Origin of the sequence: Chelatococcus sp. CO-6, from assembly GCF_001271345.1 — a bacterium.
GTDB classification, from domain to species: Bacteria; Pseudomonadota; Alphaproteobacteria; order Rhizobiales; family Beijerinckiaceae; genus Chelatococcus_A; species Chelatococcus_A caeni.
In genome coordinates this window covers 333,673-562,024 of sequence record NZ_CP012399.1, presented here as the reverse complement: position 1 = coordinate 562,024, position 228,352 = coordinate 333,673, and the positions used below count along the sequence as shown (strand labels likewise).

General features: G+C 68.9%; 204 protein-coding genes and 4 pseudogenes (1 of these 208 cut by a window edge). 110 read left to right on the top strand and 98 right to left on the bottom strand.

The genetic code is table 11. From position 1 onward, the window contains the following. The 3 genes in view from nagA to AL346_RS23120 are tightly spaced (at most 28 nt apart) and all read right to left on the bottom strand, a layout consistent with a single transcriptional unit that may run on beyond the window. A protein-coding gene (gene nagA, locus AL346_RS23130) for an N-acetylglucosamine-6-phosphate deacetylase (RefSeq protein WP_019402325.1) crosses the window boundary here: on the bottom strand, window positions 1-504 show its 5' end (the start). 627 nt of this gene lie to the left of the window's left edge; 504 of the gene's 1,131 nt are visible here — the first part of the coding sequence; it begins with the start codon at window positions 502-504; its stop codon lies beyond the left edge, outside the window. After that, entirely contained in the window at window positions 504-1,523 is a 1,020-nt protein-coding gene (locus AL346_RS23125) for an SIS domain-containing protein (protein ID WP_019402326.1), read from the bottom strand. Before AL346_RS23125 ends, nagA begins: the two co-directional genes overlap by 1 nt. A 28-nt stretch (window positions 1,524-1,551) precedes the next feature. After that, window positions 1,552-2,499, bottom strand: a complete 948-nt coding sequence (locus AL346_RS23120; protein WP_019402327.1) for an N-acetylmuramic acid 6-phosphate etherase — start codon at window positions 2,497-2,499, stop codon at window positions 1,552-1,554. Between the two features lie 249 nt (window positions 2,500-2,748). On the opposite strand from AL346_RS23120, the pseudogene murA reads away from it, so the two are divergent. The 3 genes and pseudogenes from murA (at window position 2,749) to AL346_RS23105 (ending at window position 5,784) form a co-directional block, all read left to right on the top strand. Then, window positions 2,749-4,010: pseudogene (gene murA, locus AL346_RS23115) on the top strand (UDP-N-acetylglucosamine 1-carboxyvinyltransferase). Then, on the top strand, window positions 4,007-4,912 hold the full coding sequence (locus AL346_RS23110; protein ID WP_019402329.1) for a BadF/BadG/BcrA/BcrD ATPase family protein: 906 nt from the start codon (window positions 4,007-4,009) through the stop codon (window positions 4,910-4,912). Before murA ends, AL346_RS23110 begins: the two are co-directional and overlap by 4 nt. Window positions 4,913-4,986: 74 nt before the next feature. Next, entirely contained in the window at window positions 4,987-5,784 is a 798-nt protein-coding gene (locus AL346_RS23105; protein WP_019402330.1) for a GntR family transcriptional regulator, read from the top strand. Here the strand turns inward: AL346_RS23105 and AL346_RS23100 are convergent. Then, window positions 5,744-6,766, bottom strand: a complete 1,023-nt coding sequence (locus AL346_RS23100) for an ABC transporter ATP-binding protein (protein WP_019402331.1) — start codon at window positions 6,764-6,766, stop codon at window positions 5,744-5,746. The two genes, AL346_RS23105 and AL346_RS23100, sit on opposite strands and share 41 nt — an antisense overlap. Then, window positions 6,763-7,725: an ABC transporter ATP-binding protein gene (locus AL346_RS23095; protein ID WP_019402332.1), complete on the bottom strand. Its 963-nt coding sequence runs from the start codon at window positions 7,723-7,725 to the stop codon at window positions 6,763-6,765. The genes AL346_RS23100 and AL346_RS23095 overlap by 4 nt, the downstream gene beginning before the upstream one ends. A gap of 202 nt (window positions 7,726-7,927) precedes the next feature. Here AL346_RS23095 and AL346_RS23090 point away from each other — a divergent pair, with 202 nt between their 5' ends. The 3 genes from AL346_RS23090 to AL346_RS23080 all read left to right on the top strand — a co-directional run bounded on the left by AL346_RS23090 (window position 7,928) and on the right by AL346_RS23080 (window position 11,336). Then, the gene (locus AL346_RS23090; RefSeq protein WP_019402333.1) at window positions 7,928-9,439 is read left to right on the top strand and encodes an ABC transporter substrate-binding protein; all 1,512 of its coding nucleotides are present in this window, start codon (window positions 7,928-7,930) and stop codon (window positions 9,437-9,439) included. Window positions 9,440-9,502: 63 nt separating this feature from the next. After that, window positions 9,503-10,450: an ABC transporter permease gene (locus AL346_RS23085; protein ID WP_019402334.1), complete on the top strand. Its 948-nt coding sequence runs from the start codon at window positions 9,503-9,505 to the stop codon at window positions 10,448-10,450. Window position 10,451: 1 nt separating this feature from the next. Then, window positions 10,452-11,336, top strand: coding sequence for an ABC transporter permease (locus AL346_RS23080; protein ID WP_019402335.1), 885 nt, complete (start codon window positions 10,452-10,454; stop codon window positions 11,334-11,336). Between the two features lie 65 nt (window positions 11,337-11,401). Here AL346_RS23080 and AL346_RS23075 read toward each other — a convergent pair whose 3' ends face one another. Continuing rightward, window positions 11,402-12,289, bottom strand: a complete 888-nt coding sequence (locus AL346_RS23075) for a GNAT family N-acetyltransferase (protein WP_019402336.1) — start codon at window positions 12,287-12,289, stop codon at window positions 11,402-11,404. A gap of 216 nt (window positions 12,290-12,505) precedes the next feature. Between AL346_RS23075 and AL346_RS23070 the strand changes: the two genes are divergently transcribed. The 5 genes from AL346_RS23070 (at window position 12,506) to AL346_RS23050 (ending at window position 17,938) form a co-directional block, all read left to right on the top strand. Further along, window positions 12,506-13,429: a glyoxylate/hydroxypyruvate reductase A gene (locus AL346_RS23070; protein WP_019402337.1), complete on the top strand. Its 924-nt coding sequence runs from the start codon at window positions 12,506-12,508 to the stop codon at window positions 13,427-13,429. A gap of 28 nt (window positions 13,430-13,457) precedes the next feature. Beyond that, complete coding sequence (locus AL346_RS23065) at window positions 13,458-13,811, top strand: cupin domain-containing protein (protein ID WP_019402338.1); 354 nt, start codon at window positions 13,458-13,460, stop codon at window positions 13,809-13,811. Between the two features lie 128 nt (window positions 13,812-13,939). After that, a complete protein-coding gene (locus AL346_RS23060) occupies window positions 13,940-15,403 on the top strand; it encodes an aldehyde dehydrogenase (RefSeq protein ID WP_026015161.1) in 1,464 nt (487 codons plus the stop codon). A gap of 12 nt (window positions 15,404-15,415) precedes the next feature. Further along, a complete protein-coding gene (locus AL346_RS23055) occupies window positions 15,416-16,459 on the top strand; it encodes a tartrate dehydrogenase (protein ID WP_019402340.1) in 1,044 nt (347 codons plus the stop codon). A gap of 15 nt (window positions 16,460-16,474) precedes the next feature. Beyond that, window positions 16,475-17,938, top strand: coding sequence for an NAD-dependent succinate-semialdehyde dehydrogenase (locus tag AL346_RS23050; RefSeq protein ID WP_019402341.1), 1,464 nt, complete (start codon window positions 16,475-16,477; stop codon window positions 17,936-17,938). A 54-nt stretch (window positions 17,939-17,992) separates the two neighbouring features. On the opposite strand, the gene AL346_RS23045 is transcribed toward AL346_RS23050, so the two are convergent. Together AL346_RS23045 and AL346_RS23040 are read right to left on the bottom strand one after the other, a co-directional pair. Further along, window positions 17,993-19,270 (bottom strand): FAD-binding oxidoreductase, encoded by a 1,278-nt coding sequence (locus tag AL346_RS23045; RefSeq protein ID WP_019402342.1) that lies wholly within the window; start codon window positions 19,268-19,270, stop codon window positions 17,993-17,995. Between the two features lie 8 nt (window positions 19,271-19,278). Beyond that, window positions 19,279-19,947, bottom strand: coding sequence for a haloacid dehalogenase type II (locus tag AL346_RS23040; protein ID WP_053194178.1), 669 nt, complete (start codon window positions 19,945-19,947; stop codon window positions 19,279-19,281). 320 nt (window positions 19,948-20,267) lie between these two features. On the opposite strand from AL346_RS23040, the gene AL346_RS23035 reads away from it, so the two are divergent. The 7 genes from AL346_RS23035 to AL346_RS23005 all read left to right on the top strand — a co-directional run bounded on the left by AL346_RS23035 (window position 20,268) and on the right by AL346_RS23005 (window position 28,799). Continuing rightward, on the top strand, window positions 20,268-21,122 hold the full coding sequence (locus AL346_RS23035; protein ID WP_019402344.1) for a GNAT family N-acetyltransferase: 855 nt from the start codon (window positions 20,268-20,270) through the stop codon (window positions 21,120-21,122). Window positions 21,123-21,135: 13 nt separating this feature from the next. Further along, a complete protein-coding gene (locus AL346_RS23030; protein ID WP_019402345.1) occupies window positions 21,136-22,512 on the top strand; it encodes an aspartate aminotransferase family protein in 1,377 nt (458 codons plus the stop codon). Between the two features lie 268 nt (window positions 22,513-22,780). Further along, a complete protein-coding gene (locus tag AL346_RS23025) occupies window positions 22,781-23,497 on the top strand; it encodes an HAD-IA family hydrolase (RefSeq protein ID WP_019402346.1) in 717 nt (238 codons plus the stop codon). A 64-nt stretch (window positions 23,498-23,561) separates the two neighbouring features. Continuing rightward, a complete protein-coding gene (locus tag AL346_RS23020) occupies window positions 23,562-25,175 on the top strand; it encodes an ABC transporter substrate-binding protein (RefSeq protein ID WP_019402347.1) in 1,614 nt (537 codons plus the stop codon). A 154-nt stretch (window positions 25,176-25,329) separates the two neighbouring features. Continuing rightward, a complete protein-coding gene (locus AL346_RS23015) occupies window positions 25,330-26,280 on the top strand; it encodes an ABC transporter permease (RefSeq protein WP_026015163.1) in 951 nt (316 codons plus the stop codon). Window positions 26,281-26,283: 3 nt separating this feature from the next. Continuing rightward, window positions 26,284-27,135: an ABC transporter permease gene (locus AL346_RS23010; protein ID WP_019402349.1), complete on the top strand. Its 852-nt coding sequence runs from the start codon at window positions 26,284-26,286 to the stop codon at window positions 27,133-27,135. Further along, entirely contained in the window at window positions 27,135-28,799 is a 1,665-nt protein-coding gene (locus AL346_RS23005; protein ID WP_053194176.1) for an ABC transporter ATP-binding protein, read from the top strand. Before AL346_RS23010 ends, AL346_RS23005 begins: the two co-directional genes overlap by 1 nt. A gap of 6 nt (window positions 28,800-28,805) precedes the next feature. On the opposite strand, the gene AL346_RS23000 is transcribed toward AL346_RS23005, so the two are convergent. Then, a complete protein-coding gene (locus AL346_RS23000; protein ID WP_019402962.1) occupies window positions 28,806-29,288 on the bottom strand; it encodes an Lrp/AsnC family transcriptional regulator in 483 nt (160 codons plus the stop codon). A 251-nt stretch (window positions 29,289-29,539) separates the two neighbouring features. Between AL346_RS23000 and AL346_RS22995 the strand changes: the two genes are divergently transcribed. After that, the gene (locus AL346_RS22995; protein WP_019402961.1) at window positions 29,540-30,865 is read left to right on the top strand and encodes an FAD-binding oxidoreductase; all 1,326 of its coding nucleotides are present in this window, start codon (window positions 29,540-29,542) and stop codon (window positions 30,863-30,865) included. Between the two features lie 9 nt (window positions 30,866-30,874). On the opposite strand, the gene AL346_RS22990 is transcribed toward AL346_RS22995, so the two are convergent. From AL346_RS22990 to AL346_RS22980, 3 genes are read right to left on the bottom strand one after another with little or no spacing between them, the layout of a single operon-like run. Next, window positions 30,875-31,657, bottom strand: a complete 783-nt coding sequence (locus AL346_RS22990) for an ABC transporter ATP-binding protein (RefSeq protein WP_019402960.1) — start codon at window positions 31,655-31,657, stop codon at window positions 30,875-30,877. Beyond that, entirely contained in the window at window positions 31,651-32,727 is a 1,077-nt protein-coding gene (locus tag AL346_RS22985) for an iron ABC transporter permease (RefSeq protein ID WP_019402959.1), read from the bottom strand. Before AL346_RS22985 ends, AL346_RS22990 begins: the two co-directional genes overlap by 7 nt. Further along, on the bottom strand, window positions 32,724-33,860 hold the full coding sequence (locus AL346_RS22980; RefSeq protein WP_019402958.1) for an ABC transporter substrate-binding protein: 1,137 nt from the start codon (window positions 33,858-33,860) through the stop codon (window positions 32,724-32,726). Before AL346_RS22980 ends, AL346_RS22985 begins: the two co-directional genes overlap by 4 nt. A 245-nt stretch (window positions 33,861-34,105) precedes the next feature. On the opposite strand from AL346_RS22980, the gene AL346_RS22975 reads away from it, so the two are divergent. After that, window positions 34,106-34,891, top strand: coding sequence for a class I SAM-dependent methyltransferase (locus AL346_RS22975; RefSeq protein ID WP_040404814.1), 786 nt, complete (start codon window positions 34,106-34,108; stop codon window positions 34,889-34,891). Between the two features lie 2 nt (window positions 34,892-34,893). Here the strand turns inward: AL346_RS22975 and AL346_RS22970 are convergent, their stop codons facing one another. Continuing rightward, window positions 34,894-35,247, bottom strand: coding sequence for a MerR family transcriptional regulator (locus tag AL346_RS22970; RefSeq protein WP_026015270.1), 354 nt, complete (start codon window positions 35,245-35,247; stop codon window positions 34,894-34,896). A gap of 79 nt (window positions 35,248-35,326) precedes the next feature. Here AL346_RS22970 and AL346_RS22965 point away from each other — a divergent pair, with 79 nt between their 5' ends. After that, window positions 35,327-36,145, top strand: coding sequence for an aminotransferase class IV family protein (locus AL346_RS22965; RefSeq protein WP_019402955.1), 819 nt, complete (start codon window positions 35,327-35,329; stop codon window positions 36,143-36,145). Here AL346_RS22965 and eutC read toward each other — a convergent pair. The 3 genes from eutC to AL346_RS22950 all read right to left on the bottom strand — a co-directional run bounded on the left by eutC (window position 36,112) and on the right by AL346_RS22950 (window position 39,151). After that, window positions 36,112-36,888: an ethanolamine ammonia-lyase subunit EutC gene (gene eutC / locus AL346_RS22960; protein WP_040404817.1), complete on the bottom strand. Its 777-nt coding sequence runs from the start codon at window positions 36,886-36,888 to the stop codon at window positions 36,112-36,114. The genes AL346_RS22965 and eutC overlap by 34 nt on opposite strands. Beyond that, a complete protein-coding gene (locus AL346_RS22955; RefSeq protein WP_053194173.1) occupies window positions 36,881-38,284 on the bottom strand; it encodes an ethanolamine ammonia-lyase subunit EutB in 1,404 nt (467 codons plus the stop codon). Before AL346_RS22955 ends, eutC begins: the two co-directional genes overlap by 8 nt. An 87-nt stretch (window positions 38,285-38,371) precedes the next feature. Beyond that, window positions 38,372-39,151 (bottom strand): DeoR/GlpR family DNA-binding transcription regulator, encoded by a 780-nt coding sequence (locus AL346_RS22950; RefSeq protein ID WP_026015269.1) that lies wholly within the window; start codon window positions 39,149-39,151, stop codon window positions 38,372-38,374. Between the two features lie 525 nt (window positions 39,152-39,676). Here AL346_RS22950 and AL346_RS22945 point away from each other — a divergent pair. The 19 genes from AL346_RS22945 to AL346_RS22855 all read left to right on the top strand — a co-directional run bounded on the left by AL346_RS22945 (window position 39,677) and on the right by AL346_RS22855 (window position 58,899). Continuing rightward, window positions 39,677-40,189, top strand: coding sequence for a TRAP transporter small permease subunit (locus AL346_RS22945; protein WP_019402951.1), 513 nt, complete (start codon window positions 39,677-39,679; stop codon window positions 40,187-40,189). Continuing rightward, the gene (locus AL346_RS22940) at window positions 40,186-41,523 is read left to right on the top strand and encodes a TRAP transporter large permease subunit (RefSeq protein ID WP_019402950.1); all 1,338 of its coding nucleotides are present in this window, start codon (window positions 40,186-40,188) and stop codon (window positions 41,521-41,523) included. Before AL346_RS22945 ends, AL346_RS22940 begins: the two co-directional genes overlap by 4 nt. Before the next feature lie 47 nt (window positions 41,524-41,570). Beyond that, window positions 41,571-42,662: a TRAP transporter substrate-binding protein DctP gene (dctP, locus tag AL346_RS22935; protein WP_019402949.1), complete on the top strand. Its 1,092-nt coding sequence runs from the start codon at window positions 41,571-41,573 to the stop codon at window positions 42,660-42,662. A gap of 123 nt (window positions 42,663-42,785) precedes the next feature. Further along, window positions 42,786-44,198 carry an NAD(P)/FAD-dependent oxidoreductase gene (locus AL346_RS22930; protein ID WP_019402948.1) on the top strand — a complete coding sequence of 471 codons (1,413 nt, stop codon included), beginning with the start codon at window positions 42,786-42,788 and terminating at the stop codon, window positions 44,196-44,198. Beyond that, window positions 44,195-45,421 (top strand): NAD(P)/FAD-dependent oxidoreductase, encoded by a 1,227-nt coding sequence (locus AL346_RS22925; protein WP_019402947.1) that lies wholly within the window; start codon window positions 44,195-44,197, stop codon window positions 45,419-45,421. Before AL346_RS22930 ends, AL346_RS22925 begins: the two co-directional genes overlap by 4 nt. Beyond that, window positions 45,422-46,816, top strand: a complete 1,395-nt coding sequence (locus tag AL346_RS22920) for an FGGY family carbohydrate kinase (protein ID WP_019402946.1) — start codon at window positions 45,422-45,424, stop codon at window positions 46,814-46,816. It begins immediately after the preceding gene. Between the two features lie 99 nt (window positions 46,817-46,915). Further along, window positions 46,916-47,224 (top strand): hypothetical protein, encoded by a 309-nt coding sequence (locus tag AL346_RS22915; RefSeq protein ID WP_053194171.1) that lies wholly within the window; start codon window positions 46,916-46,918, stop codon window positions 47,222-47,224. A 10-nt stretch (window positions 47,225-47,234) separates the two neighbouring features. Next, window positions 47,235-47,558, top strand: a complete 324-nt coding sequence (locus AL346_RS22910; RefSeq protein ID WP_019402179.1) for a hypothetical protein — start codon at window positions 47,235-47,237, stop codon at window positions 47,556-47,558. Then, the gene (locus tag AL346_RS22905) at window positions 47,555-47,755 is read left to right on the top strand and encodes a hypothetical protein (RefSeq protein WP_019402178.1); all 201 of its coding nucleotides are present in this window, start codon (window positions 47,555-47,557) and stop codon (window positions 47,753-47,755) included. The genes AL346_RS22910 and AL346_RS22905 overlap by 4 nt, the downstream gene beginning before the upstream one ends. 165 nt (window positions 47,756-47,920) lie before the next feature. Further along, window positions 47,921-48,847, top strand: coding sequence for a GGDEF domain-containing protein (locus tag AL346_RS22900; RefSeq protein ID WP_019402177.1), 927 nt, complete (start codon window positions 47,921-47,923; stop codon window positions 48,845-48,847). A gap of 123 nt (window positions 48,848-48,970) precedes the next feature. Beyond that, on the top strand, window positions 48,971-49,909 hold the full coding sequence (locus tag AL346_RS22895) for a sugar-binding transcriptional regulator (RefSeq protein ID WP_019402176.1): 939 nt from the start codon (window positions 48,971-48,973) through the stop codon (window positions 49,907-49,909). 238 nt (window positions 49,910-50,147) lie between these two features. After that, window positions 50,148-51,458, top strand: a complete 1,311-nt coding sequence (locus tag AL346_RS22890) for a sugar ABC transporter substrate-binding protein (protein ID WP_019402175.1) — start codon at window positions 50,148-50,150, stop codon at window positions 51,456-51,458. A 186-nt stretch (window positions 51,459-51,644) separates the two neighbouring features. Next, window positions 51,645-52,517: a carbohydrate ABC transporter permease gene (locus tag AL346_RS22885; protein ID WP_019400841.1), complete on the top strand. Its 873-nt coding sequence runs from the start codon at window positions 51,645-51,647 to the stop codon at window positions 52,515-52,517. Between the two features lie 4 nt (window positions 52,518-52,521). Then, window positions 52,522-53,352 carry a carbohydrate ABC transporter permease gene (locus AL346_RS22880; RefSeq protein WP_019400840.1) on the top strand — a complete coding sequence of 277 codons (831 nt, stop codon included), beginning with the start codon at window positions 52,522-52,524 and terminating at the stop codon, window positions 53,350-53,352. An 11-nt stretch (window positions 53,353-53,363) separates the two neighbouring features. Continuing rightward, on the top strand, window positions 53,364-54,365 hold the full coding sequence (locus AL346_RS22875) for an ABC transporter ATP-binding protein (RefSeq protein WP_019400839.1): 1,002 nt from the start codon (window positions 53,364-53,366) through the stop codon (window positions 54,363-54,365). Next, entirely contained in the window at window positions 54,362-55,135 is a 774-nt protein-coding gene (locus AL346_RS22870; RefSeq protein ID WP_019400838.1) for an L-iditol 2-dehydrogenase, read from the top strand. Before AL346_RS22875 ends, AL346_RS22870 begins: the two co-directional genes overlap by 4 nt. 4 nt (window positions 55,136-55,139) lie before the next feature. After that, window positions 55,140-56,621: a mannitol dehydrogenase family protein gene (locus AL346_RS22865; RefSeq protein WP_019400837.1), complete on the top strand. Its 1,482-nt coding sequence runs from the start codon at window positions 55,140-55,142 to the stop codon at window positions 56,619-56,621. Beyond that, a complete protein-coding gene (locus tag AL346_RS22860; protein WP_026014891.1) occupies window positions 56,618-57,307 on the top strand; it encodes an HAD family phosphatase in 690 nt (229 codons plus the stop codon). Before AL346_RS22865 ends, AL346_RS22860 begins: the two co-directional genes overlap by 4 nt. Beyond that, window positions 57,307-58,899 carry an FGGY-family carbohydrate kinase gene (locus tag AL346_RS22855; protein ID WP_019400835.1) on the top strand — a complete coding sequence of 531 codons (1,593 nt, stop codon included), beginning with the start codon at window positions 57,307-57,309 and terminating at the stop codon, window positions 58,897-58,899. The genes AL346_RS22860 and AL346_RS22855 overlap by 1 nt, the downstream gene beginning before the upstream one ends. Window positions 58,900-58,929: 30 nt before the next feature. On the opposite strand, the gene AL346_RS22850 is transcribed toward AL346_RS22855, so the two are convergent. Further along, complete coding sequence (locus AL346_RS22850; protein ID WP_019400834.1) at window positions 58,930-59,481, bottom strand: flavin reductase family protein; 552 nt, start codon at window positions 59,479-59,481, stop codon at window positions 58,930-58,932. 152 nt (window positions 59,482-59,633) lie between these two features. On the opposite strand from AL346_RS22850, the gene AL346_RS22845 reads away from it, so the two are divergent. The 5 genes from AL346_RS22845 to AL346_RS22825 are packed head-to-tail and all read left to right on the top strand — an operon-like array spanning window position 59,634 to window position 65,326. Further along, on the top strand, window positions 59,634-59,867 hold the full coding sequence (locus AL346_RS22845; RefSeq protein ID WP_019400833.1) for a hypothetical protein: 234 nt from the start codon (window positions 59,634-59,636) through the stop codon (window positions 59,865-59,867). After that, on the top strand, window positions 59,864-63,094 hold the full coding sequence (gene fdh / locus AL346_RS22840) for a formate dehydrogenase (protein WP_019400832.1): 3,231 nt from the start codon (window positions 59,864-59,866) through the stop codon (window positions 63,092-63,094). The genes AL346_RS22845 and fdh overlap by 4 nt, the downstream gene beginning before the upstream one ends. After that, window positions 63,079-63,954, top strand: coding sequence for a 4Fe-4S dicluster domain-containing protein (locus AL346_RS22835; RefSeq protein WP_019400831.1), 876 nt, complete (start codon window positions 63,079-63,081; stop codon window positions 63,952-63,954). Before fdh ends, AL346_RS22835 begins: the two co-directional genes overlap by 16 nt. After that, complete coding sequence (nrfD, locus tag AL346_RS22830) at window positions 63,951-64,994, top strand: NrfD/PsrC family molybdoenzyme membrane anchor subunit (RefSeq protein ID WP_082312694.1); 1,044 nt, start codon at window positions 63,951-63,953, stop codon at window positions 64,992-64,994. Before AL346_RS22835 ends, nrfD begins: the two co-directional genes overlap by 4 nt. Window positions 64,995-64,999: 5 nt before the next feature. After that, window positions 65,000-65,326, top strand: coding sequence for a hypothetical protein (locus AL346_RS22825; RefSeq protein WP_019400829.1), 327 nt, complete (start codon window positions 65,000-65,002; stop codon window positions 65,324-65,326). Here the strand turns inward: AL346_RS22825 and AL346_RS22820 are convergent. Further along, window positions 65,299-65,901 (bottom strand): exopolysaccharide biosynthesis protein, encoded by a 603-nt coding sequence (locus tag AL346_RS22820; protein WP_019400828.1) that lies wholly within the window; start codon window positions 65,899-65,901, stop codon window positions 65,299-65,301. The two genes, AL346_RS22825 and AL346_RS22820, sit on opposite strands and share 28 nt — an antisense overlap. A 121-nt stretch (window positions 65,902-66,022) precedes the next feature. On the opposite strand from AL346_RS22820, the gene AL346_RS22815 reads away from it, so the two are divergent. Next, window positions 66,023-67,876, top strand: a complete 1,854-nt coding sequence (locus AL346_RS22815) for an ABC transporter ATP-binding protein (RefSeq protein ID WP_019400827.1) — start codon at window positions 66,023-66,025, stop codon at window positions 67,874-67,876. A gap of 19 nt (window positions 67,877-67,895) precedes the next feature. Here the strand turns inward: AL346_RS22815 and AL346_RS22810 are convergent, their stop codons facing one another. Beyond that, complete coding sequence (locus AL346_RS22810; protein ID WP_026014889.1) at window positions 67,896-69,197, bottom strand: ABC transporter substrate-binding protein; 1,302 nt, start codon at window positions 69,195-69,197, stop codon at window positions 67,896-67,898. Window positions 69,198-69,340: 143 nt separating this feature from the next. Here AL346_RS22810 and AL346_RS22805 point away from each other — a divergent pair, with 143 nt between their 5' ends. From AL346_RS22805 to AL346_RS22790, 4 genes are all read left to right on the top strand, one after another. Further along, window positions 69,341-70,378, top strand: a complete 1,038-nt coding sequence (locus AL346_RS22805; protein WP_019400825.1) for a LacI family DNA-binding transcriptional regulator — start codon at window positions 69,341-69,343, stop codon at window positions 70,376-70,378. Window positions 70,379-70,464: 86 nt separating this feature from the next. After that, window positions 70,465-72,330 (top strand): DUF2264 domain-containing protein, encoded by a 1,866-nt coding sequence (locus AL346_RS22800; RefSeq protein WP_053194170.1) that lies wholly within the window; start codon window positions 70,465-70,467, stop codon window positions 72,328-72,330. After that, the gene (locus AL346_RS22795) at window positions 72,327-73,334 is read left to right on the top strand and encodes a hydroxyacid dehydrogenase (RefSeq protein WP_019404738.1); all 1,008 of its coding nucleotides are present in this window, start codon (window positions 72,327-72,329) and stop codon (window positions 73,332-73,334) included. The genes AL346_RS22800 and AL346_RS22795 overlap by 4 nt, the downstream gene beginning before the upstream one ends. Beyond that, window positions 73,331-74,128 (top strand): sugar phosphate isomerase/epimerase, encoded by a 798-nt coding sequence (locus AL346_RS22790; RefSeq protein ID WP_019404737.1) that lies wholly within the window; start codon window positions 73,331-73,333, stop codon window positions 74,126-74,128. The genes AL346_RS22795 and AL346_RS22790 overlap by 4 nt, the downstream gene beginning before the upstream one ends. Before the next feature lie 13 nt (window positions 74,129-74,141). Here AL346_RS22790 and AL346_RS22785 read toward each other — a convergent pair whose 3' ends face one another. Then, window positions 74,142-75,161 carry a serine hydrolase gene (locus tag AL346_RS22785; RefSeq protein WP_019404736.1) on the bottom strand — a complete coding sequence of 340 codons (1,020 nt, stop codon included), beginning with the start codon at window positions 75,159-75,161 and terminating at the stop codon, window positions 74,142-74,144. A 399-nt stretch (window positions 75,162-75,560) separates the two neighbouring features. Between AL346_RS22785 and AL346_RS22780 the strand changes: the two genes are divergently transcribed. Both AL346_RS22780 and AL346_RS22775 read left to right on the top strand, forming a co-directional pair. Then, on the top strand, window positions 75,561-76,388 hold the full coding sequence (locus tag AL346_RS22780) for a methyltransferase domain-containing protein (protein WP_019404735.1): 828 nt from the start codon (window positions 75,561-75,563) through the stop codon (window positions 76,386-76,388). Window positions 76,389-76,535: 147 nt separating this feature from the next. Next, complete coding sequence (locus AL346_RS22775; RefSeq protein ID WP_156332926.1) at window positions 76,536-77,957, top strand: amino acid permease; 1,422 nt, start codon at window positions 76,536-76,538, stop codon at window positions 77,955-77,957. Window positions 77,958-77,975: 18 nt separating this feature from the next. Here AL346_RS22775 and AL346_RS22770 read toward each other — a convergent pair whose 3' ends face one another. Continuing rightward, window positions 77,976-78,728 (bottom strand): SDR family NAD(P)-dependent oxidoreductase, encoded by a 753-nt coding sequence (locus AL346_RS22770; protein ID WP_019404733.1) that lies wholly within the window; start codon window positions 78,726-78,728, stop codon window positions 77,976-77,978. 144 nt (window positions 78,729-78,872) lie between these two features. Here AL346_RS22770 and AL346_RS22765 point away from each other — a divergent pair, with 144 nt between their 5' ends. From AL346_RS22765 to AL346_RS22755, 3 genes are all read left to right on the top strand, one after another. Then, a complete protein-coding gene (locus tag AL346_RS22765; RefSeq protein WP_019404732.1) occupies window positions 78,873-79,802 on the top strand; it encodes an AraC family transcriptional regulator in 930 nt (309 codons plus the stop codon). Window positions 79,803-79,878: 76 nt separating this feature from the next. After that, window positions 79,879-81,024, top strand: coding sequence for an alpha-hydroxy acid oxidase (locus AL346_RS22760; protein WP_019404731.1), 1,146 nt, complete (start codon window positions 79,879-79,881; stop codon window positions 81,022-81,024). A 275-nt stretch (window positions 81,025-81,299) separates the two neighbouring features. Further along, window positions 81,300-82,682, top strand: a complete 1,383-nt coding sequence (locus tag AL346_RS22755) for an FAD-containing oxidoreductase (protein WP_019404730.1) — start codon at window positions 81,300-81,302, stop codon at window positions 82,680-82,682. Window positions 82,683-82,693: 11 nt separating this feature from the next. Here AL346_RS22755 and AL346_RS22750 read toward each other — a convergent pair whose 3' ends face one another. From AL346_RS22750 to AL346_RS22710, 8 genes are all read right to left on the bottom strand, one after another. Next, a complete protein-coding gene (locus tag AL346_RS22750) occupies window positions 82,694-83,650 on the bottom strand; it encodes a transporter substrate-binding domain-containing protein (RefSeq protein WP_019404729.1) in 957 nt (318 codons plus the stop codon). A 508-nt stretch (window positions 83,651-84,158) separates the two neighbouring features. Beyond that, complete coding sequence (locus AL346_RS22740) at window positions 84,159-85,646, bottom strand: NAD-dependent succinate-semialdehyde dehydrogenase (RefSeq protein ID WP_019404727.1); 1,488 nt, start codon at window positions 85,644-85,646, stop codon at window positions 84,159-84,161. Beyond that, entirely contained in the window at window positions 85,646-86,413 is a 768-nt protein-coding gene (locus AL346_RS22735) for a sulfite exporter TauE/SafE family protein (protein ID WP_019404726.1), read from the bottom strand. Before AL346_RS22735 ends, AL346_RS22740 begins: the two co-directional genes overlap by 1 nt. 3 nt (window positions 86,414-86,416) lie before the next feature. Then, window positions 86,417-86,602, bottom strand: coding sequence for a hypothetical protein (locus AL346_RS25760; RefSeq protein WP_371179669.1), 186 nt, complete (start codon window positions 86,600-86,602; stop codon window positions 86,417-86,419). A 173-nt stretch (window positions 86,603-86,775) separates the two neighbouring features. Then, a complete protein-coding gene (arsB, locus tag AL346_RS22725) occupies window positions 86,776-87,825 on the bottom strand; it encodes an ACR3 family arsenite efflux transporter (RefSeq protein ID WP_019404724.1) in 1,050 nt (349 codons plus the stop codon). 9 nt (window positions 87,826-87,834) lie between these two features. Next, window positions 87,835-88,260: an arsenate reductase (glutaredoxin) gene (gene arsC, locus AL346_RS22720; RefSeq protein ID WP_019404723.1), complete on the bottom strand. Its 426-nt coding sequence runs from the start codon at window positions 88,258-88,260 to the stop codon at window positions 87,835-87,837. A gap of 8 nt (window positions 88,261-88,268) precedes the next feature. Continuing rightward, window positions 88,269-88,796, bottom strand: a complete 528-nt coding sequence (locus tag AL346_RS22715) for an arsenate reductase ArsC (protein ID WP_019404722.1) — start codon at window positions 88,794-88,796, stop codon at window positions 88,269-88,271. Window positions 88,797-88,798: 2 nt separating this feature from the next. After that, window positions 88,799-89,170 carry a helix-turn-helix transcriptional regulator gene (locus AL346_RS22710; protein WP_019404721.1) on the bottom strand — a complete coding sequence of 124 codons (372 nt, stop codon included), beginning with the start codon at window positions 89,168-89,170 and terminating at the stop codon, window positions 88,799-88,801. Window positions 89,171-89,476: 306 nt separating this feature from the next. Here AL346_RS22710 and AL346_RS22705 point away from each other — a divergent pair, with 306 nt between their 5' ends. The 4 genes from AL346_RS22705 to AL346_RS22690 are packed head-to-tail and all read left to right on the top strand — an operon-like array spanning window position 89,477 to window position 93,579. Then, complete coding sequence (locus AL346_RS22705) at window positions 89,477-90,544, top strand: ABC transporter ATP-binding protein (RefSeq protein ID WP_019404720.1); 1,068 nt, start codon at window positions 89,477-89,479, stop codon at window positions 90,542-90,544. Then, window positions 90,541-91,830, top strand: a complete 1,290-nt coding sequence (locus tag AL346_RS22700; RefSeq protein ID WP_019404719.1) for an ABC transporter substrate-binding protein — start codon at window positions 90,541-90,543, stop codon at window positions 91,828-91,830. Before AL346_RS22705 ends, AL346_RS22700 begins: the two co-directional genes overlap by 4 nt. 58 nt (window positions 91,831-91,888) lie before the next feature. Next, window positions 91,889-92,764 (top strand): carbohydrate ABC transporter permease, encoded by an 876-nt coding sequence (locus tag AL346_RS22695; RefSeq protein ID WP_053194165.1) that lies wholly within the window; start codon window positions 91,889-91,891, stop codon window positions 92,762-92,764. Continuing rightward, window positions 92,761-93,579, top strand: a complete 819-nt coding sequence (locus tag AL346_RS22690) for a carbohydrate ABC transporter permease (RefSeq protein WP_019404717.1) — start codon at window positions 92,761-92,763, stop codon at window positions 93,577-93,579. Before AL346_RS22695 ends, AL346_RS22690 begins: the two co-directional genes overlap by 4 nt. 4 nt (window positions 93,580-93,583) lie before the next feature. Here the strand turns inward: AL346_RS22690 and AL346_RS22685 are convergent, their stop codons facing one another. The 5 genes from AL346_RS22685 to AL346_RS22665 all read right to left on the bottom strand — a co-directional run bounded on the left by AL346_RS22685 (window position 93,584) and on the right by AL346_RS22665 (window position 98,676). After that, window positions 93,584-94,495 (bottom strand): amidohydrolase, encoded by a 912-nt coding sequence (locus AL346_RS22685; RefSeq protein ID WP_019404716.1) that lies wholly within the window; start codon window positions 94,493-94,495, stop codon window positions 93,584-93,586. A gap of 5 nt (window positions 94,496-94,500) precedes the next feature. Continuing rightward, a complete protein-coding gene (locus AL346_RS22680; protein ID WP_019404715.1) occupies window positions 94,501-96,012 on the bottom strand; it encodes a tripartite tricarboxylate transporter permease in 1,512 nt (503 codons plus the stop codon). 12 nt (window positions 96,013-96,024) lie between these two features. Then, window positions 96,025-96,501: a tripartite tricarboxylate transporter TctB family protein gene (locus tag AL346_RS22675; RefSeq protein WP_019404714.1), complete on the bottom strand. Its 477-nt coding sequence runs from the start codon at window positions 96,499-96,501 to the stop codon at window positions 96,025-96,027. A 126-nt stretch (window positions 96,502-96,627) separates the two neighbouring features. Continuing rightward, a complete protein-coding gene (locus AL346_RS22670; RefSeq protein ID WP_019404713.1) occupies window positions 96,628-97,632 on the bottom strand; it encodes a tripartite tricarboxylate transporter substrate binding protein in 1,005 nt (334 codons plus the stop codon). A gap of 42 nt (window positions 97,633-97,674) precedes the next feature. Beyond that, window positions 97,675-98,676 (bottom strand): 4-hydroxythreonine-4-phosphate dehydrogenase PdxA, encoded by a 1,002-nt coding sequence (locus AL346_RS22665; RefSeq protein ID WP_053194163.1) that lies wholly within the window; start codon window positions 98,674-98,676, stop codon window positions 97,675-97,677. A gap of 476 nt (window positions 98,677-99,152) precedes the next feature. On the opposite strand from AL346_RS22665, the gene AL346_RS22660 reads away from it, so the two are divergent. The 5 genes from AL346_RS22660 to AL346_RS22640 all read left to right on the top strand — a co-directional run bounded on the left by AL346_RS22660 (window position 99,153) and on the right by AL346_RS22640 (window position 104,037). Next, window positions 99,153-99,857 (top strand): GntR family transcriptional regulator, encoded by a 705-nt coding sequence (locus AL346_RS22660; protein WP_053194162.1) that lies wholly within the window; start codon window positions 99,153-99,155, stop codon window positions 99,855-99,857. Window positions 99,858-100,494: 637 nt separating this feature from the next. Continuing rightward, entirely contained in the window at window positions 100,495-101,487 is a 993-nt protein-coding gene (locus AL346_RS22655; RefSeq protein WP_026015011.1) for a TRAP transporter substrate-binding protein, read from the top strand. 73 nt (window positions 101,488-101,560) lie between these two features. After that, a complete protein-coding gene (locus AL346_RS22650; RefSeq protein WP_019401492.1) occupies window positions 101,561-102,232 on the top strand; it encodes a cyclase family protein in 672 nt (223 codons plus the stop codon). A gap of 30 nt (window positions 102,233-102,262) precedes the next feature. Beyond that, the gene (locus AL346_RS22645; protein ID WP_019401491.1) at window positions 102,263-102,763 is read left to right on the top strand and encodes a TRAP transporter small permease; all 501 of its coding nucleotides are present in this window, start codon (window positions 102,263-102,265) and stop codon (window positions 102,761-102,763) included. Further along, a complete protein-coding gene (locus AL346_RS22640; protein ID WP_019401490.1) occupies window positions 102,760-104,037 on the top strand; it encodes a TRAP transporter large permease in 1,278 nt (425 codons plus the stop codon). The genes AL346_RS22645 and AL346_RS22640 overlap by 4 nt, the downstream gene beginning before the upstream one ends. A 15-nt stretch (window positions 104,038-104,052) precedes the next feature. On the opposite strand, the gene AL346_RS22635 is transcribed toward AL346_RS22640, so the two are convergent. The 8 genes and pseudogenes from AL346_RS22635 to AL346_RS22600 all read right to left on the bottom strand — a co-directional run bounded on the left by AL346_RS22635 (window position 104,053) and on the right by AL346_RS22600 (window position 113,728). Then, window positions 104,053-104,682: a trimeric intracellular cation channel family protein gene (locus tag AL346_RS22635; protein WP_019401489.1), complete on the bottom strand. Its 630-nt coding sequence runs from the start codon at window positions 104,680-104,682 to the stop codon at window positions 104,053-104,055. A 165-nt stretch (window positions 104,683-104,847) separates the two neighbouring features. Continuing rightward, window positions 104,848-106,143: a saccharopine dehydrogenase family protein gene (locus tag AL346_RS22630; RefSeq protein WP_019401488.1), complete on the bottom strand. Its 1,296-nt coding sequence runs from the start codon at window positions 106,141-106,143 to the stop codon at window positions 104,848-104,850. A gap of 34 nt (window positions 106,144-106,177) precedes the next feature. Next, window positions 106,178-107,278 (bottom strand): carboxynorspermidine decarboxylase, encoded by a 1,101-nt coding sequence (nspC, locus tag AL346_RS22625; protein WP_019401487.1) that lies wholly within the window; start codon window positions 107,276-107,278, stop codon window positions 106,178-106,180. A 525-nt stretch (window positions 107,279-107,803) separates the two neighbouring features. Further along, a pseudogene (locus AL346_RS25865) lies at window positions 107,804-109,503 on the bottom strand (ABC transporter ATP-binding protein). Between the two features lies 1 nt (window position 109,504). Further along, the gene (locus tag AL346_RS22615; protein ID WP_053194160.1) at window positions 109,505-110,320 is read right to left on the bottom strand and encodes an ABC transporter permease; all 816 of its coding nucleotides are present in this window, start codon (window positions 110,318-110,320) and stop codon (window positions 109,505-109,507) included. Continuing rightward, window positions 110,317-111,261, bottom strand: a complete 945-nt coding sequence (locus AL346_RS22610; protein WP_019400182.1) for an ABC transporter permease — start codon at window positions 111,259-111,261, stop codon at window positions 110,317-110,319. Before AL346_RS22610 ends, AL346_RS22615 begins: the two co-directional genes overlap by 4 nt. A gap of 26 nt (window positions 111,262-111,287) precedes the next feature. After that, window positions 111,288-112,835, bottom strand: a complete 1,548-nt coding sequence (locus tag AL346_RS22605) for an ABC transporter substrate-binding protein (RefSeq protein WP_019400181.1) — start codon at window positions 112,833-112,835, stop codon at window positions 111,288-111,290. Window positions 112,836-112,837: 2 nt separating this feature from the next. Beyond that, window positions 112,838-113,728 carry a hypothetical protein gene (locus AL346_RS22600; protein WP_019400180.1) on the bottom strand — a complete coding sequence of 297 codons (891 nt, stop codon included), beginning with the start codon at window positions 113,726-113,728 and terminating at the stop codon, window positions 112,838-112,840. 198 nt (window positions 113,729-113,926) lie between these two features. Between AL346_RS22600 and AL346_RS22595 the strand changes: the two genes are divergently transcribed. Continuing rightward, a complete protein-coding gene (locus AL346_RS22595; protein ID WP_026014771.1) occupies window positions 113,927-114,562 on the top strand; it encodes a GntR family transcriptional regulator in 636 nt (211 codons plus the stop codon). Window positions 114,563-114,570: 8 nt separating this feature from the next. Here AL346_RS22595 and AL346_RS22590 read toward each other — a convergent pair whose 3' ends face one another. Beyond that, window positions 114,571-116,145: an ABC transporter substrate-binding protein gene (locus tag AL346_RS22590; RefSeq protein WP_019400178.1), complete on the bottom strand. Its 1,575-nt coding sequence runs from the start codon at window positions 116,143-116,145 to the stop codon at window positions 114,571-114,573. 61 nt (window positions 116,146-116,206) lie between these two features. After that, entirely contained in the window at window positions 116,207-117,373 is a 1,167-nt protein-coding gene (locus AL346_RS22585) for a C45 family peptidase (protein WP_019400177.1), read from the bottom strand. 86 nt (window positions 117,374-117,459) lie between these two features. Between AL346_RS22585 and AL346_RS22580 the strand changes: the two genes are divergently transcribed. Together AL346_RS22580 and AL346_RS22575 are read left to right on the top strand one after the other, a co-directional pair. Further along, on the top strand, window positions 117,460-118,341 hold the full coding sequence (locus AL346_RS22580) for a GntR family transcriptional regulator (RefSeq protein ID WP_019400176.1): 882 nt from the start codon (window positions 117,460-117,462) through the stop codon (window positions 118,339-118,341). 46 nt (window positions 118,342-118,387) lie between these two features. Next, window positions 118,388-119,725, top strand: a complete 1,338-nt coding sequence (locus AL346_RS22575) for an aminotransferase class III-fold pyridoxal phosphate-dependent enzyme (protein WP_019400175.1) — start codon at window positions 118,388-118,390, stop codon at window positions 119,723-119,725. A 14-nt stretch (window positions 119,726-119,739) separates the two neighbouring features. Here the strand turns inward: AL346_RS22575 and AL346_RS22570 are convergent, their stop codons facing one another. Then, entirely contained in the window at window positions 119,740-120,702 is a 963-nt protein-coding gene (locus tag AL346_RS22570; RefSeq protein ID WP_019400174.1) for an MBL fold metallo-hydrolase, read from the bottom strand. Between the two features lie 97 nt (window positions 120,703-120,799). Here AL346_RS22570 and AL346_RS22565 point away from each other — a divergent pair, with 97 nt between their 5' ends. Then, window positions 120,800-121,771, top strand: a complete 972-nt coding sequence (locus tag AL346_RS22565; RefSeq protein WP_053194157.1) for a LysR family transcriptional regulator — start codon at window positions 120,800-120,802, stop codon at window positions 121,769-121,771. 1 nt (window position 121,772) lies between these two features. Here the strand turns inward: AL346_RS22565 and AL346_RS22560 are convergent, their stop codons facing one another. The 9 genes from AL346_RS22560 to AL346_RS22520 all read right to left on the bottom strand — a co-directional run bounded on the left by AL346_RS22560 (window position 121,773) and on the right by AL346_RS22520 (window position 132,206). Continuing rightward, window positions 121,773-122,144: a DUF779 domain-containing protein gene (locus AL346_RS22560; RefSeq protein ID WP_019400172.1), complete on the bottom strand. Its 372-nt coding sequence runs from the start codon at window positions 122,142-122,144 to the stop codon at window positions 121,773-121,775. A 58-nt stretch (window positions 122,145-122,202) separates the two neighbouring features. Beyond that, window positions 122,203-123,720 carry an aldehyde dehydrogenase gene (gene adh, locus AL346_RS22555; RefSeq protein WP_019400171.1) on the bottom strand — a complete coding sequence of 506 codons (1,518 nt, stop codon included), beginning with the start codon at window positions 123,718-123,720 and terminating at the stop codon, window positions 122,203-122,205. A gap of 153 nt (window positions 123,721-123,873) precedes the next feature. Then, a complete protein-coding gene (locus AL346_RS22550) occupies window positions 123,874-124,842 on the bottom strand; it encodes a helix-turn-helix domain-containing protein (RefSeq protein WP_019400170.1) in 969 nt (322 codons plus the stop codon). A 130-nt stretch (window positions 124,843-124,972) separates the two neighbouring features. Beyond that, entirely contained in the window at window positions 124,973-125,761 is a 789-nt protein-coding gene (locus AL346_RS22545; protein ID WP_019400169.1) for an SDR family NAD(P)-dependent oxidoreductase, read from the bottom strand. Between the two features lie 68 nt (window positions 125,762-125,829). Beyond that, on the bottom strand, window positions 125,830-126,948 hold the full coding sequence (locus AL346_RS22540; RefSeq protein WP_019400168.1) for an acetoin dehydrogenase dihydrolipoyllysine-residue acetyltransferase subunit: 1,119 nt from the start codon (window positions 126,946-126,948) through the stop codon (window positions 125,830-125,832). 10 nt (window positions 126,949-126,958) lie between these two features. Continuing rightward, complete coding sequence (locus AL346_RS22535) at window positions 126,959-127,978, bottom strand: alpha-ketoacid dehydrogenase subunit beta (protein WP_053194155.1); 1,020 nt, start codon at window positions 127,976-127,978, stop codon at window positions 126,959-126,961. A gap of 35 nt (window positions 127,979-128,013) precedes the next feature. Further along, a complete protein-coding gene (locus tag AL346_RS22530) occupies window positions 128,014-128,997 on the bottom strand; it encodes a thiamine pyrophosphate-dependent dehydrogenase E1 component subunit alpha (RefSeq protein WP_019400166.1) in 984 nt (327 codons plus the stop codon). 42 nt (window positions 128,998-129,039) lie between these two features. Next, on the bottom strand, window positions 129,040-130,086 hold the full coding sequence (locus tag AL346_RS22525) for an ATP-NAD kinase family protein (protein WP_019400165.1): 1,047 nt from the start codon (window positions 130,084-130,086) through the stop codon (window positions 129,040-129,042). 173 nt (window positions 130,087-130,259) lie between these two features. Further along, window positions 130,260-132,206 (bottom strand): sigma-54-dependent Fis family transcriptional regulator, encoded by a 1,947-nt coding sequence (locus AL346_RS22520; RefSeq protein WP_019400164.1) that lies wholly within the window; start codon window positions 132,204-132,206, stop codon window positions 130,260-130,262. Between the two features lie 501 nt (window positions 132,207-132,707). Here AL346_RS22520 and AL346_RS22515 point away from each other — a divergent pair. The 5 genes from AL346_RS22515 to AL346_RS22495 all read left to right on the top strand — a co-directional run bounded on the left by AL346_RS22515 (window position 132,708) and on the right by AL346_RS22495 (window position 138,092). Further along, entirely contained in the window at window positions 132,708-133,859 is a 1,152-nt protein-coding gene (locus AL346_RS22515; RefSeq protein WP_019400163.1) for an ABC transporter ATP-binding protein, read from the top strand. A gap of 39 nt (window positions 133,860-133,898) precedes the next feature. Beyond that, window positions 133,899-135,035 (top strand): extracellular solute-binding protein, encoded by a 1,137-nt coding sequence (locus tag AL346_RS22510; protein ID WP_026014770.1) that lies wholly within the window; start codon window positions 133,899-133,901, stop codon window positions 135,033-135,035. Between the two features lie 331 nt (window positions 135,036-135,366). Next, a complete protein-coding gene (locus AL346_RS22505) occupies window positions 135,367-136,188 on the top strand; it encodes an ABC transporter permease (RefSeq protein WP_019403327.1) in 822 nt (273 codons plus the stop codon). Continuing rightward, window positions 136,185-137,036: an ABC transporter permease gene (locus AL346_RS22500; protein ID WP_019403328.1), complete on the top strand. Its 852-nt coding sequence runs from the start codon at window positions 136,185-136,187 to the stop codon at window positions 137,034-137,036. The genes AL346_RS22505 and AL346_RS22500 overlap by 4 nt, the downstream gene beginning before the upstream one ends. Before the next feature lie 18 nt (window positions 137,037-137,054). After that, entirely contained in the window at window positions 137,055-138,092 is a 1,038-nt protein-coding gene (locus AL346_RS22495) for a LacI family DNA-binding transcriptional regulator (protein ID WP_019403329.1), read from the top strand. Window positions 138,093-138,097: 5 nt separating this feature from the next. Here the strand turns inward: AL346_RS22495 and AL346_RS22490 are convergent, their stop codons facing one another. The 9 genes from AL346_RS22490 to AL346_RS22450 all read right to left on the bottom strand — a co-directional run bounded on the left by AL346_RS22490 (window position 138,098) and on the right by AL346_RS22450 (window position 146,978). Next, window positions 138,098-138,907: an aldolase/citrate lyase family protein gene (locus AL346_RS22490; RefSeq protein WP_019403330.1), complete on the bottom strand. Its 810-nt coding sequence runs from the start codon at window positions 138,905-138,907 to the stop codon at window positions 138,098-138,100. A 47-nt stretch (window positions 138,908-138,954) separates the two neighbouring features. Then, window positions 138,955-139,938 (bottom strand): MBL fold metallo-hydrolase, encoded by a 984-nt coding sequence (locus AL346_RS22485; protein ID WP_019403331.1) that lies wholly within the window; start codon window positions 139,936-139,938, stop codon window positions 138,955-138,957. An 89-nt stretch (window positions 139,939-140,027) separates the two neighbouring features. Further along, window positions 140,028-140,780, bottom strand: coding sequence for a glucose 1-dehydrogenase (locus AL346_RS22480; protein WP_019403332.1), 753 nt, complete (start codon window positions 140,778-140,780; stop codon window positions 140,028-140,030). A 22-nt stretch (window positions 140,781-140,802) separates the two neighbouring features. Beyond that, entirely contained in the window at window positions 140,803-142,290 is a 1,488-nt protein-coding gene (locus AL346_RS22475) for an aldehyde dehydrogenase family protein (protein WP_019403333.1), read from the bottom strand. Window positions 142,291-142,301: 11 nt separating this feature from the next. Then, entirely contained in the window at window positions 142,302-142,964 is a 663-nt protein-coding gene (locus AL346_RS22470; protein ID WP_019403334.1) for an ABC transporter ATP-binding protein, read from the bottom strand. A 4-nt stretch (window positions 142,965-142,968) separates the two neighbouring features. Further along, window positions 142,969-143,709, bottom strand: a complete 741-nt coding sequence (locus AL346_RS22465) for an ABC transporter ATP-binding protein (RefSeq protein ID WP_019403335.1) — start codon at window positions 143,707-143,709, stop codon at window positions 142,969-142,971. Beyond that, the gene (locus AL346_RS22460; RefSeq protein ID WP_019403336.1) at window positions 143,706-144,752 is read right to left on the bottom strand and encodes a branched-chain amino acid ABC transporter permease; all 1,047 of its coding nucleotides are present in this window, start codon (window positions 144,750-144,752) and stop codon (window positions 143,706-143,708) included. The genes AL346_RS22465 and AL346_RS22460 overlap by 4 nt, the downstream gene beginning before the upstream one ends. Window positions 144,753-144,755: 3 nt before the next feature. Further along, window positions 144,756-145,658: a branched-chain amino acid ABC transporter permease gene (locus tag AL346_RS22455; RefSeq protein ID WP_019403337.1), complete on the bottom strand. Its 903-nt coding sequence runs from the start codon at window positions 145,656-145,658 to the stop codon at window positions 144,756-144,758. Window positions 145,659-145,739: 81 nt separating this feature from the next. Further along, complete coding sequence (locus AL346_RS22450; protein ID WP_156332951.1) at window positions 145,740-146,978, bottom strand: ABC transporter substrate-binding protein; 1,239 nt, start codon at window positions 146,976-146,978, stop codon at window positions 145,740-145,742. Window positions 146,979-147,293: 315 nt separating this feature from the next. On the opposite strand from AL346_RS22450, the gene AL346_RS22445 reads away from it, so the two are divergent. Beyond that, on the top strand, window positions 147,294-148,430 hold the full coding sequence (locus AL346_RS22445) for a CaiB/BaiF CoA-transferase family protein (RefSeq protein WP_019403339.1): 1,137 nt from the start codon (window positions 147,294-147,296) through the stop codon (window positions 148,428-148,430). Here AL346_RS22445 and AL346_RS22440 read toward each other — a convergent pair whose 3' ends face one another. Then, window positions 148,431-149,399 (bottom strand): LysR family transcriptional regulator, encoded by a 969-nt coding sequence (locus AL346_RS22440; protein WP_019403340.1) that lies wholly within the window; start codon window positions 149,397-149,399, stop codon window positions 148,431-148,433. A gap of 109 nt (window positions 149,400-149,508) precedes the next feature. On the opposite strand from AL346_RS22440, the gene AL346_RS22435 reads away from it, so the two are divergent. Continuing rightward, window positions 149,509-150,666 (top strand): acyl-CoA dehydrogenase family protein, encoded by a 1,158-nt coding sequence (locus AL346_RS22435; protein WP_019403341.1) that lies wholly within the window; start codon window positions 149,509-149,511, stop codon window positions 150,664-150,666. A gap of 7 nt (window positions 150,667-150,673) precedes the next feature. Beyond that, a complete protein-coding gene (locus tag AL346_RS22430) occupies window positions 150,674-151,516 on the top strand; it encodes a MaoC family dehydratase N-terminal domain-containing protein (protein WP_019403342.1) in 843 nt (280 codons plus the stop codon). Between the two features lie 12 nt (window positions 151,517-151,528). Here AL346_RS22430 and AL346_RS22425 read toward each other — a convergent pair whose 3' ends face one another. The 6 genes from AL346_RS22425 to AL346_RS22400 all read right to left on the bottom strand — a co-directional run bounded on the left by AL346_RS22425 (window position 151,529) and on the right by AL346_RS22400 (window position 157,720). Then, entirely contained in the window at window positions 151,529-152,857 is a 1,329-nt protein-coding gene (locus tag AL346_RS22425) for an MmgE/PrpD family protein (RefSeq protein ID WP_019403343.1), read from the bottom strand. 127 nt (window positions 152,858-152,984) lie between these two features. Then, the gene (locus AL346_RS22420) at window positions 152,985-153,980 is read right to left on the bottom strand and encodes a LysR family transcriptional regulator (protein WP_019402766.1); all 996 of its coding nucleotides are present in this window, start codon (window positions 153,978-153,980) and stop codon (window positions 152,985-152,987) included. After that, entirely contained in the window at window positions 153,967-155,505 is a 1,539-nt protein-coding gene (locus AL346_RS22415) for an aldehyde dehydrogenase family protein (RefSeq protein WP_026015234.1), read from the bottom strand. Before AL346_RS22415 ends, AL346_RS22420 begins: the two co-directional genes overlap by 14 nt. Further along, window positions 155,502-156,395, bottom strand: a complete 894-nt coding sequence (locus tag AL346_RS22410; RefSeq protein ID WP_371259742.1) for an NAD(P)-dependent oxidoreductase — start codon at window positions 156,393-156,395, stop codon at window positions 155,502-155,504. The genes AL346_RS22415 and AL346_RS22410 overlap by 4 nt, the downstream gene beginning before the upstream one ends. Next, window positions 156,392-156,883: a hypothetical protein gene (locus AL346_RS22405; protein WP_019402769.1), complete on the bottom strand. Its 492-nt coding sequence runs from the start codon at window positions 156,881-156,883 to the stop codon at window positions 156,392-156,394. Before AL346_RS22405 ends, AL346_RS22410 begins: the two co-directional genes overlap by 4 nt. Window positions 156,884-156,895: 12 nt before the next feature. After that, entirely contained in the window at window positions 156,896-157,720 is an 825-nt protein-coding gene (locus AL346_RS22400; RefSeq protein WP_019402770.1) for a DUF3100 domain-containing protein, read from the bottom strand. 257 nt (window positions 157,721-157,977) lie between these two features. Between AL346_RS22400 and AL346_RS22395 the strand changes: the two genes are divergently transcribed. Then, the gene (locus AL346_RS22395; RefSeq protein WP_026015236.1) at window positions 157,978-158,463 is read left to right on the top strand and encodes an antitoxin Xre/MbcA/ParS toxin-binding domain-containing protein; all 486 of its coding nucleotides are present in this window, start codon (window positions 157,978-157,980) and stop codon (window positions 158,461-158,463) included. Then, a complete protein-coding gene (locus tag AL346_RS22390; protein ID WP_019402772.1) occupies window positions 158,460-158,969 on the top strand; it encodes an RES family NAD+ phosphorylase in 510 nt (169 codons plus the stop codon). The genes AL346_RS22395 and AL346_RS22390 overlap by 4 nt, the downstream gene beginning before the upstream one ends. Before the next feature lie 77 nt (window positions 158,970-159,046). Here the strand turns inward: AL346_RS22390 and AL346_RS22385 are convergent, their stop codons facing one another. The 3 genes from AL346_RS22385 to AL346_RS22375 all read right to left on the bottom strand — a co-directional run bounded on the left by AL346_RS22385 (window position 159,047) and on the right by AL346_RS22375 (window position 161,733). Beyond that, entirely contained in the window at window positions 159,047-159,808 is a 762-nt protein-coding gene (locus tag AL346_RS22385; protein WP_019402773.1) for an ABC transporter permease, read from the bottom strand. Next, window positions 159,805-160,731, bottom strand: coding sequence for an ABC transporter ATP-binding protein (locus AL346_RS22380; protein ID WP_026015237.1), 927 nt, complete (start codon window positions 160,729-160,731; stop codon window positions 159,805-159,807). The genes AL346_RS22385 and AL346_RS22380 overlap by 4 nt, the downstream gene beginning before the upstream one ends. Window positions 160,732-160,884: 153 nt before the next feature. Continuing rightward, complete coding sequence (locus AL346_RS22375; RefSeq protein ID WP_019402775.1) at window positions 160,885-161,733, bottom strand: helix-turn-helix domain-containing protein; 849 nt, start codon at window positions 161,731-161,733, stop codon at window positions 160,885-160,887. 119 nt (window positions 161,734-161,852) lie between these two features. Here AL346_RS22375 and AL346_RS22370 point away from each other — a divergent pair, with 119 nt between their 5' ends. The 9 genes and pseudogenes from AL346_RS22370 to AL346_RS22330 all read left to right on the top strand — a co-directional run bounded on the left by AL346_RS22370 (window position 161,853) and on the right by AL346_RS22330 (window position 172,905). Next, window positions 161,853-163,061 carry an MFS transporter gene (locus AL346_RS22370; RefSeq protein ID WP_040404722.1) on the top strand — a complete coding sequence of 403 codons (1,209 nt, stop codon included), beginning with the start codon at window positions 161,853-161,855 and terminating at the stop codon, window positions 163,059-163,061. A 147-nt stretch (window positions 163,062-163,208) separates the two neighbouring features. Then, window positions 163,209-165,499 (top strand): annotated as a pseudogene (locus tag AL346_RS22365) (4Fe-4S binding protein). 17 nt (window positions 165,500-165,516) lie between these two features. Then, the gene (gene nosZ / locus AL346_RS22360) at window positions 165,517-167,478 is read left to right on the top strand and encodes a TAT-dependent nitrous-oxide reductase (protein ID WP_019402778.1); all 1,962 of its coding nucleotides are present in this window, start codon (window positions 165,517-165,519) and stop codon (window positions 167,476-167,478) included. 154 nt (window positions 167,479-167,632) lie between these two features. Further along, on the top strand, window positions 167,633-169,030 hold the full coding sequence (locus AL346_RS22355) for a nitrous oxide reductase family maturation protein NosD (RefSeq protein WP_019402779.1): 1,398 nt from the start codon (window positions 167,633-167,635) through the stop codon (window positions 169,028-169,030). Next, complete coding sequence (locus AL346_RS22350) at window positions 169,027-169,944, top strand: ABC transporter ATP-binding protein (RefSeq protein ID WP_019402780.1); 918 nt, start codon at window positions 169,027-169,029, stop codon at window positions 169,942-169,944. Before AL346_RS22355 ends, AL346_RS22350 begins: the two co-directional genes overlap by 4 nt. After that, window positions 169,941-170,771 (top strand): ABC transporter permease subunit, encoded by an 831-nt coding sequence (locus tag AL346_RS22345; protein WP_019402781.1) that lies wholly within the window; start codon window positions 169,941-169,943, stop codon window positions 170,769-170,771. The genes AL346_RS22350 and AL346_RS22345 overlap by 4 nt, the downstream gene beginning before the upstream one ends. Further along, window positions 170,768-171,310: a nitrous oxide reductase accessory protein NosL gene (locus AL346_RS22340; RefSeq protein ID WP_019402782.1), complete on the top strand. Its 543-nt coding sequence runs from the start codon at window positions 170,768-170,770 to the stop codon at window positions 171,308-171,310. Before AL346_RS22345 ends, AL346_RS22340 begins: the two co-directional genes overlap by 4 nt. A 7-nt stretch (window positions 171,311-171,317) precedes the next feature. After that, window positions 171,318-172,313, top strand: a complete 996-nt coding sequence (locus tag AL346_RS22335; RefSeq protein WP_019402783.1) for an FAD:protein FMN transferase — start codon at window positions 171,318-171,320, stop codon at window positions 172,311-172,313. A 163-nt stretch (window positions 172,314-172,476) separates the two neighbouring features. Continuing rightward, entirely contained in the window at window positions 172,477-172,905 is a 429-nt protein-coding gene (locus AL346_RS22330) for an organic hydroperoxide resistance protein (RefSeq protein WP_019402784.1), read from the top strand. Between the two features lie 45 nt (window positions 172,906-172,950). On the opposite strand, the gene AL346_RS22325 is transcribed toward AL346_RS22330, so the two are convergent. Then, window positions 172,951-173,859: a response regulator transcription factor gene (locus AL346_RS22325; protein ID WP_019402785.1), complete on the bottom strand. Its 909-nt coding sequence runs from the start codon at window positions 173,857-173,859 to the stop codon at window positions 172,951-172,953. Beyond that, window positions 173,856-177,254 (bottom strand): ATP-binding protein, encoded by a 3,399-nt coding sequence (locus tag AL346_RS22320; protein ID WP_050996653.1) that lies wholly within the window; start codon window positions 177,252-177,254, stop codon window positions 173,856-173,858. Before AL346_RS22320 ends, AL346_RS22325 begins: the two co-directional genes overlap by 4 nt. A 412-nt stretch (window positions 177,255-177,666) precedes the next feature. Between AL346_RS22320 and urtA the strand changes: the two genes are divergently transcribed. The 7 genes from urtA to AL346_RS22285 all read left to right on the top strand — a co-directional run bounded on the left by urtA (window position 177,667) and on the right by AL346_RS22285 (window position 184,273). Continuing rightward, window positions 177,667-178,866, top strand: a complete 1,200-nt coding sequence (gene urtA, locus AL346_RS22315) for an urea ABC transporter substrate-binding protein (RefSeq protein WP_183317789.1) — start codon at window positions 177,667-177,669, stop codon at window positions 178,864-178,866. 258 nt (window positions 178,867-179,124) lie between these two features. Further along, the gene (urtB, locus tag AL346_RS22310; protein WP_019402788.1) at window positions 179,125-180,051 is read left to right on the top strand and encodes an urea ABC transporter permease subunit UrtB; all 927 of its coding nucleotides are present in this window, start codon (window positions 179,125-179,127) and stop codon (window positions 180,049-180,051) included. A 9-nt stretch (window positions 180,052-180,060) separates the two neighbouring features. Then, window positions 180,061-181,191 (top strand): urea ABC transporter permease subunit UrtC, encoded by a 1,131-nt coding sequence (gene urtC / locus AL346_RS22305; protein ID WP_019402789.1) that lies wholly within the window; start codon window positions 180,061-180,063, stop codon window positions 181,189-181,191. A 14-nt stretch (window positions 181,192-181,205) separates the two neighbouring features. Beyond that, window positions 181,206-181,970 carry an urea ABC transporter ATP-binding protein UrtD gene (gene urtD, locus AL346_RS22300; RefSeq protein WP_019402790.1) on the top strand — a complete coding sequence of 255 codons (765 nt, stop codon included), beginning with the start codon at window positions 181,206-181,208 and terminating at the stop codon, window positions 181,968-181,970. Window positions 181,971-181,980: 10 nt separating this feature from the next. Then, window positions 181,981-182,670, top strand: a complete 690-nt coding sequence (gene urtE / locus AL346_RS22295) for an urea ABC transporter ATP-binding subunit UrtE (protein ID WP_019402791.1) — start codon at window positions 181,981-181,983, stop codon at window positions 182,668-182,670. A 36-nt stretch (window positions 182,671-182,706) separates the two neighbouring features. Then, complete coding sequence (gene fmdA, locus AL346_RS22290) at window positions 182,707-183,936, top strand: formamidase (protein WP_019402792.1); 1,230 nt, start codon at window positions 182,707-182,709, stop codon at window positions 183,934-183,936. Between the two features lie 7 nt (window positions 183,937-183,943). Next, complete coding sequence (locus AL346_RS22285) at window positions 183,944-184,273, top strand: zinc ribbon domain-containing protein (protein WP_019402793.1); 330 nt, start codon at window positions 183,944-183,946, stop codon at window positions 184,271-184,273. Window positions 184,274-184,285: 12 nt separating this feature from the next. On the opposite strand, the gene AL346_RS22280 is transcribed toward AL346_RS22285, so the two are convergent. Continuing rightward, window positions 184,286-184,612: a hypothetical protein gene (locus AL346_RS22280; protein ID WP_019402794.1), complete on the bottom strand. Its 327-nt coding sequence runs from the start codon at window positions 184,610-184,612 to the stop codon at window positions 184,286-184,288. A gap of 418 nt (window positions 184,613-185,030) precedes the next feature. Here AL346_RS22280 and AL346_RS22275 point away from each other — a divergent pair, with 418 nt between their 5' ends. The 5 genes from AL346_RS22275 (at window position 185,031) to AL346_RS22255 (ending at window position 192,790) form a co-directional block, all read left to right on the top strand. Continuing rightward, on the top strand, window positions 185,031-186,311 hold the full coding sequence (locus tag AL346_RS22275) for a hybrid sensor histidine kinase/response regulator (RefSeq protein WP_198301034.1): 1,281 nt from the start codon (window positions 185,031-185,033) through the stop codon (window positions 186,309-186,311). After that, the gene (locus AL346_RS22270; protein WP_019402796.1) at window positions 186,308-187,021 is read left to right on the top strand and encodes a response regulator; all 714 of its coding nucleotides are present in this window, start codon (window positions 186,308-186,310) and stop codon (window positions 187,019-187,021) included. The genes AL346_RS22275 and AL346_RS22270 overlap by 4 nt, the downstream gene beginning before the upstream one ends. Window positions 187,022-187,156: 135 nt before the next feature. Beyond that, a complete protein-coding gene (locus AL346_RS22265) occupies window positions 187,157-189,433 on the top strand; it encodes a sensor histidine kinase (protein WP_019402174.1) in 2,277 nt (758 codons plus the stop codon). Between the two features lie 13 nt (window positions 189,434-189,446). Next, window positions 189,447-191,048: an ABC transporter substrate-binding protein gene (locus AL346_RS22260; RefSeq protein ID WP_053194151.1), complete on the top strand. Its 1,602-nt coding sequence runs from the start codon at window positions 189,447-189,449 to the stop codon at window positions 191,046-191,048. Between the two features lie 185 nt (window positions 191,049-191,233). Next, window positions 191,234-192,790 carry an adenylate/guanylate cyclase domain-containing protein gene (locus AL346_RS22255; protein WP_019402575.1) on the top strand — a complete coding sequence of 519 codons (1,557 nt, stop codon included), beginning with the start codon at window positions 191,234-191,236 and terminating at the stop codon, window positions 192,788-192,790. A 13-nt stretch (window positions 192,791-192,803) separates the two neighbouring features. Here the strand turns inward: AL346_RS22255 and AL346_RS22250 are convergent, their stop codons facing one another. From AL346_RS22250 to AL346_RS22190, 14 genes are all read right to left on the bottom strand, one after another. Next, a complete protein-coding gene (locus AL346_RS22250; protein ID WP_019402576.1) occupies window positions 192,804-193,877 on the bottom strand; it encodes a LacI family DNA-binding transcriptional regulator in 1,074 nt (357 codons plus the stop codon). A gap of 4 nt (window positions 193,878-193,881) precedes the next feature. Further along, entirely contained in the window at window positions 193,882-194,928 is a 1,047-nt protein-coding gene (locus AL346_RS22245; RefSeq protein ID WP_026015208.1) for a succinylglutamate desuccinylase/aspartoacylase family protein, read from the bottom strand. A gap of 72 nt (window positions 194,929-195,000) precedes the next feature. After that, window positions 195,001-195,345 carry a RidA family protein gene (locus tag AL346_RS22240; RefSeq protein ID WP_019402578.1) on the bottom strand — a complete coding sequence of 115 codons (345 nt, stop codon included), beginning with the start codon at window positions 195,343-195,345 and terminating at the stop codon, window positions 195,001-195,003. Between the two features lie 62 nt (window positions 195,346-195,407). After that, window positions 195,408-196,196 (bottom strand): transporter substrate-binding domain-containing protein, encoded by a 789-nt coding sequence (locus AL346_RS22235; RefSeq protein WP_019402579.1) that lies wholly within the window; start codon window positions 196,194-196,196, stop codon window positions 195,408-195,410. 43 nt (window positions 196,197-196,239) lie between these two features. Further along, complete coding sequence (locus tag AL346_RS22230) at window positions 196,240-196,968, bottom strand: amino acid ABC transporter ATP-binding protein (RefSeq protein ID WP_019402580.1); 729 nt, start codon at window positions 196,966-196,968, stop codon at window positions 196,240-196,242. Beyond that, on the bottom strand, window positions 196,955-197,605 hold the full coding sequence (locus AL346_RS22225) for an amino acid ABC transporter permease (protein ID WP_019402581.1): 651 nt from the start codon (window positions 197,603-197,605) through the stop codon (window positions 196,955-196,957). Before AL346_RS22225 ends, AL346_RS22230 begins: the two co-directional genes overlap by 14 nt. A gap of 8 nt (window positions 197,606-197,613) precedes the next feature. After that, window positions 197,614-198,279: an amino acid ABC transporter permease gene (locus tag AL346_RS22220; protein WP_019402582.1), complete on the bottom strand. Its 666-nt coding sequence runs from the start codon at window positions 198,277-198,279 to the stop codon at window positions 197,614-197,616. Window positions 198,280-198,287: 8 nt separating this feature from the next. After that, window positions 198,288-199,580 (bottom strand): alanine racemase, encoded by a 1,293-nt coding sequence (locus tag AL346_RS22215; protein ID WP_019402583.1) that lies wholly within the window; start codon window positions 199,578-199,580, stop codon window positions 198,288-198,290. A 413-nt stretch (window positions 199,581-199,993) separates the two neighbouring features. Continuing rightward, window positions 199,994-200,725, bottom strand: a complete 732-nt coding sequence (locus AL346_RS22210; protein WP_053194149.1) for a carbohydrate ABC transporter permease — start codon at window positions 200,723-200,725, stop codon at window positions 199,994-199,996. Next, window positions 200,704-200,877 (bottom strand): hypothetical protein, encoded by a 174-nt coding sequence (locus tag AL346_RS25240; protein WP_156332924.1) that lies wholly within the window; start codon window positions 200,875-200,877, stop codon window positions 200,704-200,706. The genes AL346_RS22210 and AL346_RS25240 overlap by 22 nt, the downstream gene beginning before the upstream one ends. A gap of 1 nt (window position 200,878) precedes the next feature. Then, complete coding sequence (locus AL346_RS22205) at window positions 200,879-201,769, bottom strand: carbohydrate ABC transporter permease (RefSeq protein WP_019402585.1); 891 nt, start codon at window positions 201,767-201,769, stop codon at window positions 200,879-200,881. Between the two features lie 111 nt (window positions 201,770-201,880). Further along, entirely contained in the window at window positions 201,881-203,161 is a 1,281-nt protein-coding gene (locus AL346_RS22200) for an ABC transporter substrate-binding protein (protein ID WP_019402586.1), read from the bottom strand. 92 nt (window positions 203,162-203,253) lie between these two features. Beyond that, entirely contained in the window at window positions 203,254-204,654 is a 1,401-nt protein-coding gene (locus AL346_RS22195; protein WP_019402587.1) for a class II fructose-bisphosphate aldolase, read from the bottom strand. A 231-nt stretch (window positions 204,655-204,885) separates the two neighbouring features. Beyond that, complete coding sequence (locus AL346_RS22190; RefSeq protein WP_019402588.1) at window positions 204,886-205,818, bottom strand: PfkB family carbohydrate kinase; 933 nt, start codon at window positions 205,816-205,818, stop codon at window positions 204,886-204,888. A 217-nt stretch (window positions 205,819-206,035) separates the two neighbouring features. On the opposite strand from AL346_RS22190, the gene AL346_RS22185 reads away from it, so the two are divergent. Continuing rightward, entirely contained in the window at window positions 206,036-206,836 is an 801-nt protein-coding gene (locus AL346_RS22185; protein WP_019402589.1) for a DeoR/GlpR family DNA-binding transcription regulator, read from the top strand. Window positions 206,837-206,848: 12 nt separating this feature from the next. On the opposite strand, the gene AL346_RS22180 is transcribed toward AL346_RS22185, so the two are convergent. Beyond that, complete coding sequence (locus AL346_RS22180; protein WP_026015212.1) at window positions 206,849-207,514, bottom strand: aspartate/glutamate racemase family protein; 666 nt, start codon at window positions 207,512-207,514, stop codon at window positions 206,849-206,851. A gap of 186 nt (window positions 207,515-207,700) precedes the next feature. Here AL346_RS22180 and AL346_RS22175 point away from each other — a divergent pair, with 186 nt between their 5' ends. After that, the gene (locus AL346_RS22175; RefSeq protein WP_019402591.1) at window positions 207,701-208,213 is read left to right on the top strand and encodes a GNAT family N-acetyltransferase; all 513 of its coding nucleotides are present in this window, start codon (window positions 207,701-207,703) and stop codon (window positions 208,211-208,213) included. A 91-nt stretch (window positions 208,214-208,304) separates the two neighbouring features. Next, window positions 208,305-209,174 carry a polysaccharide deacetylase gene (locus tag AL346_RS22170; protein WP_053194148.1) on the top strand — a complete coding sequence of 290 codons (870 nt, stop codon included), beginning with the start codon at window positions 208,305-208,307 and terminating at the stop codon, window positions 209,172-209,174. Here AL346_RS22170 and AL346_RS22165 read toward each other — a convergent pair. Beyond that, window positions 209,141-210,079: a LysR substrate-binding domain-containing protein gene (locus AL346_RS22165; RefSeq protein ID WP_019402593.1), complete on the bottom strand. Its 939-nt coding sequence runs from the start codon at window positions 210,077-210,079 to the stop codon at window positions 209,141-209,143. The genes AL346_RS22170 and AL346_RS22165 overlap by 34 nt on opposite strands. Before the next feature lie 101 nt (window positions 210,080-210,180). Between AL346_RS22165 and argH the strand changes: the two genes are divergently transcribed. From argH to AL346_RS22140, 5 genes are all read left to right on the top strand, one after another. Next, on the top strand, window positions 210,181-211,590 hold the full coding sequence (gene argH, locus AL346_RS22160) for an argininosuccinate lyase (protein ID WP_019402594.1): 1,410 nt from the start codon (window positions 210,181-210,183) through the stop codon (window positions 211,588-211,590). Between the two features lie 122 nt (window positions 211,591-211,712). Next, entirely contained in the window at window positions 211,713-212,558 is an 846-nt protein-coding gene (locus AL346_RS22155) for an amino acid ABC transporter permease (RefSeq protein ID WP_019402595.1), read from the top strand. Between the two features lie 14 nt (window positions 212,559-212,572). Beyond that, a complete protein-coding gene (locus AL346_RS22150; RefSeq protein ID WP_019402596.1) occupies window positions 212,573-213,385 on the top strand; it encodes an amino acid ABC transporter ATP-binding protein in 813 nt (270 codons plus the stop codon). Window positions 213,386-213,419: 34 nt separating this feature from the next. Next, entirely contained in the window at window positions 213,420-214,253 is an 834-nt protein-coding gene (locus AL346_RS22145; RefSeq protein ID WP_019402597.1) for an ABC transporter substrate-binding protein, read from the top strand. Between the two features lie 77 nt (window positions 214,254-214,330). Beyond that, entirely contained in the window at window positions 214,331-215,728 is a 1,398-nt protein-coding gene (locus AL346_RS22140; RefSeq protein ID WP_019402598.1) for an MmgE/PrpD family protein, read from the top strand. A 197-nt stretch (window positions 215,729-215,925) separates the two neighbouring features. Here AL346_RS22140 and AL346_RS22135 read toward each other — a convergent pair whose 3' ends face one another. From AL346_RS22135 to AL346_RS22120, 4 genes and pseudogenes are all read right to left on the bottom strand, one after another. Further along, the gene (locus AL346_RS22135) at window positions 215,926-217,176 is read right to left on the bottom strand and encodes a family 16 glycosylhydrolase (RefSeq protein WP_019402599.1); all 1,251 of its coding nucleotides are present in this window, start codon (window positions 217,174-217,176) and stop codon (window positions 215,926-215,928) included. Window positions 217,177-217,608: 432 nt separating this feature from the next. Continuing rightward, entirely contained in the window at window positions 217,609-218,172 is a 564-nt protein-coding gene (locus AL346_RS22130) for a polysaccharide biosynthesis C-terminal domain-containing protein (protein ID WP_197286644.1), read from the bottom strand. Between the two features lie 15 nt (window positions 218,173-218,187). Then, a pseudogene (locus tag AL346_RS22125) lies at window positions 218,188-219,149 on the bottom strand (oligosaccharide flippase family protein); the annotation flags it as partial. 160 nt (window positions 219,150-219,309) lie between these two features. Next, entirely contained in the window at window positions 219,310-220,086 is a 777-nt protein-coding gene (locus AL346_RS22120) for a hypothetical protein (protein WP_156332922.1), read from the bottom strand. A 520-nt stretch (window positions 220,087-220,606) separates the two neighbouring features. On the opposite strand from AL346_RS22120, the gene AL346_RS22115 reads away from it, so the two are divergent. The 3 genes from AL346_RS22115 to AL346_RS22105 are packed head-to-tail and all read left to right on the top strand — an operon-like array spanning window position 220,607 to window position 225,267. Beyond that, on the top strand, window positions 220,607-221,914 hold the full coding sequence (locus AL346_RS22115; protein ID WP_019402602.1) for a polysaccharide biosynthesis/export family protein: 1,308 nt from the start codon (window positions 220,607-220,609) through the stop codon (window positions 221,912-221,914). Continuing rightward, window positions 221,895-223,724: a Wzz/FepE/Etk N-terminal domain-containing protein gene (locus tag AL346_RS22110; protein ID WP_082312685.1), complete on the top strand. Its 1,830-nt coding sequence runs from the start codon at window positions 221,895-221,897 to the stop codon at window positions 223,722-223,724. Before AL346_RS22115 ends, AL346_RS22110 begins: the two co-directional genes overlap by 20 nt. Next, window positions 223,696-225,267: a hypothetical protein gene (locus tag AL346_RS22105; RefSeq protein ID WP_019402604.1), complete on the top strand. Its 1,572-nt coding sequence runs from the start codon at window positions 223,696-223,698 to the stop codon at window positions 225,265-225,267. Before AL346_RS22110 ends, AL346_RS22105 begins: the two co-directional genes overlap by 29 nt. On the opposite strand, the gene AL346_RS22100 is transcribed toward AL346_RS22105, so the two are convergent. Together AL346_RS22100 and AL346_RS22095 are read right to left on the bottom strand one after the other, a co-directional pair. Next, on the bottom strand, window positions 225,268-226,770 hold the full coding sequence (locus AL346_RS22100) for a hypothetical protein (protein ID WP_019402605.1): 1,503 nt from the start codon (window positions 226,768-226,770) through the stop codon (window positions 225,268-225,270). Then, a complete protein-coding gene (locus AL346_RS22095; protein WP_019402606.1) occupies window positions 226,767-227,882 on the bottom strand; it encodes a glycosyltransferase family 4 protein in 1,116 nt (371 codons plus the stop codon). Before AL346_RS22095 ends, AL346_RS22100 begins: the two co-directional genes overlap by 4 nt. Window positions 227,883-228,352 lie beyond the last annotated feature (470 nt).

Here is a 228,352-nt window from a genome sequence, read left to right as displayed (position 1 = left end):
CATGAGCACCCCGACGCGCTCCCTTGCCTCGATCAGGCGGGCAACGTCAGCCTCCGCCAACGGGCGCATCAGCTCGGCAAGATGCGCCCCCTTGCGGGCGGGCGCCAGATGCGGCCCTTCGAGATGAAGGCCGAGAACGCCGGGGATCCGCCCTGCCGCCTCCGCCGCCGCGGCGATGGCCGCCGCCGTCACGGCGGGCGTGTCCGTGATCAGCGTCGGCAGCAGCCCCGTCGTGCCGAAGGGCCGGTGCGCAGCCGCGATCTGCTCGATCGCCTGCCCGCTCGGCCCGTCGTTGAGCATGACGCCGCCGCCGCCGTTGACCTGAAGGTCGACGAAACCCGGCGCCAGCAGCCCGCCGTCGAGCACGCGGCGCTCGGCATGCGCGGGCACGTCTTGCGCCCGCACCACGTCGAGGACGGTGCCGCCGGAGACGAGGACCGCCGCCTCCTCCCGGATCCGATCCCCGTCGAAGACGCGGGCGCCGACCATGGCGGTGAGAGACATCAGACGGTTTCCGTAACCTTGAGGAGATGGGGCGGGCGATCGGGATCGAAGCCGCGCAGACGGCTGACCTTCTCCATCAGTCCATAGAAGGACACCGCCATCGACAGAGGATCGAGATGGGCGTGACCGGTCGCGGCCACCGGCAGCCGCTTGCCGGGCGCATCGGCTGTCGCCGCCGGAAAGACGTGGCCGCCGGCCGCCTGCAGGCGCTGCAAGGCGGCGCGCCCGGCCGCGGCCGCCCTGTCTTCCGGCAGGAAGGCGAGGATCGGGAAATCCGCGCGCACGAGGCGCAAGGGGCCGTGCATGATCTCGGCGGTCGAGAAGGCCTCGGCATGAATGGCAGCGGTTTCCTTGCTCTTCAGCGCCGCCTCCTGCGCGATGGCCAGGGCTGGCCCGCGGCCGACCATGTAGCATGAAGAGGCCGTCGACAATGGCTCCTCGAGCGCGGACCAGTCGGCCGCCAGCGCCTCGGCAAGGCTCTGGGGCAGACCCCGGATCGCTGCGAGCAGGCGCTCGTCGCCGGCCCAGGCCGCGACGATGGTGGCAGCCGCGGCGGCGGCGGAGATGAAGGATTTCGTCGCCGCCACGCTGCGCTCGACGCCGGCCTGGAGCGGGATGACGACATCGGCCGCCTGCGCCACCGGGCTGTCGTCGACATTGACGAGGGCGACCGTCAGCGCCCGGGCCGCCCGGGCGGCGGCCTGCAGCGCAACGATGTCCGGGCTCCGACCCGATTGCGAGATGGTGAACAGCACGGCGCCGCGCAGGCGCAAGGGTGCGTCGTAGACCGAGGCCAGCGAAGGCCCGAGCGAGGCGACAGGCGTGCCGGTCGCAATCTCGAGGAGGTACTTCAGATAGCCTGCCGCATGGTCCGACGTGCCGCGCGCGCAGGTGGCGACGACCGGCGGCGCCATGCCGGACAGGCGGCGCCCCAGCGCCGCCAGGTCGTCGAGGCTGGCGTCGAGAAGCCGGGCGACGGCCTGCGGCGCCTCCCGCGTCTCCCGCTCCATCTCGGTCATGGGATTCAAGACATCCTCCGGATCGCCGTCAGCTCTCGTCCTTCGGGGTATCGGCGGGCTGCCGCGACCTTCCCTCGAAGGCCGCCATCGCCGCATGCAGGTCGTCGCCGGATGCGCGCAAGGCCTCCTCGGCCTCGGCCGGCGACAGGCCCTGCACCACGAGGATGGCGAGCTTGACCTGGAATTTCGTCTTTTCGAGAGCCGCCCGGGCCTCGGCGGGACTGCAGCCGGTGACATTCGTCACGATGGTCACGGCGCGGCGATGGAGCTTGGCGTTGGTCGCCTTCATGTCGACCATCTGGCCCTGGTAGACCTTACCGAGCCGGATCATCAGCGCGGTCGATAGGACGTTGAGGGCGATCTTCTGGCTCGTGCCCGCCGCAAGGCGCGTCGAGCCGGCGAGAACCTCGGTGCCGGTATCGAGCAGCACGCCGTAATCGGCGGCGGCCAGCAGCGGGCTGCCCGGGTTGTTGGCAAAGCCGATCGTGAGTGCGCCGCAGTCACGCGCAGCGTCGACCGCGGCGAGGGTGAAGGGCGTCGTGCCGCTCGCGGCCAAAGCCAGCACGACGTCGCGCGGCCCGCACGCGGCCTCGGCGATCGCTACGCGCGCCGCCGCCTCGTCGTCCTCGGCTCCCTCGGTCGCTTCCGAAAGGCTGATCGCGCCGCCCGCCAGCAGGAATACCGCGCGCTCCCTCGGCCACCCGAATGTCGGGTGCAGCTCGACGCCGTCGAGCATCGCGACACGGCCCGAGGTTCCGGCCCCGACATAGATCAACCGGCCGAGCGGATCGCGCAGGCGCGGCAGTGCCAGCGCAATGACCTGCTGGAGCGCCGGCATCGCGGCCGACACGGCGCCGATCGCCCTCTCCTGCCCCTCGACCAACGCGCGCAGCATCTCTTCGTCCGGAAGCTTCTCGAGGTTCCGATACTTGGGGCTCCGGTGCTCGGTATGGCCGATCAGGTCCGCCTTCGTCATGCCTCCGCTCCATGAACCAATATAATACCAAAATAGGCTACGACCAAGACCGGTGCAATGGCATTTCCCAGAGACGCCGCCGAATGCCGGGGGATTGCGCCAAAAGAACCCTACGCCCATGCCACCCTCCCCGCAAAGGCTTGCCCGCGCGGCAAGGCGCTTGAACGGGGGCGGCAATTGGTTGATAACTGGCACTCTCCGGCCCGCTGGCTGGCTCACCCGGGCTGCCCCCTTGGGAAGGGATGCGTCTTGGACCGACTCGAGATCATCGGTGACGTGCGCTTGGAGGGTACCGTCCAGGTCGCCGGTGCGAAGAATGCCGCCCTCCCGCTGCTCGCGGCCGGCCTCCTCAGTGGCCAATCGCTCACCTTGAGCAATGTTCCGGACGTTGCCGACGTCCATACGATGGCGGCCCTGCTGCGCGGGCTCGGCGCCGAGGTCCGCGAGGGCCCGCCCGGGGTGCTTGCGATCTCCTCCGGCTCGCTGACCAACACCGAGGCAACCTACGATATCGTCCGCAAGATGCGGGCGTCCTTCCTCGTGCTCGGGCCGCTCGTGGCCCGGCTCGGCGAAGCCCATATCTCCCTGCCCGGCGGCTGCGCCATCGGCACCCGCCCCGTCGATTTCCACCTCGCCGCCATCGAACGGCTGGGCGCCAGGGTGGACATCTCCGGCGGCGTCATCCACGTCGACGCGAGCCGCGGCCTCACCGGCACGCGCGTCGTGCTGCCGCTGCCGTCCGTCGGCGCCACCCATACCGCCATGATGGCGGCGACGGGCGCCGCCGGCGAGACCCAGATCGTCAATTGCGCCCGCGATCCCGAGGTGGTCGATCTCGCCCACTGCCTCAATGCGATGGGGGCAAAGATCGAGGGAGCCGGCACGCACAGCATCCTCGTCCAGGGCGGCAACAGCTGGCGTGACGCGCGCCACGAGATCATCCCGGACCGGATCGAGGCCGGCACCTATCTGATGGCCGCCGCCATCACCGGGGGCGCATCGAGGTGACGGGCGGACGCCTCGAGCATCTGGCCGCCGTGTGCCAGGTGCTCGACGAAGTGGGCGTGACCATCTTTCCGAGCGACCGCGGCCTCGTCGCCTCGCGCGACGGCCCCCTGCGCAGCGTCGACCTCGCGACCGAGGCCTTCCCCGGCTTTCCGACCGATCTCCAGGCGCAGTACATGGCGCTGATGTGCGTCGCGGACGGCACCGCCATCATCCGCGAGGGCATCTTCGAGAACCGCTTCATGCACGTGCCGGAACTGCTACGCTTCGGCGCCGATATCCGGCACCGGGGCGCCACCGCCATCGTGCGCGGCGTGAAGCGGCTCGAGGGGGCGAGGGTGATGGCCACCGACCTGCGCGCCTCGGCCTGCCTCGTCCTCGCCGGGCTCGCCGCGAAGGGACGCACCACCATCAGCCGGGTCTACCACCTCGACCGCGGCTATGAGGACATGGAGCGCAAGCTCAAGCGCTGCGGCGCCCAGATCGAGCGTGTGTCGGAGCCATGAGCGCGCCTGCGCAGGAGCCGGACGGGCGCACGCTCTATCTCGGCGTGGACGGCGGCGGCACGGGCTGCCGCGCCCGCATCGAGACGGCGGACGGCCGGGTGCTCGGCCGTGGCGTGGCAGGTCCCGCAGCCACCCGCTTCGGGATCGACAAATGCTGGCAGGCGATCGAGACCGCCTGGCGCGGCGCCATGGCCGAGGCCGGGCTGTCGGAGGCGGATCTCGGCCGTGTCCGTGCCGGCATCGGCGTCGCCGGCATTGCCCGCGAGGGCGCACGGGCGGCGCTCGAGGCCATCCCCCATCCCTTCGCCTCGATCAGCTTCGCCAGTGACGCGATCATCGCCTGCCTCGGGGCGCATAATGGCGCGGACGGCGGCATCGTGATCGTCGGCACCGGCAGTTGCGGCATCGCGCGCATCGCCGGCACCGATATCAAGGTCGGCGGCTACGGCTTTCCCATCTCCGACGAGGGCAGCGGCGCCTATCTCGGGCTGCGGGCGGTCCGCATGGCGATGCTCGCCTATGACGGGCGCCTCGATGCGACGGCGCTGCTCGAGGAGGTGCTGAAGCGCTTCGATCACCAGCCGCAGAACGCGGTGGCCTGGATGGACCGGGCCACGGCTACGGATTATGCGACCTTCGCGCCGATGGTGGTCCGCCACGCCGATCAGGGCGATCCGGCCGCGCGGCGGCTGATGCAGGAAGCCGCAGGCAAGATCGAGGGGATCTGCCGTGCACTGCTCGACAAGGGGGCGCCCCGGCTCGCCCTCGTCGGCGGCCTCGGCAGCGTGATGGAAGGCTGGCTGCCGCCCGACCTGCGGCGGCGGCTCGGCGCCCAGGCCGGCGATGCCATGGACGGCGCGGTGATCCTCGCCGGCCGCGCGCCGGTGGACAGGCCCGCCTGACGGCGCAGGCGGAGCGCCGCCTCTCGGAACGCGGGGCTTCGACGGGCCACCGGCACAAAGCGAACAGGGCAGTCATGAAGCAGAACGTCAACGCCGGTGTCCTCTACTTCCGCGACTGGCTGAGGCAGCACGAGGACGACCCGACGCCCCTCTACATCCAGCTGGCGAACGGACTGCGCAGCCTCATCCAGGACGGCAAGCTGAAGGTCGGAGAGGCCCTGCCCTCCGAGCGCTCGATCGCGGAGATGACGTCGCTGTCGCGCGTGACCATACGCAAGGCCATCGAGCTCCTCGTGCTCGAGGGGCTGCTCAGGCAGCGGCGCGGCTCGGGCACCTATGTCACGGGCGCCGTCGAGCGCATCGAGCAGCCGCTGGCGCGCCTGACGAGCTTCAGCGAGGACATGATCTCCTACGGGCGCAGGCCGTCGGTGCGCTGGATCGCCAGAGAATATGCCAGGCCCTCGGCGCGTGAGGCGATGGCGCTCGGGCTGTCCCCGGGCGAGGACGTGGTGCGCCTGCACCGCATACGGCTCGCCGACGATCTGCCGCTGGCGGTCGAGCTCGCCGTGGTGCCGGCCAAATACATCCCCTCGCTCGACCAGCTCGGCGATTCCCTCTACGAGGCGCTCGCACGGGCGAACGCCCACCCCGACAAGGCGCTGCAGCGCATGCACGCCTGCGCGCTGCCGCCCTTCGAGGCGCAGCTGCTGGAGGCGGATGCCGGCGAGCCCGCCCTGCATATCGAGCGCATCTCGCGCACGAAGGCCGGGACGGCCGTGGAGTTCACCCGGTCCTACTACAAGGGGGACCGCTTCGACTTCGTCGTCGAGCTCACCTTACCGCGGCAAGAGGCGCCGCCGGAGAAGACGTGAGCCTTCCCCCCTCCCCTTCCATGGCGAAGTGGCAGGCCGCCAGGCGCGCAACGGCGCCGCTCTGACCGACCTGCGACAGCGGCGGCGAGCTCGCGCGGCAGATGTCGGCCGCGGCGAAGCAGCGGGGATGGAACCGGCAGCCGGACGGGGGCCGGGACGGATCGGGCACCTCCCCCGGCAGGACCCTGCGCGCGCGCTTTGCGATGCCGCGACCGGCCGCCGCCGGCGGCGCCGGAATAGCCGATATCAGCGCCTGCGTATAGGGATGCCGCGGGTCGGCGAAGAGCGTGGCGGCGGGCGCGACCTCGACGAAACGGCCGAGATACATCACCGCGACGCGGTCGCTCAGGTGCCGGACCACGGACAGGTCGTGGCTGATGAAGATCATCGACAGCCCGAAGGCGGCGCGCAGCTCGGACAGGAGGTTGATGATCTGGGACTGGATCGACACGTCGAGGGCCGAGACCGCCTCGTCGGCGACGATGATGCGGGGCGACAGGGCCAGCGCCCGGGCAATGGCGATGCGCTGACGCTGGCCGCCCGAGAACTGATGCGGCAGCCGCTCGGCCGCGCTCTGCGGCAGCCCGACAAGGTCGAGCAGCTCCTTGACGCGCGCGCGGGCATTCGGCCGGCCGTGGACGATGAGCGGCTCGGCGATGATCGTGCCCACCGTATGGCGCGGGTTGAGCGAGCCGAAGGGATCCTGGAACACCATCTGCAGGTCGGCCCGAGCCCGCTTCAGCCCGGCGCGGCTGCATTGCGCGAGGTCCAGGTCGCCGAGGCGGATCTCGCCGGAATCCGGCGGGTTGAGATAGAGGAGCGCCCGGGCGAGCGTGCTCTTGCCGCAGCCGGATTCGCCGACGATGCCTAGGATCTCGCCGGCGCCGAGATCGAAGCTGACATCGTCCACGGCCCGTACCGTCCGCCCGTCGGCCGTGGCGAAATGCTTGACCAGGTGTCTGACGCTCAGGACAGCGTTCATGACGCCGGATTCCAGCAAGAGGCGACATGGTCGCCGCGCCGCACGAGCGGCGGCGCCTCGTCGCGGCAGCGCGCGGTCACGGCGCTGCACCGGTCGAAGAAGCTGCAGCCGCGCGCCCGCGCGCCCGGTGGCGGGACCATGCCGGGGATCGCCGGCAGCGTCCGGCCCGGCTCGTTCGAGGCGGGGATCGTGTCGATCAAGGCCCGCGTATAGCGGTGCATCGGCGCGCCGAAGAGGGCCTCGGCCGGGCCGGTCTCGACGATGCGGCCGGCATACATCACCGCGATGCGGCCGCACATCTCCGCCACCACGCCGAGGTCGTGCGTCACCAGGATGCAGCCCATGCCCAGCTCCGCCTGCATGCGCGCGATGAGCTCGAGGATCTGGGCCTGCACCGTCACATCGAGCGCCGTCGTCGGCTCGTCGGCGATGAGGAGATCGGGGCCGCAGGCGAGCGCCATGGCGATCATGACCCGCTGGCGCTGGCCGCCGGACAGCTGGAAGGGATAGCGGTGCATCTGCGCGCCGGCGGACAGGCCAACCATGGCGAGCAGCTCCGCCACGCGCGCCTCGGCGGCGCGGCCCCGCTGTCCCCTGTGGATCGCCAGCACCTCGGCGATCTGGCTGCCGACGGTCATGACCGGGTTGAGCGAGGTCATCGGCTCCTGGAAAATCATCGCGATCCGGCTGCCGCGCAGGGCCGTCATCCGCCGCTCGTCCCAGCCGGCGAGATCGTCGCCCTTGAACAGGATGCGCCCGCCCCCGATGCGCACGGACTGTTCCGGCAGCAGGCCGAGGATGGACAGCGCCGTCAGGGTCTTGCCGCAGCCCGATTCCCCGACGAGGCCGACCATCTCGCCGCGCGATACGGTGAGGCACACGTCCTCGACGATCGGCCCGACCGCCGTTTCGATGCGCAGATGCTGAATGTCGAGCAGCGGAGCCTCACCTGCCGTCATCCGCCCAACAGCCTCTCCACCAGCGGGCTGCGGCCGGCAGCCGCCACCCCTTGCCAGCCGCCGGCACCTGCGCAGACCACGCCTGAACCGCACTTGAAATTGGTATTCATGTGGACTACGGTACCGCCTTGGAGGAACATGGGCAAGGCAAAAACAATGCACTCCAGGTCCCGGTCTCCTCCCGCTTCCGAGGAGGAGTAGCATGAACCGGTCTTGCATCGCCACGCTGTGCCTCGCCCTCACGGGGCCCGTGCTCTTCGGCCTCCCCCAGGCTGCGTCCGCCGCCCCGATCGCCGTGGCCGTCGATTCCTCCCCGTCGGGCCTCGACCCGCACATCGTGACGGCCTTCTCCTCCTTCCAGATCATCGAGGGGACGATCTACGAGGGCCTGACCGCGCTCGACAAATCCCTGTCGATCGTCCCCGGGCTGGCCGAATCCTGGACGATCTCCGAAGACGGCAAGACCTATGCCTTCAAGCTCCGCTCGGGCGTCAAGTTCCACAGCGGCGCGGCGATGACCTCGGCCGACGTCGCGGCCAGCCTGCAGCGGGTCATGAAGAAGGAGACGGGCTCGCCGCTCGCGAGCCGGCTGGCGACGGTGGAAGGCATCGACACGCCGGACGCTGAGACCGTCGTGATCCGGCTGTCGGCGCCGACCGCCCCCCTGCTCTCCTCCCTGTCGAGCATCGCCATCGTCCCGGCCAAATACCTCGACGACGTCGACACCCTGCAGCGCAAGCCGGACGGCACGGGCGCCTTCAAGTTCGCCGAGTGGCAACCGAACGTCGCCATCCGCCTCGTCGCCAATCCGGACTATTGGCAGGCGGGCCTGCCCAAGCTCGAGGGTGTCAATTTCGACATCGTGCCCGAGGCGGCGACCCGCCAGGTCGGCCTTGCGAGCAACCAGTACCAGATGCTGCCTAATATCAACGCCGTGACGGCCCTGCAGCTCAAGGGCCAGCCGGGGGTCGAGCTCGTCGACACGCTGGAGCTCTCCTATACGCTCGTCGGCATGAACGTCACCCATCCCCTGCTCGGCAATGCGAAGGTGCGCGAGGCCATCAATTACGCCATCAACCGCGACGATATCGTCAACGGAGCCCTGCTCGGCGCGGGCGTGCCCGGCGGCCCGCTGTCGCCGGCGCTCAAGCAATGGGCGGCGTCGGTCGACCGCTTCGCCTGCTTCAAGCACGATCCCGCCAAGGCCAAGGCCCTGCTGCAGGAGGCAGGCGTCGCCGGGCCGGTGTCGCTCAAGCTGCTCGTGCTCCCGCGCGACGACACGCGCGCCATGGCGCAGATCATCCAGCAGCAGCTCGCCGCCGTCGGCATCGACGTGACGCTCACCATCCCCGAGATCGGCCAGTTCGTGCAGGACTGGCGCAACTCGAACTTCGATCTCTTCATTTCCGCCAATGCCGGAACGATCGAGCCTGACGATTACTTCTACCGGTCGTTCCGCACCGGCGGCTCGACCAACGTCTTCAAGTACAGCAACCCGGAGCTCGACGCGCAACTCGACCGCGGCCGCGCCGAAGTCGCGCCAGCCGCACGGCAGGCGATCTACAACGAGGTCCAGTCCGTTCTCGCCTGCTCCGGCCCGGCGGCCTTCCTCACCTATGCGCAGCTCTACACGGGTATGCGCTCGAGCGTCGAGGGCTTCGACATCCTGCCGAACCGCTCGCTGGGCTCCCTGAAGAACGTCACCTTGAAGTAAGGCCGCGCGCCGCCGTTCGTCCGGGGGGCCGACGGCGGCGTGGGAGCATCGCGGAAGCGTTCCATGATCAAGATGTTGCGCAGGCGTCTGGTCGATCTCGCCGTCGTGCTGTTCGGCGTCTCGATCCTCACCTTCGCCTTCATACGCCTCATCCCGGGCGATGCCGTCGCCATCATGCTCGGCGCCAATGCCGAGGTGACGCCGGAGCGGATCGAGGCCGTCCGCGAGCGCCTCGGTCTGCATCTGCCGTTCTACCAGCAATATTTCGTGTGGCTGCGGGACGTCTTCACGGGTGATTTCGGCGTCTCGATCTGGACCGGCCGGCCGGTCATCGAGGAAATCGCCGGCCATGTCTGGCCGACCCTGCAGCTGACGGTGCTCGCCCTCGCGCTGGCGGTCGTGCTCGCCATCCCGCTCGGCATCCTGATGGCGCAGTTGCGCGGCCGCCGCGCCGAGGCGTTCGTCCAGGCCGCGTCCGTGATCGGGCTGACCGTGCCGCCGTTCTGGCTCGGCATCCTGATGATCCTCACCCTGTCCATGGTGGCGCCGCACCTTCAGCTGCTCGGCTACGTGCCGTTCAGCAAGGATCCGCTCGGCAACATCGCCCGGCTCCTCCTGCCGGCGATCGCGGTCAGCCTGCCGATCCTCGCCAATCTTGCCCGCCTCCTGCGCTCGACGCTGCTCGAGGCGATGCAGCAGGATTATATCCGCACGGCGCGAGCCAAGGGCGTCTCGCGACGCGGCCTGCTCTATCGCCATGCCCTGCGCAATGCGCTGATCCCCTTCGTCACCAGCGTCGGCATCATGGCCGGCTACCTCCTCGGCGGCGCCATCGTCATCGAGCAGGTCTTCGCCATTCCCGGCCTCGGCCGGCTCATCCTCGGCGCCATCGCCGAGCGCAACTATCCGCTGCTGCAGGCGACCATCCTCCTGGTCACGCTGAGCTTTGTCCTCGTCAACCTCATCGTCGACCTGCTCTATGCGGTGATCGACCCGCGGGCGGCGAGGTAGCATGGCAGAGCACACCGACAACAGCCCGCTTCCGGCGACCGGCCCCGGCGCCCTGATGCGCTATTTCCTCGGCAAGTCCGCCCTCTTCAACGTCGCCGCCGCGCTCATCGCGCTGCAGGCTGTCGTCGCCCTCTGCGCGCCGCTGCTGGCGCCCTACGATCCGCTGTACCAGGACATCCTGCAGCGCATGAAGGGCCCGAGCGCGGCCCATTGGCTGGGCACGGACCAGTTCGGGCGCGACGTCCTTGCGCGCATCATCTACGGCCTGCGCGCCTCGCTCGGCATTTCCGCCTCCGCGGTCGTCCTCGCGCTGCTCGTCGGCGGCACGCTCGGCCTCGCGGCGGCCTATTACCGCGGCCTCGCCGACCGCATCATCATGCGCGTCATGGACGTCTTCTTCGCCTTCCCGGTCATGCTGCTCGCCATCGGCGTGATCGCGACGCTCGGCCCGGGCGCTCTCTCGACCGCCATCGCCATCGCCATCGTCTATTCGCCGATCTTCGCGCGGCTGCTGCGCGGGCCGGCGCTGGTCATCGTCGAAAGCGACTATGTGACGGCCGCGCGCTCGATCGGCGCCTCCGATGCGCGCATCATCTTCCTCCACATGCTGCCCAACCTCGCCAGCGTCGTCGTGGTGCAGTTCAGCCTGCTGCTGTCCTCGGCCATTCTCGTCGAGGCCTCGCTGTCGTTCCTTGGCCTCGGCACGCAGCCGCCCGTGCCCTCGCTCGGCATGATGCTGTCCGAGGGCCGCGCCTTCCTCTTCCTGTCGCCCTGGGCGGCGGTATTCTCCGGCCTTGCGATCCTCATCGTGGCCTTCGGGCTGAACCTCTTCGGCGACGCGCTGCGTGACGACCTCGATCCGCGCCTGCGCCAGGCCCCGTCCTGACCTCGGAGAGATAGGCGACGCAGCCCTGCCTCACGTCCTGGAGGCCGGTCGCGGCGATCGGCGCCTCAGCCGAGCGTATGGCTCGCGAGCGCCATGCGGCGCGGGCCGTCGGCGCTCGCCGGCCTGAAGGGCGCGCGGCCAAGCCCCATCGACGTCACCGTGTCATAGACCTGCATGCCGGCGGCGGCGAGAAAGCCGGTAAAGGCCGCGTTGGCGGCCGGCGTGTCGGCGCGCAGGAAATTTCCGGCATGGGCCTCGACATGCGGCATCGCAACGGCGATCGCGTCCTCTTCTGAGGCAGCGATCACCGGACCGATGACATGGCCGCGCCCGAACTGGCGGCAGAGCGCGAAGGCGACCACCTCGCCGTTGCGGACGAGCACATGGCCCTTCGATAGCGGCAGCAGCCGGCGGAACATGGCGGACCGGTCACAACCTACCGCCGCCCGGTCGAGGTCGAGCAGGGCATCGTGATCCTCCGGGCGGACGGGCCTGAGGCTGCCCGCGACGACGGGCCGCACATTCGCGGGCACGACGGCCCGGCCCTGGCACTGCAGGACCTTCTGCTCATGGCCATAACCCAGCGAGCGATAGAGCCGCCTCGCCGCACGCGTCGCCGTGAGGCCGAACACCGACCCCTTGTTCAGATCGTGCACGCGCTGCATCAGCCAGCGTCCGGCACCCTGCTCCTGCAGGCGCGGCGAGGTGATCAGCATGCCGACCTTGACGAAGTCCGGCGCATAGCGAAACCACATGACAGAGCCGACCACGCGGCCGATCTCGTCGACGGCCGCGATGCCCCGTCCCAGGTCGAGCAGCATGCGCCAGTCGCTCTCACGATGGGGCCAGCCGACGGCAACGGACAGGGCGTGCAGCTGGTCGATGCCCACCACCGCGATGTCGCGCAGGGTGATCTCGAAGGCATCCAGCTGCAGTTGAACGTCCGTCTCCAAAACCGAAAGCTCCGGCGAGTCACCACCTCGCGGGCGGCACGATCGGGCCACCAGCCCAGAGCTGTTTCTAAACCATTCCGTCGACAGGAAGCACTGTTCTTCCGCGGCATTTCGGCAGGTTCGACCGTCGGCGCGCGCACAAACGAAGGGACGGCCGCTGCGCCCGGCCTATCTTGTTCGCGACCCCGATAGCCCGATGTTGCCGGAGAACGCCTCTTGACCTTCCTCTTCAACTCCACCGAGGAGCGCGCCAGGGTGTTCGCGGCGCGTTTTGCTGAGGAGCTCCCCGACATCCGCTTCGTGCAGAGCGGCGACGCCTTCGATCCCGCCGACGTGCGCTACCTGATCACCTGGACGGCGCCGGACGATCTCGGCCGCTTCTCCAGCCTCGAGATCCTGTTCTCGATCGGCGCCGGCATCGACCAGATGAACACGGATGCCCTGCCCCCGCACGTCCTCGTGGTGCGCATGGTCGAGGAGGGCATCACGCGCATGATGCAGGAATATGTCACGCTCGGCGTGCTCGCCCTGCATCGGCAGTTGCCGCTCTATATCGCCCAGCAGAAGGAGGCGCGCTGGCAGGCGCACGACCTCCTCCCGGCAACGCAACGACGCGTCGGCGTGCTCGGCCTCGGCATGATGGGCTCGGCCGTCATCGAACGACTGAAGCCCTTCGGCTTCCCGATCGCGGGCTGGAGCCGCTCGCCGCGGTCGCTCGACGGCATCCGCTCGTTCCACGGCAGGGAGGGCCTGGCCGCCCTCCTCGCCGAAACCGACATCCTGATCTGCCTGCTGCCCCTCACCCCGGAAACCGTCGGCATCCTCGATGCTGATCTCTTTTCGCGGCTCCCCGCCGGTGCCGGGCTCGTCCATGTCGGGCGCGGCCAGCATCTCGAACAGGCGGCCCTCATCGAGGCGCTCGACAGCGGCCACCTGTCGGGCGCCGTCCTCGACGTCACCGACCCGGAGCCGCTGCCGGCGGACCACCGGCTCTGGAACCACCCCGGGGTGATCCTGACGCCGCACATCGCGAGCAAGGTCGAGGCCGGGCCGGCGGCGAAGGCCGTCATCGACAACATCCGCCGCCACCGGGCCGGCCTGCCACCGATCGGCCTCGTCGACCGGGGCCGCGGCTACTGACTGCCCCCTCCAAAGGAAAGAAAGACCCATGTCCCTTCTCGTTCAGCTCGATCTTGCCCCGACGGGCGAGCCCAGGCACGGCAGGCCGGCGCCCGACCGGCTCGTCGCCGGCGATCCCGCCTTCAAGACCTGGGCACAGGACGCCTCCCGCGACGACACCGTCAGGACCGGCATCTGGGAGGCGACGCCCGGCGAGACCCGCTCCACCAAGGGCGAGACCTTCGAGTTCTGCTACATCCTGTCGGGCGTCGTCGAGCTCACGGAAGAGGGCAAGGCACCGCGCATCTTCCGTGCCGGCGACAGCTTCGTCATGAAGCCCGGCTATGTCGGCGTGTGGAAGACCATCGAGACCGTGCGCAAGATCTACGTCGTCGTCGGCTGAACGCGTGGCGGCAGGTTTCTCCGTCACGGGCGCGGCGGACGGAATGTCCCGTCGGGCCGGTCGGCCCTTCCGATCGCACCTGCGGACCGCGGCATGCGAGGCTCGCGCCCGCATCCGGAGATGAGCCCTTGTCGTTGAGTTTCGATCCTGCCTCGGTCGTCATGCCGCAGGCCCATTTCATCGGCGGCGAGCGCGTGGCCGCGGCCGATGGCATCTCGCTCCATCGCCCCTCAGACGGCGTGGCCTTCGCCAGTTGCCCGGTCGCCGATGCCGATGTCGTCGATCGCGCCGTCGGCACCGCCAAAAGAGCTCTCGAGACCAGCGGCTGGAGCCGGGCACGGCCGCGCGAGCGCGTCGATGCCCTCCACCGCTGGGCCGATCTCATCGCGGCCGAGGCGGTGACGCTGGCGCGGCTGGAGGCGGTGGCGTCGACCCGGCCGGTCGCGGAGCTGATCAGGTTCGACATTCCGATTACGGTCGAGCAGATCCGCTTCTTCGCGGAATTCGCCGACAAGGAAGGGGGCGACCTCGCCCCCACCGCCGCCGACAGCGTCGGCATGATCGCGACGGAGCCCTATGGCGTCATCGGCGCCATCACGCCGTGGAACTTTCCGATCTCCATGGCCGCCTGGAAGCTCGGCCCGGCTCTCGCCGCCGGCAATGCCGTGGTGCTCAAGCCGTCGGAGATGACGCCCTTCGCCACGCTTTTCATGGCGGAGCTGTCTGTGCGGGCGGGATTGCCGGCGGGGCTGATCAACGTCGTGCTCGGCGACGGGCGCACCACCGGCGCGGCGATCACCGGCCATCCCGACATCGCCAAGGTCAGCTTCACCGGCTCGACGGGCGCCGGGGCGGCGATCATGGAGAACGTCGCGCGTACCGGCATCAAGCCGATGACGCTGGAGCTCGGCGGCAAGAGCCCGCAGCTCGTCTTCGCCGACGCGGACCTCGCGCTCGCCGCCGGCGCCATCGCCCGCAGCATCCTCGCCAATGCCGGCCAGGCCTGCGTCGCCGGCTCCCGGCTCGTCGTCGAGGCCAGCGTGACGGACGAGCTCATCGGGCTGATCGCGACGCACATGGCCGCGATCCGGCCGGGCCCGACCTGGGACGAGGCCACCGGCTATGCGCCGATCATCTCCGCGCGCCAGCTCGGCCGCATTAAGAGCATCGTCGAGGCCACGCTCGCACAGGGCGCGCAGTGCCGCCTCGGCGGGAAGCGGCTCGACCGGCCGGGCTATTTCTACGCCCCGACCCTCATCGACGGCGTCGACGCCACCTCCCCCGCCGTCGCGGAGGAAATCTTCGGGCCGGTGCTCACCGTCCAGACCTTCCGCGAGGAAGAGGAGGCGCTCGCGCTCGCCGACCATCCAACTTACGGTCTCTGCGCCGGCCTCTACACGCGGGACCTGTCGCGGGCGCTGCGCCTGAGCGGCCGGCTCCAGGCCGGCACGGTCTGGGTCAACCGCTATGGCCGCTCGCGCGACCACATCCTGCCGACCGGCGGCTACAAGCAATCGGGGCTCGGCAAGGACCTCGGTCGGGAGGCCTATCTCGCGAACCGCAGGTCGAAGAGCGTCCTGATCGCCATCTGAGGAGGAAGACCGGTGAAATCCTACAAGATCGCCCTCATTCCGGGTGACGGCATCGGCGGCCCCGTCACCGAGGCCGCCTGGGAGGTGCTCGGCAAGGCGGCGCGCGGCGCCGGCTTTTCCCTCGAAGGCACAACCTTTCCCTGGTCCTGCGACTTCTACGAGCGGACGGGCACGATGATGCCGGTGGACGGCATCGAGACTCTGCGCGGCTTCGACGCCATCCTGCTCGGCGCGGTCGGCTGGCCGGCGCGCGTACCCGACGCGGTCTCGCTGCACGGGCTGCTGCTGCCGATCCGCAAGGCCTTTGTGCAATATGCCAATATCCGGCCGCACCGCCTGCTGCCGGGCGTCGAGGGGCCGCTACGCGCAGGCGCCTTCGACATCCTCTGCATCCGCGAGAATACCGAGGGCGAGTATTCCGGCGCCGGCGGCCGCGTCCATAACGGCACGGACGACGAGGTCGCGGTGGAGACGTCGATCTTCACGCGCAAGGGGGTGGAGCGCATCCTGCGCTTCGGCTTCGAAGAGGCGCGCCGGCGGCGCGGCAGGCTCGCCTCGGTGACCAAATCGAATGCCCAGAAACATTCCATGGTGTTCTGGGATGAGGTCACGGCGCGGCTCGCAGCCGACTATCCGGACGTCACGGTCACGAACTACCACATCGACGCGATGGCGGCGCGGATGGTGATGGCGCCGGAGAGCCTCGACGTCGTCGTGGCCTCCAACCTGTTCGGCGACATCCTGACCGATCTCGGTGCCGCCATCCAGGGCGGGCTCGGCTTCGCCGCCTCCGCCAACATCAATCCGGACCGCACCGCCCCGTCGATGTTCGAGCCGGTGCACGGCTCGGCGCCGGATATCGCTCACCTCGGCATCGCCAACCCGATCGCGGCGATCTGGTCCGGGGCGATGATGCTGGAGCATCTCGGCGAGCCGGCCGCAGCGGCAGCCGTCATGGCCGCCATCGAGGCCGCGACCGCACGCGGCATCGGCACAGAGCCCGGCAAGCACCGCACCACCGAGATCACCGCCGCCGTGCTCGCGGCACTCGCCTGACAGGAGACGAACGACATGACCATCGAAGGCCTTCGCGATCCCGGCCTCGTCCGGGAGGCCTGCCTTGTCGGCGGCCGCTGGAGCGGAGCCGCCTCCGGCCGGACGCTCGACGTGATCGACCCGGCCACGCAATCGGTGCTCGGCACGGTGCCCGATGCCGGCGCCGAGGAGACCCGCGCCGCGATCGAGGCGGCGGCCGCCGCCTTCGAGGCCTGGCGCGCCAGGACGCCCGCCGAGCGCGCGGCCCTGCTGGAAGCCTGGCACGCGCTGATGCTGGAGCATCTGGAGGACCTCGCGCTGATCCTGACGCGCGAGCAGGGCAAACCTCTCGCCGAGGCGCGCGGCGAGATCCGCTACGGCGCCTCCTTCGTCAAGTGGTTCGCCGAGGAGGCGCGCCGCATCTACGGCACGACGATCCCCGCCCCGACGGCGGACCGGCGCATCCTGGTGCTCAAGCAGCCGGTGGGCGTCTGCGGCATCGTCACACCCTGGAACTTCCCCAATGCGATGATCACCCGCAAGGTCGCCCCGGCGCTCGCCGCCGGCTGCACGGTGGTCATCAAGCCCTCGGAGCTGACCCCCTTCTCGGCGCTGGCGCTCGGGGTGCTCGCCGAGCGCGCGGGCATTCCGGCCGGCGTGATCAACATCGTCACCGGCATGCCGACGCCGATCGGGGCGGAGCTGACCGGCAACACCGCAGTGCGCAAGCTCTCCTTCACCGGCTCGACGCGCGTGGGCGCCCTGCTCATGCGCCAGGCGGCCGACAGCATCAAGCGGCTCAGCCTCGAGCTCGGCGGCAATGCGCCCTTCATCGTCTTCGACGACGCCGACCTCGACCTCGCCATCGAGGGCGTCCTCGCCTCGAAGTTCCGCAACGGCGGCCAGACCTGCGTCTGCGCCAACCGCATCCTCGTGCAGGACGGCATCTACGACCGCTTCGCCGAGAAGCTGTCCGCCAAGGTCGCGGCGATGAAGGTCGGCCCCGGCACGCAGGAGGGCGTCGCCATCGGCCCGATGATCAATGCCGCCGCGCTCGAGAAGATCGAGCGCCACGTCGCGGACGCGCTCTCCAAGGGCGCCCGGCGGCTCGCGAGCGCCGCCGAGGTGCCGGACGGGCCGCAATACGCGACGCCGACCGTGCTCGGCGGGGCCAGCACCGAGATGCTGCTCGCGAGCGAGGAGACCTTCGGGCCGGTGGCGCCGCTGTTCCGCTTCCGCCACGAGGAGGAGGCGATCGGGATCGCCAACGGCACGCCCTTCGGGCTCGCGGCCTATTTCTTCACGCAGGACCTGCGGCGCTCCTGGCGCGTCGGCGAGGCGCTCGAATTCGGCATGGTGGGGCTCAACACCGGCGCCATCTCGATGGAGGTCGCGCCGTTCGGCGGCGTCAAGCAGTCCGGCCTCGGCCGCGAGGGCTCGCAGCTCGGCATCGAGGAATATCTGGAGGTCAAGGCCTTCCACATGGGCGGCCTTGCCTGAGCGCATGGAAAAGGCGCCGGGAGGATCCTCCCGGCGCCTGCAGCGTCATGTGGCCTACTGGATGCGGTCGAGCATCTTGTAATAGAGCCCGACCAGCGGCAGGAACCAGGGCTTGCCGAAATGGCCGGGCACCGCCGGCCAGGCGAGGTCTTTCAGGGGATTGCGGTCGGACCGGCCGAGGATCGCATCGGCCATGATCATGCCCAGATGCGTCGACAGCTGCGCGCCGTGGCCGGAATAGCCCATGGCGTACCAGACGCCGTCGGTACGGCCGGCGCGGGGATAGCGGTCCTTGGTCATGTCGACGAGGCCGCCCCAGCAATAGTCGATCTCGACATCGGCCAGCTGGGGGAAGATGCGCGCAAGGCCCGCCCGCAGGATGGCGCCGCTCTTCGCATCGGACGCCTCATCGGAGGTGGCCGAGAAACGCGCGCGCCCGCCGAAGATCAGCCGGTTGTCGGGCGCGAGGCGGAAGTAGTTGCCGATGTTGAGCGAGGTCACCGCCGTGCGGTTGCCCGGCATGGTCGCCGCGATCTCGGCCTCGCTCAACGGCCGCGTCGCGATGATGAAGCTGCCCACCGCGATGATGCGCCGCCGGAACCAGGCGAAGGGCCCGCTGGTATAGGCCCCCGTCGCCAGCAGCACCTCCCGGGCCGAGACGCTGCCGCGCGGCGTGTCGAGGAGATGCCGGCCACCCTCTTCCCGCCGCGCGGTCACGGGTGCATGTTCGTGGATGACCGCGCCATGCCGCACGGCCGCATCGGCCATGCCGGTGACGAAGCGACCCATGTGCATCATGGCGCTCTTCTTCGAAAGCATGGCGCCGTGGAAGCTGTCGGAGCCGATCTCGCCGGCAAGATCCGCCCGGCCGAGGAGGGCCGTGTCGGGATCGACCTCGCGATGCACCGCCTCGAAGTTGCGTGCAATCGCGTCAAGATGCCCGGGCTTGGAGGCGAGCTTCAGCTTGCCGGCGCGGCGGAAGGCGCAATCGATGCCCTCCTCGGCGACGAGGCGCTCGATCGTGTCGACCGCATCGTCGAAGGCTTTGTAGAGCGCGATCGCCCGCTCGGTCCCCAGCGCCGCCTTGGCGGCGATGAAGCTGTGCGCGAGGCCGTTGTTGAGATGGCCGCCGTTGCGGCCGGAGGCGCCGCAGCCGACGGTGCCGGCCTCCAGCACCACGACTTTTGCACCCGCCATCGCGAGCGCACGCGCGGCGGCGAGCCCCGTGAAGCCGCCGCCGACGACGGCGACGTCATAGGCGCCCTCGACCGGGCCGGAGGCTGCGCCCGCGAAGGGCGGCGCCGTGTCGTGCCAGTAGGACCGGAACTGCATGGGCTGCCTCACAGGCCGAAGACGCCGGGAAGTCCCGAGATGTCCTTGATCTCGACATAGCCGTAGTAGGGGTTCGCCGGCTCGTGGCCACGGTTCACCCAGACCTTGTGCCTGATGCCGAGATCGTGTGCCGACATGAGGTCATAGCGGAACGAGGACGAGCAGTGCACGATGTCCTCCGGTCCGCAGCCCAGCATGTCGAACATGTATTCGAAGGCCTTGAAGCGCGGCTTGTAGGCGCCGGCCTGCTCGGCCGTGTAGACGGCATGGAACGGCGCGCCGAGCCTCGCGACATTGGAGGGGATCTGCGCATCCATCGCGTTCGAGAGGATGACGAGCGGGATCTCCTTGGCCACCTTCGCGAGGCCGGCCGGCACATCCGGATGCGGCCCCCAGGTCGGGACCTGCTCGTAGACCCAGCGCGCATCCTCCGGGCGGAAGGCGACATCGTTCCTGCGGCAGGTCCGCGCGAGCGCGTTGTAGACCACCTCCTCATACGGCTTCCAGTCGCCGAGCACCTCGTCGAGCCGATAGGCGGCGAAATCGGCGATGAACTGCTGCATGCGCGGCTCGTTAAGCCTCTCGCCGTACAGCGTGCGCGCGGCATCGGCCATGGCGAAATAGATCAGCGTGCCGTGGCAGTCGAAGGTGACGTATTTGGGCTTGAAGGCGCTCATGGGTTCATTCCCTGCTGGCGAAGTTTCGGTTCGCTCCCGCACCGATCATAGTCCGGGCCGATCCGGCCCCGGGCACCGCATTGCCGCCGCAGGGAAGCACAAAGTGCCGTCAGCCTTGCGGCCTTTGGCAGAGAGTTGCGCCTGTCACCGCCGCCGGCCTGCCGGAGGGACCCTTCGCCCACCCATTGCATGGGGGCTTTGGCATTCCATGCGGTCCCCGCCCACTCCTTCGGTCGAAGATGTCGCTCGGCGCCGATCCACAAGAGCAACTGCGCCGGCACCTGTCTTATTCATGGAGCAAGGGAAACGGACCGAGGCACATGAATCAGGACACCATCGACCTCGCGACTTTCGACGAAAGCCACCTCGACGGCGCCCACGTCCTGTCGCGGGAGGCGAACTGGCCGCATCGGCGCGAGGACTGGGCCATGGTCCTGTCGCTCAGCCGCGGCTTCGTCGCCTTGGAGGACGGCGCCGTCGTCGGCACGGCGATGATGACGCCCTTCGGCGACACCGCCGCGACCATCAACATGGTCATCGTTGCCGCCGAGATGCGCGGCCGCGGCCTCGGCCGCCGGCTGATGGACAGGGCCCTCGCCGCCGCCGGCCCGCTGGAATGCCGCCTTGTCGCGACCGCGGAGGGCCTGCCGCTCTATGAAAAGCTCGGCTTCCGCGCGACGCACGAGATCCGCCAGCATCAGGGCGTGCCCGACGGGATCGCAGCGGTTGCGGTGCCGCACGAGGGCCGGGTCGACTGGGCCGGCGCCGGGGACCTGGCGGCGATCGCCGCGCTCGACCGCCTCGCCCTCGGCATGGACCGGGGTTCTCTGCTGCGCCTGCTGGCCGAAGCGGGGCGCATGGCCGTCCTGCGCGCTGCCGACGGGCAGATCGCGGGCTACGGCGTGCTGCGTCCCTTCGGGCGCGGCGAGGTGATCGGGCCGGTGATCGCCGGCAGCGAAGAGGAGGCGCAGGCCCTGATCGCCTTTCTGATGGCGGCCCGCCCGGGCGCCTTCCTGCGCGTCGACACGCCCGCGCTCACGCACCTTTCGCCCTGGCTCGCCGCCTGCGGCCTCGAGGAGGTGGGCGGCGGCATCGCCATGCGCACCGGACCCGCGCGGCCCGAGGCGTCCGCCCCTTGCAAGCCCTTCGCCCTCGCCAGCCAGGCGCTCGGATAACCGGAGAACCGCCATGTTGAGCAATTCGCTGATCGAGCTCGATCGCGCCCACTGGGTCCACCCGGTCGCCTCCTATCGCGGCCACGAGAAGGCCGGCGTCCGCGTGCTGCGCTCCGCCAAGGGCGCGACCGTCACCGACGCGACCGGCCGCCAGCTCATCGACGGCTTCGCCGGGCTGTGGTGCGTCAATGCCGGCTACGGCCACGATAGCATCGTCGAGGCCGCCGCCAACCAGATGCGGGAACTGCCCTACGCGACGGGCTATTTCGGCCTCGGGTCCGAACCGGCCATCCGGCTCGCAGCCGCGCTCGCCGAGCGGGCCCCCGGCGACCTCGACCATGTCTATTTCACGCTGGGCGGCTCCGACGCCATCGACAGCACGGTGCGCTTCATCCGCTATTACCAGCAGGCGCGCGGCAAGCCGCAGAAGGACCAGTTCATCTCCATCGAGCAGGGCTATCACGGCTCGTCCACCGTCGGCGCCGGGCTGACGGCGCTGCCCGTCTTCCATGCTGGCTTCGGCGTGCCCTACGACTGGCAGCACAAGATTCCGTCGCACTACACCTACCGCAACCCGGCAGGCTCCGAGCCGGCGGCCGTCATCGCCGCGTCGCTCGCGGCGCTCAGGGCGAAGGTCGACGCCCTCGGCGGCCCCGAGCGCGTCGCCGCCTTCTATTGCGAGCCGATCCAGGGGTCGGGCGGCGTCCTGGTGCCGCCCCCCGGCTGGGTCAAGGCGATGCGCGATCTGTGCCGCGAGCTCGATATCCTCTTCGTCGCCGACGAGGTGATCACCGGCTTCGGGCGCACCGGGCCGCTCTTCGCCTGCGAGGACGAGGGCATCGTTCCCGACCTGATGACGACAGCCAAGGGCCTGACCTCCGGCTACGTGCCCATGGGCGCGGTGCTGATGTCGGACCACGTCTACAACGTCATCGCCGACGGGGCGGGCGCGGCGGCGATCGGCCATGGCTATACCTATTCCGCCCATCCGGTCAGCGCCGCGGTGGGGCTCGAGGTGCTGCGCCTCTATGAAGCGGAGCTGCTCGACAACGGCCGCAGGGCCGGCAGGCGGCTGATGCAAGGGCTGCGCAGCCTCGCCGACCACCCGCTCGTCGGCGAGGTGCGCGGCCGCGGCATGCTGGCCGCCGTCGAGCTCGTGACCGACAAGGCGCGGAAGACCCCCCTGCCGGCGGCCTCTCTGCCGGCGCAGCGCATCTTCGACCGGGCCTGGGACAACGGCCTCATCATTCGTGCCTTCGGCAACGGCGTGCTCGGCTATGCGCCGCCCCTGTGCTGCACCGAGGCCGAGATCGACGCCATCGTCGAGCGCACGCGCGCGACGCTCGACGAGACGCTCGCCGACCCGGACGTGCGGGCCGCGATGGCATGAGGCAGGGGCTGCGGCCCGGCCGGCGCCGCAGCCGATATTCCGCCAGGCCGGCGAATTCGGAATTTTGTGCCGCTCTGTTTTCGACATTCGGCGAATCCGGCGATCCGGGCGTGAGACAGTAGAGTTCAGAGCCGACGCAGACGCGGCAGGGGAACAGAGCGTAAGCATCGCAACAGGCGCCCGAGCGGCGCGGCGATGACGTGACTGTGCATTGCAGGTGATCACGGGATGTCCCGCCGGCGACAGGCGGGACGGACGCGGAGGGACCATGGCCAAGAGTTTCGGCGATTTCCGCTACATGACCTTCGACGTCGTGGGCACGCTCATCGATTTCGAAGGCGGCCTTGTCGGCTGCCTTGAGGAGATCGCCCGAGAGGCCGGCGTCTCCTTCGACGGCGAGGGGGCCCTCGCGCTCTATCGCGCCGCCCGCTACATGCCGGATGTCGGGCATTTCCCCGACGATCTCGCCCGGGTCTACGGCGTGATCGCGCCGCAGCTGGGCCTGCCCTCGGGCGCCGCCCATGGCCAGCGCCTGCGGGACAGCGTGAAGGACTGGCGGCCCTTCCCCGACAGCGCCGACGCGCTCGCACGGCTGGCGCGGCGCTACAAGCTCATCGCCATGACCAATGCCCAGCGCTGGGCCTTCGCGCACTTCTCCCGCGCCCTCGGCGATCCGTTCTACGCCGGCTTCACGGTCGACGACACCGGGACGGAAAAGCCCGATCCCGCCTTCTTCGAGCATGTCTTCGCCTTCGTCGGGAAGGACGGCGGTTCGCGCGACGAGATCCTGCACGTGGCGCAGAGCCAGTACCACGACATCGGCATCTCGCGCCGGCTCGGCCTCACCAATTGCTGGATCCAGCGGCGCCATGCCCAGCCCGGCTACGGCGGCACGATCGAGCCGGAGCGCTTCACCGAGCCCGACTTCCATTTCATCTCGATGGCCGGCCTCGCCGATGCCGCCGGGACCAAACCGGCCGCCTGAAAGGCGGAACCGGACAAAAAGCCGGCGGCAAACGCCGGCGACAAAACCAGAGAAGGGAAAGACCGTGAGCGAGAAGATCACCTCCAGCTGGACGGGCGCTGACGACGCCCTTGTCGAACATGCCATCCGCCGTGGCGCCAGCCGCCGCGACCTCCTGCAGATGCTGATGGCCGGCGGCCTCGCCGCCTCGGCCGGCAGCCTCGTGCTCGCCCGCGCCAGCTCGGCGCTGGCCGATACCCCGGTCAAGGGCGGAAGCCTGAAGGCGGCCGGCTGGTCGTCCTCCACCGCCGACACGCTCGACCCCGCCAAGGCCTCGCTGTCGACGGACTATGTCCGCTGCTGCGCCTTCTACAACAGGCTCACCTTCCTCAACCAGGGCGGCGTCCTGCAGATGGAACTCGCCGAGGCGATCGGCACGGAGGATGCCAAGGTCTGGACGATCAGGCTGAAGAAGGACGTGACCTTCCACGACGGCCGGCCGCTCACCTCCGCCGACGTCATCTATTCGCTGAAGCGCCATCTCGACCCGGCCACCGGCTCGAAGGTGAACGCCATCGCCAAGCAGATGGTGGACTTCAAGGCCGTCGACCCGCTGACGGTCCAGATCACGCTGGCGGCCCCGAACGGCGACCTGCCGACCATCCTGGCGATGCACCATTTCATGATCGTCGCCGACGGCACCACGGATTTCTCGAAGGCGAACGGCACCGGCGCCTTCGTCTGCGAAAACTTCGAGCCCGGCGTGCGCTCGATCGGCGTGAAGAACAAGAACTACTTCAAGCCCGGCGGGGCGAACCTCGATTCCTTCGAATTCTTCGCCATCTCGGAGGACACGGCCCGCGTCAATGCGCTCCTGTCCGGCGACATCCAGCTCGCGGCCTCGATCAGCCCGCGCTCGATGCGCCTCGTCGAGAGCCAGCCGGGCGTCGCCCTGTCGAAGACGACCTCCGGCAACTACACGAACCTCAACATGCGCCTCGACATGGCTCCCGGCGACAAGATGGATTTCGTGACGGGCATGAAATACCTGCTCAACCGGGAGCAGATCCAGAAATCGGCGCTGCGCGGGCTTGCGGAGATCGCCAACGACCAGCCGGTCTCGCCCGCCAATGTCTATCACAACAAGGAATTGAAGCCGAAGGCGTTCGATCCCGAGAAGGCGAAGTTCCACTTCGAGAAGGCGGGTCTCCTCGGCCAGTCGATCCCGATCGTCACCTCCGAGGCGCCCAATGCGGCCATCGACATGGCGGTGCTCATCCAGCAGGCCGGCAACGCCGTCGGCATGAAGTTCGACATCCAGCGCGTGCCGTCCGACGGCTATTGGTCGAACTACTGGCTGAAGGCGCCCGTCCATTTCGGCAACATCAACCCGCGGCCGACCCCGGACATCCTGTTCTCGCTGCTCTACGCCTCCACCGCGCCGTGGAACGAGAGCCAGTACAAGTCCGAGAAGTTCGACCGGATGCTCCTCGAGGCACGCGGCTCGCTCGACGAGGCCAAGCGCAAGGAGATCTACGGCGAGATGCAGGTGATGGTCGCCGATGAGGCGGGCACCGCGATCCCCGTCTACATTTCGAACGTCGACGCGATCTCCAGCAAGCTCAAGGGCCTCCAGCCCAACCCGCTCGGCGGCATGATGGGCTATGCCTTCGCCGAGTACGTGTGGCTCGAGGCCTGAATCTTGCTTGCCTTGTAGCGCGTTGAGAGCAGGGCATTTCGCCGCCGGACGGGATCCGGCCGGCAGAAGGTGCTCGCGGGCCGGGTCCCATGTGGCCCGGTCCCCCTTCCTCGTGTCACACTCCGCCTGGAGGTGCCAGCTGCAGGAGCGCCCGATGAACACTCACCTGTTGTCCCTGCTGGGCGGCCGCCTCCTCGTCGCGTTGTTCACCCTCTTCGTGGTGTCCTTCGTCGTGTTCGGCGCGACGCAGATCCTGCCCGGCGACGTGGCCGAGGTTCTCCTCGGCCAGGCCGCGACGCCCGAGGCGGTGGCTGGCCTGCGCTCGGCCATGCATCTCGACGATCCGGCGATCCTGCGCTTCTTCTATTGGCTCGGCGGCCTCGCGACGGGCGACCTCGGCACGTCCTACGCCAACAACATGCCGATCGCGCAGCTGATCGGCGGGCGCCTCAAGAGCTCGCTGCAGCTCGCGGCCGCAACGGCGCTGTTCTCGGTCCCGATCGCGCTCGCCCTGGGCATCACCTCGGCCATGCTGCGCGGCACGCTCTACGACCGCGCCGTCACCACGGCGACGATCACGGTGATATCGGTCCCCGAGTTCATGGTCGCGACCGCGGGCGTCCTCATTTTCGCCGTCTGGCTGAAATGGCTGCCCTCGCTCTCGATCGCGCGCAACGTCGATTCCTTCGGCGAGCTCATCCGCATCTACGCCATGCCGGTCTTCACCCTGAGCTTCGTCATCTCCGCGCAGATGATCCGCATGACGCGCGCGGCCGTCGTCGAGGCGCTCAACGCCCCTTACGTCGAGATGGCGCGGCTCAAGGGCGCGTCCCGCACGCGCATCGTGCTGCGCCATGCGCTGCCCAACGCGCTCGGGCCGATCGTCAACGCCGTGGCCCTGTCGCTCTCCTACCTGCTCGGCGGGGTCATCATCGTCGAGACGATCTTCAACTATCCCGGCATCGCCAAGCTGATGGTCGATGCCGTGTCGACACGCGACCTGCCGCTCATCCAGAGCTGCGCGATGATCTTCTGCTTCGTCTACCTGCTGCTGATCACGACGGCGGACATCATCGCCATCCTGTCGAACCCGAAGCTGCGCTGAGCCATGGCCATCGACGTCTCCCCCACCTTCAAGCCGCGCCTTCCGGGCTACCGGTTCAACCTGACCGGCTGGGCGAGCCTCGCCGTCGTCGTCGCCTGGGCGGCGGTCGCGATCCTGGCGCCCTACCTGACGCCGCACGGCGTCGGCGACATCGTCGACCTCGACTATTTCGGCCCGATGAGCGCCGAGTTCCCGCTCGGGACCGACTATCTCGGCCGCGACATGCTCTCGCGCATCCTGTTCGGGGCGCGCTACACGGTCGGCATCTCGCTCGCCGCGACGCTCATCGCCTGCACCACCGGGGTGACGCTCGGCATGGCCGCTGCCGTCAGCGGCGGGTGGTTCGATGCGGCCCTCAGCCGCTTCCTCGACGCCTTGAACTCCATCCCGAGCAAGCTCTTCGGCCTCGTCGTCGTGGCCGGCGTCGGCTCCTCGATCCCCGTGCTCATCCTCACCCTCGCCATCATCTACACGCCTGGCTCCTACCGCTTCGCACGGGCGCTCGCCGTCAACGTCAACACGATGGACTTCGTGACCGTGGCCCGCATCCGCGGCGAGAGGCTGGGCTATCTGATCGGCTCGGAGATCCTGCCGAACATCATCGGCCCGGTCTTCGCCGATGTCGGCATCCGCTTCGTCTTCATCGTGCTGCTGCTCTCGGGCCTGTCCTTCCTCGGGCTCGGCGTGCAGCCGCCCGAGGCCGACTGGGGGGCGCTGGTGCGCGAGAACATCGGGGGCCTGCCCTTCGGCGCCCCGGCGGTGATGGCGCCCTCCTTCGCCATCGCCAGCCTGACGATCGCGGTGAACCTGCTGATCGACAACCTGCCGCAGAAGATCCGGGATCGGAGCGCCTGATGAGCCACCTCGTCGAAATCCGGAACCTCAAGGTGGAGGCGACGACCGATGCCGGCCGGCGCGTCGACATCATCAAGGGCGTCGACTTCGACATCGCCGAAGGCGAGATCGTCGCGCTCATCGGCGAGAGCGGGTCGGGCAAGACCACGATCGCGCTGACCCTGCTCGGCTATACGCGGACAGGCTGCCGCATCGCCGGCGGCAGCATCCGCGTCGCAGGACGTGACATGGCACGGCTGACCGAGAAGGAGCGGACCAGGGTCCGCGGCAGCGAAGTCGCCTATGTGCCGCAGAGCGCCGCCGCGGCCTTCAACCCCGCGCAGCGGATCATGGATCAGGTCATCGAGATCACCCGCATCCACGACCTGATGCCGCGCGCCGCGGCCGAGGCCAAGGCGGTGGAGCTGTTCCGCGCCCTTTCCCTGCCCTCGCCCGAGACGATCGGCACGCGCTATCCGCACCAGGTCTCCGGCGGCCAGTTGCAGCGCCTGTCGGCGGCCATGGCGCTGATCGGCGACCCGAAGCTCGTGATCTTCGACGAGCCGACCACGGCGCTCGACGTCACCACGCAGATCGAGGTGCTGCGCGCCTTCAAGTCCGTCATGCGGCAGAGCCGGATGGCCGGGGTCTACGTCTCGCACGACCTTGCCGTCGTCGCCCAGATCGCCGACCGCATCGTCGTGCTGAAGGGCGGCGAGGTGCAGGAGATCGGCACGACGAGCGAGATCCTGTCCGCACCGAAGCACCCCTATACGCGCGAGCTGCTCGCCGCCTTCTCCCCGCCCGGCCGGGTCGCGGCGCAGGCGGCGGCGGAGAGCGACGCCGCCCGGCCGGTTCTGGAGCTCGAGGCCGTGAGCGCCGGCTATGGCAAGCCCGGCGCCGACGGGACGCCGCTGATCCTCGCCGTCGACAAGGTCAGCTTCAGGCTCGAGCGCGGCCGCAACCTCGGCATCATCGGCGAATCCGGCTGCGGCAAGTCCACGCTCGCCCGCACCATCGCCGGCATCATCCCGCCCGCCTCGGGCCAGATCTACTTCGACGGCAAGCCCGTTGCCCCTCATGCACGCGACCGCAGCCCGGACGAGTTGCGCAGGCTGCAGATCGTCTTCCAGTCGGCGGACACCGCGCTCAACCCGGCGAAGTCGATCGAGGACATCCTCGGCCGGCCGCTCGCCTTCTACCACGGCCTGCGCGGCGCGGCGCGCGACGCCCGCATCGACCGGCTGCTCGACCTGGTGCATCTGCCGCGCGCCCTGAAGCACCGGCTTCCGGCGGAGCTGTCGGGCGGCCAGAAGCAGCGCGTCAACCTGGCGCGCGCCCTCGCCGCCGATCCCGACCTCATCCTGTGCGACGAGATCACCTCGGCGCTCGACACGGTGGTCGCCGCCGCCATCATCGAACTGCTGAAGGACCTCCAGCGCGAGCTCGGCCTGTCCTATGTCTTCATCAGCCACGACCTCCACACCGTGCAGGCGATCTGCGACGAGGTCGCGGTCATGTATCGCGGCGAGAAGGTGGAGCAGCTGCCGGCCGGCGATGTGGGCAGCGCCGCCGGGCACCCCTACTCCCGCCTGCTGATGTCGTCGGTGCCGAAGCTCGACCCGACATGGCTCGACCGGCTGGAGCGCGACCCCGAGCTCGTGGCCGCCTTCGCGAAGCGCTGAAAGCCGTCACGCGCTGACGGGAAAGAGGCTCGTCAGCGGCAGGTGCGGCTTCACGATCGGCGACTTCAGCACGACGAAGCTGAAATACTTGTCGATGCCGATGTCGAGGTCGATCAGCCGCTCCATGAGCGTCTGGTACTCGATGATGCCGCTGGTGACGAACTTGACGAGATAATCGTAGCCGCCGGAGACGAGATGGCACTCGACCACCTGGTCGAGCTTGTCGACGGCCGCGAGAAAGCGGGCGAAATCGATCTGGCGGTGGTTCTTCAGCGTCACTTCGGTGAAGACCGTCAGCGTCTGGCCGAGCTTGCCGATGTTGATGAGGGCCGAATAGCCGAGGATATAGCCTTCCTGCTGCAGCTTCTTGACCCGCGTCAGGCAGGGGCTCGGCGAAAGGTGCACGAGATCGGCCAGCTCGACATTGGTGATCCGGCCGTTCTTCTGCAGCTCGCAGAGGATTTTGACGTCGATCTGGTCGAGCTTCATCGGAACCTCGTGGGGCTGGGCGCTTCGCCTTCGAGGCGCCGTCTTGCTCTCGCGAGCTGGCCGTGGGCGACAGCCTGCACCAACCATACAGCAGATACTGCCGTAGAAAAATCAAGAAATCCGCAGGCGTTACCGGAATAATATCGCGGATAGCCAGGGTGGCCGCGAAAGGAAATGCCGCGCCGGCTCGATCTGCGGTGCCCGCGCCCTCTGCGCGCGCGCTAGGGTCGTTGCATCCAGGGAGACCCAAGATGCCGGCGCCGCTTTTCGATATCGAGACCAGCCCGACCCTGCCCGAGCGGGCCGATGTCGTCGTGATCGGCGGCGGCATCGTGGGCGTCTCAACCGGTTATTATCTCGCGCGCCGCGGCCTCAAGGTCGCCCTGCTGGAAAAGGGCAGGATCGGCGCCGAGCAGTCGAGCCGCAACTGGGGCTGGTGCCGCCAGCAGAACCGCGACGCCCGCGAGTTGCCGATGGCGACGCAGAGCCTCGCGCTCTGGGACCGCCTCGCCGCGGAGATCGGCGAGGACCTCGGCTTCCGCCGCTGCGGCCTGCTCTATCTCAGCGACGACGAGGCCCAGCTCGCCATCTGGGCCAAGTGGCGCGATTTCGCCGCGGGCGCAGGTGTCGTCACGCACATGCTCTCGGCCGAGGAGGCCTCCGCCCGCGGCAGCGCGACCGGCCGGCGCTGGAAGGGCGGCGTCTTTTCCCCGAGCGACGGCACGGCCGACCCCGCCCGGGCCGCTCCGGTGATCGCCCGCGGCATCATGGCCGCCGGCGGCACGGTGCATCAGTTCTGCGCGGCGCGCGGCATCGAGACGGCCGGCGGGCGCGTCGCTGCCGTCGTGACGGAGAAGGGCACGATCCGCACTGCGACCGTCGTCCATGCGGGCGGGGCCTGGGCCTCCTCCTTCCTCAACCAGCGCGGCATCCGCTTTCCCCAATCCTCCGTGCGCGCGTCGATCCTCTCCATCGCCCCCGGCGCCGCCGGCCTGCCCGATGCGCTCCATACGACCGAGGTCTCCGTCACCCGCCGCGCCGACGGGGGCCATACGCTGGCGATCAGCGGCGGCGCCCGCGTCGATCCGACCCCGCAGCAGCTGCGTTTCGCCCGCCAGTTCGTGCCCATGTTCCTCCGGCGCTGGCGCAGCCTCGCTCCCGGCGGACTCGAGGGCTGGCGGGCCGGGCACGAGACGCTCGCGCGCTGGCGGCTCGACGCTCCGACGCCGATGGAGGCGACGCGGATCCTTGATCCCACCCCCGATCCGCGCCAGATCGCCGAGACGCACGCCCGGGCCCGGCGCCTGCTGCCGGCCCTCGACGCCGTCCCCGTCGCGGCGCGCTGGGCGGGCTATATCGACAGCACGCCGGACGGCGTGCCGGCCATCGGCGAGCTCGCGGCCCTGCCTGGCTTCATCCTCGCGGCCGGCTTCAGCGGCCATGGCTTCGGGATCGGCCCCGGCGCCGGCCACATGATCACAGACCTCATCACCGGCGCGAAACCCATCGTCGACCCGGCGCCCTACCGGCCGGAACGGCTCGAAGGCTCCGCCTTCGGCAAGGTCGCGGAGTTCTAGGGGCCGTCCTCAGGCGGCGCGGCTCTGACGGGGGGCGGCGGCGTCCTTCAGCGAGCCCTCGACGACCACATAGGGCGCGCCGGATGCGGTGCGCTCCATTCGCGCGGCGATGCCGTAGACCTCGGCAAGCAGCGCCGGGGTGATGACTTCGGCCACCGGGCCGAGCGCGACGAGGCGGCCGCCGGCGAGCACCATGACACGGTCGGCCACCTGCAGCGCCTGGTTGAGATCGTGCAGGGAGATGAGCACGCACAAGCCCCGCTCGCTGGCGAGGCGGCGCACGAGGGAGAGCACCTCGAACTGGCGGTGGAGGTCGAGCGCGCTCGTCGGCTCGTCGAGCAGCACGATCTCCGGCTCGCGCGCCAGCGTCTGGGCGATGGAGACGAGCTGGCGCTGGCCGCCGCTCAGTTCGCCGAGGGAACGGAAGGCGAGATCCTCGATGGCGAGCGCCCGCAGCACGGCGTCGATGGCGGCGAGCTCGTCGTCGCTGACGCGCCAGGAGCCGCCCTGCTTCTTGGCGAGGAGGACGGATTCATGGACGGTGAGCACCGCGTTCACGGCCGTGTCCTGCGGCAGGTAGCACGGGGCCCGGCCGGTGGGGCTCCCGACGCGGACCTCGCCCGGGCCGCGCGTCAGGCCGGCGATGCGGCGGAAGAGGCTCGACTTGCCGGCGGCGTTGGGGCCGATCACCGCCACCACCTCCCCGCCCCGCAGCGGAGGCGTGGTGATGCCGGAGAGGATCTCCCGCCGGCCGTAGCGGACGCCGACGCCGACGAACTCGAGACTCACCATGACCGCCTCCGCGTCGAGAGGATGAGGCTGAAGAAGAAGGGCACGCCGATCAGCGCCGTGACGATGCTGATGGGGAAGACGAGGCCCGGGATGAGCGACTTGCTCACCACGGAGGCGGCGGAGAGGATGGCCGCCCCGGCGAGCGCCGAGGCCGGCAGGAAAAAGCGCTGGTCCTCGCCGATGATCATGCGGGCGATGTGCGGCCCGACGAGGCCGATGAAGCCGATGGTGCCGACGAAGGCGACGGGGACGGCCGCGAGCAGGCTGACGAGCAGCATGGTCTCGAGCCTGAGCCGGCGCACGTCGATGCCGAAGCTCGCCGCCTTGTCGTCCCCGAGCCGGAGCGTCGTCAGCGCCCAGGCGCGGCGGACGAAGACCGGCAGGCACAGCGCCAGCACGGCCGTGGTGATGGCGAGCTTGTGCCAGGTGGCCTTGGTCAGGCTGCCCATCGTCCAGAACACGACGGCGCCGAGCGCCTGTTCCGAGGCGAAGAACTCGAGCAGCGCCAGGAGGGCGTTGAAGGTGAAGACGAGCGCGATGCCGAGGAGGACGATGGTCTCGGTGGTCACGCCGCGCCGCTGGCTGAGCACGTGGATGATGAGCGCCGCGGCCATGGCGGCGAGAAAGGCGTTCACCGCCACCACATAATTGATGGCGAAAGGCACGATGGCGATGCCGAAGACGAGGGCGAGCGCGGCGCCGAAGCTCGCCGCCGCCGAGATGCCGAGCGTGAAGGGGCTCGCCAGCGGGTTGTTGAGGATGGTCTGCATCTGCGCTCCGGCGATCGCGAGCGCTGCACCGACGACGACGGCCATGAGCGCGACCGGCAGGCGGATGTCCCAGATGACGACGCGTACCGCCACGGGCGCCGCATCCGGCGTGAACAGCGCCGCGAGCACCTCCCCGGCGCCGTAGCGCGCCGGGCCCAGCATCATGTCGGCGACGAGGCTCGTGAGCAGCAGGACCGCCAGCGCGAGCAGGATGAGCTGCTTGCGGAGGGTGCGAGCGCGGTAGGCGAACCGCGCTCCCTCCGGCTGCTCGGCGGCGATCGTGTCGCCGGTCACGGTCACTGCGCCTTCTCCAGCGAGACCCAGTAGCCGGCCTTGTACGGCAGGGGCAGGAAGCGCTCGTGCAGCGTCTTCAGGGTCCCGTCGGCGTCGACGTCCTTGAACAGCTCCGGATGCAGCCACCTGGCGATCGCCTGGATGGCCACGAACTGGTACGGGCTGTTGTAGAACTGGTGCCAGATGGCGTGGACGCGGCCGTTGCCGACGGCGGCGGTGTGGGCGAAGGCCGGGCGCTGGGTGAGGTTCACGAGCTTGCGGCGCGCCTCGGCGAGATCCGTGCCCGGCCCGAGGCCCACCCAGGCGCCGCCTGGCACATAGGCATCCCAGTTGCCGCCGGTGACGATGACCACGTCCGGATTGGCGGCGACGATCTGCTCGGGATTGACGACGCCGAAGGTTCCCGGGATCAGGTCGGCGGCGAGGTTGCGGCCGCCGGCGATCTCCACCATCTTGCCGAAGTTCTCGCGGCCGAAGGACATGCAGCAGTCGTCGGAATAGCCGCCCGCGCGCTCGACCATGACGAGCGGCTGGTCGACCTTCGCGCCCTTCAGCCGATCGGTGATACGAGCGATCTCGGCGGCGCGGAAGGCGATGAACTCCTCCGCCTTCTCCTCCTCGCCGAAGAGCTTGCCGATGAGGCGCATGGATGGCTCGGTGTTCTCGAAGGGCCGCTCGCGGAAGTCGACATAGACGACCGGGATGCCGACGGCGGCGAGCTTCTCGACCAGCTTCGCCTCGTCGCTCGCGACCTTCGATTCGATGTTCATGAAGAGCACGTCGGGCTTCAGCGCGATCGCCTGCTCGACGTCGAACGAGCCCTCCTTCATGCCGCCGAAGGTCGGCAGCTTCGCGATGTCCGGATAACGCGCGAGATAGGCCTTGTAGTTGTCCGGGTCGGCCTTCGGCAGATCGTCGCGCCAGCCGACGATGCGCTTGAAGGGATCGTCCTTGTCGAGCGTGGCGACGAAATAGATCTGGCGCCCCTCGCCCAGGATGATGCGCTCGACCGGCGCCTTGACTTCGACCTCACGACCGAGCACATCCGTCACCTTGACGGTCTCGGCCCGCGCCGCCAGGGGAGCCGCGAGAGACACCGCCATCGCGACCGCCACCGTCACCTTGCGAAGAAACTGCATTGTCGCCTTCCACCACACCGGGCAAGTTGCGGCAGGCAGTAGAGAATGTATTCGAACGGGTCAATCGCTATCTTTTTTAACTGATACAATGTGCATTACATGAATTAGAATAATTTAAAAGAAGTTCCGGGAAGAATTGTCGCAGCAATCCCTCGCGAAAGCGCTTGTTCGCGCTTCCATGCCGGCCTAATACTGCGCGCCCGCACACGACCCGCAAGGACCGGGCGTGAGGACAGGAAGGCGCCATGACCCAATCCGCTCCCTTGTCGAACTTCTCGCTCAAGGAGGAGATCCGCTCCTACTGGTCGGACCGGGCGCCGACGTTCGATCGCGACGTGCAGCATCGCATCGCCGCCGGCCCGCAGTTCGACGCCTGGGCGCGGGAGATCCGTGAGCGGCTCGGCGCGGCGCCCCTGCGCGTGCTCGAGCTCGCCAGCGGCACGGGGGAGGTGACGCGCGTCCTGACCGGGCTCGGCCACGAGGTGACGGGGCTCGATTTCTCGCCCGCCATGCTGGAGCTCGCGCGGGCCAAGCACCGCGACAATCCGCGGGCACGCTTCGTCCTCGCCGATGCCGAGAACACGATGGAGCCGGACGGATTTTATGACGCCGTGGTGTGCCGCCATCTCGTGTGGACGCTGACGGACCCCCACGCCGCCCTTGCCGACTGGCACCGCGTCCTCAAGCCGGGCGGCCATCTCCTCATCTTCGATGGCGACTGGGTGCGGCAGGGCCTCGTCGGGCGGCTGGCGGCGTGGCTCATCGCCCGGCTGCAGCAGGCTCCGGCCGTGCCGGGCGGACGGGACGCGACGAGCCGCGCCCGGCACGCGGCGATCATGCAGCAGCTGCCTTTCAGCGACGGCCTGACCTTTGAAGCCCTCGCCGGGCTCGTCTCGGGCGCCGGCTTCACGGACATCCGCCATGGCAGCCACGCGCGCATCGGCGCGGCGCAGCGCCAGGGCGCGACCTTCGCCGATAAGCTGCGCACCCTCACCTACAGGCGTTTCATCCTCCACGCGCGCCGTGGCTGACGCTAGCGCTCCCCGATCTCGAGCAGGAAGCTCTCGAGAACCTTCTGGCTCTGGGCCAGCTTCTCCGTCTTCAGGTCGGCGAGGCGGATCTGTTCCTTGAGAACGTCGCGCAATTCATCGCAGGGCTCGAAGACCGGGCCCTCTCCACGCACACACGGCAGAAACTGCTGGATGGTCGCCAGCGTCATCCCCGCCGAGCCGAGCAGCCTGATCCGCTCCACGGTGCGCACCTCGGCCGGGTCGTAATCCCGATAGCCGGTCGTGGTGCGCTGCGGCTTCAACAGCCCCTCGGCCTCGTAATAGCGCAGCATGCGGATGCTCACGCCCGTGCGCCTGGACAACTCGCCGATCCTCATGTCACGCCCTTGACTCTGACAGCACTGTCAGACCCTAAGCCCCTTGCTCATCGATGTGAACACAACGAGGAGCAAGACCATGTCTTCTGACGCCAGCCTTCATGGGGCCTGGATCGACGGGCGCCCGGCCACCCCTGCCGAGCTGATACCCCTGGCCTTCGCCGGGTTCGCCCATTTCACGGCGATGCAGGTGCGCGCCCGCGGGGTCAAGGGACTGGATCTGCATCTGACGCGCCTGCGCGCGGCATCCATCGCGCTTTTCGGAACGGCGCTGCCCGACGAGCAAGTCGCGTCCCGGATCGCGGCGGCAATCGCGGCGGGCCCCGAAGACCTGTCCCTGACGGCCACGGTCTTTTCGCGCAAGGGCGAGTTCACGGCGGACAGCATGGATGTCGAGCCGGCGGTTCTCGTGCGGACGGCGGCACCATCCAGCGGCCCAAAGGGGCCGCTCCGGTTGGCTGCGGTCGACTACGAGCGGCCGCTCGCCGCCATCAAGCATGTCGGCGAGGTGGGCAAGACCCACTACTTGCACCAGGCCATACGCCAGGGGTTCGACGACGCCGCCTTCCTCGACCGGCAGGGGCGCTTGAGCGAGGCCACCATCTGGAACCTCGCCTTCTGGGATGGCGACGCCGTCATCTGGCCGAAGGCCGCGATGTTGACCGGCACGACGATGGGCATCGTGCAGCGGCAGCTCGAGCGCCTGGGGATCCCCCAGCGCCGGGAGGAGATCACCCTGGAGAAGCTCCAATCCCTGTCGGGCGCGGCCGTGATGAACTCGTGGACGCCGGGCATCGCAGTGACCGCGATCGGTTCAAACGTCCTGCCGGAGGCAAAGCCGTTCATCGCCCTGCTGCATGATGCCTACGAAGCCGAGCCGGCCAGGGAAATGAGCTGATCGTCCTTGAGGGCGACGCCGCTGAGGCGCCGGCGCAGCATCTCGCCGGCGAGCCAGACGATCTTGTCGGCCGCCGCGGCATAGGACAGCCCGCCGTTGCGGTGGATGTTGGAGATGCAGTTGCGCTCGGCGTCGCGCGTGCCGCGTTTCGGCGCATAGGTGAGATAGGCGCCGACGCTGTCCGGCACCGTCAGGCCGGGTCGCTCGCCGATGATCACGACGACCGCCCGGGCGCCAAGCGCCTCGGCGATCTCGTCGCCGAGGGCGACGCGGCCCTCTTCGGCGACGACGAGCGGGGCGAGCCCGAGGTCCCGCGGCAGGCGCGCCTTGATGGCGGCGACGAGCGCCGGCGCATGGGCGGCGATGCCCGTGGCGGAGAGGCCGTCCACCACGATGAGGGCAAGGTCGTGGTCGCCCTTCGGCAGCGACGGCAGGCAGGCGGGATCGAGCCGGCGGCCGAGGTCGGGGCGCCTCAAATACGTCGGCCGGTCCGGCGCGAGGCTGCGCACGCGGATGGCCGGCGGATCGGCCAGCGCCGCCGCGAGCGCGGCAGCGTCGAGCCGGGCGTGGACGGCGTCGCGCGCCAGGGCATGGGCGGCCTGGAAGGCGAGCACCGCGCGCGTCGGCTGGGCATCGCCCACCTGGCCGAGGCCGATGCGGGCCGGGGTCGCGGCCCTCAGCCGCGCCCATGGATCGGGCTGCTGCGGATCGGGCTCGTGCCGGACGGGAGGCCGCTCAGCCATCGGTGCCACTCGCAAGGGCGAGGAAGCGCTGCGCCGGCAAGGCATCCTGATCGAGCGCGCGCAGGCGCCCGTCGGGGCGGGCAAGGCCCGTCCCCGCGAGCCATGCCTCGAATTCCGGCGCCGGGCGCAGGCCGAGGGTCGAGCGCAGGTAGAGGACGTCGTGGAAGGAGAGCGACTGGTAGTTGAGCATCACGTCATCGGCCCCCGGCACGGCGATGAGGAAGTTGACCCCGGCGACGGCGAGCAGCGTCGCCAGCGTGTCCATGTCGTCCTGGTCGGCCTCGGCGTGGTTGGTGTAGCAGACGTCGACGCCCATCGGCAGGCCGAGCAGCTTGCCACAGAAGTGGTCCTCGAGCCCGGCGCGGATGATCTGCTTGCCGTCGTAGAGATATTCCGGCCCGATGAAGCCGACGACGGTGTTGACGAGCAGCGGCCGGAAGGCGCGGGCGACGGCATAGGCGCGCGCCTCCAGCGTCTGCTGGTCGACGCCGTGGTGGGCATCGGCGGACAGCGCCGAGCCCTGCCCCGTCTCGAAATACATGACATTGTCGCCGAGCGTGCCGCGCTTCAGCGACAGCGCGGCCTCGTGCGCCTCGCGCAGGATGGAGAGATCGACGCCGAAGCCGCGGTTGGCCGCCTCGGTGCCGGCGACCGACTGGAAGACGAGGTCGACCGGCCCGCCCCGCGCCATGATCTCGATGGTGTTCGTGACATGGGTGAGCACGCAGCTCTGGGTGGGGATGGCATGGCGCTGGCGCAACTCGTCCAGCACCTTGAGCAGGGTGATGGCATTGCCGACGCTGTCGGTGACCGGATTGACGCCGATGACGGCATCGCCGCTGCCGAGGAGAAGCCCGTCAAGCGTGGCAGCGACGATGCCGGCAGGATCATCGCTCGGGTGGTTGGGCTGCAGGCGGCTGGCGAGCCGCCCCGGCAGGCCGAGCGTCGTGCGGAAGGCGACCTCGACGCGGCACTTGCGGGCAACGGCGATCAGGTCCTGGTTGCGCATCAGCTTCGACACCGCCGCCACCATCTCCGGCGTCAGGCCGGACGCCAGCGCCGTCAAGACCGGCGTCGTCGCCGCATCGGACAGGAGCCAGTCGCGAAAGTCCCCGACCGTCATGTGGGCCACGGGCGCGAAGGCCGCGGCGTCGTGGCCGTCGATGATGAGGCGCGTGACCTCGTCCGTCTCGTAAGGCACCACGACCTCGTCGAGGAAACGGGCGAGCGGCACCTCCGCCAGCGCCTGCTGCGCGGCGGCGCGATGCGCGGCATTCACCGCCGCGATGCCGGCCAGTTCGTCGCCGGAGCGCGGCGGAGAGGCGGCGGCGAGCAGCTCGGCAAGCCCGGCGAAGACGTAGCGGGTGCCGCCGAGATCGGCGGTGAACTCAGCCATGCGATCCACCCCCCTCCTGCCAGGATCTCCGTACCCACTTAACGAGGCAATGCTAGCACGGTCCCGCTCCTGCGCGAGGCCGCTGCGTCAGCCATTCTCCTCGGCGACGATGAGGTTGACGCCCGCCTCTGCGAGCGCTCCCGTCATGAGGGCCGACGGCCTCGCATCGGTGATGAGCGTGTCGATGGCGGTGAGCGGAGCCACCTCGAAGACGGCGCGCCGCTCGAATTTGTCGTGGTCCGCGAGCACGATCGTCCGCTCCGCGCGTTCGATCATCGCCTTGGCGACCTCGGCCTCCTGAAGATCGTAGTCCATGATGCAGGACGCATCGATGGCGCCGATGGTGAGCATGACGCACCGGGCGCGGAACTTGACGATCTGCTCGAGCGCCAGCGGCCCCAGCGTCTCGCCCGCATCGGCGCCATAGGCGCCGCCGATCAGGAAGATCTTGTGCGTGCCGTTGCTCGCCACAGTCGAGGCGATCTTCGGCGAGTTGGTGATGATGACGAGAGAGCGCAGCTCGGCCAGAACCTCCGCCAGGAAGACCGTGGTGCTGCCGGTATCGATGAAGACGGCATCGTCCGGCGCCAGGAGACGGCCGGCAGCGCGGGCGATCCGACGCTTCGCCTCGACGTTCTGGGCCATGCGCTGGGCGAACGGTCCTTCCTTCTCCGAGGCGCCCGCCACCGGAACGGCCCGTGCGCCGCCATGGAACTTGCGGACCCTGCCGGCCTCGTCGAGCCGGGCGAGGTCGCGCCTGATCGTCTCCCGCGACACCTTGAGCTGCTCGGCCAGCGCCTCGACGCTCATTTCGCCTGCGCGCTGCAAGACCGAGACGATCTCTTCATGGCGTCGGGAGGGTTGCACGGTCGGGGCCTCTTGCTGGGATGGAGCCGTCAGCGCTGCGGGAAGCGCACCGGAGCGACGGGACCTGCCGGCCATCCCGATTCCACATCCGGCTCGCGCGGCAGCCTGCGCCATTCCTAGGGCGCCATCATCAAACGGTCAACCGATCAGGCCGTTCGGTCGACGAGGGATGACCGTTCGGCCGGTGTTTTGACGCTTTTTTCGCCCCGACAGGCAAAAATTCGGCAGGCTCATGCTCGAAACTCGGTCACAAACCGGGCGGCTACCGGCTTGCATCCCGGTGCGGCGGCCGATAGGCTCGCCAAAACAAGGAATGGACCGGCACGGGGAGAATGCCCGAACGGGCATCTTCCAGGGGAACAGGTGTTGCATCATCAAGCGTCAGGAAGCCGGCACGCGGCGGCCGCGAGAAGCCGGCGAGTGGCACGGTATTCCTGCAGCAAGGGCCGCTGACCGGGCGCCCGGTTCGCCATGAGAGCGGGGCCGGCGCGGCAGGGCATGGTGAAGGCAGTCGGGAGGCGGCGTATGCCTGGCATTGTCGTGAGATACGTCCGTCTTATCGACCGCATTTCCGACTATGTCGGCTATCTGGCGGCCTCGCTGATCTTCCTGATGGGCGGGACGCTGATGTTCGACGCCTTCACGCGGAACTTCATCAGGATGCCCGTGCACTGGGCGATCGAGCTCACGCAATTCACCCTTGCGGCCTATTACTTCATGGGCGGGGCGTTCACGCTCAAGAACGACAGCCATGTGCGCATGGACCTGTGGTACTCGACCCTGACGGAGCGCGGCCGGGCAAGGCTCGATCTCCTGACCTCCGTCTGCCTGATCTTCTATCTCGCCGTCCTTCTCCTCGGTGCGATCTCCAGCCTGCAATATGCGATCGCCACCGACGAACGGCGCTTCTCGATCTGGAATCCGTCGGTCATCCCCATCAAGTCGCTGATGGTGGCCTGCCTCATCCTGATGCTCATGCAGGGGCTCGCGCTCGTCCTCAAGCATCTCGCCGTCCTGCGCGGGGAGAAGCTGCAGTGAGCTACGAGACGATCGCGCTTCTCATGTTCGCGTCCATGGTCGTCCTGCTGACGACCGGACAGCGCGTCTTCGCCGCCATCGGCTTCGTCGCGTCCGGCGCCGCGCTGCTGCTCTATGGCAACGGCGCCATCGAGCTGCCGTTCAACCAGGTGTTCAAGCTCTTCAACTGGTACCCGATGCTGACTTTGCCCATGTTCATCTACATGGGCTACATCCTGGCGGAATCGGGAATAGCCGAAGATCTCTACAAGATGCTGCATGTCTGGTGCGGGCGCATCCGCGGCGGGCTTGCCGTCGGCACCATCTTCCTGATGGTCATCATCTCGGCGATGAACGGGCTCTCCGTCGCGGGCATCGCCATCGGCGCGACCATCGCCCTGCCCGAGATGCTGCGGCGCGGCTACGACAAGGTCCTGATCACCGGCGTCGTCCAGGGCGGCTCGTCGCTCGGCATCCTGATCCCGCCGTCGGTCGTGCTCGTGCTCTACGGCATGATCGCGCGCCAGCCGGTCTCGAAGCTGTGGTTCGCCGGCCTCGTGCCCGGCCTCATCATGGCGGCCATGTTCGTGGCCTATATCCTGCTGCGCGCCCGCCGCAATCCGGCGCTGACCCCCATCGTCCCGGCGGAAGAGCTGAACATGCCGCTGCGCGAGAAGCTGGCGCTCGCCCGGGCCGGGATCATTCCCTTCGCCATCTTCTTCTTCATGACCGGCCTGTTCGTCTTCGGCTACACCAGCCTCGTCGAGAGCTCCGCCGTGGGCGCGACGGCGGCGACGCTCGCCGCCATCGTCAAGCGCCGCTTCACGTGGAAGCTGATCCGCGACACGTCGCTCAAGACGCTCGCCGTGTCGTGCATGTTCCTGTGGCTGATCCTGGCCGCCCTCGCCTTTGGCGCCGTGTTCGACGGGCTCGGCGCCGTCAGGGCCATCGAGAACCTGTTCATCCGGCAGTGGGACCTCTCGCCCTGGACCATCATCGTGATGATGATGATCAGCTTCATCGTCATGGGGATCTTTCTCGACGACACGGCGATGCTGGTGATCGTGGCGCCGCTCTACGTGCCGCTGGTCAAGACTCTCGACCTCGGCTTCAGCAACCAGCTCATCTGGTTCGGCGTGCTCTACACCATCACCTGCCAGATCGCGTACATCACGCCGCCGTTCGGCTACAACCTGTTCCTCATGCGCTCGCTCGCGCCGCGCGAGATCACGCTGATCGACATCTACCGCTCGATCTGGCCGTTCGTGGTCATGATGGCCATCACCATCGCGCTGATCATGCTCTTCCCGCAACTCGCCCTGTGGCTCCCGGAGCACATGAACGTCCGAGGCTGAAGCACGACGCACACACCGATCCCACAGCAACCAGAGAGGAGCGTTCGATGACCGAGGAAACCAAACAAAGTCCATCCGAGCGAATTCTGGCCACCCGCCGCAATTTCCTGCGCAAGGCGGGACTTGGCGCAGGTGCCGCCGTTGCGGGATCGACGCTCGCCGCTCCCTACATCAATGCGCAGACGGGCCCCATCCGGTGGCGTCTCCAGACCTATTCGGGCGCGCCGCTCGGAGCCCATGTGATCCAGCCGCAGATCGAGGCCTTCAATGCGGCCGCCAACGGCGAAATGGTGATCGAGCTCTTCTTCGCCGACCAGCTCGTCCCGACCGCCGACCTGTTCCGCGCCCTGCAGGCCGGCACCCTCGACGCCGTGCAGTCGGACGAGGCGACCATGGCCTCGCCGGTCGATATCGCCGTGTTCGGCGGCTATTTCCCCTTCGCCACGCGCTACAGCCTCGATGTGGCGGCGCTCTTCCAGTACTACGGGCTGAAGGAGATCTGGGAGGAGGCCTATGCCGGCGTCGACAACGTCACCTGGCTGTCGACCGGCGCCTGGGACCCCCTCCACATCTTCACGGTGAACAAGCCGATCCGCAGCCTCGCCGACCTCAAGGGGCTGCGAGTGTTCGGCGTGCCGACCGCCGGCCGGTTCCTCTCCCGCTACGGCCTCGTCCCGGTGACGATCCCCTGGGACAATGTCGAGGTCGCGATGCAGACGGGCGAGCTCGACGGCGTCGCCTGGTGCGGCTTCACGGAAGCCTACGAGGTCGGCTGGGCCGACGTGTGCAAATACGCCCTGACGAATTCCGTGACGGGCGCCTGGTTCGGCAGCTATTTCGCCAATACGCCAAGCTGGCAGAAGGTGCCGCCGCATCTGCAGCAGCTCTTCCGCAGCACTATCGATCAGTCGCACTACTACCGCAACGTCTGGTACTGGGGCGGCGAGGCCAAGCTGCGCGTCGAGGGCGAGAAGATGGAGCTCACCGCCCTCCCCGAGGAAGAATGGGCGCAGGTGGTCAAGGACGCCGAAGGCTTCTGGAACGAGGTCGCCGCCTCCAGCCCGCGCGCGGGCAAGGTCGTCGAGGCCTTCAAGAAATACGCCGCCACCATGGACAAGGCGGGCTATCCGTACCGCTGACGACCGGCCTGAAGCTCGTGACGTGCGGAATACCCGGATCAAGGTGCCGTCCGGGTATTCCCTCGCCAAGAGGCATGAGCGCCGATGCCAGGCGGCCCGGACATACCCTCGCAGGACCCGACCATGAGCCTCACGCCCGTGTCCCCGCGCGAAGACCTGTTCGACGTCGCCGTGATCGGGGCCGGGGTCGTGGGCTGCGCCGTCGTGCGGCGCTTCGCACTCGCGGGGGCAAAGGCCATCCTGATCGAGAAGGGCGCCGATATTCTCTGCGGCGCCTCCAAGGCCAACAGCGCCATTCTCCACACCGGCTTCGATGCGCCGCCATCGAGCCTGGAGCTGGCGCTCATTCGCGCCGGCCGGCAGGAATATCTGGAGATCCACGAGAGCCGCAACCTGCCGCTGGTGCGCACCGGCGCGCTCGTCTGTGCCTGGAACGACGACGAAGCGGAGAGGCTCGAGAGCATCGCCGAGACCGGCCGCGCGAACGGCATCGACGGCCTGACGCTGCTGAGCGGCGCCGAGGCACGCCGCACCATGCCGGCGCTGTCGGACCGCCTCGCCGCGGCGCTCGAGGTGCGGGACGAGCACGTGATCGACCCCTGGTCGGCGCCGCTCGCCTATCTGAGCGAGGCCGTGGCTCTCGGGGCGCGCTTTCTGCGCCAGGCCGAACTGCTCGCGGGCCGCTTCGACGACATCTGGCACCTTGAGACCTCCGCCGGCCCCGTCCGGGCCCGCGCCGTCGTCAACGCGGCCGGCCTTCATGGCGATACGGTCGACGAGCGTCTCGGCTTCGCGCCCGAATTCCGCATCAAGCCCCGCAAGGGGCAGTTCGTGGTCCTCGACAAGGCGGCCGCCCGCCATGTGCCGCGCATCGTCCTGCCGGTCCCGACGGAGATCACCAAGGGCATCGTCGTCTGCCCGACGGCCTTCGGCAACGTCCTCATCGGCCCCACGGCCGAGGAGCAGGAGGACCGCAACCGAGCCGCCGTCGATGCGAGGACCTTGCAGGCCCTGCTCGCGCGCGGCAGCGAGATCGTTCCGGCGCTCGCGGGAATGCCCGTGACGGCCGTCTATGCCGGGCTGCGGCCGGCGACGGAAAGCAAGGCCTACCGCGTCTTCGTGCGGCGGGAGAAGCGCGCGATCACCCTCGGCGGCATCCGCTCGACGGGCCTCAGCTCGGCGCTCGGGCTCGCCCGGCACGCCCTCGAGCTCCATGCGGCGTTCGCAGCGCCGCTCGCCCCGCCGCAAACGGCCCCTCCGGTTCCCGTTCCCAACCTCGCCGAGACCCGTGAGAGGGACTGGCAGCGGCCGGACCACGGCGAGATCGTCTGCCACTGCGAGCTCGTGACCAGGCGGGAGATCGAAGCGGCCCTGGAGAGCCCCGTCCCGCCGGGCGATTTCGGCGGCCTGCGGCGCCGCACGCGCGCCGGGATGGGGCGCTGCCAGGGCTTCTACTGCCATGCGCGCCTGGCCGAGATGACGAAAGGCAGGCTTGCCACGCCGCTCGCCGTCGACGCGGAGGACCGTAACCGATGAGCGGGACGGATGCCGACGTCATCATCATCGGCGGTGGGCCTTCCGGGGTTGCCGCCGGCCTGGAGCTGCGCCGCCGGGGCGTCGAGAAGATCGTGCTTCTCGAGCGCGAGGCGCAGCTCGGCGGGGCGACCCGCCATTGCAGCCACTCCCCCTTCGGCATGCGGGAGTTCGGACGCGTGTATTTCGGCGCTTCCTACGGCCGGCGGCTGGAGGAGGAGGCGCAAAAGCACGGCGTCGATGTCCGCACCGGGCACAGCGTCGTCGGGCTCGGGATGGACGGCAGCGTCGAGGTGGCGACCCACCGCGGCGTCGAAGCGATGACCGCCCGGCGCATCATGGTGACGACGGGCGCCCGGGAGCAGCCGCGCGCGGCACGGCTCCTTCCCGGCGACCGGCCGATCGGCATCCTGACGACGGGCACGCTGCAGGCCTATGTGGCCTTTCACGGCCTCATGCCGTTTCGTCGGCCGCTGATCGTCGGGTCCGAGCTGGTATCGCTGTCGGCCGTGCTGACCTGCCTCACCCATGGCGCACGGCCCGTCGCCGTCGTCGAAACACGGCCGCATGCGCTGGCGAGAGCCCCCCTGTCCTGGTTCCCGGGCCTTGTCGGCATCCCCTTCCGCAAGGGCGTCGAGATTCTCGACATCGTCGGGTCGTCACGCGTCGAGGCCGTGACGCTGCGCTGCGACGGCCGGACCGAGACGCTCGCCTGCGACGGCGTGCTGCTGACGGGCGTGTTCACGCCGGAATCGGCGCTTTTCCTGCAATCGCCGCTCGGCGTCGATGCCGGGAGCGCCGGCCCGGTGGTGGACCAGGACGGACGCCTCGCCAATCCGCTCTACTTTGCCGGCGGAAACGTGCTGCGCGCGGTCGAGACCGGCGGCTGGGCCTTCCGGGAGGGCCGCGCCGTCGGAGCGGCCATCGCGCAGGACCTCGAAAGCGGAAGCCCCGCGGCGGACCACGTGTCCGTGTCCTACGAGGACCCCGTCAAGCTCGTTGTCCCCGCCCTCGTGCGGCGGCGCGACATCCGTTCGGCGGCCTTGCGCCAGTTTCAGCTGCGCTTCCTCCGCAAGGCGCGGGGCACGCTCTCCCTCACCATCGACGGCCGGACGGTCTGGCACGGGCGGGGGCGCTGGCTGCCCGAGCGGCGCATCCTCGTCCCGATCCCGGATTCGGCGCAGGATGCACGGCACATCGGCTTCCGCTTCGCCGAGGAGCCCTGAATGCGCGTTGCCGCCCTCGATCAGGGAACCACATCGACCCGCTGCCTCGTCATCGAGGACGGCGGGACATGGCGCCTCGCCGGCAGCCGCCGGCATCACCAGTCGCATCCCGCCCCCGGCCGGGTCGAGCACGACCCGGAAGAGCTTCTGCACAATATCGAAGCCGTGCTGGAGGCGGCCGGTCCGGTCGATGCGATCGGCCTCGCCAACCAGGGCGAGAGCTGCCTTGCCTGGGATGGAGCGACCGGCAAGCCGCTCTCCCCGGTGATCGTGTGGCAGGACGCACGCACGGCCGGTGCGCTCGCGGCGCTCGGCCCCGCGGCCGAGCAGCGCTCCAGGCAGATCTGCGGGCTGCCGCTCGACCCCTATTTCTCCGCCGGCAAGCTCGCCTGGCTGGTCGACAATGTGCCCGAGGTCGCATCCGCACGCGCGGCGGGGCGGCTTCGTCTCGGGACGACCGACGCCTTCTTTCTCGACAGGCTTTGCGGTTCCTTCCTCACGGACGCCGCCACCGCATCGCGCACGGGCCTCCTCGACCTTCAGACGGGAGCCTGGAGCGCCGAACTGTGCGACATGCACGGCGTGCCGCTGGACTGCCTGCCCGAGATCAGGGCCGTCGACAGCGGCTTCGGCCGGATCGCCAGCACGCCGGTCAAGGTCTCCATCGTCGACCAGCAGGCGGCGCTTTACGGCCACGATTGCCGCGCGCCGGGAGACTGCAAGATCACCTTCGGCACCGGCGCCTTCCTGCTCGCCGTTTCGGGCGAGCAGCCACCGCCGGCATCCAGCCTGCTGCCGACGGTCGCCTGGCAACGCCAGGGGCAGGGCCGGATCTTTGCCGTCGAAGGCGGCGTCTATGATGCAGGTGCCGCGCTCGAATGGGCGCGCGGTATCGGTCTCTTCTCGACGGTGGAGGAGCTCGGCGCCTTCGAGGGGCCCTCGGCGCTCAGCCGCGGCCTTGTCTTCGTGCCCGCCCTGTCCGGACTGGCCGCGCCCTATTGGGACAGACGGGCTGCGCCCCTGTTCATCGGCATGGACCATGCCACCGACCGGCGCGACATGGCGCGCGCGGTGATGGAAGGCATCGCCATGCTCACCACGGACCTCGTCGAAGCGACGTCTCGGGTCGTGCAACTCGGCTCCGGCATCTCGATCGACGGTGGGCTCTCCCGCAGCGCCTATTTTGCCCGGTTCCTGGCCTCGGCCTGCAACCGAACGATAACGGTGCCCGCGATGCACGAATTGACCGCGCTGGGCCTCGCCGAACTATGCGGCGTCGATGTCGGAGCGGCCCGGGCGCCGGCCGCCACCTTCATCCCCGACGGTTCGGTCACCGCCGATGACCGCTGGCGTTTCGCCGAGGCGGTCGAACGCGCGCGGGGCTGGAAAGGCTGAGCGCGCGGGACGTCGTGCCGCGACAGGGAAATCCCCGCCACTCACCCCGGAACAATCCCGGCTCTCGATCGCTTGGGGCGAAACGAGGGAGTGCATGCCATGGGCGACGACAGTGTCAGCACCATCCGGGGGACCTTCGCCACACGGGAGGCCGCCGAGCGCGCGATCGAGCATCTCGTGCAGGAGCACGGCATCGATCGCTCCGATGTCTTCGTGGCGGCGGCCGACGCCGCCAACACCGCCGGTGCCGCCGCATCGGAGCGTGAGACCGCCCAGGCGGAAAACTCCGGCCTCGACGCCGCACTGCGCGGCAGGATCGCGGTATCGGCCAACGTCAGCCGCAGCCAGATCGCACGGGCCGAGCAGGCCTTTCGCGAGGCCGGCGCGGCCGATGTCGAGACAGGTTGAGGGCCGCCCCATGTCCGAGCTCAGTCCCTTCGAACTCGAAGGCCGCATCAACGGCCTGAAGGAAGTCCTGGCCATCGTCGTCGGGCATCTCGTCAGGAACGGCGCGGACGATCTGAAGGCCGCGCTCGAGGACCGCCTGACGGTCGCGGACCAGCAGGAGGATCCCGGCGCCGTCATGCAGTCGAGCTTCGCCGCCGAGGCCGCCGCTGCCCGGGAGATCCAGTCGCTCGTCGAGCACGCCCTGGGCCGCGCGCAGCAGCCGGCCGGCACAGGGCAGCGAGCCGATGCCGGACCGGGGCAGGAGGCCCATCGCGCAAGGGATGATCCGGAATGAAGACCGACCATACGAACCACGAGCCGCTCGAAACGAAGGCGATCACCGCCGTTGTCGAGGAACTCGAGCGGCAGGCTGCCGAGAACCCATCCAGGCTGCGGGTGCGCCGGGCCGGCGAGCGGGTCGCCGTCGAAGGCGAGATCGACGTCGACGCGCTCGTCATGGTCGTGGTGGGATCGATGGCCGGCGGACCGTAAGGCAGACGCGGGCCCATGCCTCTCGGTCGCGCCGCGATGTGCGGCGGCTGGCGCCCCTTGCCGGCGCTCACGAGCCCTCCTGAAAATCAGCGCAAGCCGGGCTTCCGGGCAGGGTCCCTCAAAGTTTAGTTTTCTCAGGGGCGCCGATCGGTAGGATGCATCGGCATGGACGAGGTCTTCAAAGAGCTGTTCGGGCTGTACGAAGAGACGCCGGTCCTGATCGCCGCCTATGACGGTTTCGATCGTCTGCGCTATGCCAACAAGGCCTTTCGCGCTGCCTATTTCATCGCGCCAGACGAGACGCCGCTGTGGGCGGACCTGATGCGGCGCAACCATCAGGCCGGCCGGGGCACGGTCATTCATGCCGCCGATTTCGAGGAATGGCTGCGCTCCACGCAGTCGCGCCGCGGCAAGATCGGCTTCCGCGCCTTCGAGACCAACCTCCTCGACGGCCGCTGGCTGTGGATGACGGAGACGATGCAGGCCAACGGCTGGATGCTGTGCATCGCCAGCGACATCACCGGCCTGCGGGCCAGGAGCCGCGCGGTCCGCCAGGACCGGGACCTCGCCATCAAGGCCTCCTACACCGATGAGCTGACCGGCGTCGCCAATCGTCGCTTCGTCATGGCGCGGATCGAGGACATGCTGCAGCGCGCCGACGCCGGGCGCGGCTGCCTCGCCGTCCTCGACATCGACGGCTTCAAGGCCATCAACGACCGGTTCGGCCATCAGGTGGGCGACCAGATCCTGTGCGACTTCACCGTCAAGGTCCACGGCCTCGTGCAGCGCACCCACTGCTTCGGCCGGGTCGGCGGCGAGGAGTTCGTCCTCGTCATGCCGGGCACCTCCATCGCGGAGGCGGCCCTGATCGTGGAAAGAATGCTCGTCGTCGTGCGCCAGTCGCGGCCGCTCGTCGAGCGGCCGGACTTCGGCTACACGTTCTCGGCCGGCATAGCCGCCTGCCAGGACGGGGACATCGCCCTCAGCCTCTATTCGCGCGCCGACAACGCGCTCTATTGCGCCAAGATGGCCGGCCGCAACTGCATCCAGCTCGACGGCTCCGACTCCGACCAGTCGGCCGCCAGCGGATAGAAAGCGCCTCCATCGCCCTCCTCCCGCTCCGGCAGCCGCGTGACCCTTGCGCCGGCGAAAGGGCATTGGACTGCGTGGCGGAGTGTCATAGCTTGCGCCGCGCGGGCAGCGAAGGGAGCGGACATGGCGAGCGGCAGCCGGTTGGACGAGGCGGCGCGGGCGGGGTGGCTCTACTACGTCGCCGGCAACACGCAGGACCAGATCGCCGCCAAGCTCGGCGTCTCGCGCCAGTCGGCGCAGCGCCTCGTGTCCCTCGCCATGGCCGAGGGGCTCGTCAAGGTGCGCATCGACCACCCCATCGCCCGCTGCATGGACCTGGCGCGGCGCCTCACGGACCATTTCGGCCTGAAATATTGCGAGGTGGTGCCGACCGACCCTGCATCGGACTCAACGACGCTCGGCGTCGCCGAGGCGGCGGCCGCCGAGATCGAGAAGTGGCTGCGCCGGGAGGAGCCCGTCGTCATGGCGATGGGCACGGGGCGGACGCTGAAGGCGGCCATCGAGGCACTGCCGCGGCTCGAATGCCCGCAGCACAAGGTGGTCTCGCTCACCGGCAACATCGCCCCGGACGGCTCGGCCGCCTATTACAACGTCGTCTTCACGATGGCCGACAAGATCAAGTCGCGCTCCTTTCCCATGCCTCTGCCGGTGATCGCTTCTTCCCGCGCCGAGCGCGACACGTTGCACCAGCAGCCGATGATCCGCTCCACGCTGGCGCTGGCGGCCGAGGCCGACATCACCTTCGTCGGCGTCGGCGACTTCGGCGACGAGGCGCCGCTCTACGTCGACGGCTTCATCACCCGCGCGGAGCTCACGGCCCTGCAGAAGGCCGGCGCCATCGGCGAGATCGTCGGCTGGTCCTTCGACGCCGAGGGGCGCCTCGTCGCGGGCATCACCAACGAGCGGGTGACGAGCGCCGCCATCCCCGACCGCGCCCGCTCGCTCGTCATCGCCACGGCCAAGGGCACCCGCAAGCTGCCCGGCATCGCCGCCGCCATCCGCGGCGGGCTCGTCAACGGCCTCATCACCGACGAGGCAACGGCCGAGGCGCTGCTGGACTAGCCAGGCTTCGACCCTCCCGGTCCCGCCGGTCCCGGCGCACAACGTAGACATGGTCTCCCGACGGTCTCCGCCGTCATGCCCGCGACGGGCGCGGGCATGACGGGAAGGCGATTCCGGCCGCGACCGCCGCCACCGCCGCAGCGCGGCGACGATTTCGTATTGACTCCCGACTCGCTTGAGCAAATATTTGCTCATCAATGTGGCAAATGCTCAACGAGATCGCATTGGGAGGAACATCATGAAGCTCAAGACATGGCTCCTCGGGGCCGCGTGTCTGTTTGCGACGACCGGCCTCGTCGCCGCCGAGACGCTCACCATCGCCACGGTGAACAACGGCGACATGATCCGCATGCAGGCGCTGTCCGGCGAGTTCACCAAGGCCAATCCGGACATCCAGCTCGAGTGGGTGATCCTCGAGGAAAACGTGCTGCGCCAGCGCGTGACCACCGACATCGCCACCAAGGGCGGGCAGTACGACGTCATGACCATCGGCACCTACGAAGTGCCGATCTGGAGCAAGCAGAACTGGCTCCTGCCGCTCGACGACCTCGGCGCGGACTATGCCGCCGACGACCTGCTGCCGGCCATCCGCAACGGCCTCACCGTCGACGGCAAGCTCTATGCCGCCCCGTTCTACGGCGAGAGCTCGATGACCATGTACCGCAAGGACCTCTTCGAGGCCGCCGGGCTGACGATGCCGGAGGCGCCGACGTGGGACTTCGTCGCCGAGGCGGCCCGCAAGATCACCGACAAGAACAAGGAGATCTACGGCATCTGCCTGCGCGGCAAGGCCGGCTGGGGCGAGAACATGGCCTTCCTCACGGCCATGGCCAATTCCTTCGGCGCGCGCTGGTTCGACGAGAGCTGGAAGCCGCAGTTCGACACGCCCCAGTGGAAAGAGGCCCTGACGTTCTACCTCGACCTCATGCGCGACGCCGGCCCGCCCGGCGCCTCGTCCAACGGCTTCAACGAGAACCTCGCCCTCTTCCAGAGCGGCAAGTGCGCCATGTGGATCGACGCCACGGTCGCCGCCTCCTTCGTCACCAATCCCAAGGAGAGCCAGGTGGCCGACAAGGTCGGCTTCGCGCTCGCGCCCGACAAGGGGCTCGGCAAGCGCGGCAACTGGCTGTGGGCATGGTCGCTCGCCGTCCCGGCCGGCACCAAGAAGGAAGAGGCCGCGAAGAAGTTCATCGCCTGGGCCACGGGCAAGGACTATCTCGCCCTCGTCGCCGAGAAGGAAGGCTGGGCCAACGTGCCCCCGGGCACGCGCAAGTCGCTCTACGACAACCCGCAGTACCAGCAGGCGGCGCCCTTCGCCGCGATGACGCTCGCCTCCATCGAGGCGGCCGATCCGACGAAGCCGACGGTCGATCCGGTGCCTTACGTCGGCGTGCAGTTCGTCGCGATCCCGGAGTTCCAGGGCATCGGCACGGCCGTCGGCCAGCAGTTCTCGGCCGCCCTCGCGGGCCAGGCGAGCGCGGACCAGGCGCTGACCAATGCGCAGCAGCTGACGACGCGCGAGATGACCCGGGCCGGATACATCAAGTAGGCCCGGCTCCCCCCTCCCCCCTTGCGGGGAGGGGTTGGGGTGGGGGTCGCTCATGCAAGAGCGCCGCCGCTGTCCTGGCGGTACCGCCCCCTCCCTAGCCCTCCCCCCAAGGGGGAGGGAACGAAGGGCGATGCCCCGGATGAATGGGCACCCGGACCACCGCATCCCGCAGCGAACGGACGAGCCATGGCGACCCTGCACACACGCGCGAGCGCACGGCTGATGATGGCGCCGGCGGTCATCCTGCTGCTGGCATGGATGATCGTGCCGCTCGGCATGACGCTCTACTTCTCGCTGCTGCGCTACAACCTGCTGATGCCGGGCATGGAGAGCTTCACCGGCCTCGGCAACTACGTCTATTTCCTCACCGATCCGGCCTTCGGCACGGCGCTCGCCAACACGCTCCTCCTCGTCGGCGGCGTGCTGGCGATCACGGTGATCGGCGGCACGGGGCTCGCCCTCCTGCTCGACCAGCCCTTCTTCGGCCGCGGCATCGTGCGGCTGCTCGTCATCGCGCCGTTCTTCGTCATGCCCACCGTCTCGGCGCTGGTGTGGAAGAACATGCTGATGCACCCGGTGAACGGGCTCTTCGCCTGGATCGCGCGCTCACTCGGCTTCGCGCCGGTCGACTGGTTCGCCGACCTGCCGCTTTTCTCCATCGTCCTCATCGTCGCCTGGCAGTGGCTGCCCTTCGCCACCCTCATCCTGCTCACCGCCCTGCAGTCGCTCGACGAGGAGCAGAAGGAGGCGGCGGAGATGGACGGGGCCGGCGCCGTCTCGCGCTTCGTCTATATCGTGCTGCCGCATCTGGCGCGGGCGATGACGGTGGTCGTCCTCATCGAGACGATCTTCCTCCTCTCCGTCTTCGCCGAGATCCTCGTCACCACCAACGGCGGGCCCGGCGTGCAGACGACGACGATCACCTATCTCGTCTACATGCAGGCGCTCCTGCAGTTCGACGTGGGCGGCGCCTCCGCCGGCGGCATCGTCGCCGTCGTGCTCGCCAACATCGTCGCCATCTTCCTCATCCGCCTCATCGGCAAGAACCTCGACAGGTGACAGGATGGCGCGCGCCGCTTCCGCCAGACGCCGGATCGCCTTCACCATCATCGGATGGGCCGTCGGCTTCCTCGTCTTCTTCCCCATCCTCTGGACGGTGCTGACCTCCTTCAAGAGCGAGGGCACAGCCATCGCCATCCCGCCGCAATTCCTCTTCTTCGACTGGACGGCGGAGAACTACGCCACCGTGCAGAGCCGCTCCAACTACCTGCGGCACATGACGAACTCGATCGTCATCTCGCTCGGCTCGACGCTCCTCGGGCTCCTCATCGCCATCCCCGCGGCCTGGGCGATGGCCTTCTCGCCGACGCGGCGCACCAAGGACATCCTGATGTGGATGCTCTCGACCAAGATGCTGCCGGCGGTCGGGGTGCTGGTGCCGATCTATCTCCTCTTCCGCGACTTCGGCCTGCTCGACAGCCGCGCCGGCCTCACAGCCGTCCTCACCATGATCAACCTGCCGATCATCGTGTGGATGCTCTACACCTACTTCCGCGAGATCCCGGCCGACATCCTCGAGGCGGCGCGCATGGACGGCGCCTCCCTCGGCAAGGAGATCGTCTACGTGCTCGCGCCCATGGCGGTGCCGGGCATCGCCTCGACGCTGCTGCTCAACGTCATCCTCGCCTGGAACGAGGCCTTCTGGACGCTCAATCTCTCCACCTCGCAGGCAGCGCCGCTCACCGCCTTCATCGCCGCCTATTCGAGCCCTGAGGGGCTGTTCTGGGCCAAGCTCTCCGCCGCCTCGACCCTCGCCATCGCCCCCATCCTCGTCCTCGGCTGGTTCGCCCAGCGCCAACTCGTGCGCGGGCTCACCTTCGGCGCCGTCAAATAGGAAGACCCGCCATGGGCAGCATCGTTCTCGACAACGTCTCCAAGACCTTCGGCGACGCCGTCGTCATCCCCGCGATCGACCTCGACATCGCCGACGGCGAGTTCGTCGTCTTCGTCGGCCCCTCCGGCTGCGGCAAATCCACCTTGCTCCGGCTCATCGCCGGGCTCGAGGACGTGTCCGGCGGGCGCATCCTCATCGACGGCGAGGACATGACCGAGACGCCGCCGGCGCGGCGACGCCTCGCCATGGTGTTCCAGTCCTATGCGCTCTATCCGCACATGAGCGTGCGCGGCAACATCGCCTTCCCGCTCAAGATGGCGGGCCTCGCCTCGGACGTGGTCGAGCGCAAGGTCGCGGACGCGGCGCGCATCCTTAACCTCACCGACTATCTCGAGCGCAAGCCGCGCCAGCTCTCCGGCGGCCAGCGTCAGCGCGTCGCCATCGGCCGCGCCATCGTGCGCGATCCGGTCGCCTTCCTCTTCGACGAGCCCCTGTCGAACCTTGATGCGGCGCTGCGCGTCGCCATGCGGCTCGAGATCAGCGAGCTGCACCAGCAGCTGAAGCGCACCATGATCTACGTCACCCACGACCAGGTCGAGGCCATGACCATGGCCGACAAGATCGTGGTGCTGAACGCCGGCCGCGTCGAGCAGGTCGGCTCGCCGCTCGAGCTCTACCGCAACCCGAAGAACCTCTTCGTCGCCGGCTTCATCGGCTCGCCGCGCATGAATTTCCTCTCCGGCGAGGCGGCCCGCAAGCTCGGCGCCGCCACCATCGGCATCCGGCCGGAGCACCTTGCCCTCTCCACCAGCGACGGCCTGTGGGAAGGCAAGGTCGGCGTCGCCGAGCACCTCGGCTCCGACACCTATCTCCACCTCACCATCGACGGCGTCGGGCCGCTCACCGCCCGCATGAGCGGCGAGTTCGCCGCCCGGCCGGGCGAGACGCTGCGCATCGCGCCCGAGGTCGGCAAGATCCACCGCTTCGACGACAAGGGGATGGCCCTCTCATGAGACGCCTCGACGGAAAGTCCGCCCTCATCACCGGCGCCGCGCGCGGCATCGGCCGCGCCTTCGCGGAGGCTTACGTGCGCGAGGGCGCCCGCGTCGCCATCGCCGACATCGACCTCGCGCGGGCACGGCAGGCCGCGGATGCGATCGGCCCGGCGGCGATAGCCGTCGAACTCGACGTCACGCGGCAGGATTCCATCGACGCGGCGATCGCGGCGGTCGAAGAGGCCTTCGGCGGCATCGACATCCTCGTCAACAACGCGGCGCTCTTCGACCTCGCGCCCATCGTCGACATCACGCGCGAGAGCTATGAGCGGCTCTTCTCCGTCAACGTGGCGGGCACGCTCTTCGTCATGCAGACCGTGGCGAAGGGCATGATCGCGCGCGGCAAGGGCGGCAAGATCATCAACATGGCGAGCCAGGCCGGCCGGCGCGGCGAGCCGCTGGTCGCCGTCTATTGCGCCACCAAGGCCGCCGTCATCAGCCTCACCCAGTCGGCCGGGCTCAACCTCATCGCGCACGGCATCAACGTCAACGCCATCGCCCCCGGCGTGGTCGAGGGCGAGCACTGGGACCATGTCGATGCGCTCTTCGCCCGCTACGAGAACCTGCCCCCTGGCGAGAAGAAGCGGCAGGTCGGCGCCGCCGTACCCTTCGGGCGCATGGGCCGGGCGGAGGATCTGACAGGCATGGCGATCTTCCTCGCTTCGCCAGAGTCCGACTACGTCGTCGCGCAGACCTACAATGTCGACGGCGGCAACTGGATGAGTTGAGGCCATGGACACTCCCCTCCCCCTCTGCGCCGCCAACCTGCCCGCCATCGCCGGACAGGCGCGCGTGCCAGCCTATGACCGCGGCGGACTTTCGGCCGGCATCCTCCACTTCGGCATCGGCAACTTCCACCGGGCCCACCAGGCGCTCTACCTCGACGATCTGTTCAATGCAGGGCTCGACCACGACTGGGCCATTCTCGGCGCCGGCGTCCGCCCCGCCGATGCCGAGATGCGGCGGCTGCTCGCCGCGCAGGACTACCTGACGACCGTGGTCGAGCAGGAGGCCTCCGCCAGCACCGCCCGCATCACCGGCCCCATGGTCGGCTTTCTCGAGCCGGGCGACACCGCCGCCATCCTCACGGCCCTCGCCGATCCCGCCATCCGCATCGTCTCGCTGACGATCACCGAAGGCGGCTATTTCATCGACCCGGCCTCCGGCACCTTCGACCCGGACCACCCGGAGATCCGGGCGGACGCAGCAGCCCCGGACGATCCGAAGACCGTCTTCGGCCTCATTCTCGCCGGGCTGAAGCGCCGCCGCGCCGCGGGCACCGTGCCCTTCACGGTCATGTCCTGCGACAACCTCCCGCACAACGGCACGGTAACGCGCGATGCCGTCACCGGCCTTGCCCGCCTCCTCGATGCGGATCTCGCCGCCTGGATCGCCGACAACGTCGCCTTCCCCAACGGCATGGTCGACCGCATCACGCCGGCGACGGGCGAGCGCGAGCGGCAGCTTCTGGCCGGCGACTACGGCATCGCCGACGGCTGGCCGGTCTTCTGCGAGGGCTTTCGCCAGTGGGTGCTGGAGGACCGCTTCCCGGCCGGGCGGCCGGCGCTGGAGCGGGTCGGGGTGGAATTCGTGCCGGACGTCTCGCCCTACGAGACGATGAAGATCCGCATCCTCAACGGCGGCCATGCGGTCATCGCCTATCCGTCCGCCCTCATGGACATCCATTTCGTGCACGAGGCGATGGAGAACCCACTGATCCGCGCCTTTCTCGACAAGATCGAGCACGAGGAGATCATCCCGGTCGTACCGCCCGTGCCGAACACGGACCTCGCCGCCTATTTCCGTCTCATCGAGGAGCGCTTCGCCAATCCGAAGATCGGCGACACCATCCGCCGCCTCGCCCTCGACGGCTCCAACCGGCAGCCGAAGTTCATCCTGCCGACGGTGGCCGACCGGCTGCGCCAGGGCCTGCCGGTCGCGGGCCTCGCCCTCGAGGTGGCGCTGTGGTGCCGCTACTGCTTCGGCACAACGGAGAGCGGCGCAACGACCGCGCCCAACGACCCGAACTGGGACCGGCTGACGGCCGCGGCCGCCGCCGCGCGCAACGATCCCCTAGCCTGGCTTGCCATGGAGGACATTTTCGGCGATGTCGGGCGCTCCGATGCGTTCCGCTCCGCCTTCGCCGCGGCGCTGACGGCGCTCTGGCGCGACGGCACCGGAGAGGTGCTGCGGCGCTTTGTCGAGGGAGGATGAGACGGCCGGTGCTGCCTGAACTCGTGATCTTCGACTGCGACGGGGTGCTCGTCGACAGCGAGCCCATCTCCATCGCCGTCCTGCGCGAGGTCGTCGCCGGCTCGGGCGTCCTCCTCGAGGAGGAGATCGCCTACCGCCGCTTCCTCGGCCGCTCCATCACGTCGGTTGCAGCGACGATGGAGGAGGAATTCGGCCTCGCCATCACCGACGGCCACCTCGCCGACATGCGCACGCTGCTCTACGAGCGCTTCCGCAGCGAGCTGAGGCCCATCCCCGGCGTCGCCGAGGCCATCGACGCGCTCACGATGCCCCGCTGCGTCGCCTCCTCCAGCCAGCCCGAGCGCATCCGCCTGTCGCTCGCCGTCACGGGGCTGCTGGAAAGGCTGGAGCCGCACATATACAGTGCGAGCATGGTCAAGAACGGCAAGCCGGCACCCGACCTCTTCCTGCATGCGGCGAGCGCCATGGGCGCATCGCCGGCCGCCTGCGTGGTCGTCGAGGACAGCACGGCGGGCATCGAGGCCGCCAGGCGCGCGGGCATGCGGGTCCTCGCCTTCACCGGCGGCTCCCATGCCTCCCGCTGCGGGTTGCGCGAGGCGGCGGCGGCCCTTCGCCCCGATGCGATCTTCGACGACATGCGGCAGCTGCCGGCGCTGATCGGCGCGCTCGAGCGAACGGGGCCTTGATGCGCGACCTCGTCTGCGCCGTCGATGTGGGAACGGGCAGCGCCCGCGCCGGCATCTTCGACCGGACGGGCAGGCTTCTCGGACGCGGCGAGCACCCCATCGCCATGAACCGCCCGCGGGCGGACCATGCCGAGCACGATTCCGAGGACATCTGGCGCGCCGTCTGCACCGCCGTGCGGACGGCACGCGCCGTTGCCGCCGCGCCGGCCGAGGCGATCGCCGGCATCGGCTTCGATGCGACCTGCTCGCTCGTCGTGCGCGACACGGACGGCCGGCCGCTGGGCGTCTCGACCGACGGCGAGGCGCGCTGGGACACCATCGTCTGGCTCGACCACCGGGCGCTCGCCGAGGCTGACGAATGCACGGCGACCGGCCACCGGGTGCTCGACCACATCGGCGGCGTGATGTCGCCGGAGATGCAGGTGCCGAAGCTGATGTGGCTGAAGCGCAACCTGCCCCGGGCCTGGGCCGCGGCCGGGCATTTCTTCGACCTTGCCGATTTCCTCACCTGGCGCGCCTCGGGCTCCACTGCCCGCTCGCAATGCACGCTGACGGCGAAATGGACCTACCTGCCCCATGCCGGCGGCTGGGCGCGCGACTTTCTCGCTGCGGTCGGCCTCGCCGATCTCACGGCACGCGGTAACCTCCCCGAGGCGGCGAGCCCGGTCGGCGCCCGGCTCGGCACCCTCACGCGGGAGGCCGCCGACGACCTCGGCCTCGACACCGGCTGCGCGGTGGGCGCCGGCCTCATCGATGCCTTCGCCGGGGCGCTCGGCGTCATCGGCGGCGAGGACGACGTCGGGCGGCGGCTGGCGCTCATCGCCGGCACGTCGAGCTGCCTCATGGGGTTTTCCCGCGAGCCGGTCTATGTGAGCGGCGTGTGGGGACCGTATCTCGGTGCCGCCCTGCCCGGCCATTGGGTCTACGAGGGCGGCCAGTCCGCGACGGGGGCGCTGCTCGACCATGTCGTGCGCGTCCACGCCGCCGGCGGCACGCCCGATGCGCGGCTGCACGCGCGGATCGTCGAGCGCATCGCCGTGCTGCGTGCCGAGGAAGGCTCCCGCTTCGCCGCAGGCCTCAACGTCCTGCCCGACTTCCACGGCAACCGCTCGCCGCTTGCCGATCCGCACGCCCGCGGCGTGATCAGCGGGCTCACGCTCGATGCCTCCTTCGACGGGCTCTGCCGGCTCTATTTCCGCACGGCCGTGGCGATCGCGCTCGGCGTGCGCCACATCCTCGACCACCTGAAGGCGAGCGGCGTGCCGGCCGAGGCGCTGCACGTCACCGGCGGCCACCTGCGCAATCCGCTGCTCATGGAGCTCTATGCCGATGCCGCAGGCTGCGCCGTCCATGAAACCGGCGCGGACGACGCCATGCTGCTCGGCACCGCCATGGCCGCCGCCGCGGCTGCGGGATTGTATCCCTCGCTTGCCGGTGCCTGCCGCGCCATGCGCCCGGCCCTGCGCCACCGTGCGCCCGACCCGGCGCGCCGGGCCGGCTACGAACGGGACTACCGCATCTTCCTCGCCATGCACGAGCAGCGCCGCGCGCTCGCGGGGCTGGCGGAAGGTCTCTGGTCGACCGACGGATAGACGGGGCGCCCTAAACGGGGCGGCCTCCGCTCAATCCTGCAGGTATTTCCACTTCACCATCCGCTCCCGGAGGTCGATCATGCGGCCGTCGACGGTGAAGGTGCCGTCGCCCCGGTGGTGGAGCGTCCGCCTTTCCCTGCGGTCGGCGTCGATCCAGATGCGGACCGCCTCCAGGATGAAAAAATTGTAGCGGTCCACCAGGCTCGCGTCCGCCACCCGGCATTCGATATTGGCGAGGCAGTCGGCGATGAGCGGCACGGCGACATCGCGCGCGGGGGCGGAGGCGAGGCCGAAGGTCTCGAACTTGTCGGTGTTCTCGCCGGAGCAGTTGCCTATGTCGACGACCTTCGCCGCAAGATCGACCGTCGGGATGGCGATGACGCATTCGCCGCTGTCGCGCAAAGCGCGGAAGCTGTAGTCCCACGGGCCGATGATGCAGCCGATCAGCGGCGGCGTGTGCTGCATCACCATGTGGAAGCCCATCGTCATCACGTTCGGCTTTCCGTCGCGGACGGTCGCGACGAGGACGATCGGGCCGGCCTCGAGCAGACGGTAGGCCTTGGAGGCGGGCATCTCCTGCATGGTCTCGTCTCCTCGGCAGGACGAAGGGCAATCCTACTCCGCCGCTCGCGCGGTGTCATCGAACCGTGCATCGCCGGCGACAGGCGGCCGGACCGCTGGAACCATTCCGCCATCCTCGCTGTTCGCCGGGTTCCCCCGAAAGGAGATGAGCGATGGCGGCGATGACGGGAGTGATCAGGGTCTGCCAGGAAGGCCGCTTCAGGCTCTACATGGCCGACGGCCGCTCCGAACTCTTCATCCTGTCGCGGCGCGCACCGCTCGAGCCGCAGGATCTCGAGGAGCTGGCACGGCGAAAGGCGTCCGTGACCGTCCGCTGCGAGGACGCACCGGGCCGGGCCGCACGGCTCGCCGAGGATGTCACGGCGGCCGGGACGGCCCGGCGATGACGGCGAACCGGCAGACACTCGGGCGCCGCGCCGCCTCCTTCCTGCGCGACTGGTCGCTGCCGCGGCAGCTCAGGGGCGAGGACCACAGGTCGGACGCCGCGCGCAGCACCCTGTCGGAGCGCCTGCGGCCGCGGCTGGAGCACGCCGATCATGTCGGCGTCAGCGTCTGTCCCTATTGCGCCGTCGGCTGCTCGGTCCTCGTCTATGCCGAGGACGGGCGCATCACCCATGTCGAGGGCAACCCCGAGAGCCCGATCAACGCCGGCACGCTCTGCCCGAAGGGCGCGACGCTGTTCAGCCTGATGAGCAACCCCGACCGCCTGACGAAGGTGAAATACCGGGCGCCCCACTCCGATCGCTGGGAGGAGCGGCCGCTCGACTGGGCGATGGAGCGCATCGCGCAGCTCGTCAAGCGCACGCGCGACGAGACCTTCGTCGAGGCCCTGCCGGACGGCACGAAGGTCAATCACACCCTCGGCATCGCCTCGCTCGGCGGGGCGACGCTCGACAACGAGGAGAACTACCTCATCAAGAAGCTGTTCGGCGGCGGCCTCGGCATGGTCTTCATCGAGAACCAGGCGCGCGTCTGCCACGCCAATTCGGTACCGAGCCTCGCCGCCTCCTTCGGGCGCGGCGCCGCGACCATGCCCCAGTGGGACCTCGCCAATTCCGACTGCATCCTCATCATGGGCTCGAACATGGCGGAAGCGCACCCGATCGCCTTCCGCTTCGTCATGGAGGCCAAGCGCAAGGGCGCGACGGTGATGCACGTCGACCCGCGCTTCACCCGCACCTCCGCCCTCGCCGACATCCACGCGCCGATCCGCGCCGGCACGGACATCGCCTTCCTCGGCGGCATCATCCGCTACATCCTCGAGCACGACCTGATGTTCCGGGACTACGTGCTGCCCTACACGAACATCGCCACGATCATCGAGGGCGACTTCAAGGACGCCGCGGCCCTCGACGGGCTGTTTTCCGGCTGGAACCCGGACAAGAACTCCTACGACTTCGACAGCTGGCAGTACGAGGGCGTCGTCGTCCCCTCCGCGCTGGCCGAGCACTATCTCGACACGGCCGAATCCTTCTCGGAGCTGACCGGCCGGCTGCACGAGCGACCGCCGCCGCAGGACCCGACGCTCGAACATCCGAACTGCGTCTACCAGATCCTGAAGCGCCATTACGCCCCCTACACGCCCGAGATGGTGGAGCGGGTGACCGGCTGCCCGCAGGAGACCTTCCTCAAGGTGGCCGAGGCCCTGACACGCAATTGCGGCCGCGAGCGGACGGGGGCGATCTGCTATGCGGTGGGCTGGAACCATCACAGCATCGGCGTGCAGATGATCCGCGCCGCGGCCATCGTGCAGGCGCTTCTCGGCAACATCGGCCGGCCCGGCGGCGGCATCCTGGCGCTGCGCGGCCATTGCAGCATTCAGGGCTCGACGGACATCCCGACGCTCTACAACATGCTGCCGAGCTACCTGCCGCAGCCCAACGCCTTCAAGCCGCAGGCCCGCGACTTCGACAGCTTCCTCGACGACGAGACCATCCCGACCGGCTGGTGGTACAACTTCCCCAAATACATGACGAGCCTGCTGCGCGCCTGGTACGGCGAGGCCGCGGGCCCGCACAACGGCTGGGGCTATCACTGGCTGCCGAAGATCGTCGGCGACCATTCGCAGCTCGCGCTGACGCTGGCCATGGACGATCGCATGATCCGCGGCCTCTTCCTGCTCGGCCAGAACGTCGTCATGGGCGGCAGCAACTCGAAGCTTATCCAGCGCGGGCTCGGCAAGCTCGACTGGCTCGTCGTGCGCGACACCGACATGGTGGAATCCGCCACCTTCTGGCAGAACGGCCATGCGGTGCGCGACGGCGAGATCCGTCCGGAGGAGATCGGCACCGAGATCTTCGTGATGCCGGCGGAGCTCGCCGGCGAGAAGGAAGGCAGCTTCACCAACACCCACCGCCTGGTGCAGTGGCACGACAAGGTGGTGGACGGGCCGGGCGACAGCCGCTCCGAGCTCTGGTTCCTCTATCATCTCGGCCGCCGGCTGAAGGCGCTCTATGCCGACAGCACGGCCGAGCGGGACGCGCCGATCCGCAACCTGACCTTCGACTACCGCACAAAGGGGCCGCGCGACGATGTCGAGGCCGAGGACGTCCTGCGCGAGATCAACGGCTACACGTTTCCCGACAGGCGCCAGTTGAAGAACCTCGGCGAGATCGCGGCCGATGGCTCCACCGCCTGCGGCAGCTGGCTCTATTGCGGCTGCTTTCCCGAAGAGAGCCACAACCAGACGCGCATGCGCGAGGCCGACGGCCCGGACGGGCCGGGCACCCATCGCGGCTGGGCCTTCTCCTGGCCGGACAACCGCCGCGTGCTCTACAACCGCGCCTCCGCCGATCCCGAGGGCCGTCCCTGGTCGGAGCGCAAGCGCCTCGTCTGGTGGGACGAGGCGAAGGGCGCCTGGCAGAGCCACGACGGCATCGACTTCGAGCCCGACAAGCGGCCGGACTACCGGCCGGACTGGTCGAAGAAGCCCGAGGGCATGGACGCGCTGCGCGGGGACGAACCCTTCATCATGATGCCGGACGGCCGCGGCGCCCTGTTCACCGCGTCCGGGCTGAAGGACGGGCCGCTGCCGGCCCACTACGAGCCCGTCGAGAGCCCGGTTCACAACCCGATGTACCGCCAGCAGGCGAGCCCGGTGGCGAAGCGCTGGCGCCGGCCGGGCAATCCGCTCCACCCGGTCGCCGACCCGCGCCACCCGCACGTCCTCACCACCTACCGGCTCACCGAGCACCATTGCGGCGGCACCCCGACGCGCGGCGTGCCGCACACGGCGGAGCTGCAGCCCGAAGGCTTCGCCGAGATCCCGCCCGAGCTCGCCGAGGAACTGGGCATCCGCCAGCTCGACTGGATCGTGCTGGCGACGGCACGCGGCGAGATCGAGACGCGCGCCATGATCACGCGCCGGCTGCGTCCGTTCCGCATCGACGGGCATACCGTCCACCAGATCGGCCTGCCGTGGCACTTCGGCTGGGAGGGCTATGCCACCGGCGACATCGCCAATGTGCTGACGGCCGTGGTCGGCGACGGCAACACCAGCATGCACGAGAACAAGGCGCTGACCTGTGCGCTGCGCAAGGGGCGGCTCACGCGAAGCCTGGCGCGGCGCCCTGAACGGAACGGCCGGAGAGGGGAGCCATGGACCAGCAGCTGACGCCCTATACGACCGAGGCCGAGCGCACCGCCGGCGTCCGCATCGAGCCGGGCAAGCGCTACGGCTTCTTCACGGACACCACCGTGTGCATCGGCTGCAAGGCCTGCGAGGTCGCCTGCAAGGAGTGGAACCAGCTGCCGGCGGAGGACATGTCGCTCACCGGCATGAGCTACGACAATACCGGCGCGCTCTCCGCCACCACCTGGCGTCACGTCGCCTTCATCGAGCAGGTCCGGCCGGCGCAGGACCACGAGCGGGATGCCGACGTGCCCAGCCGATGGCTGATGATGAGCGACGTCTGCAAGCACTGCGCCAACGCCCCCTGCCTCGACGCCTGCCCGACGGGGGCCATCTTCCGCACCGAGTTCGACACCGTCGTGGTTCAGCAGGACATCTGCAACGGCTGCGGCTATTGCGTGCCCGCCTGCCCCTTCGGCGTCGTCGCCATCGACGACTGCGACGGCAAGGCCCACAAGTGCACGCTCTGCTACGACCGGCTCAAGGGCGGCCTCGAGCCCGCCTGCGCCAAGGTGTGCCCCACGGATTCCATCCGCTTCGGCGAATTGTCCGAGCTCGACGCCGCCGCCCGCGACCGGGTGGAGGAACTCAAGGCGCAAGGCGTCGAGGAAGCCTATCTCTACGGCACGCCCGACGCGCCGGGCGCGACCGGCGGCCTCGGCCGGCTCAACGCCTTCTTCCTCCTCGTCGACCGCCCGGAGGTCTACAACCTGCCGTCCGCCCCGACCCGCCCGTCCCAGCGCATCGGGGCCGCGCTCGGGGCCGGCCTCGTCGCCTTCGCCGGGCTCGCCGCCGCCGCCGTGACGCTGCTCGCCGGCACGCGCAACGGAGGCGGACGATGAAGGCGGTTACGATGCGCCCTCGCCAGGCGGCCGTCGGGCAGCCGTCGCTTCCCGCCCGGCACGGCCGCTACCGCGGCGAGACCTATTACGACCGGCCGGCGCTGAAGGCGGCGCATTGGGACTGGACGGTCAGCAGCTACATCTTCCTCACCGGCCTTGCCGGCGCCGCCCAGGCCATCGCCGCCATCGGCCAGGCGCTGGACAGGCAGCGCTATCACGGCGTCCTGCGCAACGCGCGCTTCCTGTCGAGCATCGGGTCCGCCGTCGGGGCGGGGCTCCTCATCGCGGACCTCAAGACGCCGAAGCGCTTCTACAACATGCTGCGCATCCTGCGCCCCACCTCGCCCATGTCCTTCGGCAGCTACATCTTCGGTGCCTTCGGCGGCCTGAGCTGGCTGTCCGCCCTAGGCGAGCTGCGGTCCGGCCGGGGACGCCTCGCGCGTCTGGTGCGCCGCTCCGCCGATGTCGCTCAAGTCGGGGCCGGCCTCACCGGCGCCGGCGCCAGCACCTATACCGCCGCGCTGATGGCCTCGACGAGCACGCCCTTCTGGGCCGCGGCACCGCGCTGGCTGGGGCTGCAGTTCGCGACCTCCGCCGTCGCCTCGGCCGCCGCGACCCTCTCGCTGGCCGAGCGCTGGGGCGGGCGGACCGACAACAGCCGGCGGCTCGACCGGCTCGCGGCGCTCGCCACGGCGGCCCACCTCGTCGCCAGCCTCGGCGCCCGGCGTCAGCGGCACGACAAGGGGCTCGACGAGGTCAGCGAGAGCCCGCAGGGACGCCGGCTCGAACTGGGCGATCTCGTCATCGGCGGGGCCGTACCGCTCGCCGCCTATGCGCTGCACCGGCTGACGCGCGAAAGAGCCCCCGCCCTGTCGGTGGTCGGCTCGCTCGCCGTCATCGCCGGCGGCTTCCTGCTCAGGCACGGCACCATGAATGCCGGCCACGCGAGCGCGCGCAAGCCGCGGGCCTATTTCCGCTTCGCGCAACCGGAGAACCTGCCGCGCGACCGTTCCGTCATTCGCCTGGGGCCGCCGCGATGAGGATCATGGACGACGAGGCGCTGAACGAGGCGCAGGAGACGCTGGCGGCGCTCGATGCGCTGGTGACCGGCGGCCCGGAGACGCCGCACGAGGAGATTGCCGAGGCCATGCGCCGTCTCGCCGGCCTGCGCAACCGCATCATCGAGAAGGCGCGCGAGGGCAAGGCGACACCGGACTGTCGCGACAGGGCCAATGCCCTGATGAGCCTCGCCTATGGCGCGGAATTCCCGCTGATCGGCTTTCACCACCATCGCATCGTGCAGACGCGCGATGGCCTGCGGGCCCTCGTCGCCGAATGCGACGCTCAGGTGATGAAGGCGAAGCCGACGTAGATCGCACCAGCCATGAACAGCGTGGCGAGGATCGCGAGAAGGCCGTCGCGCGCCACGAGCGCCAGCCCGAACAGGGCAATCGCCGTCGCGGTCAGCGAATTGCTCAAGGGCACGATCTCGAGCGGCGGCATGAGGAGCGCGAGCAACAGGCACAGCAGCCCGATGAGATAGGCGAAGGGGCCTTCCGTCAGGAAGCTGAGACGGGGCCCCACCAGGCGGTCGATCATCCGGGCCGGGCGCGCCAGCCAGGTCGCGGCCTTGTCGAGCCGCTCGCGCGGCACCGAGCGGCAGCGCAGGAAGCGCGGCAGCCAGAAGTGCTTGCGGCCGAGCAGCATCTGGGCGGCGATCAGCGCGATGATGGCGGCGCCGATGGTCGGCAGCCCCGGAATGCCGCTGAGCGGCGTGATGATGATGATGGCCGGCGCCAGCAGCAGCGCCCCGAACGACCGCGGCCCGATCGACTGCAGAACGTCGTCGACGGAAACGGTCTCCTCTTCCCCCGCGTTGCGGATGCGGTCGAGAACCTGCTGCAGGTTCTGCACCGCCGGCGGCCCCGCGACCTGCTGGCTCGTCATCCTCGCTCCTCGCTATTGCGTCCTGGAGGAACGCCCGGCCCGGCGAAACGATCCATGCCGCATGCCGGACGCCATCCGCCGCGACCTCGACCGGCGGGCGCGAAAGAGGTAGAGACGCAGCATGGCCACCGTCCTGCGCACGCCCCAGTCCTTCCGCGAACGCGTCGGTGCCCTGCGCCACCTGCCGGCCTTCATCCGCCTCGTCTGGGCCGCGAGCCCGGCGCTGACCTCGGCGAGCATCGCCCTGCGCCTCGCGCGCGCCGTCGTGCCGGTGCTGATGCTCTATATCGGCAAGCTCATCATCGATGCCGTCGTCGCCGAGGCGCGCGTACCCCATCCCGACTGGTCGCTCGGCGACTGGATCGGGAGCGGCCGGCTCGCGTATGTCGGCACGCTCGTGGCGCTGGAGCTTTGCCTCGCGATCGTGGCGGATGTCTCCGGCCGCCTCAGCTCGCTCGTCGACAGCCTCCTCGCCGAGACCTACAGCAACTTCGCCAGCATCCGCCTGATGGAGAAGGCGGCCTCGCTCGACCTCGAGCAGTTCGAGAGCAGCGAGCAGCAGGACCGGCTCGACCGCGCCCGACGCCAGGTCACGGGTCGCACCAGCCTGCTCGGCCTCGTCTTCGGCCAGATTCAGGACATCCTCGGCGCCGTCACGCTGATGATCGCGCTCGCCGCCTACTGGCCCTCGCTGATCCTGCTGATGCTCGTCGCGCTGCTGCCGTCGCTGCTCGGCGAATTGAAGTTCAACGCGCTCGGCTACCGCCTCGACTATTTCCGCACGCCCGAGCGGCGGCAGCTCGACTACGTGCGCTATCTCGGCTCCAGCATCGAGACCGCCAAGGAGGTCAAGCTCTTCGGCCTCCAGCGCTTCCTCATCGAGCGTTTCCGCCGCTTCGCCGAGACCATGTACCGCGACAACCGGCGCCTCGCCACCCGCCGGGCCTTCTGGGGCGGTCTGTTCGCCGCCTTCGGCACCCTCGCCTATTACGTCGCCTATGCCGCCGTCATCTGGCGCACCATGGCGGGCGACTTCAGCGTCGGCGACATGACGTTCCTCGTCGGCTCCTTCCTGCGGCTCAAGGGCCTGCTCGACGGGCTGCTGCTCGGCTTCTCGCAGGTGGCGGGCCAGGCGCTCTATCTCGAGGACCTGTTCTCCTTCTTCGAGATCGCACCGCGCGTCGTCTCGCCGCCCGATCCGGTGCCCGTCCGGCAGCCGATCCGCTCCGGCTTCGTCTTCGAGGACGTCGGCTTCCGCTACGAGGGCGCGCAGCAATGGGCCATCCGGCATCTCGACCTCGAGATTCCGGCCGGGGAAGTGCTGGCCCTCGTCGGCGCCAACGGCGCGGGCAAGACGACGCTCGTCAAGCTCCTCGCGCGGCTCTACGATCCGACGGAGGGCCGCATCCTGCTCGACGGCCGTGACCTGCGCGACTACGACCTCGACATGCTGCGCAGCCGCGTCGGCGTCGTCTTCCAGGATTTCGTGCGCTTCCACTTCACGGCGTCAGAGAACATCGCCATCGGCGACATCGGCGCGGCGGGCGACCACGAGCGGATCGCCGAGGCGGCGGACCGCAGCCTCGCCGGCGCGATCATCGCCCGGCTGCCGCTCGGCTTCGAGCAGCCGCTCGGCCGGCGTTTCGGCGGCGGCGTCGACCTCTCGGGCGGGGAATGGCAGAAGATCGCCATCGCGCGCGCCTATATGCGCGACGCCGAGGTGCTCATCCTCGACGAGCCGACCTCGGCGCTCGACGCCCATGCCGAATACGAGGTGTTCCAGCGCTTCCGTGACCTGAGCGCGGGCAAGACGACGCTGCTCATCTCTCACCGCTTCTCCACCGTGCGCATGGCCGACCGCATCATCGTGCTCGAAGGCGGCCGCATCCTGGAGGCCGGCACGCATCAGGCGCTCGTCGCCCGCGGCGGCCGCTATGCGCAGATGTTCGAGCTGCAGGCCGCCGGCTACCGCTGACGGCCGCCGCCTTGCGGACTCAGCGCTTGCGCAGCACCGCCTTCGCGTCCTCCACCAGCTTCTCGGCCGCCTCGGCGACGGTCAGCTTGCCGTAGGCGAGCTGGTCCGCAACCGGGCGGAAGACGTTGCGGTCGTATTCGTTGGCGCCGATCGGCGCGGGCGGCGGATAGTCCATCACCCGGTCCTCGAGCATGTTGACATAGGCGACCGTCGCCTGCTCGGTCGGGTTGAGATTGGGCAGGATCGCCTCGCGCACCTTCGGCGACATGGGCACGCCACGCTCGACGCCGAGGATCTTGCCCGCCTCGATGTCGTTGACGAAGAAGCTGATGAACTCGGCCGCCGCCTCCGGGTTCTTGCAGCTCGCGCCGATGCTCCAGATGAGCGCCGGGCGATAGAAGTGGCCGGACGGAGCCCCCTTGCCCGCCTGCGGCACCATGGCGATGCCGAGCTTGTTCTTGATCAGCAGCTGATAGCCGACGAGCTGGTTGGAATAGGTGAAGCCGATGGCCGACTTGCCGAGCGCGAGGCAGTTGTTCTGGATGGAATTGTCGTCGACGGAGGCGACGTCGGCCGGCACGATGACCTTCTTCTCGCGCAGGCCCTGCCAGTAGGTATAGAACTCCTTGATGTCGTCGACGGTGAAGCCGATGCCGCCATCCTCCGAGAAGGTCGTCTTGCCACGCTGGCCGAGCCATACCTGGAAGACGTAGTGATAGCGGCTGCCGTCCGGCGAGGCCCAGTATTCGCCCGGGCGGCCGACGGCCTTGTTCAGCTCCGTCACGAGCCGGGCATAGTCATCCCAGGTCGTGTCCGGCGTCGGCGCCGGCAGGCCGGCCTTCTCGAACATTGCCGTATCGTAGAACATCGAGAAGGAATTGAGGCCGAGCGCGACGCCGTAGAGATTGTCGTAGACGCGCCCGAGATCGACCATGCGCTGGCCGAAGCCCTCGATGTCGAGGGGCTTGGGCAGGAATTTCGTGAGGTCGAGGCAGGCGCCGCGCCCCGAATAGTCCGGCAGCGTGTTGGGCTCGAGCTGGAATACATCCGGAATGTTGCGGCCGGCCATCTGGGTGGCGAGCTTCGGCCAGTAGGCGTCGCCGCCGACGGGCTCGCCGATGACCGAGATGCCCGGATGGGTCTTCGAGAAGAGCTCGGCCACGGCGAGCGTGCGCTGGGCCCGGTCCTGCGAGCCCCACCACGTCGCGCGCAGCCGGACCGTCTGCTGCGCCTGCGCGGGGCCGCCGGCGAGCGCCGGCAGCGCGGTCGCGGCACCCGCGGCGAGGGACGATTTCAGAAAGCTCCGCCGATCCAAGCGCATCATTTCCTCCTCCGGGTTATGACGGCCGACGCCGGACAATGCTCGCCGGTCCGCAATTTTGCAGAAGGATATGCAAACAGGAAAATGAGCGCAAATGTTTTCTTGTATTGCAAATTTGCATTAACTCACGCAAACATGAGCCCATGACCGACGCCGCATCCATATCAGCAAGACGCCCCCGCCAGGCGGACATCGCCGACCGGGCGGGCGTTTCCATCAGCACGGTCTCGCGCGTGCTGGCCAACGAGCCGGGCATCAGCGACAGCGTGCGTCGCCACGTGCTCGAGGTGGCGGAAGAGATCGGCTATCTCGCGCGCCGGCAGGCCTCCGGCCCCGGTCATCAGCTCGTCGCCCTGGTCCATGCCGTGCAGGCGACGGCCGACCTCAGCTCCTTCTACGACGGCGTGCTCAGGGGGCTCCGTGAAGCCGCCGAGGACGCCGGCATGCCGCTCGCGGTGCGCCTCACCTATGCCGACGCCATCACGCGGGAGGAGCTCGAACGCCACCTCGCCGAGGAGGGGGCGGGCGGGCTCTTTCTCGTGGGTGTCGACGCGCCGGAGGCGACCGGCCGCTGGCTGCGCGAAGCGGGGATCCCCGTCGTCCTCGTCAATGGCGCCGATCCGGGCCTCCAGTTCGATTGCGTCTCTCCGTCGAACTTCTACGGGGCGCGGCAGGCGACCGAGATCCTGCTCGCGGCCGGCCACCGGCGCCTCGCCTATCTGACGCGCAGCGTCCGGCCGACCCTGCGCGAGCGCATCCGCGGCTTCGAGGCGGCCATCGCGGCGACGCCCGGCGCGCGCGGCACGGTCGTGGAGCTGAAGCAGGGCGAGACCGGGCTGCAGGAGGGCATCAACACGATGAAGGCCCTCATCGCGGAGGGGACGGACGTCACGGCCGTGCTGTGCCTCAACGACCTCATCGCCGTCGGAGCCATGGAGGCGGCCCAGCGCGCCGGCCGCCGGGTGCCCGACGACATCTCCTTCATGGGCTTCGACGGCCTGCCCTGCGCGGCCATGGCGAGCCCGCGGCTCGCCACCATGGACGTGCCGCGCGAAAAGCTCGGCCGCGAGGCCCTGGCGCTGATGCAGGCGCGCCTCGCCTCCCCGCACGAGCCGGCGCGGCAGGTGCTGCTCGCGGTCCGGCCGCAGGCCGGCGGCAGCGTCGCCCCGCCGGGATCGTAAGGAAGCGGCGGCCCGGCCGGGCCGCGTCAGAGCCCATGAGATCAGCGTCCACCACCAGCGATCCGCCCAGACAAGGCGAGCCCCCGATGCCCATCGATCCCTCGCGCAGCAACCCCTTCGCCGGCAACCCGCTGCGGACCCGCGCCGATGTCGTCAAGGCGCTCGACGACAGCTTCGCGCCGCTGTTGCCCTATTTCGACCCGGGCGGCGGCGCGCGCGTACGCCTCGACGCCGCGGCGGCGCATTTCGACCGTGCCGCGGCCGATTTCGAGGGCTTCGCCCGGCCGCTCTGGGGGCTCCTGCCGCTCGCGAAAGGCGGCGAGCCCTTCGCCTATTGGGCCATGTACCGCGACGGCCTCGCGAACGGGCTCGACCCGGAGCATCCCGGCTTCATCGGCCAGGCCGGCCCGCGCGACCAGCGGCTCGTCGAGCTCGCGGTGATCGGGCTGGCGCTGCGCCTCTGCCCCGACATCTTCTGGGAGCCGCTCGACGCCCGCGCGCGCAAAAATGTCGCGAACTATCTCCTCGAGGCCCGCCGCCACGACTATGCCGACAACAACTGGCGCTTCTTCCGCGTCCTCGTCGACATGGGGCTGAAGCACGTCGGCGTCGCCTTCGACGAGAGCCTGACGGAGGCCTATCTCGACGAGATCGACGGCTGGTATCTCGGCGACGGCTGGTATCGCGACGGCAATGTGCGCCGTATCGACCACTACATCCCCTTCGCCATGCATTTCTACGGCCTCATCTATGCGGCGCTCGCCGCGCCGGGCGATCCGCGCGCCGCGCGTTTCCGCGAGCGGGCGCGGCTGTTCGCGCAGGACATCCGCCACTGGTTCGATGATGCGGGCGGCGCCCTCGCCTTCGGCCGCAGCCTCACCTATCGCTACGCCATGGCCGGCTTCTGGGGGGCGCTCGCCTTCGCCGACGAGGAGGCGCTGCCCTGGGGCGTGGTGAAGGGCCATTACCTCAGGCACCTGCGCTGGTGGGCAGACAAGCCCATCGCGCATCGCGACGGCGTGCTCTCCGTCGGCTACGGCTATCCCAATCTCCTCATGTCGGAAAACTACAATTCCGCCGGCTCGCCCTATTGGGCCTTCAAGGCCTTCCTGCCGCTGGCGCTGCCCGAGAGCCACCCTTTCTGGCAGGCCCGGGAAGAGCCGGCCGAGCCGGCGTCGGAGCCGGTCCCCCTCCGGCATCCGGGCATGGTGATGACGCAGAGCCCCGGCAACCTGGTGGCGCTCTCCTGCGGGCAGGAGAACCTCGCCATGCGCTTCGGCTCCGAGAAATACGCCAAGTTCGTCTATTCGAGCCGCTACGGCTTCAGTGTCGAAAGCGACGAGCGCAACTTCGGCCTCGCCGCGCTCGACGGCATGCTCGCCTTCAGCGACGACGGCCTGCACTTCCGCGTGCGCGAGGGCAACGAGGAGGCGCAAATCGCCGGGGACAGCCTCTTCGCGCGCTGGCGGCCCTTTCCCGACGTCCTGGTCGACACCTGGCTGGTACCGGCTGGCCTGTGGCACATACGCCTCCACCGGATCGTGACGCCGCGGCCGCTCCTGACCGCCGAAGGCGGCTTTGCCATCGCCCGGGCCGACGGCGCCGCGGACAGGATCGAGGAGGCGGACGGCCGAGCCTGCGTCACGAGCGCCACGGACTTCAGCGGCATCGCCGACCTCGGCTCCACGGTGACGCGGCGCGGCATCGCCAGCAAGGTCGCGCCGAACACCAACCTCATCGTCGCCAAGACCACGGTGCCGCAGCTGCGGGCCACTGTTCCCGCGGGCGAGAGCCTTCTCGTCACGGCGGCGCTCGCGAGCCCGGACCGCGCGACGGCCCGGGCGGCGTGGGCGAGCCCGCCGCCGGCGCCGGAGCTGCCGACCCTGGAGCGATTGTTCGCCACCAGGGGCGAGCGTGTCAGCGCCATCATGATCAAGGAGGCGCCACGATGAAGCCCGGCATCGCCTTCGCCATGGATCCGGCCCGCACCGGCCATGTGCTGCCGCCGGATCTCCTGGCACGCCTTGCAACGCTCGGGCACATCGTCGATCCCGTGCCGCTGGAGCGCTTCGACGACGCGCGCGCCCGTTCCGTCCTAGCCGCCACCGAGATCCTCGTGACGGGCTGGGGCTGCCCGACCATCGACGCGGCGGTGCTCGGCCTCGCTCCGCACCTTCGGCTGGTCGCCCATGCGGCGGGGACGGTGAAGCATTTCATCGGCGAGGAGGTCTATGCCGCCGGCATCCGCGTCACCCACGCGGCGGAGGCCAATGCGGTGCCGGTGGCCGAGTTCACGCTGGCGGCCATCCTCTTCGCGGCCAAGCAGGTCTTCCGCTTCCACCGGCTCTACCGCGAGGATCGCCACCGCGGGCGCATCGACGCGCTCAAGGGCGAGCCGATCGGCAATTACCGCAAGACGGTCGGCATCGTCGGCGCCTCGCGCATCGGCCGGCGGGTCGTCGCCCTGCTGCAGCCCTTCGGCTTCACCGTGCTGCTCTACGACCCGCATGTCGATGCGGCGGAAGCCGCGCTTCTCGGCGTCGAAGCCGTGCCCCTCGGGCAACTGATGGCGCGTTCCGACGTCGTCTCGCTGCACGCGCCGGCCCTGCCCGCGACGCGGCACATGATCTCGGGGCCGATGCTGGCACGCCTGAGCGACGGCGCGACCCTCATCAACACGGCGCGCGGCATCATCGTCGACGAGGAGGCGCTGATCGCCGAGCTGCGCACCGGCCGCATCAGCGCCATCATCGACGTGACGGAGCCGGAGGTGCCGCCGCCCACGTCGCCGCTCTACGACCTGCCGAACGTGTTCCTGACGCCGCATATCGCCGGCGCCGTCGGCACCGAGCGCACCCGGCTCGGCGAGATGGCGGTGGACGAGATCGCCCGTTTCCGCGCCGGCGAGCCGCTGCTCTACGAGGTCCATCCGGCCCTGCTCGAGCGGCTCGCATGATCCCGCTCGCGCCGGCCCTCTGCTCCGTCACCTTCCGGCAGCTGCCACCGGAGGAGATCGTGGCGCTCGCCCGGCAGGCGGGGCTCGCCGCCATCGAATGGGGCGGCGACGTGCACGTGCCCGCCGGCGATGTCGCCATGGCGCGGCACGTGCGCCGCATCACCGAGGAAGCGGGCCTCTTGCCCGCCTCCTACGGCTCCTATCTCTACCCGCCGGACCACGGCCTCGAAGACTTCCGCCGCGTCCTCGACACATGTCACGCACTGGGCTCGAGCAACGTGCGGATCTGGCCGGGCCGGCGCAACCGTCCCTCGGCAACCTACGACGCCGCGGAGCGCGGCGAGGCGGCCGGCCTCATCCGCGCCATGGGTGAGCTGGCGGGCGGGGCCGGCATCTCCGTCTCGCTCGAGTACCACCCGAATTCGCTCACCGACGAGACGGGCTCCGCCGCAAATCTGATGGACGCGATCGCCCACGCCAATGTCCATCTCTACTGGCAGCCGCGCCCGGGCCTGCCGCTCGACGAAGCCTGCGAGGAGATCGCCCGCATCGGTACGCGTGTCTCCCATGTCCATGTCTTCGCATGGGACGGCGCGCGCCGGCGCTATGCGCTCGCCGACCACGCGAAGTGGTGGTCGGCCGTCTTCGCGGCGCTGCCGGAAAGCCGCTTCGAGGGGGTGCGCTACGCCATGCTGGAATTCGTGCGGGACGATGCGCCGGAGGCATTCCTTGCCGATGCCGCGACTCTTCGCCACCTCCTCGACCGCGACGGGCGGGCGCCGGCGAACGCCTGACCCATCGCCCGCATCAGCGCACCGCCGCGACGATCCGCGCGAACAGATTGTGCAGGTTGTCCCGGTCGGCGATCGTCGTGGGACGCGGACTGTCGTCCGAGGTCACGGCGACGGTGAGATCGAGCCCCGGCACGATGTAGAGCATCTGCCCGCCGTAGCCCCAGGCATAGCGTATCTCCAGGCCGTCGATGTCCCTGAGGAACCAGCCGTAGCCATAGCCGTCGCCGGTGTAGCGGGAGTTGGTCCGCGCCGTCCACGACCGGTCGATCCATGCGCGCGACATGATCCGCGTACCGTCCGCGGCGAGCCCGCCGGTGCGGTAGACCTCGCCGAAGGCCAGCAGCGACCGCGGGCTCATCGCCATCTCGTTGCCGCCGAGATAGATGCCCTGCGGATCGCGCTGCCAGCCGCCGATGGCGAAATCCGCGACGGGCGCGAACCAGTCGCGCGCGAGGGCCAGCGTCGAGCGGCCGGAGACCTTCGTCAGGATGGCCGAGAGCAGGTGCGTCGAGCCGGTCGAATAGAGCATGCGCCCGCCCGGATCGTCCTCGAAGGGCTGCTCCAGCACGGCACGCACCCAGTTGCGGCTGGCGATCCAGCGGCCGTAATTGGGCCCGGACGTCGGCCTCAGCCCCGCCTGCATCGAGAGCAGGTGGCCGATCGTGATCTTCTCGATGCGCGGATCGGCACCGCCGGGAACGTCGCTTCGAAGGATCGGGGCCACGCGCTGGTCGACGCCCTGAAGCAGGCCGCGGTCGACCGCGATGCCGACGAGCGCGGAGACCACCGCCTTCGAGGCCGACTTGATGTTGGTCGTCGCGGTCAGCGAATGCCCGTCATAGGCCCGTTCCGCGACGACCTCGCCTTTCCGCGCCACGATGACCGTCTCGAGCGGTGCAAGCTGGGCCGCCTCCGCCAGGATTTCCGGAAGAGCGCCCTCGCCGGCGGGCACGGGTCGGGCCTCAGCCGGGCCGATCGCGGCAAGACCGGTGGCAACGGCCGCGCTGCCGCACAGGAAGCCGCGGCGGGACATCGGTCCGGGTTGATCTGACATTGTCGCTTCCTGGCCTTTCGTCGGCAGCCGTGCGCGTCCGATGGAGCCAGCATCGGCCCATCGGCGCAAGCTCCTTCCGTCGCGGAGCACTATGGAATCCAAAGCGCAGCAAAGCCTTACTACAACTATAAATGCCGGCCAATCAACGTAATGTGATGAACTAACCTACTGCTTTCATATTACCGTTCTGTCTAGCGCGGATTCGATACCACGCTCAGACACGGGAGAAGTGCGTTGTCAGCCGAATTCAACCAAAATTTGTCGCAGCGATACATTTTGTTACATTCTCCCAGCGACATTCAGCATGAGCAGCAACAAACGATTACGCCAACCAGCAGTCTGCGGATAAGCCTTGCCCGCGCGGCCGCGGCGGCATTTATGGCGGCAGGTCTCGTCTTGGCGCCGGTCGCCCTGCGGGCCGAAACGGGGACGGCGGCACCGGCCGGGACATCCGCCGCCCCTGCCGCATCGCCCGAGGCGAAGGGCGAGACCTACGTGCCCGAATCCGGCCAGCCGGGGAAGGATGTCGTGTGGGTGCCGACGCCACAGGCGCTCGTCGACCGCATGCTGGACATGGCGAAGGTCACGCCGGACGACTACCTGGTCGATCTCGGCTCGGGCGACGGCCGCACCGTCATCACCGCCGCCAAGCGCGGGCTCCGGGCGCACGGCATCGAATACAACCCCGACCTCGTCGCCCTCTCGCAGCGCAATGCCGCCGAGGCGGGCGTCGCCGAGCGTGCGACCTTCGAGCAGGCAGACCTGTTCGAGAGCGACTTCTCCTCGGCGCAGGTGGTCACCCTCTTCCTGCTGCCGTCGCTCAACGAAAGGCTTCGTCCCATCCTCCTCGACATGGCGCCCGGCACGCGCGTCGTCTCCAATTCCTTCGACATGGGCGACTGGCCGCCGGACGAGACCGCACAGGTGGCAGGCTGCGAGCAATGGTGCCGCGCGCTGATGTGGATCGTCCCGGCCAAGGTCGAGGGCAGCTGGAAGATCGGCGATCAGGATCTCGCCCTCACGCAGCAATACCAGAGGATCAGCGGCACCCTCGGCGGCACGCCCATCGCGGACGGGCGCCTGAACGGCCGCGAGATCACCTTCACCGCCAACGGCGTGACCTATACCGGCACCGTCGACGGCGACAGCATGTCGGGCACCACCGCCGGCGGCCAGACGTCCGACTGGACCGCAACCAGGAGCTAGGACGACCGCCCCATTCCCATCCGCTGCGGGCGGCCGGCGCCGGCCGCCCGAGACGCTTCGCCATGCCCGAGCCCGGCGCCCCTCGCCGGAGCAAGCCGTCAGATCACTGCCCGACAGCACCCTCGCCGCTGTCCGCGCCGTGGCGCCATGGAGGAAAACTTGCAACGCACAGCCACCCCCCAAGCGTCGGTGAAGACGGCCGCGCGAGCCGCCGGAAGCGGCGCCGCCGCGCCGCACGCGAGCCTGAGCGTCCTCGACGGCGTCGCCATCCTCATCGGCATCGTCGTCGGCATCGGCATCTTCCGCACGCCACAGATCGTCGCCGCCAATGTCGGCAGCGAATTCGCCTTCATCGCGGTCTGGATCGCCGGTGGCCTCGTGACGCTCGTCGGCGCCTTCCTCTATGCCGAGCTCGGCTCCGCCCATCCGCACACCGGGGGTGAGTATCATTACCTCGACCGCGCCATCGGACGGCCGCTCGCGCTGCTCTTCGCCTGGGCGCGGCTCACCGTCATCCAGACCGGAGCCATCGCGGCGGTCGCCTTCGTTTTCGGTGACTATGCCCAGGAGATCGTGCCGCTCGGCCCCGCGGGCCCGGCGATCTACGCTGCCGCGGCGATCCTCGTCTTCACCGGCGTCAATCTCGTCGGCTCGCGCCAGAGCCGCAGCCTGCAGATCTTCTTCAGCCTCCTCACCATCGGCTGCGTGGTGATGATCGCGGTCCTCGGCCTCGCCCTCGGCGGCGGCACCGCCGAGCCGGCGCCGGCAACCGGCGCGAGCTCCGCAGGCGCCGTCGGGCTCGCCATGGTGCTGATCCTCCTCACCTATGGCGGCTGGAACGAGGCGGCCTATCTCTCCGCCGAGATGAAGGACGTGCGCCGCAACATGCCGCGCGTGCTGGCGCTGAGCGTCTTCGCGATCATGGCGCTCTATCTCCTCGCCAACCTCGCCTTCCTGCACGTCCTCGGCCTCGAGGGCCTGCGCGGGAGCGACGTCGTCGCCGCCGAGACGCTGCGCCAGCTCTTCGGGCCGGGCGCCTCGCTCACCGTCGCCTTCATCGTCTGCCTCGCCGCGCTGAGCACGCTCAACGCCACCATCTTCATCGGCGCGCGGCTCTATTATTCCATCGGCCGCGACCTGCCCCTGCTCGGGCGCATCGGCACCTGGGAGGAGCGCTCCGACATGCCGAGCAACGCCATCCTCGCCCAGAGCGCCATCGCCCTCCTCCTCGTCGGCCTCGGGGCGGGCACCCGTGTCGGCTTCCAGGCCATCGTGGAATATACGGCGCCTGTGTTCTGGTTCTTCCTGCTGATGGTCGGCATTTCCTTCTTCGTGCTGCGCGAGCGCGAGGGCGGGCACCGGAATGCCTTCCGCGCCCCGCTCTACCCGCTGACGCCCGCCATCTTCTGCCTGACCTGCGCCTATCTGCTCTATTCGAGCCTCGTCTATACCGGCCTCGGCGCGCTGGTCGGCGTGGGCGTGCTGCTCGCCGGCCTGCCCTTCGTGCTGCTCGGCCGCCGTAGCGCACCGGCCAAAGTAACGGCCAAGCTCGCCACCCGCGAGGGGTGACGCGCCCGGCCCGTCGGGTCAGAGGTTCTGGCCGCCCGAGACCTCGATGCGCTGGGCGGTCATCCAGCCCGTGCCCGGCGCAAGCAGGGCCGCGACAGCGGCGCCGATGTCATCCGGCCGGCCCGCGCGGCCCATGGCGGTCGTCTCCGCGACCATGCGGTTGACGTCCGGCACGTCGCGTACGGCGCCGCCGCCGAAATCGGTCTCCGTCGCGCCCGGCGCGATGGTGTTGACGGCGATCCGGCGCGGACCGAGCTCTTTGGCGAGGTAGCGCGTCAGGACCTCGACCCCGCCCTTCATGGTGGCATAGGCCGCATAGCCCGGCAGGCTGAAGCGCGCGAGGCCGGTGGAGACGTTGAGGATGCGCCCGCCGTCGGCGATCATCGGCAGGAGCGTCTGGGTCAGGAAGAACACGCCCTTGAGGTGCACCGCCATGAGGCCGTCGAACTCCTCCTCGCTCGTCTCGGCGAAGCTCCTGTGCACGCCATGGCCGGCGTTGTTCATGAGGATGTCGAAGGTCGCGCTGCCCCAGTGCTGCCGCAGCGCGCCGGCCAGGGTCTCTGCGAAGGCGCGAAAGGTGCCCACGCGGCCGGTGTCGAGCGGCAGGGCGACGGCCTTGCCGCCCTCCGCCCGGATCGCCGCGACGACCTCCTCGGCCGCCGCCGCGTTGCTCTGGTAGGTCAGCACGATGCCGACCCCGTTCCTAGCAAGGTGAAGGGCCGCGCTGCGGCCGAGGCCACGGCTGCCGCCGGTGATGAGTGCGATCGTCATGTCGTCATCCCTTCCTGTCGGATGAGCTCCATATGACGCGCCGCGCCTCCCGGTGCCTGCCACATCCTCCGCGATACCTGCCCGATCCTCCGAATGGGCGGAAAAAGCGCATGTCCCGCGACGCAGGTGGTGTAGAAAGTTGGAATGACCCAGACCGCTCCAGCCTTGATCACGCGCTGCATCGCCCTTGCCGACGAACGCAAGGCCGGTAGCGCCCCCGTGCCGGCCGGCCTCGACGGCGTCAGCGTGGTGCGCGCCCATGCACCGGCAGAGATCGAGCCCAGGCTCTACCATCCCATGGTCTGCCTTGTCCTCCAGGGCGCCAAGGAAATCGTGCATCGCGATCATGCCGTCCGCTTTGCCGCGGGCGAGACGGCCATCGTCTCGCACGACCTCGTCACGCGGGCGCGGATCGTGTCGGCCACGGCGGCCGCGCCCTATGTCGCCCTCGCCTCAGAGATCGACCTCGACCTCCTGCGCGCGCTCCATGCGGAGATCGAGCCCGCCGCCATCGAGGACGCGCGCGCCGCCGCCGTCGCCGCTGGCACGGCGGACCGGACGGTCGTCGACGTGATGGCGCGGCTCCTCGATCTCGCCGACAAGCCGCTCGAGCAGCGGGTGCTGCTGCCGCTCGTCCGGCGCGAGCTGCATTTCCGCGTGCTCTTGTCCCGCCACGGGGGAATGCTGCGCCAGCTCGCCCGCGCGGACAGCCGTGCCAGCCGCATCGCCAGGGCCATCGCCCATATCCGGCGGCACTGGTCGAGCCCGATCCGCACCCAGGAGCTGGCCGCCATCGCCGGCATGAGCCCGTCGAGCTTCCACGAGCACTTCAAGGCGGTGACGGCGACCTCGCCCGTCCAGTACCAGAAGTCCCTGCGTCTGATCGAGGCGCGCCGCCGGCTCGTCGAGACCGGCGAGCCCGTCTCGGCCGTCGCCTTCGCCGTCGGCTATGAAAGCCCCACCCAGTTCAGCCGCGACTACCGCCGCGCCTACGGAACGGCGCCGCGCGCCGAGCGCGGCCCGCGGACGCACCGCAGCGGCCCCGCCATCGCTTCGCCAGCGCCTCGTTTCTGAAGCGATGGTTGCGGCGGCGCATGGACTTGCGCCACCGATGTGCTACTGCGGCTGCCGTCGAGCGACAGGGGCACGCATGCGTCTCAGGGACTGCCACAACTTCCACGACTTCCGCCGCATGGCGCGGCAACGCCTGCCGGGGCCGATCTTCAACTACATCGACGGCGCGGCCGACGACGAAGTCACCTATCGCCGCAATACGGAGGCCTTCGACCGCTGCGACCTCGTGCCCAATGTGCTGCGCGGCGTCGGTGACGTCGACATGTCGGTGAGCGTCATGGGGCAGAGGCTCGCGCTGCCGGTCTATTGCTCGCCGACGGCGCTGCAGCGCCTCTTCCACCATCAGGGCGAGCGCGCGGTGGCGGCGGCCGCCGCGCGGTTCGGCACGATGTTTGGCGTCTCCTCGCTCGGCACCGTCAGCCTGGAGGAGGCGCGCCGCATCAGCAGCGGCCCGCAGGTCTACCAGTTCTACTTCCACAAGGACCGCGGCCTGAACCGCGAGATGACGGCCCGCGCCAAGGAGGCGGGCGTCGAGGTGATGATGCTGACCGTGGACAGCATCACCGGCGGCAACCGCGAGCGCGACAAGCGCACGGGCTTCTCCATCCCCTTCCGGCTCAATCTCGCCGGCATCACCCAGTTCGCCGTCAAGCCCTCCTGGGCCCTCAACCATTTCCTCCACGAGCCCTTCCGGCTGCCGCAGCTCGAGAGCCACGTCGACATGGGCGGCGGCGTGATGTCGATCAGCCGCTACTTCACGGAGATGCTCGACCCCTCCATGTCGTGGGACGACGTCGCGGGGATGGTGCGCGAATGGGGCGGGCAGTTCTGCCTCAAGGGCGTCATGTCGGTCGAGGATGCGCGGCGCGCCGTCGAGATCGGCTGCACCGGGATCGTCCTCTCCAACCACGGCGGGCGCCAGCTCGACGGCTCGCGCACCGCCTTCGACCAGCTGGCCGAGATCGTCGATGCGGTCGGCGACCGGATCGACGTCATGATGGACGGCGGCGTGCAGCGCGGCACCCATGTGCTCAAGGCCCTCTCGCTGGGCGCCAAGGCGGTCGGGCTCGGCCGCTACTACCTCTTCCCGCTCGCCGCCGCCGGACAGGCCGGCGTCGAGCGCGCCCTCGAGCTGATGCGCAACGAGATCGAACGCGACATGAAGCTGATGGGCTGCGCCTCGGTCGGCGAACTCACCCGGCGGAACCTACGCTTCCGCTGAGGACTATCCGGCATGATGGCGCTCCTGCGCGTGTCCGTCATCACGACGACCTTCTGACGGAGGAGAAGCGGGGGGCCACGACGTAGATCCGGCTCCCGCGCAGGCCGATGGTGGCACTCAGACCCCAGCCGAAGGGCTTTTGAGAGTCCGTTGCCACCGGTGGCGCCTCCGGACCTCCTGTGAGAGGCTAGGGGCATCGACCGCCCGCCCTGCGATGGCGCATCCCGGGCGCAGAGCCGGCATCCATCATCCCGAGCTTCAGGGAGGACCGCTCCATGCACGACTATGACGCGATCATCATCGGCACGGGCCAGGCGGGCCCCGCCCTCGCCGCGCGGCTCTCCGAGGCCGGCATGAGGCTCGCCGTCATCGAGCGCAAGTTCTTCGGCGGCACCTGCGTCAACACCGGCTGCATCCCGACGAAGGCGCTGGTCGCCAGCGCCTATGCCGCGCACATGGCGCGCCGCGCGGCCGATTTCGGGGTGGCGATCCAGGGCGAGGTCGCCGTCGACATGGAGCGCGTGAAGGCGCGCAAGGATGCGATCTCGGGCAAGTCGCGCTCGGGCGTCGAGAGCTGGGTCAGGGGGCTGGCGAACTGCACCGTGCTCCAGGGCCACGCCCGCTTCACCGGCCCGGATACCGTCGTGGTCGGCGGCGAGACGCTGCGGGCAAAGCGCATCTTCATCAATGTCGGCGGGCGCGCCGCAGCGCCGCCGATCCCCGGCCTCGACAGCACGCCCTATCTCACCAACAGCAGTATGATGGACGTCAGTGAGCTGCCGGAGCATCTCGTCGTCATCGGCGGCAGCTACATCGGCCTCGAATTCGCGCAGATGTACCGGCGCTTCGGCAGCCGCGTGACGGTGGTCGAAATGGCGCCGCGGCTCATCGCGCGCGAGGACGAGGACATCTCGGCGGCGGTGGCCGAGATCCTGGAGAAGGAAGGCGTCGCGCTGCGCCTCGGCGCCGAATGCACCAGCGTCTCGGGGCGCGAGGGAAGCGTCACCATCAAGGTGGACTGCACGCGCGGCGCGCCGGAGATCGCCGCCAGCCACCTGCTCGTCGCCACCGGGCGGCGGCCGAACACCGACGATCTCGGCCTCGATGCGGCCGGGGTCGAGACGGACGAGCGCGGCTACATCACCGTCGACGACCAGCTGCGGACGAATGTCGAGGGCATCTGGGCGCTCGGCGACTGCAACGGCCGCGGCGCCTTCACCCACACCGCCTATAATGATTTCGAGATCGTCGCCGCCAACCTGCTCGACGACGACCCGCGCCGCGTCGACGACCGCATCCCCGCCTATTGCCTCTACACAGATCCCCCGCTCGGCCGCGTCGGCATGTCGGAGGCCGAGGCGCGCAAGGCCGGCAAGCGCTACCTCGTCGCCCAGCGGCCGATGGCCCGGGTCGGCCGGGCGGTGGAGAAGGGCGAGGCGCTCGGCTTCATGAAGATCATGGTCGACGCCGGGGACCGGCGCATCCTCGGCGCGGCCCTGCTCGGCGTCGGCTGCGACGAGGTGGTCCACACCATCCTCGACGTGATGTATGCCAAGGCGCCCTACGATGTCATGCAGCGCGCCATGCACATCCACCCGACCGTCTCGGAGCTGCTGCCGACGATGCTCGGCGACCTCAAGCCGGCCGACGCGGCCTGAGACCGGAGCGGTCAGGAGCCGTCGCCGAAATATTTCGCCCGCAGCCTGGCGATCTCCCCGCGCTCGTGGGCCGCGAGGATCTGGACCGTGACCGGGCGGCGGAGATTGCTGCCGTGTGGCGTGCCGAAGGCGTACTTGTCCGGCTCGAAGAGGCGCCCGACCACCCTCACCCCGGCTCCAGGACGGGAATGGGCGTGATATTCCAGGACCGGCGCATCCTCGACGATCGCCGCGATGCTGCCGTCGCCCAAGGCCGCGACGGCCTCCTCGATGCTGAGGAAGGAGCTGTGGCGCAGCCCCGCCCCGCGCACATATTCATGCGCGACGGTATCCCTGAGGACGCCCACCGTCCGGCCGGCGAGATCCTGGATGCCGTGGATCTGGTTGGTGAGCGCCAGCGTGGTCATGACGCTCGTCACCGACGAGGTGACGAAGGCAAGAACCGCGACGCCCGCCACCAGCCAGAGCCCCTGCCAGATGCGCCCGATCCAGCCAAAGAGGTTTTTTCGCGATGCGGGCCGGCCGGTGGTGGCAACCTGCATGACGGTATAGAAGCTCTCCGCGAAGCCGTCGCGCCAGCGCCGCGGGAAATCCTTGTCGAAATACCGGTCGAAAGCCGTCAGCAGCACCGCTGCGGCCAGGATGACGAGGGCGATCCAGGCGTAGGAGCGCAGATAGCCCGAATCGCTGAGGCCGCCGATGACGTCCCAGAAGCCGGCGCCGGCGCCCGCGCTGACCATGATCCGCAGCCCGCCGTCGAACCAGGGCTGGGTGAAATCGATCTGCTGCGCCCGGCGCTCGGTCACGGTCAGGTTGGAAACCGCGAGGTCGACCTCCCCCGCCTCGGTCGCCCGCACCAGATCGCCGAACGTCGCGTATTCGCGATAGGTGTACGGGCGCTCGAGGCGCGACGCCAGTTCCTCCCAGAGCTCGACCGCCATGCCGTTGAAACGTGCGCCGTCCTTCATGACGAAAGGCGGGCTGACATGGACGCCGACCGTAACGGGCTCGCCGCCACCCGGTCGGCCCGCACCCTGCTCCTGGGCGCTGGCGCCGTGGGCTGTGGCAAGGACATGAAAGCGAGCGCGGACAGGACCATCATTGTCGCGCGCAAGCAAGCAATTCTCATTGCCGCCACCTCCCGCACTGGCAGTCGAGCAGTTGCGCCGTGTTGATCCGGCCTGGCGGCCTCGATCAGCGCATGATCGGCGAGGAACTTCCGAGCGGAAGGGCACGCCAATGCGGCAGATGGACTGCCACTCTTCCGGCTTAACCTGCACTCTGACGGTGGGTCAACCGTGGGGGTGCCTGAATCCGTGGCGCACTAGCCTCAAAGGTCATTCCGGGAGCACCGCGGCAGCGGTGCACTCAAGTTCAGCGCGGACAGCCGCTATCTCGGCCCGCCCACGGGGCCGGGCCGAGATCTTCTGCGGGCGGCTTAAACGATGTCGGTGATAACCAACCCGGCGAGGCGCCTCACATACCGCCGAGGCAGACGTATTTCAGCTCGAGGAAGCCCTCGATGCCGTATTTGGAGCCCTCGCGCCCCATGCCCGACTGCTTGACGCCGCCGAAGGGCGCCATCTCGTTGGCGATGAGGCCGGTGTTGACGCCGACCATGCCGCTCTCCAGCGCCTCGGCCACACGCCAGACGCGCGCCATGTCCCTGGCATAGAAATAGGAGGCGAGGCCGAATTCGGTGTCGTTGGCCATGGAAATCACCTCCTCCTCGTCGCGGAAGGCGATGATGGGCGCGAGCGGCGCGAAGGTCTCCTCCTTGGCGACCTTCATCTCCTGGGTGATGCCGGTCATCACCGTCGGCTCGAAGAAGGTGCTGCCGAGGTCGGAACGCTTGCCGCCGAGAACGAGCCGGCCACCCTTGGCGAGGGCATCCGCCACATGCTCCTCCATCTTGGCGACGGCACGCTCGTCGATCAGCGGACCCATGGCGACGCCGTCCTCGGTGCCGCGGCCGAGCTTGAGCGCGCGGGCCTTGGCCACGAGCTTCTCGGTGAAGGCCGCGACCACATTCTCCTGCACGTAGATGCGGTTGGCGCATACGCAGGTCTGGCCGGCGTTGCGGTACTTGGAGATGATCGCGCCTTCGACGGCGGCGTCGAGATCCGCATCGTCGAAGACGATGAAGGGCGCATTGCCGCCGAGTTCCAGCGACAGGCGCTTGATGCCGTCGCCCGCTTCGCGCATCAGCCAGCGGCCGACGCCCGTCGAGCCGGTGAAGGTGATCTTGGCGACCTTCGGGTTGCGGCAGAATTCCTCGCCGATGGGTCGCGCCTCGCCGGTGATGACCGAGAAGGCCCCCTTCGGGACGCCCGCCCGTTCGGCGAGCACGGCAAGCGCGAAGGCGGACAAAGGCGTCTGCGCCGCCGGCTTCAGCACCATGGTGCAGCCGGCCGCCAGCGCCGGGCCAACCTTGCGGGTGATCATGCCATTGGGGAAGTTCCACGGCGTGATGGCCGCACAGACGCCGACGGGCTGCTTGAGCACGACGATGCGCTGGTCGGGACGCGCACCGGGAATGACGTCGCCGTCGATGCGTTTCGCCTCCTCGGCGAACCACTCGAGATAGGCGGCGTTGGAGACGATCTCGCCCCTGGCCTCGGCAAGCGGCTTGCCCTGCTCCGTCGTCAGGATCAGCGCGAGGTCGTCGACATTGGCGAGGATGAGCTCGTACCAGCGCCGCAGGACCTGGCTGCGCTCCTTCACCGGGCGCTTCGCCCATGCCTTCTGCGCCACCTGCGCCGCGTCGATGGCACGGCGGGCGATCTCGGGTCCGAGGTCCGGCACCTCCATGATGAGCGCGCCATCGACCGGATCGGTGACGGGAAACGTCCGGCCGTCCGGCGCGTCGATCCACTCGCCGGCGACATAGGCCTTGCCCGACAGCAGCGAGGGGTCCTTGAGGTCGAGCACGCGGCGGCCGGCTGTCTTGTCGTGTACGGTCATCAATGCACTCCCAGGAGGCGCAGGACGGCAGGGGCGCCCAGCGACACCCCCGACAGGAAGAGGAGGACGAAGACGATGCGCCGCATCACCTGCGGCGCGATCGGCGGCGGCCAGCGGCGCGCGGCGAAGGTCGCCGCCATCACGGCCGGGATGGCGAAGAGGCCGGTCAGCGTCGAAGGCCCGGGCAGGTTGCCGGAAAAGACGACGAGGCCGATGCGGAACACGGCGTTGAGCGCGAAGACGCCGACCAGCGTCTCGCGGATCGTCGCCAGCGCCAGCGGCTGGCGATAGAAATGGAAGACGAGCGGCGGCCCGGCCGTCGAGAACATGCCGCCCATCAGGCCCGCGACGCCGCCGAAGAAGAGGAAGGACGCGCCGCCGGACTTGCGCGCGAGCGGCGCTGGCCGCATGGCGAGCTGCAGGCTGGAGGCGATGATGACGGCGCCGAGCACGAGGCGCAGCACGTCGGCCCGGGTGTCGGCGAGCCATTCGAGCAGCCAGTAGCCGACGAAGAGAAGCGGCACGCTCGCGGCCATGACGAAGGCGAACTCGCGCCAGGCGACGTCCCGCCAGCCCTTCAGCAACATCTGCGTCGCGTTGACGAGCGTGAGCACGCTCACGATCATCGCCGCGTCGGGCAGGGACAGGAGGCCGGTGAGACCGACGCCGCCCATGGTGATGAGGCCGAAGGCGAAACCCGTCAGCGTCTGGGCATAGGCGGCGACGAACGCGAGCGCTAGGAAACCGATGAGCTCGCCTGGCGACATGCCTCAGAGGGTCCTCGGACCGGCGAAGAGCTTCGCGAAGGCCGAACCGGCACGGCGGACGACCGGCGCGACGATGAGGTCCGGCCCATGCAAACAGGCATCATGCGCGGCATCGGCGCGCGGATCGTCCTCGAAGTGGAGGAAGAGCGGGCGCTGCGCGGGCCGGCTGCGGACGGAGGCTTCGTTCACGAGGGACTTCAGGTGGAGCACGAGGCGGGCATGGATTCGCGTGATGCGCGCGGAATGTGCCAGCACTTCGCCGTCCTGATCAATCTATAGATTGTCGCGCGGGCGATTTCCCTCGCGGCCGGCATCACCGGGGGACGGAAGCGCCGGGGAAGGCGTGCACGGCGCCCCGCCGCTCAACGCGGCGCCTCGGAGACGCGCGCGCCGCGCGCCTCGTACCATCCCTGCGAGCGGTTCACGATCCAGACGACGGACAGCATCACCGGCACCTCGATGAGCACGCCGACGACGGTGGCGAGCGCCGCGCCGGAGTTGAAGCCGAACAGGCTGATGGCGGCGGCGACCGCGAGCTCGAAGAAATTGGACGCGCCGATGAGCGCCGAGGGTCCGGCGACGCAATGGGCCTCGCCGCTCATGCGGTTGAGGAGGTAGGCGAGGCCGGAGTTGAAATAGACCTGGATCAGGATCGGCACCGCAAGGAGCGCGATGACGAGCGGCTGTGCCAGGATCTGCTCGCCCTGGAAGGCGAAGAGCAGCACCAGCGTCGCGAGCAGCGCGACGAGCGAGAGCGGCTGCAGGACGCCGAGGAAGCGCGCCAGCGCCGCCTCGCCGCCCGTCTTGAGAAGCCGGGCGCGGATGACCTGCGCTGCGATGACCGGCACGACGATGTAGAGCGCCACCGACAGGATGAGCGTGTCCCACGGCACGGTGATCGCGGACAGGCCGAGCAGCAGGCCGACGATCGGTGCGAAGGCGACGATCATGATGGCGTCGTTGAGCGCCACCTGCGACAGGGTGAAGTGCGGCTCGCCCTTCGTCAGGTTCGACCACACGAAGACCATGGCCGTGCACGGCGCGGCTGCGAGCAGGATGAGGCCGGCGATATAGCTGTCGATCTGGTCGGCAGGCAGATAGGGCCGGAACAGGTAACCGATGAAAAGCCAGCCGAGCAGCGCCATCGAGAACGGCTTCACCGCCCAGTTGACGAAGAGCGTCACGGAGATGCCGCGCCAGTGCCTGCCAACCTCCCCGAGGGCGGCGAAGTCGATCTTCACCAGCATCGGCACGATCATGAGCCAGATGAGCACGGCGACCGGCAGGTTGACACGCGCCACCTCGAGCCCGGCGATGGCGTGGAACACGGCGGGCGCCAGCGAGCCGAGCGCGACGCCCGCGACGATGCACAGGAAGACCCACAGGGTCAGATAGCGTTCGAAGGTGGACATGGGAATTCCTCAGGCCGTCGCGACGCGGCGGCCGTGCTCGTCGACGACGCGCTCGCCGTCTTCCTTGACGAATTCGCCGCGCTGCGGCGGCAGGAGGTCGAGCACCTCCTCGGACGGGCGGCAGAGGCGCACGCCCTTCGGGCTCACCACGATCGGCCGGTTGATGAGAATGGGATGGGCGAGCATGGCGTCGAGGAGTTGATCGTCGCTCAGCGCCGGGTCGCCGAGGCCGAGCTCGGCATAAGGCGTGCCCTTCTCGCGCAGCAGGTCGCGCACCGGGATGCCCATGCGCGCGATCAGCCACTGCAGCATGGCGCGCGCCGGCGGCGTCTTCAGATATTCGATCACATGCGGCTCGACGCCGGCATTACGGATCATCGCCAGGGTGTTGCGCGACGTTCCGCAGGCGGGGTTGTGATAGATGACGACGTCCATGGTGCTCCTCATGCCGCGCTGGGGCGCGGCTTCGTCGCCCCTTCGAGCTGTCCGATCTCGGCGAGCCGGGAGCCGAGCGCGATATGCTCGAGGCTCCGCATCGGCAGCGCCGTGAAGACGGAGATGCGGTTCTTCATGTAGCGAAAGGCGGCGACGAAGGCGGCTTCCCGTTGGATGTCGGTCCCCTCGACGGCGGCGGGATCCTCGATGCCCCAATGGGCCGTCATCGGCTGGCCGGGCCAGAGCGGGCAGGCCTCGCCGGCCGCGCTGTCGCAGACGGTGAAGACGAAGTCCATCACGGGCGCGTCGGTCCGGGCAAACTCCTCCCAGTTCTTCGAGCGTAGCCCAGCGGTCGGATAGCCGTAGCTCTCGAGCACCTTGAGCGCCAGCGGATGGACGACGCCCTTGGGCCGGCTGCCGGCGGAGAAGGCGCGGAACCGCCCTGCCCCGTCCTTGGCGAGGATGCTCTCGGCCAGGATGGAGCGGGCGGAATTGCCGGTGCACAGAAAGAGCACGTTGTAGATCGGGTCAGCCATGATCAGGCCTCGTGGGTGGCTTGGGCGTTCGTTCGGGCTGGAGGGCAACAGGGCACGAGCTCGGCGACGAGCGGAGCGCAGATCTCGGGCCGCCCGCCGCAGCAATCCTTGAGCAGGAAGGCGGTCAGGGCGCGCACCGTGTCGAGCTCGGCCCGGTAGACGATGGAGCGGCTGCGCCGCTCGGCGCTGACGAGGCCGGCCCGCGCGAGGATGCCGAGATGGGAGGACATGGTGTTGTGCGGCACGGCGAGGCGCCGCGCGATCTCTCCGGCCGCGAGCCCCTCCGGCTCGCTCTCGACGAGCAAGCGGAACACTTCGAAACGGGTCGGCTGGGCAAAGGCCGCGAAGGCGAGAATGGCCTGTTCGTTTTCCATATGTCGAGACTAGCCGACATATGGACGGGATGCAACGGGTCCTGGCGCCGTTCCGGTCGTCGGACACGCGACCACCGCCGCCGACATGCGGCCGGGCCGGACATCCACAAGGGACCGGTGGAGCGTCACGAAACTGTTGCCGCTCCTTCATCGAAGCGTCATCCGCCTTCGCTACGCCGCTTCCCGGATACCCGAGCGCTGGTTGCTCAATTCACACCCTGTGTCATAACAGAAATAATCGAAACGCCGATCACTGCCCGATAACGTTTCATGACTGGTCAGGATGGGCAAACAGCGTTGCGGGACATGGCAGAAATCGTCGTCGACAATCTGACGAAGGTCTGGAGCGGCTCGCCGGCGGTCGACGGCATCAGCTTTACCTGCGCCTCGGGTGAATTCACGGTCCTGCTCGGCCCCTCCGGCTGCGGCAAGTCGACGACGCTGCGCCTCATCGCGGGGCTCGAGCAGCCGAGCGCGGGCGCCATCGCCATCGGCGGGCGCGACGTCACGCGCCGCTCGCCCGCCGAGCGCGGCATCGCCATGGTGTTCCAGTCCTACGCGCTGTTTCCGCATCTCTCGGTGGCCGAGAACATCCTGTTCGGATTGAAGGTGCGGCGCGTGCCGCGCGCCGAGCGCGACGAGCGGCTGAAGCGGGCGGCGCAGACGCTCGGCCTCACGCAGCTTCTCGACCGCAAGCCCGCCGCGCTCTCCGGCGGCCAGCGCCAGCGCGTCGCCCTCGGCCGCGCCATCGTCGCCGATGCCGCCGTCTGCCTGATGGACGAGCCGCTGTCGAACCTCGACGCCCAGCTGCGCCAGGAGATGCGCGCCGAGATCCGCGGCCTGCAGCGCCGGCTCGGCATGACGATGATCTATGTCACGCACGACCAGGTCGAGGCCATGACGATGTCCGACCGGGTGGTGCTGATGCGCGACGGGCGTATCGAGCAGCAGGGCACGCCCGCCGAGCTCTACGATTGTCCGGCGAGCGGCTTTGCCGCCCGCTTCCTCGGCACGCCGCCGATGAACCTGCTGCCCGCCGCGGCAGGCGCCGGGCTCGCGCCCGATGTCCCTGCCGCCGCCGAAGGCAGCATCGGCGTGCGGCCGGAGCGGCTGCGCGTCGATGCGCCCGGGCACGGGCTCACGGCCACCGTCGAGGCGATCGAATATCTCGGCGCGGACACGCTGCTGACCCTCGACGCCGCCGGGGCGAAGCTCATTGCCCGCACCGACGGCCACGCGCGCCACCGCATCGGCGAGGCCGTCGGCGTCAGCTGCGCGGCGGGCGATCTCCACTTCTTCGACGCGGGCAGCGGCCGGCGCGTCGAAGCGAACGGCAACGGCTGCAACGCACCCGAACGGGGAGAAGGGGCATGAAGTTTTTCACGCAGGTCCGCTGCGGGGCGGCCGCGCTTGCCGCGTCGCTCGCGCTCGCCGTGGCGCCGGCCTCGGCCGAGACCACGGTCAACATGTACTATCCGGTCGCCGTCGGCGGCCCCATCACCAAGATCATCGACAAGATGGTCGCCGATTTCTCGGCCGCGAATCCGGACATCAAGGTCAACCCGATCTATTCCGGCAGCTACCAGGACACGATCACCAAGGTCGTCACCGCGCTCAAGGGCGGCAACGCGCCGGAATTCGCCGTCATCCTCTCGACGGACATGTTCACGCTGATCGACGAGGACGCGATCGTCCCCTTCGAGGAGCTGGTGTCCGACGCCGACAAGGCCTGGCTCGACGGCTTCTACCCGGGCTTCATGCTCAACAGCCGCACCGGCGGCAAGACCTGGGGCATTCCTTTCCAGCGCTCCACCATCGTGCAGTACTGGAACAAGGATGCCTTCAAGGAGGCCGGGCTCGATCCGGAGGTGGCGCCGAAGACCTGGGACGAGATGGTCGCGGCCGCCGAGAAGCTGACCAAGCGCGACGCCTCCGGCAACGTGACCCGCTGGGGCGTGCAGATCCCGTCCTCGGGCTTCCCCTACTGGCTGTTCCAGGCCCTGACGACGCAGAACGACGTCATCCTCGCCAACGAGGCCGGCACGAAGGTGACCTATGACGACCCGCGCGTCGTCGAGGCGCTGCAGTTCTGGGTGGACCTTTCGAAGAAGCACAAGGTGCATCCGGAAGGCATCGTCGAGTGGGGCACCACCCCGAAGGACTTCTTCGAGGGCAAGGTCGCCATGATGTGGACGACCACCGGCAACCTGACCAACGTGCGCAGCAACGCGCCCTTCCCCTTCGGAGTCGGCATGCTGCCGGCCAAGGTGCGCGGCGGCTCGCCCACCGGCGGCGGCAACTTCTACATCTTCAAGAACGCCTCGCCCGAGCAGCGCAAGGCCGCCCTCGCCTTCATCAAGTGGGCGACGGCGCCGGAGCAGGCGGCCGCCTGGTCGATCGCCACCGGCTATGTCGCCGTCACGCCGGCTGCCTGGGAGACCGAGGCGATGAAGAAATATGCCGCCGAGTTCCCGGCCGCAGCGGTGGCCCGCGACCAGCTCGACGTCGCGGTGGCGGAATTGTCGACCCACGACAACCAGCGCGTCACCAAGGCCCTCAACGACGGTCTGCAGGCGGCGCTGACCGGCGCCAAGGAGCCGGCCCAGGCCATGAAGGACGCCCAGGCCGAGGCTGACCGCGTGCTGCGCCCCTTCCAGTGATCTGACCCTCGCCCGCGCGGGTTCCTCACCCGCGCGGGCCCTTTCCCCGGACCCTGCCGTGAGCCGCCTCCGCGCCTCGATCCATGCCTCGCTGTTGCTTTTGCCCGCCGTCGTGCTGCTGGCGGCCTTCACGCACGTGCCGGCGGTGCGCACCTTCATCGGCGCGCTCTACACCACGCCGCGCGGCAACCGGCCGGAGGTCTTCATCGGCCTCGGCAACTATCGCCATCTCCTCGACGATCCCGTCTTCTGGCAGGCGATGGCGAACAACGTCTGGTACGCCGCCCTCACCATTCCGCTTTCGGTCATCCTCGCGCTCGTCATGGCACTCGCCGTCGACGCACGCCTGCCCGGCCGGGCGGCGCTCAGGATGGCCTATTTCACGCCCACCGTGCTGCCGATGATCGCGGTCGCGAATATCTGGCTCTTCTTCTACACGCCCGGCTACGGCCTGCTCGACCAGGTCCTCGGCCTCTTCGGCGTGGCGCAGACGAACTGGCTCGGCTCGCGCGACACCGCCCTCAATGCCGTCATCGCCGTTGCGGTCTGGAAGGAGGCGGGCTTCTTCATGATCTTCTATCTCGCCGCCCTGCAGACGATCCCGCACGACCTGCGCGAGGCTGCGGCGATCGAGGGGGCGAGCCGCTTCACCTTCTTCCGGCGCGTGACCCTGCCGCTCCTGATGCCGACGACCCTGTTCGTGCTGGTCAATGCGGTCATCGGCGCCTTCCGCCTCGTCGACCACATCGTGGTCATGACGCGCGGCGGGCCGGACAATGCCACGGCCCTGCTGCTCTACTACATCTACGAGATCGGCTTCCGCTTCTGGGATTCGGCCTATGCGGCAACGCTGACGACCGTGCTTCTCGCCATCCTCGCCGTGCTGGCGGCCGTGCAGTTCCTCTTCCTCGAGCGACGGATCCACTATCGATGAGCTTCGCCGACCGGTCCGCCGGCGCGATCGAGACGGTCGGCGCCTGGCTTCTCGGCCTCATATGGATCCTGCCGCTCGCCTATGCGGTGTGGACCGCCTTCCATCCCTCGGCCTACGCCACGCGCTTCGACCTCCTGGCGCCGCTGACGCTCGCGAACTTCGTCGCCGCCTGGGAGGCCGCGCCCTTCGGCCGCTATCTGCTCAACACGACGGCGATCGTCACCATGATCCTCGCCGGACAGTTCCTCGTCTGCACGCTCGCGGCCTATGCCTTCGCGCGCTACAGCTTTCCCGGCAAGTCGCTGCTGTTCGCGCTGGTGCTGATGCAACTCATGGTCATGCCGGACATCCTCATCGTCGAGAACTACCGCACGATGTTCGGCCTCGGGCTCGTCGACACCATCGGCGCGGTGGCGCTGCCCTACATGGCCTCGGCCTTCGGCATCTTCCTCCTGCGCCAGACCTTCATGACCGTGCCGAAGGAACTGGAGGAAGCGGCGATCGTCGAGGGCTGCTCCACTCTCGGCGTGCTCTGGCGTGTCTACGTGCCGCTCGCGCGGCCGGTCTTCGTCGCCTATGGCCTCGTCTCGGTGAGCCACCACTGGAACAACTTCCTGTGGCCGCTCATCGTCACCAATTCGGTCGAGACACGTCCGCTGACAGTGGGGCTCGCGGTGTTCTCCTCCACCGACCAGGGCATCGACTGGTCGATCATCTCGGCCGCCACGCTGATGACGGCGGCTCCGCTCCTCGTCGCCTTCCTCATCTTCCAGCGCGCCTTCGTGCAGTCCTTCCTGCGCGCCGGCATCCGCTGAATGCTCAGCCGACGCCCTTCAGACGATAGATCCTGATCGCGTTGGCGCTGAAGAGCCTTTCCTGCTCCGCGCGGGCAAGGTCGGCCACCGCGGCGCGAAAACCGTCGATGACGGTGTCGAAATCGCCGACGAGGCCGTCGACCGGGAAGTTCGAGGCGAACATGGCCCGCTCGGTGCCGAAGATCTCGATCGCGTCGCGGATGATGGCGCGGTTCTCTTCGAGCCGCCATGGGCGCCCCTTGAGGCCGAGGCCGGAGATCTTGATGGCCGCGTGGGGCAGGCGCGCGAAGTGCCGCAGCGCCGCACGCCAACCTGCCAGTCCCTCGGGCGAGCGGTCGGCGGGCAGGCCCGTGTGGTTGAGGATGATAGGCACGTCGGGGTGACGTTCGGCGAGCGCCGCGGCCTCCCCGAGATGCCACCAGGGCGTCTGCAGGTCGAAGCTCAGGCCATATCGCGCAAGCAGAGCGTAGCCGCGCCCGAAGGCGGGATCGCCCATGGATCCGGCCTCGCCCATCCGCGCCGCATCCGGGCTTTCGGCGCTGCGCGGCTTGTGGCGCACGCCGCGCACGAAGGGGAAGGCCGCCTGGGCGGCGAGCACCTCCTCCACGTCGTCCGCATCGAGCCACGCCTGCGCCACATGCGCCGCCGGCGCGCCGTGGCGCTCGCGCAGGCGGGCGAGCCAGGCCGTCTCGCCGACCGGGTCACGCCGGTCCCACTCACCCTCCATGGTGACCGAGGCAATGACGTTCTGGCGCGCCGCCACGACCTGGTAATCCGCGGCGAGGAAGGGCCGGCGGATGGCGCCGTAATCACCGTAGCGGAAGGGGATCATCGGCTCCTCGACGAGCCAGGGATGCGGGTTCGCCGAGGGGTCCCAGAAATGGTGATGGGCATCGACGAAGGGCAGCCGCTCCATCGCCCTCATGCCTCCCTGGGGCCGGCCGCGACGCCCGCTCCACGCGCCGGCCGCACCAGCCGGAACAGCGTGACGGCCCAGACGAGGAGCGTGACGACGCCGAGGCCCGCCGCCACCGGCCGCATGAAGAAGGCGAGGAGATCGCCGTCGGACTTGATGAGCGTCGTCGTGAAGTTGAACTCGAGCATGCCGCCGAGCACGAGGCCGAGGATGGCGGGGGCGACGGGAATGCCGTTCTCCTCCATGAGCCAGCCGATGACGCCGAAGGCCAGCATCACCCACACGTCGAAGAGGCTGTTGTTGAGGCTGAAGGCACCGACGATGCAGGCCATCAGCACGAGCGGCGGCAGGATGGTGGGTGGCACGCGCACGACATGCCGCGCGACGCGGATGAAGGCGAGCCCCAGCGGCAGCATCAGGAGGTTGGCGAGAAAGAAGCTGATCAGCACGCCGTAGATCATCTCGGGCTGCTTGATGAAGATCGCCGGCCCCGGCTCCATGCCCTTGAGGATGAGGACGCCGATGACGATGGCGGTGATGCTGTCGCCGGGGATGCCGAAGACGAGCGTCGGCACCCAGGCGCCGGAGAGCGAGGAATTGTTGGCCGCCCCGGCCTCGGCGAGGCCCTCGAGGCTGCCCTTGCCGAAGTCCTGCGGCCGACGGGCGAAGCGGCGCGAGATGGCATAGGCGATCCAGGCGGCGATGTCGGCGCCCGCCCCCGGCAGGGCGCCGACGAGGGTGCCGACGACGCTGCCGCGCGCGATGTTGCGCCCATGCTCACGCGCCCTCTGCCACAGCCCCGCCGTGACGCGGCCGAAGGTGCCGATGCCCTCGCGAACCGCCGGGGCGCCGTGCAGGGCGCCACGCATGATTTCCGAGATGGCGAAGAGCCCGATGAGCGCCGGGATGAGGTTGATGCCGCCCATCAGGTCGATGGAGCCGAAGGTGAAGCGCGGCACGCCCGAGGCGGGGTCGAGCCCCACGGTGGAGACGGCAAGGCCGAAGAGGAGGGAGAAGAGGCCCTTGAGCGGCTTGCCCGTGCCGATGAAGGCGGCGCAGGAGAGCCCGAGCAGGGCGAGCCAGAAATATTCCGCCGTCGAGAAGCCGAGCGCGATGCGGGCGAGAAGCGGCGCGCAGACGATGAGGAAGATGGAGCCGACGAGTCCGCCGGCCGTCGAGGCGACGAGCCCGAGCCCGAGCCCGACCTCCGGCTTGCCGCGCCGCGTCAGGGCATAGGCCTCGTCGACATAGGCCGCCGAGGCCGGCGTGCCGGGAATGCGCAGAAGGGCGCCGGGGATGTCGCCGGCGAAGATCGCGGTGGCCGTCATCGCCACCATGGCCGCGATTGCCGGCACCGGATCCATGAAGAAGGTGATGGGCACGAGCAGCGCCGTGCCCATCACGGCCGTGAGGCCCGGAATGGAGCCGATGAGCATGCCGAGCAGGCTCGCCCCGACGATGACGAGGAGTGTCGCGGGATCGAGGACGATCGCGAAGGCCCCGGCGATGGCGGTCATGGTGCTCGCCTCTCAGAACGGCCAGAGGGCGGACAGCCACGGCGTCGGCGGCAGCGGCACGCGCAGCAGGTGGCTGAAGACGAGGAACAGGGTGAGGCTGCCGGCAACGGCTGCTCCCGCGGCGAGCCGCAGCGAGGCGCCGAAGACGAGCGCAAGGCCACCGATGACCGCCGCCGCCGCGGGCACGAAGCCGGTCCGCGCCGCAAACAGGCCGTAGAGGATGGCGGCGAGGAAGACCGACAGGCAGCGCACGAGCCCTGCGAGGGTCGGCGGCTGCCCTGCTTCACCCTGCTGATCGGCGCCTGCACCCCGCCAGCCCTCGGCGGCGATGCCGAGGCCCGCGAGTGCCCCGCCGCAGCCGAGGATCATCGGCACGAAGCCGGCGGAGAACTCGGTTCCCGGCGCGGTCGGCAGGCCGCTCGCCTCGACGGCGAAGGCGGTGCTGAGCCCCGCGATGACGAGACCGAGGGCGATGTCGGAGCGCGCCATGCGTCTCGAGCTCCCTCTCGGCATGCGGCGAACAACCCTGGATGACCTGCTGCTGCGGCCGCTCACCGACCGCAGCCTTCAGGACATTGCGTCCACGACCTTGCTTGGCCAGCTTACTTGGCCAGCTTACTTGGCCAAGCCGAGATCCTTGAGCAGAATCGCAGCGGTTCCCGCGAAGGCGTTCGCGAATTCGGCGAACTGCTCCGGACCGTCCCACACGGGCGTGATGCCGCGCTCCTTGAGGTTCGTCTGCACGCTCGGGGCGGCATGGCCCTTCTTGCCGGTCTCGACGATCTTCGCCTTCACCTCGGCCGGCAGGCCGGGCGGTGCGCAGAGCGAGAACCAGTTCGACAGCGTCCAGTCGACGCCGATCGCCTCCTTGACCGTCGGCACGTCCGGGAAGGCGGCGAGGCGCTCCTTCGCCATGACGGCGACGACCTTCACCTCGCCCGATTCGGCGAGCGACTTGGCCTCGACGGGCGAGCCCGTGAAGAGGTCGATGCCGCCGGCCATGACATCCTGCAGGGCCGGCGCGCCGCCCTGGCTCGGCACGAACTTGACGGTGCTCGCCGGCAGGTTCTCCATCCTGGCGAGACCGGCGATCGCGAGGTGCCACGGCCCGCCGAGGCCGGAGCCGGAGCTCGTCAGCGTGCCGGCCGGCTCCGACTTCATCGCCTCGACGACGGACTTCAGGTCCTGGAAGCGGCCGCCGGTCTTGACGGTGACGCCGGCCGGGATCTCGGCGATGCGCGAGATGAGGTCGAAGGATTCCGGCGTCAGCGGCGCGAGGTTCATCGTCTTGAAATAGCTGATCTCGGAGGTGCAGGCGCCGAGCGTGTAGCCGTCCGGCGCCGCGGTCGCGATGGCGGTGTGGCCGATGACGCCATTGCCGCCGGTGCGGTTGACGATGTTGACGGGCACGCCGAGCGCTTCCTCGAAACCCACGGCGAAGAGACGCACGATGGTATCCGTGCCGCCGCCGGCACCCCACGGCACGATGATCGTCACCGGCCTGTCGGGATATTCGGCCTTCGCGGCATCACCGGCCGCGCCGGCGACGAGAAAGCCCCCGCCGAGCAGGGACATGGCAAACAACCGCGAGAACCCGCTCGTCATCCACCCGTTCTTCATCACTTCCTCCCTTATTCCTTCTTCGTCGTCTCGACCGCCCGCTCAGGCCGACGCCTTCTGCGCCGCCGAGGCGTCAATGCGTTTCGCGGCGATATTTGCGGCGAGGCTGAATGCGGCGCGTGTAGCGCCGATATTGGCGATGCCCTTTGCGGCGATGTCGTAGGCGGTGCCGTGGGCGGGGGTGAGGATGGGGACGGGGAAGCCGGCGAGCATGGTGACGCCGCGGTCGAAGCCCATGAGCTTCATGGCGATCTGGCCCTGGTCGTGGTACATGGTCAGCACCGCGTCGAAGGCGCCGGCTTTGGCGCGCAGGAAGACGGTGTCGGAGGGAAACGGCCCGTCGGCGGCGATGCCGCGGGCCTTGGCCTCGGCGATGGCCGGCGCGATCACCTCGATCTCCTCGCGGCCGAAGTTGCCGCCGTCGCCGGCATGCGGGTTGAGCCCCGCCACCGCGATGCGCGGGCGGGCAAAGCCCGCCTGGCGCATGGCGCCGTCGGCGAGGGCGAGGGCGTCGCGCACGGCTTCGCGGGTGATCAGTCCGGCGACGTCCTTGAGCGGCACGTGCGAGGTGACGCGGGCGTTCCACAGGCCCTCGAGGATGTTGAACTCGCTCGCCGGGCCCTCGGCCCCGACCTCCTCGGTGAGGAAGGTGATCTCGTCCTCGTAGGAGGGATGGGCGAGGCGCATGGCCGCCTTGTTGAAGGGGGTGAAGGCGACCGCCTGGGCATGGCCGGCCATGGCGTATTTGAGGGCGGCGCGGAAATTGGCGACGGCGAAGGCGCCGCCTGCGCGGCTGACCTCGCCCGGGCGGATGGTGGCCGGGTCGAGATGGCCGAGGTCGACGAAGATGGGCCGGGTCTCGCCGGCCGCGGCCTCGGCCGGATCGGTGACGACGGCGATCTTAAGGGACACGCCGGCGATCGCCGCGCCGGCGGCGAGGACGCGCCGGTCGCCGAAGACGACGAGGCGGGCGGCGGCGCGCAGGTCGTCGAGGTGGAGGGCCCTGGCCATGAGCTCCGGGCTGATGCCGGCGGGATCGCCCATGGCGAGAGCGACCGTTGGGGCAATCGTTGGGGCGAGGGTCGGCTGGGGAGGGGAATTGAGCGGCCTTTGCGCCACGACGCGGACCTCCTGGAGATGGGTTGAGGGGAGGCTAGAGGGGCGCGGTCCTGTCGTCAAGTATGCTGTATACAGAATGCCATCATACGGCGTTCAATTGACCGCCGCCCCCGCCGCAGGCATCATGAGCCTTGACGCGCAAGGGATTCGCCAAGGGATTCGCCAAGGGATTCGACAAGGAATTGCCAAGGAACTGCCAAGGGATCCGCCGGGAGATCCCGGCGGGTTCGCCAGGGGGTAGCAGAGGGATAGCAAAGGAGTTCGCGCAAGGATCGGGCGCCGGGCCTTCGCCCGCTGGCCGGTGGTCCAGGACGATCCCGAGCCGATCCCCAAGGTGATCCCAAGGCAGTCCGAGGCGCTCCGATCCCGAGCCGACCATGAGGCCGAGACCACAGGTGAGCATGACAGACGAGACCATCGCCCCGTCGGCGGACAGGCCGGAGGCAGGCCCCGAGGAGGCCCGCCCCATCGCCCGGCGCACGCTGCACGACGAGGTCGTCACCCGCATCCGCGACATGATCACCGAGGGCCAGCTGGCGCCGGGGGCGCGGGTGCACGAGGGCCAACTCGGCGCGGCGCTGGGCATCTCGCGCACGCCCCTGCGCGAGGCGCTGAAGTTCCTGGCGCGCGAGGGGCTGATCGAGCTCGTGCCGAGCCGCGGCGCCATCGTGCGCCGCTTCTCGCCGAAGGACGTCTACGACATGCTGAGCGTGCTGGCGACGCTGGAGGCGGAGGCCGGGCGCCTCGCCTGCGCCAACGCCAGCGACGCCGACATCGCGGCGGTCGCCGCCCTGCACGCGCGCATGATGGCCTTCTACGCGAGCCGCAACCGGCTCGAGTACTTCAAGCTCAACCAGGCCATCCACACGGCCATCGTGCGCCTGTCGGGCAATGCGGTGCTCGCCGACATCCACGAGACGCTGCAGTCGCGCCTCAAGCGCATCCGCTTCCTCGGCAACCAGGAGCCGCCCAAGTGGGACGAGGCCGTCGCCGAGCACGAGGAGATGATCACGGCCCTCACCGCCCGCGACCCCGACCGCCTCGCCAAAATCCTCGCAAACCACATGCGAAACAGCTGGGAACGCGTCAGGCAGACGCTCCCGTAGGGTCGGAAGCCTCAACCCTCCCGGTCAGGCTCGTCATCGCAAGTCGGACCCGGTCCGATCTGCCAACACAATGCGCCCTTTCCTGTCGTCATGCCCGCGCTTGTCGCGGGCATCCGCGCCGCACCGCCGATACCAGGCTGAAAGGCGTGGATGGCCGGGACAAGCCCGGCCATGACGTTCGCGCGTCTCATCCCCCTTCCATTCGCGTCGGTCGGACAGCCGTCGCGCCGATCGACGCCGCGTGATGAGCACGGCCGACGGCCCGAGCGGTCGCGTCTCTGATGGCTACGCCAGCTGCGGGGCGCACCTCTCCCGGTACCTGCCCCTCGCCGCCGCGCTCCGCCTCCCCATCGCCGTCGACGCTCCCGATTCCATGCCAGGCGCGCCACCGCACCGGTGCAAGGCACCGCGCCATCCGCGTTCTATATTCTGTATGCAGAATACTTGATGCCGAATTAAGGCGGTGCTAGCGTCACCGGGTCCGATCGGTCAGGGGGGCGCAGATCCTCCGGCCCCGCATGGGAAACGCTCGATATCCGCCGGCCGGTCCCGCCTCACGGCCCGCGCAACGTTGGAGGGAAAGACAATGTCCGTGACCACCCGGTCCGTGATCGCCCGGTCCACGACCACTCCGTCCATGACCACTCGTCGGCAGGTGCTCGCAGGAATGGCCGCTGCGGGCGCAGCCCTCGGCCTCGGCGCGAGCCCGTTGCGTGCCGCGCCGCGCAAGCTGCGTCTCGGCCACCCGCACCCTGAATCGGACAACTGGCACAAGGTCTCGCTGCGCTTCGCCGAGATGGTGCGCGAGCGGTCCGGGGGCGAGCTCGAAATCCAGGTCTTCGCCAACGGCGTGCTCGGCAGCGACCCGACCATGATCAACGCCGTGCGTGGCGGCTCGCTCGACATCGCGCTCACCGGCAATCCCTTCTTCACCGGCCTCGCGCCCAAGCTCAACGTGCTCGACCTGCCCTTCCTCTTCAACGACCGCAAGCACGTGGCCGCGGTCCTCGACGGGGAGATCGGCGACGAGATGCGGGCCGAGCTCGGGCAGAGCGGCCTCGTCGCCCTCTCCACCTGGGAAGTCGGCTGGCGCAATCTCACCAACAGCCGCCGCCCGGTGAGGACGCCCGCCGACCTTGCCGGCCTCAAGATCCGCACGACGCCGAACCCGGCCCACGTCAAGGCCTTCCAGCTGCTCGGCGCCGTGCCGACGCCGATGGCCTTCACCGAGCTGTTCACGGCGCTCGAGATGCGCTCCGTCGACGGCCAGGAGAACCCCGTCACCCTCATCCTGAACGCCAAGTTCTACGAGGTGCAGAAGCACGTCAGCCTCACCCGCCACGCCTTCACGACGGCGCCGCTCATCACCAACAAGGCGAGCTTCGAGGCGATGGACGAGAAGAACCGCGAGATTCTCTCGCTGGCTGCGCGCGAATGCGCCGTTCTCCTGCGCACGGCGAACGAGGAGACCGAGGCGACCGCGCTCGCCGCGCTGAAGCAGGAGGGCATGGAGGCGGTGGAGGATCCCGACCGCGCCGCCTTCGCCGCCATCGTCATGGAGCCGGTCCGCAAGGACTATGTCGAGAAGTTCGGCTCCGCCCTGCTCGACCGCATCGTCGCCGCCGCCTGACGACACGCCCGGCCGTCTCGGCGGCCGGGCACCCATCGTTCGCGCCTCGTTTCAAGCTGCCACAGGGTTCCCCATGCGCGTCGTCGACCTCAGCATGGCCATCGCGCCGCATTTCCGCTGGAAGCCGGAGATCTCCGTGACCGGCAACATCGCCCAGGGCGATCAGTTCCGCGTCACGCGGATCGCGACCACCTGCCATGGCTTCACCCATGTGGATGCCATGGCCCATTTCATCGCCGACGCGCCGACGATCGAGCACACGGACCTGGCCCGCGTCGTGGGGCCGGCGCGGGTCTTCGACCTTTCCGGGGTCGCGCCGGACAGCCCCATCGAGCCCGACGTGCTCGCCGCGGCCGATCCGGGCGGCGGCGAGGGCGAGATCCTGCTGCTCGCCGCCCAATGGGACCGCCGTCGCGATATCGCGACGCGCAGCTTCTGGACCGAGGCCCCCTGGCTCAGCCGGGCGAGCGCCGAATGGCTGCTGGAACGCCGCCCGAGCGCCGTGGCGGTCGATTTCCCGCAGGACTATCCCATCCGCCTGCTGCTCGACGGCAAGACGGTGCCCGACGAGCAGCACGTCACGCATGACGTGCTGCTGCGCAACGGCGTCACCCTCGTGGAATATGTCGTCAACACCGCCGCCCTCTCCTCGCGGCGCGTCCTCTTCAGCGCCGCGCCGCTGAAGATCGCGGGGGCCGACGGCGCTCCCGCCCGCGTCTACGCCATCGAGGGCCTGCCGGTCTGACCCGGACCGGGAGCACGCGAGAGGGGGCCGATGTCACGTTTCGTCGATCTGGGGTTTCGCGCGGTCGAGGCGCTGCTCGTCGTCCTCCTCGCCGTGCTCGTCTGCCTCGTCTTCACCAACGTGGTGCTGCGCTATGCCTTCGACAGCGGCATCATCGCCACGGAGGAGATCTCGCGCCTCGTCTTCGTGTGGATCGTCTTCGTCGGCGCGGTTCCGGTGATGCGGCTTCACGGCCATCTCGGCGTCGACATGTTCGTCGAGAGCATGCCCGCGCGCGGGCGCTTCTTGGCGACGCTGACGGCGAACCTCGTCATGCTCGGCTGCTGCGTGATCTTCGGCTGGGGAACCTGGCGGCAGAGCCTGATCAACGCCGACAACGCGGCGCCGATCACCGGCATCGCCACCGGCTGGGCCTATGCCGCGGCGACGATCTCCGCCGTCTCGATCGGCATCATCGTCCTCGCCGACCTCGTGCGGCTCATTCGCACGGGCGAGCCCGTGCGCGCGCAACCCGGCGGAGACGTCGCGTGACGATCCTCATCTTCGCGACCGTCCTCCTCGGCTCCGTCGTCATCGGCCTGCCGATCGCCTTCGCGCTCCTCGCCACGGCCGTCGCGCTGATGCTGCATCTCGATGCCTTCGACATCGACATCATCGGCCTGCAGATGGTGAACGGCGCCGACAGCTTCCCGCTGCTCGCCATCCCCTTCTTCCTCCTCGCCGGCGAGGCCATGAACGCGGGCGGCCTGTCGCGCCGGCTCATCGACTTCTGCATGGCGATGGTGGGCCACCTGAAGGGCGGGCTCGGCTACGTCGCCATCTTCACCGCGCTCATGCTGGCGAGCCTGTCCGGCTCGGCCGTCGCCGATACCGCGGCGCTCGCCGCCATGCTGCTGCCGGTGATGCGCCAGGCCGGCTACGATGCCGGACGCTCGGCCGGGCTCATCGCGTCGGGCGGCATCATCGCCCCCGTCATTCCGCCGTCGATCGGCTACATCATCTTCGGCGTCGCCGGCGGCGTCTCCATCACGCGCCTGTTCCTCGCCGGCATCGTCCCCGGCGTCCTGATGGCGCTCGCCCTTGCCGCGACCTGGTGGGCGACCTGCCGCATGGACCGGCTGGAGGCCCTGCCGCGCAGGAGCTGGGCGGAAGCCGGACGCGCCTTCCTCGCCTCGCTGTTCGCGCTCTTCCTGCCTGTCATCATCGTCGGCGGGCTCAAGCTCGGCATCTTCACGCCCACCGAGGCGGCGGTCGTCGCCTGCGTCTACGCCATCTTCGCCGGCTTCGTCATCTATGGCGAGCTGACGCCCGCAAAGCTCTACCGCTGCGCCATCGCGGCCGTGCGCACCACGGCCGCCGTGATGTTCCTCGTCGGCGGCGCGGCGGTGACGGCCTATCTCGTGACGATCGCCAACGTGCCCGGCGAGATCTCCGCCCTGCTCGGCCCGCTCGCCGAGCACCCGATCCTGCTGATGGTGACGATCCAGCTGCTCGTCATCGTCATCGGCACGGCGCTCGACTTCATCCCAACGATCCTCATCCTCACGCCGGTGCTGCTGCCGGTCGCCAAGCAGGCCGGCGTCGACCCGGTCTATTTCGGCGTGATCTTCGTCATGAACTGCGCCATCGGCCTGCTGACGCCGCCGGTGGGGACGGTGCTCAACGTCTGCTCGGCCGTCGGGCGGCTGCCGCTCGCCTCCGTCATCCGGGGCGTGCTGCCCTTCCTCGTCGCCGAGGTGGCGATCCTCTTCCTGCTGACGCTCTTCCCGCAGCTCGTGCTGGTGCCGGCGCGCTGGTTCTACTGACAGGCGCCGCGCGCGTCAGTGCAGCTTTTCGGTATAGACGAACTTCGGCATGCTCCAGCCGTAGCGCAGCGCGAGCAGGCGCAGCGCAAGGCCCGCGAGCATCGCGATCCCCATGGCGAGGGCATGCGGCAGGCCGGCATATTGGCCGCCGATATAGAGGGCGCCCGCCAGGATCGAGACCGTCGCATAGAGCTCGGCGCGGAACAGCAGCGGCACCTCGGTGCACAGGACGTCGCGCAGCACGCCGCCGACGCAGCCCGAGATCATGCCCGAGGCGATGACGATGACATAGGGCATGCCGAGCGCGAGCGCGATGTTGCAGCCGATCACGGTGAAGACGACGAGGCCGACCGCGTCGAGGAAGAGGAACAACCGGCGCAGGTGATGCATGTAGCGGGCGATGAAGACGGTGGCGAGCGCCGCCCCGGCCGTGATGAGCAGATAGGAGGGATGCTCGATCCAGGTGAGCGGATGGCGGCCGAGCAGCACGTCCCGCACCGATCCGCCGCCGAGGGCGGTGATGGCCCCGAGCATCGCGACGCCCAGCCAGTCCATGGAGCGCCGGCCGGCGGCGAGGGCCGCCGTCATCGCCTCCGCAACGATCGCCACGATATAGAGGACGTTGAGGATCTGCTCGGATTGCATGCTCGGCGTGCGGATCGTGAAGGGGCTCCGTCGGTCGGAGCGTGACTGTACGTGCGAAAAGCCAACAAAAGCTTTCAGGGCATGGACAGACCCAAGCCGGGCCTGCGGCTTCGCCGGACGACGGGGACATGACTGCCCCGTCGCCCGGCGAAAAGCCCATGCTCGTCAGCCGGCTGCCGCCCTCCGCTCGGCCACCTTGGCGGTCGCGACGCGGCCTTCGGCATCGAAGGTCAGCGGCCGGTCGCCGGCCTCGTCCCTGATGCGGCTCGGCAGGCCCATCCGGCCGAGAAGGTCGAGGAAAGGCTGCGGCGGCAGCTCCTCCACATTGGCCATGCGGCCGACGTCCCAGGTCCCCTCGGCGATGAGGAGCGCGGCCGCGACCGGCGGCACGCCCGCCGTGTAGGAGATGGCCTGGCTGCCGACCTCGCTGTAGGCCTCCGCATGGTCCGAGACGTTGTAGATGAAGACCTCGCGCGGCTGGCCGTCCTTGACGCCCTTGACGAGGTCGCCGATGCAGGTCTTGCCCGTGTAGTCCGGGGCCAGCGACGAGGGATCCGGCAGCACGGCCTTCACCACCTTGAGCGGAACGACCTCCTGCCCCTCGGCCGTGCGGATCGGCTGCTCGGAGAGGAGGCCGAGGTTCTTCAGCACGGTGAAGACGGTGATGTAGCGCTCGCCAAAACCCATCCAGAAGCGGATGTCCGGCACGCCGAGGTTCTGCGACAGCGAGTGGATCTCGTCGTGGCCGGTCATGTAGGTGGTGCGCGTGCCGACCACCGGCAGGTCCCAGTCCTTGCGGATCTCGAACATCTTGTTCGACGTCCACTTACCCTTCTGCCACGACCACACCTGCCCCGTGAATTCGCGGAAATTGATCTCGGGATCGAAGTTTGTGGCGAAGTAGCGGCCGTGGTCGCCGGCATTCACGTCGATGATGTCGATCGAGTCGATGCGGTCGAAATGCTCATCGCGCGCGAGCGCCGCATAGGCGTTGACGACGCCCGGGTCGAAGCCGGCACCGAGCACGGCCGTCACGCCGGCCTTGGCGCATTCCTCGCGCCGCTTCCACTCGTAATTGCCGTACCACGGCGGGGTCTCGCAGATCTTCAGTGGATCCTCGTGGATCGCCGTGTCGATATAGGCCCCACCGGTGCGGATGCACGCGGTGAGGATAGACATGTTGAGGAAGGCCGAGCCCACGTTGATGACGATCTGACTGTTCGTGGACCGGATGAGCTCTGCCGTCTTCTCCACATCGAGGGCGTCGAGCGCATGGGCGACGAGCTTGCCGGCCGTCTTCAGGCTCTTCTTCTCGTGGACGGACTGGACGATCGCCTCGCACTTGGCGAAAGTCCGCGAAGCGATATGGATATCGCCGAGGACATCGTTGTGCTGCGCGCATTTGTGGGCCACCACCTGGCCCACGCCACCGGCACCGATGATCAGAACGTTCCTTTTCATTTGGGCTTGGATCTCCTTTCGTTCCGGATGAGCCTCAGGACAGGCTCGACTTGTAGTCTTCGAAGGAAAATTCGCGCACGACGCGCAGGCTGCCGTCGAGCTCACGCACGACGATGGACGGCATCTGGACGCCGTTGAACCAGTTCTTCTTGACCATCGTGTAGCCGGCGGCATCGTTGATGGAGATGCGGTCGCCCGGCTTCAGCGGTGCCTCGAAGGAAAATTCGCCGAAGATGTCGCCGGCCAGGCACGACTTGCCGCAGACCATATAGCGGTGCGGGCCCGCGTCGGGGCTGACCTTGGCGCTCTGCCGGTAGATCAGCAGGTCGAGCATGTGCGCCTCCGTCGAGCTGTCGACGATGGCGAGGTCCTTGCCGTTGTGGAGCGTGTCGAGCACGCTCACCTTGAGCGTGGTGCTCTTCGTCACGGCCGCCTCGCCCGGCTCGAGATAGACCTCAACGCCGAAGCGCTGCGAGAAGGCTTTCAGCCGCTCGCAGAACAATTCGAGCGGATAGCCCTCGCCGGTAAAATGGATGCCGCCGCCGAGGCTCACCCAGTCGACCTTGGACAGGAAGGCCCCGAACCTGTCCTCGATCTGGCCGAGCATCCGGTCAAAAAGGCCGAAATCGGCGTTCTCGCAGTTGTTGTGGATCATGAAGCCGTCTAGCTCGTCGACGACGGCCGCGATCTTCTCAGGGTCCCATTCCCCCAGCCGGCTGAACGGGCGGGCGGGGTCGGCGAGGTCGAAGTCCGACGAACTGACGCCGGGGTTGAGGCGCAGCCCGCGCGCCAGCGCGCCGGCGCGATCGGCGAAGCGCTCCAGCTGGCCGATCGAGTTGAAGATGATCTTGTCGGCATTCGCCACGACGGCGTCGATCTCGTGATCGGCGAAGGCCACGCTGTAGGCATGCGTCTCGCCGCCGAAGGTCTCGCGCCCGAGCCGGACCTCGAAGAGCGAGGAGGAGGTGGTGCCGTCCATGTACTCGCGCATCAGGTCGAACACCGACCAGGTGGCGAAGCACTTGAGCGCCAGCAGCGCCTTCGCCCCCGAATGTTCGCGCACGCGCTCGATCACGCGCAGGTTGCGCATGAGCGCGCTCTTGTCGATGAGGTAATAGGGCGTCTGCAGCTTCAAGATCTCTTGCCCGTCGGGTTGATGGTTGGTGCGCTGCGGCTCCGCGGCCGTCGCGCTGAAAATGCCGCCCGGCGCACGGACACCCGGTGGCCGCAGGCCATCGGTGCCGGTGCGCGCAGCGACTGTTATGGGCGGGGAGCGGCTATGCCCGGCAGGCCGCAAGACCCGTCGTCGGGAAAAGCGCTTTGGCGCTGTTGCCCCGCTCGCGTGTCTTTCTGCCCGCTGTTCGTGCGGCTGGCGACATGGCGGCCCAAATGGCCGCATCAGGACAGATGCCCCGATCCGTGGCGCATAGCGCCGTCGCGTGCGCCCTTATGGCGCGCGCCCCAAAAGGTTCTTCCGTTTGGGTGGCATCCAGTCCGACTGAGCCCATCCCCAATTGGAAGAGGGCGTCGTGAGACATGGCGTCCTCCCCAACCAGCAGATGAAACCTGCAAAAGGTCGTCCGGCCTTATCGCATCGATGGCCCGAATGCAACTCCGGGGAGCGCTTCCGGCCATGCCGGAGCGCCGCGATCGCCATCGTTCAGCGCAGCGCCACGGCGGCCGCAGACGTATCCCGTCCGGTTTCGCCGGCGGTCTCTTCGGACGTCTCGTCGAGCCGCCAGCGCAGGCGCACGCCTCCGCCGGGCGTGCTCTCGAGCATGGGAATGGCCGACAGGAGCTCGCGGGTATAGGCGTGCTGCGGCCGGTCGAAGATCGCGTCGCGGGTCCCCTCCTCCACGATCCGCCCGTCCTGCATCACCACCACCCGGTCCGCCACCTGCTCGACGACGCCGAGGTCGTGGCTGATGAAGAGGCAGGAGAAGCCGTGCTTGTGCTGCAGCTCCGCGAAGAGATCGAGGATCTGCGCCCGTACCGTCACGTCGAGCGCCGAGACCGGCTCGTCGGCGATGACGAAGGACGGACGGCGGACCACCGCGCGGGCGATGGCGACGCGCTGGCGCTGCCCGCCCGACAGCTCGTGCGGATAGCGGTCGGCATAGTCTTCGGAGAGGCCCACCTCGCGCAGCACCTCGACGACGCGCTCCGCCTTGTCGCGCCCGTTCATGCCGACCATGAGCCGGAGAGGCTCGCGCACGAGGGCGCCGATGGTCATGCGCGGATCGAGCGAGGAATAGGGGTCCTGGAACACCATCTGGCAATTGAGCCGATAGTCGCGCCAGCCCTCCCCGCCCGCCACGACGGGCCGGCCGGCGAAGCGGATCTCGCCGCCGCTCGGACGCACGAGGCCGGCAATGGCCCGGCCGAGCGTCGTCTTGCCCGAGCCCGAGCCGCCGACGAGCGCCACCACCTCGCGCGGCCGGATCGACAGGTCGATGCCGTGCAGCGCGCGCTTGCCGGCCTGCCTGCGCATGAAGCCCTGGCGCCCGGCGTAGTCGACGACGAGGTCGCGCACCTCGACGGCAGGCGCCGGGGCCGGGGGCACCTCGCGCGTGGGCAGGCGCCGCGGCATGGCGGCGAGGAGCTTCTGGGTATAGGGATGCCGCGGCTGGCGCAGCAGGTCCTGCGTCGTGCCCTCCTCGACGACCTCGCCCTTGCACATGACGATGATGCGGTCGGTATAGCGGGCCACCATCGCGAGATCATGGCTGATCATGAGCACCGCCGTGCCGTGCGCCCGCGTCAGTTCGACCATGAGCTCGAGCACGTCGCGCTGCACGACGGCGTCGAGCGCCGTCGTCGGCTCGTCGGCGATGAGCAGCGCCGGCTGCAGCAGCATGGCGGAGGCGAGCATGATGCGCTGGCGCATGCCGCCGGAGAACTGGTGCGGATAGGAGGAAAGCGCCCCCTCGGGATCCCTGATGCCGACCCGCGCCAGCATGTCGAGGGCGCGGGCCCGCCGCCCCCCGGCGGCGAGCTTCGTGTGCAGCGCCAGCCCCTCGTCGAGCTGGCGGCCGACGAGCATGGAGGGGTTGAGGGACGTCATCGGCTCCTGGAAGACCATGCCCACGCGGGCGCCGCGCAGCTGCCGGAGCTCCCCGGGGGCCATCGTCGTGACCTCCCGCCCTCGAAGCGGATCGACCCGGCGGAGCGGCGGATGGCCGGCGGCTCGAGGCCCATGATTGCGCGGGCGGCGAGCGTCTTGCCGCTGCCGGATTCGCCGACGATGCCGACGATCTCGCCCGGCGCGACCGAAAAGCCGATGGTCCGGACGACGTCGAGGCCGGTGCGCGCCACCGTCAGCGTCAGGCCCTCGACGTTGAGAAGTTCGCGGCGGTCCATGTCACACCCCCCGCATGCGCGGATCGAGCCTGTCGCGCAGCGCATCGCCGAGAAGATTGATGCCGAGCAGCGTCAGCGAGATGCACAGGCCGGGGAAGATGCCGAGCCATACCGCCTGCGCGATGAAGGAGCGGCTCGAGGCCAGCATGTTGCCCCAGGTCGGTGCCGGCGGCGGCACGCCGAGGCCGAGGAAGGAGAGCGCGCTCTCCGACAGCAGCACCCAGCCGAACATCGAGGTCGCGAGCACGGTCAGCGGCGCGATGCAGTTGGGCAGCACGTGCCGCATCACCGTGAAGATCTCGGAATTGCCCATGACGCGCGAGGCCTCGACGAATTCGCGCTCGCGCAGCGACAGCACCGTGCCGCGCACGATGCGGGCGACGGACGGCGTATAGGCGAGGCCGAGCGCGAGGATGATGCCGTATTTGTTGGCGCCGAAGACCGCGAGCAGCCCGAGCGCCAGCAGGATGCCGGGAAAAGCGAGGAGCGCGTCGTTGAAGGCCATCAGGATGCGGTCGGTCCAGCCGCGCAGGTAGCCGGTGAGCAGGCCGATGATGGTGCCGCCGGTGACGGCCGCGGCGACGGTGACGAGGCTGATCCACACGCTGGTGGCCGCCGCCGCCATCAGGCGGCTGAGGACATCGCGGCCGAACTCGTCGGTGCCCAGAAGATAGGCCCCGCCCGGCGGCTGCAGGCGCGCGGCGAAGTTGATCTTGAGCGGATCGACCGGCGTCCACACGGCGCCGAGAAGCGCGGCGACGACGACGACGCCGATGATCGCGCCGCCGAGGACGGCGTTCGGGGCAGGCAGTCTCATTCCGCGGTCACCCTCGGATCGAAGACGGGATAGAGCAGATCGACCACGAGGTTCACCACCACGTAGACGAAGGCGACGAACAGCAGACAGCCCTGGATGACGGGATAGTCGCGGGCGAAGATGGAATCGACCAGCAGCCGCCCGAGCCCGGGGATGGTAAAGACCGTCTCGACGACGGCGATGCCGCCGAGGAGATTGCCGAGCACGAGGCCGATCAGCGTCCAGGTGGGGCCGAAGGCGTTCTTGAAGGCGTGCCGCCACAGCACCGCCCTTTCCGACAGCCCCTTGGCGCGGGCATGGGTGATGTAGTCGAGCCGCAGCACCTCGAGCGTGCTCGCGCGCGACATGCGGATGAGCACGCCCATCTCGTGCAGGAACAGCGTCGCGACTGGCATGAGGATGTAGAGGAGGGCCGCGGTCGGATTGTCCCAGAAGGACACGTAGCCGACGACCGGCAGCCACTCCAGCTTCAGCCCGAACAGGAGAAGCAGCAGCAGCCCCAGCCAGAAGGTCGGGATGGAGAGGAGCACGGTCGCGGTGCCGACGAGGGCGAGGTCGAGCGCGCTGTTCTGCCGCCAGGCGGCGATGACCCCCGCGGGCACGGCAATGAGGCTCGCGATGGCGACGGCGATGAAGACGATGCGGGCGCTCACCCAGAAGCGCTCCAGCACCAGGGGCAGCACCGGCTGGCCGGAGGTGATGGACAGGCCGAGATCGCCCCTGAGGACATTGCCGAACCAGATGACGAACTGCGTGGCGATGTCCTTGTCGAGGCCGAGGCGCTCGCGCAGGTCGGCAAGGCTCGCCGGATCCGCGAGGTCGCCGAGCATCAGCGAGGCCGGGTCGCCCGGAATGAGGCGGATGAGGACGAAGACCGCAACCGCCATGATGGCGAGGGTCGGCACGGCCATGAGGATCCGTCTGATGGCGAAGCGCAGCATGAGCCCTGCCTTCCCTCGTCGTTACGTCAGTTGGTGGCCACGCGGGCGCCCCAGAGCCGCGGCTTGCCCTCCCAAGGATCGGCCCCCTCGAGCCGCTTCGTATGGGCCCAGGCCTCCTGCCCGTTGGCGAAGATGATGAGCGGGGTCGTCTCCAGCTGCAGCTCGTGCAAGTGGTCGAACAGCTTCCGCCGCTCCGCCTCGTCGGAGATGACCGACGCCTTCTCGATCAGGTCCTGGGCGGCGGGATCGTCCCACACCTTGCGCGGCTGCCGGTCCTTGGGACCGGAGAACTGCTCGTAGCTCAGGGCCGGGTCGAGCCGCGCCGAATAGGAGAAGGACATCATCTGGTAGTTGCCTTTGTTGTAGCGGTCGAGCTGCGTCGCCCATTCAAGCACCTCGATCTCGGCATTGATGCCGACCGCCTGCATCATGGCCTGGGCGATCACCGCCGCGTTGAAGCTCGGCACATGCACGCGCTTGTTGGCGATGATCCTGATCGGCTCGCCCTTGTAGCCGGCCTCGGCAAGCAGCCGCTTCGCCTTCTCCGGGTCATAGGCATAGGCCTTGCGCTGCACGTCGCCGTAATAGGCCGAGGTGAGCGCCACGGCCGAGTTGTTTGCCTTGCCGTGTCCGTTGGAAACGGCCGCGACGAGCTCGGGAATGTCGATCGAGGCCGCGATCGCCTGGCGCAGCTTGACGTTCCCGAGCAGCGGATCGCGGGTCTGGAACAGGAAGGTGTGCTTGGTCGCCGACGGATAGAGGCCCACCGCGACCGACTTGCTGGCGGAGAGTTCCGGCACGTCGGAATCGAGCACCTGCGCGAGGTCGACGGCGCCCGAGACGAGCGCGGCCTTCACCGTCGAGGCATCCGGCACCACGAGGAACTTCACCTCGGCGAGTGCGGTGCGCTTGGCGCCGACGAGGCCGTCCGGCCGGTCGCCCGGCGGCGAGGAATAGTCGTCGAAGCGCGTGACCGTCACATATTCCCCGCGGCGCCATTCGCCGAACCGGAACGGGCCGGTGCCGATCGGCTTGTCCCAGGATCCATCGGCCGTGACGGAATCGCGGTGCAGGACCGCCGTCATGCCGCAATCGGTGCGCGCGAGCGAATCGAGGAAGAGCGCGCTCGGGCGGTCGAGCGTCATGACGAAGGTCGCCGCATCGGGCGCCTCCGCTTTCTCGACCTTGAGGCCGCTGCGCCCGTCGAACTCGGACCGGCAGCGCCAGTCGGTCTTCGGATCCATGTAGCGGTTCCAGCTCCACAGCACGTCGTCTGCCGTGAGCTCGGCGCCGTTGTGGAACTTCACGCCCTTGCGCAGCGTGAAGGTGTAGGTGCGGCCATCGGGCGAGACGTCCACCTTCTCGGCGAGAAGCGGCGCGACCGAACCGTTCTCGCGGTAGCCGACGAGCCCCTCGACCATGTGCAGCACCACGGCATCGGTATTGTCGTCCCGGTTGACGCCCGGGTTGGTGCTGCGGATGTCCGCGTTGAGGGCAACCGTCACAGTCTGTGCCGCGGCCGGCGCGGCGGCGAGCAGGGTGCCGAGAGTGAAAGCGATCGTTCTCTTCATCATGCCTACTCCGCCGCCAGAAGCTGTCTGCTCGAACGCCGCGCCTTCAGGACGTCGGCGAAGAATGCCTCGACGTGAGGCACGACCTTGCGGCCGTCGTGGGGCACGTTCGGCAGCAGGTCGAAGCGCACCTCTATTCCCGCCGCCTCGAAGGAGCGGCGCAGGCTGTCGAGCCGTTCCGGCCGCGTGCGCCCGGCGTCGTTGGCGCCCGGCATGTAGTGGCGGCCGCCCTCGCGGTGGGTGATTTCCCAAGTCTCCAGGTCGGCGGCGCCAACGATCATCTGCACCGGGACCTCCCGCATCGCTGCCATATCGAGCTCGATGCCGAAGCGCTCCCTGACGTTGCGGATGCCGACCCACCAGTCACGCTCGCGGTCGAGCAGCGTCACCGAGCCCGGTGCGCCGATGGAGGCGGCCCACAACCGGTCGGGATGCAGCATCAGGAAGCGATGGGTGAAGTGGCCGCCGCCGGAATAGCCGAAGAGCGCGAAGCGCTCGACATCGAGGCCGTAGCGCGCGCCGACCTCCTCGACCATGGCGAGCAGCACCTCGTCATAGCGGATGTCGCCTTCGACGATGTACTTGAAGCCGTCACGGTTGTCGTCGCCGCGCACCCCCACGGGAAACAGCGGGCAGAGGATGACGCAGTTGTTCCAGCGCCCGAAGGCGGCGAAGGCATCGCGATATTCGATGAAGGCCCGCCCGGTGCCGTGCATGGCGACGACGAGGTCGAGCGCCTCGGCCGGATCGGACCGGCGCGGGACGTAGAGGCAATAGGAGAAGCGGGGGTCGCCCTTGCAGGCGAAGACGGTCGTCTCGCCGAGATCATACGTCTCGACGGCACGCGCTCGGAGGTCGACGTCCTCCAGGAGCGCTGGAGCAAGGCTTTGGACCATTGAGGATTTCCAGTTGGCGCAGAAATTGGCGCCAAAAATGTTTACACCGCCTGCCGCCTTTGGCAAGACGTATTTCCGACACTTCCGCGACGGCGGTCGGCCCGGGCCGTCACGCCGCAGGAGCGGGGCGGGATTGCCCTTGCCGCGCCGCCGCGTATGAGATGGGCCTGTCCGCATCATCGAGGTTGCTCTACTCCCATGACCGCCAAAGCCGATGGAACTGCCGCAGCGCTCGTCGACATTATGGCGCGCGACATTCAGGCCGGCGTCTTTGCCGCGGGCGCCTGGCTGAAGCAGATCGACCTCGAACGGCGCTATGGCGCAACCCGCATGGACGTGCGCCGGGCGCTCGACCAGCTCGCGCTGAAGCGCCTCGTGCGGCACGTGCCCAACCGCGGCTACCACGTCCATGCCCTCGATGACCGGCAGGCGGACGAGATCCGCGAGCTGCGCGTGGTCCTCGAATCGGCCGCGGCCCCGAGCATGGTCCGCAATGCCACCGCGGCCGATATCGCGGAGCTGCGCGCCCTCGCCCGGCGATTCGAGGAGCTGATCCTCACCGGCACGCTGCTCGAGCAGTACGAGGCCAATATCGCCTTCCACGTACGGCTCCTCCGGCTCTGCTCCAACCGCGAGCTCATCAACATGGCCCTGGAGCTGCGCGGCCGCGGCCCGTCCGCCCCGGCCACGCAGTGGAAGACCCGTGCCCGCATCGAGCAGTCCGGCCGCGAGCACTTCATGATGGTCGATGCGCTCGCCGCCGGGGACGCCGACCTGCTGCGCAGCGTCATCGCGGCCCACATCCAGCAGTCGGAAGCGCAGACGACGCTCTGACGGCCCCGTCAGTCGGCGATCGTCACTTCCCAGGCGCGCGGCTTCGACAGGACGGACGCCTCGTAGCCCTTGACGTTCTTGCGGAAGGCGCTGGCCTCGACGCCGTTGTAGAGCATGACGAACGGCACCTCCTCGAGGAAGCGGCGGTGCAGCTCGTCGAAGATCTGCTGCCGCTCGGCCTTGTCGGAGATCACCATCGACTTCTCGAGCAGCGCCTGGGCGTCCGGGCTGTCCCACACCTTGCGCGGCTGCTTCTCCTTGGAGCCCATGACGGAATCGTAGCTCAGCGAGGGGTCGAGCCGGGCCGAATAGGGAAAGGCCATCAGCTGGTAGTTGCCCTTGTTGTAGCGGTCGAGCTGCGTGCCCCACTCCAGCACCTCGAGGGTCGCGTTGATGCCGGCCGCCTGCAGCATGGCCTGGATCAGGACCGAGGAGGAGAAGGTCTGCGGATAGCGCTTATTGGTCAGGATGACGAGCGGCTCGCCCTTGTAGCCCGCCTCCTGCAGCAGCCTGGCGGCGGCCGCCGGATCATGGGTGTAGCCCTTGTCGTGGGCCGGCGTGTGATAGGCCGACGGCAGCGGCACGATGGAGTTGTTGTGCCGGGCGAGCCCCTCGGTGACCGCCTTGGTGATCTCGGCCGTGTCGAGGGCCGCGGCGATCGCCTGGCGCAGCTTGACGTTCGACAGCAACGGATCGCGCGTCTGCATGAGGAGCGTGCTGATGCCCATGTTCTGCGCGATCGAGAGGCTCAGGTCCGGATTGGCCTTCAGCTCCTTCACATCGGCATTGGCGACGTCCGGCACGATGTCGACGTCGCCACGCAGCAGCGCCGCCTTGGCCGCCGCACTGTCCGGGATGACCATGAAGCGCACCTCATCGACCAGCGGGCGCTTGGAGCCGACATAGCCATCGGCCTTGCCCTCGCCGGGATTGGCGTAGGCGTCGAACTTCGCCAGCCTGACGAATTCGCCGCGCCGCCATCCCCCAAAGGTGAACGGGCCCGTACCGATCGGCTTGTCCCAGGAACCGTCGGCCTTGAGCGAGTCCTTGTGCAGGATGCCGGCCATGCCGCAATCGGTGCGGGCAAGGGTCGCCAGGAACAACGCATCGGGCTTGTTCAGGCGGAAGACGACGGTTTGCGCGTCAGGCGTCTCGACCGCCTCGACCTTCGCACGGCCGCGGCCGTCGAATTCGGAAAGGCAGCGCCACTCCGTCTTCGGGTCCATATAGCGCTGCCAGCTCCACGCCACGTCCTGCGCCGTCAGCTCGGCGCCGTTGTGGAACTTGACGCCTTGGCGCAGGGTGAAGGTGTAGCTCAACCCGTCGTCGGAAACCGCGACGCCCTCGGCGAGGAGCGGCGCGATGCCGGCATTCTCGGTATAGCCGACGAGCCCCTCGACGACGTGCAGCACCACCGCATCCGTGTTGTCGTCGCGGTTGACGCCCGGATTGGTGCCGCGGATGTCCGCGTTGAGCGCGATGCGCAGCACCGACGTCTGTGCGAGCGCCGGGCCGGCCGCAACCGCCAACAGGCCCGTGAGACACCCTGCGAGCAGGGCTCTGGTGTTCGACCTCATCTTCATCCTCCGCATCCTGCTGGTTCCCGCTCTGTTGTTGTCATGACCAGCCGCTTGCGGCCGTCTCTCAGACGGCCGCGGCCAAGGGCGGCGACGTGCGCCCGGCCTGCTCCGGCTGCCGCACGTCCATCTCGAGTGTGTAGGTCGTGAAGGTGCGGTTCAGGGCCGGCAGCATGGCCACCTCCATGAGGCCGAGCATCGGCTCCATCACGATCATCGCCACCGTGGCGCTCAGGTTGTTGCTGAGGTTCTTCCGCGGCGGCCGGCACACCGACCACGGCGTCTCGAAATCGTCGAAGAGCGCCTCCTTCACCACCTCGCGCGTGACGGCGCCGAGGTGCGGCGCGACGAGGCCGCGCACGCGGATGTCGCGGTAGAGGCTGTCCGGCGTGTTGGCGATGCCCGTGTCCTTGAGCTTCGACAGCGCGACGGGGCTCTGGAAATGGTTAGCGTGGACGATGAGGCCGCGCTCGGGATGCACCTGGAAGGTCTCGTCCGGCGCGCATTCGAAATCGATGGCGACGCCGTTCGCCTGGCTGACGATCATGTTGTTCGCCGCCGACTTGGGGGTGACATAGACAGCCCGCATGGCCGCGGCGAGCTGCCTCTGCTCCAGCACCTTGCGCCGGATGAGGGCGAGCGGCACGCCGAGCTGGCGATAGTCGCGGTCGGTCTCGAGATAATTGGCGGTGATGGCGATGCCGGCGGCGTTGAAGCCCGAGCGGCCGAGGGCGCCGGCCTCGGTGAAGGTGAGGATGTCCGGACCGTCGTCGCGCCGCACCTTGAGCACCACCGCCGTCTCGGCGCATTCCACCTTCCAGTCCCAGTTCTGGGCGTGGATGAGGCGCCCGTCACGCGTGGCCTCCGGCAGGGCGACGACACCCGTGCAGCCGTCCGGGTCCTCGTCCGTGAACGGCCGCTCTCCGGCGGGACGCTGGGCGAGCTTGAGGATTTCGGTGCGCGCATTGAGCAGCATCACGGAGCCGTAGGGAACACCCGCCCCCTCGGCGATGCCGCGCATTTCCTCGATATAGGCCGGGTCGAAGGCGGCGATCGTCGGCTCGAAGCGGCGGGCGAGCGTGTCGATGGCCTCGTCGGAGAGCTTGCCCGCCCTCAGCTGCTCCGAATAATGCGCGATGCCGAGGCGGATGCGCTCCGCTGCCTGCTCGCCATATTGACGGCCGCGCTCGCGGGGCGAGCCGGATATTTCGACGAGCGGGCAGGATGGAACCATCGGGGGCGACCTCTCTCGGCAGCGGGTGTTTACATTTCGCCTATTGTATTTCATCGTGAGATAGAACAATCAAGAGGGAATGCCTCGTGCACCAGCCGAGCCGCCTGCAGCAGGCCCTTGCCAACCGCATCGTCGCGCTCGTCAACGACGACGGGCTCGCGGTGGGCGCCCTCCTCAACGAGAACGGGCTCGCCCGGCGGCTCGCGGTCTCACGCACGCCGGTGCGCGGGGCGCTGCGCTATCTGGAGGACCAGGGCATCGTCGCGCGCCGGCCGAACCGGGGCGTGGAACTCGTCGCCATCCCTCCGAAAGCGCAGGTCGCCGCGCCGGCCGAGGATCACGACGAATGGCTCGTGCGCATCGCCCGCGACCAGCGCAGCGGATCCCTGCCGCAGGAGATCACCGAAGGCGAGGTCATGCGGCGCTACGGCCTCAACAGGGCGAGCGTGCAGCGCATCCTGTCCCGCCTCGCCGAACTCGACATGGTGGAGCGCAAGGCCGGCTACGGCTGGCGTTTTCTCGCCGGCACCCGCGACCGGGCGACCCATGACGAGAGCTACCGGTTCCGCCTGCTCCTCGAGCCGGCCGCCCTCCTCGAGCCCGGCTTCCACCTCGAGGGGGCGTGGATCGAGGCGATGCGCCGCCGCCACGAGGAGACGCTGGCGAGGCCCTGGCAGGAAAGCTCGAGCGTCGCCTTCTTCGAGATGAACGCGGATTTTCACGAAGGCCTCGCGGCGGCATCGAACAATCGCTTCATTCATGCCGCCATCCGCCACCAGAACCAGTTGCGCCGCTTCTCGCAATACGACTGGAAGTTCGGCTTCGAGCGCGTGGTCGTGAACTGCCGCGAGCATATGGAAATCCTCGGCCACCTGGCGCGGAACGACCGCGAGGTCGCCTCCCTCCTGCTGCGGCGACACATCGAGCGCGCCAGCCTGATCCGCGCATCCGGCACCGACCCCGGGTGACAGCCATGTATTTTGCCTAAAATAAAATCATCTGATCGGAGCCGTCATGACCGCCGCCGCCCCATCCGCACGCCCGTACGCCAACGACGTCGGCGATGCCTTCTGGCTTCCCTTCACGGCCATGCGCCAGTTCCGCGCCAATCCGGTGACCTTCGTGGCCGCGGAGGGCATGGACTACATCGCCGCCGACGGGCGCCGGGTGCTCGACGCCATGGCCGGCCTGTGGTGCGTCAACGCCGGCCACGCCCAGCCGCGCATCGTCGCCGCCATCCAGGAGGCGGCGGCGCGGCTCGATTTCGTCTCGTCCTTCCGCATGAGCCATCCCGCCGCCTTCACCCTCGCCGAACGGCTGGCGCAGCTCGCGCCGGAAGGGCTCGACCATGTCTTCTTCACCAATTCCGGGTCGGAGGCCGTGGACAGCGCCCTCAAGATCGCCCGGGCCTATCACCGTGCGCGCGGCGAGGCCGGCCGCACTGGGCTGATCGGCCGCGCCAAGGGCTATCACGGCATGGGCTTCGGCGGCCTGTCGGTCGGCGGCATCGGCCGGCACAAGCGCGACTTCGGGCCGCTCCTGCCCGATGTCGCCCATCTCCGCCTGCCCTATGACGGCTCCATGGCCTTCTCCCGCGGGCAGCCGGCGCACGACGCCGGCTATGCCGACGAGCTGGAGGCGCTGCTGCAGATCGTCGATCCGGCGACGGTGGCCGCCGTCATCGTCGAGCCCGTCATCGGCTCGGGCGGCGTCTACCCGCCGCCGGTCGGCTATCTGGAGCGGCTGCGCGCCATCTGCAGCCGCCACGGCATCCTCCTCGTCTTCGACGAGGTGATCACCGGCTTCGGCCGCCTCGGGCGCGCCTTCGCGGCGGAAGCCCTCGGCGTCACGCCCGACATCATCACCTGCGCCAAGGGCATGACGAACGGCGCGGTGCCGATGGGCGGCGTGATCGTCAGCCGACAGGTCTTCGATGCCTTCATGGCCGGACCGCCGGAGGCGATCGAGCTGTTCCACGGCTATACCTATTCGGCCCATCCGCTCGCCTGCGCGGCCGGGCTCGCAACCCTCGACGTCTATGAGGAACAGGGCCTTTTCCAGCGCGCCGCCGCGATGGCGCCGGCCTGGGAAGAGGCCCTGCACGGCCTGCGCGGGGAGCCGCACGTCGCCGACATCCGCTCGATCGGCATCCTCGGCGTCGTCGAGCTGACGCCCCGGCCGGGCGCCGCCGGCGCCCGCGCCACGGCCTGTGCGCAAGCGTGCCACGAGGCCGGGGTGCTCGTGCGCGCCTCGGGCGATCTCATCGTCCTGTCGCCGCCGCTCATCCTCGCGGAGGAGCACGTCGCCCGCATCGTCGGCGCCATCCGCACCGCCCTGCGCGCGCTCGACTGAGATTTCCCCGCCGCTCAGCCCGGCAGGCTGTAGTTCAGCGGCACCCAGTCGTAGCCCTTGTCGTCACGGCGCACATGGCCGAGGCCCGGGAAGCGGATGTGCGCACCGCCGACGAGGTAGCGCTCGTCGGCCGCCTCGGCGAAGGCCAGCGCCCGCGTCGCCACCGCCGCCGGCGTGTCCTCGTCGAAGGCGATGCCGACGCCGGGCTCGTCGAACTGGATGACGTCACCATGGGTGATGTCGCCCCACAGCACCAGCTTCTCGCCGCGGCTCTCGACGACGACGGCGCTGTGCCCCGGCGTGTGGCCCGGCCGGAAGACCGTGCGGAAGCCGGGCACGGGCTCGGCGTTGTCGTCGAAGGGGACGAGACGGCCCGCCTTGCGGTAGGGCTCCAGCGAGGCGACGGCGCCCTCGAAGAGCTCCTTCTTGTCCGCCGGCGCTGCGGCGCGATTGGCCTCGCTCAGCCAGTAGTCGATGTCGCGGCGGTGGGCGTGGATCGTGGCATTGGGGAACACCTGCTCCCCGTCGACGACGAGGCCGCCCGAATGGTCCGTATGGACATGGGTGAGAACGACGTCGTCGACCTGGTCGGGTGAATAGCCGGAGGCCTTCAGCGCCGAGGGCAGCCGGCCGAGCGTCGGGCCGAGCAGGGTGCCCGTCCCCGCATCGACGAGGACGAGCCGCTCGCCGGTGTTGACGAGGAAGGCGTTCACCGAGAGATCGACGGGCGAGCGCAGGAAGGCGGCCGCCAGGCCCTCCTCCACCCGCTCGGGGCTGGTGTTGTTGTAGAGCGTGGTGAGCGGCACCGGCACTGTGCCGTCGAGCAGCACCGTGAGCTCATAGTCGCCGAGCTTCATGCGATAGAAGCCGGGCGGGGCGGAGCCCGCGAAGGGCGCCGCGGCGAGCGCCGGCAGGGCCGCGGTTGCACTTGCCGCGGCAGCGGCGGGAGCCAGCGACAGGAATCTGCGTCTGTCCATGATCCGTCCAATATCCGTCGTTTCGATCGATCCGGCGCCATTGCGCCGCCGCCGAAATCTGGCTACGCCTGCTCCAGCAAACAAATCGATACGGATCATGAGCTCCATCGATCATTTCGATCTACGGTCCTTCGACCTCAATCTGCTCGTCGCCTTCGATGCCCTGATGCAGGAGGGCACGGTGACGCGCGCGGCGGCGCGGCTGAAGATCGGCCAGCCGGCCATGAGCCACAGCCTCGCGACGCTGCGCGTGCTGATGCAGGACGAGCTTTTCGTGCGCGTCGGCCAGGCGATGCAGCCGACCGCCAAGGCGCTCGCCGTCGCGCCGCGCGTGCGCCATGCGCTCGAGCAGATGCAGGATGCCATCCGGGCCGAGGACGGGTTCGACCCGGCGACGCACCAGCGCACCTTCCGCATCGGCTTCTCCAGCGAGATGGAACTGCTACTGCTGCCCGACCTCGCCGCCCTCGCACGGCGCACGGCGCCGGGCATCCGTCTGCTCGGACGCTCTGCGGACAAGAATGAGGTGCACCATCTGCTCGACAACGGCACCATCGATGTCGCCGTCGGCTGTTTCGAGCCCGGCGCCCAGCGCCACCGGCACCAGCATCTCTTCGGGCCAGAGCTGATGTGCTGCTTCAACGCCGCATTGCTGCCGCTCGCGACGCCGATCAGCCTCGAGGACTACCATGCCGCCGACCACGCGCTCATCAGCCTCGGCCAGTCGCTGCAGGGCTGCCTCGACGAGGCGCTGACGCGCGCCGGCCTGTCGCTCAACGTGGTGATGGCCGGCTCCGAATTCCTCACCATCCTCGCGGCGGCCGCCGAGGCGCCGCTCGTCGCCACTTTGCCGGCGCGCATGCTGCGCCGTTTCGGCGCTCGCTTCGGCCTCACCCTGAGCCCGCTGCCGCTCACCTTCGACCTGCCGTTAGTCTCGATGGTGTGGTCCGCCCGCAGCGACCGCGACGCCGCGGCCGCCTGGCTGCGGCACGGCATCACGGCCGTGCTCGGCGGGCAGAACGAGCTGCCGGCTGCGGCGGCTGGCCCTCAGCGCCTTCGGGCGGTCTGATTCAGCGCCGCACGGCCTGCGGCAGGGCGCAGACCCGCGAGCGGGTCAGGAAGCGGCGCTCGCGCCCGTTGTCGAGCGAGAACATGCCGCCGCGCCCCGGCACGACGTCGATGATGAGTGCGGTGTGCTTCCAGGCCTCGTACTGGGCCGCGCCGATATAGAACGGCGCCCCGCCGATGTGCCCGAGGAGGACATCGCCGTCCCCGACCATGAACTCGTCCCGCCGGTAGCACATGGGCGAGGAGCCGTCGCAGCAGCCGCCGGACTGGTGGAAGAGGACCGGCCCGTAGTCCGCCGCGAGTTCCGCGATGAAGGCGAGCGCCGCGGCCGTCGCCGTGACGCGCGACGTGCCCTTTTCCTCCGCCATGTCCATGGGTAGCGCCCTGCATTGCTGCGGAAGGGCGGGTCGGACCCGCCCTTCCCTGTCGCTATCAGAAGAAGCCGAGCTTTTTCGGGCTGTAGCTCACCAGCATGTTCTTGGTCTGCTGGTAGTGATCGAGCATCATCTTGTGCGTCTCGCGCCCGATGCCGGACTGCTTGTAGCCGCCGAAGGCGGCGTGGGCCGGATAGGCGTGGTAGCAGTTGGTCCACACGCGGCCGGCCTCGATGCTGCGGCCGAAGCGATAGGCACGGTACATGTCGCGCGTCCAGATGCCGGCGCCGAGGCCGTAGAGCGTGTCGTTGGCGATCGACAGCGCCTCCTCGTCGTCCCGGAAGGTGGTGACGGAGACGACCGGGCCGAAGATCTCCTCCTGGAAGATGCGCATGCGGTTGTGGCCGCGGAAGACCGTGGGCTTGACGTAATAGCCGCCGGCGAGGTCGCCGGGCAGCACGTTGCGCTCCCCGCCCGCCAGCACCTCGGCGCCCTCCTGCCGGCCGATGTCGATATAGGACAGGATCTTCTCGAGCTGCTCGCCGGAGGCCTGCGCGCCGATCATCGTCGCCGGGTCAAGCGGGTCGCCCTGCACGATCGCCGCGACGCGCGCGAGCGCCTTCTCCATGAAGCGGTCGTAGATCGCCTCGTGCACCAGCGCGCGGCTCGGGCAGGTGCAGACCTCGCCCTGGTTGAGCGCGAACATGACGAAGCCCTCGACCGCCTTGTCGAGGAAGTCGTCGTCCTCGGCGAGCACGTCCTTGAAGAAGATGTTCGGCGACTTGCCGCCGAGCTCGAGCGTGACGGGGATGAGGTTCTGGCTGGCATATTGCATGATGAGCCGGCCGGTCGTCGTCTCGCCGGTGAAGGCGATCTTGGCGATGCGCGGGCTCGAGGCGAGCGGCTTGCCGGCCTCCAGGCCGAAGCCGTTGACGATGTTGAGCACGCCCGGCGGCAGGAGGTCGCCGACGAGCTCGGCCCAGACGAGGATGGAGGCCGGCGTCTGCTCGGCCGGCTTCAGCACCACGCAATTGCCGGCCGCGAGCGCCGGCGCGAGCTTCCACGCCGCCATCAGGATGGGGAAGTTCCACGGGATGATCTGGCCGACGACGCCGAGGGGCTCGTGGAAGTGATAGGCGACCGTGTCATGGTCGATCTCGCCGATCGAGCCCTCCTGGGCGCGGACGATGCCGGCGAAATAGCGGAAGTGGTCGATGGCGAGCGGGATGTCGGCCGCCGTCGTCTCGCGGATCGGCTTGCCGTTGTCCCAGGTCTCCGCCCGCGCGAGGAGGTCGAGGTTGTCCTCCATGCGCTGCGCGATGGCATTGAGGACGGCGGCGCGCCCGGCGGCGCTGGTGCGTCCCCAGGTGTCCTTGGCGGCATGGGCGGCGTCGAGCGCGGCCTCGATATCCGCCGCGTCCGAACGGGCGATGTCGCAGAGCGGCTGCCCGTTCACCGGCGAGGTGTTCTGGAAATACCGGCCGGCCTTCGGCTCGACCCAGGTCCCGTTGATGAAATTGCCGTAGCGGGCGGCGAACGGCGAGCGCGCGGTGCGCGAGACATCGACCTTGTTCATTCTCTTTCCTCCCAAGGCTCTGCGAGAAGGCTGCTGCGAGCCGGTGAGGAAGCTTGCGCCCTGGGCCGAAGGCCGTCAGCCGGCCCCTCGCGCCCGAGGGCCGGCGAGTGTTTCAGAACTGAGACAGTTCGGCGGAAGATTTTCGGGTCGGGATCAGTGAGCGGCGTCGAGGCGCAGCCGCTTCAGCGCCCGATAGAAGGTGGCGCGACTCATGCCGAGCGAGGCGGCCGCCGCCGAGACGTTGCCGTGCGAGCGCGCCAGCGCGCGCTGGATGACGCCGCGCTCGGCATCCGCCAGCTGCTCGCGCGTTCCCGGCCCGCCGGCGAGGAGGTCGGCTGCCGGCAGCGAGCCCTTGAGATCGCCGTCGTCGAGGCCGAAGGCGAGGCGGGCGGCGCGCGTCGCGCCGATGACGAGATCGTGCCGGTCGACGGCGATCAGCCCGCCCCCGCCGCGCTCCGGCGATGGCGCCAGCAGCACGCGGGCATCGGGAAAGGCCCGCCGGAAGTTCTCCGCCTCGATGCGCCGCACCGCGTCGCTCACCGCGACGGCAATGAGGTTGACGAAGCCCTCGGTGAGGTCGGCGCGGCACGACGACACGTCGAGCGCGGCCGCGAGCCGGCCCTCATGGTCGTGGATCGGGGCGGTGGTGCAGCTGAGGCCGCTGTTGCGGGCGTGGAAGTGCTGGTCGCGGTGGATGGTGAGGAGACGCTGCTCGACGAGGCAGGTGCCGATGCCGTTCGTCCCCTCGCTCGCCTCGCTCCAGACCGTCCCGGTCCACAGGCCCCAGCGATGAAAGGTCTCGTCGTCGGCGGGGGCCCCGCGCCGGTCGACGGGCACCCCGTCGGCATTGGCGAGGAGCACGCAGCAGCCGACGCCTCCCACCGCCTGGTAGAGGCGGTTGAGGCTGTCCTGCGCCGACCGGATCAGCAGCTCCAGCCGTTCGCGCGCCCGCTGCAGTTCCGGCCCCGTGAGCGTTTGGGGACTGCGGCCGTCGGCGGGATCGAGCCGGTGAAGGGCGCATGAGCGCTGCCAGGAGGCGACGAGGGCCGAATGCGCCGCCTCGCTGCCTGCGATGGCGGATTCGATGCGGTCGACGTGGCGTGCCACCGACGCATCGCGCATGTGGCTTCCTCCCATGGTGCGGGCGTTGTGGCCGCCCCTTGCGGCCGACGATAGTGGCGCCTGCCCGTGCGGACAAGCCGTGCCGCCTTAGACTTAAGGCCGCACGGCGCGTACCGGCGTGGCCTCTCGTTCAGACGAAGACCATGCCGCCGTCGACGAGGAGCGACTGGCCGGTCATGAAGTCCGAGGCCGGGGACGCGAGGAAGCAGGCGACACCGACGAGGTCCTGCGCCGTCGACGCCCGCCCGAGCACGGCGCCCGCCGCGAAGGTCTCGAAGGCCTCGTCCGGCTTCTTCGTCAGGCCGTGGTCGCGGAAGCCCTCGTCGATGACCTTCCACATGTCGGTCGCGACGACGCCCGGGCAGATGGCGTTCGCCGTGATCCCGTCCTTGCCGAAGGCCCGGGCCGCCGCCTGGGTCAGCGCCACGACGCCGAACTTGCTGGCGCTGTAATGGGCGAGCGGTTCGTAGCCCTGCTTGCCGGCGATGGAGGCCGTGTTGACGATCTTGCCGCCGCCGCCCTGCGCCAGCATGGTGCGGATCGCCTCCTGCATCGCGATCAGCACGCCGAGGGCGTTGACCTCGTTGACGAAGCGCCAGTCCTCCTCCGTGATGTCGAGGAAGGGCTTGGTCTGGGCGACGCCGGCATTGTTGAAGATGACGTCGAGGCGCCCGTGCGCCTTCACCGCCTCGTCGATCATGGCGCGCACGGCGGCCCGGTCCCGGACGTCCACCTCCACGGCGATCGCTGACCCGCCCGCCTCGCGGATCGCCCGCGCGGTCTCGTCCGCCTTCTCCTTCGACAGATCGGCGACGGCGACGCGGGCGCCCTCGGCGGCGAGGCCGCGGGCGATGGCCGCGCCGATGCCGCGCGCGGCGCCGGTCACGATGATGCTCCTGTCCTTCAGTCCAAATGGCATGGCTTTCTCCTCGGCCGGCCGCGAGAGGCCGGCCTTCGTTGCAGGTCATAGGGCGTTGTCAGCGATCTTCAGCCGGTGACATGGGCGCCGATCAGCTCATTGACGCGGCTCGCCTTTTCCATCTGCACCATGTGCCCGGCGCCGGGGATGACCTCGGCCTTGGCGCGGCCATTGAGCGCCTCGGCATGGGCGGCCGGGATGATGCGGTCCTCCGCGCCCCAGACGACGAGGACCGGGATGTCGAGCGCGGCGAGGGAGGCGGCGACGAGCGTCTTCTGCCGCCCGTCGGCGAGGAAGGCGCCGGACAACGCCTCGAGCGCCGCCGAGACGCCGTCGAGGCGCTTGTATCTGAGGAGGTCCTCGACGAGCTGGCGGCTGACGAGGGACGGATCGGCGAAGAGCTGCTCCACCACCGGCTTCAGCTCCCGGCGGGAGGCGGCGGAGACGAAGCCGGCGATGTAGCCGGCATTGATCTCCTCCCCGAGCCCGGCCGAGCCGATCAGCGTCAGCGATCGGGCCCGCCCCGGCGCGGCATTTGCCGCGAGTGTCGACACGGCGCCGCCCATGGAATGGCCGACGAGATGGGCGCGCTCGATCGAGAGCGCGTCCATGAAGCCGAGGAGGGCGCGGGCGAGGCCCTCGACGCCCCCCTCCGGCATCGCCTTGGCCGACTGGCCGTGACCCGGCAGGTCGAGCGCATAGACCGTCGCCTTGTCCGCCAGCGCATCGATGTTGAACAGCCAGTTGTCGAGATCGCCGCCGAAGCCGTGCACGAGCACGATCGTCTCGGCGCCCTCCCCGCGCCGCGCATAGCGCAGCCGGCCGGCGGGCGTCTCGACGAATTCATAGGTCGGGCCCGCCTCCTCCTCGCCCGCCTCGTCCGCAGAGGGGGTGACGTAGCCCGCCACATAGGCGTCGATCTCCTCCTCCGGCACGTCGGCATCGGCGACGACGCCGATGAGGGCCTTGACCGGATAGACCGTGTCGACCTCGCCGATGGCGCGGCGCAGGACGCCGGCCTCGCTCGCCTCGACGACGCCGGCGATCTTGTCGGTCTCGACCTCGACGATCTCCTCGCCGACGGCGATCCTGTCGCCGAGCCGCTTCAGCCAGCCCGTGACCTTGCCCTCTTCCATGGCAAGGCCCCACTTGGGCATCACCACCGGCTTGATGCGCTGATCCGTCATGTCCTTCCCCTCAAGCTGCCATGGCGCGCGGCGCGATCTTCGACACCGCGGCGGTGATCGCATCCGCCGTCGGGATGTAGAGGTCCTCGAGCACGGGCGAGAACGGCACCGGCGTGTGCGGCGCCGTCACCATCTGCGGCGCGGCCTTGAGCGCCCCGAAGGCCTCCTGCACCACATGCGCGGCCACATCCGTCGCGATGGAGCAGCGCGGGTTCGCCTCGTCGACGACGACGAGCCGGCCGGTCGTCTCGACGCTCTCGAGGACCGTGTCCCAGTCGATCGGCGAGAGCGTCCTCAGGTCGATCACCTCGGCCTCGATGCGCTCCTTGGCGAGCCGCTCGGCCGCCTCCAGCGCCCGGTGCACGGTGAGCCCATAGCTGACGATGGTGACGTCCTTGCCCTCGCGCACCACCGCCGCCTCGCCGAAGGGGATGACATAGGCCTCCTCCGGCACGTCGGCCTCATGGCCGTAGAGGTTCTTGTGCTCGCAGAAGATGACGGGATCGTCGTCGCGGATGGCCTGGATGAGCAGGCCCTTGGCGTCATAGGCATTGGACGGGCAGACGACCTTGAGCCCCGGCACATGGGTGAAGACGGGCGTCAGCATCTGCGAATGCTGGGCGGCGGCGCGGAAGCCGGCACCGACCATGGCCCGGATGACGACGGGGGTCTTGGCCTTGCCGCCGAACATGTACTTGAACTTCGCCGCCTGGTTCAGGATCTGGTCGAAGCACACGCCCATGAAGTCGAGGAACATCAGCTCGGCCACCGGGCGCATGCCGCAGGCAGCCGCGCCGATGGCGGCGCCGATATAGGCCGATTCCGACAGGGGCGTGTCGAGCAGCCGGCCGGGATATTTGGCGTGAAGCCCCTTGGTGACGCCGAGCACGCCGCCCCAGGCATCCTCCTCGCCGGGGCTGCCGGCCCCGCCGACGATGTCCTCGCCCATGACGATGACGGCGGGGTCGCGGCGCATCTCGAGGTCGAGCGCCTCGTTGATCGCCTGTTTCATGCTGATCTTGCGGGCCATGACGGTTTCCTCCGGATGTTCTTGGTTGTCGAGCGTCAGTAGGCGACGTAGACGTCGCTCGTGAGGTCGCGTGCCGACGGCAGCGGCGCGGCCTTGGCGGAGGCCACCGCATCCTCGATGAGCGCCCCGACCTCCCGGTCGACCGCCGCGAATTCCTCGGCCGTGACGACGCCCGTCTCGCGCACGCGGGCGGCGAAGATCTTCAGGCAGTCGCGGTGCTCGCGGTTGTAGTCGTTCTCGCCCTTGGCCTTGTAGGTCTGGGCGTCGCCCTCGAAATGGCCGAAGAAGCGGACCATCTTGCATTCGAGCAGCGCCGGCCCGCCGCCCTCGCGCGCGCGGCGGATCATCTCGCCGGCCGCCTCGTAGACGGCGAAGAAGTCCGTGCCGTCCACGGTCACGCCCGGCAGGCCGAAGCCGGAGGCGCGGTCGACGTAGGAATCGACGGCGGTGGCGTAGTCGACCGAGGTCGATTCCGCATAGCCGTTGTTCTCGACCACGAAGATGACCGGCAGGTTCCACACGGCGGCGAGGTTCATGCTCTCCAGCACCATGCCCTGGTTGGAGGCGCCGTCGCCGAAGAAGGTGATGCCGACGCCGCCGTCGCCGCGGAACTTGGCCGCGAGGCCGGCGCCGCAGACGAGCGGGGCTCCGGCGCCGAGGATGCCGTTCGCCCCCATCATGCCCTTGGCGAGGTCGGCGATGTGCATGGAGCCGCCCTTGCCGCGGCAGGCGCCGGTCGCCTTGCCGTAGATCTCGGCCATCATCTCGTGGACGTCGACGCCCTTGGCGATGCAGTGGCCGTGGCCGCGGTGCGTGGAGGCGATGCGGTCGACGTCGGTCAGGTGCATCATGATGCCGGTGGCGCAGGCCTCCTCTCCCGCATAGAGGTGGACGAAACCCGGAATGTCGCCCTTGGCGAATTCGACATGCAGCCGCTCCTCGAACTCGCGGATGGTCCGCATGGTGCGGTAGGCCTTCATCAGGTCCGCCTTGTCGAGCGGGAAGGGACTGGTGGACATCGGCATTTCCTCCTTTGGTCGACCCTTGGGGTTGTCGTTGGTTCAGGCGAGAGCCGTGGCGAGCAGGGATGCCCCGGCCCTGAGCAGCCCGTGCGTCGCGGCGAATTGCATGACGGCGGGCACGTTCACGGTGCGGAAGGCATCGGCCGTGAGCGTCACCGAGACGGGCTCGCGCCCGTCGAAGAAGATCTCGCGCTCGCCGTCGAGGGCGACGGAGCCGGCCGCCAGATGCGGGTGGAAGGGGATGCCCGCCGGCATGCGCCGCCAGTCGTCGATGCCGACAGGCACGACGAGGCCGGGCGCGATCGGGGCGCTGAGGACGGTGCGCGCCGTCGCGGCGGGCGCCAGCGAAACCATCATGCCGCCCGCCTCCCCGCGCCCGACCGGCTCGATCAGCCCGGCGATGGCCGCCATGCCGATCACCTCCGGGTCGGCGAAGGTGACGAAGAGCTCGCGGAAGGTCTCGGTGCGCCACAGCGCCCTGGCGCCGATATAGCTGTCGGTGACGAAGGCGACGTCGACGAGCGCGATCTCCGCCGGCCGCTCGCCGACCGCGACGTCGAGGCGCTTGTTGGACGCGAAGGCGACCTTGGCCGGCACGCGCCCGGTGGCGGCGAGGCCGGCCGCGAGGCCGGTGACCGTCGGCTCGCGATGCTCCGGAAAGGCGTTGTTGGTGCCCGTCGAGATGCCGGCGATCGGCACCCGCCCGCATTCCTTGACGACGGCCCGGTGCGTGCCGTCGCCGCCGAGGACGACGATGGCCGCGACGCCCGCGCGGTGCATGAGGCGGGCGGCGCGCGCGCTGTCCGCCGCCGTGCCGGTGACCGGCATGTCGAGATGGGTCACGTGCGGAAAACGGCTCTCACCCTGGTTGCGCGAGCGCTCGATGCCGCGCATCACGTGCCCGCGGATGCCGCCGTGCTCCGGCATCATCACCACATGCTCGATGCCGCAGGCGGCGAGCGCGGCGAGCACGCGCAGCACGATGTTGGCGCGATCGGCGATCTGCAGGCTCGCCGCATTGGCGACGACGCGGCGGATGTCGCGTGCCGAGACCGGATTGGCGATGATGCCGACGATGGGCCCCAAGCCGTCCTCCCTTCGCTTGTCGTCTTTTGCGAAGGATGCGGCAAGGACGATGCCAATGGCGTGGTCAGCGCCAAGTCGTTGAAAACAAACAATCCGACTGTTCTCTCAGGCGGGACTGGTGAGGCGCCGGCGCCCCAGCTGTGGCGCCCCGCCTGCAACAGGTGTGGCGCCCGTCAGCTCAATTTATGCGGCGGCACGATGCCGAAGCGGCGCATGCGACGGTGGATGGTGGAGCGGTCGAGACCCCATTCCCGCGCCACCGCCGAGACGTTCCACTGCCGCGCGCGCAAGGCCTCGACGAGACGCTCCGCCCGCACCGTCTCCTCCGGTGCGGCGGCGGGGGCCGGCGATGGCGCCGGGGAATGAAGCAGCGCCTCCTCGAAGATGGTCGGCGGCAGGTCGGCAACGTCGATGACGTCGCTCGTCGCGACGGCGCGGGCATAGTCGAGGCAATTGACCAGCTCGCGGATGTTGCCGGGCCAGGAATGGGCCTTGAGGGCGTTCATGGCGGCCGGCGAGAGCCGCCGCGGCAGGGCGCCGTCGCCGCGCGCGGCGATGAGGTGCTCGATGAGCCAGACGAGATCGGCGCGCTGGCGCAGCGCCGGCAGGGCGAGCACGGCGCTGTTGAGCCGGAAGTAGAGGTCCTCGCGGAATTCGCCGGCCCGCACCAGCTCGACGAGGTCGCGGTGCGTGGCGGCGATGACGCGGATGTTGACCGGCACCGGCCGGGTGCGGCCGACGGGCGTCACCTCGCGCTCGGCGAGCACGCGCAGCAGGCGGGTCTGCAGCGCGAGCGGCATGTCGCCGATCTCGTCGAGGAAGAGCGTGCCGCCGTCGGCCTCGATGACGAGGCCCTTCTTGCCCTTGGCCGCGGCGCCCGTGAAGGCCCCCGGCTCGTGGCCGAACAACTCGCTCTCGATGAGCGCCTCGGGCAGCGCGGCGCAGTTCACGGCGACGAAGGGCCTTCCCGCCCGGGCGCTCGCGGCGTGGATGGCCTTGGCGAGATGCTCCTTGCCCGTGCCCGTCTCGCCATGGATGAGGATGCTCATCTGCGTGTTGACGAGCCGGGCGGCCCTGGCGATGACCTCCTCCATCATCGGGTCGCCGCCATGCAGCTTCTCGAGAGGCCGCGCCAGCGCCGCCTTCCGTGCCGGCGCCGGCTGCTGCGACGCGCGGGCGGGTGGCGGCAGGCTCTGCGCGAAGAGGGTCGTGCCGCTTGCCAGGAGCCGGACGGCCCGCTGGCGCGTCGGCAGTGAATGGGCGAAGAGCGGCAGGTCGTCGACCCGGCAGTCGAGATAGTCGCTGATCATCGCCCCGAGCGGGTTCGGATTGCGCATCGAGCGCAGGGCGGCCTCGCGCAGCAGGAGGCGGCGCGCGCGGTCGTTGAAGCCGATGATGCGCCCGCCTGCATCGACCGCCAGCACGAAGTCGGGATCGACGTCGGCGAATTCCTGGCTCGCCGCCAGCTTGAGGATCCACTCGCTGCGGAAATTGTTGAGGAGATTGGCGTTCTCGATCTTGTGGGCATACGACCTGACGAGCTGCAGCGCGAGGTGCTGACTCTGCTTCGGCTCCGGCGACTTGAGCGCCGAGATGTCGAGCACGCCCGCGAGCGTGCCGCCCGAGTCGAAAATGGGCGCGGCGGTGCAGGTGAGCGGGATGTGCGTCGCGTCGAAATGGTCGCTCTGGTGCACCGTCAGCGCCTCGCCGGTGGCGATGCAGGTACCGACGGCGCAGGTGCCCATATGCGTCTCGGCCCAGTCGGCGCCGAGATAGAGCCCGGCCCGGTGCAGCTGGTCGTTGAAGGTGGGATCGCCGATGAAATCGACGGTGACCCCCTTCGCGTCGGTGAGGAGGAGGACATAGCCGAGGCCCGAGACCTGGCGATAGAGCGTCTCGAGCCCCACGCGCGCGGTGTGCAGGAACTCGTCCATGGCGTCGCGGTGTTCGCGCAGCTGCGCCTGGGGCAGGATCTGCGCATCGCGCAGGACGACGGGATCGAGCTTGTGCTCGTCCACGCACCGCCGCCACGACTCCTGGATCACCGCATCGCGCGCTGTCCGCTCGCCGACGGCGACCCGCACGACCTCGTCGATATGGGCGGCCTGCTCCTGCCTCATGGCTGCGCTCCTCCCCATATGTCTTTTCGATTTTGCGTGAAGTGTCGCCCCGGACGCCGGTCCGATCAAGCCGTGACGGCACGTCCATCCCTCGACACCCCTTCGCCTTGCTTCAACCCGTTGATCATGCGTGTGAAACCGTCTCGGCCGGCTGCGCCGTCATGCCCGCGCCTGTCGCGGGCATCCACGCCGTCAAAGTATCGAGGAAGCCCCGAAAGGCGTGGATGGCAACAGCAACGCGCCTTGCGTCTCTTTGAAGTGACCCGAGTCGCACAGGCTGGACTTGGGTTGGACAAGCCCGGCCATGACGGGCGGAGAGATTGCACACTACAAATCGGACAACCGCAGCCCGGGAGAAGAAAGCGGCCTGCTCGCGAAAGCGGCAGCGGCGCAACCGGTCTGCCCAAACCGTCATCGGGATGTTATGAATAGAGCCTATGTCCGGACCTGGCTTGCAGGGCATCGCCGCACCGCGATGCACAGCTGTGCAACGGGGGCTCGATGACACTGGCGCCGTTTCTCGAGGTGAAGAAGGCGAGCGTCGCGTATGGCGCGACAACGGTGCTCGACGGCATCGACCTCGCCATTGCCAAGGGTGAGTTCGTCGCCCTGCTCGGCTCCTCGGGCTGCGGCAAGACCACCCTGCTCCGCACGATCGCCGGCTTCGTGATGCCCTCCACCGGGACCGTCGCGGTCGCCGGGCGGGACGTGACGCGCCTGCCGCCGGACAAGCGGGGCATGGCCCTCGTCTTCCAGTCCTACGCCCTGTGGCCGCACATGAGCGTGGCCCAGAACATCGGCTACGGGCTCAAGCTGCGGCGCCAGCCGGCCGAGGCGATCGCCCGGCGCGTCGCGGAGATGGAGGCGCTGCTCGGCCTCACCGGCCTGTCGCGCCGCAAGCCGGCCGAACTCTCGGGCGGCCAGCGCCAGCGCGTCGCCCTCGGCCGGGCGCTCGCCATCGATCCCGAGATCCTGCTGCTCGACGAGCCGCTGTCGAACCTCGACGCGCGCATCCGCCTCTCCGTCCGGCACGAGATCCGCGCCCTGCAGCGTCGGCTCGGCATCACCGCCGTCCACGTCACGCACGACCGCGAGGAGGCCATGGTGATGGCCGACCGCATCGTCATCCTCGACAACGGCCGCATCGCCCAGGCGGGCACGCCGGAGGAGGTCTACAACCGGCCCGTCTCGTCCTTCGTCGCCGCCTTCATGGGCGCGGAGAACCGCATCGGCCTCGTCGGGCGCGTCGTGGGCGACCGCTTCGCCATCGCGGCCGGACCGACGAACGAGGCCTGCTCCGTGCCGCTCGCGGGGCGGCCGCTCGCCGACGGGCCCATCGTCGCCCGCTTCCGCGCCGAGGCGGCCGAGCTCGTGCCGGCGGGCGACGCCGCGCACGTTCCGGAGGGCACGCTGGTTCTACCCGGCCGCATCGAGAGCGCGAGCTATCCCGGCGGCCATTGGCGCCACGCCGTCGCCGTCGGCCCCGACACCGTCCTCGTCGACGCGCCGCAGGCCTTCGCCCCGGACGCGGCCGTGAAGGTATGCGTGCCGCCTGAGGCCCTCTTCCTGTTCAGCCCGGCCGGCGCCGAACCGGCCGCAGCCGGATCCTCCCGACACAAGACAGACAAGGCCAGCGAACTGGCCGGAGCCTGACATCGGGCCCCCGCGCCCGACCATAACGGAGACCGAGCAATGAAACCGTTGTTCAATGCAGCACTCGTCCTCGGCTTCGCGGCCACTCCCGCCGCGGCAGCCGAGCTCACGGTGGTCACCGCCGGCGACCAGAACATGGTCGAGTATGTGAGCGAATATCTCGGGCCGCTGTTCGAGAAGGAGAACCCGGGCATCAAGGTGCGCGTCGTCGGCACCGGCCCCGGCGATGCCGGCTCGCAGAAGATCCTCGAGCGCTTCGAGGCGCAGGCCAAGGCCGGCAGCGCCAAGTGGGACGTCGACGTCGCCGTGGTGCACGAGAAGTTCGCCGGCCCCATGGTGGAGGCGGGCTATCTCGAGGCCTATCGCGAGAAGATCCCGAGCGGCAAGCTCGTCACCCGCGGCAATGCCGACATGGCGCTCGGCACCAAGGTGAGCGGCTATGTCATGCCGATGTTCAACAGCCAGACGGCGCTCGCCTACAATCCCAATCTCCTCGCCAATCCGCCGAAGAGCTATGCCGAGCTCGCGGAATGGGCCAAGGCGAACCCCAAGCAGTTCGGCTACAACGGCATTAAGGGCGGCGCCTCCGGCGTCAGCTTCGTCATGGGCTGGGTCTACGCCTTCGGCGAGGGCGACGCCGGCAAGCTGCAGAACGGGCCCTTCGAGGAGGCCGAGACGAAGAAGTGGGACAAGGCGCTCGCCAGCCTCAAGGACTTCACGAGCCACGCGACCCTCACCCCCGGCAACGCCGGCACGCTCGACCTCCTGAGCCGCGGCGAGATCGCCATGGGCCCGGTGTGGGTCGACATGTTCTACTCCTGGCAGGCGGACGGGCGCCTGCCGCCGGACCTCAAGCTCGTGCTGCCCGAGCCCGGCATGCCCGGCCAGCCGATGCACTACGTGGTGCCGGCGAAGAGCCCGAACAGCGAGCTCGCCGAGAAGTTCGTCGCCATGGCGACGAGCCCGAAGGTGCAGGCCGAGGGCATCGTCAAGCGCTTCAACTGGTATCCCGGCATCGACGCCCAGCACGTCCAGGCCGAGCTCGACGAGGCCACCTGGAGCAAGCTGTTCAAGGACATCACGCCGGAGGACCTCGCCAAGAACGGCAAGCCCTTCCCGATCGCGCCCTACAACAACGCGATCCTCGAGGCCTACGAGCGCCAGGTCTCGAACTGAGCGGGGCCATTGGCGCCCGGTGTCAACGGTCCCGGACGCCGCAATTCCCTTCCCCGCACGACGAGCAATCGTGATTGGTACGTGCGGCGCCAGATCCCTCCCCTTCAGGGGAGGGTGGATCGGTCTGAAGGACCGAGACGGGTGGGGTCACGGCCGGAAACGACGCGCAAATGTCGATCGCGTGCCCCCTCCGTCGCCGCATCGCGGCGCCACCTCCCCCGTGCGGGGGAGGATCCGTGCCACTCTTGCCATACACGGCCGACCTATTCCTGTGAGGGAAGAGAACTAGCAGCTCCCATCCATGATGTTCGCCGCATAACCGGACCGCCCCATGTCGAAACGCCTCCTCGGCCTCATCCTCGTCCTGCCGGCGCTGGCGACGATCACGCTGCTCTTCATCGTGCCGCTCGCGGCCTCGGTCGTCGGCGCCTTCGAGGTCGAGGGCCGCTACGGGCTCGGCAATTTCGACAAGGCCTTCGCGCTCTATAGCCAGGACATCCTGTTCACCGTCGTCATCGTCAGCCTGTCGACGGCGATCATCGGGCTCGTCGCCATCGCCATCGGCGGCTATCTCACGCTCGGCGAGAATCCGCTCGCCGTCGCCGTCCTGCGCTGGCTCTATCGCTGGCCGCTGTTCATTCCCTTCATCGTCGTCGGCCAGGTGCTGCGCACCTTCCTCGCCAAGAACGGCATGATGAACAACACGCTGGTCTCGCTCGGCGTCCTCACGCCGCTCGAGACGACGAGCTTCCTCGACTGGCGCGGCATCGTCATCGCCTTCGTCTGGAAACAGGCGCCCTTCGTGGCGCTGCTCGTCTCCGGCGCCATGGCCTCGCTCGACCGCGGCACCATCGAGGCGGCGCGCAACCTCGGCGCCTCGCGCCTGCGCATCCTCATCGAGATCGTCGTGCCGCAGGTGGCGACGACGCTCATCGTCGGGCTCGTCCTGTCCTTCGTCACCATGATGTCGGTGCTGTCGGTGCCGCTCATGATCAACGCCCAGTCGCCGACCATGATCACCGCCGACATCGCCTTCCGCCTCAACGCCTATCGCGACTACGGCGTCGCCAATGCGCTCGGCCTCATCTCGCTCCTGATCACCGCGAGCGTCGCCTGGATCTACCTCAGGCACAACGTGAGGAGCCGGGCATGACGAGCCTCGCCACGACGCCTCCGGCCGCCGGCCGCCGGCTGCCGCGGATCGACCTATGGTGGCTGCCGCGCGGGCTCGTCCTCGGCCTTCTCGCCTTCATCATCTTCGGGCCGCTCACCAATCTCGTGCTGTGGACGGTGGCGGAGCGCTGGTACTTCCCGTACGCGCTGCCCTTGGAATACGGCTTCAGCTATTGGCAGCGCGTCTTCTCGCCCCGCGGCAACGCCATGGAGTCCCTCGCGAACAGCGTCTTCGTCGCGACCCTGACGGTGATCGTGGCGCTCGCGCTCGCGGTGCCGGCGGGCTATGCGCTGGCGCGGCTCAAGCTGCCGCTGCGCAGTCTCATCCTGATCGCCTTCCTCATCCCGCAGGCGTTCCCTAACCTGCCCGTCTACGTCAACATCGCGCGGCTGTTCTACGGGCTCGGCCTCAACGGCACCATTCCCGGCGTCGTCCTCGTCCACGTCACGCATGGGCTCGTCTATGCGGTGTGGATCGCCACCGCCGCCTTCTCGGCGGTCGACCGGGAGCTGGAAGAGGCCGCCCGCTCCATCGGCGCGAGCGCGCTGCGCGCCTTCCGCGACGTCACCCTGCCGCTCGCCGCCCCGGGACTGATGGCGAGCGCCATCTTCGTCTTCCTCGAATCCCTCGACGAATTCACCGGCTCGTTCTTCGTCGGCGCGCCGGACGTCAACCTGCTGCCGCTTCTGCTCTATACGGCAGGCGCCGGCGGCAACTACCAGATCGCCTCGATCACGGCGCTGCTGCTGCTCGTGCCCTCCATCGCCTTCATGCTGGTGGTGGAGCGCTTCCTCAAGGCGGACGTGCTGTCGCGCGTCGGCCACTGACGCAAAGGCCGCAGGACCTTGGACGACACCGCCGCCCGGAGCCGAACGACCGGCAAGCCGCGCTTCGTCAGCGCCCAAGACGTGGCGCGCCGCGCCGGCGTGTCGCGCTCGGCCGTCTCGCGCGCCTTCACGCCCGGCGCCAGCATCGCGGAGGAGACGCGCGAGAAGGTGATGCAGGCGGCCGCCGAGCTCGGCTATCAGGTCAACGACCTCGCGCGCGGCCTCCTCGCCAACCGCAGCCGCCTCGTCGGCATCGTCGCGACCAAGCCCGAGGTCGGCTTCCGTGCCGATCTCACCGCCGCGCTCGCCAAGGCCCTCATCCGGCGCGGCAGCGTGCCGCTCCTCATCAACACGGGCGAGACGGAGGACGAGCTCGCCGCGGCCCAGCAGACGCTCTTCGGCCATCGCGCCGAGGCGACCATCGTCCTCTCCGGCTCGCCGCCCTCCTCCTTCGTCGATCTCGCCCGGCGCAACGGCCAGCCCCTCGTCGTCATCGGCCGCTCGGAGCCGGAGACGGACCACGTGATGGTGGACAATATCGCCGCCGCGCGCCTCGCCGCCCGGCTCTTCGCGGCCCGTGGCTTCAGGCAACTCGGCCTCGCCGGCTCGCGGTCGGCGACGCCGAGCATCGTCGAGCGCGAGCAGGCGTTCTGCGACGAGGCCGCCCGCCTCGGCGCGACGATCGCCGTCGAACGTGGGCCCGACACGGACTATGCCGGGGGCCTTGCCGCCGGCCGCGCCCTGCTCGGCGGAAAGCTCCGGCCGCGGGCGGTCTTCTGCGTCAACGACCTCGTCGCCCTCGGCGTCATGGATGCCGCGCGCAGGGATCTCGGCCTCGCCGTGCCCGGCGATGTCGCCGTGATCGGTTTCGACGACGTTCCCCAGGCCGACTGGCTCGCCTATCGGCTGACCACCTTCCGCCAGGACCCGGAGCTGATGGCCGCCCGCGCCGTCGCCGTGCTCGATCGGCGCCAGCAGGATCCGGCCGGGCCGCTCATCGCGGAGCGCATCGAGGCCCGGCTCGCGGTGCGCGACAGCTTCGTGCCAGCGGGGTGAGCGACCTACGATGCTGCCGCGCGGAGGATCCGCCGGGCGCGGGCGAGGAGCGGCGCATCGACCATGGCCCCGTCGAGCTTGACCGCCGCGCCCGAAGCCGCGGCCGCGACGACGCGCCGGGCCCAGGCGACATCGTCCTCGCTCGGCCGGAACGCGGCCCGGATGGGCGCGACCTGCCGGGGGTGAACGGCGAGCTTGCCGCCGAAGCCGAGCGCGGCCGCCCGCCGTGCATCCGCTGCGGCGCTCTCCTCGTCGAGCGCCGTGGTGACGCCGTCGACGGGCGCCGGCAGGCCCGCGAGGCGCGAGCGCAGCACGATCTCGCTGCGCGCCAGGAGCAGGGCCTCCCACGCGTGCTCGCAGCCGAGATCGAGCGCAAAGTCGAGCGACCCGAAGGCTGCCGCCGTCACGCCGGGGGCGGCGAGGAGCGACGGCAGCTGCGCCAGCCCCCGCGCGGTCTCGACCAGCGGCACGATCGCCCTTGCCTCGCCGAGGACCACACGCAGGATGGCGATATCGGCCGCCTCCTCCGCCTTGGGCAGCATGACGCCGTGGGCGGCGGACGCGGCGACGGCCGCGAGGTCGTCGTCGAACCAGCCGCTCGTCCGCCCGTTGATGCGCACCAGCACCCGGCAAGCGTCTACCGGCAGGCGGGCGAGATTGGCGCGTGCCGCCGCCTTCTCGCCCGGCGCCACCGCATCCTCCAGATCAACGATGATCGTCCCCGCGCCGCTCGCCGCCGCCTTGGCGAAGCGTTCCGGCCTGTCGGCGGGAACGAAAAGGGGTGAAAGAAGCGAGAAGTCGGCGGTCATCGTCATTGCTGAAGGGCACGATCGGCCGCGGCTCCGGCCGCGACCGAGGGTGCTCACATCTCCATCTTCATCGGCTCGGGGAAGTAGCGGAAGCCCTCGCCGTCCTTGGCCACATGGCCGACGCCCGGCCAGGCGAAGTGATAGGCGAGGATGGGGATGCGGTTCGCGGCCAGCATGGTCAGCATCTTCACCCGCGACTGCGCCGCCTGCTTGGGGTCCGTGTCATAGGCGAATTCCGTCAGCGGCTTCTTCATGAGCAGCACGGGATGGTGCGTGAGATCGCCGATGTAGCAGAGCTGCTTGCCGCCCGTGGTGATCATGAAGATGGTGTGGCCGACCGTGTGCCCCGGCGCGGCAATCGCCTGGATGCCGGGCAGGAACTCCTCCCCGTCCTTGAAGAAGACCATGCGGTCGCGATTGGGCAGGAGGTTCTTCTTCGCCGTGTCGAGGAAGACCGCGAAGTCCTTCGGCACCTTCGTCTCGTCGGTCCAGAAGTCGAAGTCGGCCTGGGCAATGTAATACTGCGCATTGGGGAAATGGCGCGTGCCGTCGTCCGCCATGCAGCCGCCGCAGTGGTCGATATGCGCATGGCTCATCACCACGGCGTCGATGTCCTTCGGGTCGATGCCGGCCTGCTTCATGGAATTGAGCAGCTTGCCCGTCGTCGGGCCGAAGAGCTTCAGGCTGCCCATGCCGGTGTCGAAGAGGACGAGCCGGTCGCCGGTGTTGAGGATGAGCACGTTCTGCTCGAGCACCGCGTTCGACAGCGGCAGGAAGTTGTCGGTGAGCTGCTGGTCCATCTCCTGCGGCGAGAGGCCGAGGAAATTGGTATGCGGATCACCGAGCGGCAGCGTGCCGTCGGAGACGATGGTCGCCTCCGCATCGCCGAACTTGAAGCGGTAATAATAGGGTGCCGGCTCGCCGATCATCGGCGCCTTGGCGAGGAGGCCGCCCGGATGCACCAGGGCGAGCGCGCCGCCCGCGGCGGCTCCCCGGACGAGCTGACGACGCGACAGCTTGAAGTCGAGACTCTTCATCGAACGTCCCTCCACTTGGCTTTTGCCCGCATCCGCTTGCAACGCCTCGGGCCCGGATGCCCGGCCCGGCACTCCACTTCGTTCCGCCCTCAGATCGTGCGTCCGCCGTCGACCTCCAGCACGACGCCGGTGACGAACTCCGCCTCGCCGGAGGCGAGGAAGAGGCAGGCATTGGCGATGTCGCGCGGCGTCGAGAGGCGCCCGAGCGGGATGGTGGCGAGGAACTTAGCCCGATTCTCCGGCGTGTCGGGCGCGCCGATGAAGGCTTCCAAGAGGCCGGTGGCGCCGAGGACCGGGGCGATGCAGTTGACGCGGATCCTGTCCGGCGCGAGTTCGACCGCCATGGACCGGGACAACAGGTTCACCGCCCCCTTGGTCGAGTTGTACCAGGTCAGCCCCGGCCGCGGCCGGATGCCGGCGGTGGAGCCGATATTGACGATGGCGCCGCCGCCGGCCGCGCGCATCAGCGGCACCACGGCCCGCGTCATGTGGAAGATCGACTTGACGTTGATGTCGTAGACGCGGTCGAACTCCTCCTCGCTCACCTCCAGCATGGGCTTGTTGCGGTGCGTCCAGCCGGCATTGTTGACGACGATGTCGATGCGTCCGCCGCCGTGCCCGGTCGTCGCCGCCACGGCCCTCTCGATGTCGGCCGCCTTCGTCACGTCGCCGGCGACCGCGCGGGCGGCGGAGCCGATGGACGCCGCCATCTTCTCCGCGCCCTCGCCGTTGAGGTCCATGATGACGACCCGGGCGCCCTCGCGGGCGAAGGTCGCGGCGATCTCGGCGCCGAAGCCCGAGGCGCCGCCCGTGACCAGCGCCGACTTGTCCTTGAGCCGCATGGTGCGTTCCTTCCCGTTCTTTTCAGTTGTGCTTGAAGACGATGGTGCGCAGCGTCGAGAAGTCGTGGAGCGCCGCGAAGCCCTTCTCGCGGCCGTGGCCCGACTTCTTCATGCCGCCGAAGGGCAGTTCGATGCCGCCGCCCGCGCCGTAGGCGTTGACATAGACCTGGCCGGCGCGGATCGCGCGGGCGACGCGCGTCGCCCGGCTGGCGTTCTCGGTCCACACCCCGGCGATGAGCCCGTAGTCGGTGCCGTTGGCGAGCGCCACCGCATCGGCCTCGTCGTCGAAAGGGATGACCGCCATCACCGGGCCGAACACCTCCTCGCGCGCCAGCGCGTTGGTGCGCGGCACGGGGCCGAAGAGCCTCGGCGCGACGAAATAGCCCTCGGCCGGCGTGCCCTCGGCGATGCGGCCCTCGGCAAGGAGGTCGATGCCGTCCGCGCCGGCGCCGTTGCAGAATTGCTCGACGCGCGCCTTCTGCCGGGCGCTGATGATCGGCCCAAGGTCGAGGTCCATCTCCGGCGTGCCGGCACGCAGGGTCGCGAAGCGCTCGACGACGGCAGCGACGATGCGGTCATAGGCCGAGCGCTCGACAAGGAGGCGCGAGCCCGCCGAGCAGGTCTGGCCGGCGTTCTGGACGATGGCGTTGACGAGGGTCGGCAGCGCCGCATCGAGGTCGACGTCGGCGAAGACGATCTGGGGCGACTTGCCGCCGAGCTCGAGCGTGCAGCCGATGTGGTTGCGCGCCGCCGCGGTCTGGATGAGCACGCCCACCTCCGGACTGCCGGTGAAAGAGATGAAGTCGATGTCCGGATGCTCCGACAGCGCGCGTCCGGCGACGCCGCCGAGGCCCGGCACGACGTTGATCGCCCCTTCCGGGAAGCCGACCTCCGCCGCCATCTCAGCCACGCGCAGCGGCGTCAGGCAGGCCTCCTCCGCCGGCTTGATGACGGTGGCATTGCCGACGGCGAGCGCCGGCGCCAGCGTGCGGCCGAACATCTGCGCCGGATAGTTCCAGGGGATGATATGGCCGGTCACCCCGTGCGGGGCGCGCTCAGTGGCGACGAAATAGCCCTTGAGGAAGGGGATCGTCTCGCCGTGGAACTTGTCGGCCGCGCCGCCGTAGAACTCGAAATAGCGCGCGAGCGCCGCGATGTCGGCCCGCGCCTGTTTCATCGGCTTGCCAGTGTCGCGCGCCTCGAGCCGGGCGAGATCCTCGGCGGCATCAAGGACGGCCTCGCCGAGGCGCGAGAGGAGCCGCCCGCGCTCGACGGCGGTGAGGCGTCCCCAGGCACCCGTCTCGTAGGCGCGGCGCGCGGCTTTGACGGCCTTGTCGATGTCCGTGGCATTGCCGGCGGCGATCTGGGCGAAGGGCTTGCCGTCGGCGGGGGCGAAGACGTCGATGGTGCCGCCGCTCTCGCACGGCTGCCATTCGTTGTCGATGAAGACGCCCTTGGCGGGCACGAGCCGGGCGGCCTCGCGCCGCTTGGCGGTGGCGGAAACGGTCATGGCGCTATCCTTCAGGCGGCGGCCCGGCGGTCGATCTCGCCGCGCTCGATGGTGATCGTGCGCTCGGCGAAATGTTTCAGCAGGGCGGGATTGGATTCGGTGATGATGAGCGAAAGCGTGCGGTCGGCGTCGCGCAGGGCGCGCAGCGCCTCGGCGTAGCGGTTGGCGAGGACGGGCGCGAGGCCCTGGAACGGCTCGTCGAGAAGCACGAGCCGCGTGCCGAGCATGAGGGCGCGCCCGAGCGCCGCCATCTTGCCCTGCCCGCCCGAGACGGAGCCGGCCGGGCGCTCGGCAAGCTGCGCAAGCTCCGGCAGGATGGCATAGACCCGGTCGAGCCGGCGCTTCGTCTCCGCCGCCGACAGCCGCGCGACGCGCGCCGGCAAGAGGATGTTCTCCACGATCGAGAAGGCGGAGAAGAGTCGCCGGTCCTCCGGCGCATAGCCGATGCCGAGGCCCGGGCGCTCGTGCGCCGGCACCGGGTCGATTGCGCGACCGTCGAGCCGGATCGAGCCCGAATAGTCGATGAGGCCCATGAGGGCGCGCAGCGTCGTCGTCTTGCCCGCGCCGTTGCGGCCGACGAAGGCGACGGTCTCGCCCTCGCGGACGCGGAAGGCGACGCGCCGCAGCACGGGCGTGCCGGCGATGGAGACCGAGATGTCGGCGAGTTCCAGCATGGCATCAGCCTCCGATCACGGTGCGCACGACCTCGGGGTCGTTGAGGACCTCCGCGGGCGGGCCCTGCCGGCTGATGGTGCCGGCGCTCCACACGGCGACGCGGTTGGCGTAGCGGGAGACCATCTCCATGTCGTGCTCGACGAAGACGGCGGTGACGGCCCGCTCCCTCAGCGCCGCAACGAGCGTGTCCATGATGGCGAACTTCTCCGAGGAGGCGACGCCCGAGGTCGGCTCGTCCATCAGCAGCACCTCCGGCTTGAGCGCGAGGGCGAGCGCGATGTCGACGAGCTTGCGCTTGCCCTCGGGCAGTTCCCCCGCCTTGCGGTCGGCGACGTCGGCGCAATCGACGAGGGCGAGCAGGTGCTCGACGTCGCCGCGCTCGGGAATGTCGGCGAGGCGCGCGAAGGGGGCGAAGCGCCGCGCCTGCGATGCGGCGGCGATCAGCATGTTCTCGCGCACGCTCTGCTCGAGGAACAGCTGCGGGATCTGGAAGGCGCGGGCGATGCCGAGGCGCGTGATGGCCCGCGGCGAGGAGCCGAGAATGTCGCGCCCCTTGAACTGCACAGTCCCGCCCTGGGGCTTCAGGTAGCCGGTGCAGATGTTGAGGAAGGTCGTCTTGCCCGCCCCGTTCGGGCCGATGATGGCGAGGTGATCGCCGGCGAAGACATCGAGCGAGACGCCGTCGGCTGCGACGACGCCACCGAAGCGGATGGCGATGTCGCGGGCGGAAATGAGCGCGCTCATCGGCCGCCTCCCATGATGCGAAGGGGCTGGGGCTCGCGCGCGGGCGCGTCCGGCGCGTCCGCCTCCTCAGGGGCGGGCTCGGCGCGGGCGGGGCCGCCCGTGAGCCGGCCCCACAGATCCGCCGCCATGCCGACGATGCCGCGCGGGGCGAAGAGGATGACGGCGAGAAGGACGATGCCGAGCGTCATCTGCCAGGTATCGCCCACATAGGCGGCGGCGGAGGAGCGGATGAACTCGTAAACGAAGGCCCCCGCGAGCGCCCCGGCGACATGGCCCGTGCCGCCGAGGATGGCGACGAAGACGAACTCGCCCGAGCGCACCCAATAGGCATAGTCGGGCGTCGCGATGCCCTGGATGGCACCGACGAGCGCACCGCCGAGGCCGGCGAGCACGGCCGAGGCCACATAGGCGACGAGGAGCACGAGGCGGGCCGAGATGCCGAGATATTCGACGCGCGTCTCGTTCGACTTGATGGCTTTCAGCGCATGGCCGAGCGGACTGTCGAGGAAGCGTGCGCCGCCATAGAGCGCAAGGGCGAGGATGGCGAGCGAGACATAGTAGAGAATGGTCTCATATTGCGCGCGCCCCATGGCCTCGCCGAGGATGGTGGGGCGCGCGATGCGCAGCCCGTCCGAGCCGCCGGTAACGTGGATGAACTTCTCCAGCATCGAGAACAGCACCATGGAGAAGGCGAGGTTCAGCATGCCGAAGAAGATGTAGCGGTAACGCACCACGAAGACGCCGACGAGAAGGCCCGCGAGAAGCGAGGCGAACGCCGCCGCGACGAGGAGCAGCACCAGTTCCCCGCCCGCCATGGCGCGGCCGACGAAGCCGATGGTGTAGGCCCCGACGGCGAAGAACATCGCGTGGCCGAAGGACACCTGGCCCGCCTGCAGGAGAAGGATGATGCCGAGCACCGGCAGCGCCTTCGCCCAGACGATGGTGAGAAAGCTGCCGGACGAGCCCGAGACGATGGGATAGGCGACGGCCACGAGCGCGGCGACGGCAAGGAGGGCGAGACGGAGGGAGCTGTTCGTCGCCATGGCTCAGATCTTCCGCGCCGTGGCTTTGCCGAAGAGGCCCTCGGGCCTCACGAGGAGGACGAGCACCATGATGAGATAGGGCATCAGCACCTCGAGCTCGGGAGCGAAGAAGACGGCGAAGGAGCGGCCGAGGCCGATGGCGAGCGCCGCGACCGCCGCGCCCTCGATCTGGCCGAGACCGGCCGTCGCCGCGACGGCGAAGGACAGCACGATCATGTCCGCCCCCATGCCAGGAAGGATCGAGGTGGTCGGCGCCGCGAGCGCGCCGCCGAGCGAGGCGAGCGTCGTGCCGATGACAAAGGTGAGGAGGAAGACGCGGCTCGCGTTGATGCCGATGGCGGTCGCCGCCTCGCGATCCTCGGTCACGGCCACGATGACGGCGCCGGCGAGCGTGCGGCGCAGGAAGAGGCGCAGCGCGAGGAGAACGGCGATGGCGACGAGCGGCAGGAACACCACCTGATAGGCCGTATAGGTGATGCCGGCGACGGCGACATTGCCGAGAAGGCGCAGCGGCTCGCTGTAGAAATAGGGCTGCACGCCCCAGATCAGGCGCTGGGCATTGTCGAGGATCATGAAGACGGCGAAGGTGACGAGCAGCTGCAGCGCCTCCTCGTGCCGGTAGATCCGCTGCAGCAGGAAACGCTCCAGCGCACCGCCGACCACGACGCCGACAGCCGCGGCCGCCACGACGAAGAGCGGATAGCTCAGCCAGGGCGACAGGCCGAGGGCCGAGAGCCCGAGGCCGAGGCTCGCCGCCGCATAGGCGCCGAGGGCATAGAAGCTGCCGTGCGCCACGTTGAGGATGCGCATGACGCCGAAGACGAGCGTCAGGCCGACGGCGACGAGGAAGACGAGGGAGCCGTAGGCGACCCCGTCGAGGACGGCGAGGATGATGATGTGTGACATCGGACCCGCTGCACCAGGAATGCTGCGCCAGGAATGACGGACGGCCGGACGCCCGGGGCACACGGCCCCGGGCGCAAGAAGTCACTTACCGTGCTTGTATTCCTTGGCTGGCGTCTCGATGAAGCCGGCGCCGAGGCCCTCGATCCATTCGAGCGACTTGCCGCCGGACGGGGCCATGATGGCCTCGGCATCGAAGATCATCATGTCGTCGATGATGGGGAACGGATGATCGCCGGTGGTGCGGGTGACGCCGATGAGCTGCGCCTCGAGCCCCTGGTTGTCGGGCCGGATGGTGATGGGCCGGCCGTAGCCGCGGAACTTCAGGCCGTCCATGGCGTCGACCACCTTCTCCTTGTCCGGGAAGGCGCCGCCGTTCGCCGCCGCAGCCTTGTCATAGGCGGCTTCGAGCGCCGCGAAGGCCTGGGCCATGTGGAAGGCGGGATAGATCGGATAGGCGCCGGTCCGCTGCTTGAACTCCTCGACGAAGCTCTTGAAATCGGCGTCGTCCTTGTACTCCGGATGCAGGAAGTAGTGATCGCCGCGGGCGCCGACGATGACACCGTCCGGCAGCTCGCCGGCGAGGCGCTGCAGCGAGGATTCGGCGAGCGGCAGCACGAAGGTCGACATGCGGAAGAGGCCGCGCTGGTTCGCCTGCCGCACCAGGGTGTCGAGGTCGCCGCCCCAGGAGGTGGAGAGGATGACGTCCGGGCGGGCGGCGAGCAGCCGCGAGATCTCGGCCGAGAAATCCGGCGCGCCGAGCTTCGGGAAGAGCTCCGCCACCACCTGAACATCCGGCTTCAGCTTCTTGAGCGCGGCCGAGAAGAGCTGCCAGCTGTCGCGGCCCCAGGCGTAGTCCTGGTTGACGACGGCGATGGTCTTGAAATCGGGCTTCGTCTTGAGGAGATAGAGCAGCGCCGCCATCATCTCCGGCGTCGCATTGGCCTGGGTGCGGTAGTTGTAGCGGTGCTCGCCCTCCTCGAAGATGCGCTGCGTGCCGCAGTCCCACATCAGGTTGAGCACCTTGAGGTCCTCGGCGAGCGGCGTGAGGTTGACGCAGTTGCCGGAGGAGATCGCCGCCATGGTGACGTCGACCTTCTCGCTCTCGACGAGGCGGCGGTATTCGGCCGTCAGCGTCTCGGCGCCGGCACCCTCGTCGATGAAATAGAGCTTCAGCGGCACGCCCTGGATGCCGCCCTTCTTGTTGATGCGCTCGGCCAGCATCTCGGCCGCCTGCTTGCCCGGCACGCCGAAGACCGAAGCCGCGCCCGAGGTGAAGGTGGTGATGCCGACCTTGATCTCGGCCGGCTTCTGCTGCGCCATCGCCGGCGCAGACAGGATGAGCGACAGTCCGAGCCCGGCCGCCAATGCGGCCAGCTTTCCGCCATGCTTCACGGCTGATCCTCCCTGATGATGATGTCGGCCTCTTCCGGGCCTGAATTCGACATCGAAGACGCTCGGGGAGTTTTGCCTGCAAAGCAAAGACAGAGTTGCTTTGGCCGGTATAAGCAAATGTTCTTGGTGGCCTCGTGATGGCCGGCAGGTGGAAGGCGAGCTTATAGCCCGGATATTGCTTCTGTATTGGCACCTCTCGCCTAGGGCGGCGCAGGATGGACGACAAATGCTCGGGGAGGACATATGCCGAGGCCGTTGAGCGGACTTCTGGTCGTGACGCTGGAACAGGCGGTTGCGGCGCCCTATGCCTCGTGCCGGCTCGCCGATGCCGGGGCGCGCGTCATCAAGCTGGAGCGGGCCGAGGGCGACTTCTCCCGCGGCTACGACCGCTTCGCCAAGGGCTCCTCCTCCTATTTCGTCTGGCTCAACCGCGGCAAGCAGTCCTGCCGCGTCGACCTGCGCAACCCGCAGGATCTCGCCCTGGTGCAGGCGATGATCGCGGAGGCCGACGTCTTCATCCAGAACCTCGCACCCGGCGCCACGGACCGCCTCGGCATCGGCAGCGAGGCGCTGCGCCGCGAGCATCCGCGGCTCATCACCTGCGACATCTCGGGCTATGGCGACAGCGGCCCCATGCGCGAGCGCAAGGCCTACGACCTGCTCGTGCAGGCCGAGAGCGGGCTCGCCGCGATCACCGGCACGCCCGACGGGCCATCGCGCGTCGGCGTCTCGGTCTGCGACATCGCCACCGGCATGCATGCCTATGAGGCGATCCTCGAGGCGCTCATCGCCCGCTCGCAGACCGGCCGCGGGACGGGGGTCAAGGTCTCGCTGTTCCACTCCATGATGGACTGGATGAACGTGCCGTGGATCTCCCATGCCTACGGCGGCAAGACGCCCCGGCGCATCGGCCTCGCCCATCCGTCCATCGCCCCCTACGGCATCTTCACCTGCGCGGATGGCGCCTCCTTCCTCATCTCCATCCAGAACGAGCCGGAGTGGCGGATGTTCTGCGCCGACGTGCTGGAGCGGCCGGAGCTGATGGAAGATTCCCGTTTCCGCACCAACAACGATCGCGTGGACAACCGGGTCGCAACCGATGCGGCCGTGCAGGAGGCCCTCGGCCGTCTTCGCCGCGAGACGGTGGTGGAGCGGCTTGAGCAAGCGCGGATCGCCTACGGGCGCCTGTCGGAGGTGGCCGACATCGGCGAACATCCGCAGGCGCGTTTCATCACGGTCGATTCCCCCGGAGGTGCGCTGCGCATCTTCTCGCCCGCCGCCACCTTCACCGACGGCGAGCGCAGCTACGGGCCCGTGCCGGCCCTCGGCAGCCACGACGAGGCGCTGCGCCGCGAGTTCGGCACCGCCGCGGCGGAATGATCAGGAGGCCTCGGCGAGGCTCGCGTCCCAGGTGCCCTCGATGACGAGCTGGCGCAGGATGTCGTGACAGAGCGCCTCGATGGCGACGGCGGCGGCCGGCAGCGGCCGGTCGGACGCCGTGGCGACGAAGACCTTGCGCCGTATCTGCGGCCGCGCCAGCGGCCAGGCGCGCAGGCGTCCGGCCGCGCATTCGGCCTTGATGGCCATGGCCGGCAGGATCGAGAAGCCGTAGCCCGATTCGACCAGCGTCTTGATGGGCGCGTAGGAATCGATCTCCGTATCGGCATTGAGCGCGGCCCCGCACTCGACCGCCGCCACCTCGTCGAGCAGGTCGCGCAGGCCGTGGCCGGGGCTCGGCACGACCAGCGGCAGGGCGATCGCCCGCGCGTAGTCGATGGGATCGCGGAACGGCCGGGCATCGTCGAGTGTCGCATCGGCCGGGCCGAACAGCAGCAGCTCCTCCGACAGCACATGCGAGAGCTTCAGGCCGCGCCCGTCGATGCCGCGGTAGAGCACCGCGATGTCGATCTTGCCCTCGCGCAGCCAGTCGAGGATGAAGCCGCTCATCGCTTCCGCCACTCGCAGCTTGATGCGGGGATAGCGCTTCGCCGTCTCCTTGATGAGCCGGGCGCTCAGGACCTGGCTCACCGTGCCCGGCACGCCGAAGCGCACCTCGCCCGAGGGCGCGACGCTGTCGCCGCGCACCTGGTCCGGCAGGGCATCGAAGGCCTCGAGAAGATGCCTCGCCTGGGCCACGAGCCGCTCGCCCGCCTCGGTCAGCTGCACGCCGCGCGAGGTGCGGAAGAGCAGCTCGGTCTTGAGGTCGAGCTCCATGTTGCGCACGTGCTGGCTGAGCGCCGGCTGGGCGACATGCACGCGCTCGGCCGCGCGGGAGAGCGAGCCCTCCTCGGCGATGGCCACGAAATAGCGCAGATGACGGATGTCCATGGTGGCGACGATATAGCACAATCTTATCGGCGCCAGCTCCAAAATATCTTTGCAATATGCCCCATCGCCCCGCACGGTCGCGCTGCAGCATGAGGGAGCCGACCCGGCCATGAACGCGAGACCGTCCGGCATGCAGGAAGACATGGATCTCGAACCCGTCCGTGCGACGACGCGGGCGCTCTGTGCGAAATTTCCCGGCGAGTACTGGCGCCGGCTCGACCGCGAGCGCGCCTATCCGACCGAATTCGTCACCGCCATGGCCGAAGCCGGCCTGCTGGCGGCCCTGATCCCGGAGGAATACGGCGGCAGTGGCCTCCCGCTCGCCGCCGCCGCGGCGATCCTCGAGGAGGTGCACGCGAGCGGCGCCAACGGCGGCGCCTGCCATGCGCAGATGTACACCATGGGCACCCTGCTCCGGCACGGCAGCGAGGCGCAGAAGAAGCGATACCTGCCGAAGATCGCGAGCGGCGAGCTGCGACTGCAGGCCTTCGGCGTGACCGAGCCCGGCGCCGGCACGGACACGCTCTCCATCACGACGACGGCCGAGCGGCGCGGCGACACCTATGTGGTGCGCGGCCAGAAGGTGTGGACGAGCCGCGCCGAGCATTCCGACCTCATGATCCTGCTCGCCCGCACGGCGCCGAAGGGCTCGCTGCCGTCGCGCACGGACGGGCTGTCGGTCTTCCTCGTCGACATGAAGGCGGCGCCCCCCGGCCGGCTGCGCATCAGCCCGATCCCCACCATGATCAACCACGCCACGACCGAGGTGTTCTTCGACGAGCTCGAGATCCCGGCGGACGCGCTCATCGGCGAGGAGCACAAGGGCTTCCGCTACATCCTCGACGGCATGAACGCCGAGCGCATCCTGATCGCCGCCGAATGCGTGGGCGACGCCCGCTGGTTCATCGAGAAGGCCACCCACTACGCCAGCGAGCGCAAGGTCTTCGGCCGGCCCATCGGCCAGAACCAGGGCATCCAGTTCCCCATCGCCCGCAACTATGTCGAGCTGCACGCCGCGCGCCTCGCCGTCGCCCACGCCATCGGGCTCTACGACAGCGGCCAGCCCTGCGGAGCGGAGGCGAACATGGCCAAGCTCCTCGCCTCGGAGGCCTCGTGGCACGCGGCCGACACCTGCCTGCAGACGCACGGCGGATTCGGCTTCGCCGAGGAATACGACGTCGAGCGCAAGTTCCGCGAGACGCGGCTCTACCAGGTGGCGCCGATCTCGACCAACCTCATCCTGTCGCACGTGGCCGAGAAGGTGCTCGGCCTGCCGCGCTCCTTCTGAGGCCATCATGAGCGACTGGAACGCCTGGCTCGGCCGCAGCGAGCGGCGCAGCGACGACATCGTCCACAGCCCGGCCGTGCGCCTCGCGGCGACGCTCGGCGACCTGACCACCTCCTATCATCCCGACACGGCGACCCTGCCGCCGCTGTGGCACTGGCTCTACTTCCTCGACGCGACGCCCCGCGCCGACATCGGGCCGGACGGCCATGCCGCCAAGGGGGGCTTCCTGCCGCCGATCCCCCTGCCCCGGCGCATGTATGCCGGCGGGCGCTTCACCTTCCCCGCCAGGCTCGCCTTCGGCGCGGCGGCCGAGCGGGTCTCGACGGTCGCCTCGCTCGCCGAGAAGACGGGCCGCACCGGCGCGCTCGCCTTCGTCACCGTACGCCACGAGGTGAGCCAGGGCGGCGTCCTCGCCGTCACCGAGGAGCACGACATCGTCTATCGCGAGGCCGCCCAGCCCGGCGCGCCGCCCGCCCCTGCGTCGCGGGCAGAGCGCCCGGTCGAGGCCGAAGAGACCGTCACGCCGGACGAGGTGATGCTGTTCCGCTTCTCGGCGCTGACCTTCAACGGCCACCGCATCCACTACGACCACCCCTATGTCACCGGCGTCGAGGGCTATCCCGGCCTCATCGTGCACGGGCCGCTGATCGCCATGCTGCTGTTCGAGTACGCCCGGCGCTCGCAAGGCGGGCGCGACGTCGCCGCTTTCAGCTTCCGCGCCGCCTCGCCGCTCTTCTGCGGCACGCCACTGCGCCTCGTGCGGACTGCCGGACCGGAGGCCGCGCCCGTCTTCGAGGCACGCGCCGAGGACGAGCGGCTGGTGATGACGGCGACCGTGACCTTCGCCTGACGAACGCGCAGCCTACATCGCCGCCGCGCTCGCCCGTCCGGCCGGGCCGGTGAAACATTGCGAGAACAGCTGCGCGACCGGCGCGCCTTTCGCCATGGCGTAGACGGCGTCGATGGTCCGGCCGGCTTCGGCCCGCGCCACGCCGCCGAGGGCGAAGAGGTCGAGGGCCTTTTCGCTCAACTCCTCGCGCGTCAGCGGATAGTCGGGATCGCCCTTGCAGACGGCGCGGACCTCTTCAAGTCGTTCGCCGCCCGCGAGCGTCACGGCGACCTTCGCCCCCCATGCGCCGGGATAGCCGGCGTTGACGGCTTCATCGAGCGCGAGCGCGGTCCTCGCCCGCAGGTCGGCGAGCCGCTCGCGGGCTTCGGCCTCGAAGCTCGCTTGCACGACCTTGCCATCCGCGAGCGCCGCGGCGACGCAATGCTGCAGCGAGAACTTGGCGCCGTAGGGCTCCCGCGGCTTCGGCCGGTCGCAGACGTCGATGCCGGCGCGGTAGGTGCCGATAGCGACGTCCGCGATGAGCCGCCCGGCGATACGGCCATGGAGCGCGATGGCTGCATCGATGGCCGGGTGCGTGTGCCGGCAGCACGGCCAGGGCTTGATCGAGGTGAGCGCGAGCTGCCACGGCGCGGCAGGGTCGGCGAGGACGGCTTCCGGATCGGGGTCCGGGCACAGGCCGACGAAGAACCCTTTCTCGCCCTCGAGGATCGAGGCCGGACCGGTGAAGCCCTCGCGCGCCAGCAGCGCGGCAAGGACGCCGGATTCGGCGGCGCGGGCGGTGTGCAGATGCTTGCTCATGGCGCCGGCGGCGAGAAACTCCCACAGCCCGCTCGCCTGCGTGCCGGCATTGCCCAGCGCCCAGACCGTGCGCTCGTCGTCGAGCCCGATGAGATGCGCCGCAGCCATGGCGGCACCGAAGGGCCCGCAGGTCGCGGTGTTGTGCCAGACGCGGTAATGGGCCTTGCCGACGGCGTTGCCGATGCGGCAGCAGGCCTCGTACCCGTGGAGGACCGCCGTGAGAAAGGCCCGGCCATCTGCGCCGCCCGTTTCGGCGAGCGCCGCCGCGGCCGGGATGATCACGGTTCCCGGATGCGTGACGGAGGTGCGGTGCAGGTCGTCGAGCTCGAGGATATGGGCGAGGCCACCGAAATGGAACGCCTGCCGGCCGATGTCCCCCGTGCCCCACGGCGCGACCGCGGCGATGGCCCGCGCCGGCGCCGTATCGCGCGCGCCGACGGCGCAGGCGAGCGTGTCGACGACGAAGAGCGCCGCCCGTTCGAGGTCGTCCTCGCCCACCCGTCTTGCCCGGATGAGGCGAACGAGTTCGGACGTCAGGCTCATGCGCTTGTCTCCCTTCGGCCGCGATGGGATGCGATTTTCCTCCCGCGCGCCAATAGAAGATTGCGATGGCAGCTATCGGCGGGACTTTTGGGCCCGCCCGCCCGGCCACTGACGCGGCTCCGGCGCGTCAGGGCGCCTCGTCCGTGCGGCCGAGCCGAGCCATCATCGCCGTGATATCGGCGGCGAAGAGCTGCGCCGCGGCGCCGAGGGTGCGGCCGCGCTTCTTCAGCAGCATGGACCGGGCCCCGACCAGCGGCCCGTCGGTGAGGGCGACGGTCACGAGCCCGCCGTCGATGCCGTGGATGGCGAAGCGCGGCAGGAAGGTGACGCCGCTGCCCTCGCGCGCGAATTCGAGCAGCAGGGCGATGGAATTGCTCTCCACCTGCTTGCGCAGGCGAAAGCCGCCGAGCCACTCCGCCTGCTCGATGGCGCGGCGCGTGCCGTAGCGCGTCAGCTGGAGCGCGCATGGCACATCCGCGAAGGCCGACAGCGGCAGCCGCTCGGCGCCGGCGAAGGGATGGCCCCTGTTCATCACCGCGAAGACCGGCGTCGCCGCCTCGGCCAGGCAATCGAGCGCAGGCGTGAGGCGCGGGCTGAAGGCGAGGGCAAGGTCGAGTTCGCCGGCGCCGAGGCGCTCCAGCATCTGCTCGGTGCCCGCCGTCTCCGCATGCAGCGTCACATTGGGATGGGTGGCGAGGAAGCGCGCCGTGCGCGTGCGGAAGGTGGCGGCGATGAAGCCCTCGCCGATGGCGAAGCGCACGATGCCGCGCTCCCCGCCCTCGACGGCCGACAATTCCTCGATGAGGCGCTCGTCGAGCCGCCAGCGCTCCTGGGCGTGCTGCGCCAGGAGTTCGCCCGCGACGGTCGCGCGAATGCCGCGCCGCCCGCGCTCGAGCAGCGGCACGCCGAGGTTGAGCTCGATGGCGCGCACGGCACGGCTCACCACGGAGGGCGCGACGCCCATGGCCTCGGCTGCGCCGCGGATGGAACCGGCATCGAAGGCGGCCCGGAAATATTGCAGCGAGCGGTCGTCGATGGAGCGCAGGGCGCGCGCCAGCCGCCCGCGGGCTTGGGTCAGGCCCCGCCGGCTGCGCTCGCCGCCATCTCCATCAACCGTAGCCAAAGCTGAAGCCGGGCTTCTCCGCTGTCTCGATCCAGATGCTCTTGGTCTGCAGGTATTCGTCAAGTCCCTCGCGCCCGCTCGAGCGGCCGAAGCCGCTGTCCTTAAAGCCGCCGAACGGCGTCATCACGCTGATCGACTTGTAGGAATTGACCCACAGCGTGCCCGCCTCGAGCTGCGAGACGACACGCATGGCGCGCCCGACGTCGCGGGTCCAGACCGCACCGGCGAGACCGAAGTCGCTGTCGTTGGCGATGGCGAGCGCCTCCGCCTCCCCGTCGAAGGGAATGACGCCGACCACCGGGCCGAACACCTCCTCGCGTGCGATCTCGAGGTGGTTGGTGACATCGGCGAGCACAGTCGGGCGGTAGAAGAAGCCGTCGTCGTATCCGGCCGGCCGGGCACCGCCCGCAAGAAGCCGGGCGCCGTCGCGCCGGGCCTGCGCCACCATCGTCTCGATGCGCTCGTACTGGCGCGCGTTCTGCACGGGGCCGACCTGCGTGCCTGTCGCCAGCGGCGCACCGACCACGATCTTCTCGGCAAGCGCGGCGAGCCGCTCCGTGACCTCGCCGTAGATGCTGCGCTCGACGAGGAGCCGCGAGCCGGCGACGCAGCTCTGGCCCGCGCCGGAGAAGATGGCGCCGGCAGCGCCGCCAACGGCCTTCTCGATGTCGGCATCGGCGAAGACGATATTGGCCGACTTGCCGCCGAGCTCGAGCACGCAAGGCTTGACGCCTTCGGCGCACAGGGCGGCGATGCGCCGGCCCGTGGCCGGCGAACCGATGAAGGCCACCTTGCGCACGGCGCGGTGGCGGATGGCGGCTGCACCCGTCGTGTGGCCGAGGCCGGTCAGCACGCCGACGGCCGCTTCGGGCACGCCCGCCTCGATCATGAGCCTGCCGAGGGCGAGCGCGGTGAGCGGGGTGTTCTCGGAGGGCTTGAGCAGCACCGCATTGCCGGTGGCGAGCGCGGGGGCGGCATTCCAGCCGGCGACGAAGAGCGGCGCATTCCACGGCGTGATGATCAGCACGACGCCGTAGGGCACCTTCATGGTCTGGTTGACGTGCGAGGTCGGCACCGGAATGACCTCGCCGTGGATCTTGTCGCACCAGCCGGCGTAGTACTCGAACATCTCGGCGACCTTGATCGCCTCGGCGCGCGCATCGGCCAGCGGCTTGCCGACATTGACCGCCTCCATGCGGGCGAGATCCTCGGCCCGCTCGCGCACCACGGCGCCGACGCGATGGAGGATGCGGCCGCGCTCGGCAGCCGTCAGCCCCCACCACGCCTTGCGCCCCTCATCGGCCGCCGCCGCGGCGGTGGCGACGAGCGCCTCGCCCGCATCGGCATAGGTGAGGAGGGTGCGCCCGCTCGCCGGGTCGGCGACCGTCACCGTCTCGCCGGCGCCGTCGACGAGGCGGCCGGAGACGAGGCTCGCCACCCGGGCCTCCTCCCTCCAGAAGGGGGAAAGGAGCGAGCGCGCGTCGGCAGGTGCTGCGGAGAGGGCGGTCGCGGAAGGGGCGGTCATGCGGGATCTCCCAGAACGGCGCGGTTGAAGTCAGCAGCCGGGCCCCAGCCCCTGGTCAGCGCGTTCCAGCGCTCGCGCACCTCGCGCAGCATGGGGATGGCGAGGCCCGTGCGCTCGGCGAGTTCGAGCGCGAGGCCGACGTCCTTGGCCATGAGGCCCATGGTGAAGCCGGAATCGAAGCTGCCGCTCGCGATCCAGCGCGGATAGTTCACCTCCGTGACGGCGCTGCGGCCGGAAGCGCCGTTGACGACCGTGATCAGCCCCTCCTGCGAGGCGCCCGCGGCGACGCCGACGCGCATCGCCTCGCCGGCGAGGATGAGCTGGCCGGCGACGAGCACGTTGTTGACCAGCTTGGCGATGTGGCCGTCGCCCGGCCCGCCGACGACCGAGACCTTCTGGCCGAGGACGTCGAGCACGGGCCTCGCGCGGTCCACCGCCTCGGCCGTCCCGCCCACCATGATGGCGAGCGTGCCGGCCGCGGCACCGGCGGGCCCGCCGCTGACGGGTGCATCGACGAGCGCGTGCCCGACTGACGCGAGGCGGGCGTGCAAGGCGCGCGTCAGGTCCGGATCGCTCGTCGAGGTGTCGATGACGAGCCGACCCTTGACGGGCGAGGCGGCGAGGCCGCCCTCCCCCGTCAGCACCGCCTCGACGGTGGCCGGGAACGGCAGCGACAGGACGATCGTCTCGGCCTCGCGCCAGATCGCGGCGAGGTCGGCGGTGACCTCGGCGCCGGGGACCGTTGCCGCCGCCTCGCGGGCGCCGGCGGAGACGTCGTAGCCGATCACCGGCACGCCCGCCCGCGCCAGGGTCGCGAGCATGCCCTGCCCCATGCGGCCGAGACCGACGACCGCAACCTTCTGCACTGCCATGTTGTCAGACCTTCTCAGCCGGTGATGCGCAGCACGAGGTCGGCGATGACGACCGAGCCGATATAGGTGCCGAACATCACGCAGATGGCGACGACCACGATCTTCCAGCCCGACTTTCGGGCGATCGTGAATTCGTTCTTCGTGAGCGCGAGGCCCGCATAGGCGAGCGCCGGCGTCGCCATGGCGAGGAAGTTCAGCTTGCCGACCGCCTCGTTGACGAACGCCGCCCCCGGCACGCCGGGGATCGTTGCGATGATGGCGACGAGGGAGATCCAGGCGACGCTCGGCAGGTAGAACGGCATGTACTTGGCGATGACGAGGCCGACGATCGTCATGGCATAGAGGCAGGCCATGCCCGGCAGCGCCTCGAGCGGCGAAACCTTCGTCGCCACCCAGTTGCCGACGAGCGCGACGGCGCAGACGACGAGGAGCTGGACGGCATGGCTGGCGAGGTCGATCGAGCGGCCCTCGGCCGGCGTATCGGAAATGGCGATCTCGTTGTTCATGGCTGAGGCTCCTCAATGCATCGTGCTGGCGCGGTCGGCCGGCGCACAGGTGCGGTAGAGCCACTCGGTGAGCGGCAGGGCGAGGAAGAGGCCGGCATAGAGCCCCGTGGCATAGGTCAGGATGTTGCTCGCTGCGGCGAGGGCGAGGATGAGGTCCTTCTGATCCGGCACGACCGCGGCAAGGCCGCCGGTGCAGGCCGCGAGCATCGAGCCCGAGCCGACGCCGCAGGACATGGCGAGCGCGCGCACGTCGAAGATGCCGAGCCCGTGCACGAGCGGCGGCATGATGGCGAAGATGAAGGTGCCGATCAGGGTGCCCGTCGCATAGACGCCCATGGCGCCGGCGCCCTCGGGGCTATTGAGCCCGTACTTGTCGGCGATGAGGGCAAGGTTCGGCTCGCGGTCGATGGAATAGCTCGCGCCGATCGCCTCGCGGCCCATGCGCAGGAGGAAGACCGCGACCGGGAAGGCGATGAGGATCGTGCCGAGGTTGCCCAGCTCCTGCAGGATAAGCGCGGGCCCGGCGGCGATGATCTTCTCGATCTGCGGGCCGACCGTCGTGCCGAAGCGGGCGATGAAAGGCATGATCGCGATAGTGATCATGGTGCCGGCGAGCTTCGTCGCGTCGTGGTTCAGCACCTTGCCCGTCGCCTTGAGCACGTTGGGATTGAAGATGATGCCCAGCGCGAAGGCGTAGAGGATCGGCAGGAGGATCACCGCCCCGATGCCGATCGGCACGCGGATGAGGCCGATGATCTCGGACACGATGACGATGGCGAGAACCGCCAGGTGAAGAACGAGCGCGGGACCGATCGCCCCGCCGCGGCTGGTAGCCATGAGAAGACCCCCTCTGTGGCGCCGGCCGTCGTTGATTCTCGAACGCTCGCGCCCACGATCTGGCCGGCAAGGGGGCACCATGCCGGCAAAATTGCGTTGCGAATAGAACTGTTTTCGCGCCGGAGAGTTGCGCCTTGAGCAACGCTGAGACGGATGTTTTTTGTGACTGGGTTCTAAGGAGACCGATCTACCGTTCCTTGAAACGCCATGCGTCGCCTGTCATATTCAAACAAGACATTTGACGCATGAGGTGGATGATGCCGGCCGCTGCCAACGAGATTTCCCCGGAGAAAGGGCTCGGAGATCTGCAGAAAGTCGCGAAGCTGCTCGGGGGCTCGCGCGTATTGTCCCGTCAGATCAAAAGCCCTCTCGATGCCCATGATTTGCTGCTGCACGGACTGCCGACATCGGCCTTGAATTACCTCATCGCCCATCTCGCCGTGCTGCGTAAGGGGGACTCGCTGGAGAAGGCCGTCGGCATGAGCGTGCGGACGTTTCAGCGTCGCAAGGACGCGCCGTCCAAGCCACTCAGCCAAGAGCAGAGCGGGCGGACATGGAAGTTCGCCGAAATCCTTGCCAAAGCGGTCGACGTGTTCGGCTCCCAGGAAGAGGCGGAGCAATGGCTCGAGCGTCCGGCGATCGGCCTCGAGCACCGCCGCCCGATCGATCTCCTGTCTACCCCGGCCGGCATCGAACTCGTCGAAGACCACCTCGAACGGCTCGCATACGGTGTCTATGCATGATGCCGCTTCCCGCCGCACTCGGCGGCCGTGAGCTTCTGGCATGGCGGCTCGATCAGGCCAATTTTGCCGCCGGCTGGGATAGCGGCGAAGGCGCCTATCGTGTCGGCGGGCGCTGGAACAGCAAGGGGGTGCGGGCCGTCTATTGCTCGATCGACCCCGCGACGGCCATTCTTGAAGTAGCCGTTCATAAGGGCTTCAAGACGCTCGACACCGTCCCGCACATGCTGACAGCCGCGGTTATCACCGACACCTCGGCTGTCCAGGTCGTGTCCCCCCACGATGTTCCCAATCCGAACTGGTTGCGGCCGGGGATTCCGAGCGCCGGCCAACAGGCATTCGGCGACGATCTTCTCCGTCAGCACCGGTTCGTGGTGATTCCAAGCGCGGTTTCTCCGCACAGCTGGAATTTGATCTTCACGGCGAGCATGGCCGCCGGGGCCTATGCAATGAAGCATCAAGAGGCATTTGCGCTCGATCCGCGACTTCACCCGCCGGCAGCGGAATGACGGGCCGGCGTCGTCCGCGCACCTCACGCTTGCGACGCGGGAAAAGGCCGCGAGGCGGCAGGCTTTCACCCGCCGCCTCAGGTCTTGAGGCGGTAGCCGGTCCGGAAGATCCAGCTGACGACGGCGAGGCAGAGCACGAGGAAGGCGAGGGTCATCGCGACGCTCACCGTGATGTTGACGTCGGAGATGCCGTAGAAGCTCCAGCGGAAGCCGCTGACGAGATAGACGACCGGGTTGAACAGGCTCACCGCGCGCCAGAAGGGCGGCAGCATGTCGATGGAATAGAAGCTGCCGCCGAGGAAGGTGAGCGGCGTGACGACGAGCAGCGGCACGAGCTGCAGCTTCTCGAAATTGTCGGCCCAGATGCCGATGACGAAGCCGAGCAGGCTGAACGTCACCGCCGTCAGCACGAGGAAGGCGAGCATCCAGAAGGGATGCTCCACGCGCAGCGGCACGAAGAGAGCGGCCGTCGCCAGGATGATGAGGCCGAGGATGATCGATTTCGTCGCCGCCGCGCCGACATAGCTGACCACGATCTCCATCGGCGAGACCGGCGCCGACAGCACCTCGTAGATGGTGCCGACGAAGCGCGGGAAATAGATGCCGAAGGAGGCGTTGGAGATGCTGTGCGTCAGCAGCGTCAGCATGATGAGCCCGGGCACGAGGAAGGCGCCGTAGCTGACGCCGTCGATCTCGGCCATGCGCGGGCCGATGGCCGCGCCGAAGACGACGAAATAGAGGGAGGTGGAGATGACGGGGGAAACGATGCTCTGCAGCAGCGTGCGCCCGGCGCGCGCCATCTCGAAGCGGTAGATGGCGCTGACGGCGTGGAGGTTCATCGGGCGTTCCTCACGAGGCTGACGAAGATTTCCTCGAGTGAGCTCTGCCGCGTCTGCAGGTCGCGGAAGCGGATCCCTGCCCCGGAGAGATCCTGCAGCAGGGTGGTGATGCCGGTGCGCTCGCCCTGGGTGTCGTAGACGTAGGTCAGCTCCGTGCCGTCCTCCGAGAGCTCGAGCGCATAGCCGTCGAGGCCGGGGGGCAGCGCCGCGAGCGGCACCTGCAGATGCAGCGTCAGCTCCTTGCGGCCGAGCTTGCGCATCAATTCGTCCTTCTCCTCGACGAGCACGAGCTCGCCGCGGTTGATGACGCCGATGCGGTCCGCCATCTCCTCCGCCTCCTCGATGTAGTGGGTGGTGAGGATGACGGTGACGCCCGTGTCGCGCAGCGTGCGCACCACGTTCCACATGTCACGCCTGAGCTCGACGTCGACGCCGGCGGTCGGCTCGTCGAGGAAGAGCAGCCGCGGCTCGTGCGCCAGCGCCTTGGCGATGAGCACCCGGCGCTTCATGCCGCCGGACAGCGTCATGATCTTGGCATCGCGCTTGTCCCACAGGGACAGGTCCTTCAGCACCTTCTCGACATAGGCAGGGTTCGCCGGCTTGCCGAAGAGCCCGCGGCTGAAGCTTACGGTGGCCCAGACGGTCTCGAAGGAATCGGTCGTCAGCTCCTGCGGCACGAGGCCGATGATGGAGCGCGCGGCCCGGTAGTCGGCGATGATGTCGTGCCCGTCGACCCGCACGGTGCCGGCGCTCGGCCTCACGAGCCCGCAGACGATGCTGATCAGCGTCGTCTTGCCGGCGCCGTTCGGCCCGAGCAGCGCGAAGATCTCGCCGCGCCGGATCTCGAGATCGATGCTCTTCAGGGCCTCGAAGCCGGATGCATAGGTCTTCGAGAGATTCGCGATGGAGAGGATGGGCTGCATGCGCGGCAAGATAGCGTCGGCGCGTGCCGTTTCGACGGTTTTTTCCGGCCTGCCGGATACGGCGTCCGGTTCGGCCTCCGCGACAGCCGCGTCGTGGCCATGGGTGGTGGGCATGGATCGTTCCTTGCGAGGGTGCAGGCCCGACAAGTGGGGTCACGCTTGCGTGATCGCAACCCGTTCACCCGCTGCGACCGCACGTTGCCCACGCTTCAGCCAGGCCCGCGGCGCCTCGCCCGTCATGCGCCGGAACATGGTGATGAAGGCCGCGATGCTTTCATAGCCTAGGTCGAGCGCCACATGGGTCACCGGCTCGCCGTCCGCGAGGCGCGGCAGCGCGGCGAAGAGGCAGGCCTGCTGGCGCCACAGCGAGAGGCTGAGCCCGGTCTCGCGCTGGAAGGTGCGGGTGAAGCTGCGCCGGCTCATGCCGGCGGCCTTCGCCCAGGCATCGATGGTGACATGCGCCGAAGGCTCGGCGAGGAAGCGGCGACACAGCGCAACGAGCTGGGGATTGGCCGGAAGGGGCAGCGCCAGCGGCCGCTCGGGAAGGCGCGGGATCTCGTGCAGGACGAGGTCGAGCAGCAGCGCGTCGCGGCCGGCCGCGGGCACGTCGCGCGCCAGCGCCATCGCCTCGACGATGAGGCTGCGCATGAGGCTGGTGACGGCGACCACGCGCAGGTCCCGCGGCAGGCCGGGGATGGCCGCGGGGCGGACGTAGACGGAGCGCATCGCGACGTCGCCGAGCATGTCGACCGCGTGATCGATCCCCGCCGGCAGCCAGATGGCATGGCCGGGCGGCACCATCCAGCGGCCGCTGTCCGTATGGACCATGGCGACGCCGGACAGCGCATAAAGCAGCTGCGAGCGCGTGTGGCGGTGGCGCGTGACGTGATGGCCGTCCGGATAGTCCGCCGGCAGGGCGACGACCGCCGCCTGCGCGCTGTCGATCCACTCCCGGCGCTGCCGATCGACATGCAGGGGCTGCATGTCGCCACGCTCATTCATGCGCCACCCTCACACTTGGCCGTTCATTGGCCCAGTCACGAAACTTTTGGACCAAAACACGAAAGCAGTACGCCCGCAACCGGCCTATGGAAGAGGCACCAGCCATCGGAGCCGTCCCCGTGACCGACACGCCCGCCGTCGCCGCCAGAACCCATGCCGAGACCACGACCTTCCTCGTGATCGCAGCGGTGAGCCTGTGCCATCTCATCAATGACGTCATGCAGTCGCTGCTGGCGGCGATCTATCCGATGCTGAAGCGCGACTACGGGCTCGACTTCTGGCAGATCGGCCTCCTGACCATGACCTTCCAGGGCACGGCATCGCTGCTGCAGCCGATGATCGGGCTCTATGCCGACAAGCGGCCGATGCCCTATTCGCTGCCCGTCGGCATGGGCTCGACCTTCGTGGGCCTGATGGTCCTTGCCTTCGCCAGCGACTACCTCCTCCTCGTCGCCGGGGCGGCGCTGATCGGCATCGGCTCGGCGATCTTCCACCCGGAGGCCTCGCGCGTCGCGCGTCTCGCCTCCGGCGGGCGCTATGGCCTCGCCCAGTCGCTGTTCCAGGTCGGCGGCAATTTCGGCTCGGCGCTCGGACCGCTGCTCGCCGCCTTCATCGTCGTGCCGCGCGGACAGGCGAGCGTCGCCTGGTTCTCGGTCATCGCCTTCATCGGCATGGCCATCCTCTGGCAGGTCGGCGCCTGGTACGCGCGCTATCAGGCGCGGGCGACGCAGCGCCCGAAGGCGACGCGCGCGGTCACGATCGCCCGGCACAAGATCGTCGTCGCCCTCGTGGTGCTTGCCATCCTCACCTTCTCGAAGAACGTCTACATGGCGAGCATCTCCAGCTTCTACACCTTCTACGTGATCGACCGGTTCGGCGTGTCCGTGCAGATGTCGCAGGTGATGCTGTTCGTCTTCCTCGGCTCGGCGGCGGCCGGCACGATCCTCGGCGGCCCGGTCGGCGACCGCATCGGCGCCAAGGCGGTGATCTGGGTGTCGATCCTCGGCGCGGTGCCGTTCACGCTCGCCCTGCCCTACGCCAGCCTCGAGTGGACGATCGTGCTCTCCGCCGTCATCGGCCTCGTAATGGCCTCCGCCTTCCCGGCCATCGTCGTCCTCGCGCAGGAACTCGTCCCCGGTCGCGTCGGCATGGTCGCCGGCATCTTCTTCGGCCTCGCCTTCGGCACGGCCGGCATCGCGGCGGCGCTGCTCGGGGTCGTCGCCGACGCGCAGGGCATCGCCTATGTCTACTGGCTGTGCTCCTTCCTGCCGCTGCTCGGGCTCCTCACCATCTTTCTGCCCAACCTGCGGCGCGGCGGGGCCGCCTGATACGGCGTGACGCGAGGATGACGTCGCCTCACCCGGCCGGGCTCCGATCGGCCAATTTGATGCGCCTCAAAGTGCCGGAGGCCGAATGCGCCCAAACAGGATGCACGCCGTGCCCAACGCGTGGGCAGGCGACGATCCTGACGGGACATGATGAACTGCCGCAGCCCCTTCGCCTTCCTGGCCATGCCGCTTCTCGTTGCGGCGTGCCTTCTCCTTGCCGCGGTGGGGCACCCGGCGGCGGGCGAGCTTGACCGCTACCTCGGCAAGGTCACCCCGCACGACATCTTTCCACAGGCGGAGCGCTTCGGCCCGCCCCAGGGGGAGCCGCCGATCGCGCCGGTGATACGCGGCGAGGAGCAGCTCGGCTTCGTCTATCTCAATTCCGACTTCGCCAATGCCGTCGGCTATTCCGGCAAGCCCATCAAGATGCTCGTGGGCATCGAGAAGACCGGCGTCGTGCGGTCGATCCGGCTCGTCGACCACAAGGAGCCGATCGTCCTCATCGGCATCCCGGAAGAGCGCATCGTCGCCTCCATCAACAGCCTCATCGGCAAGGACATGGCCGCCGTGGCGCGCGGCGCCGAGCGCCCGCCGCAGGTCGATATCGTCAGCGGCGCCACCGTCACCGTCCTCGTCATGGGCGACAGCATCGTGCGCTCGGCCGTCGGCCTCGTGCGCAGCGGCCGCCTCGGCGGGAGCACCGATGCGGCGCCTGTCGCAGCGCCTGCTGTGCGCGCCATCGACATGTCCGCGAGCGAGATCCGCAGCTGGGAGGACCTCGTCGGCGACGGCTCCGTGCGGCGCCTCAACCTGTCCGTCGGGGAGGTGAACGAGGCCTTCGCCAAGGCCGGCCAGCCGGAAGCGGCCGCCCATGCGGAAGGGGAGAGCGAGGACCTCTTCATCGACCTTTATGCCGCGCCTGTCTCGGTGCCGACGATCGGCCGCAGCCTCCTCGGCGATGAAGGCTACGCGCGCCTGACGAAGCGGCTCGCGCCCGGGCAGCACGCCCTCCTCGTCGCGGGCGAAGGCGCCTATTCCTTCAAGGGCTCCGGCTATGTCCGCGGCGGCATCTTCGACCGCATCGAGCTCGTGCAGGACGGCAGTACGACGCGCTTCCGCGACCGCAATCACAGCCGCCTCGGCGACCTTGCGGCCGAAGGGGCGCCGGACCTGCCCGAGATCGCGCTCTTCGTGGTGCCCGAGCACTTCCCCTTCGATCCGGCGCAGGAATGGGACCTGCAGCTCCTCGTGCAGCGCCCGGTCGGCGCCCGCGACAAGGCCTTCCTCACCTACGACCTCGGCTACCGGCTGCCCGAGCGCTATCTCGTCGCCGAGGCGCCTGCGGCGCCGCAGCCGGCCGCCGCGCCCGCCCCGGCACCGGCACCGGCAGTGGCCGAAGCACTCCCGCCGGCCGGCATGGAAGACGTGCTCGCCATGCCGCTGTGGGAGCGCATCTGGCGCGACAATACCGTCAACATCTCGATCGCGGCGGTCGCCATCGCGGTGCTGACGCTGATCTTCTTCTTCCAGGACTGGCTCGTGTCCCGGCCGCTGCTCTTCACCTGGGTGCGGCGCGGCTATCTCGCCTTCACGCTCTTCTGGCTCGGCTGGTGGATGAATGCCCAGCTGTCGGTGGTCAACGTCATCACCTTTACCAATGCGCTGATCACCGGCTTCAGCTGGGAATATTTCCTCGCCGCGCCGCTCGTCTTCATTCTGTGGTCGTCGGTGGCGGCGGCGCTCCTGTTCTGGGGCGGGGGCCGTTCTGCGGCTGGCTGTGCCCCTTCGGCGCCCTGCAGGAACTGACCAACAACCTCGCCCGCTTCCTCAAGGTGCCGCAGCTGACGCTGCCCTGGGGCCTGCACGAGCGGCTGTGGCCGCTGAAATACATCATCTTCCTCGTGCTCTTCGGCCTGTCGCTGCATTCGGTCGGGCTCGCGGAGCAATGGGCCGAGGTCGAGCCGTTCAAGACCGCGATCATCCTCAAGTTCGCGCGCGAATGGCCCTTCGTCATCTATGCGCTGACGCTCTTGTCCATCGGCCTGTTCGTCGAGCGGTTCTTCTGCCGCTACCTGTGCCCGCTGGGTGCGGCGCTCGCCATTCCCGGCCGCATCCGCATGTTCGAATGGCTGAAGCGCTGGCCGGAGTGCGGCTCGCCCTGCCACCGCTGCGCCAAGGAATGCCCGGTGCAGGCGATCCACCCGGAAGGGCACATCAACGTCAACGAGTGCATCTACTGCATGCACTGCCAGGAACTCTACCACGACGACCAGCGCTGCCCGCACATGATCCAGGTGCGCGTCAAGCGCGAGCGCTGGCTGGCCCAGAACGCTCCCCGCCCGGCGGGAGAAGCCCCCAACAAGCCCATCATCACGCGCAACGGCAAGGCCGTGGCTGATGCGGCCCGGCCCGCCGAGACGGCGGGTGCCCCCTCATGAGCGAAAAGGAGGCTCTGATGGCACAAGAAGACAAGAAGTCGGTAGAAACGAAGGCCGGCGTCAGCCGGCGGCAGCTGCTCGGATCGACCGCCTCGGTCGCGGCGGTGGCGGGCGTCGCCGGTGCCGGCGGCACGGCCGCGCTGACGACCCTCGCCGGTCCGCTCGCAGCCCCTGCCGAGGCCCAGACACGGCCCGCCGCGCGCGCCGGCCAGAAGGCGGAGGTGCATCCCGGCGAGCTCGACGAATATTACGTCTTCTTCTCGAGCGGCCAGACGGGCGAATTGCGCATTGTAGGCCTGCCCTCCATGCGCGAGCTGATGCGCGTGCCGGTGTTCAACCGCTGCAGCGCCACCGGCTGGGGCCAGACCAACGAGAGCCTCAAGGTGCTGACGGAGGGCCTCCTGCCCGAGACGCGCGAATTCCTCGCCAAGCAGGGCCTCAAGACCTATCTCAACGGCGACCTGCACCATCCGCACATGTCGTTCACCGACGGCAGCTACGACGGGCGCTACATCTTCGTCAACGACAAGGCCAACACGCGCGTCGCGCGCATCCGCTGCGACGTGATGAAGTGTGACAAGGTCATCCAGCTGCCCAACCAGCACACGGTGCACGGCCTGCGCGTGCAGAAATATCCGCGCACCGGCTATGTCTTCGCCAATGGCGAGGACCGGGCGCCGATCCCCAACACCGGCGACGTGCTCGACGACCACAAGCAGTACCATGCCATCTTCTCGGCCATCGACGGCGACACGATGAAGGTCGCCTGGCAGGTGATGGTCGACGGCAACCTCGACAACGTCGATGCCGACTACCAGGGCAAGTACGCCTTCGCCACCTGCTACAACTCGGAAGAGGGCGTGACCCTGCCCGAGATGATGGCGAACGAGCAGGACTGGATCGTCGTCTTCAACCTTGCGCGCATCGAAGAGGCGGTGAAGAAGGGCAACTTCAAGGAAATGGGCGGCGTGCCGGTCATCGACGGCCGCAAGGGTTCGCCCTACACGCGCTATATCCCGGTCTCCAACAGCCCGCATGGCATCAACACGGCGCCCGACGGCATCCATGTCGTCGCCAACGGCAAGCTCTCGCCGACCGTCACGGTCTTCGACGTGCGCCGGTTCGACGACCTGTTCGACGACAAGATCAAGCCGCGCGACACCGTCGTCGCCGAGCCGGAGCTCGGCCTCGGACCGCTGCACACGGCCTATGACGGCAAGGGCAACGCCTATACGACGCTGTTCATCGACAGCCAGGTCTGCAAGTGGAACATCGACGCCGCCAAGCGCGCCTACAAGGGTGAGAAGGTCAACCCGATCATCCAGAAGCTCGACGTCCACTACCAGCCCGGCCACAACCACACCTCCATGGGCCAGACCAAGGAGGCGGACGGCAAGTGGCTGATATCGCTGAATAAATTCTCGAAGGACCGCTACCTCAACGTCGGCCCGCTGAAGCCGGAGAACGATCAGCTCATCGACATCTCGGGCGATCGCATGGTCATCGTCCACGACGGCCCGAGCTTCGCCGAGCCGCATGATGCGACCATCGTGCACCGCTCCAAGGTCAACCCGGTGCACGTGTGGCAGCGGGAGGACCCGCTCTTCGCCGATGCGGTGAAGCAGGCGGCGGCCGACGGCGTCAACCTGATGGAAGACACCAAGATCGTGCGCGACGGCAACAAGGTGCGCGTCTACATGACGTCGGTGGCGCCGACCTTCAGCCTTGAGACCTTCCAGGTGCAGCAGGGCGACGAGGTCACGGTCTTCGTCACCAACCTCGACGAGATCGAGGACCTGACGCACGGCTTCTGCATCGTCAACTACGGCATCAACATGGAAGTCGGGCCGCACGCCACGGCCTCCGTCACCTTCACGGCCGACCGGCCCGGTGTGTACTGGTACTACTGCAGCTGGTTCTGCCACGCCATGCACATGGAGATGAAGGGCCGGATGTTCGTGGAGCCGCGCAACGCCTGAGCCGAAGACGAGGCCGGGGGCCTCATCCCCCTCTCCCCGCGGGCTGGCCGGGCTTGCCCGACCTGCCCAGACAACGGCGGAACCCGGAATCCCGCGTTCCGTCGGGGAGAGGGGGCAAGGCCACCACGCCCCCGTTCCAGAAGGACCTTGAGCGATGTGTGCGCTCGCGACCATCCTGCGCAGCCTGCCGGCGGCGGCCCTTGCCGCCGGCCTGTCCTCAGCCGCCACGGCGGGGGAGATCGTCGTCTCTCCCGGCGAGGCGCTGCAGGCGGCGCTCGACCGGGCTGAGCCCGGCGACATCCTGCGCCTTCAGCCGGGCGTCCATCGCGGGCCAGTCACCATCGGCCGGGCGGTGACGCTCGACGGGCAGGATGCGGCGACCGTCGCGGGCAGCGGCGAGGGCAGCGTCATCACCGTGACGGTGCCGGGCGTCACCTTGCGCGGGCTCACCGTGCGCGGCTCGGGGCGCAGCCTCGAGACGCTCGATTCCGGCATCCTCCTCACCCGCACGGCCGCCGGCGGCGCGCTCGTCGAGCACAACCGCATCGAGGACAATCTCTTCGGCGTCTATGTGCACGGCGCCGCCGGAGCGCTGGTGCGGGACAACGTCATCGTCGGCCAGACGAGCGGCCGCTCGAGCGACGCGGGCAACGGCGTCTCGGTGTGGAACGCACCGGGGGCGAAGATCATCGGCAACGACATCAGCTTCGGCCGCGACGGCATCATGGTGATGTCGAGCCGCGACAACGTCTTCCGCGGCAACCGCTTCCACAACCTGCGCTTCGGCGTCCACTACATGTACACCAACAACAGCGAGGTCTCCGGCAACATCTCGCGCGGCAACGCCATCGGCTTCGCCATCATGTTCTCCAACCGGCTCTCCGTGCGCGACAATCTCTCCGACGGCGACCGCGACCACGGCCTCCTCTTCAACTACGCCAACGGCTCGGTGATCGCGGGCAATGTCGTGCGCGGGCGCATGCTGCCGGCGACGCGCTGGCGCGATGCGGGCCTTTCCGCCGACACCGGCGAACATAGCCTGCCGGCCGGCGGGGCGGAGGCGCGCGAGGCCGACGGCGCTGCGCGCATCGGCCCGGAGAAATGCGTCTTCATCTACAACGCCAACAACAACCGCTTCGAGGGCAACCGCTTCGAGGCCTGCGAGATCGGCATTCACTTCACCGCCGGGTCCGAGGGCAATGCCATGACGGGCAATGCCTTCATCGCCAACCGCACGCAGGTGAAATATGTCGGCACCCGTTTCCTCGACTGGTCGAAGGACGGGCGCGGCAACTACTGGAGCGACAACCCCGCCTTCGACCTCGACGGCGACGGCATCGCCGACACCGCCTACCGGCCCAACGGCATCGTCGACCGGGTGCTGTGGACGGCGCCGCAGGCCAAGGTGCTGCTCAACAGCCCGGCCGTGCAGGTGATCCGCTGGGCGCAATCGCAGTTTCCCGCCCTCTACCCCGGCGGGGTCGTCGACAGCCGGCCGCTGATGGCGCCGCCCGCGCCGCCGCCGCACCTGCCGCAAGGAGACCGGTCATGACCGCAACCGTCGCGCTCTCGGGCGTTGGCAAGCGCTTCCGCACCGTCGAGGCGGTGCGCGATGTCTCGTTCTCGCTCGACGAAGGCGAGATCGTCGCCCTCGTCGGCCACAACGGCGCCGGCAAGACGACGCTGATGAAGCTGATGCTCGGCCTCATCCAGCCGACCGCGGGCAGCGTGCGCGTGCTCGGCGAGGACCCGGCCTCGGGCGCCTTCGCCGCCCGCCGGCGCCTCGGCTTTTTGCCCGAGAGCGTCTCCTTCAACTCGGCGCTGACCGGGCGCGAGACGCTCGCCTTCTACGCCCGCCTCAAGGGCGAGCCGGTCGGCGAGGCGCTCGCCCTGCTCGAGCGCGTCGGCCTCGGCGCCGCCGGCGGTCGCCGCGTCGGCACCTACTCCAAGGGCATGCGCCAGCGCCTCGGCCTCGCCCAGGCCCTCATCGGCGCGCCGCGCGTGCTGCTGCTCGACGAGCCGACGACCGGGCTCGATCCGGCGCTGCGCCAGAGCTTCTATGAGATCCTGCAGGAGCTGCGCGGCCGGGGCGCGACGATCCTGCTCTCGTCGCATGCCCTCTCCGAGCTTGAAGGCGAGACGGAGCGCGTCGTCATCATGAACCGGGGCGCCATGGTGGCGGACGGCTCCCTCGCCGAATTGCGCCGGCTCGCCCGCCTGCCGGTGCGCGTGCGCCTCACGGCAGCCGGCGGGCTCGACGGGCTTGCGGGGCGCTTCGCCGATATCGGCCCGCTGCAGCGCGTCAACGGCCATGCGGTCGAGATCGCCGTCGACGACGCGCGCAAGATCGAGGTCGTGCGCCGCGCCCTCGCCGACGAGACGCGGATCGAGGACATCGAGGTGACGCCGCCGAGCCTCGACGAGCTCTACGCCCATTTCCTGCGCTCCGGGGAGGCGCGGCCATGAGAACGATCCTGATCATCGCCGGCAAGGAGATCCGGGACGGGCTGCGCAACCGCTGGGTGCTGGCCACGACCCTGCTGCTCGCCGGCCTCGCCCTGTCCCTCACCTTCCTCGGGGCGGCGCCCTCCGGCGCGACCGGCACCCAGCCGCTCGATGTCGTCATCGTCAGCCTGTCGAGCCTGACGATCTTCCTCCTGCCGCTCATCGCGCTTCTCATCGCGCACGACGCCGTCGTCGGCGAGGTGGAGCGCGGCACCATGCTGCTCCTCCTCAGCTATCCGGTCGGCCGCTCGCAGGTGATCCTCGGCAAGTTCGCGGGCCAGGTCGCCGTGCTCGGCTTTGCGACCTTCGTCGGCTACGGCGCGGCGGCGGCCGCGCTGCTTGCCAGCGGGGCGGAAATCGACGCGACGAGCTGGCTCGCCTTCGCCGCCATGATCGGCTCCTCGGTCCTCCTCGGCGCGGCCTTCGTTGCCATCGGCCAGCTCATCAGCGCCTCTTCCCGCGATCGTGGCACGGCCGCGGGCATCGCCGTCGGCGTGTGGCTCGTCTTCGTGCTCATCTACGACATGGGCCTTCTCGGGCTGATGGTCATGGACCAGGGCCGCACCGTCACCGGGCCGGTGCTCAACGCCCTCCTGCTCGCCAACCCGACGGATGCCTACAGGCTCTTCAACCTCACGGGCTTCGCCAATGTCAGCCAGTTCGCGGGCATGGCGGGCCTTGCCGGCTCCGCCGCCGTGAGCCCGTCGCTGCTCCTCGGCGCCCTCGGCGCCTGGGCGCTTGCCCCGCTCGCGCTCGCCACCCTCGCCTTCTCGCGGAGAGAACTATGAAACGCCTTCTGGCCGTGGGCCTCGTCCTCGCCATGGCCACCGTCGCCGGGTGCCGGCAGGAGGAGGCCGCCGCCCCGCCGCCGCCCCACGCCCTGACGCGCGAGGCGCTCGGCGCCTATTGCGGCATGAACGTGCTCGAGCACCCCGGGCCCAAGGGCCAGATCATCCTCGACAGCCGGCTGCACCCGGTCTGGTTCTCCTCCGCCCGCGACGCCCTCGCCTTCACCATGCTGCCCGAGGAGCCGAAGGACGTTCTTGCCATCTATGTCTCCGACATGGGCAAGGCGCCGAGCTGGGAGGAGCCGGGCGAACGCAACTGGGTCGAGGCGCGCGAGGCCTTCTTCGTCATCGACAGCACGCGGCGCGGCGGCATGGGGGCGGCGGAGGTCGTGCCCTTCGGCGAGCGAGCGGCCGCGGAGGCTTTCGCCGCCGACAACGGCGGGCGCGTCGTCACTTTCGCCGAGGTGCCCGAGGATTACGTGCTCGGCTCCGGCGAGCCGGCTGAGACCGGATCCCTTCCTGATCACGCGTTGCACTGAGGCCGCCATGACGAATGTCCCGACGCGCCGCCGCTTCATCGGCATCAGCGCCGCCGCCGCCGGCCTCGCGCTTCTGCCGACCGGCGGCGCCCTGGCGCACGCAGCGGACGGCGAGGTAGTGGTCTGGCGCGGAACGGCGCTCGGCGCCGTCGCGACGCTCAGGATCCACCATCGGGACCGGACCGCGGCCGAGCGGCTCGCCGCACGGGCCGTCGCGGAGGTGCGCCGCCTCGAAGGGCTCTTCAGCCTCTACCGGGACGATTCCGCCCTCGTTGCGCTCAACCGGCGCGGGGGGCTGGAGGCGCCGCCGCCGGAACTCGTCACGGTCGTTGAGGAGTGCCGGCGCTTCCATACGCTGACCGGAGGCGCCTTCGACCCGACCGTGCAGCCGCTGTGGGAGCTCTATACCCGCCACTTTGCGCAAGAGGCGGCCGCCCCGGAGGGGCCGCCCGCGAACCGCCTGGCCGAGACCCTGCAAAAGGTCGGCCTGCAGCACGTCATGGCCGACCGCGACCGCATCGCCTTCGCCCGCCCCGGCATGGCGCTGACGCTGAACGGCATCGCCCAGGGCTGGATCACCGACCGGGTGGTGGCGCTGCTGCGCGCCGGCGGCATCGCATCGAGCCTTGTCGACATGGGCGAGGCGCGCGCCTTCGGGCAGCGGCCCGACGGGACGGCCTGGCGCGCGGGCATCGCCGATCCCCACGCCGCCGGCCGCATTTCCGAAACAGTGGCGCTCGACGACTGCGCCGTCGCGACCTCCGGCGGATATGGCCTGCGCTTCGATGCCGCCGGGCGGTTCGACCACCTCATTGATCCACGCACCGGCCGCTCTCCGCGCCGCTACGACAGCCTCTCCGTCATCGCGCCGGACGCGACGACGGCCGATGCCCTGTCGACGGGCTTCAGCTCTCTTGGCGCGGCGGAGATCCGCCGCATCCGGCAGGAAGCAGGAGCCGCCGCCGTGCTGGCGACAGCCGGCACTGAGACCCTTCGCCTCTGAAGCCGGCGCCTCGGACGGCCGCTCCCGCTCCCCAAACCCGCGCGAATTGCCGCCGCTTGACAACGCGATTCTTCTGCACCATTTATATCGCACGCGATCTGATCGTGTACGATTATTGGTTGACTGCAGCGCCCCGAGCGCCGCCTCCGAGAAGGAAACTGCCATGTCCGTGAATGTTCTCTACCGCACCTCCGCCCGCGCCACCGGCGGCCGCGACGGCCGCTCGGCGACGCTCGACGGCGCCGTCGACGTCAAGCTCACCACGCCGAAGGAGCTGGGCGGGGCCGGCGGCGATGGCGTCAATCCCGAGCAGCTCTTCGCCACCGGCTATGCCGCCTGCTTCCTCGGCGCCATGAAGTTCGTCGCCTCCCAGGGCGGTGGCACCAAGGTCCCGGCCGACGCCACCGTCACGGCGACGGTCGGCATCGGGCCCCGCTCGGCAGGCGGCTTCGGCCTCGACATCGCGCTCGAGGTCTCGCTGCCCGGCGTCGAGCGCCCTGCGGCCGAGGCGCTCGTCGCCAAGGCGCACGAGGTCTGCCCCTATTCCAACGCCACCCGCAACAACGTGGATGTGCGGCTTTCGGTGGTCTGAGGTTTCGGCGCGCCCCTTCGTCCCTGACGGAGAGGAGCCCCGCAGCTACGACATCGCGTTCAGGGTGGTGACGGCCACCGCCGCCGCCGAGGCGCGGTTCTCGACGCCGAGCTTGGCGTAGATCTGCTCGAGGTGCTTGTCGACGGTGCGGGGGCTGAGGCCGAGGATGGCGCCGACGTCGCGGCTCGACTTGCCGCGCGCCACCCACATCAGCACCTCCGCCTCCCGCGCCGTCAGGGCGAAGCGCTGCCGCAGCAGCGCATCGGCCGAGGCGGCCTCGGTCATGCTCAGCCTCAGGAGCGTCTCGCTACCCTCCCCGGCGCGGACGACGGACAGGCGGCATTCGGGCCGGCCCGGCAGCGCGATCTCCGTCGTTGCGGGGCCGGCGGCACGCCGCGCTGCCACCAGCCAGGCGCGGATCTCCGCCGGCAGGACGGGATCGCCGAGGGCCTCCTCCAGCAGGCGGCGGGCCTGCGGCGTCGACCACAGGATGTCGCCCGCCCCATCCACGGCGAGGAGAAAGCGGCCGCTCGCATCGAGCGCGGCGCGGGCGCTCGACGCGATCCGGGCGTTGCCGAGATGGGTGCGCATGCGGGCAAGGAGCTCCTCCCGCCGGACCGGCTTCGTCACATAGTCGACACCGCCGGCCGAAAAGCCGGCCACGATATGCTCGGTCTCGGTCAGCCCGGTCATGAAGATGACGGGAACATGCGCCGCGTCACTCTCGCGCTTCAGAGCGCGGCAGGTCTCGAAGCCGTCCATGCCGGGCATGACGGCATCGAGCAGGATAAGATCGGGGGTGATCTCCTTGACCAGCGACAGCGCCGCGGCGCCGCTGACGGCGACGAGCGCCGTGAAACCCGCCTCGCTGAGGAGGTCGTCCAGCATGGCGAGGCTCTCCGGTGCATCGTCGACGACGAGCACCACGTCCCGGCGACCTTTGTCCCGCGTCATGTCTCCTGCCGCTCCCGCTCGCGAGGCCTCGCCGCGCCTGCGAGCGCAGCGCTGAGGCCATCAAAGTCGTACCGGTCGACGAACAGCGTGAGCTGCGCCGCGAGCCCGGCATGGACGGGATGCGCCGCGGCCAGCCTCCCGAGCACGTCGCGCAGCGCCCGCGCATGGCCGATGCGCGCCAGCCTGCCGAGCTCGCCGACCACATCGGCCGGCAGGGCCGGAACCGGAGGCTCCGCACCCTCATCCCGCTCCGGCGCGCTGTCCTCCCCGTCCTCGATCCATTCGATGCCGGTCAGCCGGCGGATCTTGTCGAGCAGCCGGCGGATGTCGGTGGGCTTCATCATCACGTCGTCGACCACGGCCGAGAACGAGCGCTCCGCCTTCGCCTCGAGCGCGTTGGCCGAGATCATGATGATGCGCGTCCCGGTGAGGCCCCGCTCGCGCAGCTGCTGCGCCACCTGCCAGCCGTCCGGCCCGCCGGGCATGGCGATGTCGAGAAGGACGACGTCGGGGCGGCACAGGTCGGCGAGGTCGAGGCCCGCCGTCCCGTCCGGCGCCTGCAGCACGATGAAGCCGAGCGGCGCCAGGATCTCGTGGACGAGGTCACGGTGGGGCGGGTCGTCGTCGATGACAAGGACGGTGCGGCGCGGGCCCAAGTAGCCGCGGATGCGCTCCTCGTCGGCCGGGCGCGAGGACGGCTGCGAGACCTCGGACAGGACCAGCTTGACGCGGAAGGTCGAGCCGCGGCCGACTTCGCTCGTGACGGTAATCGCCCCGCCCATGATGCCGGCGAGCAGCTTGGAGATGGTGAGCCCGAGCCCGGTGCCGGCCACGGCGCTCGACGGCGGCAGGGCGCCGCGCGCGAAGGGCTCGAAGATGCGCTCGATATCCTCGGGGCGGATGCCGACGCCGGTATCCTCGATCTCGAACTCGGCCACCGGGCTGCGGTAGTGCACGCGCAGGCGGACATGGCCGCGCTCGGTGAACTTGATGGCGTTGGAGACGAGGTTGATCAGGATCTGCCGCAGCCGCTTCTCGTCCGTATAGACCGCCTCGGGCAGGTTGGCCGGGCAGTCGAAGACGAAATCGATGCCCTTCGCCCGCGCCTGCAGCCGCACCATGCCGACGAGCTGGTCGAGGAATTCCCGCAGGCGCACCTCCTCGCGCTCGAGATGCAGGCGCCCGGCCTCGATCTTGGAGATGTCGAGCAGCCCGTCGATGAGGCCGGAGAGATGCTCGGTGCTGCGGCGGATGACGCCGACCTGCCCGCGCCGGCGCGGGCTCAGGTCCATGTCCTGCTCGATGAGCTGGGCATAGCCGGAGATGGCGTTGAGCGGCGTGCGCAATTCGTGGCTCAGCCCGACGACATAGCGGCTCTTGGCGAGATTGGCCGCCTCCGCCGCCTCCTTGGCGCGCTGCAGCTCGGCGTCGGTGCGCTCGTGCGCCTCGATCTCGCGCATCAGCAGCTCCGTCTGGCGCTCGGCCTCCTTCTGCGCGGCGCGCCGGCTCTCGGCGGCGAGCACGAAGAGCCAGGCGGTGACGCCGACGATAATGATGAGGATGGCGAAGACCTTCCACAGGATCGCGCCGATGATCGCGCGCTCCTCCATATAGTCGAGGCGCGACTGGAAATAGACGAGCGCCAGGACGACCGCGAGCAGGACGCACGAGACGAGGAAGACGCCGAGGAAATGGCCGAGGCGCGAGTTGAGCCGCGCCACGAAGCGCGTGGGCAAGGCCCGCGTGAGCCCGGCAAGGATCTGGTCGGGAAGGCGCGCGCCGGTCTTGCACAGGTCGTGGCAGCGCGCATCGAGCGAGCAGCACAGCGAGCAGATCGGCCCCGAATAGGCCGGGCAGCGCGCCATGTCCTCGGCCTCGAAGGCGTGCTCGCAGATGCAGCAGCGGATGGCGGTGGCGCCCTTCCAGTCGTGCTGCGCCTCGCGCGCCAGATAGTAGCGCCCGCCCGTCGCCCAGGCGATGGCCGGGGCGGCGATGAAGGCGACGGCGAGGGTGACGAACGGGGTGAGCGCCTGGGCGGTCTCGCCGGCGGCCCCGGTCGAGGCGATGATGGAGGCGAGCGTCGCCAGCAGCATGGCGCCGACGCCGACCGGGTTGACGTCGTAGAGATGGGCGCGCTTGAACTCGATGTGCGGCGGGCTGAGGCCGAGCGGCTTGTTGACGACGAGGTCGGCGACGAGCGCGCCGAGCCAGGCGATGGCGACGTTGGAATAGAGCGCGAGGATCCGCTCCAGCGCCTTGTAGATGCCGAGCTCCATGAGCAAGAGCGCAACGAGCACGTTGAAGACGAGCCACACGACCCGGCCGGGATGGCTGTGGGTGAGCCGCGAGAAGAAGTTCGACCACGCGATGGAGCCGGCATAGGCATTGGTCACGTTGATCTTCAGCTGCGCGACGACGACGAACAGCCCGGTCAGGGCGAGCGCCACCTCGGGCGTGCCGACGGCATGGCGGAAGGCGGCGAGATACATCTGCGCCGGCTCGGCCGCGTTGTCGATCGGCACCCCCTGCACCAGCGCGAAATAGGCGAGGAAGGAGCCCGCGATGAGCTTGGCGACGCCGAGCACGGCCCAGCCCGGCCCGGCGCTGACGAGCGCGAGCCACCAGCTCAGGCGCCGTCCCGCCCGCTGGCGCGGCAGGAAGCGCAGAAAGTCCACCTGTTCGCCGATCTGCGCGATGAGCGAGAAGGTCACCGCCGCGGCGGCGCCGAAGAGCAGCAGGTCGAAGGTGCCCTCGGGCGTTCCCTGCCGGCCGGGGAAGGCGAGCCAGCCGTCGAAGGAAGAGGCGCTGGTGGCGGCGATGACCGCGAAGGGCAGGAGGTTGAGCGCGATCCAGACCGGCTGCGTCCACAGCTGGAAGCGGCTGATGAAGGTGATGCCGTGGGTGACGAGCGGGATGACGACGAGCGCGCTCACCACATAGCCGAGCGCCTGCGGGACGCCGAAGCACAATTCCAGCGCCACCGCCATGATGGCCGCTTCGAGCGCGAAGAAGATGAAGGTGAAGGAGGCGTAGATCAGCGAGGTGATGGTCGAGCCGATGTAGCCGAACCCCGCCCCACGCGTGAGGAGATCGATGTCGACGCCGTATTTGGCGGCGTAGTAGCTGATCGGCAGGCCGGTGGCGAAGAGGATGGCACCGACGGCGAGGATGGCCGCCACCGCATTGGAGACGCCGTAGCTCAGCGTGATGGCGCCGCCGATGGCCTCGAGCGCGAGGAAGGAGATGGCGCCGATCGCCGTGTTGGCGACGCGCGCGGGCGACCATTTGCGCGCGCCCATGGCGGTGAAGCGCAGCGCATAGTCCTCGAGCGTCTGGTTCGCCACCCACTGGTTGTACTGGCGGCGGACGCGATCGATCTTCCGAGCTTCTGCCATGGCCGGCCCTTACGGCGCGGGCGGCGGGCACCGCCCCCGTGCTGTCCGGCCACGACAAGCAGCAATCGTGCCGGATGCGCGGGACGGCCTCGCGCGCTCCCCTTCAGCCCTCGCCGGCGGCGTCTCTGCGGACATTGCGCTCCTCGTGAGCCGCGATGATGCGGCCGGGCGCGGTGCCCGCCCATACGTCATTCTACGTATTGCTGCATCGCACAAAGCCCCCGACCGTGAAGGCCACGAGGGCGAAACGGCCCTCCTCCCGCGAGGGGATCCTCCCGCCTGGCCGGCCGGCGCGCAGCGCCGCCGCCATGCCGCTTCCACGATCAATTGCGAGGCAGCCATGTCGCATAAACCGCCACCGACCGAAATGCCCGCCCTTCCCTCGGCGCTGCGCCGCAAGCTGCTTCTCGGCATGGCGGCCCTGCCCGCCGCGGCCGTCCTGCCGCGGGTGGCCTGGGGCGCGGCGCCGGCGACCGCCGCCGTCAACACCACGGGCCTTGCCGTGAGCGACGACAGCGTCACCGTCGGTATCCTGCATTCCGTCACCGGCACGATGGCCATCAGCGAGACCGGCTCCGTGCAGGCCGAGAAGCTCGCCATCGACCAGATCAACGCCGAGGGCGGCGTCCTCGGCCGCAAGATCAAGTTCATCCAGGAGGACGGCGCGAGCGACTGGCCGACCTTCGCCGAGAAGGCCAAGAAGCTCCTCGTCAACGACAAGTGCGCCGCCGTCTTCGGCTGCTGGACCTCGGCCTCGCGCAAGGCGGTGCTGCCGGTCTTCGAGCAGTACAACGGCATGCTCTACTACCCGACCTTCTACGAGGGGCTCGAGCAGTCGAAGAACGTCATCTACACCGGTCAGGAGGCGACGCAGCAGATCATCGCCGGGCTCGACTGGGTGACGAAGGAGAAGGGCGCCAAGACCTTCTACCTGCTCGGCTCCGACTATATCTGGCCGCGCACCTCCAACAAGATCGCGCGCAAGCACATCGAGAACGTGCTGAAGACGAAGGTGGTGGGCGAGGAATACTTCCCGCTCGGCCACACGCAGTTCAACTCCGTCATCAACAAGATCAAGCTGACCAAGCCGGACGTCATCTACGCCATCATCGTCGGCGGCTCCAACGTCGCCTTCTACAAGCAGCTCAAGGCGGCGGGCATCGACCTCTCCAAGCAGACGCTGGTCACGATCTCCGTCACCGAGGACGAGATCGACGGCATCGGCGGCGAGAACATCGCCGGCGCCTATGCCTGCATGAAGTACTTCCAGTCGCTCGACAACCCGAACAACAAGTCCTTCGTCTCCGATTTCAAGAAGATGTGGGGCGACAAGACCGTCATCGGCGACGTGACGCAGGCCGCCTATCTCGGGCCCTGGCTGTGGAAGCTGACGGTGGAGAAGGCCGGCTCCTTCGACATCGACAAGGTGGCCGCCGCCTCGCCCGGCGTCGAGTTCACCGCCGCGCCGGAAGGCTACGTGCGCATCCACGACAACCATCACCTGTGGTCGAAGACACGCGTCGGCCGCGCCAAGGCGGACGGCCAGTACGAGGTGATCTACGAGACGGCCGAGCTGATGGAGCCCGACCCCTTCCCGAAGGGCTACCAGTAAGGAGCAGCACGGGTACGGCAGCGATTGGAGCGTTGCCGGTGGAACCCTCTCCCCGCCTGCGCGGAGAGGGCAGGGTGAGGGGGAAGGGCACCGCCCTTGGCACGGGCTGGCCTTGTGAAGACGGCCTTGCCCCTCACCCCACCCCTTCCCCGCAAGCGGGGAGAGGGGCCACCGGCCGCCCGATCGCCCGCGTGTCCTGCCCTTCTTCGGCTCAGCCCCTCGCCTACCCCACCCGTCGCCCAATCACCGGAGACGTCGATGTTCGCAGATTACTCGCTGAGCGAGCTCGGCTCGATTTTCGTCATGCAGGGCTTTGCCGGCCTCATCCTGTTCTCCGTCTTCGTCCTGATGGCGCTCGGCCTTGCCATCATCTTCGGCCAGATGGGGGTCATCAACATGGCCCACGGCGAGTTCATGATCCTCGGGGCCTATGTCACCTATTTCACCTCGCAGTTCTTCCAGAACGTCCTTCCCTCCCTCTTCCCCATCTACTTCTTCGTGGCCATGGGGCTCGCCTTCCTCGCCTCCGGCGGGCTCGGCATCGCCGTGGAATGGGCGCTCATCCGCCATCTCTACCGGCGGCCGCTCGACACGCTGCTCGCCACCTGGGGGCTCAGCCTGATCCTGCAGCAGGTCTATCGCTCGGTGTTCGGCCCGCGCGAGGTCGGCGTCGAGCTGCCGTCGTGGATGATGGGCTCCCTGCCGCTGACCGATGTCATCGAGGTGCAGATCAACGGGCTCTTCGTCATGAGCCTGACCTTCGTCATCACCCTCGTCGTCGGCCTGATGATGTTCCGCTCCCGCTGGGGGCAGCAGGTGCGGGCGGTGGTGCAGAACCGGGTGATGGCGGGCGCGGTCGGCATCAACACCCACAAGGTCGACCGCCTCACCTTCGGCATCGGCTGCGGCATCGCCGGCGTCGCCGGCTCGGCCTTCACCATGATCGGCTCGACCGGGCCGACGGCCGGCCAGCTCTACATCGTCGACACCTTCCTCGTCGTCGTCTTCGGCGGCGCCCAGAGCCTCGTCGGCACCATCTTCTCCGCCTTCACCATCTCCCAGGCCCAGTCGACCATGGAGTTCTTCCTGTCCGGCTCGACCGCCAAGGTACTCACCCTGCTCGCCGTCGTCGGCATCCTGATGCTGCGGCCGCAGGGCCTCTTCGTCCTCAAGATCCGCCGCTGAGGTGACGCGATGGAGCGCATCGGCTTTCTCAAGACCTCCGAGGCCGTCGGCATCGCGATCCTCGCGGCCCTCATCCTCATCGTCCTGCCGCTCGGGCTCGACATCTTCCGGCTCAATCTCGCCGGCAAGTATCTCACCTACGCCTTCGTCGTCATCGGCCTCGTGCTGTGCTGGGGCCACGGCGGCATCCTCAGCCTCGGCCAGGGGATGTTCTTCGGCCTCGGCGGCTACGCGATGGCCATGTTCCTGAAGCTCGAGGCATCGAGCCCGGAAGCGACGAAGATCCAGTCGACGCCGGGCATCCCCGACTTCATGGACTGGAACCAGCTCACCGAGCTGCCCTGGTTCTGGCAGCCGTTCCACAGCCTGACGCTGTCGCTCGTCGCGGTCATCCTGGTGCCGACGGCCTTCGCCTTCCTCATCGGCACGGCGATGTTCAAGCGGCGTGTCGGCGGCGTCTATTTCGCCATCATCACCCAGGCGATCGCCGCGATCCTGACCATCCTCATCGTCGGCCAGCAGGGCTACACCGGCGGCATCAACGGCATCACGGACCTGCGCACGCTGAAGGGCTGGGACATCCGCACGGACGAGGCGAAATACGTCCTCTATTTCGTCAACGCCGGCCTGCTCCTCGCCGCCGTCGCCGCCGCCTATTTCGTGCGCCAGTCGAAGCTCGGCCGCATCCTCGTCGCCATGCGCGACAAGGAGGACCGGGTGCGCTTCTCCGGCTACAACGTCGCCAATTTCAAGACCTTCGTCTTCTGTCTGGCGGCCGCCCTGTCGGCGATCGGCGGGGCGATGTTCACGCTGCAGGTCGGCTTCATGTCGCCGTCCTTCGTCGGCATCGTGCCCTCCATCGAGATGGTCATCTACACGGCCGTCGGCGGGCGCCTCTCCATCCTCGGCGCGGTCTACGGCACGCTCCTCGTCAACTGGGCGAAGACGAGCTTTTCCGAGAGCTTCCCGGAACTGTGGCTGCTCGGCCTCGGCGGCCTCTTCATCGCCGTCGTGCTCGCCTTCCCGAACGGCCTCGCCGGCATCTACGCGGACACCATTGCGCCGAGGCTGTCCCGCCTGCTGCGCCGTGCCCGCCCCGCGCTCGGTGGCACGGTGCCGGCCGGCGCGCCGGCCGAATGAGGAGGGACACCCCCATGCACACCATCGCCCGCGATGCCGCGGCACCCGACTTCCTGCTCTCCGTCGAGGGCCTCACCGTCTCCTTCGACGGCTTCAAGGCGGTGAACGACCTGTCGTTCTACGTCGACAAGAACGAGATCCGCGTCATCATCGGCCCGAACGGCGCCGGCAAGACGACGGTGCTCGACCTCATCTGCGGCCGCACGAAGGCGACCGCCGGCTCGATCCGCTTCAGGGACATCGAGTTGACGCGGCTCAGCGAGAACCGCATCGTGGAGGCTGGCGTCGGCCGCAAGTTCCAGACTCCATCAATCTACGAGGACCTGACGGTCTTCGAGAACCTCGAAATCTCCTTTCCGCGCGGCCGCTCCGTCTTCGGCGCCCTCGCCTTCCGGCGCGATGCCGCCGTCAGCGAGCGCATCGAGGAGATCGCCGAGATGATCTTCCTTAAGGACCACCTCGCCGAGCGGGCCGCCTATCTCAGCCACGGCCAGAAGCAGTGGCTCGAGATCGGCATGCTGCTGATCCAGGATCCCGAGCTCCTCATGCTTGACGAGCCGGTGGCGGGCATGAGCGTCGCCGAGCGGCGCAAGACCGCCGAGCTCCTGCACAAGATCATCGTCGGCCGCTCGGTCATCGTCATCGAGCACGACATGAAGTTTGTCGAGGACATCGCCCACCGGGTCACCGTGCTGCACCAGGGCAGAGTGCTGTCCGAAGGCAGCATGGAGCGCGTCAAGAACGACCCCAAGGTCGTCGAAGTCTATCTCGGACATTGAGGAGGCGCCGATGCTCGACGTATCCGCACTGCGCGTCGCCTACGGGGAGAGCGAGGTGCTGCACGGCCTCGACTTCTCCGTGAGGCCGAACGAGATCGTCGCCATCCTCGGCCGCAACGGCATGGGCAAGACGACGCTGATGAAGGCGCTGATGGGCATCGTGCCGGCAAGGAGCGGCCGCATCAGCGTGGGCGAGGCCGAGGTCACCGGACTCGAAAGCTATGAGCGGGTGGCGCGCGGCATCGCCTATGTGCCGCAGGGGCGCATGATCTTCTCGACCATGACGGTGGAGGAGAACATCGAGACGGGGCTCGCCGTCTCGGGCCGGCGGCGCGTGCCGGAAGACATCTACGCGCTCTTCCCCGTCCTCCTCGACATGAAGCAGCGGCGCGGCGGCAATCTCTCGGGCGGGCAGCAGCAGCAGCTCGCCATCGCCCGCGCGCTCGCCACCGATCCCAAGGTGCTGCTGCTCGACGAGCCGACGGAGGGCATCCAGCCCTCGATCATCCGCGACATGGGCCGCGCCCTGAAGCGCATCCGCGACGAGCGCGGCCTCTCCATCTTCGTCTCGGAACAGGTGCTGAGCTTCGCCCTCGACATCGCCGACCGCGTCCTCGTCATCGAGAACGGCGAGATCGTGCACGAGGACGCCCGCGCCGCCGTCGACGAGGCGAAGATCGCGAGCTTCCTGTCGGTCTGACGAAACCCCCGCAGAACTTTCCCCGGAGGAGCGAACATGCCCGAAACCATCATCAAGGTAGACCTGACCCAGTCGCCCTACGAGAACGACATGGTCCACAACCGCTGGCATCCGGACATTCCGATGGTGGCGTGGGTGAAGCCGGGCGAGGACTTCGTCATCGAGACCTACGACTGGACCGGCGGCTTCATCAAGAACAACGATTCCGCCGAAGACGTGCGCGACATCGACCTCTCCATCGTGCACTTCCTCTCCGGCCCCATCGGCGTTGAAGGTGCCGAGCCCGGCGACCTCCTCGTCGTCGATCTCCTCGACGTCGGCGCCAAGCCGGAGAGTCTGTGGGGCTTCAACGGCTTCTTCTCCAAGAAGAACGGCGGCGGCTTCCTGACCGATCATTTCCCGCAGGCGCAGAAGTCGATCTGGGACATCGAGGGCATGTTCACGCGCTCCCGGCATGTGCCCGGCGTGAACTTCGCCGGCCTCATCCATCCCGGCCTCATCGGCTGCCTGCCCGACCACAAGCTGCTGGAGACTTGGAATCGGCGCGAGGTCGACTTCATCGCCACCAATCCGACGCGGGTGCCGCCGCTCGCCAACCCGCCGTTCGCCGCCACCGCCCACATGGGCCGCCTCGCGGGCGAGGCGAAGGCCACAGCCGCCGCCACCGGCGCGCGCACGGTGCCGCCGCGCGAGCATGGCGGCAATTGCGATATCAAGGACCTGTCGCGCGGCTCGAAGATCTACTTCCCCGTCTACGTGCCGGGGGCCGGCCTCTCCATGGGCGACCTGCACTTCAGCCAGGGCGACGGCGAGATCACCTTCTGCGGCGCCATCGAGATGGCCGGCTGGCTGCACCTCAAGGTCGACATCATCAAGGACGGCGTCGCCAAATACGGCATCCGGAATCCCATCTTCAAGCCGAGCCCCATCACGCCCAACTACCGCGACTACCTCATCTTCGAGGGCATCTCGGTCGACGAATGGGGCGGCCAGCACTATCTCGACGTGCACGTCGCCTACCGGCAGGCGTGCCTCAACGCCATCAACTACCTGACCAAGTTCGGCTACACGCCCGCCCAGGCCTACGCCATCCTCGGCACGGCGCCGGTGCAGGGCCACATCTCGGGCGTCGTCGACATCCCCAACGCCTGCGCCACATTGTGGCTGCCGACCGAGATCTTCGACTTCGACATCAACCCCGGCAATGCCGGCCCGCAGAAGATGATCACGGGCGACATCGACGTGCCGCTCGCGCCGGACCTGTGAGGCGCCCATGCCGGTCTACGACTATGAATGTGTGGATTGCGGCGTCTTCACCGCCTTCCGCCCCATGGACGCCTGGCGCGAGCCGTGCGCCTGCCCGGCCTGCGGCGGCGAGGCGCCGCGCGCCTTCGTCACGGCGCCGACCGTGGCGGGGATGGATCCACAGCGGCGCGCGGCCATCGCCACGAACGAGCGCAGCCGGCACGAACCGCGCCGCAGCGCGGCCGGCCACGGCGCCAGCTGCAGCTGCTGCTCCGGCGGCCTGCGACGACGCAGCGTCACGACGAAGGGCGGCGCCAAGAGCTTCCCGACGGCACGACCGTGGATGATCAGCCACTGAGCGGCGGCGGGGTCAGCGCGGGTTCGCGCCCGCGTCCTCCGCCGCATCATCCGGCTTGTAGAAGAAGCGGCTGATGCCGATGACGGGCGAGGCCAGATTCTCGGGCAGATCGCGCATGCATTGCTCGTTCTGCAGGTGCGCCGAGGTATTCGCCAGATTGCTTCTTATGCCGGCGAAGGGCCCGGGCGCGACGGGCTCGCTGGCGCGACACTGCTTGGTCTTCTCGTTCACGTGGTCGGTGAATTTCGCCATGTCGTCGAGACGCTCGCCGGGCGAGCGGCAGCCGGACAGCACAAGCGCCGCGGCGAGCGAGCAGAAAAGGACCTTTTTCGTGTTCATCTGTTGCCTTCGCATCGATCCCGGTCGACGGGAAAGGCAAGCGATCGTCCCCGCCCGCACGCCCCAGCCCGAGATTCCGACGCGTCGTCTAGCAACCTCCAGCAGCCGTCACAACTTACGCTTGTTATCTTCGTAAACATCAACTTTTAGCTAAATTTTCACGGACTGCAGCACTGTACCTTTCTTTGAGCCGGCAACTCCCAATCGGCGCAACCATCTGGAAAAACAAAAGGATCGTCCCTTCCGCCGCGGCGTGCCGCGCACCCGCACCCGCGCGTGCGCGGCATCGGCCACGCGTCTGCCATGCATTTCGGCAGGGCTGCGGATGTTGCAGGCGCATGATCGTGCTAGTCTTGCCGCCGGGCGGGAGCGAGGCGTGCTGGTGGACGAGAGCGATCTTTTCTACCTCACCGATGATATGCCTCAGGATGAAGAGGCCGGCGGGGCGCGACCATGGACGGTTGCCGTCATCGACGACGACTGGGCCGTGCACGAGGCGACGCGTTTTGCCCTGCGGGATTACCGGCTCGACGGGCGCGGCCTCGAGATCCTCACTGCCGGCTCGGCCGCCGAAGGCCGCCGGCTCGTCGCCGAGCGGCCGGACATCGCGGTGATCCTGCTCGACGTCGTCATGGAGAGCGACGACGCGGGCCTGGGCCTCGTCGATTTCATCCGCCGCGACCTCGGCAACGAGACCGTGCGCATCATCCTGCGCACCGGCCAGCCCGGCCAGGCGCCGGAGCGCCGCATCGTCATCGACCACGACATCAATGATTACAAGGCGAAGACCGAGCTCACCGCCGACCGGCTCTTCACCACGCTGACGGCCGCCCTGCGCAGCTACGCCCAGCTGGAGCGCCTCGAGGTGGCGCACCGCCAGCTCGCAGAAGCGAACGCCCTGCTCGAGCAGCGTGTCGCCGAGCGTACCGCCAGCCTGCGCGAGGCCAACGAACGCCTTGCCGCCCGCGGCGCCGAGCTCGCCCGGGCCAACCGCCTGAAGTCCGAGATGCTCGGCACCATCGCGCACGACCTCAAGAACCCGCTCGGCATCATCCTCGGGCGGATGGAGATCCTCGACGACCTCGTACGCCAGGAGCCGCCGCCGCGCGAGGCCATCCGCGCGCAGGTGGAGCACGTGCGCAGCTCCGCCCGCCACATGGGCCGCATGATCGACGCGCTCATCGCCGACGCCATGGGCGATGCCCTCGACATCACGCTGCGCCGTGGCCCGGCCGACCTTGCCGCACTCGTTGCCGACGTCGCCACCAGCAACCGCGTCCTCGCCGAGCGCAAGGGCCAGCGGCTCACCGTGGAAGCGCCGGAGCGCCTCATGTTGACGGGCGATGCCGACCGCCTGCGCGAGGCGCTCGACAACCTCGTCTCCAATGCCGTCAAGTACAGCCCCGGGGGCGCGAACATCACGCTGTCGCTCGTGCGCGAGCCCGGCCGCGCCGTCTGCCACGTGCGCGACGAGGGGCCGGGCCTGTCGGCCGAGGACGAGTTGCGCCTCTTCGGCCGCTTCCAGCGCCTCTCGGCCCAGCCGACGGGCGGCGAGAGCGCGACGGGCCTCGGCCTCTTCATCACCCGCCGCATCGCCGAGCTGCACGGCGGCACGGTGACCGCCCGCAGCCATGGCCCGGACCGTGGCGCCACCTTCAGCCTCCTTCTGCCCCTCGACGACGGTGACGACGCGCCATGACGAACACGGGGCCGCACATCGCGGTGGTCGACGACGAGCCGGCCACCCGTGAGATGGTGGGCGACTACCTGCGCCTGCACGGCTTTGCCGTGACCCTGTGCGACGGCGCCACCAGCCTGCGCCATTTCATGGCCAGGCAGCAGCCGGACCTCGTGGTGCTCGACCTCAACATGCCGGGCGAGGACGGGCTGTCGGTGGTGCGCCAGCTCAAGGCGGCGAGCGACGTGCCGGTCATCATGCTCACCGCCACCGCGAGCGCCATCGACCGGATCGTCGGGCTCGAGCTCGGCGCCGACGACTATCTCGCCAAACCCTGCGAGCTGCGCGAGCTCGTCGCGCGCATCCGCTCGGTCCTGCGCCGCAGCACGCGCGTCGCCCCCTCCCAGCCTGCGGCCGGACGCAGCGTCCGCTTCGGCACCAAGTGGCTCGACATCGACACGCACCGCCTGCGCGACGAGGAGGGCCAGACGCAGCCGCTGACCAAGTCTGAATTCCTGCTGCTCAAGGCCTTCGCCGATCATCCGCGCCGCGTCTTGTCGCGCGAATATCTGCTCGATGTCGCCGATGCGCGCGACGCCGAGGCGTTCGACCGCGCCATCGACGTGCGCATCACCCGCATCCGCCGCAAGATCGAGCCCGACCCGGGCAACCCGCGCTTCATTCGCACCGTGCGCGGCCTCGGCTACGCCTTCGAGCCGGACGGCGAGTAGCCTTCTCGTTTCGTGCCCGGCCCGGGGACGAAACATCATGTCACGCCTGAAAAGAAACGGCGCAACCGCGGCCGGCGACGCAAAAGCCCCGCAACGGCGGGCGGGCAGGATGCCCGCCAATCCGTCGGAGGGGTCATGCGGATCAGGGACAAGATCATGCTCGTCGGCGGCATTCCCATCGCGATTGCCGCCGGCATCGCCGTGGCCGCCTGGCTGCTGCTAAGCGAGGCCGAACGCGCCCGCAGCGGTGCCGTCCTCGCCGGCGCCATCTATCGCGATCTCCTGGTCGCCATGACCATCCGCGACGATTACGTGAGCGCCAATCCGGCCGAGCGCGACCCGCACACGGAGCGCTTCCGCGAGCAGGCGGCGAGCGCACAGGTGCAGCTCGCCTCGCTCGGCCCGCTCGCGCGCACCCAGGCGCAGCGGCGCGAGGTGGCGAGCCTGCAGGACACACTCGCCCGCTATGTCGCCCGCATGGACGAATATATCGCCGTGACGACGGTGAACGACCGGCTCATCGCCGAGATGTCGCTGCGCGCCGCGAGGCTGGTCAACCTCGCCGACGAGGCGCGCGCCCGGCAGCACGCCTCCAACGCCGACATCATCACGACGCTGACCGAGAAGGATCAGCAGCTGCGGCGCCTGCGCGACATCGTCGACCGGGCCTATCAGCTGCGCGCCACCCTGTGGGGCCTGCAGACGGCGTTGCAGCATTCCGACGGGCATGACCATGGCTTCGCCGTGGCGCAGATGCGCCATGCCGCGAGCGGCCTCGCCGAGGCGCTGGGCGCCGGGCGTGGCGGCGCGGCGCTCGAACTCGGCAACCTCGCCCGCGCGGCGGCTGCGGCGGGGCCTGCGGAGACCGGCACGGTCGCCGAGCGCCTGCTCGCCTGGTGCGACCGCCTGCTCAAGATCGAGGTGACGGCCCAGCGTGCCCTGCAGGAGGAGGTGGCCCAGCTCCTCACCTATTCCGTCGAGGCCAACGAGACCGAGCAGGCCACCCAGAACGTCGCCGTCTCCACGCTCAAGCTCGGCCAGGAGACGCACGAGGCGCTCACCCGCCGCGATGCCGACGTCGCCGAGCGCAAGCTGGCGCGCAGCGGCGAGCTCGCCAACATCGCCGCCGCCCTGCCGATCTCGCCCCTCATCCAGACCGACATGATCGACGCCATCACCGAGTGGCGCGAGCGGCTCGGCACCACCATCGAGGGCATCCGCAAGCAGAACGCGATGATCGCCGACATGGACCGGACGGCGTCGGCCATGGTGGCCAAGGCGCGCTCGCTCAACGACCTCTTCACGGGCGATGCCGACTGGCTCGGCGCCTTCATCGGCCACGTGCTCGTCATCGGCGCCACCATCGGCCTCCTGTTCGGCTCGATGGCCGCCTTCGCGGCCGCCCGGTCGATCACCATGCCGCTCCGCCGGCTGCAGGGCAGCATGCTGGCGCTCGCCGCCGACCCGCTCGCCGGCCGCATCGCCGAATCCGACCGCCGCGACGAGCTCGGCGACATGGCGCGGGCAGCCAATGTCTTCGTCACCGAGATCAGCCGGCGCGAGCGCGACCTGCGCCATGCGAAGGAACGGACCGACGAGACGCTGGCCGAGCTGCGACAGACGCAGGCGGACCTCATCCAGGCGGAGAAGCTCGCTTCCCTCGGCCAGCTCGTCGCCGGCGTCGCCCACGAGATCAATACCCCGCTCGGCATCGCGCTGACCACCGCCACGCTGCTGGGCGACGAGGCGCAGGAATTCGAGCGGGCGCTCGATGGCAACCAGCTCGCGCGCTCGCGCCTTGCCCATTTCCTGGACCGGATGAAGGAGGGCTCGCGCCTGCTCTTCGACAATCTCGGCCGGGCGAGCGACCTCGTGCACAGCTTCAAGCAGGTCGCGGTCGACCAGGTCAGCGACGAGCCGCGCCGGTTCGAGATGAAGGGCTGGCTCGAGGACGTGATCCGCAGCCTCGGGCCGCTGCTGCGCAAGACACGGCACGCGGTCGCCATCGACTGTCCGGCCCGGCTGCAGGTCGCCACCTATCCGGGGGCGCTCGCTCAGGTGCTGACCAATCTCGTCATCAACGCCGCCCTGCACGCCTATGACGAGGGCGAGAGCGGGCGCATCACCATCGCCGTGGAGGAGGCCCCCGACCAGTTGCGACTCACGGTGCGCGACGACGGCAAGGGCATCGCGCCGCAGCATCTCGGGCGCATCTTCGATCCCTTCTTCACCACCGCCCGCCACCGGGGCAGCACCGGGCTCGGGCTCCACATCGTCTACAACCTCGTCACCAACAAGCTGCTGGGCCGCATCGACGTGGAGAGCCGCCCGGGCGTCGGCACCGCCTTCCGCATCGAGATGCCGAAGCAGCTCGCCGGCGAAGCACGGGCCGAAGCCCTGGCGGCGCTCTGAAGAGGGGGAGAACATGATGAAATACCTGGTGGCCGGCGCCCTGGCGCTCGCCCTCGCCGCCTCGCCCGCCGCCGCCAAGACGCTGGTCTTCTGCTCGGAAGGCAGCCCGGAGGCCCTCAACCCGCAGATCGTGACGACCACGACGGGCATGAACGCGGGGCGGCCGATGTTCAACAACCTCGTCGAATTCGTGCCCGGCACGACGCAGATCGTGCCGGCGCTCGCCGAATCCTGGGAGATCTCGCCGGACGGCACCACCTACACCTTTCACCTGCGGCGGGGGGTGAAATTCCACGCGAATGCCGTCTTCACCCCGACCCGCGACTTCAACGCCGACGACGTCCTCTTCTCCCTGATGCGGCAGTGGAAGGAGGACCACCCTTTCCACGGCACGCCGGGCGCCACCTTCGACTATTTCCGCGACCTCGGCATGCCGGACCTCATCCGCGCCATCGAGAAGGTCGACGACCACACCGTCCGCATCAGCCTTGCCCGTGCCGAGGCGCCGTTCCTCGCCAATCTCGCGATGCCGTTCAACGTGATGCTGTCGGCGGAATACGGCGAGCTCCTGCTGCGCCGGGGCGAGCCCGCGCGGCTCGATGCCGATCCCGTCGGCACCGGGCCGTTCGCGCTGGTCGGCTACCAGAAGGACATCGCCATCCGCTACCGGGCCTTCGCCGACCACTGGAACGGGCGGCAGAAGATCGACACCCTCGTCTTCTCCATCACGCCCAATCCGGCCGTGCGGCTCGCCAAGCTCAAGGCGGGCGAGTGCCACATCATGGCCTTCCCCAACCCGAGCGACCGGGAGGCGATCGCCGCCAATCCGTCACTGCGCCTCCTGCAGCAGGAAGGGCTCAACATCGGCTATCTCGCCATGAACGCCGCGCGCCCGCCCTTCGACAACGTCGAGCTGCGGCGCGCCGTCAACATGGCGATCGACAAGCGCGCCATCATCGAGGCCGTGCACCAGGGCACCGGCACGGTGGCCAAGAACCCGATCCCGCCCCTGCTGTGGTCCTACAACGAGGCGATCGAAGACTACCCTTACGACCCCGCGCAGGCCCGGCGCCTGATCGCCGAGGCGGGCTACCCGGACGGGCTCGACACCGATCTCTGGTACATGCCCGTCAACCGGCCGTACAATCCCGACGGTCGCCGAGTCGCCGAGCTGGTGCAGGCCGATCTCGCGCGCATCGGCATCCGCACCCGCCTCGTCACGGAGGAGTGGGACCAGTACCGCGTGAAGCTGCAGGCCGGCGAGCCGCCGCTCGCGCTCTATGGCTGGACCGGCGACAACGGCGATCCGGACAATTTCCTCAACGTGCTCCTCGGCTGCGCGGCGGCCCGGCCCGGCGGCAACAACGTGGCCAAGTGGTGCCTGCCCGAATACGACGCGCTCGTCACGCGCGCCAAGGCCACGAGCGACCGCAGCGAGCGCGAGACGCTCTACCGACAGGCACAGGAGATCTTCAAGCGCGAGGCTCCCTGGGTTCCCCTCGCCCATTCCATCGTCTTCATGGCCACGCGCAAGGAGGTGAAGGGCTTCGGCATCGATCCGCTCGGGCGCCACGTCTTCGAGGGCGTCGACCTCGATGGGGAAGCCTCGCGTTGAAAGCGAAGCCGAAACGAAACTGCAGATAGGTTGAATCGAACGATTGTTGCGGCAAAACCGCAAGAGACGAAACCAAAAACGTTTCGGACGCAATGCGCAGGAAACGCGATCCGCGCATTCTCACCCCGCCGGCACCGCCGGCCGGGCATCCGTCCGGCGGCGGGCCCCCGGCTCGTGGGTCAGCCATGCTCGCTCCTCGTTCGCACACACAGCACCAGCACCGGACAGCGACGACCTCGCTCGCCTTCCTCATCCTGCCGCTCGTCATCGGGCTTCCTCTCGCGGTGTGGCTTGACCTGAGGGGCCTGTCCACGCGGATGATGCAGGGCGAGGCGACCGAGATCGGCGTGCTCATCGACGAGATGCGCACCTATTACGCCAATGACGTGCTGGGGCGGCTCGACGGCGAAAGCCATGGCGAGGAGGCCCCGATGCCGACGGCCATGTCCATCGAGCTCGGCAAGCGCATCAGCGCGCGTGATGGAGCGGTCAAGGTCCGCATCTTCTCGGATTTTCCCTTCCGCAAGCGCGCGGGCCATCCGATCGACGCCTTCGAGCAGACGGCGCTCGAACAGCTCAGGCAGGATGCGACGAGGCCGGTCGTCGACGTCTCGGGCACGCTCGTCGACCGCACGGTGCGCATCGCGACGCCCATCGTCATGGGCCCGGCCTGCGTCGCCTGCCATAACACCCATCCCGACAGCCCGAAGCAGAACTGGCGCGTCGGCGACGTGCGCGGCGTGCAGGAGGTCACCGTGCGCCGGCCCATCGAGGCGAGCATCTTCTCTTTCCAGTCCCTGCTCGTCTATTTCGCGGTGGTGGCGGCGTGCGGCCTCGCCTTCATCCGCATGCAGAGCCGGCAGACGGCGCTCATCCGCCACATGAACGGCGAGCTCGCGCAGGCGAACGCCTTCCTCGGCACCGTCTCGGCCAAGATCGCGCGCTATCTCTCGCCGCAGGTCTACCGCAGCATCTTCAGCGGCGCCAAGGATGTCGCCATCACCGCCGAGCGCAAGAAGCTCACCATTTTCTTCTCCGACATCAAGGACTTCACGGCCCTGACGGAGCGCCTGCAGCCGGAGGACCTGACCGCGCTCCTCAACGAATATTTCACCGAGATGTCGGTCATCGCGCTGCGCCACGGGGCGACCATCGACAAGTTCGTCGGCGACGCCATCCTGCTCTTCTTCGGCGATCCCGATACGCGCGGCGTCCGGGAGGATGCGGCGGCGGCCGTGCGCATGGCGCTCGACATGCAGGCGGCACTCGGCCGGCTCAACGCCGAATGGCGCAAGCGCGGCCTCGCCGAGCCGCTGGAGGTGCGCATGGGCATCAACACCGGCTTCTGCCACGTCGGCAATTTCGGCAGCGACAACCGCATGGACTACACGATCATCGGGGCGGAGGCGAACCTCGCGGCGCGCCTGCAGGCCGTCGCGCAGCCGGGCTCGATCGTCATCAGCTACGAGACCTATGCGCTGGTGCGCGACATCGTCGAGGCCGAGGCACTCGCGCCGATCGCGGTCAAGGGCGTGAGCCGCGCGGTCGTGCCCTATGTCGTGCGGGGGCTCGCCGGGGCGGCCGAAGCCGAGGTCATCCACGGCCAGGCCCAGGGCCTCGACCTCTTCCTCGACATCAAGGCGCTCGACGCCTGCTCGGCGGGCGAGACGCGCCGGCTCCTCGAAAAGGCGCTGACGGCGCTGGAGACCCGGGCCGGACGGGAGCGGCCGCGCGCCATGTGACCAAACCGCTCCCTCAGATGCTGCCCCGCCGGTGCAGCACGGGCTCGAAGACGGTGACGGGATCGGCCAGCTCCTCGCCCCGCAGGCGCTTCAGAATCATCTCCCCGGCGCGCCTGCCGAGGGCCTCGACGTCGATGGCGAGCGTCGTCAGCCCCGGGCTCAGCGCATCGGCGAGATCGTTGTCGCCGAACCCGAGGATGGCGATGTCGCCCGGCACGTCGAGGCCGAGCCGCCGGGCCTCCATCAGCGCGCCGACGGCCAGAAGATCGTTGGCGAAGAACACCGCCTGGACCTCCGGCGCCCGCTCGCGCAGGGCATGGAAGGCGGCGCGCCCGTCCGCCACGCTCTCGACCACGTCGACGGTGAACTCGCAGGCGACCGTGAGGCCGCGCTCCCCGGCCCGGGCGGCGAAGCCCTTGCGGCGCAAGGCGCCGCGCCCGCCGCTGCGGCCCACATAGGCGACGCGTTGATAGCCCGCATCGGCGAGGCAATCGGCGGCCATCCGCCCGCCGTCGATGTTGGAGAAGCCGACCAGCATGTCGATCGGGTCGCGCGGATAGGCCCAGGTCTCCATCACCGGAATGCCGAGCCCGGCGAGGAAGCGGCGGTTGTCCTCGAGCTCGATGACGCCGGTGAACATGACCGCCGCCGGCCTGATCTGGCGCAGCGAGCGGATCATCGCCGTCTCGCGCGCATAGGAATAGGACGTCTGGCCGATCATGAGCTGGAAGCCTTCGGGCTCCAGAATGGCGGCGCAGGCCCGCACCGCAAGGCCGAACTGGGGGCTCAGAATATTCGAGACGAAGGCCGCCACGATGTCGGAACGGCCGGAGCGCAACGCCCGCGCGTGGGGATTGAGGGCATAGCCCGTGCGCTCGACCACCTCGAGGATGCGCTTGCGGCTCTTGTCCGCGACCTTGGAGGGGTCGCGCAGGGCGCGCGAGACCGTGATGGGCGAGACGCCGGCGAGCGCGGCGACATCCTCGATGCGCATCGCCCGCTCGCCCGAGGCGGCGGGGCCGGCCGAGGCCGGCAGGCGCAGAACGTCGTCGATGGTGGGCTGCCGCCTGCCGTTCTCAGCGCTCACGCCCTCACCCCCCGATATCCGCCTGCGGCGCGGCAAGATCGCCGGCCGCGACCGGGCGCGCCACCTGGATCAGGCAGTCGCCGGCCTCGCTGTCCGTGTGCAGCCGCCGCGAGATGACGATGCCCCCCTGCCCGAAATGGAGTGCCTCCTCCGGCAGGTCGAGCCGTGTCAGGTCATGGTAATAGCCTGCGAGATCACCCGCCGCCACGCGGTCGCCGACATCCGCCACCGGCTCGAACCAGCCGCGGCGCGTGGCATAGATGGCCTGGTCGTGGCTGTCGAGGGCGAGCAGTTGCATCGGCTCGGCCGGCCGGTCCGCCTCGGACAGGACCGGCGCGGCGATGGCGCCCGTGGCGATGAGCAGATTGTCGATGGCCCGCGCCGTCAGGCGCATGGTCTCGCGCGTGACCGTCGCCCCGCCGCCGAACTCGCCGCTGATGCCGATGGCGCCGGCCCGTGCCGCCGCGCCCATGGAGGTCGGCGCTGCCGCGCCGTTCTCGGCGACGAAGCCGTAGGGCATGGCGAGCGCCTGCATCAGCTGAAGCGCCCGCGCGAAACGCTCCGGCGGCCCCTGCTGCTCGATGAGCGCGCAGGGCAGATGCGCCATGGAAGTGCCGCCCGCATGCAGGTCGAAGACGACGTCGTGACGGCGGAAGAGATCGTGCTCGAGGAAATGGGCGATGCGCGCGGTCGGCGTCCCGTCCGCGCTGCCGGGGAAGGCCCGGTTGAGATTGCCGTCGTCGTAGGGCGAGCGCCGCCGCGCCGCCATGACCGCCGGCACGTTGACCATGGGCAGGATGGTGATCTCGCCCCGCACGGCGGCCGGCGCGAGCCGGCGCATCAGCCGCGCCAGCAGCAGCTCTCCCTCGTATTCGTCGCCGTGGTTGCCCGCCATCAGCAGCACCCGCGGCCCGGCACCGTTACGGATGCGGCAGATGGGGACGTGGATGTGGAAATAGGGCGAGCGGTCGATGGAATACGGCAGGCGCAGATGGCCGGACTGCTTGCCGTCGGCGTCGAAATCGATCGAATGGATGAGGCCGGTGTGCATGAAGCGGACCTTGATGGGCGGGCAAGGGGCCCGCGAGGCGGCCACGGCCATGGCCGTGGCCTCGAGCAGGGCTCAGAGCGCGGCGACCGCCGTCATCTCCACGCGCAGGTCCGGATTGGCGAGGCGCGCCTCGACGCAGGCCCGGGCCGGCGGATTGGCCGGGTCGATCCAGGCGTCGTAGACCGCGTTCATGGCGTCGAAATCGGTGATATGCGGCAGGAAGACGTTGACGGCCACGAGCTTCGACTTGTCGGAGCCGGCCTCGGCGAGCAGCGCCTCGATCTTGGCGAGCACGGAACGGGTCTGCGCCTCGAGCGAGCCCTTCGGGTCGTCGGCGACCTGGCCGGCGATATAGACGGTGCCATTGTAGACGACGGCCTGGCTCATGCGCTTGCCGGCCTGATAACGCTGGATCATCTTCTGATCTCTCTTCTTGCTGCGGGTGAGGTGGCGGCGCGGGCCCGCGCCGCCACTTGGCGTCACATGTGCGGCAGGTCCTGCGCTTCTTTGAACCAGCGCTTCTGCAGCTCGGCGAGCTTGCCGTTCATGCGGTTGTAGAAGAGCGCCGTGTTGATCCAGTTGAGCAGGTTCTGCTCGCCCTGGCGCACGGCAACATGGGCGGGCGACTGGCGGATGAGGAACTTCAGCTCCACCTCCTTGCCGGGATTGTCGTCCGACACCTTGAGCGCGATGGCGCTGTTCTCGGCGAAGGCCTGGGCCTGGCCGGCGAGATAGGCCGCGACGGCGGACGGCGCGTCCTCGAAGCGCACCAGCTTGACGCCCGGCGCATTGTCGGTGAGCCAGACATCGAGCGTCGTGCCCTTGGCGACGGCGACCGTGCGGTCCTTCAGCTCGTCGGCCGCCTTGGCGGCCGGCATGTCCTTGGCGCCGTAGACACCGAGGTTCACCGCCGCATAGGGCTGCGAGAACATGACCTGCTGGGCGCGCTCGGGCGTGGCGCCGGCGGCGGCGATCAGGATGTCGACCTTGTCGGCGAGCAGGCTCGGGATGCGGCTCGCGCCCGTCACCGGCACGAGCTCGAGCTTCACGCCCATGTCGGCGGCCAGCAGCTTGGCGAGATCGATGTCGAGGCCGGTGGCCTCGCCCTTCTCGTCCTTGAAGCCCCAGGGGGCGACATCCATCAGGACGCCGACGCGCAGCTTGCCGGCGCTGATCGCGTCCTGCAGCTTGTCGGCGCGCGCGGCGTCCGGCATGGCGAGCGTCGCGCAGGCGATCGCCGCGGCGGCGAGTGTTGCGAAAATCCTCATCCTCGTTCTCCTCTGACTTCTCCTTGGGCGCTCACCGTTGCGCCTATTTGACGGAGCTGATGAAGTTCCTGAGCTCGGGGGTCCTGGGGTCGGCGAAGAGCTCGGCGGGCTTGCCCTGCTCCCAGACCCTGCCCTGGTGCATGAAGACGAGCTTGGTGGCGACGGTGCGGGCAAAGCCCATCTCGTGCGTGACGAGGATCATGGTCATGCCCTGGCGCGCCATGTCCTCCATCACCTTCAGCACCTCGCCGACGAGCTCGGGATCGAGCGCCGACGTCACCTCGTCGAACAGCATCAGATGCGGCGACATGGCGAGGCAGCGGGCAATCGCCACGCGCTGCTGCTGGCCCCCCGACAATTGCTCGGGCCAGGCGTCGATCTTCTCGGCCAGGCCGACGCGCGCGAGCACGTCACGCGCCAGGTCCCGCGCCTTGTCCTTGGCGATCTTGCCGGTCAGCACCGGAGCGAGCGTGATGTTGCGCTCGACGGTCAGGTGCGGGAACAGGTTGAAGGCCTGGAAGACGATGCCCACCCGCTGGCGCAGCTGCCTGAGGTTGGGCATGTCGGCGGCGATCCGTTCGCCCTCGATGCGGATCTCGCCGCCGTTGATGGTCTCCAGCGCGTTGATGCAGCGCAGCAGCGTCGACTTGCCCGAACCCGAGCGACCGATGATGGTGACGATGTCCCCCTTCTCGACATCGAGCGTGATGCCCTTCAGCACCTCGACGTCGCCGAAGCTCTTGTGGACGTCGCGAATTTCAACGAGCGCCATTGAGACGGGCCTCCAGTTTGCGGGACCAGACCGTGAGCGGCAGGCACAGCGTGAAATAGATCGCCGCCACCACCGAGTAGACGAGCAGCGGCTGGAAGGTCGCGGCGCTCGCCATCTGTCCGGCGCGGGCGAGCTCGACGAAGCCGACGACCGAGGCGAGCGAGGTGTTCTTGATGAGCTGCACCAGGAAGCCGACCGTCGGCGGCAGCGCCATGCGGAAGGCCTGCGGCCCGACGACGTAGCGGAACTGCTGCCAGCGCGTCAGCCCGAGGCAGGCCGCCGCCTCCCACTGGGTCTGCTTCACCGCCTCGATGCCGCCGCGCCAGATCTCGCCGAGAAAGACGGCGGTATAGGCCGTGAAGGCGACGCCGACGGCGACGAGGGACGGCACCTCGATGCCGAGGAACACCGGCATGCCGAAATAGAAGAACATGAGCAGGCCGAGGAGCGGCACCCCCTGCACGAGCTGCAGGACACCGGCTGCCAGCCAGCGCAGCGGCGCGAGCCGGCTCGAGCGCATGAGCGCGAGCAGCAGCGCCAGCGGGCCGCCGCAGGCGAGCGCCAGGGCGACGAGAACCACCGTCCAGCGCAGGGCCGAGAACAGCGAGATGAGATCGGCTTCGTTGAACGTGCGCATGGGAACCCTCAGCGCCGCACCGGCCAGCGGAACATGAGCCTCTGGAGCCCGGCGAAGACGAGCTTGAAGGCCATGACGAGCGCGAAGTAGATGGCGCAGACGACGGCGTAGACCTCGAAGCTGCGGAAGGTGCGGCTGTCGATGAAACCGCCGGTGTGGAACAGCTCCTCGGCCGAGACCTGTGAGGCGAGCGAGGTGCCGAGCAGAAGCAGCACGAACTGGCTGGTGAAGGAGGGATAGATGGTCCGCAGCGCCGGCAGGAAGACGATGTGTCGGAAGACCTGCCAGCGCGTGAGCCCGAGGCATTCGCCGGCCTCCAGCTGGGCACGCGGGATGGCGTCGAGCCCGGCGCGGATGATCTCGATGGCATAGGCCCCGAAATAGATGCTCAGCGCCACCGCCGCCGCCTCAAAGGGCGGCAGGCGCAACCCGAGGCTCGGCAGCACGAAGAAGATGATGAAGAGCTGGATCAGTGCCGGCGTGTTGCGGATGACCTCGATATAGCCGCGGATGGCCCAGCGCACCGGCCGCGGCCCGCCCCGCACCAGCACGGCCCCGCAGACGCCGATCAGGGTGCCCGCGACCGCCGCGATCACCGTCAGGAGCAGCGTCAGCAGCGCCCCGTGCAGGAGCAGGTCGTCGTAGCGCCAGAGCTGGCTGAAGTTCAGCGTCATGGCGTGCCTCAGCCGAAGAACGTCGGAAAGGCGTTCGCCACCCGCCCGTCCGGGCCAAGGCCGAAGACGAGGCGCCAGCGGTCGAGGCAGGTGCACGGATGCGAGATGCCGAAGGCGACGATGTCGCCGACCGCGAGCGACGCATCCTCCGGCAGTTGCAGGAAGGCGTGCTGATCATTGAGCTTGACGACGGCGGCGCCTGACAGGCTGCCGATCGGCGCGCCATCGCGAAACGCCTCGAGCGGCACCGGCATGCCCTGGTCGAAGGAGACGTCGCGCATGCCCATGCCGCAGATGGCAAGGCCGGGCTCCGGCCGCGACAGCACCTCCGCCCACAGCCGCAGCGCCGGGCGGAAGGCCCCGGCCGCCTTCACGACCTTGCCGTCGATCGAAAAGCCGTTGCGCGCGTCGAGGCCCGAAAGGGCGCGGGCATAGACGCCGTGGTCGTGGAAGAAGATGGCGCCGCTGCGCAGCATGAGGGCGGCATTGCCGTCCGCACGCACCAGCGGCCCGAGCGCCGCGACCACCCTGTCGAAGTAAGACGAGCCGCCGGCCGTGACGATCAGCGGCCGGCTGGGCGCGGCCCGACGCACGAGGGCAAAGGCCTCTCCTGCAAGCGTCATGAGCGCGCCGATCGCATCGCGCGTCGCCGCGGCATCGGCGCCAGCCACGGCGCCTTCATAGGCGGCGACACCGTCGAGCACGAGGCTGCCGTCCGCCTCGGCGACGGCGGCGACGATCGCCTCGACCGCAGCGAGGTCCCGCGCTCCGGCCCGCGCGCCGCCCACCTCGACGAGGACGGGCAGCACGCGCCCGGCAAGGCGCGCGGCCTCCGCGAGGGCCGCGACGCAGGCCGGCGAATCGGCGAAGGCGCGCAGGTCGACGCCCGGCCAGGCCTTGAGGAAGGCGCCGAGCTGGCGGGCGCCGGAGCGGCCGCCGATCTCGTTGGCGAGCAGCAGGCGCTCGATGCCCGCATGGGCCATGACCGAAGCCTGCTGCACATTCGCGACCGTCGCGCCCCAGGCGCCGCGGGCGACGAGGGTGCGCGCGAGGTGCGGCGACATCGGCGTTTTCGCGTGGGGGGCGATGAGGACGCCCTGCGAGCAGGCATAGGCGAACATCAGCTCGCAATTGCCGGCAAAGGCCACCTCGTCCAGGGTCAATACCGGCAGCGCCATGTCCCCGGCCGCCGGATGCCAGCCGAAGGCCGCAACGGCATCGAGCCCGACGGCGCCGCATTCCACGGGAATGCCGCGGAAACGGCTGTCGACCTCACCCCACACGGCATCGGCGCGCTGCATGTTCCCCCACCGCTCGACTCGCTATGACAACGTTACCATAGAGGAATTTCGATCGATGACAACGTTATCATTTCCGGATGTCGGGATTGAGCGCGCGCTGGCCTCCGGGCCGACCACGGCACAAAAGGAAACGACCCTGAGCAGGCCGTCGGAATTTTGGGGGGATGAGAGCCACTCAGGGCCGGAAGTCGTTGGCGTCGGGCTGGAGGAACGCCAAAGCTGAAACACTTTTCTGCAACGCTCAAAATCTAGCGCAGAGCATTATCGATAACAAGCCGGCTCGTGAACGGTGTTTATTTGCCCACAAATAGTAATGCGCCCTAAAAGCTTTTCGGGGCGCATTACTGGTGAGCTTTCTATGCTTTGCTCGCCCGCTGCGCAGCAGGCGAGACAGGTGTCGGCGGCCGCCCCGTTCAGGAGGTCAGAGCGCCGGCGGTCATGCCCTGCACCATGTATTTCTGCAGGAAGATGAAGGCGACGACGAGCGGCAGGCTGGCGAGGACGGAGAAGGCCATCATCATGTTCCACTCGGTGACGAACTCGGCCATCAGGCTGTAGATCGCCATGGTCAGCACGCGGTTGCCCCAGGATTCGATGAGCACCACCGCGAAGAGGAACTCGTTCCAGGCCAGAAGAAACGTGTAGAGACCCGCGCCGATGAAGGCCGGATAGGACATCGGCACCAAGGTGCGGAAGATGGCGCCGAGCCGGGAGCAGCCGTCGACCATCGCCGCCTCCTCGATGTCGCGCGGGATGTTGAGGAAATAGCTGCGCAGCATGAGGATGCAGAAGGGCAGCGTGAAGGTGAGATAGACGATCACGAGCGCCGTGCGCGTGTCGTAGAGGCCGAACGTGATGAAGATGCGGAAATAGGGGATGCACAGGAGTACGAGCGGGAACATCTGCGTCGTGATCAGGAACATCAGCACGGCGCGCTGGCCGGCGAAGCGGAAGCGTGCCAGCGCATAGGCCGCCGTCGCCCCGAGCACCAGCGACAGGGCCGTGACCACGAGCGATATGATCATCGTGTTGGCGAAGACGACGAGATAACGCGGGCTGGAGAAGATCTTGGCATAGGGCTCGAGCGTGAAGACCTCCGGCACCCAGTCCGGCGGCATCTTCGTCACTTCGAGGTTGGGCCGCACCGAGACGGTGCCCATCCATGCGAGGGGAAGAACACGATGACGATGGCGAGGATGAGCAGCCCATAGGCGAGGAGCCGCATCAGCCGCTCGCGGTTGCGCAGGCCGAGGTAATAGGGAGAGACGACGGCCGGTTCGGTCGCAGGCATCAGCATCTCAGTGCTCCTTGCTCATGGTGCGGCGCACGTAGATGGCGCTGACGACGAAGAGGACGATGAACATCACCATCGCCTCCGCCGAGGCATAGCCGAAGCGCAGCTTCTGGAAGCCGTCGAAATAGATCACGGTCGCCAGCACCTCGGAGGAATGGGCCGGCCCGCCGCCGGTCATGACGAAGACGGGATCGAAGGCGCGGAAGGTCCAGATCGAATCGAGCAGCACGATCGTGGTGATGACGCCGCGCAGCTGTGGCAGGGTGATGTGCCAGAACTTCTGCAGGCCGGAGGCGCCGTCGATGTCGGCCGCCTCGTAGAGATGTTTCGGGATGGCCTGCAGCCCGGCGAGCAGCATGACCATGAAGAAGGGAAAGGCGCGCCACACGTTCATGGCCGTGACGGAGCCGAGCGCCGTCGCGGGATCGCCGAGCCAGGACGTGGCGAAATTGATGTCGATGAACCCGAGGCGGGCGAGAAGGCCGTTGAACACGCCGAAGGGCGCGAGCATCAGCACCCAGATCATGCCCGCCACGGTCGGCGCCAGCAGCCAGGGCACGATGAGCAGCCCCCGCGCCAGCGAGCGGAAGGTCTCGTTGAGCTGCATGTTGAGCAGGAGGGCGAGCCCGAGGCCGATGACGAGATGCAGCGCGACGCTCGCCGCCGTGAACACCACCGTCTGGCCGAAGGCCTGCCAGAAGAGCGGGTCGTCCATCAACGCCGCATAATTGCCGAGGCCAACCCAGGTCTCCCGCTGCAGGTTGCTGTCGTAGAAGCTGAGGCGGATGACGTCGCCGAGCGGATAGATGAGCAGGGCGACGAGGATCAGGAGCGATGGCCAGAGAAAGGAATAGGCCAGAATTTCATCGTGAAAGCGGTTTCGAAACGAGGGCATGGCTCACCCGGCCGTTGTCGGGGGCCGGCCGCCATGCGGCGACGCGGCCCCCTGAACAAGAGGGAAGGTCGGCAGGGGCCTGCCGGAGCAGGCCCGAGAGGAGCCGTGCGCCTATTTCGTCGCGGCGAAGATCTTGTTCCACTCGGCCGCGGCGTCGTCGAGGGCCTCCTTCGCACTCTTCTTGCCCTGCACGACGTTCTGCACTTCCGTGGTCATGATCTTGTTCATCTGCACCGCGTTCGGCATGACGAGGAAGGGCGACTGGGCCGTGGGGCGCTCCATCTGCGAGACGAAGGCGGCGAACTCGGTCTTCTCCTTGAACCACTCCTCGTTCATGACATCGGTGCGGGCGGGCAGCGCGCCGGTGCCCTTGGACCAGATCGCCATGCCCCTGGGGCCGGACAGCCACTTGAGGAAGGTCCAGGCGGCCTCCTTGTCCTTGGCCTGGGCGGTCAGGGTGTTGAGCGAGCCGCGCACCATGGTGCCGGTGGTCTTGCCCTCGGGCAGCGGGGCGATCTTGTAGTTGAGGTTGGGGTTGAGCTGGCGCTGGATGGCGATGCCCCACGGCCCCTCGAACATCATGGCGATGTTGCCGGAGGCGAAGTTCGCGCGCTTCTCCTTCTCGCCGTTGCTGAGGACGCCCGGCACGCTGATCTTGTCCTTGTTGACGCGCTCCACATACCACTCGATCGCCGCGACACCCTCGGGGCTGTTGAAGGCGGCCTTGTTGGTCTCGGCGTCGATGAGCGTGCCGCCCGCCTGCAGGATCAGCGGATAGATATCGTAGGTCATGTTCGTCGGCGGCTCCGACTGGAGCGTGGCGGTCACCGCGAACTGGCGTTTTTCCGGGTTGGTGAGCTTGCGCGCCATTTCGGCGAATTCGTCCCACGTCTTCGGCGGGTCGGACAGGCCGGCGGCCGCAAACAGGTCGGTATTGTAGAACAGCGCGACCGAGCCGCTTTCGACGGGCAGGTAATATTGCTTGCCGCGCCATTTCTGGTGGAAGGCGGAGGGAATATTGCCGAAGAACTCCGGCGGCTCCTTGGCGATGAGGTCGTCGAGCGGCTCGATCATGCCGAGGTCGGCGAACTCGGCCACCCAATCGACCTGCACCATCAGCACGTCGGCGAGCTTGTTGGCCTGGTGCTGCACGATGGCGCGATCGTGGAAACCGGTGAAGGGCGCATCGACCGACACGAGCGTGATGTCCGGATGGTCCTTCTCGAAGGCCGCCTTGAGCTCGGACATAAACTTCTCGCCGACCTCCGTGCCCTTCCACTGGTTCCAGCGCACCTCGCGCTGCTGGGCGACAGACGATGTCGACATGGCGAGCGACGCCGCAACGGTCGTCGCGACCGCGGTCAACCACACGGATCCGCGTCTGTTGTTCATGATCGTCCTCCTCAGATGGTGGCGTTTCCTCTGTCTTCGGGGAGCTCTCGGCCCGGCCGGGCTCCCTTCTCGTCATCAACCCGTTCTTCTCGTCAGCGGGCCAATCGCGTGATCGCCTCGGGCTTCGTGGCGTGCACCTTCACGGGGCGGGCATATTCGCGCACCAGAGCGCGCGTTTCGCCGACGTTCATCCAGGTGAACATGTTGCGGAACATCTCCTGAAGCGAGGCCATGATGTCCGCCTGCACGTCCTGCGGCAGCTCCCAGAAGCGCTTCTTCATGACTTTCCAGGCCTTCTTGCGGGTGTTGTAGAGAAATTGCACGTCGTTCTCGTCCGGGTGCCGCTCGGCGCCATGATGGGCGAAGGTGTAGTCCCTGATCTCGTCCTTCACCGCCTGCGGCAGGCGCGGATGGTCGAAGATGAGGTTGTTGAAGCCGAGCGCCAGATGGATCTCGATGGCGCCCGTGCGCGGGAAGCGGGCGAGCTGCTCGCCCGACAGGGTCGAGGCCCCGTGCTGCACCGCGCCGCCCATGCCGAACTCGGACCGGCACAGGTCCGAGATCGTCCTGACGAGGGCATAATCGACCTCGACGGCGGCGAGCGTCCCGTCCGGCAGCATCTTGCCGCCGTGATGCGTGCCCGAATTGATGCTGATCTTGCTGACCGGCGCGACCTCCCCGTCCCCGGCGGCGAGAACCTCCCGGTAGACGGCCATGAACTCGCGCAGCTCTTCCGGAGTGGTGTTCTCGTGGCCCACCTCGCCGATCTCGGCACCGAGCGAGATCGTCACGCCCTCGGGCTCGATGGAGCGCACGAAGCGCGTGAAATGGGCGGTCAGCTCCGCATTGAGGCGCTGCTGGTCGCGCACGGTCGGCAGCGACAGATCGACGGCGGTCGAGGCATCGATGTCGATGCTGTAGAAGCCGGCCGCCACCTGCTCGCGCATCACCGCCTCGAGCCGTTCGATCTCGGCGGCCGCATCCCGGGCATAGGCGGCGGCATTGACCTGGTCATGGTCGGCCTGGAGGAAGACCGGCCCCTCGTGCCCCTCGCGCAGGGCGGCGGCGAGCACGGCGGCGGTGTATTCCACCGGCGGCTGCGCGGCATAGAGCGCCTCGGCGACCGCCTGTTCGAAAATGAACAGCGCCGCATCCATCTCCCGCGCCGCGCGGAAGACGGCCCGGCAGGTCTGGTAGCTCCAGCCGCGCAGGTTCATGGCCGGAACCGTGCGTCCCTCCCAGCGCCCCGCGGCCCGCGCGAGATAGAGCTCCTGCACCGACGCCGGCACGATGCCGGCGGCCAGCGCCGCCTCGCGGATGGCCCAGATCGCGAGGGCCCGCGCCTCCGGCTCGCCCAGCGCGGCCGTCTCCGCCCAGCGGTCGATCATGTCGGCCGGCGGCCGGCGGCTCGCCGAGAAATCCCCGCCCTTGGCGAGATCGACGTCGATGCTGCGGAGATCCTCGGCAAGCGCGGCAACGGTGGAACAGCCCATGGGTCATACCTTCCCGGATGATGATCGGATCGCATCACGGCGCCGGAGGGGCCTCGCTGGGACGCCGCTCGTCGTCGCGGCCGCTGCAGTGCCGGCCTTCGGCCCGCCGCGGACACCGCTGCAACGGAACGGGTCATGCCGGCGCATCGCCTCCTCCCGTCGTTGTTCGTGATTGCTTTCGATCACCAGTTAGGCATTTTCCTTTCGTAATCGCAACATTCGATTTTCGAATTATGACTCAAGCTGCGCGACCTCGGTGCGCGACCGCTCGCCGTCCGTCAGCAGGCGCACGACGGCGGCCCGGTCGGGCATGCCGTCCCAGCCGCGCCCGCGCGCCCCCTTGAGCGCCGCCGCGGCAGCCGCGAAATGGGCCGCCACGACCGGCGACATGCCCTCGCACAGCCCCAGCGCATAGGCGCCGTGGAAGACGTCGCCGCAACCCGTGCTGTCGGCGATGGCGACACTGAAGGCCGGCACGGGCACGATGTCGCCGTCGACCAGCCACAGGCTGCCCTCCGCCCCGCGGGTGACGGCGAAGATCCGGCCCGGCGCCGCCCGGGCGCACCGGCGCAGCAGCTGCTCGGGCGGCCCCTCGCCGGCATAGTCGCGCAGACCCTCGCTGGAGAAGACGATGTGATCAGCCTTGGCGAGCAACCGCTCGCCGTCGGCCGCCAGGCCGCCGTCCGCGTCGAAGATGGTCGGAACCCTGCGCTTGCGCGCCCGGTCCAGCACCACCTCCGCCGCCGCCGGCCAACGGCTGTCGACGAGGACGGCCGCCGTGCCGTCGAGCGGATCGTCCGGCAGCACCGCGGGATCCGGCGCGAGGCCGCGCCGATCGGAGACGATGCTGCGCTCGCCGCGCGCGTCGACGAGCACGATGGCGCGCAGCGTGCGGCGGGCGGGAAGCTGCGCGACGCCGCTGCAGTCGACGCCGCTCGCCTGCATCAGCCGCAGCGCCTCGCGCCCGGCATCATCCTGGCCGACCCGGCCCCAATAGGCGGCACGGCCGCCGAGCCGGGCAATGGCGACGGCCGCGGTGGCGGCGGGGCCGCCGAAGCGCGATTCGTAGTCGAGCACCCCCGTCTTGATGCCCGACGACGGCAGCGCGCCGACCCGGAAGACTTCGTCGTGGACGAGATTGCCGACACAGACGATCCTCATCATGGCGCGCCACGTCCCCCCACGAAGGGCCGTCGTTGCGACGGCTGTTCGGTTCCGCTCATGCGGCCCGCATGTTCTTCTTCGGCGCCGGCTGGCCGGCAGACGGTCCCTGCCCGGCAGATGAGGCGCCCTCCATGATGAGCATTCCGTTTTCGTTTCCGCAAGCCTGTTTTCTTTTTCGAGCATTGCGGGCGCCGCCGGGGCGCGCTATGGCAAGATCATGGCTGCGCTGATCACCCGCCACGACCGGATTCTCGAAACCCTCGAGGTGCAGGGCTACCTGACCATCGAGGAGATGGCGGACATGTTCGCCGTGTCGCCGCAGACCATCCGCCGCGACATTCGCGATCTCGCCGACCGGGGGCTTCTGCGCCGTCACCACGGGGGCGCGAGCGTCAACCGCAGCACGGCGAATGCCGCCTACAGCCTGCGCTACGAGGAAACCGCGGCGGAAAAGGCCGCGATCGCCGAGACCGCGGCGCGCCTCGTCAAGCCGGGCAATTCCCTCTTCCTGACGCCCGGCACCACCGTCGACGCCTTTGCGCGGGCGCTCGCCAGATGTCAGCCGGCCGGTCTGCGCATCGTCACCAACAGCATCTCGGCGGCCACGATCCTCGCCGATTGCCCGGATGTCTCGATCCAGGTCACCGGCGGCCGGTGGACGAAATACAACGGTGCCGTCTGCGGCATGTTCGCCGCCGAATTCGTCGAGCAGTACCGCTGCGACCTGTTGGTGACGAGCATCGGCGGCATCGATGCGGAGGGCAACCTGCTGGAATACCGGGACGAGGAGGTCATCGTCGGGCGCAGCATGCTGCGCAACGCCCGGCGCCGGGTGCTGCTCGCCGACCACAGCAAGTTCGGCCGGGTCGCCATGGCGCGCCTCGCCCACCTGCGCGACTTCAACGTGCTCGTCACCGACAGGCGGCCCGTCGGAGCGATCAAGGCGATGATCGAGGAGGCGCGCTGCGAGCTGCTGATCGCCGAGGCGGAGCCTGCGCTCGAGAAGAAGCGGGCTTAAGACCTCTTCTGATCAGCTGATCCGCGCGAGGGCCGCGACGACATCCGCCACGGCGAAGGGCGGGCTCGCCAGCACCTTGCCACGCTCCTCCTCCGCGAGCGCCGGCACCACCCGCGCCATCGAGGCCTGGGCCAGCACCACGACATCGCTGCGCGCCGCGACCTCCCCCAATGCGTCGACGAGGCGCCGGTCGTGCCCGTCGCGGTCGCCCGCCATCAGGGCGTCATAGGCACCCTCCACCAGCACGGCCTCGACATCGGCCTCGACGCCTTCGGCCCGGGCCGTCTCCTCGACGAGCGCCGTGGTCGGCTCGAGCGTGGTGGGCAAGGTGGCGATGACGGCGATACGCCGGCCGCGCCGCACCGCCGCGCGCGCCATGCCGGCATCGACCCGCAGGATCGGGATGCCGACCTGCGACGAAACCGTGGCGCCGAGCGCGCCGATCGACGAGCAGGCGTTGAGGAGGAGCCGCGCCCCCTGATCCTTCGCCGTGCGGCAATAGCCGGCCCAGCGCGGCAGCACGGCCTCGAGGCGCCCGCCGTTGTCGCGCAGCTCCGGCAGGATCGAATCGTCCAGGATGTTGATGATGCGGAGCTCGGGCGCCTCGGCGCGGATCAGGCCGGGGAAGACGTCGAGGGTCGCCACGGACGTGTGGATGATGCCGAGGGTCACGGTCATGCGGGCCTCGCGGTGAAGAAACGGCGGCGCCGACCGGCGCTCGACCGCCCGGATGAATGAGATCGCCACTATTCCGCCCCGTCGCCGGGCCTTCAAGTGCGAACCCGTCGCGCTCATGCCCGCTTGCCTTTCGCCGCGGCCGTGGCAAAGGTCGCGCGTCGTCGCCTCAACGCCGGTCGCTCAGGAATGCCCGCCACCGCTCCCGCATCCGCCGTCTCCATCGCCTTCGCCACGCCGGCGGATGCAGCGACGGTCGCAGCGCTCATCGCGGCCATGGATGCGCATTATCGCCCGGGCGAGGCGCTGCCGCCGGCGGGCGACTATCGCGCGATGGTCGCGGCGACGCTCGGAGAGCGGGAGGGCACGCGCTTCGTGCTCGCCAGCGGCGCGGACGGCGCGCCGCTCGGGCTCGCCTGCATCGCCGTGATCCGGCCCGGCCGCGACCTCAAGGGGCTCGTCTACCTGAAGGACCTCTTCGTCGTCGAGGCGGCGCGGGGCCGGGGGCTCGGCCGTGGCCTCATGGCCTTCATCGCGCGCTTCGCCGCCGACAACGGCATCGGCCGCATCGACTTCACCACCGACCGGGGCAACGAGGGCGCCCAGCGGCTCTATGCCGCGCTCGGCGCGCGGGCGGTGGAGAAGGTCTATTACACCCTGCCGGGCGAGCAGCTCGCAGCGCTCGCCGCCGAGGCCTCATAGAGGCTATTCCATCGCCGACTGGCGGCATGGAAATCATTTCAATTGGCATTTTCCCGCCGGCTGGCAGCATCGGCCGCAAGAGGAGACGATCATGCCAGCCGACATGCCCCGCCCGGCCAATCCCGCGCCGCCCGCCCCGGACTTTCCCTGGCCCGACGGCAAGCAGTCCGCCTTCTTCCTCGGCTTCGACGTCGATGCCGAATCGGTCTGGCTCGGCATCGACCGGCGCAATGCCGAGCGCCTCGTCACCATGTCCTACGGCGGCTACGAGGCGCGCGTCGGCATCCCGAAGCTCCTCGAGCTGCTCGCCCACCACGGCGCCAAGGCGACCTTCTTCGTCACCGGCTGGACGGTGGACGCCCATCCCGCCGCCTGCGAGGCCATCCTGAAGGCGGGGCACGAGATCGCCCACCACGGCTACTGGCACCTGCGGCCAGAGCCGGGCGACGACGAGGTGATGCGCGAGGAGGTGGAGCGGGGCTTCGAGGCGCTGAAGCGCGTCCTCGGCGTCGTGCCCGTGGGCTACCGCGCGCCGTCGGGCGAAAGCTGCGTCGCGCTGCTCAAGATGCTGCGCGAGCGCGGCATCCGCTATTCCAGCTCCTGGCGAGACGACATCCGGCCCTACCGCCACCTGCTGCCGGACGGGCCGGGGCCGATCGAGATCCCGGTCAACTACAGCCTCGACGACTGGAACTTCGGCATCACGCACCGCATGAGCCCGCGCGCGCTCTTCGGCCGCGAGGCCGTGCTCTCCATCTGGCGCGACGAATTCGAGCAGACGCACGCCTGGGGCGGCGTCACCACCATGATGCTGCATCCGCAGGTGTCGGGACGGCCGATGCGCCATCGCCTGCTCGACGAATTCCTGACCCATGTCGCGGGCTTCGACGACGTCTGGTGGGCGACGGGCCGCGACATCGCCGACCATTACGAACGCTGCGAGGCAGCGAGCGGCGCCTGAGCCGCCGCTGTACTTTCCGTCTCGCGCGCTTCCGCCAGCGCCCAGTCGCAGAAGGTGGCGAGGTCGGCATGCCGCGGCCGGTCGAGCGGCGTCGTCAGCCAGTAGCAATTGGTGCTCGAGTAACCGAGCCCCGCCGGATTGACGAGTTGCCCGCCGGCGAGCTCGTCGAGGATCAGGCTGCGCGGCACCAGCGCCAGGCCCTGTCCCGCGATGGCCGCGCGGATGACGAGCGAATAATAGCCGAGCCGCACCATCCGCTCCGGTCGCACATCGCCGATGCCGTGGCTCGCGGCGAAGTCGCTCCAGTGGAGCGGCGTCTGCCGATGCTCCAAAATCGGGAAGCGCCAGGCGTCCTCCGGCGCGCCGATGCCACCGCCGCGGGCGATGAACTGCGGTGCGCCGACGAGAAGCACCTCCCGGCCGAGGAAATAATCCGCCTGCCAGCCGGGCCAGTGCCCGTCACCGAAGCGGAAGACGATGTCCGCCTCCTCCACCGTGTCGCTGGCGGCGAAGGTGCTGAACTGCACCTCGATATCGGGATGCGCCTCGACGAAGCGCGAGAAGCGCGGCATGAACCAGCGATCCCCCAGGATCGGCAGCACGTGCAGCCTGAGCGCCGGCCGCGAGGAGCGCAGGCCCGCAACCCGGGCTGCCGCCGTCTCCAGCGCGCCGAGGGCGACGCGCGCCTGGGCGATGTAGATGACGCCGGCCTCGGTCGGCGCCAGTCCGCGGCTCGTGCGCGTGAAGAGCGCGAGGCCGACGAGGTCCTCCACCGCCTTGAGCTGCTTGCTGACCGCGCTCTGCGTGAGGTTGAGCGCCTGGGCCGCGGCCGAGACCGTGCCGTGCTGGGCGAGCGCCGCCACGACGCGCAGCCCCGTCGTCGTCGGCAGATGCGGGCGCGTCATGCCCCCTCTCCTATTCCATTTTGGACTAGTGTTTCGGAAATCTATTCAATTGTCCAGTTTCGGGGCCGGTGCCAGCATCGATTGTGACAGGAGGATTGCGGATGACCGAACCGGTGAGACTGTGGGGTGCGCGCTTTCGCTCGCCGCCGTCCGAGGCGCTGATGAATCTGTCGCGGGCGCCGGCGAACTATTTCCGCCTGGTGCCGGAAGACCTGCAATCCTCAGTGGCGCATGCGCGCGAACTGATGCGCGCCGGCATCCTGACCGAGGCCGAGACGGGCGAGATCATTGCCGCCCTCGAGGCGATCGGGGAAGACTGGCGCGCCGGGCGCATCGCCCCCTCCCCGGCCGACGAGGACGTGCACACCTTCCTCGAGCGCATGCTGAAGGACCGGCTCGGTGCGCTGGGAGGCAAGCTCCGGGCCGGCCGCTCGCGCAACGACCAGGCGGCGAACGACCTCAAGCTCCACCTGCGCAGCGCCGCCCGCCGGCTCGCCAGCCAGGTGCTCGCCCTGCAGGGGGCGCTGATCGCGCAGGCGGAACAGCATCGCGACACGCTCTGCCCCGGCTTCACCCACCTGCAGCCGGCCCAGCCCGTCACCTTCGCCCACCAGCTCCTCGCCCATGCCCAGGGCTTTTCGCGCGACGTCGAGCGCTTCCGCGACTTCGACCGGCGCGCCGCACGCTCGCCCCTCGGTGCCGCCGCGCTCGCCGGCTCCGCCATCGCGCTCCATCCCGAGCTGTCGGCCAAGGAACTCGGCTACGACGCCCCGTGCGAGAACTCGATCGATGCCGTCGGCAGCCGCGACCACGTGGCCGAGTTCCTGTTCGTCACGGCGATGCTCGGCGTCAACCTCTCGCGGCTCGCCGAGGAAGTCTTCCTCTGGTCCTCGAAGCAGTTCCGCTGGGTCAGCCTCGACGACGGCTATGCCACCGGCTCTTCCATCATGCCGCAGAAGAAGAATGCGGACATCGCAGAGCTGACGCGCGGGCGCGCGGCGCGCCTCATCGCCAGCCTCAACGGCCTCCTGGTGGCGCTCAAGGGCCTGCCCTTCGCCTACAACCGCGACCTCTCCGAGGACAAGTGGGCGAGCTTCGAGGCCATCGACACGCTCGACCTCGTGCTGCCCGCCATGGCCGGCATGATCGCCACCATGGCGGTCGACCGCGAGCGCCTCGCCGAACAGGCGACCGAGGGCTTCACCCTTGCGACGGAGGTCGCGGACTGGCTGTCGCAGAACGGCGTGCCCTTCAGCGAGGCGCACGAGATCACCGGGTCGCTGGTGCGCTATTGCGAGGAAATGGCCATCGACCTGTCGGAGCTGACGCCGGCGGACCTTGCCGCCGTCGATGCACGGCTCGGTGCCGACGTTCTGCCCAGGCTGACGCCCGAGGCGGCCGTCGCCGCGCGCAGCGGCTATGGCGGCACCTCGCCGGCGCGGGTCGGCGAGCAGATCGAGCGGCTGAAGAGGACTGTCGAGGCGCAGCGGCGCTGGGCGGAAAGCGCCTGAGCGCGCACACTTCCGGGGAAAGCATCGTCATCGGCGCCGAGGGCCCAATGGACGATGCCAGGAACGATCCCTTGCCGACGGCCGAAGATGCCGCGGCGGGATCAGGAGAACGAGCAAAGCCGATGACCGACACCGTCTACCAGATCAGCCATCTCGTCCATGTGCCCCGGCGGCACTATGGGCGGATGGTCGCCGCCGCCCTGGTCCTGGCGGCGCTGGCCGCCATCGCCCACGCCTTCGTCGTCGGGCAGATCGAGTGGAGCTACGTCGGCGAGTTCCTGACGGTGCCGGCGATCATGACCGGCCTCGTCAACACCATCGTCATGGCCATCCTCGCCATGGTCGTCGGCATCGTGCTCGGCGTCGTCTTCGCCATCATGCGGCTGTCGGACAATCCGGTGCTGTCCTACACGGCGCTCGGCTATATCTGGCTGTTCCGCGCGGTTCCGGCGCTGCTGCAGCTGCTCTTGTGGTTCAATCTCGCCCTCATCTTCCCGACCATGGGCATTCCGGGCCTCTTCTCGGTGCCGACGGTCGAGGTGATGACGCCCTTCGTCGCCGCCCTCCTCGGCCTCGGCATCCAGCAGGGCGCCTTCACGGCCGAGGTCGTGCGCGCCGGCCTTCTCTCGGTCGACCGCGGCCAGTACGAGGCGGCCCAGACGCTCGGCATGACGCGGCTCAAGATGCTGCGCCGCATCATCATGCCCCAGGCCATGCGGGTCATCATCCCGCCGGTGGGCAACGAGTTCATCGGCATGGTCAAGCTCACCTCGCTCGCCAGCGTCATCCAGTATGCCGAGATCCTGCACAGCGCGCAGAACATCTACTACGCCAACTCGCGCGTCATCGAGCTGCTGATCGTCGCCGCCTTCTGGTACCTCATCGTCGTGACGGCGCTCAGCCTCATCCAGGGGCGCATCGAGAAGTACTATTCCAAGGGCGCGGCTCCCGCCGCCGATACGAAGTGACGGGAGGACGGGCCATGGACATCCGCACCACCGCCGCAGCCGACGACCAGAACCTTTCCCCGGCCGCCCCGCTCGTCGTCGCCGCAGATGTGCGCAAGCGCTTCGGCGACAACGAGGTGCTGAAGGGCATCGACATCGCGGTGTCGAAGGGCGAGGTGGTCTGCATCATCGGCCCCTCGGGCTCGGGCAAGAGCACCTTCCTGCGCTGCATCAACCAGCTCGAGCGCATCGACGGCGGCGCCATCTGGGTTGCTGGCGAGCTCGTCGGCTACAGGCGCGACGGCAACTTCCTGCACGAATTGACCGATGCCGAGATCGCGCGCCAGCGGCGCCGCATCGGCATGGTCTTCCAGCGCTTCAACCTCTTTCCTCACCTCACCGCGATCGAGAACATCATCGAGGGCCCGGTGCAGGTGCTGGGGGAGAAGCCGGCCGAGGCCCGCGAGCGCGCCGAGGCGCTTCTGGCGCGCGTCGGCCTCGCCGACAAGCGCGACGCCTACCCGGCGCACCTGTCCGGCGGCCAGCAGCAGCGCGTCGCCATCGCCCGGGCGCTCGCCATGCGCCCCGAGCTCCTCCTCTTCGACGAGCCGACCTCCGCACTCGACCCGGAACTCGTCGGCGAGGTGCTCGGCGTGATGCGCGACCTCGCCGGCTCCGGCATGACGATGATCGTGGTCACCCACGAGCTCGGCTTCGCCCGCGAGGTGGGCAACCGGGTCGCCTTCATGGACCAGGGCCAGCTCGTCGAGATCGGCGACGCCCGTAAGGTGCTGACCGATCCGCAACAGGCGCGCACGCGCGCCTTCATTTCCGCCGTTCACAAGTAAGACAATCACTTCTGGAGCAACGGAGCCAACTGCCATGAAGACACGTACCCTCGTCCTTTCCGCACTCGCGCTCGCCCTTGCCGGCGGCGCGGCGATGGCCCAGGCGCTGCCCGAGCGCATCATGACGAAGAAGCAGATCGTCGTCGCCAACGTGCCGAACTATCCCCCGCTCGAGTTCAAGGATCCGAAGACCGGCACTCTGACCGGCCTCGATATCGACCTCGGCAATGCGCTCGCCAAGAAGCTCGGCGTTGAGATCAAGTGGGAGGAGATCAGCTTCGAGCAGATGGTGAGCGCGCTCACCACCGGCCGCGCCGACATGATCCTGAGCGGCATGAGCGACCTGCCCGGCCGCCGCGAGACGCTCGACTTCGTCGACTATCTCGAATCCGGCGCCCAGTTCTACACGACGGCCGACCGCGCCGCCGAGTACAGGGCGCCGGAAGATCTCTGCGGCAAGACCGTGGGCGCGAGCCGCCGCACGTCCTTCCCCGCCGAGATGGAGAAGTGGAGCAAGACGACCTGCGAGGCCAACGGCAAGCCGGCGCTCAAGATCGTCGGCACCGAGGGCTCGGCCGATGCCCGCACGCAGCTGCGCCAGAAGCGCCTCGACGCCGCCGTGCAGGGCAGCGAGACGCTTCCCTACCTGCTCAATCTCGAGCCCAACACCTACGCCATCGTCGGCAAGCCCTTCACCTCCGTCTACCAGGGCATGGGCTTCGCCAAGAAGGACACGGAGCTGCGCGACGCCGTCGCCCACGCCTTCAAGGAGATGATCGCCGACGGCACGTACGAGGAGGTGCTGAAGAAGTGGGAGCTTCAGGACGCCAAGCTCGACAAGCTGATGATCAACGGCGAGGCTAAGTAAGCCTCCGCTCCAGGTTCTCCCCTCGACTGCGCCGGGCGGCCTCCGCCCGGCGTCCTTTCCCTTCCACCGCGGTCCCCATGACAGCCAGTGCCGACAACCTGCGCGCCGCCGCGCTTGCCCGCTTCGTCGTGCATGCTTCGCCCGACGACTTGCCCCGGCCCATCCGCGACAAGAGCGCCCGGCACATCCTCGATACGCTGGCCTGCGGCATCGCCGGCGCCGCCTCGCGCGAGGCGCAGGCCTGCCTTGACCTTGTCGAGGCGACGGAGGAGCCCGGCCCCGCCCCGGCCTGGGGCACCGACCGGCGCCTTGCCTCCCGCTCGGCCGCACTCGTCAACGGCATCGCCTGCCACGCCTTCGAGCTCGACGACACCGGCGGCTGCGACCATTCCGGCGCCGTCGTCGTGCCGGCAGCCATGGCCGCGGTCGCGCTGTCCGAGCGCGCGATCTCCGGCGACGAATTCATCCTCGCGGTCACCCTCGGCTATGACGTCGCCCGGCGGGTGCTCGAGGCCTGCGGCGGCTACGAGCCGCACAACAACGCCGGCTGGCACTCGACCGCGACCTGCGGCACCTTCGGCGCCGCGGTGGCGGCCGGACGGCTGATGCAGCTCGATGTGACGCGCATGGCCCATGCCCTCGGCCATGCGGCGAGCTTCAGCGGCGGCCTCTGGGCCTTCATCCACGACGGCAGCCAGACGAAGCGCGTCCACGCCGGCCGCGCCGCCGAAGGCGGGTTGCTCGCGGCGATGCTCGCCGGCGCCGGCGTCACGGGCCCCTCGGCCGTTTTCGAGGATCGCTGGGGCGGCTTTCTCGCCACCTTCGCCCAGTCCTCCGCCCGGCCGGAAGCGCTGACCATCGGCCTCGGCGAACGCTGGCGCATGGAGCGCGTGTCGCTCAAGCCCTATGCGTCGTGCCGTGGCACGCATTCTTCCATCGACGCGCTCGGCCTTCTCCTCGACGGCAACGGCCTTGACGGCGGCGACGTTGAACGCATCGAGGTGCGGCTCAGCCGCTTCCTCCTCGACATGTGCGGCGGGCGGACGGTCGATACCCTGCCCGAGGCGCAGATGAGCCTGCCCTATGCGCTCGCCGCGCGCCTCGTGCTCGGCCACGCCGGGCTCGACGCCTATCGCGCTGCCCGCCGGTCCGATCCCCTGCTGCGCGCAGCCATGGACCGCATCGCGCTCACCGTCGACGACGCCATCCCGGCAACCGACGAGCCCTTCGTTCGGATCGCGACGCGGGACGGGCGCTCGTTCGAGACCCGCGTGACGAGCCCGCTCGGCTCGCCGGCCAATCCGGTGGGCGAGGCGGCCTATTTCGACAAGGTGCGCGGGCTGTGCGGCATGGCGCTGCCGGCCCCCGCCGTCGAGCGCCTCGTCGCCGGGGTTCTCGACCTCGGGGGCGACCCGGACATGCGCTGGCTCGGCGACGCCCTCGGAGCGCCGCGGCGGCCGCCCGTCTTCGACTGACGCTTGGCGCGGCGACCACTCCCTGAGCCCGCGCCACGACGGGGGCAGCGAAGTGTCGACGAAGCCGCAGTGCGCGCGTTCAGTCCCTTTTTCGGCCCATCGGGACCGGTCTGAAAGCGCAGGATAGCCCCGCCGGTCGGACCGTGCAGGGTTACCGGAAGGTCCCGGCGCAACGCGCCGGGACCAGGATCAAGGGATCAGCCCCACCAGTGGTGATGGTCCTGGAAGGCCTGATCGTGGCTTTGCATGGCCCCGAAGACGCTCGACAGATCGATATGGTCCGTCGGTGTGAACGCGTCACTGGCGGCCGCGGCATGGGACTGGAAGTCGCTTCCCATTTTGGAGGGCGAGAACGATCCCGCCCGCGCGCCATGGTCCAGGAGTTGCGAGAAGTCGATCCCGCCCCATCGGGCCGCATCGCTCCCGCCCTGATGCCACCAGCCATGATGACCGGGCCTGGAATCGCCCGCCAGGTCCGGCGTAGGCACCAGGTCCGGCGTAGGCACCAGGTCCGGCGCAGGCACCAGGTCCGGCGCGGGATCCACCGCGGCGGTGGCGTCTTGGGCCTGGCTCGCGCTCGCATCGGCGACGAGGCTCTCCTCGCCCGAGGTGGCCGAAGCCGTCTCGGTGGTCGCAGCCGAGCCGTCGGTCGCACCCGATCCACCATTGGCATCAGCCGAAACGTCGGCATCCGCCTCGACGGTGACAGACGCATCGGCATCGGCTGCTTCGATAGCATCGGCAGCTTCAATCGAGCCCTGCGTCGCCGACGCCTCGGCCGCAGCCGCGCTTTCGGTCGTCGCGCTCGTGGACGAGCTGGAGGACGTGGACGAGGTCACCGACGGATCCGTGATGCCGTCGCCTGCACCTTCCGCATAGACGCGAACGTAATCAACCTCCATCGTCGACGGGCCGGACCCGCCGCCATCATTGGTGTAGAGATTGAGCAGCAGGTACATGGGGTCGTGCATGTCCGCCGGTGTCGCAGCCTGATAGACCTGCTGGCCGTCGAGGTACCAGGTGATCTTATCGGGCTCCCAGGCCACGCCGTAGCGGTGGAACGAGGTCGACAGATCCGGAATCTCGAGCCAGGTGCTGTCGGCCGAGTGCCCGCCGACCCCGGTGTGGGCGGTGAACACGCCACCCCAGGAATTGGACTCGAAGACATCCAGCTCCGGCGGCCAGGCGCCGCTCGTGGGGAGAAGCCAGAACGCACCGCCGCCGGCCCCGCTGCCGTTGCCGCCATCGGCGATCGTGCCCGTCGCGGGCATCTTGGCGCTCATCTCGAAATACCCATAGGTTTGCGAGAAGGTGCCCTGCGTATCGAGGTGCCCAGAGGTGTACGGCTCACGCAGGCCATCCGGGGCCGCTTGAGCCGTGATGTTCAGAACGCCATCGTCGACTGTCCACGGACGGACGCCGGACGTGCTGGGATTGTCGGCACTCACGAACCATGTGGTTCCGGCCGAGTATCCGTCCGGCGCGTAGTCATGCGTCGTATTCCACGTGCCAGAACCGGCGTGATTATGCCGAATGGAAAGATCATCGAACTCATCGCTGAAGGTTAGATGAGCTGTTGCGGCTAGGTTGTTGGGATCTATAGCCAATAGTGCCTCCGTTATCGTGGTTGTTATTCATCGGCGCGAGGGTGATGTTGGAGGTCAACGTGGCAGCAATATGGCGCCCGCACAGATGAGCCGCACGCTCGGCTTGGCGGCCGCGCGGCTCATCATCAAAACGGCTGCCTGATCTGGCGCTTACGGAACGTTGCTGACGTTCTCATGCAGGGGCCGGCACGACCGGCTTGGGAGACGGTCCATGGCGCCCCAACACCGCAAATGGCGTCGCCTGCCGAGAGCCCGATCGGACCGGGCGCGGGCTCAGGCCCCGCTCGCCCGTTCCGTCTCGGGCGCCGCCCGGACGAAGAAGATCCTGATTTCCTTCAGCGCCGTCCTCACGAAACCGGGCAGCAGGACATATTCGAGCAGGACCGCATAGACGACGAACCCCAGGCCGATGCCGCTCAACAGCGAGAGCAGCATTGGCCAATCGTAGGCGGCCATCCAGTTGATCGTGACGAGCGCACAAACGGCAAAGCCGAGCCCGGCGGCCGCGATCCGCAATGCCGATTTGGTTCCCACGGTCCAGTTGACGCCGCACGCTTTCTGCAGCGTGAACAGGCATAGCGGGACGATGCAGGCAAAGGCGCCGGACCACGCGAAACCGACCGCCGTGAGGCTGAACTGGGCGCCGATGACGATGAAGATGGAAACCGTCAGCAGTTTCGCCGTGGCCAGCTTGAAGAACAGGTCCGGCCGTCCGGCCGCCGACAGCGCCGAGCCTGCGAAGAAGGACAGCGGCAAGGTGAATGCGACCAGACACATGGCCTGCAGGATGCCGACGGCGCCCGACCATTGCGGCCCGAGCAGCGCCAGGACGAACACCTCCGCCCCGATGCCGAGCGCGAGGAGCATGGGCATCCAGATGGCCAGGGTGGATCGCACCATCATGTCGTAGGAGCTTGTGAAAACGCCGCGGTGAGCGGTGTTGCGGCTCAGGATCGGCATGACGAGCATGCGCATCGGCGTCAGCAGGACGGTGCTCGCCATATCGAGGAGGCGTGAGGCAAGCACGTAACAGGCGACCGCATCGGGCGGGAAGAACAGGCCGACGATCAGGCTGTCGACGCTGTTGCTGAGCGCGGTCGCAAAGCTTCCCCCATGAAGCAGAAACCGAAACGCGCCAGTTCACGGCCCTGCTTGAGATTGAATATGAAGCGCGGCCGCCATGAGGTCGCCGTCCACAGGATGACCACCGAAACGACAGTCTGCGTCAACTGCAGGGCGACGAGCGACCAAACGCCCCAGTCCGCGGCCGCCAGCGCGATGCCGACGACGACGCCTGCGATCCGTCCGACAATGGTGCGCCGCGCCAGGACGGCCGTGTCCAGGTTGCGCAGGAAGAGCGCGATCTGGACGCTCATCAGCGCCTGCAGGGGTGCGAGGAAGGCGATCCACCTCAGCACGGGCTCTATGATGGGAGCGTGGTAGACCGCTGCGAGCCAGCCGGCGAGTCCCTGGATCGCGAGAAAAATGGCCGCTGCCAGGAGCAGGTTCATCCAGAATACCGTCGATGTGCGCGACGGCCCCGGATCCTCCACCCAGATGAGAGCATCCGCTATGCCGTGATAGAGAACCACATTCATCAGGCCGATCAGCGCCATCGCGATCGCAAATACGCCGTACTGCTCCGGTCCGATCAGGCGCGCGATGATCAGGAATGCGAGGAACGGGATTCCCTGGCCCCCCACCACATCCATGAAAGTCCAAAGCAGCGCTTTCTTCTCTCTGGTCTGCAAGAGCCTATCTCCAATATTGGACTGGAGCACTCGCTGAGCGGGCGACTTGGGTCCGCTCACCATTTCATGTGCGCGAACAGCGCATTGGATGCGTGTTCCGCCATCTCTTCCTGGGAATGACCGACACCCGGAGCTTCGATGAGGCGCCAGGCGAACTCCGTCTTGAGACGCTCGGCCTGACGTTTGCCGAAAGCGATGAAGAACTGCCCGCGAGCGACGCGGTTTACACCTTGGCGGCCGGCGCAGGCCTCGTATCCGTCGGCCCCGAAGTAATCCGTCGATTTCGTATCGTGCTGCCCGACATCGACGACGAGCGGGTGGCCCAGGGCAGAGCGGAGCGCCTCCTCCTCCGGGGCCGCGCCGCCGAGGCCGCAGGGATAGTCCTGCGTCGGATCAGGCAGGGTGTACCACCCCCGCTGTCGGCCACGACGAGGTCGACCCGTGGCGCGCCGGTCAGCAGAAGGTATCGATGCGCGAACTGCGCTCCGGCGGAGAATCCGTAGAGCTGGAAGCGGTCGTTCACCGCGCCGGTCGCCTGGCGAACCGCATCGACGGCCCGATCGAGCGCATGGAAGGTCCAGGCTGCCTTGGGCTGGGGCCGGCGGGCCGCATCGGTGACGTTACCAAGGTTGTACCACAAGGTGCCAGGGAACTTGGCTTCGCTGAACTCGGGCACGATCAGCAGGAGGTTGTACCTCTCGGCAATCGGGCGCCAGGTGTCCCGCAAGAGCGTCGCGTTCCGGTCGGCGCCATGCAGGACAACGAGCAGGCGCCCGTCCTGCGGGCGCCAGGCAGTCGGCTTGTGAATGAAGACATCCATGGGACCGGGCGTAACGCCCGCCGGCTCGAAATACCGCAAGACATCTCTTCCCGCCGCAAGATCATTCTGCGCCGTGCTCCGGCCCTCCAAGACCATCACCATGGGCACCATGAGGATTGCCCCGGCTATCCCTGCCGCAATCCCCCTGAGGGAGGCGATCGTTCGTGCATAACGCAGCAAATGCATCCTCCCCAAAGCAACAATTACAATAGCAGTCTAATAGTGCTGCCGGCGCAGACCATCGCTGTAGACGGATCGTGGTGAGCGATTGCGAACTAATCCGAGGTGATAGGCGGGCTCAGCACGGCCCCGGCCGTCCACACCGCCCCTCGGCTGCTGCACCTCACGGCGCAACCCGTGCGAGCGGGTCGGCTGGCTTCCCGTCTGGCGGGCGAGAGATCCGGCGGCATCGAGCAACGCCAATCCGGGTATTTGCCGGGGCCGCCGGCGGTGCTTCGGCGCAAATGCCCGGCAGTCGTGCTCCGCCCTCAAGCTTAGCCGGTCCGGTATGGAGGCTTATCTCGGAAAGTCAATACGCTCGATGGTATCTACTCCCGAAATGCCGAACTACCTCAGGATGTCCCGACCCGCACTGCACAGTTCCGATAATATATTCCCCGAGTCCGACAGACTTGGACCCTGACAGACTTTGGACGTCATGCCGCTGCGCTGGTCGCCATCGAACATAGGGAAGGTGCCCATGAGCATCTCCTTCTCGTTTCGCCTGAGGGAGCTGGCGCCAATCGCCGTCCTTCTCGCCGCATTGCTGTGGCCGCATGGTCCCGCATGGGCGGCCTACCGCTTGCAATCGGGCGATGTTCTTGAACTGGCGGTTGCCGGCGTGCCGGAGCTGCGACAGCGTTCGACGGTCGGGATCGACGGCGAGGTTGCATTCCCGCTCGTCGGAAACGTTAGGGCCGGCGGCCTGTCCGTCGCCGATCTCAGAGCCAGGCTCCTCAACATCCTCGCTTCGAAGATCTACCAGCAGCGAACGAGCGACGGGCGCGAGGTCTCGCATGTCGTCCTCCCCGAAGAAGTCACGCTGTCGATCGTCGAGTACAGGCCGATCTACCTGAACGGAGACGTGACGAGACCGGGCGAGCAGCCGTTTCGGCCGGGCCTCACAGTCCGCCAGGCGGTCGCAGTCGCCGGCGGGTACGACATCATGCGGTTCCGGATGAACAATCCCATCCTGGAATCGGCCGACCTGCGGGCCGAATATGAATCGCTGTGGACGGATTACGCGCGGGAACAGGCGCATCTGTGGCGCCTGCGCACGGAACTCGGGGATGCGGTCTCGCCGGATCCGGCCAATCTCCCGATCGCACCGGACCTGCTCCAGCAGCTGCGCTCCAATGAGGAGCGGCAGCTCGCGGCGCGAATGGCCGATCAGGACAAGGAACGCGCCCATCTGCAAGGCGCGATCGACGCCGCGACGACGCACCTCACCATTCTGGCCGGGAAACGAAAGAACGACGAGGATGGCCATCGCGCCGACAGCAACGAATTCGACAAGGTCCGCGATTACTTCCAGCGCGGCATGGCATCCAACGTGCGGCTGTCGGAAGCCCGGCGCGCCATGCTCATGTCGTCGACGCAAGTGCTCCAGACGATCGTCGAGATCAACAATATCGAACGGCAACGCACGGAGTATCAGAGGCTGTTGACCAGGCTCGACGACCAGCGTCGGATCGAACTCCTGCGGGAGCTGCAGGACGTCAACGTCCGCGTCGCTCAGGTCACGGCACGGCTGCGCAGTGTCGGCGAGAAGCTGCTTTACACGAGCACGCTGCAATCGCAGCTCATAAGGGGCACCGGCGGCCAGCCCGAATTCGTCGTCTACCGGGCTGCCGAGAACCGCGAGATGGAAAGCAGCGAGGACACGGAGCTCTTTCCCGGCGATACCGTTTTCGTGACGCTGCGCGCCACTCCAGTGACGGCCGAGTCCGCGCAAACCCGTCAATCAACTGCGGCTGGGGATAAACACTATGCTTCAGGTTCCCCATAAGCACGACGCCGGTAATCGGGACGTGCCTGTTGCGGCACATGGAGGCGTGCCCGATGTCGAACTTGCCGACATTGCAGCCCTTGCCGCTTTCGCCCGGAGAAACCTCGGGACCATTTTGGTCTGCACGATCCTGTGCATGGCCGTCGGCATTTCGTATCTTGCCTTTTCCACGTCCTACTACACAGCGCGCACAACCGTGCTTCTCGACGTCAAGAAGCCGCGGGCTGTTCAGGATCAGGATGCGATCCCGAACAACGTCGCCGAGATCGGCTATATCGAAAGTCAGGTCGTAGTGCTGCAATCGGCCCTGACGATCGAGAATACGGTCACCCAGCTCCATCTCGACGACGATCCGGAATTCAACGGAATGCTGGACTGGCGGGCCAGCATTGCGCGACTTTGCCCGAGCGCGGCATGGCTTCCCTGCCCCCGGCAGCCTCCAGACAGCGCAGCCGCGCGTTTGCGCAGTGCGGCAGAACATGTGCGGCAGGCGCTCGTCGTGCAGCGCATCGGCACCTCGCAGGTGATCGAGGTCAATTTCTCATCGCGCAACAAGGATAAGGCCGCCGAAATCGCCAACGCGCTGGTGAGCAGCTATCTGGCCGGACAATCGGCCGCCGGCATGCGTCTGACGCAACAGGCAATCACGTGGCTGGAGCAGCGGATCGAAGCCTTGCGGCAACAGACCCTCGAAGCGGCCCAGAGGCTGCAGGAGTTCAAGGCCGGCAGCGGGCCCAGCGATCCGGCCCAACGCGCCTTCATGCTGCGCGAACTGCTGAGCGCCCTGGAGAACCACCAGACGCTGTACCAGGGTTTCGTGCACCGCTATGCCGAAACCGCCCAGCAGCTCTCCTTTCCGATCTCCGACGTCCGCGTCCTGACGGTCGCATCCCCGCCGTCGAGACCCGACGGGCCGTCGAATACCGCCATCCTGGCGATCGCCGCCCTCGGGGGGATCGTCCTCGGCCTGATGATAGCGGCGGCGAAGGAGCGCCTCGACCGGACGATCCACACGCCGGATCAGCTGGAAGCATCGACGGGCCTGACATGCGTGGCAGCCATGCCGCAGATACCGTCTTCTCCCCGCAAAATGCGCTCGCAGCGGCCCGCGGCTTCGCCAGGTGAAGCGGGCGCGCGGCTGTGTGCGACACGGCCGGACACGGACGCTTTGAGACAGGTCGTGAAAGACCCTGGCTCCGAATTCTCCCGCGCGACCGGCCTGCTCCTCTCCCGCCTCGAAACCCGGCTGAGGGACACGGGCTCGGCTGTCATCGGCATCGCACCCGTCGGGCACCGCCTGTCGCACGAGATCGTCGCATCGAACCTTGCAATGCTGGCCGCCGGCTTGGGGCGCAAGACGCTCCTGATCGATGCCGACCGGCATGCGGCCGCACTGACCCGCTGTCTCGCGCCCGGTGCCGCCTGCGGCGGGATCGACATCGCGGCCAAGAAGAGCACGATCGAAACGGCTCTCTACACGGACGAGACCACCGGGATGCAGTTCCTGCCGAGCCGCTTCCCCTCCCGGCCGGAGCCGGCCGAGGCCATCCGCTTTCCTGACTGGATCGCGGCGGCGATCTCCCAGGCGCGGGACAATTATCCCTTGATCATCGTCGCGATGCCCGAGTGCCTCGAATCCGCCGACGCCCACTATGCGATCGATGCCCTGGACGACCTCGTGCTGGTCGGTCAGGCGGGGCGGCTCACCGTCGGCCAGATCAGCGAGTTCTTCCGTTCCATCCGAGGAAACGAGAAACGCGTGGCCGGAGTGGTCTTGAGCCATGTCTTCGATCGCTCAAAGCGCTGCTAGGGCGAACCCTTTCGGGCTTGCAGCCCCCGGGTTCGGCGAGCGCCAGGCTGCGCCGATAGTCGGAGCCGTTGCCGCCCTCCTGTTCCTGATCATATGCCCCGGTCTTCTCCTTTCGATCGGCGCGCCGATGCTCGCCTTGCCGGCGATTTTCGCCGTCGTTTTCTTCTTCGTCTTTCGGGACAGCATCCCTGCCCTGTTGATCGCAACGGCCATTTTCCAGAACGTGGCAATCGCCTTCTGGGTTGAGGAAAGCTCCACCGTCGGCCAGATCAGCACCGCCCGGGCCCTCAGCTTTCTGGTGATGGTCTCGTTGTTTGCCGCGGTATCGATCGGAGCCATCGCCGCGCGGCAGCGCGTCGCCCGTTGTCATGTGCATCTCGTGTGGCTGTCGTGGATCGTCCTCGTCGTCATCGGCGGCCAGACCGCCCTAGGTATCCCCACCGCCGGCCTCAACGGCGCTGCGGCCTATGCCAGGAACATCAGCCTGCTGCCGATCGCCCTGGCGCTCGGCCTGCTGTGCCAGCCCCGGAACGGCACCGGCAGCCTACGGTGGTTCAGTGCGGCGTTCGTCGTCCTGCTCGTGTTCGGCTACGTCGAGATGGCTTTCCGCGAGGAACTGTATCCCCTTGTCGGCTTCGACCGGTTCATGCTCAGGACCTCTGAACGCTCAGCCGACATCCAGTACCGACTGTTCCTCGGTTTCTCGCAATATCTGAATGCGCAGCAAACCGCCCTGTTCAATGATCCGAACCTCGATGCGTTCTCCATCATCCGCCTGCAGGGTCCGACCGCGCATCCGATCAGCTTCGGCTATGCTCTGGTCATCACCTCCTTGCCTCTCCTCGCCAGAGCACCTTTGACGGTGCTGCTGCTGCAGGCTCCTCTTCAGTACGGGATCAACTCGAAGGGCGCCGTACTCCTCTTCCTCGCTTGTGCGGGGGCGCGCCTCGGTGTGCGAATCCTGCTGTCGATGCCGTCCATTCTTCGTGCCCTGGCCGTGGTGACGGTCTGGGCTATGTCCACGGCCGCGGGGATCGTTCTCGGGCTCCGGCATGGGGATTTCCATGTGCTTGGGTTCCTGGGCGGGCTGAAGGCCTTCGTCGCAAAACCTCTCGGCCATGGCGTGGGAACGAGCGGCAATCTGACGGAGACGGGCGTCAATGGCCGGATCGACTGGGTCGCCATGCAGCATGCCGGCAGTGCTGATCGCGGCATCGAGAGTGCCGTCGGCGTGATGCTCGATCAGCTGGGCGCGTTCAGTGCGGTCTATTTCCTCTTGGCCATCCTGGTCATCCGGCAGCTGATCGTCGCGAGAGATCCGCTGCACATCGTTCTCGCGACGGCCGCCATCGGTCTCATCGCGAATGGCGTCCTGCAGGAGGAAGCACTGTTTTCTCCCTCGAGCGCCGGACTGCTGTTCTTCATGATCGGCCTTGTGCTTGCTGCGCAGCCCGCCACCTCCGGCCAGCCTGTCCATGGCCGAAGCGCGTCCTTCCGGCCAGCGGATTGGTCGCAGCTGCGACAGCCCGGCAGCGCGGCCTGATCACGGGATCGGACGAACCGCGCAATCGGGTTGCACGCGGGCCGACAGGCCCGGAATTGGCAGCGGGATCCTCCACGACACCGCCGAACCGTCGATGCATTCGAGCCGCCCGGCCCGGTTGAGCGTATGGATGCGGCGGCCTGGCCAGTCCGGGCCGGGAGCAAGGATCGTGCGGACGGTCTGCGCGAATTCCTCCTCATCGAGGCGGATCACCTCGGCAAGGCCCAGCGCCCGCCCGTAGCCGCTGCGGCAATCCTGCACCGGCCGCCACAGCCGCCCGTTGCGGCACACGATATTGCCGGCGGGACGCGCAGCGGACGCATCGATCAGGACCGGATTGGCCGGGTGCGGCCGCCACGGCCCGACCAGCGCATCCGCCATGAACAGGGACAGAGTATCGGAGGGCGCACCGGCGCCGTCGCGGGTGGCGACGAACATCCAATAGCGCCCGCCATGGCGGACGATCGTCGCGTCGCTGGCTTCGATGCCCTCGAGCAGCACGGCTTCCTCCACCCAGCGGGTGGGAAACGGATCGGCGCGGTACAGGCGGACGGAGCGGTCAGCCGAGCTTTCCGGAACCATCCAGATCTCGCCACCGTCAACCATGAGGAATGGATAGGACAAGTGCCAGGGCGTCTCCAGCACCGGTCGGGCTGCGCCGGTCGGACCATCCGGTCCGAACGGGATCGCCGCGATGATACCCTTCTGCTGACGGTGGTCGAAATCCTCGACCATGATCCAGGTCTCATCGCGCCAGACGACGGGGAACGGATCGGCCAGGAAGCGCAGGCCCGGATCGGGAACATCGCGCCACGGCGTGCCCCCGAGATCGCGACGGTCGAGAACATCGGCCTCGTCGTCGACGAACCGCCATCCGACCCGCCAGTGCGGTGCTCGCGTGCACAGCCGGTACAATCGCCGCAATGCCGAGAAGGCGAGGTCACCGACCGCGTAGCGCACCGCCGCCGTTGCGCTCGCCGGAGCGGCAGCCCGGGGCATGGGCCGCACGCACTGCCCCGGTTGCGACAGGGCCGAGAGCGCGAGCGTCTGCACGCGCGCGACGATGCATTCGTAGGCTTCGACCAGGCTTTCGGCTGTCTCGATGGAAGGCAAGGCACGCGCGAGGATGCGGGAACTGCCCGCCTCGGCGATCTCGAGGAGCGGTGTACGCCCCGCGAGCAGCGCCCCGAACAGCGCAGCCTCGTCCGGCACGCCGTCGTAAAGGAGACGCAGCGCACCCGGTCCGCCCGCGCCGGCGGTGCTGAGGTCGAGCACCGGGCCCGCGGGCAGCGGGCAGCCCGAAGCGGCGGAGACGCGGTCGCTCGGGCGCGGCCCCGGCAGTCCGCGGACCAGTTGCTCCAGGGAGAGGAGGAGCTCGACGGCGGTCGGCAGTGTGGCACCGTCTGTCACGACGAGGGATGCCGCTCGCCCGGACGCCAGCCGGGACGCGAAGTCGACGTGCCAGCGTCTCAGCCGCCGTCTATCCACGATGAGGGAGGTCATGGCGCCGCCGCTTGCTTCGCGCCGAGATCGCGAACGAGGCTGTCGTAAGCCTCCACCATCGCGTCGACCGGATATCGCGCAGCCAGGCGCCGGCCGCGAGCGGCCATTTCGGCAGCACGCCCCGGAGCCGCCACGAGGCCTGCCACGGCCGCCCCGAATGCCGCCGGATCGCTGGCATCGACGAAAACCGCACAGGGCTCGCCGGCGACCGAAAGCACCTCCCGCAGCACCGGCAGATGGTTCGCCACGACCGGAACGCCGGCTTGCGCCGCCTCCACTGCCGCGATTCCGAAGGTTTCGGCCAGCGACGGGAAGACGAAGACGTCGAGGGCGGCAAAGAAGTCGGCGATGTCCTCGGCACCGAGTTCACCAAGAAGATGGAGGCGCTCGGCACAGGCGAGATCGCGTGCCAGTGCTCTCAGCCGCGCGGCGTCCGGCCCCTGTCCTGCCAGGGCCAGGTGCCAGGTCGGGTTCAACGGCAGCAGCCTGACGGCGGCGTCGAGCTGTTTGGTCTGATGCAACCGCGCGGCGCAGCCAAGGACTGTCGGGCGGACGGGCAGACCGAACCGGATCCGAGCGCCCTTTCGGTCGAGGAGACTGCGCTTCACCGCCACGCCGTGGTCAATCCGCATCAGGCGGCTCCGGTAGGCGCGAGGGTGGTCCTTGAACTCGGCTGCCGCCTCGCCCGACACCGCCACGATGCGGCTGTAGACGCCAAGGCAGCCGAGCCAGCGGTCGGCGGTGCGCACCGGCGCTGCCACGACGGCGCCCGCCGAGTTCTGGTTGGCGATGACGTGACGCACGCCGGCAAGCCGGGCGAGCGGTGCGCCGATCACATTGCCGTAGTGCTGGAAACAGAGGACGACATCGGGCCGGAAGCGCCGGATTTCGCGCCCCAGTCCCCACAGAAGACGCGCAAGGGCACGCGGCCCCGTCGGGCGGGCGGTGGCGCAGAACACCGTTCTCTCATCCCCGTCGAAGGCCGCCGTGCGGCGATAGAAGAAGATCTGCCGGATATCGTGCCCGCGGTCTGCCAACCCCGCTGCGAGAAGCCGGGCAATCTCCTGCGCGCCGGCATTTTCGGCCTGCGTCTGCAGGAGGAGCACACGCATCCCCCCATCCGCAGTCGGCTTACGACATGTCCTGACCTCCGATGGAGCGCGGTGAACAGGACCAATGACCGCGGAATCACTCTGCATCACACTATTCGCTCCGCTAAAGGGCGAATTGCTCAATAACGCTTGGTCAACTGTCGAAGTGTCCCACTGAAGCTGCGCATTGTCGAGGCACGCGTCCGACTGCTCCGGTGTTATGTCAAGGCAATATTGAATTACACCTATGGTATTCGCCAGGCCGCGCATGCTGGCGCGGGGGGACGTCGAATATCTCCTGGAAGTGGTGCGCTTCGCCTGCTGGCAAGACGCTGCAGCGCCTTGCGCCAGCGATCGACCGGCAAGGGGCGCGCCCGGTGCAAGGCGCTTTCGCGCTCCCCAGCCGGTGCGAGCGGACCGGTCGCGCAAACCGTTCTGCCGCAGCGCAGCCTGCCGCGTCAACACGGGCGGCATTCAATATCGGAGACTCG

Bases quoted from the DNA above. Each gene is read 5' to 3' on its own strand.
- AL346_RS23125 (WP_019402326.1), bottom strand. From the start codon at position 1,523: ATGACCGAGATGGAGCGGGAGACGCGGGAGGCGCCGCAGGCCGTCGCC.
- AL346_RS23120 (WP_019402327.1), bottom strand. From the start codon at position 2,499: ATGACGAAGGCGGACCTGATCGGCCATACCGAGCACCGGAGCCCCAAG.
- AL346_RS23110 (WP_019402329.1), top strand. From the start codon at position 4,007: ATGAGCGCGCCTGCGCAGGAGCCGGACGGGCGCACGCTCTATCTCGGC.
- AL346_RS23105 (WP_019402330.1), top strand. From the start codon at position 4,987: ATGAAGCAGAACGTCAACGCCGGTGTCCTCTACTTCCGCGACTGGCTG.
- AL346_RS23100 (WP_019402331.1), bottom strand. From the start codon at position 6,766: ATGAACGCTGTCCTGAGCGTCAGACACCTGGTCAAGCATTTCGCCACG.
- AL346_RS23095 (WP_019402332.1), bottom strand. From the start codon at position 7,725: ATGACGGCAGGTGAGGCTCCGCTGCTCGACATTCAGCATCTGCGCATC.
- AL346_RS23090 (WP_019402333.1), top strand. From the start codon at position 7,928: ATGAACCGGTCTTGCATCGCCACGCTGTGCCTCGCCCTCACGGGGCCC.
- AL346_RS23085 (WP_019402334.1), top strand. From the start codon at position 9,503: ATGATCAAGATGTTGCGCAGGCGTCTGGTCGATCTCGCCGTCGTGCTG.
- AL346_RS23080 (WP_019402335.1), top strand. From the start codon at position 10,452: ATGGCAGAGCACACCGACAACAGCCCGCTTCCGGCGACCGGCCCCGGC.
- AL346_RS23065 (WP_019402338.1), top strand. From the start codon at position 13,458: ATGTCCCTTCTCGTTCAGCTCGATCTTGCCCCGACGGGCGAGCCCAGG.
- AL346_RS23050 (WP_019402341.1), top strand. From the start codon at position 16,475: ATGACCATCGAAGGCCTTCGCGATCCCGGCCTCGTCCGGGAGGCCTGC.
- AL346_RS23045 (WP_019402342.1), bottom strand. From the start codon at position 19,270: ATGCAGTTCCGGTCCTACTGGCACGACACGGCGCCGCCCTTCGCGGGC.
- AL346_RS23040 (WP_053194178.1), bottom strand. From the start codon at position 19,947: ATGAGCGCCTTCAAGCCCAAATACGTCACCTTCGACTGCCACGGCACG.
- AL346_RS23035 (WP_019402344.1), top strand. From the start codon at position 20,268: ATGAATCAGGACACCATCGACCTCGCGACTTTCGACGAAAGCCACCTC.
- AL346_RS23030 (WP_019402345.1), top strand. From the start codon at position 21,136: ATGTTGAGCAATTCGCTGATCGAGCTCGATCGCGCCCACTGGGTCCAC.
- AL346_RS23025 (WP_019402346.1), top strand. From the start codon at position 22,781: ATGGCCAAGAGTTTCGGCGATTTCCGCTACATGACCTTCGACGTCGTG.
- AL346_RS23015 (WP_026015163.1), top strand. From the start codon at position 25,330: ATGAACACTCACCTGTTGTCCCTGCTGGGCGGCCGCCTCCTCGTCGCG.
- AL346_RS23010 (WP_019402349.1), top strand. From the start codon at position 26,284: ATGGCCATCGACGTCTCCCCCACCTTCAAGCCGCGCCTTCCGGGCTAC.
- AL346_RS23005 (WP_053194176.1), top strand. From the start codon at position 27,135: ATGAGCCACCTCGTCGAAATCCGGAACCTCAAGGTGGAGGCGACGACC.
- AL346_RS23000 (WP_019402962.1), bottom strand. From the start codon at position 29,288: ATGAAGCTCGACCAGATCGACGTCAAAATCCTCTGCGAGCTGCAGAAG.
- AL346_RS22995 (WP_019402961.1), top strand. From the start codon at position 29,540: ATGCCGGCGCCGCTTTTCGATATCGAGACCAGCCCGACCCTGCCCGAG.
- AL346_RS22990 (WP_019402960.1), bottom strand. From the start codon at position 31,657: ATGGTGAGTCTCGAGTTCGTCGGCGTCGGCGTCCGCTACGGCCGGCGG.
- AL346_RS22980 (WP_019402958.1), bottom strand. From the start codon at position 33,860: ATGCAGTTTCTTCGCAAGGTGACGGTGGCGGTCGCGATGGCGGTGTCT.
- AL346_RS22975 (WP_040404814.1), top strand. From the start codon at position 34,106: ATGACCCAATCCGCTCCCTTGTCGAACTTCTCGCTCAAGGAGGAGATC.
- AL346_RS22970 (WP_026015270.1), bottom strand. From the start codon at position 35,247: ATGAGGATCGGCGAGTTGTCCAGGCGCACGGGCGTGAGCATCCGCATG.
- AL346_RS22965 (WP_019402955.1), top strand. From the start codon at position 35,327: ATGTCTTCTGACGCCAGCCTTCATGGGGCCTGGATCGACGGGCGCCCG.
- eutC (WP_040404817.1), bottom strand. From the start codon at position 36,888: ATGGCTGAGCGGCCTCCCGTCCGGCACGAGCCCGATCCGCAGCAGCCC.
- AL346_RS22955 (WP_053194173.1), bottom strand. From the start codon at position 38,284: ATGGCTGAGTTCACCGCCGATCTCGGCGGCACCCGCTACGTCTTCGCC.
- AL346_RS22945 (WP_019402951.1), top strand. From the start codon at position 39,677: ATGCCTGGCATTGTCGTGAGATACGTCCGTCTTATCGACCGCATTTCC.
- dctP (WP_019402949.1), top strand. From the start codon at position 41,571: ATGACCGAGGAAACCAAACAAAGTCCATCCGAGCGAATTCTGGCCACC.
- AL346_RS22930 (WP_019402948.1), top strand. From the start codon at position 42,786: ATGAGCCTCACGCCCGTGTCCCCGCGCGAAGACCTGTTCGACGTCGCC.
- AL346_RS22925 (WP_019402947.1), top strand. From the start codon at position 44,195: ATGAGCGGGACGGATGCCGACGTCATCATCATCGGCGGTGGGCCTTCC.
- AL346_RS22920 (WP_019402946.1), top strand. From the start codon at position 45,422: ATGCGCGTTGCCGCCCTCGATCAGGGAACCACATCGACCCGCTGCCTC.
- AL346_RS22915 (WP_053194171.1), top strand. From the start codon at position 46,916: ATGGGCGACGACAGTGTCAGCACCATCCGGGGGACCTTCGCCACACGG.
- AL346_RS22910 (WP_019402179.1), top strand. From the start codon at position 47,235: ATGTCCGAGCTCAGTCCCTTCGAACTCGAAGGCCGCATCAACGGCCTG.
- AL346_RS22905 (WP_019402178.1), top strand. From the start codon at position 47,555: ATGAAGACCGACCATACGAACCACGAGCCGCTCGAAACGAAGGCGATC.
- AL346_RS22900 (WP_019402177.1), top strand. From the start codon at position 47,921: ATGGACGAGGTCTTCAAAGAGCTGTTCGGGCTGTACGAAGAGACGCCG.
- AL346_RS22895 (WP_019402176.1), top strand. From the start codon at position 48,971: ATGGCGAGCGGCAGCCGGTTGGACGAGGCGGCGCGGGCGGGGTGGCTC.
- AL346_RS22890 (WP_019402175.1), top strand. From the start codon at position 50,148: ATGAAGCTCAAGACATGGCTCCTCGGGGCCGCGTGTCTGTTTGCGACG.
- AL346_RS22885 (WP_019400841.1), top strand. From the start codon at position 51,645: ATGGCGACCCTGCACACACGCGCGAGCGCACGGCTGATGATGGCGCCG.
- AL346_RS22880 (WP_019400840.1), top strand. From the start codon at position 52,522: ATGGCGCGCGCCGCTTCCGCCAGACGCCGGATCGCCTTCACCATCATC.
- AL346_RS22875 (WP_019400839.1), top strand. From the start codon at position 53,364: ATGGGCAGCATCGTTCTCGACAACGTCTCCAAGACCTTCGGCGACGCC.
- AL346_RS22870 (WP_019400838.1), top strand. From the start codon at position 54,362: ATGAGACGCCTCGACGGAAAGTCCGCCCTCATCACCGGCGCCGCGCGC.
- AL346_RS22865 (WP_019400837.1), top strand. From the start codon at position 55,140: ATGGACACTCCCCTCCCCCTCTGCGCCGCCAACCTGCCCGCCATCGCC.
- AL346_RS22860 (WP_026014891.1), top strand. From the start codon at position 56,618: ATGAGACGGCCGGTGCTGCCTGAACTCGTGATCTTCGACTGCGACGGG.
- AL346_RS22855 (WP_019400835.1), top strand. From the start codon at position 57,307: ATGCGCGACCTCGTCTGCGCCGTCGATGTGGGAACGGGCAGCGCCCGC.
- AL346_RS22850 (WP_019400834.1), bottom strand. From the start codon at position 59,481: ATGCAGGAGATGCCCGCCTCCAAGGCCTACCGTCTGCTCGAGGCCGGC.
- AL346_RS22845 (WP_019400833.1), top strand. From the start codon at position 59,634: ATGGCGGCGATGACGGGAGTGATCAGGGTCTGCCAGGAAGGCCGCTTC.
- fdh (WP_019400832.1), top strand. From the start codon at position 59,864: ATGACGGCGAACCGGCAGACACTCGGGCGCCGCGCCGCCTCCTTCCTG.
- AL346_RS22835 (WP_019400831.1), top strand. From the start codon at position 63,079: ATGGACCAGCAGCTGACGCCCTATACGACCGAGGCCGAGCGCACCGCC.
- nrfD (WP_082312694.1), top strand. From the start codon at position 63,951: ATGAAGGCGGTTACGATGCGCCCTCGCCAGGCGGCCGTCGGGCAGCCG.
- AL346_RS22825 (WP_019400829.1), top strand. From the start codon at position 65,000: ATGGACGACGAGGCGCTGAACGAGGCGCAGGAGACGCTGGCGGCGCTC.
- AL346_RS22820 (WP_019400828.1), bottom strand. From the start codon at position 65,901: ATGACGAGCCAGCAGGTCGCGGGGCCGCCGGCGGTGCAGAACCTGCAG.
- AL346_RS22815 (WP_019400827.1), top strand. From the start codon at position 66,023: ATGGCCACCGTCCTGCGCACGCCCCAGTCCTTCCGCGAACGCGTCGGT.
- AL346_RS22810 (WP_026014889.1), bottom strand. From the start codon at position 69,197: ATGCGCTTGGATCGGCGGAGCTTTCTGAAATCGTCCCTCGCCGCGGGT.
- AL346_RS22805 (WP_019400825.1), top strand. From the start codon at position 69,341: ATGACCGACGCCGCATCCATATCAGCAAGACGCCCCCGCCAGGCGGAC.
- AL346_RS22800 (WP_053194170.1), top strand. From the start codon at position 70,465: ATGCCCATCGATCCCTCGCGCAGCAACCCCTTCGCCGGCAACCCGCTG.
- AL346_RS22795 (WP_019404738.1), top strand. From the start codon at position 72,327: ATGAAGCCCGGCATCGCCTTCGCCATGGATCCGGCCCGCACCGGCCAT.
- AL346_RS22790 (WP_019404737.1), top strand. From the start codon at position 73,331: ATGATCCCGCTCGCGCCGGCCCTCTGCTCCGTCACCTTCCGGCAGCTG.
- AL346_RS22785 (WP_019404736.1), bottom strand. From the start codon at position 75,161: ATGTCCCGCCGCGGCTTCCTGTGCGGCAGCGCGGCCGTTGCCACCGGT.
- AL346_RS22780 (WP_019404735.1), top strand. From the start codon at position 75,561: ATGGCGGCAGGTCTCGTCTTGGCGCCGGTCGCCCTGCGGGCCGAAACG.
- AL346_RS22775 (WP_156332926.1), top strand. From the start codon at position 76,536: ATGGAGGAAAACTTGCAACGCACAGCCACCCCCCAAGCGTCGGTGAAG.
- AL346_RS22770 (WP_019404733.1), bottom strand. From the start codon at position 78,728: ATGACGATCGCACTCATCACCGGCGGCAGCCGTGGCCTCGGCCGCAGC.
- AL346_RS22765 (WP_019404732.1), top strand. From the start codon at position 78,873: ATGACCCAGACCGCTCCAGCCTTGATCACGCGCTGCATCGCCCTTGCC.
- AL346_RS22760 (WP_019404731.1), top strand. From the start codon at position 79,879: ATGCGTCTCAGGGACTGCCACAACTTCCACGACTTCCGCCGCATGGCG.
- AL346_RS22755 (WP_019404730.1), top strand. From the start codon at position 81,300: ATGCACGACTATGACGCGATCATCATCGGCACGGGCCAGGCGGGCCCC.
- AL346_RS22750 (WP_019404729.1), bottom strand. From the start codon at position 83,650: ATGAAGGACGGCGCACGTTTCAACGGCATGGCGGTCGAGCTCTGGGAG.
- AL346_RS22740 (WP_019404727.1), bottom strand. From the start codon at position 85,646: ATGACCGTACACGACAAGACAGCCGGCCGCCGCGTGCTCGACCTCAAG.
- AL346_RS22735 (WP_019404726.1), bottom strand. From the start codon at position 86,413: ATGTCGCCAGGCGAGCTCATCGGTTTCCTAGCGCTCGCGTTCGTCGCC.
- arsB (WP_019404724.1), bottom strand. From the start codon at position 87,825: ATGTCCACCTTCGAACGCTATCTGACCCTGTGGGTCTTCCTGTGCATC.
- arsC (WP_019404723.1), bottom strand. From the start codon at position 88,260: ATGGACGTCGTCATCTATCACAACCCCGCCTGCGGAACGTCGCGCAAC.
- AL346_RS22715 (WP_019404722.1), bottom strand. From the start codon at position 88,796: ATGGCTGACCCGATCTACAACGTGCTCTTTCTGTGCACCGGCAATTCC.
- AL346_RS22710 (WP_019404721.1), bottom strand. From the start codon at position 89,170: ATGGAAAACGAACAGGCCATTCTCGCCTTCGCGGCCTTTGCCCAGCCG.
- AL346_RS22705 (WP_019404720.1), top strand. From the start codon at position 89,477: ATGGCAGAAATCGTCGTCGACAATCTGACGAAGGTCTGGAGCGGCTCG.
- AL346_RS22700 (WP_019404719.1), top strand. From the start codon at position 90,541: ATGAAGTTTTTCACGCAGGTCCGCTGCGGGGCGGCCGCGCTTGCCGCG.
- AL346_RS22690 (WP_019404717.1), top strand. From the start codon at position 92,761: ATGAGCTTCGCCGACCGGTCCGCCGGCGCGATCGAGACGGTCGGCGCC.
- AL346_RS22685 (WP_019404716.1), bottom strand. From the start codon at position 94,495: ATGGAGCGGCTGCCCTTCGTCGATGCCCATCACCATTTCTGGGACCCC.
- AL346_RS22680 (WP_019404715.1), bottom strand. From the start codon at position 96,012: ATGACCGCCATCGCCGGGGCCTTCGCGATCGTCCTCGATCCCGCGACA.
- AL346_RS22675 (WP_019404714.1), bottom strand. From the start codon at position 96,501: ATGGCGCGCTCCGACATCGCCCTCGGTCTCGTCATCGCGGGGCTCAGC.
- AL346_RS22670 (WP_019404713.1), bottom strand. From the start codon at position 97,632: ATGAAGAACGGGTGGATGACGAGCGGGTTCTCGCGGTTGTTTGCCATG.
- AL346_RS22665 (WP_053194163.1), bottom strand. From the start codon at position 98,676: ATGGGCGATCCCGCCGGCATCAGCCCGGAGCTCATGGCCAGGGCCCTC.
- AL346_RS22660 (WP_053194162.1), top strand. From the start codon at position 99,153: ATGACAGACGAGACCATCGCCCCGTCGGCGGACAGGCCGGAGGCAGGC.
- AL346_RS22655 (WP_026015011.1), top strand. From the start codon at position 100,495: ATGACCACTCGTCGGCAGGTGCTCGCAGGAATGGCCGCTGCGGGCGCA.
- AL346_RS22650 (WP_019401492.1), top strand. From the start codon at position 101,561: ATGCGCGTCGTCGACCTCAGCATGGCCATCGCGCCGCATTTCCGCTGG.
- AL346_RS22645 (WP_019401491.1), top strand. From the start codon at position 102,263: ATGTCACGTTTCGTCGATCTGGGGTTTCGCGCGGTCGAGGCGCTGCTC.
- AL346_RS22635 (WP_019401489.1), bottom strand. From the start codon at position 104,682: ATGCAATCCGAGCAGATCCTCAACGTCCTCTATATCGTGGCGATCGTT.
- AL346_RS22630 (WP_019401488.1), bottom strand. From the start codon at position 106,143: ATGAAAAGGAACGTTCTGATCATCGGTGCCGGTGGCGTGGGCCAGGTG.
- AL346_RS22615 (WP_053194160.1), bottom strand. From the start codon at position 110,320: ATGAGACTGCCTGCCCCGAACGCCGTCCTCGGCGGCGCGATCATCGGC.
- AL346_RS22610 (WP_019400182.1), bottom strand. From the start codon at position 111,261: ATGCTGCGCTTCGCCATCAGACGGATCCTCATGGCCGTGCCGACCCTC.
- AL346_RS22605 (WP_019400181.1), bottom strand. From the start codon at position 112,835: ATGATGAAGAGAACGATCGCTTTCACTCTCGGCACCCTGCTCGCCGCC.
- AL346_RS22600 (WP_019400180.1), bottom strand. From the start codon at position 113,728: ATGGTCCAAAGCCTTGCTCCAGCGCTCCTGGAGGACGTCGACCTCCGA.
- AL346_RS22595 (WP_026014771.1), top strand. From the start codon at position 113,927: ATGACCGCCAAAGCCGATGGAACTGCCGCAGCGCTCGTCGACATTATG.
- AL346_RS22590 (WP_019400178.1), bottom strand. From the start codon at position 116,145: ATGAAGATGAGGTCGAACACCAGAGCCCTGCTCGCAGGGTGTCTCACG.
- AL346_RS22585 (WP_019400177.1), bottom strand. From the start codon at position 117,373: ATGGTTCCATCCTGCCCGCTCGTCGAAATATCCGGCTCGCCCCGCGAG.
- AL346_RS22575 (WP_019400175.1), top strand. From the start codon at position 118,388: ATGACCGCCGCCGCCCCATCCGCACGCCCGTACGCCAACGACGTCGGC.
- AL346_RS22570 (WP_019400174.1), bottom strand. From the start codon at position 120,702: ATGGACAGACGCAGATTCCTGTCGCTGGCTCCCGCCGCTGCCGCGGCA.
- AL346_RS22565 (WP_053194157.1), top strand. From the start codon at position 120,800: ATGAGCTCCATCGATCATTTCGATCTACGGTCCTTCGACCTCAATCTG.
- AL346_RS22560 (WP_019400172.1), bottom strand. From the start codon at position 122,144: ATGGACATGGCGGAGGAAAAGGGCACGTCGCGCGTCACGGCGACGGCC.
- adh (WP_019400171.1), bottom strand. From the start codon at position 123,720: ATGAACAAGGTCGATGTCTCGCGCACCGCGCGCTCGCCGTTCGCCGCC.
- AL346_RS22550 (WP_019400170.1), bottom strand. From the start codon at position 124,842: ATGCGCGATGCGTCGGTGGCACGCCACGTCGACCGCATCGAATCCGCC.
- AL346_RS22545 (WP_019400169.1), bottom strand. From the start codon at position 125,761: ATGCCATTTGGACTGAAGGACAGGAGCATCATCGTGACCGGCGCCGCG.
- AL346_RS22540 (WP_019400168.1), bottom strand. From the start codon at position 126,948: ATGACGGATCAGCGCATCAAGCCGGTGGTGATGCCCAAGTGGGGCCTT.
- AL346_RS22535 (WP_053194155.1), bottom strand. From the start codon at position 127,978: ATGGCCCGCAAGATCAGCATGAAACAGGCGATCAACGAGGCGCTCGAC.
- AL346_RS22530 (WP_019400166.1), bottom strand. From the start codon at position 128,997: ATGTCCACCAGTCCCTTCCCGCTCGACAAGGCGGACCTGATGAAGGCC.
- AL346_RS22520 (WP_019400164.1), bottom strand. From the start codon at position 132,206: ATGAGGCAGGAGCAGGCCGCCCATATCGACGAGGTCGTGCGGGTCGCC.
- AL346_RS22515 (WP_019400163.1), top strand. From the start codon at position 132,708: ATGACACTGGCGCCGTTTCTCGAGGTGAAGAAGGCGAGCGTCGCGTAT.
- AL346_RS22510 (WP_026014770.1), top strand. From the start codon at position 133,899: ATGAAACCGTTGTTCAATGCAGCACTCGTCCTCGGCTTCGCGGCCACT.
- AL346_RS22505 (WP_019403327.1), top strand. From the start codon at position 135,367: ATGTCGAAACGCCTCCTCGGCCTCATCCTCGTCCTGCCGGCGCTGGCG.
- AL346_RS22500 (WP_019403328.1), top strand. From the start codon at position 136,185: ATGACGAGCCTCGCCACGACGCCTCCGGCCGCCGGCCGCCGGCTGCCG.
- AL346_RS22490 (WP_019403330.1), bottom strand. From the start codon at position 138,907: ATGACGATGACCGCCGACTTCTCGCTTCTTTCACCCCTTTTCGTTCCC.
- AL346_RS22485 (WP_019403331.1), bottom strand. From the start codon at position 139,938: ATGAAGAGTCTCGACTTCAAGCTGTCGCGTCGTCAGCTCGTCCGGGGA.
- AL346_RS22480 (WP_019403332.1), bottom strand. From the start codon at position 140,780: ATGCGGCTCAAGGACAAGTCGGCGCTGGTCACGGGCGGCGCCTCGGGC.
- AL346_RS22475 (WP_019403333.1), bottom strand. From the start codon at position 142,290: ATGACCGTTTCCGCCACCGCCAAGCGGCGCGAGGCCGCCCGGCTCGTG.
- AL346_RS22470 (WP_019403334.1), bottom strand. From the start codon at position 142,964: ATGCTGGAACTCGCCGACATCTCGGTCTCCATCGCCGGCACGCCCGTG.
- AL346_RS22465 (WP_019403335.1), bottom strand. From the start codon at position 143,709: ATGAGCGCGCTCATTTCCGCCCGCGACATCGCCATCCGCTTCGGTGGC.
- AL346_RS22460 (WP_019403336.1), bottom strand. From the start codon at position 144,752: ATGGCGACGAACAGCTCCCTCCGTCTCGCCCTCCTTGCCGTCGCCGCG.
- AL346_RS22455 (WP_019403337.1), bottom strand. From the start codon at position 145,658: ATGTCACACATCATCATCCTCGCCGTCCTCGACGGGGTCGCCTACGGC.
- AL346_RS22450 (WP_156332951.1), bottom strand. From the start codon at position 146,978: ATGGCGCAGCAGAAGCCGGCCGAGATCAAGGTCGGCATCACCACCTTC.
- AL346_RS22445 (WP_019403339.1), top strand. From the start codon at position 147,294: ATGCCGAGGCCGTTGAGCGGACTTCTGGTCGTGACGCTGGAACAGGCG.
- AL346_RS22435 (WP_019403341.1), top strand. From the start codon at position 149,509: ATGCAGGAAGACATGGATCTCGAACCCGTCCGTGCGACGACGCGGGCG.
- AL346_RS22430 (WP_019403342.1), top strand. From the start codon at position 150,674: ATGAGCGACTGGAACGCCTGGCTCGGCCGCAGCGAGCGGCGCAGCGAC.
- AL346_RS22425 (WP_019403343.1), bottom strand. From the start codon at position 152,857: ATGAGCCTGACGTCCGAACTCGTTCGCCTCATCCGGGCAAGACGGGTG.
- AL346_RS22415 (WP_026015234.1), bottom strand. From the start codon at position 155,505: ATGACCGCCCCTTCCGCGACCGCCCTCTCCGCAGCACCTGCCGACGCG.
- AL346_RS22405 (WP_019402769.1), bottom strand. From the start codon at position 156,883: ATGAACAACGAGATCGCCATTTCCGATACGCCGGCCGAGGGCCGCTCG.
- AL346_RS22400 (WP_019402770.1), bottom strand. From the start codon at position 157,720: ATGGCTACCAGCCGCGGCGGGGCGATCGGTCCCGCGCTCGTTCTTCAC.
- AL346_RS22395 (WP_026015236.1), top strand. From the start codon at position 157,978: ATGCCGGCCGCTGCCAACGAGATTTCCCCGGAGAAAGGGCTCGGAGAT.
- AL346_RS22390 (WP_019402772.1), top strand. From the start codon at position 158,460: ATGATGCCGCTTCCCGCCGCACTCGGCGGCCGTGAGCTTCTGGCATGG.
- AL346_RS22385 (WP_019402773.1), bottom strand. From the start codon at position 159,808: ATGAACCTCCACGCCGTCAGCGCCATCTACCGCTTCGAGATGGCGCGC.
- AL346_RS22380 (WP_026015237.1), bottom strand. From the start codon at position 160,731: ATGCAGCCCATCCTCTCCATCGCGAATCTCTCGAAGACCTATGCATCC.
- AL346_RS22375 (WP_019402775.1), bottom strand. From the start codon at position 161,733: ATGAATGAGCGTGGCGACATGCAGCCCCTGCATGTCGATCGGCAGCGC.
- nosZ (WP_019402778.1), top strand. From the start codon at position 165,517: ATGGCACAAGAAGACAAGAAGTCGGTAGAAACGAAGGCCGGCGTCAGC.
- AL346_RS22355 (WP_019402779.1), top strand. From the start codon at position 167,633: ATGTGTGCGCTCGCGACCATCCTGCGCAGCCTGCCGGCGGCGGCCCTT.
- AL346_RS22350 (WP_019402780.1), top strand. From the start codon at position 169,027: ATGACCGCAACCGTCGCGCTCTCGGGCGTTGGCAAGCGCTTCCGCACC.
- AL346_RS22345 (WP_019402781.1), top strand. From the start codon at position 169,941: ATGAGAACGATCCTGATCATCGCCGGCAAGGAGATCCGGGACGGGCTG.
- AL346_RS22340 (WP_019402782.1), top strand. From the start codon at position 170,768: ATGAAACGCCTTCTGGCCGTGGGCCTCGTCCTCGCCATGGCCACCGTC.
- AL346_RS22335 (WP_019402783.1), top strand. From the start codon at position 171,318: ATGACGAATGTCCCGACGCGCCGCCGCTTCATCGGCATCAGCGCCGCC.
- AL346_RS22330 (WP_019402784.1), top strand. From the start codon at position 172,477: ATGTCCGTGAATGTTCTCTACCGCACCTCCGCCCGCGCCACCGGCGGC.
- AL346_RS22325 (WP_019402785.1), bottom strand. From the start codon at position 173,859: ATGACGCGGGACAAAGGTCGCCGGGACGTGGTGCTCGTCGTCGACGAT.
- AL346_RS22320 (WP_050996653.1), bottom strand. From the start codon at position 177,254: ATGGCAGAAGCTCGGAAGATCGATCGCGTCCGCCGCCAGTACAACCAG.
- urtA (WP_183317789.1), top strand. From the start codon at position 177,667: ATGGCGGCCCTGCCCGCCGCGGCCGTCCTGCCGCGGGTGGCCTGGGGC.
- urtB (WP_019402788.1), top strand. From the start codon at position 179,125: ATGTTCGCAGATTACTCGCTGAGCGAGCTCGGCTCGATTTTCGTCATG.
- urtC (WP_019402789.1), top strand. From the start codon at position 180,061: ATGGAGCGCATCGGCTTTCTCAAGACCTCCGAGGCCGTCGGCATCGCG.
- urtD (WP_019402790.1), top strand. From the start codon at position 181,206: ATGCACACCATCGCCCGCGATGCCGCGGCACCCGACTTCCTGCTCTCC.
- urtE (WP_019402791.1), top strand. From the start codon at position 181,981: ATGCTCGACGTATCCGCACTGCGCGTCGCCTACGGGGAGAGCGAGGTG.
- fmdA (WP_019402792.1), top strand. From the start codon at position 182,707: ATGCCCGAAACCATCATCAAGGTAGACCTGACCCAGTCGCCCTACGAG.
- AL346_RS22285 (WP_019402793.1), top strand. From the start codon at position 183,944: ATGCCGGTCTACGACTATGAATGTGTGGATTGCGGCGTCTTCACCGCC.
- AL346_RS22280 (WP_019402794.1), bottom strand. From the start codon at position 184,612: ATGAACACGAAAAAGGTCCTTTTCTGCTCGCTCGCCGCGGCGCTTGTG.
- AL346_RS22275 (WP_198301034.1), top strand. From the start codon at position 185,031: ATGCCTCAGGATGAAGAGGCCGGCGGGGCGCGACCATGGACGGTTGCC.
- AL346_RS22270 (WP_019402796.1), top strand. From the start codon at position 186,308: ATGACGAACACGGGGCCGCACATCGCGGTGGTCGACGACGAGCCGGCC.
- AL346_RS22265 (WP_019402174.1), top strand. From the start codon at position 187,157: ATGCGGATCAGGGACAAGATCATGCTCGTCGGCGGCATTCCCATCGCG.
- AL346_RS22260 (WP_053194151.1), top strand. From the start codon at position 189,447: ATGATGAAATACCTGGTGGCCGGCGCCCTGGCGCTCGCCCTCGCCGCC.
- AL346_RS22255 (WP_019402575.1), top strand. From the start codon at position 191,234: ATGCTCGCTCCTCGTTCGCACACACAGCACCAGCACCGGACAGCGACG.
- AL346_RS22245 (WP_026015208.1), bottom strand. From the start codon at position 194,928: ATGCACACCGGCCTCATCCATTCGATCGATTTCGACGCCGACGGCAAG.
- AL346_RS22240 (WP_019402578.1), bottom strand. From the start codon at position 195,345: ATGATCCAGCGTTATCAGGCCGGCAAGCGCATGAGCCAGGCCGTCGTC.
- AL346_RS22235 (WP_019402579.1), bottom strand. From the start codon at position 196,196: ATGAGGATTTTCGCAACACTCGCCGCCGCGGCGATCGCCTGCGCGACG.
- AL346_RS22230 (WP_019402580.1), bottom strand. From the start codon at position 196,968: ATGGCGCTCGTTGAAATTCGCGACGTCCACAAGAGCTTCGGCGACGTC.
- AL346_RS22225 (WP_019402581.1), bottom strand. From the start codon at position 197,605: ATGCGCACGTTCAACGAAGCCGATCTCATCTCGCTGTTCTCGGCCCTG.
- AL346_RS22220 (WP_019402582.1), bottom strand. From the start codon at position 198,279: ATGACGCTGAACTTCAGCCAGCTCTGGCGCTACGACGACCTGCTCCTG.
- AL346_RS22215 (WP_019402583.1), bottom strand. From the start codon at position 199,580: ATGCAGCGCGCCGATGCCGTGTGGGGTGAGGTCGACAGCCGTTTCCGC.
- AL346_RS25240 (WP_156332924.1), bottom strand. From the start codon at position 200,877: ATGCTGATGCCTGCGACCGAACCGGCCGTCGTCTCTCCCTATTACCTC.
- AL346_RS22205 (WP_019402585.1), bottom strand. From the start codon at position 201,769: ATGCCCTCGTTTCGAAACCGCTTTCACGATGAAATTCTGGCCTATTCC.
- AL346_RS22200 (WP_019402586.1), bottom strand. From the start codon at position 203,161: ATGAACAACAGACGCGGATCCGTGTGGTTGACCGCGGTCGCGACGACC.
- AL346_RS22195 (WP_019402587.1), bottom strand. From the start codon at position 204,654: ATGGGCTGTTCCACCGTTGCCGCGCTTGCCGAGGATCTCCGCAGCATC.
- AL346_RS22190 (WP_019402588.1), bottom strand. From the start codon at position 205,818: ATGATGAGGATCGTCTGTGTCGGCAATCTCGTCCACGACGAAGTCTTC.
- AL346_RS22185 (WP_019402589.1), top strand. From the start codon at position 206,036: ATGGCTGCGCTGATCACCCGCCACGACCGGATTCTCGAAACCCTCGAG.
- AL346_RS22180 (WP_026015212.1), bottom strand. From the start codon at position 207,514: ATGACCGTGACCCTCGGCATCATCCACACGTCCGTGGCGACCCTCGAC.
- AL346_RS22175 (WP_019402591.1), top strand. From the start codon at position 207,701: ATGCCCGCCACCGCTCCCGCATCCGCCGTCTCCATCGCCTTCGCCACG.
- AL346_RS22170 (WP_053194148.1), top strand. From the start codon at position 208,305: ATGCCAGCCGACATGCCCCGCCCGGCCAATCCCGCGCCGCCCGCCCCG.
- AL346_RS22165 (WP_019402593.1), bottom strand. From the start codon at position 210,079: ATGACGCGCCCGCATCTGCCGACGACGACGGGGCTGCGCGTCGTGGCG.
- argH (WP_019402594.1), top strand. From the start codon at position 210,181: ATGACCGAACCGGTGAGACTGTGGGGTGCGCGCTTTCGCTCGCCGCCG.
- AL346_RS22155 (WP_019402595.1), top strand. From the start codon at position 211,713: ATGACCGACACCGTCTACCAGATCAGCCATCTCGTCCATGTGCCCCGG.
- AL346_RS22150 (WP_019402596.1), top strand. From the start codon at position 212,573: ATGGACATCCGCACCACCGCCGCAGCCGACGACCAGAACCTTTCCCCG.
- AL346_RS22145 (WP_019402597.1), top strand. From the start codon at position 213,420: ATGAAGACACGTACCCTCGTCCTTTCCGCACTCGCGCTCGCCCTTGCC.
- AL346_RS22140 (WP_019402598.1), top strand. From the start codon at position 214,331: ATGACAGCCAGTGCCGACAACCTGCGCGCCGCCGCGCTTGCCCGCTTC.
- AL346_RS22115 (WP_019402602.1), top strand. From the start codon at position 220,607: ATGAGCATCTCCTTCTCGTTTCGCCTGAGGGAGCTGGCGCCAATCGCC.
- AL346_RS22110 (WP_082312685.1), top strand. From the start codon at position 221,895: ATGCTTCAGGTTCCCCATAAGCACGACGCCGGTAATCGGGACGTGCCT.
- AL346_RS22105 (WP_019402604.1), top strand. From the start codon at position 223,696: ATGTCTTCGATCGCTCAAAGCGCTGCTAGGGCGAACCCTTTCGGGCTT.
- AL346_RS22100 (WP_019402605.1), bottom strand. From the start codon at position 226,770: ATGACCTCCCTCATCGTGGATAGACGGCGGCTGAGACGCTGGCACGTC.
- AL346_RS22095 (WP_019402606.1), bottom strand. From the start codon at position 227,882: ATGCGTGTGCTCCTCCTGCAGACGCAGGCCGAAAATGCCGGCGCGCAG.